The organism is Streptomyces sp. P9-2B-2 (assembly GCF_030406865.1).
GTDB classification, from domain to species: domain Bacteria; phylum Actinomycetota; class Actinomycetes; order Streptomycetales; family Streptomycetaceae; genus Streptomyces; species Streptomyces platensis.
This window is the reverse complement of record NZ_CP129126.1, coordinates 1489087-1719772: the sequence shown is the minus strand read 5'-3', so window position 1 is coordinate 1719772 and position 230686 is coordinate 1489087. Positions and strand designations below refer to the sequence as shown.

At 70.3% G+C, this 230686-nt stretch carries 195 protein-coding genes and 6 pseudogenes (2 of these 201 running past the window's edge); 106 read left to right on the top strand and 95 right to left on the bottom strand.

Going from position 1 to position 230686, the window contains the following annotated elements; all coding sequences use genetic code 11:
* Together QT196_RS07285 and QT196_RS07280 are read right to left on the bottom strand one after the other, a co-directional pair.
* Positions 1 to 786: the 5' portion of an IS630 family transposase gene (locus QT196_RS07285; RefSeq protein ID WP_290354625.1), read on the bottom strand. It extends 249 nt beyond the left edge of the window; 786 of the gene's 1035 nt are visible here — the first part of the coding sequence; its start codon is at positions 784 to 786; its stop codon lies beyond the left edge, outside the window.
* A gap of 90 nt (positions 787 to 876) precedes the next feature.
* Positions 877 to 1584 carry a TetR/AcrR family transcriptional regulator gene (locus QT196_RS07280; RefSeq protein WP_290354623.1) on the bottom strand — a complete coding sequence of 236 codons (708 nt, stop codon included), beginning with the start codon at positions 1582 to 1584 and terminating at the stop codon, positions 877 to 879.
* Positions 1585 to 1711: 127 nt separating this feature from the next.
* Between QT196_RS07280 and QT196_RS07275 the strand changes: the two are divergent.
* A pseudogene (locus QT196_RS07275) lies at positions 1712 to 2239 on the top strand (ISNCY family transposase); the annotation flags it as partial.
* 275 nt (positions 2240 to 2514) lie between these two features.
* Here QT196_RS07275 and QT196_RS07270 read toward each other — a convergent pair.
* The 5 genes from QT196_RS07270 to QT196_RS07250 are packed head-to-tail and all read right to left on the bottom strand — an operon-like array spanning position 2515 to position 8160.
* Positions 2515 to 3714, bottom strand: coding sequence for a cytochrome P450 (locus tag QT196_RS07270; RefSeq protein WP_290354621.1), 1200 nt, complete (start codon positions 3712 to 3714; stop codon positions 2515 to 2517).
* A gap of 36 nt (positions 3715 to 3750) precedes the next feature.
* On the bottom strand, positions 3751 to 4926 hold the full coding sequence (locus QT196_RS07265) for a pyridoxal phosphate-dependent aminotransferase (protein WP_290354619.1): 1176 nt from the start codon (positions 4924 to 4926) through the stop codon (positions 3751 to 3753).
* On the bottom strand, positions 4923 to 5561 hold the full coding sequence (gene leuD, locus QT196_RS07260) for a 3-isopropylmalate dehydratase small subunit (protein WP_290354617.1): 639 nt from the start codon (positions 5559 to 5561) through the stop codon (positions 4923 to 4925). The genes QT196_RS07265 and leuD overlap by 4 nt, the downstream gene beginning before the upstream one ends.
* Positions 5558 to 6973, bottom strand: coding sequence for a 3-isopropylmalate dehydratase large subunit (leuC, locus tag QT196_RS07255; RefSeq protein WP_290354615.1), 1416 nt, complete (start codon positions 6971 to 6973; stop codon positions 5558 to 5560). Before leuC ends, leuD begins: the two co-directional genes overlap by 4 nt.
* Positions 6973 to 8160 (bottom strand): pyruvate carboxyltransferase, encoded by a 1188-nt coding sequence (locus QT196_RS07250; protein ID WP_290354614.1) that lies wholly within the window; start codon positions 8158 to 8160, stop codon positions 6973 to 6975. Before QT196_RS07250 ends, leuC begins: the two co-directional genes overlap by 1 nt.
* 320 nt (positions 8161 to 8480) lie before the next feature.
* Here QT196_RS07250 and QT196_RS07245 point away from each other — a divergent pair, with 320 nt between their 5' ends.
* From QT196_RS07245 to QT196_RS07230, 4 genes are read left to right on the top strand one after another with little or no spacing between them, the layout of a single operon-like run.
* Positions 8481 to 27350: a non-ribosomal peptide synthetase gene (locus tag QT196_RS07245; protein WP_290356621.1), complete on the top strand. Its 18870-nt coding sequence runs from the start codon at positions 8481 to 8483 to the stop codon at positions 27348 to 27350.
* A gap of 3 nt (positions 27351 to 27353) precedes the next feature.
* Positions 27354 to 35504 carry a non-ribosomal peptide synthetase gene (locus QT196_RS07240; protein WP_290354612.1) on the top strand — a complete coding sequence of 2717 codons (8151 nt, stop codon included), beginning with the start codon at positions 27354 to 27356 and terminating at the stop codon, positions 35502 to 35504.
* An 11-nt stretch (positions 35505 to 35515) separates the two neighbouring features.
* Positions 35516 to 36853 (top strand): SidA/IucD/PvdA family monooxygenase, encoded by a 1338-nt coding sequence (locus QT196_RS07235; RefSeq protein WP_290354611.1) that lies wholly within the window; start codon positions 35516 to 35518, stop codon positions 36851 to 36853.
* A 52-nt stretch (positions 36854 to 36905) separates the two neighbouring features.
* Positions 36906 to 37133 carry an MbtH family protein gene (locus QT196_RS07230; RefSeq protein ID WP_290354610.1) on the top strand — a complete coding sequence of 76 codons (228 nt, stop codon included), beginning with the start codon at positions 36906 to 36908 and terminating at the stop codon, positions 37131 to 37133.
* Between the two features lie 83 nt (positions 37134 to 37216).
* On the opposite strand, the gene QT196_RS07225 is transcribed toward QT196_RS07230, so the two are convergent.
* Positions 37217 to 38353, bottom strand: a complete 1137-nt coding sequence (locus QT196_RS07225; RefSeq protein ID WP_290354609.1) for an acyltransferase — start codon at positions 38351 to 38353, stop codon at positions 37217 to 37219.
* A gap of 502 nt (positions 38354 to 38855) precedes the next feature.
* Here QT196_RS07225 and QT196_RS07220 point away from each other — a divergent pair.
* The 15 genes from QT196_RS07220 (at position 38856) to QT196_RS07150 (ending at position 55119) form a co-directional block, all read left to right on the top strand.
* Entirely contained in the window at positions 38856 to 39380 is a 525-nt protein-coding gene (locus tag QT196_RS07220) for a hypothetical protein (protein ID WP_290354608.1), read from the top strand.
* A 49-nt stretch (positions 39381 to 39429) separates the two neighbouring features.
* Positions 39430 to 40305, top strand: a complete 876-nt coding sequence (locus QT196_RS07215; protein ID WP_290354607.1) for a DUF4097 family beta strand repeat-containing protein — start codon at positions 39430 to 39432, stop codon at positions 40303 to 40305.
* Positions 40306 to 40481: 176 nt separating this feature from the next.
* A complete protein-coding gene (locus QT196_RS07210; RefSeq protein WP_290356620.1) occupies positions 40482 to 41438 on the top strand; it encodes an ATP-binding cassette domain-containing protein in 957 nt (318 codons plus the stop codon).
* Positions 41438 to 42229: an ABC transporter permease gene (locus QT196_RS07205; RefSeq protein WP_290354605.1), complete on the top strand. Its 792-nt coding sequence runs from the start codon at positions 41438 to 41440 to the stop codon at positions 42227 to 42229. The genes QT196_RS07210 and QT196_RS07205 overlap by 1 nt, the downstream gene beginning before the upstream one ends.
* A 353-nt stretch (positions 42230 to 42582) precedes the next feature.
* Entirely contained in the window at positions 42583 to 43785 is a 1203-nt protein-coding gene (locus QT196_RS07200; protein ID WP_290354604.1) for a cytochrome P450, read from the top strand.
* Positions 43786 to 43788: 3 nt separating this feature from the next.
* Positions 43789 to 43992, top strand: a complete 204-nt coding sequence (locus QT196_RS07195) for a ferredoxin (protein WP_290354603.1) — start codon at positions 43789 to 43791, stop codon at positions 43990 to 43992.
* 440 nt (positions 43993 to 44432) lie between these two features.
* Complete coding sequence (locus tag QT196_RS07190) at positions 44433 to 45626, top strand: cytochrome P450 (protein WP_290354601.1); 1194 nt, start codon at positions 44433 to 44435, stop codon at positions 45624 to 45626.
* A 24-nt stretch (positions 45627 to 45650) separates the two neighbouring features.
* Entirely contained in the window at positions 45651 to 47942 is a 2292-nt protein-coding gene (locus QT196_RS07185; protein WP_290354600.1) for a prolyl oligopeptidase family serine peptidase, read from the top strand.
* A gap of 15 nt (positions 47943 to 47957) precedes the next feature.
* On the top strand, positions 47958 to 48740 hold the full coding sequence (locus tag QT196_RS07180) for an alpha/beta fold hydrolase (protein WP_290354598.1): 783 nt from the start codon (positions 47958 to 47960) through the stop codon (positions 48738 to 48740).
* A 146-nt stretch (positions 48741 to 48886) separates the two neighbouring features.
* Entirely contained in the window at positions 48887 to 50461 is a 1575-nt protein-coding gene (locus tag QT196_RS07175; protein WP_290354597.1) for an amino acid adenylation domain-containing protein, read from the top strand.
* A gap of 28 nt (positions 50462 to 50489) precedes the next feature.
* On the top strand, positions 50490 to 50771 hold the full coding sequence (locus QT196_RS07170; protein WP_290356619.1) for an acyl carrier protein: 282 nt from the start codon (positions 50490 to 50492) through the stop codon (positions 50769 to 50771).
* Between the two features lie 2 nt (positions 50772 to 50773).
* Complete coding sequence (locus QT196_RS07165; RefSeq protein ID WP_290354595.1) at positions 50774 to 51721, top strand: chlorinating enzyme; 948 nt, start codon at positions 50774 to 50776, stop codon at positions 51719 to 51721.
* Between the two features lie 85 nt (positions 51722 to 51806).
* Entirely contained in the window at positions 51807 to 52949 is a 1143-nt protein-coding gene (locus tag QT196_RS07160; protein WP_290354593.1) for an alpha/beta hydrolase, read from the top strand.
* Between the two features lie 289 nt (positions 52950 to 53238).
* Positions 53239 to 53706: a nitroreductase family protein gene (locus QT196_RS07155; protein WP_290354591.1), complete on the top strand. Its 468-nt coding sequence runs from the start codon at positions 53239 to 53241 to the stop codon at positions 53704 to 53706.
* Positions 53707 to 53829: 123 nt separating this feature from the next.
* On the top strand, positions 53830 to 55119 hold the full coding sequence (locus QT196_RS07150) for a cation:proton antiporter (RefSeq protein WP_290354590.1): 1290 nt from the start codon (positions 53830 to 53832) through the stop codon (positions 55117 to 55119).
* 216 nt (positions 55120 to 55335) lie between these two features.
* Here QT196_RS07150 and QT196_RS07145 read toward each other — a convergent pair whose 3' ends face one another.
* On the bottom strand, positions 55336 to 56514 hold the full coding sequence (locus QT196_RS07145; protein ID WP_290354589.1) for a transposase: 1179 nt from the start codon (positions 56512 to 56514) through the stop codon (positions 55336 to 55338).
* Positions 56515 to 57120: 606 nt separating this feature from the next.
* Between QT196_RS07145 and QT196_RS07140 the strand changes: the two genes are divergently transcribed.
* Complete coding sequence (locus tag QT196_RS07140; protein WP_290354587.1) at positions 57121 to 57693, top strand: LmbU family transcriptional regulator; 573 nt, start codon at positions 57121 to 57123, stop codon at positions 57691 to 57693.
* A gap of 68 nt (positions 57694 to 57761) precedes the next feature.
* Complete coding sequence (locus tag QT196_RS07135) at positions 57762 to 58406, top strand: FMN-binding negative transcriptional regulator (protein ID WP_290354586.1); 645 nt, start codon at positions 57762 to 57764, stop codon at positions 58404 to 58406.
* A gap of 1 nt (position 58407) precedes the next feature.
* Here QT196_RS07135 and QT196_RS07130 read toward each other — a convergent pair.
* A pseudogene (locus tag QT196_RS07130) lies at positions 58408 to 58503 on the bottom strand (IS5/IS1182 family transposase); the annotation flags it as partial.
* A gap of 4 nt (positions 58504 to 58507) precedes the next feature.
* Here QT196_RS07130 and QT196_RS07125 point away from each other — a divergent pair.
* The 5 genes and pseudogenes from QT196_RS07125 to QT196_RS07105 all read left to right on the top strand — a co-directional run.
* Complete coding sequence (locus QT196_RS07125) at positions 58508 to 58819, top strand: hypothetical protein (protein WP_290354583.1); 312 nt, start codon at positions 58508 to 58510, stop codon at positions 58817 to 58819.
* A gap of 11 nt (positions 58820 to 58830) precedes the next feature.
* Positions 58831 to 59730: a dimethylargininase gene (ddaH, locus tag QT196_RS07120; protein ID WP_290354582.1), complete on the top strand. Its 900-nt coding sequence runs from the start codon at positions 58831 to 58833 to the stop codon at positions 59728 to 59730.
* 471 nt (positions 59731 to 60201) lie between these two features.
* Positions 60202 to 60498, top strand: a pseudogene (locus tag QT196_RS07115) (transposase); the annotation flags it as partial.
* A gap of 17 nt (positions 60499 to 60515) precedes the next feature.
* Positions 60516 to 61388: an IS3 family transposase gene (locus QT196_RS07110; RefSeq protein ID WP_266735137.1), complete on the top strand. Its 873-nt coding sequence runs from the start codon at positions 60516 to 60518 to the stop codon at positions 61386 to 61388.
* Positions 61389 to 61886: 498 nt separating this feature from the next.
* A pseudogene (locus QT196_RS07105) lies at positions 61887 to 62033 on the top strand (peptidase C39 family protein); the annotation flags it as partial.
* Here QT196_RS07105 and QT196_RS07100 read toward each other — a convergent pair.
* Positions 61981 to 62292 (bottom strand): tyrosine-type recombinase/integrase, encoded by a 312-nt coding sequence (locus tag QT196_RS07100; protein WP_266736215.1) that lies wholly within the window; start codon positions 62290 to 62292, stop codon positions 61981 to 61983. The pseudogene QT196_RS07105 and the gene QT196_RS07100 sit on opposite strands and share 53 nt — an antisense overlap.
* Before the next feature lie 259 nt (positions 62293 to 62551).
* Here QT196_RS07100 and QT196_RS07095 point away from each other — a divergent pair, with 259 nt between their 5' ends.
* Positions 62552 to 63040 carry an RNaseH domain-containing protein gene (locus tag QT196_RS07095; protein WP_290354581.1) on the top strand — a complete coding sequence of 163 codons (489 nt, stop codon included), beginning with the start codon at positions 62552 to 62554 and terminating at the stop codon, positions 63038 to 63040.
* 284 nt (positions 63041 to 63324) lie between these two features.
* Here QT196_RS07095 and QT196_RS07090 read toward each other — a convergent pair whose 3' ends face one another.
* The 12 genes and pseudogenes from QT196_RS07090 to QT196_RS07040 all read right to left on the bottom strand — a co-directional run bounded on the left by QT196_RS07090 (position 63325) and on the right by QT196_RS07040 (position 74942).
* Positions 63325 to 63738: an NUDIX hydrolase gene (locus QT196_RS07090; RefSeq protein ID WP_290354580.1), complete on the bottom strand. Its 414-nt coding sequence runs from the start codon at positions 63736 to 63738 to the stop codon at positions 63325 to 63327.
* Positions 63735 to 64009: pseudogene (locus QT196_RS07085) on the bottom strand (NUDIX hydrolase); the annotation flags it as partial. The pseudogene QT196_RS07085 and the gene QT196_RS07090, both read right to left, overlap by 4 nt.
* A gap of 159 nt (positions 64010 to 64168) precedes the next feature.
* Positions 64169 to 64846, bottom strand: coding sequence for a pentapeptide repeat-containing protein (locus tag QT196_RS07080; protein ID WP_290354579.1), 678 nt, complete (start codon positions 64844 to 64846; stop codon positions 64169 to 64171).
* Complete coding sequence (locus QT196_RS07075) at positions 64797 to 65198, bottom strand: hypothetical protein (protein ID WP_290354578.1); 402 nt, start codon at positions 65196 to 65198, stop codon at positions 64797 to 64799. Before QT196_RS07075 ends, QT196_RS07080 begins: the two co-directional genes overlap by 50 nt.
* 10 nt (positions 65199 to 65208) lie before the next feature.
* The gene (locus QT196_RS07070) at positions 65209 to 65766 is read right to left on the bottom strand and encodes a hypothetical protein (protein WP_290354577.1); all 558 of its coding nucleotides are present in this window, start codon (positions 65764 to 65766) and stop codon (positions 65209 to 65211) included.
* Complete coding sequence (locus QT196_RS07065) at positions 65763 to 66509, bottom strand: hypothetical protein (protein ID WP_290354575.1); 747 nt, start codon at positions 66507 to 66509, stop codon at positions 65763 to 65765. Before QT196_RS07065 ends, QT196_RS07070 begins: the two co-directional genes overlap by 4 nt.
* 169 nt (positions 66510 to 66678) lie before the next feature.
* Positions 66679 to 68298, bottom strand: a complete 1620-nt coding sequence (locus QT196_RS07060; protein ID WP_290354574.1) for a hypothetical protein — start codon at positions 68296 to 68298, stop codon at positions 66679 to 66681.
* Positions 68295 to 68750, bottom strand: a complete 456-nt coding sequence (locus tag QT196_RS07055; protein ID WP_290354573.1) for a DUF6507 family protein — start codon at positions 68748 to 68750, stop codon at positions 68295 to 68297. The genes QT196_RS07060 and QT196_RS07055 overlap by 4 nt, the downstream gene beginning before the upstream one ends.
* Positions 68751 to 69238: 488 nt before the next feature.
* On the bottom strand, positions 69239 to 69418 hold the full coding sequence (locus QT196_RS39340; protein ID WP_356948499.1) for a TOPRIM nucleotidyl transferase/hydrolase domain-containing protein: 180 nt from the start codon (positions 69416 to 69418) through the stop codon (positions 69239 to 69241).
* A gap of 484 nt (positions 69419 to 69902) precedes the next feature.
* Positions 69903 to 71075 (bottom strand): NAD(P)/FAD-dependent oxidoreductase, encoded by a 1173-nt coding sequence (locus tag QT196_RS07050; RefSeq protein ID WP_290354572.1) that lies wholly within the window; start codon positions 71073 to 71075, stop codon positions 69903 to 69905.
* A gap of 158 nt (positions 71076 to 71233) precedes the next feature.
* Complete coding sequence (locus QT196_RS07045; RefSeq protein WP_290354571.1) at positions 71234 to 74050, bottom strand: AAA family ATPase; 2817 nt, start codon at positions 74048 to 74050, stop codon at positions 71234 to 71236.
* A gap of 562 nt (positions 74051 to 74612) precedes the next feature.
* Positions 74613 to 74942: a TetR/AcrR family transcriptional regulator C-terminal ligand-binding domain-containing protein gene (locus QT196_RS07040; protein WP_266736233.1), complete on the bottom strand. Its 330-nt coding sequence runs from the start codon at positions 74940 to 74942 to the stop codon at positions 74613 to 74615.
* 18 nt (positions 74943 to 74960) lie between these two features.
* Here QT196_RS07040 and QT196_RS07035 point away from each other — a divergent pair, with 18 nt between their 5' ends.
* Positions 74961 to 75737 carry a tetratricopeptide repeat protein gene (locus QT196_RS07035; protein WP_290354570.1) on the top strand — a complete coding sequence of 259 codons (777 nt, stop codon included), beginning with the start codon at positions 74961 to 74963 and terminating at the stop codon, positions 75735 to 75737.
* A 156-nt stretch (positions 75738 to 75893) separates the two neighbouring features.
* On the opposite strand, the gene QT196_RS07030 is transcribed toward QT196_RS07035, so the two are convergent.
* Both QT196_RS07030 and QT196_RS07025 read right to left on the bottom strand, forming a co-directional pair.
* A complete protein-coding gene (locus QT196_RS07030) occupies positions 75894 to 76898 on the bottom strand; it encodes a hypothetical protein (RefSeq protein ID WP_290354568.1) in 1005 nt (334 codons plus the stop codon).
* A 316-nt stretch (positions 76899 to 77214) separates the two neighbouring features.
* A complete protein-coding gene (locus tag QT196_RS07025) occupies positions 77215 to 77679 on the bottom strand; it encodes a cupin domain-containing protein (protein ID WP_248001582.1) in 465 nt (154 codons plus the stop codon).
* Positions 77680 to 77813: 134 nt separating this feature from the next.
* Between QT196_RS07025 and QT196_RS07020 the strand changes: the two genes are divergently transcribed.
* Positions 77814 to 78665 (top strand): LysR substrate-binding domain-containing protein, encoded by an 852-nt coding sequence (locus QT196_RS07020; RefSeq protein ID WP_168478121.1) that lies wholly within the window; start codon positions 77814 to 77816, stop codon positions 78663 to 78665.
* A 172-nt stretch (positions 78666 to 78837) separates the two neighbouring features.
* Here QT196_RS07020 and QT196_RS07015 read toward each other — a convergent pair whose 3' ends face one another.
* Positions 78838 to 79563, bottom strand: a complete 726-nt coding sequence (locus tag QT196_RS07015; RefSeq protein ID WP_168478120.1) for an SDR family oxidoreductase — start codon at positions 79561 to 79563, stop codon at positions 78838 to 78840.
* A 103-nt stretch (positions 79564 to 79666) separates the two neighbouring features.
* Between QT196_RS07015 and QT196_RS07010 the strand changes: the two genes are divergently transcribed.
* Both QT196_RS07010 and QT196_RS07005 read left to right on the top strand, forming a co-directional pair.
* The gene (locus QT196_RS07010; protein ID WP_168478119.1) at positions 79667 to 80533 is read left to right on the top strand and encodes a LysR family transcriptional regulator; all 867 of its coding nucleotides are present in this window, start codon (positions 79667 to 79669) and stop codon (positions 80531 to 80533) included.
* A gap of 74 nt (positions 80534 to 80607) precedes the next feature.
* Positions 80608 to 81339, top strand: a complete 732-nt coding sequence (locus QT196_RS07005) for a VCBS repeat-containing protein (RefSeq protein ID WP_168478118.1) — start codon at positions 80608 to 80610, stop codon at positions 81337 to 81339.
* 105 nt (positions 81340 to 81444) lie between these two features.
* On the opposite strand, the gene QT196_RS07000 is transcribed toward QT196_RS07005, so the two are convergent.
* Positions 81445 to 82101 carry a TetR/AcrR family transcriptional regulator gene (locus tag QT196_RS07000; RefSeq protein WP_168478117.1) on the bottom strand — a complete coding sequence of 219 codons (657 nt, stop codon included), beginning with the start codon at positions 82099 to 82101 and terminating at the stop codon, positions 81445 to 81447.
* Positions 82102 to 82245: 144 nt separating this feature from the next.
* On the opposite strand from QT196_RS07000, the gene QT196_RS06995 reads away from it, so the two are divergent.
* From QT196_RS06995 to QT196_RS06985, 3 genes are all read left to right on the top strand, one after another.
* A complete protein-coding gene (locus tag QT196_RS06995; protein ID WP_290354565.1) occupies positions 82246 to 82875 on the top strand; it encodes an MSMEG_1061 family FMN-dependent PPOX-type flavoprotein in 630 nt (209 codons plus the stop codon).
* Positions 82876 to 82946: 71 nt separating this feature from the next.
* A complete protein-coding gene (locus QT196_RS06990) occupies positions 82947 to 83855 on the top strand; it encodes a PDR/VanB family oxidoreductase (RefSeq protein ID WP_168478115.1) in 909 nt (302 codons plus the stop codon).
* Between the two features lie 197 nt (positions 83856 to 84052).
* Complete coding sequence (locus QT196_RS06985) at positions 84053 to 85249, top strand: acyltransferase (protein ID WP_290354564.1); 1197 nt, start codon at positions 84053 to 84055, stop codon at positions 85247 to 85249.
* Between the two features lie 108 nt (positions 85250 to 85357).
* Here the strand turns inward: QT196_RS06985 and QT196_RS06980 are convergent, their stop codons facing one another.
* The 8 genes from QT196_RS06980 to QT196_RS06945 form a co-directional block, all read right to left on the bottom strand.
* Positions 85358 to 86653, bottom strand: a complete 1296-nt coding sequence (locus QT196_RS06980; RefSeq protein WP_290354563.1) for a hypothetical protein — start codon at positions 86651 to 86653, stop codon at positions 85358 to 85360.
* A 2-nt stretch (positions 86654 to 86655) separates the two neighbouring features.
* On the bottom strand, positions 86656 to 87213 hold the full coding sequence (locus QT196_RS06975; protein WP_168478112.1) for a phage tail protein: 558 nt from the start codon (positions 87211 to 87213) through the stop codon (positions 86656 to 86658).
* Positions 87210 to 89216 carry a putative baseplate assembly protein gene (locus QT196_RS06970; protein ID WP_266736254.1) on the bottom strand — a complete coding sequence of 669 codons (2007 nt, stop codon included), beginning with the start codon at positions 89214 to 89216 and terminating at the stop codon, positions 87210 to 87212. Before QT196_RS06970 ends, QT196_RS06975 begins: the two co-directional genes overlap by 4 nt.
* Entirely contained in the window at positions 89216 to 89638 is a 423-nt protein-coding gene (locus QT196_RS06965; RefSeq protein ID WP_168478111.1) for a GPW/gp25 family protein, read from the bottom strand. Before QT196_RS06965 ends, QT196_RS06970 begins: the two co-directional genes overlap by 1 nt.
* 48 nt (positions 89639 to 89686) lie before the next feature.
* Complete coding sequence (locus tag QT196_RS06960; RefSeq protein ID WP_168478110.1) at positions 89687 to 91606, bottom strand: VgrG-related protein; 1920 nt, start codon at positions 91604 to 91606, stop codon at positions 89687 to 89689.
* A 16-nt stretch (positions 91607 to 91622) separates the two neighbouring features.
* Positions 91623 to 92417, bottom strand: coding sequence for a LysM peptidoglycan-binding domain-containing protein (locus tag QT196_RS06955; protein ID WP_248001059.1), 795 nt, complete (start codon positions 92415 to 92417; stop codon positions 91623 to 91625).
* Between the two features lies 1 nt (position 92418).
* Positions 92419 to 92856, bottom strand: coding sequence for a phage tail protein (locus QT196_RS06950; protein ID WP_168478108.1), 438 nt, complete (start codon positions 92854 to 92856; stop codon positions 92419 to 92421).
* 107 nt (positions 92857 to 92963) lie between these two features.
* On the bottom strand, positions 92964 to 93356 hold the full coding sequence (locus QT196_RS06945) for a hypothetical protein (protein WP_290354561.1): 393 nt from the start codon (positions 93354 to 93356) through the stop codon (positions 92964 to 92966).
* A 2104-nt stretch (positions 93357 to 95460) separates the two neighbouring features.
* Here QT196_RS06945 and QT196_RS06940 point away from each other — a divergent pair.
* Positions 95461 to 95661 (top strand): hypothetical protein, encoded by a 201-nt coding sequence (locus QT196_RS06940; protein ID WP_290354560.1) that lies wholly within the window; start codon positions 95461 to 95463, stop codon positions 95659 to 95661.
* A gap of 983 nt (positions 95662 to 96644) precedes the next feature.
* On the opposite strand, the gene QT196_RS06935 is transcribed toward QT196_RS06940, so the two are convergent.
* The 6 genes from QT196_RS06935 to QT196_RS06910 form a co-directional block, all read right to left on the bottom strand.
* The gene (locus tag QT196_RS06935) at positions 96645 to 96803 is read right to left on the bottom strand and encodes a DUF6760 family protein (protein WP_085927347.1); all 159 of its coding nucleotides are present in this window, start codon (positions 96801 to 96803) and stop codon (positions 96645 to 96647) included.
* Positions 96800 to 97213 carry a hypothetical protein gene (locus tag QT196_RS06930; RefSeq protein WP_085927346.1) on the bottom strand — a complete coding sequence of 138 codons (414 nt, stop codon included), beginning with the start codon at positions 97211 to 97213 and terminating at the stop codon, positions 96800 to 96802. The genes QT196_RS06935 and QT196_RS06930 overlap by 4 nt, the downstream gene beginning before the upstream one ends.
* Positions 97213 to 97656 (bottom strand): phage tail protein, encoded by a 444-nt coding sequence (locus tag QT196_RS06925; protein WP_018087540.1) that lies wholly within the window; start codon positions 97654 to 97656, stop codon positions 97213 to 97215. The genes QT196_RS06930 and QT196_RS06925 overlap by 1 nt, the downstream gene beginning before the upstream one ends.
* Before the next feature lie 90 nt (positions 97657 to 97746).
* Positions 97747 to 99330, bottom strand: coding sequence for a phage tail sheath subtilisin-like domain-containing protein (locus QT196_RS06920; protein WP_168478106.1), 1584 nt, complete (start codon positions 99328 to 99330; stop codon positions 97747 to 97749).
* Between the two features lie 89 nt (positions 99331 to 99419).
* Positions 99420 to 100982 carry a DUF4157 domain-containing protein gene (locus QT196_RS06915; protein WP_290356618.1) on the bottom strand — a complete coding sequence of 521 codons (1563 nt, stop codon included), beginning with the start codon at positions 100980 to 100982 and terminating at the stop codon, positions 99420 to 99422.
* A 296-nt stretch (positions 100983 to 101278) separates the two neighbouring features.
* Positions 101279 to 102475 (bottom strand): hypothetical protein, encoded by a 1197-nt coding sequence (locus QT196_RS06910; RefSeq protein WP_168478104.1) that lies wholly within the window; start codon positions 102473 to 102475, stop codon positions 101279 to 101281.
* A 331-nt stretch (positions 102476 to 102806) separates the two neighbouring features.
* Here QT196_RS06910 and QT196_RS06905 point away from each other — a divergent pair, with 331 nt between their 5' ends.
* Together QT196_RS06905 and QT196_RS06900 are read left to right on the top strand one after the other, a co-directional pair.
* Entirely contained in the window at positions 102807 to 105665 is a 2859-nt protein-coding gene (locus QT196_RS06905) for a BTAD domain-containing putative transcriptional regulator (protein WP_290354558.1), read from the top strand.
* Between the two features lie 81 nt (positions 105666 to 105746).
* Positions 105747 to 107102, top strand: a complete 1356-nt coding sequence (locus QT196_RS06900) for an RICIN domain-containing protein (protein WP_323139175.1) — start codon at positions 105747 to 105749, stop codon at positions 107100 to 107102.
* Positions 107103 to 107160: 58 nt separating this feature from the next.
* Here the strand turns inward: QT196_RS06900 and QT196_RS06895 are convergent, their stop codons facing one another.
* From QT196_RS06895 to QT196_RS06875, 5 genes are all read right to left on the bottom strand, one after another.
* Positions 107161 to 109245: an ATP-binding protein gene (locus QT196_RS06895; protein WP_290354557.1), complete on the bottom strand. Its 2085-nt coding sequence runs from the start codon at positions 109243 to 109245 to the stop codon at positions 107161 to 107163.
* A complete protein-coding gene (locus QT196_RS06890) occupies positions 109242 to 109901 on the bottom strand; it encodes a DUF4255 domain-containing protein (RefSeq protein ID WP_168478100.1) in 660 nt (219 codons plus the stop codon). The genes QT196_RS06895 and QT196_RS06890 overlap by 4 nt, the downstream gene beginning before the upstream one ends.
* A gap of 142 nt (positions 109902 to 110043) precedes the next feature.
* On the bottom strand, positions 110044 to 110745 hold the full coding sequence (locus QT196_RS06885; protein WP_085927338.1) for a response regulator transcription factor: 702 nt from the start codon (positions 110743 to 110745) through the stop codon (positions 110044 to 110046).
* A gap of 225 nt (positions 110746 to 110970) precedes the next feature.
* Positions 110971 to 112506, bottom strand: a complete 1536-nt coding sequence (locus tag QT196_RS06880) for an amino acid permease (RefSeq protein WP_168478099.1) — start codon at positions 112504 to 112506, stop codon at positions 110971 to 110973.
* Between the two features lie 56 nt (positions 112507 to 112562).
* Positions 112563 to 113504, bottom strand: a complete 942-nt coding sequence (locus tag QT196_RS06875) for a hypothetical protein (protein ID WP_248001058.1) — start codon at positions 113502 to 113504, stop codon at positions 112563 to 112565.
* A gap of 694 nt (positions 113505 to 114198) precedes the next feature.
* Between QT196_RS06875 and QT196_RS06870 the strand changes: the two genes are divergently transcribed.
* From QT196_RS06870 to QT196_RS06840, 7 genes are all read left to right on the top strand, one after another.
* Positions 114199 to 114528, top strand: a complete 330-nt coding sequence (locus QT196_RS06870) for a hypothetical protein (RefSeq protein ID WP_266736274.1) — start codon at positions 114199 to 114201, stop codon at positions 114526 to 114528.
* 174 nt (positions 114529 to 114702) lie between these two features.
* Entirely contained in the window at positions 114703 to 115581 is an 879-nt protein-coding gene (locus tag QT196_RS06865) for a DUF3761 domain-containing protein (RefSeq protein ID WP_290354556.1), read from the top strand.
* Positions 115582 to 115703: 122 nt separating this feature from the next.
* Complete coding sequence (locus tag QT196_RS06860) at positions 115704 to 116252, top strand: hypothetical protein (protein WP_168478098.1); 549 nt, start codon at positions 115704 to 115706, stop codon at positions 116250 to 116252.
* 204 nt (positions 116253 to 116456) lie between these two features.
* Complete coding sequence (locus QT196_RS06855) at positions 116457 to 118676, top strand: NADP-dependent isocitrate dehydrogenase (protein ID WP_266736280.1); 2220 nt, start codon at positions 116457 to 116459, stop codon at positions 118674 to 118676.
* Positions 118677 to 118833: 157 nt separating this feature from the next.
* Positions 118834 to 119409, top strand: coding sequence for an IS607 family transposase (locus QT196_RS06850; RefSeq protein WP_168478096.1), 576 nt, complete (start codon positions 118834 to 118836; stop codon positions 119407 to 119409).
* Positions 119402 to 121030, top strand: coding sequence for a transposase (locus QT196_RS06845; protein ID WP_211117309.1), 1629 nt, complete (start codon positions 119402 to 119404; stop codon positions 121028 to 121030). The genes QT196_RS06850 and QT196_RS06845 overlap by 8 nt, the downstream gene beginning before the upstream one ends.
* 11 nt (positions 121031 to 121041) lie before the next feature.
* The gene (locus tag QT196_RS06840) at positions 121042 to 121440 is read left to right on the top strand and encodes a VOC family protein (RefSeq protein WP_168478095.1); all 399 of its coding nucleotides are present in this window, start codon (positions 121042 to 121044) and stop codon (positions 121438 to 121440) included.
* Between the two features lie 27 nt (positions 121441 to 121467).
* Here the strand turns inward: QT196_RS06840 and QT196_RS06835 are convergent, their stop codons facing one another.
* The 5 genes from QT196_RS06835 to QT196_RS06815 all read right to left on the bottom strand — a co-directional run bounded on the left by QT196_RS06835 (position 121468) and on the right by QT196_RS06815 (position 125198).
* A complete protein-coding gene (locus QT196_RS06835; protein ID WP_168478094.1) occupies positions 121468 to 122166 on the bottom strand; it encodes an HAD-IA family hydrolase in 699 nt (232 codons plus the stop codon).
* Positions 122163 to 122903, bottom strand: coding sequence for a phosphatase PAP2 family protein (locus QT196_RS06830; RefSeq protein WP_290354555.1), 741 nt, complete (start codon positions 122901 to 122903; stop codon positions 122163 to 122165). The genes QT196_RS06835 and QT196_RS06830 overlap by 4 nt, the downstream gene beginning before the upstream one ends.
* Before the next feature lie 99 nt (positions 122904 to 123002).
* Positions 123003 to 123938, bottom strand: coding sequence for a M56 family metallopeptidase (locus QT196_RS06825; protein WP_168478092.1), 936 nt, complete (start codon positions 123936 to 123938; stop codon positions 123003 to 123005).
* A gap of 138 nt (positions 123939 to 124076) precedes the next feature.
* Entirely contained in the window at positions 124077 to 124685 is a 609-nt protein-coding gene (locus QT196_RS06820; RefSeq protein WP_290354554.1) for a DUF5134 domain-containing protein, read from the bottom strand.
* 126 nt (positions 124686 to 124811) lie between these two features.
* Positions 124812 to 125198: a VOC family protein gene (locus tag QT196_RS06815; RefSeq protein WP_168478090.1), complete on the bottom strand. Its 387-nt coding sequence runs from the start codon at positions 125196 to 125198 to the stop codon at positions 124812 to 124814.
* A 139-nt stretch (positions 125199 to 125337) separates the two neighbouring features.
* On the opposite strand from QT196_RS06815, the gene QT196_RS06810 reads away from it, so the two are divergent.
* Positions 125338 to 125871 carry a GNAT family N-acetyltransferase gene (locus QT196_RS06810; protein WP_290354553.1) on the top strand — a complete coding sequence of 178 codons (534 nt, stop codon included), beginning with the start codon at positions 125338 to 125340 and terminating at the stop codon, positions 125869 to 125871.
* 15 nt (positions 125872 to 125886) lie between these two features.
* On the opposite strand, the gene QT196_RS06805 is transcribed toward QT196_RS06810, so the two are convergent.
* The 4 genes from QT196_RS06805 to QT196_RS06790 all read right to left on the bottom strand — a co-directional run bounded on the left by QT196_RS06805 (position 125887) and on the right by QT196_RS06790 (position 129308).
* On the bottom strand, positions 125887 to 126699 hold the full coding sequence (locus QT196_RS06805; protein WP_266736292.1) for an amino acid ABC transporter ATP-binding protein: 813 nt from the start codon (positions 126697 to 126699) through the stop codon (positions 125887 to 125889).
* Positions 126696 to 127598: an amino acid ABC transporter permease gene (locus QT196_RS06800; protein ID WP_168478088.1), complete on the bottom strand. Its 903-nt coding sequence runs from the start codon at positions 127596 to 127598 to the stop codon at positions 126696 to 126698. The genes QT196_RS06805 and QT196_RS06800 overlap by 4 nt, the downstream gene beginning before the upstream one ends.
* Positions 127595 to 128455, bottom strand: a complete 861-nt coding sequence (locus tag QT196_RS06795; protein WP_290354552.1) for an ABC transporter substrate-binding protein — start codon at positions 128453 to 128455, stop codon at positions 127595 to 127597. Before QT196_RS06795 ends, QT196_RS06800 begins: the two co-directional genes overlap by 4 nt.
* Positions 128456 to 128624: 169 nt before the next feature.
* Positions 128625 to 129308 carry a glycerophosphodiester phosphodiesterase family protein gene (locus tag QT196_RS06790; RefSeq protein ID WP_168478087.1) on the bottom strand — a complete coding sequence of 228 codons (684 nt, stop codon included), beginning with the start codon at positions 129306 to 129308 and terminating at the stop codon, positions 128625 to 128627.
* Between the two features lie 526 nt (positions 129309 to 129834).
* Between QT196_RS06790 and QT196_RS06785 the strand changes: the two genes are divergently transcribed.
* The 5 genes from QT196_RS06785 (at position 129835) to QT196_RS06765 (ending at position 134551) form a co-directional block, all read left to right on the top strand.
* Positions 129835 to 131232 (top strand): DUF6421 family protein, encoded by a 1398-nt coding sequence (locus tag QT196_RS06785; protein ID WP_290354551.1) that lies wholly within the window; start codon positions 129835 to 129837, stop codon positions 131230 to 131232.
* A 59-nt stretch (positions 131233 to 131291) separates the two neighbouring features.
* Positions 131292 to 132053, top strand: coding sequence for an SDR family oxidoreductase (locus QT196_RS06780; protein WP_211117565.1), 762 nt, complete (start codon positions 131292 to 131294; stop codon positions 132051 to 132053).
* Positions 132032 to 133120, top strand: a complete 1089-nt coding sequence (locus QT196_RS06775; protein ID WP_085927323.1) for a low specificity L-threonine aldolase — start codon at positions 132032 to 132034, stop codon at positions 133118 to 133120. The genes QT196_RS06780 and QT196_RS06775 overlap by 22 nt, the downstream gene beginning before the upstream one ends.
* Positions 133121 to 133195: 75 nt before the next feature.
* Entirely contained in the window at positions 133196 to 133813 is a 618-nt protein-coding gene (locus QT196_RS06770; RefSeq protein ID WP_168478084.1) for a transglutaminase domain-containing protein, read from the top strand.
* Between the two features lie 12 nt (positions 133814 to 133825).
* Complete coding sequence (locus QT196_RS06765) at positions 133826 to 134551, top strand: phenylalanine--tRNA ligase beta subunit-related protein (protein ID WP_168478083.1); 726 nt, start codon at positions 133826 to 133828, stop codon at positions 134549 to 134551.
* A gap of 97 nt (positions 134552 to 134648) precedes the next feature.
* Here the strand turns inward: QT196_RS06765 and QT196_RS06760 are convergent, their stop codons facing one another.
* Entirely contained in the window at positions 134649 to 135365 is a 717-nt protein-coding gene (locus QT196_RS06760) for a lysophospholipid acyltransferase family protein (protein ID WP_168478082.1), read from the bottom strand.
* A gap of 341 nt (positions 135366 to 135706) precedes the next feature.
* On the opposite strand from QT196_RS06760, the gene QT196_RS06755 reads away from it, so the two are divergent.
* From QT196_RS06755 to QT196_RS06740, 4 genes are all read left to right on the top strand, one after another.
* Positions 135707 to 136039, top strand: coding sequence for a thioredoxin family protein (locus QT196_RS06755; RefSeq protein WP_168478081.1), 333 nt, complete (start codon positions 135707 to 135709; stop codon positions 136037 to 136039).
* Between the two features lie 225 nt (positions 136040 to 136264).
* Positions 136265 to 136771 (top strand): flavin reductase family protein, encoded by a 507-nt coding sequence (locus tag QT196_RS06750; protein WP_290356617.1) that lies wholly within the window; start codon positions 136265 to 136267, stop codon positions 136769 to 136771.
* A 239-nt stretch (positions 136772 to 137010) separates the two neighbouring features.
* Positions 137011 to 137796: an electron transfer flavoprotein subunit beta/FixA family protein gene (locus QT196_RS06745; RefSeq protein WP_168478080.1), complete on the top strand. Its 786-nt coding sequence runs from the start codon at positions 137011 to 137013 to the stop codon at positions 137794 to 137796.
* A gap of 49 nt (positions 137797 to 137845) precedes the next feature.
* Positions 137846 to 138808 (top strand): electron transfer flavoprotein subunit alpha/FixB family protein, encoded by a 963-nt coding sequence (locus QT196_RS06740; RefSeq protein WP_168478079.1) that lies wholly within the window; start codon positions 137846 to 137848, stop codon positions 138806 to 138808.
* A 141-nt stretch (positions 138809 to 138949) separates the two neighbouring features.
* Here the strand turns inward: QT196_RS06740 and QT196_RS06735 are convergent, their stop codons facing one another.
* Both QT196_RS06735 and QT196_RS06730 read right to left on the bottom strand, forming a co-directional pair.
* Positions 138950 to 139927: an IS481 family transposase gene (locus QT196_RS06735; RefSeq protein ID WP_168478185.1), complete on the bottom strand. Its 978-nt coding sequence runs from the start codon at positions 139925 to 139927 to the stop codon at positions 138950 to 138952.
* A 102-nt stretch (positions 139928 to 140029) separates the two neighbouring features.
* Entirely contained in the window at positions 140030 to 140548 is a 519-nt protein-coding gene (locus QT196_RS06730) for a DinB family protein (RefSeq protein WP_290354550.1), read from the bottom strand.
* 195 nt (positions 140549 to 140743) lie between these two features.
* Between QT196_RS06730 and QT196_RS06725 the strand changes: the two genes are divergently transcribed.
* Positions 140744 to 142030 carry an aldolase/citrate lyase family protein gene (locus tag QT196_RS06725; RefSeq protein WP_168478076.1) on the top strand — a complete coding sequence of 429 codons (1287 nt, stop codon included), beginning with the start codon at positions 140744 to 140746 and terminating at the stop codon, positions 142028 to 142030.
* A 119-nt stretch (positions 142031 to 142149) separates the two neighbouring features.
* Here QT196_RS06725 and QT196_RS06720 read toward each other — a convergent pair whose 3' ends face one another.
* The gene (locus QT196_RS06720; RefSeq protein ID WP_290354549.1) at positions 142150 to 142776 is read right to left on the bottom strand and encodes a TetR/AcrR family transcriptional regulator; all 627 of its coding nucleotides are present in this window, start codon (positions 142774 to 142776) and stop codon (positions 142150 to 142152) included.
* 72 nt (positions 142777 to 142848) lie between these two features.
* Between QT196_RS06720 and QT196_RS06715 the strand changes: the two genes are divergently transcribed.
* The 5 genes from QT196_RS06715 to QT196_RS06695 all read left to right on the top strand — a co-directional run bounded on the left by QT196_RS06715 (position 142849) and on the right by QT196_RS06695 (position 144981).
* Positions 142849 to 143154: a hypothetical protein gene (locus tag QT196_RS06715; protein WP_266736303.1), complete on the top strand. Its 306-nt coding sequence runs from the start codon at positions 142849 to 142851 to the stop codon at positions 143152 to 143154.
* Positions 143151 to 143330, top strand: coding sequence for a hypothetical protein (locus tag QT196_RS06710; RefSeq protein WP_168478073.1), 180 nt, complete (start codon positions 143151 to 143153; stop codon positions 143328 to 143330). Before QT196_RS06715 ends, QT196_RS06710 begins: the two co-directional genes overlap by 4 nt.
* A gap of 32 nt (positions 143331 to 143362) precedes the next feature.
* Positions 143363 to 143533, top strand: coding sequence for a transposase (locus tag QT196_RS06705; RefSeq protein ID WP_248001055.1), 171 nt, complete (start codon positions 143363 to 143365; stop codon positions 143531 to 143533).
* 129 nt (positions 143534 to 143662) lie between these two features.
* Positions 143663 to 143971, top strand: a complete 309-nt coding sequence (locus QT196_RS06700) for a transposase (protein ID WP_290354548.1) — start codon at positions 143663 to 143665, stop codon at positions 143969 to 143971.
* Between the two features lie 128 nt (positions 143972 to 144099).
* Entirely contained in the window at positions 144100 to 144981 is an 882-nt protein-coding gene (locus tag QT196_RS06695) for a GNAT family N-acetyltransferase (RefSeq protein ID WP_290354547.1), read from the top strand.
* Between the two features lie 116 nt (positions 144982 to 145097).
* On the opposite strand, the gene QT196_RS06690 is transcribed toward QT196_RS06695, so the two are convergent.
* A complete protein-coding gene (locus QT196_RS06690; protein WP_290354546.1) occupies positions 145098 to 146138 on the bottom strand; it encodes a LacI family DNA-binding transcriptional regulator in 1041 nt (346 codons plus the stop codon).
* 143 nt (positions 146139 to 146281) lie between these two features.
* Between QT196_RS06690 and QT196_RS06685 the strand changes: the two genes are divergently transcribed.
* A complete protein-coding gene (locus QT196_RS06685) occupies positions 146282 to 147235 on the top strand; it encodes an ROK family protein (RefSeq protein WP_290354545.1) in 954 nt (317 codons plus the stop codon).
* Between the two features lie 294 nt (positions 147236 to 147529).
* The gene (locus QT196_RS06680) at positions 147530 to 149398 is read left to right on the top strand and encodes a serine/threonine-protein kinase (RefSeq protein ID WP_290356616.1); all 1869 of its coding nucleotides are present in this window, start codon (positions 147530 to 147532) and stop codon (positions 149396 to 149398) included.
* 63 nt (positions 149399 to 149461) lie between these two features.
* Here QT196_RS06680 and QT196_RS06675 read toward each other — a convergent pair whose 3' ends face one another.
* On the bottom strand, positions 149462 to 151537 hold the full coding sequence (locus QT196_RS06675; protein ID WP_290354544.1) for an NPCBM/NEW2 domain-containing protein: 2076 nt from the start codon (positions 151535 to 151537) through the stop codon (positions 149462 to 149464).
* Between the two features lie 269 nt (positions 151538 to 151806).
* Here QT196_RS06675 and QT196_RS06670 point away from each other — a divergent pair, with 269 nt between their 5' ends.
* The 4 genes from QT196_RS06670 (at position 151807) to QT196_RS06655 (ending at position 156319) form a co-directional block, all read left to right on the top strand.
* Complete coding sequence (locus tag QT196_RS06670) at positions 151807 to 153063, top strand: ABC transporter substrate-binding protein (RefSeq protein WP_168478069.1); 1257 nt, start codon at positions 151807 to 151809, stop codon at positions 153061 to 153063.
* Positions 153064 to 153107: 44 nt separating this feature from the next.
* Positions 153108 to 154019 (top strand): sugar ABC transporter permease, encoded by a 912-nt coding sequence (locus tag QT196_RS06665; protein WP_168478068.1) that lies wholly within the window; start codon positions 153108 to 153110, stop codon positions 154017 to 154019.
* A complete protein-coding gene (locus tag QT196_RS06660; RefSeq protein WP_168478067.1) occupies positions 154016 to 154933 on the top strand; it encodes a carbohydrate ABC transporter permease in 918 nt (305 codons plus the stop codon). Before QT196_RS06665 ends, QT196_RS06660 begins: the two co-directional genes overlap by 4 nt.
* A gap of 351 nt (positions 154934 to 155284) precedes the next feature.
* A complete protein-coding gene (locus QT196_RS06655; RefSeq protein WP_290354543.1) occupies positions 155285 to 156319 on the top strand; it encodes an NUDIX hydrolase in 1035 nt (344 codons plus the stop codon).
* A gap of 517 nt (positions 156320 to 156836) precedes the next feature.
* Here the strand turns inward: QT196_RS06655 and QT196_RS06650 are convergent.
* Positions 156837 to 158189, bottom strand: coding sequence for a dipeptidase (locus tag QT196_RS06650; RefSeq protein ID WP_290354542.1), 1353 nt, complete (start codon positions 158187 to 158189; stop codon positions 156837 to 156839).
* Positions 158190 to 158362: 173 nt separating this feature from the next.
* Between QT196_RS06650 and QT196_RS06645 the strand changes: the two genes are divergently transcribed.
* From QT196_RS06645 to QT196_RS06635, 3 genes are all read left to right on the top strand, one after another.
* Complete coding sequence (locus tag QT196_RS06645; RefSeq protein ID WP_168478061.1) at positions 158363 to 159568, top strand: geranylgeranyl reductase family protein; 1206 nt, start codon at positions 158363 to 158365, stop codon at positions 159566 to 159568.
* A 201-nt stretch (positions 159569 to 159769) separates the two neighbouring features.
* Positions 159770 to 161062, top strand: a complete 1293-nt coding sequence (locus QT196_RS06640) for a sensor histidine kinase (RefSeq protein WP_290354541.1) — start codon at positions 159770 to 159772, stop codon at positions 161060 to 161062.
* The gene (locus QT196_RS06635; protein ID WP_085928579.1) at positions 161059 to 161724 is read left to right on the top strand and encodes a response regulator transcription factor; all 666 of its coding nucleotides are present in this window, start codon (positions 161059 to 161061) and stop codon (positions 161722 to 161724) included. Before QT196_RS06640 ends, QT196_RS06635 begins: the two co-directional genes overlap by 4 nt.
* Here QT196_RS06635 and QT196_RS06630 read toward each other — a convergent pair.
* The 3 genes from QT196_RS06630 to QT196_RS06620 all read right to left on the bottom strand — a co-directional run bounded on the left by QT196_RS06630 (position 161685) and on the right by QT196_RS06620 (position 164140).
* A complete protein-coding gene (locus QT196_RS06630; RefSeq protein ID WP_211117307.1) occupies positions 161685 to 161996 on the bottom strand; it encodes a DUF6332 family protein in 312 nt (103 codons plus the stop codon). The two genes, QT196_RS06635 and QT196_RS06630, sit on opposite strands and share 40 nt — an antisense overlap.
* 63 nt (positions 161997 to 162059) lie before the next feature.
* Positions 162060 to 162821 (bottom strand): maleylpyruvate isomerase family mycothiol-dependent enzyme, encoded by a 762-nt coding sequence (locus QT196_RS06625; protein WP_290354540.1) that lies wholly within the window; start codon positions 162819 to 162821, stop codon positions 162060 to 162062.
* Between the two features lie 107 nt (positions 162822 to 162928).
* Complete coding sequence (locus QT196_RS06620) at positions 162929 to 164140, bottom strand: MFS transporter (protein ID WP_266736322.1); 1212 nt, start codon at positions 164138 to 164140, stop codon at positions 162929 to 162931.
* Positions 164141 to 164175: 35 nt separating this feature from the next.
* On the opposite strand from QT196_RS06620, the gene QT196_RS06615 reads away from it, so the two are divergent.
* The 3 genes from QT196_RS06615 to QT196_RS06605 all read left to right on the top strand — a co-directional run bounded on the left by QT196_RS06615 (position 164176) and on the right by QT196_RS06605 (position 166249).
* Positions 164176 to 165396, top strand: a complete 1221-nt coding sequence (locus QT196_RS06615; protein ID WP_290354539.1) for an ROK family protein — start codon at positions 164176 to 164178, stop codon at positions 165394 to 165396.
* A 262-nt stretch (positions 165397 to 165658) separates the two neighbouring features.
* Entirely contained in the window at positions 165659 to 165856 is a 198-nt protein-coding gene (locus QT196_RS06610) for a LuxR C-terminal-related transcriptional regulator (RefSeq protein WP_211117306.1), read from the top strand.
* A 9-nt stretch (positions 165857 to 165865) separates the two neighbouring features.
* Positions 165866 to 166249 carry a PPOX class F420-dependent oxidoreductase gene (locus QT196_RS06605; protein ID WP_168478056.1) on the top strand — a complete coding sequence of 128 codons (384 nt, stop codon included), beginning with the start codon at positions 165866 to 165868 and terminating at the stop codon, positions 166247 to 166249.
* A 34-nt stretch (positions 166250 to 166283) separates the two neighbouring features.
* Here the strand turns inward: QT196_RS06605 and QT196_RS06600 are convergent, their stop codons facing one another.
* Genes QT196_RS06600 through QT196_RS06590 form a run of 3 tightly spaced genes read right to left on the bottom strand, consistent with a single transcriptional unit; the run spans position 166284 to position 168467 of the window.
* The gene (locus QT196_RS06600; protein WP_290354538.1) at positions 166284 to 167252 is read right to left on the bottom strand and encodes a phosphotriesterase; all 969 of its coding nucleotides are present in this window, start codon (positions 167250 to 167252) and stop codon (positions 166284 to 166286) included.
* A complete protein-coding gene (locus tag QT196_RS06595) occupies positions 167249 to 167833 on the bottom strand; it encodes a DUF4865 family protein (RefSeq protein WP_168478055.1) in 585 nt (194 codons plus the stop codon). The genes QT196_RS06600 and QT196_RS06595 overlap by 4 nt, the downstream gene beginning before the upstream one ends.
* Before the next feature lie 31 nt (positions 167834 to 167864).
* Positions 167865 to 168467, bottom strand: coding sequence for a TetR/AcrR family transcriptional regulator (locus tag QT196_RS06590; RefSeq protein WP_168478054.1), 603 nt, complete (start codon positions 168465 to 168467; stop codon positions 167865 to 167867).
* A gap of 268 nt (positions 168468 to 168735) precedes the next feature.
* Between QT196_RS06590 and QT196_RS06585 the strand changes: the two genes are divergently transcribed.
* Entirely contained in the window at positions 168736 to 169041 is a 306-nt protein-coding gene (locus QT196_RS06585) for an SHOCT domain-containing protein (protein ID WP_168478053.1), read from the top strand.
* Between the two features lie 45 nt (positions 169042 to 169086).
* On the opposite strand, the gene QT196_RS06580 is transcribed toward QT196_RS06585, so the two are convergent.
* Entirely contained in the window at positions 169087 to 169593 is a 507-nt protein-coding gene (locus QT196_RS06580; protein WP_168478052.1) for an ATP-binding protein, read from the bottom strand.
* Positions 169594 to 169768: 175 nt separating this feature from the next.
* On the bottom strand, positions 169769 to 170056 hold the full coding sequence (locus QT196_RS06575; protein WP_085928591.1) for a hypothetical protein: 288 nt from the start codon (positions 170054 to 170056) through the stop codon (positions 169769 to 169771).
* A 241-nt stretch (positions 170057 to 170297) separates the two neighbouring features.
* Here QT196_RS06575 and QT196_RS06570 point away from each other — a divergent pair, with 241 nt between their 5' ends.
* A complete protein-coding gene (locus tag QT196_RS06570) occupies positions 170298 to 171455 on the top strand; it encodes a PLP-dependent cysteine synthase family protein (protein ID WP_211117304.1) in 1158 nt (385 codons plus the stop codon).
* 27 nt (positions 171456 to 171482) lie between these two features.
* Here QT196_RS06570 and QT196_RS06565 read toward each other — a convergent pair whose 3' ends face one another.
* Together QT196_RS06565 and QT196_RS06560 are read right to left on the bottom strand one after the other, a co-directional pair.
* Complete coding sequence (locus tag QT196_RS06565; protein ID WP_290354537.1) at positions 171483 to 171956, bottom strand: SRPBCC family protein; 474 nt, start codon at positions 171954 to 171956, stop codon at positions 171483 to 171485.
* 63 nt (positions 171957 to 172019) lie between these two features.
* A complete protein-coding gene (locus tag QT196_RS06560; RefSeq protein WP_042160432.1) occupies positions 172020 to 172865 on the bottom strand; it encodes a DeoR/GlpR family DNA-binding transcription regulator in 846 nt (281 codons plus the stop codon).
* A 576-nt stretch (positions 172866 to 173441) separates the two neighbouring features.
* On the opposite strand from QT196_RS06560, the gene QT196_RS06555 reads away from it, so the two are divergent.
* On the top strand, positions 173442 to 175721 hold the full coding sequence (locus tag QT196_RS06555) for a hypothetical protein (RefSeq protein WP_266736519.1): 2280 nt from the start codon (positions 173442 to 173444) through the stop codon (positions 175719 to 175721).
* On the opposite strand, the gene QT196_RS06550 is transcribed toward QT196_RS06555, so the two are convergent.
* The 6 genes from QT196_RS06550 to QT196_RS06525 all read right to left on the bottom strand — a co-directional run bounded on the left by QT196_RS06550 (position 175691) and on the right by QT196_RS06525 (position 181856).
* Positions 175691 to 178129, bottom strand: a complete 2439-nt coding sequence (locus QT196_RS06550; RefSeq protein ID WP_168478050.1) for a right-handed parallel beta-helix repeat-containing protein — start codon at positions 178127 to 178129, stop codon at positions 175691 to 175693. The genes QT196_RS06555 and QT196_RS06550 overlap by 31 nt on opposite strands.
* Positions 178130 to 178296: 167 nt before the next feature.
* Complete coding sequence (locus QT196_RS06545; protein ID WP_248001051.1) at positions 178297 to 178899, bottom strand: hypothetical protein; 603 nt, start codon at positions 178897 to 178899, stop codon at positions 178297 to 178299.
* A gap of 166 nt (positions 178900 to 179065) precedes the next feature.
* Complete coding sequence (locus QT196_RS06540) at positions 179066 to 179509, bottom strand: ATP-binding protein (RefSeq protein WP_248001050.1); 444 nt, start codon at positions 179507 to 179509, stop codon at positions 179066 to 179068.
* Positions 179503 to 180393 carry an MEDS domain-containing protein gene (locus tag QT196_RS06535; RefSeq protein WP_290354536.1) on the bottom strand — a complete coding sequence of 297 codons (891 nt, stop codon included), beginning with the start codon at positions 180391 to 180393 and terminating at the stop codon, positions 179503 to 179505. Before QT196_RS06535 ends, QT196_RS06540 begins: the two co-directional genes overlap by 7 nt.
* A gap of 135 nt (positions 180394 to 180528) precedes the next feature.
* A complete protein-coding gene (locus tag QT196_RS06530; RefSeq protein WP_168478047.1) occupies positions 180529 to 181353 on the bottom strand; it encodes an MOSC N-terminal beta barrel domain-containing protein in 825 nt (274 codons plus the stop codon).
* 47 nt (positions 181354 to 181400) lie between these two features.
* A complete protein-coding gene (locus QT196_RS06525; protein ID WP_168478046.1) occupies positions 181401 to 181856 on the bottom strand; it encodes a DUF6643 family protein in 456 nt (151 codons plus the stop codon).
* A 246-nt stretch (positions 181857 to 182102) separates the two neighbouring features.
* On the opposite strand from QT196_RS06525, the gene QT196_RS06520 reads away from it, so the two are divergent.
* Positions 182103 to 183497: a TerD family protein gene (locus QT196_RS06520; protein WP_266736341.1), complete on the top strand. Its 1395-nt coding sequence runs from the start codon at positions 182103 to 182105 to the stop codon at positions 183495 to 183497.
* A gap of 21 nt (positions 183498 to 183518) precedes the next feature.
* Here QT196_RS06520 and QT196_RS06515 read toward each other — a convergent pair whose 3' ends face one another.
* Positions 183519 to 184667 carry a glycosyltransferase gene (locus tag QT196_RS06515; RefSeq protein ID WP_168483604.1) on the bottom strand — a complete coding sequence of 383 codons (1149 nt, stop codon included), beginning with the start codon at positions 184665 to 184667 and terminating at the stop codon, positions 183519 to 183521.
* Between the two features lie 215 nt (positions 184668 to 184882).
* Between QT196_RS06515 and QT196_RS06510 the strand changes: the two genes are divergently transcribed.
* From QT196_RS06510 to QT196_RS06500, 3 genes are all read left to right on the top strand, one after another.
* Positions 184883 to 185731, top strand: coding sequence for an aspartate/glutamate racemase family protein (locus tag QT196_RS06510; RefSeq protein WP_290354535.1), 849 nt, complete (start codon positions 184883 to 184885; stop codon positions 185729 to 185731).
* A 119-nt stretch (positions 185732 to 185850) separates the two neighbouring features.
* On the top strand, positions 185851 to 186468 hold the full coding sequence (locus QT196_RS06505; protein ID WP_290354534.1) for a hypothetical protein: 618 nt from the start codon (positions 185851 to 185853) through the stop codon (positions 186466 to 186468).
* Between the two features lie 76 nt (positions 186469 to 186544).
* A complete protein-coding gene (locus QT196_RS06500) occupies positions 186545 to 187048 on the top strand; it encodes an NUDIX domain-containing protein (protein ID WP_168478044.1) in 504 nt (167 codons plus the stop codon).
* A 92-nt stretch (positions 187049 to 187140) separates the two neighbouring features.
* Here the strand turns inward: QT196_RS06500 and QT196_RS06495 are convergent, their stop codons facing one another.
* Positions 187141 to 187683, bottom strand: a complete 543-nt coding sequence (locus QT196_RS06495; protein ID WP_168478043.1) for a hypothetical protein — start codon at positions 187681 to 187683, stop codon at positions 187141 to 187143.
* Between the two features lie 287 nt (positions 187684 to 187970).
* Between QT196_RS06495 and QT196_RS06490 the strand changes: the two genes are divergently transcribed.
* From QT196_RS06490 to QT196_RS06480, 3 genes are all read left to right on the top strand, one after another.
* A complete protein-coding gene (locus QT196_RS06490) occupies positions 187971 to 188765 on the top strand; it encodes a 3-hydroxybutyrate dehydrogenase (RefSeq protein ID WP_168478042.1) in 795 nt (264 codons plus the stop codon).
* Between the two features lie 70 nt (positions 188766 to 188835).
* Positions 188836 to 190842, top strand: coding sequence for a helix-turn-helix domain-containing protein (locus tag QT196_RS06485; RefSeq protein ID WP_266736350.1), 2007 nt, complete (start codon positions 188836 to 188838; stop codon positions 190840 to 190842).
* Between the two features lie 125 nt (positions 190843 to 190967).
* Positions 190968 to 191162, top strand: coding sequence for a CsbD family protein (locus tag QT196_RS06480; RefSeq protein ID WP_168478041.1), 195 nt, complete (start codon positions 190968 to 190970; stop codon positions 191160 to 191162).
* Positions 191163 to 191247: 85 nt separating this feature from the next.
* Here the strand turns inward: QT196_RS06480 and QT196_RS06475 are convergent, their stop codons facing one another.
* The gene (locus QT196_RS06475) at positions 191248 to 192672 is read right to left on the bottom strand and encodes an MFS transporter (RefSeq protein ID WP_248001048.1); all 1425 of its coding nucleotides are present in this window, start codon (positions 192670 to 192672) and stop codon (positions 191248 to 191250) included.
* Between the two features lie 337 nt (positions 192673 to 193009).
* Here QT196_RS06475 and QT196_RS06470 point away from each other — a divergent pair, with 337 nt between their 5' ends.
* From QT196_RS06470 to QT196_RS06455, 4 genes are all read left to right on the top strand, one after another.
* Entirely contained in the window at positions 193010 to 193438 is a 429-nt protein-coding gene (locus QT196_RS06470; RefSeq protein ID WP_290354533.1) for a hypothetical protein, read from the top strand.
* A gap of 268 nt (positions 193439 to 193706) precedes the next feature.
* Positions 193707 to 194627 (top strand): peptidase, encoded by a 921-nt coding sequence (locus tag QT196_RS06465; RefSeq protein WP_168478038.1) that lies wholly within the window; start codon positions 193707 to 193709, stop codon positions 194625 to 194627.
* A 162-nt stretch (positions 194628 to 194789) separates the two neighbouring features.
* Entirely contained in the window at positions 194790 to 195542 is a 753-nt protein-coding gene (locus QT196_RS06460; RefSeq protein WP_290354532.1) for a hypothetical protein, read from the top strand.
* Positions 195543 to 195975: 433 nt separating this feature from the next.
* Positions 195976 to 196788, top strand: a complete 813-nt coding sequence (locus QT196_RS06455) for a tRNA-dependent cyclodipeptide synthase (protein ID WP_290354531.1) — start codon at positions 195976 to 195978, stop codon at positions 196786 to 196788.
* A 72-nt stretch (positions 196789 to 196860) separates the two neighbouring features.
* On the opposite strand, the gene QT196_RS06450 is transcribed toward QT196_RS06455, so the two are convergent.
* Entirely contained in the window at positions 196861 to 197358 is a 498-nt protein-coding gene (locus QT196_RS06450; protein WP_290354529.1) for a GNAT family N-acetyltransferase, read from the bottom strand.
* Positions 197359 to 197719: 361 nt separating this feature from the next.
* Here QT196_RS06450 and QT196_RS06445 point away from each other — a divergent pair, with 361 nt between their 5' ends.
* Positions 197720 to 198520 carry a serine protease gene (locus QT196_RS06445; RefSeq protein WP_168478034.1) on the top strand — a complete coding sequence of 267 codons (801 nt, stop codon included), beginning with the start codon at positions 197720 to 197722 and terminating at the stop codon, positions 198518 to 198520.
* A gap of 21 nt (positions 198521 to 198541) precedes the next feature.
* On the top strand, positions 198542 to 199348 hold the full coding sequence (locus QT196_RS06440) for a serine protease (RefSeq protein ID WP_168478033.1): 807 nt from the start codon (positions 198542 to 198544) through the stop codon (positions 199346 to 199348).
* 63 nt (positions 199349 to 199411) lie between these two features.
* On the opposite strand, the gene QT196_RS06435 is transcribed toward QT196_RS06440, so the two are convergent.
* The gene (locus QT196_RS06435) at positions 199412 to 200155 is read right to left on the bottom strand and encodes a DUF4232 domain-containing protein (RefSeq protein WP_290354528.1); all 744 of its coding nucleotides are present in this window, start codon (positions 200153 to 200155) and stop codon (positions 199412 to 199414) included.
* A gap of 290 nt (positions 200156 to 200445) precedes the next feature.
* Here QT196_RS06435 and QT196_RS06430 point away from each other — a divergent pair.
* From QT196_RS06430 to QT196_RS06415, 4 genes and pseudogenes are all read left to right on the top strand, one after another.
* Positions 200446 to 200701: pseudogene (locus QT196_RS06430) on the top strand (helix-turn-helix transcriptional regulator); the annotation flags it as partial.
* A gap of 293 nt (positions 200702 to 200994) precedes the next feature.
* Positions 200995 to 201819, top strand: a complete 825-nt coding sequence (locus tag QT196_RS06425; protein ID WP_168478030.1) for a hypothetical protein — start codon at positions 200995 to 200997, stop codon at positions 201817 to 201819.
* Positions 201820 to 201839: 20 nt separating this feature from the next.
* Positions 201840 to 202502, top strand: a complete 663-nt coding sequence (locus QT196_RS06420; protein ID WP_168478029.1) for a class F sortase — start codon at positions 201840 to 201842, stop codon at positions 202500 to 202502.
* Between the two features lie 160 nt (positions 202503 to 202662).
* Positions 202663 to 203871: a 4-hydroxybenzoate 3-monooxygenase gene (locus tag QT196_RS06415; RefSeq protein ID WP_266736364.1), complete on the top strand. Its 1209-nt coding sequence runs from the start codon at positions 202663 to 202665 to the stop codon at positions 203869 to 203871.
* A 348-nt stretch (positions 203872 to 204219) separates the two neighbouring features.
* Here the strand turns inward: QT196_RS06415 and QT196_RS06410 are convergent, their stop codons facing one another.
* On the bottom strand, positions 204220 to 205440 hold the full coding sequence (locus tag QT196_RS06410) for a serine hydrolase domain-containing protein (RefSeq protein WP_168478027.1): 1221 nt from the start codon (positions 205438 to 205440) through the stop codon (positions 204220 to 204222).
* A gap of 324 nt (positions 205441 to 205764) precedes the next feature.
* Between QT196_RS06410 and QT196_RS06405 the strand changes: the two genes are divergently transcribed.
* The 4 genes from QT196_RS06405 to QT196_RS06390 all read left to right on the top strand — a co-directional run bounded on the left by QT196_RS06405 (position 205765) and on the right by QT196_RS06390 (position 208902).
* A complete protein-coding gene (locus QT196_RS06405) occupies positions 205765 to 206589 on the top strand; it encodes a hypothetical protein (protein ID WP_290354527.1) in 825 nt (274 codons plus the stop codon).
* A 60-nt stretch (positions 206590 to 206649) separates the two neighbouring features.
* A complete protein-coding gene (locus QT196_RS06400; RefSeq protein WP_168478025.1) occupies positions 206650 to 206973 on the top strand; it encodes a putative quinol monooxygenase in 324 nt (107 codons plus the stop codon).
* Positions 206974 to 207804: 831 nt separating this feature from the next.
* Positions 207805 to 207975 (top strand): hypothetical protein, encoded by a 171-nt coding sequence (locus QT196_RS06395; protein WP_168478024.1) that lies wholly within the window; start codon positions 207805 to 207807, stop codon positions 207973 to 207975.
* A gap of 282 nt (positions 207976 to 208257) precedes the next feature.
* On the top strand, positions 208258 to 208902 hold the full coding sequence (locus QT196_RS06390) for a LysE family translocator (RefSeq protein WP_266736368.1): 645 nt from the start codon (positions 208258 to 208260) through the stop codon (positions 208900 to 208902).
* A 375-nt stretch (positions 208903 to 209277) separates the two neighbouring features.
* Here QT196_RS06390 and QT196_RS06385 read toward each other — a convergent pair whose 3' ends face one another.
* Positions 209278 to 209910: a hypothetical protein gene (locus tag QT196_RS06385; RefSeq protein ID WP_290354525.1), complete on the bottom strand. Its 633-nt coding sequence runs from the start codon at positions 209908 to 209910 to the stop codon at positions 209278 to 209280.
* 93 nt (positions 209911 to 210003) lie between these two features.
* On the opposite strand from QT196_RS06385, the gene QT196_RS06380 reads away from it, so the two are divergent.
* Positions 210004 to 210252, top strand: coding sequence for a hypothetical protein (locus QT196_RS06380; RefSeq protein ID WP_290354524.1), 249 nt, complete (start codon positions 210004 to 210006; stop codon positions 210250 to 210252).
* 30 nt (positions 210253 to 210282) lie between these two features.
* Here QT196_RS06380 and car read toward each other — a convergent pair whose 3' ends face one another.
* The 4 genes from car to QT196_RS06360 all read right to left on the bottom strand — a co-directional run bounded on the left by car (position 210283) and on the right by QT196_RS06360 (position 216862).
* The gene (car, locus tag QT196_RS06375) at positions 210283 to 213804 is read right to left on the bottom strand and encodes a carboxylic acid reductase (protein WP_290354523.1); all 3522 of its coding nucleotides are present in this window, start codon (positions 213802 to 213804) and stop codon (positions 210283 to 210285) included.
* 172 nt (positions 213805 to 213976) lie between these two features.
* Positions 213977 to 214687 (bottom strand): FCD domain-containing protein, encoded by a 711-nt coding sequence (locus QT196_RS06370; RefSeq protein WP_168478019.1) that lies wholly within the window; start codon positions 214685 to 214687, stop codon positions 213977 to 213979.
* Between the two features lie 235 nt (positions 214688 to 214922).
* Complete coding sequence (locus QT196_RS06365; RefSeq protein ID WP_168478018.1) at positions 214923 to 215273, bottom strand: hypothetical protein; 351 nt, start codon at positions 215271 to 215273, stop codon at positions 214923 to 214925.
* A 248-nt stretch (positions 215274 to 215521) separates the two neighbouring features.
* Positions 215522 to 216862: a phosphoribosyltransferase family protein gene (locus QT196_RS06360; protein ID WP_168478013.1), complete on the bottom strand. Its 1341-nt coding sequence runs from the start codon at positions 216860 to 216862 to the stop codon at positions 215522 to 215524.
* Positions 216863 to 217008: 146 nt separating this feature from the next.
* Between QT196_RS06360 and QT196_RS06355 the strand changes: the two genes are divergently transcribed.
* Positions 217009 to 217833 (top strand): HAD-IIA family hydrolase, encoded by an 825-nt coding sequence (locus QT196_RS06355; RefSeq protein ID WP_290354522.1) that lies wholly within the window; start codon positions 217009 to 217011, stop codon positions 217831 to 217833.
* Between the two features lie 28 nt (positions 217834 to 217861).
* Here QT196_RS06355 and QT196_RS06350 read toward each other — a convergent pair whose 3' ends face one another.
* Together QT196_RS06350 and QT196_RS06345 are read right to left on the bottom strand one after the other, a co-directional pair.
* On the bottom strand, positions 217862 to 218443 hold the full coding sequence (locus QT196_RS06350; RefSeq protein ID WP_290354521.1) for a dihydrofolate reductase family protein: 582 nt from the start codon (positions 218441 to 218443) through the stop codon (positions 217862 to 217864).
* 121 nt (positions 218444 to 218564) lie between these two features.
* Positions 218565 to 219278, bottom strand: coding sequence for a histone deacetylase (locus tag QT196_RS06345; protein WP_290354520.1), 714 nt, complete (start codon positions 219276 to 219278; stop codon positions 218565 to 218567).
* Between the two features lie 503 nt (positions 219279 to 219781).
* On the opposite strand from QT196_RS06345, the gene QT196_RS06340 reads away from it, so the two are divergent.
* Positions 219782 to 220549: a hypothetical protein gene (locus QT196_RS06340; RefSeq protein ID WP_290354519.1), complete on the top strand. Its 768-nt coding sequence runs from the start codon at positions 219782 to 219784 to the stop codon at positions 220547 to 220549.
* Positions 220550 to 220649: 100 nt separating this feature from the next.
* On the opposite strand, the gene QT196_RS06335 is transcribed toward QT196_RS06340, so the two are convergent.
* Positions 220650 to 221237: a nucleoside deaminase gene (locus QT196_RS06335; protein WP_266736393.1), complete on the bottom strand. Its 588-nt coding sequence runs from the start codon at positions 221235 to 221237 to the stop codon at positions 220650 to 220652.
* 83 nt (positions 221238 to 221320) lie between these two features.
* Here QT196_RS06335 and QT196_RS06330 point away from each other — a divergent pair, with 83 nt between their 5' ends.
* The 5 genes from QT196_RS06330 (at position 221321) to QT196_RS06310 (ending at position 226993) form a co-directional block, all read left to right on the top strand.
* Complete coding sequence (locus QT196_RS06330; RefSeq protein ID WP_248001047.1) at positions 221321 to 222307, top strand: antibiotic biosynthesis monooxygenase; 987 nt, start codon at positions 221321 to 221323, stop codon at positions 222305 to 222307.
* A 10-nt stretch (positions 222308 to 222317) separates the two neighbouring features.
* Positions 222318 to 223715, top strand: coding sequence for an FAD-binding oxidoreductase (locus QT196_RS06325; RefSeq protein WP_290354518.1), 1398 nt, complete (start codon positions 222318 to 222320; stop codon positions 223713 to 223715).
* A 72-nt stretch (positions 223716 to 223787) separates the two neighbouring features.
* Entirely contained in the window at positions 223788 to 225335 is a 1548-nt protein-coding gene (locus QT196_RS06320; RefSeq protein ID WP_290354517.1) for an ATP-dependent DNA ligase, read from the top strand.
* A gap of 4 nt (positions 225336 to 225339) precedes the next feature.
* Positions 225340 to 225813 (top strand): NUDIX domain-containing protein, encoded by a 474-nt coding sequence (locus tag QT196_RS06315; RefSeq protein ID WP_290354516.1) that lies wholly within the window; start codon positions 225340 to 225342, stop codon positions 225811 to 225813.
* Between the two features lie 166 nt (positions 225814 to 225979).
* Positions 225980 to 226993: a winged helix-turn-helix domain-containing protein gene (locus QT196_RS06310; RefSeq protein WP_266736401.1), complete on the top strand. Its 1014-nt coding sequence runs from the start codon at positions 225980 to 225982 to the stop codon at positions 226991 to 226993.
* A gap of 23 nt (positions 226994 to 227016) precedes the next feature.
* On the opposite strand, the gene QT196_RS06305 is transcribed toward QT196_RS06310, so the two are convergent.
* Entirely contained in the window at positions 227017 to 227493 is a 477-nt protein-coding gene (locus QT196_RS06305; protein ID WP_211117298.1) for a MerR family transcriptional regulator, read from the bottom strand.
* Between the two features lie 23 nt (positions 227494 to 227516).
* On the opposite strand from QT196_RS06305, the gene QT196_RS06300 reads away from it, so the two are divergent.
* Positions 227517 to 228965 (top strand): MFS transporter, encoded by a 1449-nt coding sequence (locus tag QT196_RS06300; RefSeq protein WP_266736404.1) that lies wholly within the window; start codon positions 227517 to 227519, stop codon positions 228963 to 228965.
* Between the two features lie 53 nt (positions 228966 to 229018).
* On the opposite strand, the gene QT196_RS06295 is transcribed toward QT196_RS06300, so the two are convergent.
* A complete protein-coding gene (locus tag QT196_RS06295; RefSeq protein WP_168478005.1) occupies positions 229019 to 230494 on the bottom strand; it encodes a membrane-associated oxidoreductase in 1476 nt (491 codons plus the stop codon).
* A 136-nt stretch (positions 230495 to 230630) separates the two neighbouring features.
* On the bottom strand, positions 230631 to 230686 hold the 3' portion of the coding sequence (locus tag QT196_RS06290) for a zinc-dependent alcohol dehydrogenase family protein (protein ID WP_168478004.1). It continues 937 nt past the right edge of the window; 56 of the gene's 993 nt are visible here — the last part of the coding sequence; its start codon lies beyond the right edge, outside the window — the gene reads right to left on this strand; the stop codon is at positions 230631 to 230633.

Sequence of the window (230686 nt, the reverse complement as noted above, 5' to 3'; positions counted from 1 at the left end):
ACGCGGGTGCGTGGCCAGCCACTTCTTGACGGCCGGGACCTTGTGGGTGACGTAGTTGTCCAGGATCAGGTGGACTTCAAGGCCGGCCGGTACCTCTTTGTCGAGCTTCGCCAGGAACTTCTTGAATTCCACTGCACGATGGCGGCGGTGCAGTGAGCCGATGACCTTGCCGGTCGCGGTGTCCAGGGCGGCGAAGAGGGTGGTGGTGCCTGCACGCACGTAGTCATGGCTGCGGCGTTCAGGGACCCCGGGCATCATCGGCAGCACCGGCTGGGACCGGTCCAGCGCCTGGATCTGCGACTTCTCGTCCACACACAGCACCAGGGCCCGCTCCGGCGGGTCGAGATAGAGCCCGATCACATCGCGGACCTTGTCGATGAACAGCGGGTCCCTGGACAGCTTGAACGTCTCGGCGCGGTGGGGCTGAAGGGCGAACGCCCGCCAGATCCGCGAGATCGCCGACTGCGACATCCCTGTTGCCGCGGCCATGGACCGGGTCGACCAGTGGGTGGCGTCCTTCGGCGTCTCCTCCAGTGTCTTGACGATGACCCTTTCCACGTCGGCATCGGTGATCTTCCGTGGGACACTCGGCCGGGGCTCGTCGCACAGGCCGTCCAGCCGACGCTCCAGAAAGCGCCGACGCCAGGTGCGGACCGTGTCCGTCGTGATCCCCAACCGCCGCGCGACCTCTGCGATCGCGTGACCGTCCGCGCTCTCCAAAACGATCCGCGACCGCAAGGCCAACGCCTGAGCGCTCGACCGGCGACGCACCCACGACTGCAACATGGCCCGCTCAGCATCGGACAGCACCACCGGCGGAATCTTCGGTCCAGGACGACTCACACCAGACCAACGACGAATCTCCGACTCAGGACACTAGTGGCGCAATTGCCGGCGCATCTCTTGTTCGCTGAGTTCTTCCAAGTGCTCGTAGAGCGCGATGATTTCGGGTGCGGCAGCGCTGGCGCGGTCAGCAGAGGAATCGGGGCACGCCGGTGTTTCCAACGCGCTGCGGACCGTGCGGGCGAGGATGTCGGCCCGCACCTCGGCAGGGCCCGGGGCACAGTCGAAGAGCAGCGACTCGGCCATGACAAAGCCAGTCGTCATCGTCATCAGGACATAGCACTGATGACTGACTTCGGTGTCGTCGCGTACCAGACCGTGCTCGCGCAGCACCTCCAGATGACGGTGCAGGACCCGCTCGCCCTCTGCCATTAGCCCCGCGAGCTCCTTTTGGGCGATGCCGTTGAGCCGGCCCAGCACATCGGGATCACCGGTGTAGACGGCGCGCAGGACCGGCTCCTCCATGAGATCGCGGTAGTGCCCGTGCATCATCCGGCTCGGAAGAATCTCCAGGGGGTCGGCGCGCATTCGCTCCAACTCCCGCCGCTGGCTATGCGACTTGTACTTGAGTAGAACCGCCAGTAGCAGGGCTTCCTTCGTCCGCCAGTGCAGATAGACCGTACCCTTCCCGACCTTGGCACGCCGGGCGATTTCATCGATCGTCACCCGCTGGTAACCCCACGCCAGCAGTAACTCCCTCGCCGCCGCCAGGATGCGCTCACCACGCTCCGCTCGCTCCACGTTGCCCTCCCCCATCCATCGCCTCCAACTCCGTGACCAGGCATCGAATCCGATCACGCAATGCCAAGTAGATCTGACAACGCCCCAAAGAAGGAACCAAATCCGGCCAACACCCAGCCGCATCACCACCCGCCAGCTGCTGGATCAGACCGCCTTGCGGCTGGCGGGCATCCGCACGATCCCTGACCGGCTGGTCTCGTTAGCCGACCCCGACGCCCGGCGGATCCGCAAGGGACAGGCTCAGCACCCGACCCAGTTCGGCTAACGGCGCTCGTTGCGGAGGACGAACGCGGCTTCGTCGTCGACCACCAACTCCAGCTCGGGAACCCGCCCGATGCGCCGTAACTGGTGCCATCGGTGGAGCGCGTCACCACACTGACCGGTCGCCCGCCCGGCACGGTCGTCGCCGACCGCGGCTTCGGCGCAAGCGCGAACGATCTGGCCCTGGCCGAACTCAGCGTTCAGCGGATCGGCCTCCAGCGGCGCCGGGAGACCAGGAAGGCACGGCGCGAGTACGAACACAGTTGCCCCTTCCGGCGGATGCGCAACTGGAGAGTCGGTATCGACTCACATCAGCCACCTCAAACACGGCTTCGGCTTCCGCCGCACCCGCCTGCGCCGCCTGACCGGCCCCTGGACTTGGGCCGGACGGTAGGCCGACGTCATGCCGCCGCCCCGAGCACCGCCCCCGTCACCATCCCAAACCCCTTTTCAGGAGCAAGTAGCCATCCAAGTTGACCGCACATCACCAGACGCTCTGCAGTCGGCGGCCCTTCATATCTCGCGGAGCTTGACCGGCCGATGAGGCTCGTGACCGGTGCGGGCAGATTCGTGCATTGCGTGGCCATCTGCCGGCAGGCCGCCGCGCCCGGCGATGTCCACCTCTGATCGTGGGCATCGCCGGAAGGGCGGCAGTGATCGATGGGCGCGTCAGCCAGTGAGCAGCGGCAGGGTGCGGACGCCGGTCATGTCCGGCGTCGGCACGAAGGTCGGCGGGTTGTCCGGGTCGGTACGCAGCACCGGGAAACGGTCCAGCAGCATGTTCAGTGCGACCCGGCCTTCTAGCCTCGCCAGTGGTGCGCCCAGGCAGAAATGGACACCGCGTCCGAGTCCGAGATGAGGGTTGGGGTCCCGGGTCGGGGTGAAGGTGTGCGGGTCGGCGAACTGGCGGTCGTCGCGGTTCGCCGCCGCAAGCCACACCATGATCATCTGGTCCGGGGGCACCCGCTGTCCGGCGATGTCCACCTCGGTATAGGTGGACCGCGCGACTCCTGCGAACGGGCTGAACATGCGCAGCGATTCCTCGATCGCGCCGGGCACCATCGAGCGGTCTTCGCGTACCCGTGCCATCCAGTCCGGGTGCGAGTCGAGGCACAGCAGGGTGTTGCCCAGCAGCATGGTGGTGCTGACGTGCCCGGCGACCAACAGTAGGACCGCGAAGTTCACCACCTCGTTGTCGGTCAGCCGGTTACCGTCGACCTCTGCGGTGACGAGTTGGGTCAGCAGGTCCTGCCGCGGCTTCCGCCTGCGCTCGCCGACGTGTTCGCGGATATAGTCGAACATCGGCTGCCACTTCTCGATCATGTTCTGGTGATCGCGTTCCTCCTCTTCGTCGGGGTCGCGGTTGCGCATGGAGAGCTGGCCGGTGTCCTCCAGCATCACCGTCACCCATTCCTTGAACAGGTCGCGGTCACTGCTTGGCACGCCCAGCAGTTCGGCGATGACGATCACCGGAAGCGGATACGCGAGGTCGGCCACTAGTTCGAGTTCATTGGGGTCGGAAATCGCGTCGAGTAGCTCGTGGGTGACTTCGCGGATCCGGGGTTCGAGGTCGGCCACGATCTTCCGGTTGAAAGCGTGGCTGACCAGCGTGCGCAGCTTGCCGTGATCCGGCGCGTCCATCTGAATCAGGTTGCCCTCCTTGTGCTCATTCACAGCTTCGGAGGAGAACAACCGTTTTGTATCGGAGGAGAAGGTTGCCGGATCGCTGAGGATTTTCAGGGCCTCCGCGTATCCGTAAACGTTCCATATTCCCGATTCCTCGTCGAATCGGATTGGCTTTTCCGGTTGAAGTCCGCGCAGCCAGAAATGTGTTGGGTGAATGTTCCATCGGTCGGCGAGGGTGGCCATCGGGTATCCCTTTCAAGGTTCCTGGTGTGGGGCGTCTCATCGAGACGATCGGGTATGCGCGTCCGGCCGGTACACCGACAGGCGGCGCTCGGCCTCGATGAGTGTTTCGAGCTGCCGATTGAAGGCGACGCGAACGAGCCGTGCGCCCGCAACGTCATCCGAATAGAAGAACGTGCCGGGGGCGACCATGACTCCGGCCTCCCGGACGACGCGATAGGCCATCGACTCACCGTCCTCATCGGTGAAATGCCGGATGTCCGCCATCACGTAACACCCGCCGTCCGGTGGGATACAGCGAAAACCGACCTCGTCGAAGATCTGGGTCACCAGGTTTCGCTGGACGCTCAGATCCATGCCCGGCTTGAGGAAATCCGGTTCCGTCGCGGCGGCGCGCGCGGCCGCCTCCTGCAGGGGGGCCGCGCCACCACCGCAGATCGCCTCGTGTACCCGGCGAACGGCGCTGCTCAGCGTCGCGCAGGCGCGTAGGTAGCCGATGCGCCAGCCGCTGACCGCATGACTCTTGGAAAGGCTGCCGATGACGATGCTGCGCTCGCGCAGTGCGGGCACGCCGGCTGCCGACACGTGCTGCTTTCCGTCGTAGACGTACCCCGCATAGATCTCGTCAGAGATCACGATGGCGTTCCAGTGATCGCATAATTCCGCGATCTCGGCGAATTCCTGCGGAGTGAGCATATGGCCGGTGGGATTGTTCGGCGTGCAGAGCACGACCGCCTTCGTGCGCGGGCCGAACGCCGCCCGCAGTTCGGCAAGGTCGTATCGCCAATCCGGTGCAACCACCCGCACCAGCCGCGGAACACCACCAGCGAGGGCGATCGCGCTGAGGAAGTTCTCGTAGAACGGCTCGAAGACGATGACCTCGTCACCCGGGTTGACGGTGGCCAGAACGGCCGCGGAAAGCGCCTCGCTGGAACCGACCGTGATGGTTAATTCGGTGAGCGGATCAGTGGGCGTGGGCAACGCAGCCGCGATCCGACGCCGTAGCTCGACGTTGCCGTCCGGCAACTCGTACTGGTTGATGCCCTCCCGCAGCGCTGCACAGGCCGTCTCGATCAGCTTGGGTGGAGTCAGGGGTGCGCCGGGTACGCCGAGGGCGAGGTCGACCACCTTCTCCCTGTGCCCCTCGCCGAGCAGCTTGAACAGGCCACTGCGCGCCAGCCTGTCGACGCGTGCGGCTATCGCGATGTCCGTCATCTGGGCTGCACCTCCGCCGTGGAACTGCGCACCGGCTGAAGCGACGTGGTCCGGATGTTAGGCAGCCAGCCCGGCCTCGACCTCTCGTAGGTGGTGATCGCGCAGTCCTTCACCAAGGTGACCGCGATCTCGTCGAGCCCTTCGAGCAGCAGCCAACGCGCCCTTTGATCAACGGCGAACCCGTGGCGCAGCCCGCCGGCCCGGACCTCAAGATCGACCAGGTCCACGGTGATCTCACTACGGGGATCTGCATCAACGAGGTCGGCCAGCTCTGCCACCACCGGTGCCGGCAACTCGACCGCGAGCAGACCGTTCTTGAAAGCGTTGCGCCGGAAGATATCCCCGAAACTGCTCGCGATCACCGCTGCGAAACCCCAGTCCCGCAGCGCCCACACGGCGTGCTCACGCGAACTTCCGGTGCCGAAGTTGTGGCCTGCCACCAGGATGCTGGCGCCCAAGCTCGCCGGCCGGTTCAACACGAAGGCGGGATCCTCCCGCCAGCCGGCGAACAGGACGTCCGCGTATCCACTTTTGGTCAGCCGCTTGCAGTACTCGGCGGGGACGATCTGGTCGGTGTCGACGTCGCTGCGGCGCAGCGCGACTCCGTACCCGGTGTGTTCCATCAGCGGTTTCACAGCGCCTCCCCCGACCGCAGGCCACTCGGCGCGGTCAGCCTCCCGGTGACAGCGGTCGCCGCCGCGACCGCGGGCGACGCCAGATGCGTACGGGCTTGCGGACCCTGACGGCCCTCGTAGTTCCGGTTCGAAGTGGATACACAGCGGGTGGGGCCGGTCAGCCGGTCGGCGTTCATGCCAAGGCACATGGAGCAACCGGACAGCCGCCACTCCGCGCCGGCTTCGGTGAAGATGCGGTGCAGGCCTTGGGCTTCGGCCTGTTCGCGTACATCCGTGGAGCCGGGCACGACAAGCATCCTTACGCCGGGAGCCACCTTGCGGCCACGCAGCACTCCGGCGGCGGACTTGAGGTCCTCGATGCGCCCGTTGGTGCACGAGCCGATGAACACGGTGTCGATCTCGATGGAGTCCATCGCCGTGCCGGACGACAACCCCATGTAGTCGAGCGCACGTTGGGCCGCCGCTCGTCGCTGGTTATCGGCGAAGGACTCCGGGGCGGGCACCCGTCCCCCGATGGGTACGGCCTGGCCCGGGTTGGTGCCCCAGGTAACGAACGGGGTCAGAGCCGAGACATCGATCCGTACGACACTGTCGAAGACAGCGTTCTCGTCGGTACGCAGCGTCTCCCAGTAGGCCACGGCCTCGTCCCACGCTGTGCCCTCCGGCATACCCGGCCGCCCCCTCAGGTACTGGTAGGTAACCTGATTCGGCGCGACCATCCCGGCGCGGGCGCCGGCCTCGACGCTCATGTTGCACACGGTCATTCGGCCCTCCATCGACATCTGCTCGATGGGCCGGCCCCGGTACTCGATGACGTGCCCGTGCGCGCCGTTGGCACCGATGCGCGCGATCAAGGCCAGGATGAGGTCCTTCGGCGTCACGTCTGCGGGCAGCACACCGGTGAACTCGACAGCCATGGTGCGCGGCCGGGGAAGCGGCAGCGTCTGGGTGGCAAGCACGTGCTCCACATCAGAGGTCCCGATACCGAAGGCCAGCGCGCCGAATGCACCGTGTGTGGAGGTGTGGCTGTCGCCGCAGACCACCGACATACCCGGCCGGACGAACCCGTGCTCCGGCGCCACCACATGCACGATTCCCTGTCTGCGGTCACCCAGCCGGAACAGCTCGATGCCATGTGCCACGCAGTTCTGGCGCAGGGTCTCGACCTGCTGCTTCCCCATCCGGTCCAGGATGAACAGCGAGTCGGTGGGGACATTGTGGTCTTCGACGGCCAGAGTGAGATCCGGACGTCGCACCGTTCGACCGGCCAGCCGCAGACCGTCGAACGCCTGCGGCGAGCTCGCCTCGTGGATCAGGTGGAGATCGATGTAGAGCAGGTCCGGTTCGTCGGGGGAGTGCTGCACGACATGGCTCTCCCAGACCTTCTCGATCAGCGTCCTTCCCGTGGCCATCAGGTCTGCGCCCCGGAGCCCATGGTGTGGTTCTCGGCGATGAGTCCACGCAGGCCGGCCAGGTCGATGCACTCACCGTTGGTGCGATGCGCGATGTGCTCCTCGTAGAGGCGGTCCACGAGCTGCTCGTCGAGGGGCAGCTTCATCTCGTCGAGGACGTAGCGCAGCACGGCCCGGCCCGAGTGCCTGCCGACCAGGATCGTGCGTTCCCGGCCGAACAGTGCGGGCTCGACGTACTCGTAGGTGATGGGGGCGCGCAGGATACCGGCCTGATGGATACCGGCCTGAGTGGCGAAGGCATTGACGCCGAAGATCGCCTTATTGCGCGGGGCGGACAGTCCGATCACCCGGCACAGGATCTCGAACGCGGCGTATAGGCCCTCGGTTTTCGCGGAGGTGGTCGCGCCCATCGCCGCACCGTTGTATGTGAGCACCGCGATCAGTTCCTCCAGCGAAGTGTTGCCTGCCCGCTCGCCGATCCCGGCCAGCGTGGCCTGCACTTCGTCGGCCCCGGCCTCGATTCCGGCCAGTGCGTTCGCCAGTGACAGGCCGAGATCCTCGTGGCAGTGCGTGGACACCACGATCTCCGCCGGGATCCAGGACCGGATTCGCACGATCAGGCGGCCGTACTCGGCAGGCATCATGCAGCCGGTTGTGTCGGCGATCGTCACAGTGTCTGCGCCCGCCGCTATGGACTCCGTGATCAGCGGCCGGAGCAGGCCATCGGAACCGCGCGAGGCATCCTCAATGGCTAGCGTCACATTCTTCACGCCCAGCGACTTGGCGAAGCCGATTGCGTCGACCACCTGGTCCTGCGCTTCAGCCTGTTCGAGGCCCCTCTTGTGTTTCAGGTGAATCTCGCTACCGGTTGCCATCACCTGCAGGTGATGACGCTCGGTGCCGGCCGACTCGACGGCAAGGCGGACGTCATCGGGTAATGGCCGGTTGAGCGTGGCGACGCGAGCGGCGGTCAACGACTCGGCTAGCAGCCGGGCCGCCTCACGGTCGCTCGGCGAGGAACTCGGAAAACCCGCCTCTATCACATCGACACCGAGCGACTCGATCGCCAATGCGATGTCGAGTTTCTGTTCCGGCCGCATTGCATTTCCTGGTGCCTGTTCACCGTCGCGCAATGTGGTATCGAAGATTTTTATTCTTCTCAGTGGCAAACCTTCATGAGTCAGCACGAGAATCTACCTCCATGCACTGTTACATGGCTGGTATCTCTCCATATGTTGAGGACGCGAACCGCCGGAGAAATAGTTGCCGAACGTGAAATGCGAAATGATCCTTGCTCGGTGCGGCCTTCCGTGTCAAGCGTTGCATTGTTCGGCGCCGTCGAGATGCCGGTAGTAAGCGAACGACCCTCGTTGGGCTGTCCTGTTGACGGGACGGGACCTTCGAGAGGGCTCGTTTTGTGTGCGGCGATGCCTATTCAGCCTTGACCAGTCGGTCTTGCGGTCGTGAGAGTGGGGAATGCCCGCGTCTACTCCGTGTGGGCTTTGCAATGTACGAGGGGACGGTCATTTTGCGTTCGTTAGGTGTATCGTCGGCGCAGCAAGGGCTGTGGTTGGCCCAGAAAATGACACCAGAGGTTTCCAACAATACGACCCTGCTCTGGGATATTGCGGGGGAGATCGACCTCGGTGTCCTTCACGCTGCATTGCGGATCGTATTCAGCGAGAGCGACGCGGTCCTGGTCAACTTCCGAGAGGAGGCGGACGGGCTGCGGCAGGTGATTGGGGACCCCGGTCGGCTGGAGCCCTTCGCCGTCGATGTCAGCACGGAGGAAGACCCGGAGGCGGCGGCCCTTGCTCTGCTGACCGACGTGGCGGGCGAACCCTTTGACCTGGCGAACGACATCCTTTTCCGGGCCGGTACCATCCAACTCGCGCCCGCTCGTTGCTTCTTGGTCGTGGTCTTCTACCACATGGTCGCTGATGGTGTCGGCGTGATCGACATGCTGTCGCACAGGGTGGCCGAGGTCTACACGGCGCTCCATAGCGGACTGCCGGTGCCGGAGGCGCTGTTCGAAGGTCCGGAGACGCTTTACGACGCGGACCGTCAGTATCGGGCATCACCGCGGTTCGCCGAGGACGCGCAGTTCTGGAAGGACTATCTCGCAGACGCGTCGACCCCCGTCCAGCTGCCGCGCCTCGGAGCCGGCGTGTCTGGGCTGATGAGCGTCGGTTTCGACGAGCGCGTTCACCCGGCGGATAAATGGGCCGAACTGGCGGCTGCCGTTGGGATGGTGAGCCGCGTTGTCACTGTTCCCGGAGCCGAAGCAGCGCAGTGGCAGAGGACGGCTGAGGACATCGGCGTACGGATGTCCACATTGCTGGCCTCGGCTGCGGCCCTGTACTTCGGCCGGCGCTGTGGCCTGGCGGAGCCGATGTTCTCGCTCAGCGTCAAGAACCGGCACGGAGCCACGAGGCACACTCCCGGACTGACCCTGAACATCGTGCCGATCCGGGCCCACGTCCCGCTGTCGTCCAGTTTCGCCGAGATAGCCACAGCGGTGGCCGCGGAACGGCGCGTGGTGTTCAGCCACTCCACACACCACATCACTGACATCCAGCGCGGCACGGGCTCAACCGGCGCAGCGCGAAGCCCGTTCGGTGTCCTAGTCAACGAGATGCCGTTCGTGAAGGCGCTGGACTTCGCGGGGAGCAAGGCGCATCTCTACTTCGGGACATTGGGCATTGCCGATGAACTGGGCATCTCCATATACCGAGACGGCCGTGAGGGCAGCGACCTGTACCTCCGCATGGACGCTCCGTCCACGCTCTACGAATCAGCGGAGCTGCTGCAGCTCTGCGACGAGCTGGTGGCGTTCATCCGCGCCGCGGTGGACCGGCCCGACGTCCCCGTCGGCCGGCTTGAGGCGCTGCGGCCGGAGCACCGCGACCTGTTGCTGACCCAGATCAACGACACCGCGGCGCCGACACCTGAGCTGACCGTCCCCGAGTTGGTGCGGCGACAGGCTGTGGCGACCCCTGAAGCGGTCGCCGTCACCGCCGACGGAACCTCGCTGACGTACCGGGAACTGGAGGAGCGCGCGGGCCGCCTGGCCGCGGAGCTGACACGGCGCGGTGTCGGCCCAGACACTCTGGTGGCGGTGGTGCTGCCCCGATCGCTGGAGCTGGTGACATCGCTGCTCGCGGTGCTCAAGGCGGGCGGCGCATACGTGCCGATCGACCCCGCCCACCCTGTCGAGCGGGTGGAGCTCATGCTGCGGGATGTCCGTCCGGTGCTGGCCCTGACCCGCACTGAGCACGCCGGTGCCGTGCCCGAAGGCGCATGTCCTTTGGTGTTCCTCGACCGTCTGGACACGCTGCCGGACGAAGTGGTGTCCAGCACCGGCCTCGTGGACCGATTGGCGTACGTCATGTTCACCTCGGGCTCGACGGGGGCGCCGAAGGGCATCGGGGTGACCCACCGGAACATGGTGGACTTCGTGCTGGACCGGGGGTGGGAGTCCGGCCACGAGCGGGTACTGCTGCGCTCACCGCACGCCTTCGACGCGTCGACCTACGAGCTCTGGGTGCCGCTCACGCGCGGAGGCACCGTGGTCGTGGCTCCCCCCGGGGACCTCGACATCGCCACGCTCACGGAGTTGCTCGTCGACGGCCGGCTCACTGCGGTCTGCCTGCCCGCGGCGCTTCTCAACCTTGTCGTCGAGAACGACGCCAAGTCCCTCGCCGGACTGACCCACGTGGTGACAGGCGGGGAACGCGCCCTGCCCGCGACCGTTCGGCGCGCGGTGCAGGCCTGCCCCGGGACGAGGCTGGTGAATGTCTACGGCCCGACGGAGACGACCGTCGCCGCGACCTGCCACTCGGTCGAGGCCGGTGCGGAAATCGGTGACGAGATCCCGATCGGCCGCCCGACGGACAACACGCGCGTCTACGTGCTGGACAGGGCTCTGCAGTTGGTGCCGCCGGGGAGCCCCGGCGAGCTGTACCTGGCTGGTTCCGGTCTGGCGCGCGGGTACGTCGGCAGACACGGACTCACCGCGGAGCGGTTCGTCGCCTGCCCGTACGGGGAGGCCGGCGAGCGGATGTACCGCACCGGGGACATCGTGGCTCTGGCACCCTCCGGCGAGCTGGTCTTCGTGGGCCGTGCGGACGAGCAGGTCAAGATCCGTGGCTTCCGGATCGAACCGGGCGAGATCGAGGCGGTTCTGGAGACGCACCAGGGCGTCGCGGGCGCCGGGGTCGTCGCCCGCGAGGACCCCGGCGCAGGCGGCGGAAAGCAATTGGTCGCCTACGTCGCCGCGGTCGACTCCCTGACCGTCGACGAGCTGCGCGGGTTCGTCGCGCAGCGGCTGCCGGAATTCATGGTGCCCGCGGTCTTCGTCCTGCTGGACCAGCTGCCGGTGAGTCCCAACGGCAAGCTGGACCGCGCGGCGCTGCCGGATCCCGAATTCGTGCACGAGGACTACCGCGCGCCGCGGACGCAACGCGAAGAGATCCTGGTGCGCCTGTACGCCGAGCTGATCGGCCTCGACCGGGTCGGCATCGACGACAACTTCTTCCTGCTCGGCGGGCATTCGCTGCTCGCCACCCGCCTGGCCAACCGGATCCGTGCCGAGCTCGGCGTGGAGATCTCGATCGGCGTGGTGTTCGCGGCGCCCACGGTCGCCGAACTGGCAGAGCACCTGGACGCGGGCACCCGGGTGCGCCCGCCGCTGCGGCCGGTGCAGCGCCCGGACCGGGTACCGCTGTCGTTCGCGCAGCAGCGGCTGTGGTTCCTGCACCGGTTCGAGAACCCGTCCGCCACCTACAACATTCCGGCCGTGTTCCGTCTGACCGGCCCGCTGGACGTGGCGGCGCTGACCGCGGCGCTGCGGGACGTGGTCGCGCGGCACGAGGCGCTGCGGACCTTGATCACCGAGGACGACCAGGGAATCCCTTACCAGCGGCTGGTTCCCGCGCATGAGGCCGAGATCGACCTGCCGGTCGTGCTGGTGCGGCCCGGCGTGCTCACCGACGCCCTGGCCGAATCGGCGGCCCGGCTCTTCGACCTGTCCCGGGACCTCCCCGTACGGGCGGAGGTGCTCCGGCTCTCCACCGAGGAACACGTCCTGGTCCTGGTGCTCCATCACATCGCGGGCGACGGTGAGTCCGTGGTGCCCATGGGACGCGACCTTTCGACCGCGTACGCCTCCCGGCGCGACGGCCGCGCTCCGGACTGGCCGGGACTGCCGGTGCAGTACGCCGACTACACCCTCTGGCAACGCGAACTACTCGCTGACGGGACCGACGAGGACTGCCTGCTCGGCCGTCAGCTCGCGTACTGGCAGAGGGAGCTGGCAGGCGTGACGCAGCCCCTGCTGCTCCCGACCGATCGCCCGCGACCGCCGGTGGCGAGCCAGCGCGGTGACCTGCTCGACTTCACCGTCGAGCCGGAGCTGCTGGCCCAGGTGGAAGAACTTGCCTGCGCCCACGGCGTGACCGCCTCGATCGTCTTGCAGAGTGCCCTGGCCGTGCTGCTGTACCAGCTGGGCGGCGGTGATGACATCACCATCGGTTCGCCGATCGCGGGCCGTACCGATGAGGCGCTGGCGGATCTGGTCGGATTCTTCGTCAACACCTGGGTGCTGCGGGTCCGTCCGGCCGGGAACCTGTCGTTCGAGCAGGTCATGGAGGAGGTTCGCGACAAGGCGCTCGCGGCATACGACCATCAGGACGCGCCGTTCGACCGGCTGGTCGAGCTGCTCAATCCGGATCGCTCGCTCGCGTACCACCCGCTGTTCCAGGTGATGTTCGCCTGGCAGGACACCCTGCCCGGCTTCGACCTTTCCGGTGTGCGGGCCGAATGGGACGTGGTCCATACCGGCACTGCCAAGTTCGACCTGCTGTTCAACCTCGGGCCCGACCCCGACGGACAGCACCTGCGTGGCGGCATCGAGTACGCCACCGACCTGTTCGACCGGGCCACTGTCGAGCAGATCGCCGAGCGCTTCGTCCGGGTCCTCCGGCAGGTCGTCGCCGACCCCACCCGCCCGGTCGGGGCCGTCGACGTGCTTGACCCGAGCGAACAGGACTGGTTCGCCGGTGAACTCAACGCCGCGCAGACGCCCGTTCCCGAAGCGACGATCCCCGAGGAGCTGGCGCGACAGGCGGCCGCGACGCCGGAGGCCACCGCCGTGCTCGCCGACCGGACGACGCTGACCTACCGGGAGCTCAACACCCGCGCCAACCGCCTCGCCCACGAGCTCATCAGCCGGGGAGTCGGCCCGGAGACCATCGTGGCCGTCGCCCTGCCACGCTCGCCCGAACTGGCCGTGGCGCTGCTGGCCGTACTCAAGTCCGGCGGGGCGTACCTGCCGATCGATCCCGAACACGTCGGCATCCGCACGGAGTTCGTCCTCTCCGACGCGCGCCCGCAGGTGATCGTCACCGACGAGGTGACCGCGGCCGTGCTGCCTGGTGGTGACATACCCCGTCTCTGCCTCGGCGAAGGCGCCCACCCCGGCGACGACCGCGACGACGCCGACCCGGACCCGAGCCTGGTGCGGCCGGACCGGCTGGCCTGCCTCATGTATGTCTCCGGCCCGACGGGCCGGCCGAAGGGCGTCGCCCTCACCCATCGCAATGTCCTGTCCCTGTTCGCGGGGGCGCAGGACCGGTGCGGATTCGGCCCGGACGATGTATGGACCTGGTGTCATTCGCCAGCCTCCGACGTCTCGGTATGGGAGATGTGGGGTGCCCTGCTGCACGGTGGCCGGGTCGTGGTCGTGCCGAAGGAAGTCGAGCGCTCACCCGAGGCACTCTGGGACCTCGTGGTCTGCGACGGCGTCACGGTCCTCAACCTGGTGCCTGCCACGTTCTACGAGATGGCCCCGTCCGCCCGGACCGCCTTCGAGCGCCGTCTGCGCTCCGCGGTACGCATGGTGATCTTCGCTGCCGAAGAGCCCGATCCGGCCCGCCTCGAAGGGTGGTACCCGCACGAACTGTCCGGCGCACCGGCCCTGGTGACCATGTACGGCTCTGCCGAGACGCCGGTGCACGTCAGCCACCTGAAGCTCACCGAGGACCACGCGGGCCAGGGGACAAGGCCAATCGGCCGGCCGCTCGACACCGTCCGGGCCTATGTGCTGGGACCCGGGATGCGCCCGCTGCCTCAGGGCGCGGTGGGGGAGGTGTACGTGGCCGGGGCGGGCGTCGCCCGCGGCTATCGCGGCAGTCCGGTCCTGACCGCCGAGCGCTTCGTGCCGGATCCGTTCGGCCCGGCGGGCTCGCGGATGTACCGTACCGGCGACCTGGCGCGGTACGACCGTGCCGGGCAACTGGAGTATGTCGGCCGGACCGACTCACAGGTCCGGATCGGCGGTCTCCGGATCGAACCCGCCGAGATCGAGGCCGCCCTGCTCGGCTACCCGGGCGTCGCGCAGGCCGCTGTGGTGGTCAGGGAGGACCGTTCCGGTGAACGGCGGCTCGTGGGCTATGTCGTACCTGTCGGGCCCGCGGACACCAGCGGTGCGGCGAGCATCAGCGACGTCGACATCGACCTCAACGCCGGTGTCACGGTGGGAGAGCTACGGGCGTTCGTGGCACGGCAGTTGCCTGAGTTCATGGTGCCCGCCGCGATCGTGGTCCTCGATGAGCTGCCCATGACCGCGACCGGGACGCTGGACCGGTCCGCCCTGCCGGATCCGGAACTCGCCGGTGCTTCCTACCGGGCACCTGGCTCGGCGACGGAGGAGACCCTCGCCCGGATCTACGCCGAGGTGCTCGGCCTCGACCGGGTCGGCGTCGACGACGACTTCTTCGCAGTGGGTGGCGAGAGCATCCGGTCCATCCAGGTGGCCGTCCGTGCGCGGACCGCCGGGCTAGAGATCACACCCCGGCAGGTGTTCGAGCACCGGACCGTCGCACGGCTCGCCGAAGTGGCCAGCGTGGCCGCCGGGAACCCCGTCGCGGCCCTCGAAGAGCTCGACGGCGGAGCCATGGGATGGCTGCCCCTGCCCCCCATCGCGTGGTACGTGCTCGGACAGGGCGGCAGCCATGAGGGGTTCGCCCAGAGTATGGTGCTCGCGCTGCCGGACGGTATCGACGAGGCCGGCCTGTCGGCGACCTTGACCGCGGTGCTGAACCACCACCATGTGCTGGGTTCCCGGTTGGTGCTGGAGCCGGAGGCCGGTCTGGTCGTCGGCAGCCCGGCGGACGCGGACGGACTGATCCGCCGCGTTGACTGGGACGGTGGCTGGTCCGGGGACTTCTGGGACAGCTTGCTGGCCGACGAGCTGCGTGGCGCGGCGGCGCAACTGGCGCCGGCGTCCGGAGTGATGGCTCGGACCGTTTGGTTCCGTTCCGGCCGAGGCCCTGGCCGGCTGCTGGTCGTCCTGCATCACCTGATCGTCGACAGTGTGTCGTGGCAGATCCTGCTTCCCGAATTCGCCGAGGCGTGGGGCCAGGTGCGCGCGGGCCGTGCCGCCGAGCTGCCGCCGACGGGCACGTCCGTGCGGCGGTGGTCGCACGCGCTCGTCGAAGAATCCGGCCGACCGGGCCGGGCGGCGGAGACAGCGGTGTGGAAGCAGCTGCTGACCGGCCCGGACCCCGTTCTGGGAGCGCGGCCGCTCGACCCCTCGGTCGACCTCATGTCCACGCTGGACAGTGTGCGGATCGAGCTGTCCGCCGAGGTGACCCAGGCCCTACTGACCACTCTGCCTGCCGCGTTCCGCTGTGGGGCCAACGACGGGATGCTCGCCGCCCTCGCGGTCGCCGTCCGGCGGTGGCGGGCGACCGGCGACCCCTCGGTCCTGATTCGCCTCGAAGGCCACGGCCGTGAGGAGCAGGTGGTCCCGGGGGCGGACCTGTCCCGCACGGTCGGCTGGTTCACCAGCATGTTCCCGGTCCGGCTCGACGTCGGCGCGGTCGATCCCGACGAGGTGCTCTCCGGGGGCCGGGCGGCCGGCGACCTGATGAAGTCCGTCAAGGAACAGCTGCTCGCGATCCCGGACAGGGGTGTCGGCTACGGCTTGCTGCGTTATCTGAACCCGCGGACGGGGGCGGAACTCGCGGAGTGCCCGACCGGGCAGATCACGTTCAACTACCTCGGCGGTTTCTCCGCCGGGGACATGCCCGAGACGGCGCGTGGTCTCGGCTGGGGGCCGGCGCCCGAAGCGGGCGGCCTCTCGGCGCCCTTGGACGGGGACATGCCGGCGATGTCCGCGCTCGATGTGACCGCGGCCGTGGCCTACGACGGGGGTGTGCGGCGCCTCGGTGCCACCTTCAGCTTTCCCCGCGGCGTGTTCTCCTGCGACCAGGTGCTGGAGCTGGCGAACCTGTGGCAAGCCGTACTGGAAGGGCTCGCGCACCATGCGACCTCGTCCGGAGCCGGCGGAATCACCCCGTCGGACGTCCCGCTCGTCGCGGTGAGCCAACGCGAAATCGACGCCTGGCAGGCCCGCCACCCGGGTCTCGCCGACATCTGGCCGCTGACCCCACTGCAGTCGGGGCTGCTGTTCCACGCCTCGCTCGCCGGCTCGTCGTTCGACGCCTACCAGGTCCAACTGGTCTTCCATCTGGCCGGACGGGTCGATCCGGACCGGATGCGGGCGGCCGGCCAGGCGCTGCTCGCTCGGCACACCAGCCTGCGGGCCGGGTTCGTCACCGGTGCGACCGGCGAGCCGGTGCAGATCGTGGTCGACGGTGTGCCCCTGCCGTGGCAGGACGTCGACCTGTGCGCCGTACCCGGCCCGGAGCGCGCCCAGGCTCTGGAGCGGTTGCTGGCCGAGGACCTGAACACCCACTTCGCGCTGGACACGCCGCCACTGCTGCGGCTGACCCTGGTCCGCACCGGGCCCGAACGCGCCGAACTCGTGCTCACCTCGCACCACGTGCTGTTCGACGGCTGGTCTATGCCGATCCTCATGAAGGAACTGCTGCATCTCTACGCCACCGTGGGCGATCCGGCGGCGCTGCCGAGATCCCGCGACTACCGGCTGTTCCTGGAGTGGCTCGCCCGCCAGGACCTCGACAAGTCCGCAGAGGTGTGGGCCGACGAGCTCGACGGGGTCGAGGAACCGACGCTGCTGGCCGCGCAGGCGGCGTCCGCACCGGCCAGGTCTGCACCGGACGTGCCGGAGATCGGGCACGTCGACGTCGCGCTGTCCGCCGTGGACTCCGGGGAGCTGTCCCGCCGTGCCGCCGAACTGGGCGTCACGGTCAACACGATTGTGCAGTGCGCCTGGGGACTCCTGCTGGCCGAGCTGACGGGCCGCCAGGACGTGGTGTTCGGCGCCACGGTGTCCGGCAGGCCCCCCGCTGTCGGCGGCGCCGACACCATGGTCGGGCTGTTCATCAACACCGTGCCGGTACGGGTGCGGTATGCGCCGTCCGACACCGTGGCCGAGCTGCTGGCCCGGTTGCAGAGTCAGCAGGCCGCGCTCCTGGAACACCACCACTACGGGCTCAGCGACATCCACCGGCTGACCGGACTGGACGTCCTCTTCGACACGCTGGTCGCCTTTGAGTCCTACCCCATCGACCGGGTCGGGATCAGTGACGCCAACGCCGTGGCGGGCATCGAGGTCACCGGGATCCGCCCGTTCACGGTCACCCACTATCCGCTTACGGTGATGGCCGCCGCTGATCCGCAGCTGCGGCTCTCCCTGCAGTACCAGCAGAAACTGTTCGGCCGGGACGCGGCCGAGGACATCGCCGCGCGGTTCGCACGCGTCCTGCGGAATCTCACGGGTGAACCGGACCGGCTGGTCGCCGTCTTGGACGTCCTGACGGCGGGGGAGCGTGACCGTCTGCTGTACGAGTACAACGACACCGCAACACCCGTTCCCGCCCTGACGATTCCCGAGCTGTTCGCGCGGCAGGCCGCCGCGACGCCCGACGCGGTCGCGGTGGTCGACGAGTCGACGACGCTGACCTATCAGGAGCTCAACGTCCGGGCGAACCGGCTGGCACATGCGCTGATCGCGCGGGGCGCGGGGCCGGAGACCGTCACAGCCGTGGCACTCCCGCGCTCGGCGGATCTGGTCGTGGCGATCCTGGCGGTACTCAAGGCGGGCGGCGCCTATCTGCCGGTCGACCCGGATTTCCCGGGCGCCCGACTGGACTTCGTGCTCGCCGACGCGTCCCCGCTGCTGATCCTCACCGACGCGAAGACCTCGCCCACGCTGCCGTGCCCCGCGATACCCAGGCTGAGGCTCGACGAGATCACCGCGACCGCAGACACCGATCCGGCAGACCGGGCACAGCCGGACAACCTGGCGTACCTGATGTACACGTCCGGATCGACCGGGACGCCGAAGGGCGTCGCGATCACCCACGGCAATGTGGTCAACGGTGTGGCAGGGCTGGTCGACAGCCTGGGTGTGCCACCGGGGTGGCGGATGCTCGCGGGCACATCGATCGGATTCGACGTGTCGGTCTTCGAGATGTTCACGACGCTGAGCACCGGCGGCAGCGTCGAAGTGGTTCGCGACGTTCTGGTCCTCGGCGAGCGCGAGAGCTGGGCGGGCGGCGTGGTCAGCACGGTCCCCTCGGCATTCGGCGAGCTGGCGGACCAGCTGATCGGCCGGGTCAGTGCCGACGCGGTCGTGTTCGCGGGCGAATCGCTGCCCGCCGGGCTCGTGGCGCAGGTCCACAAGGCCCTGCCCGGGGCAGGGGTCGTCAACGCCTACGGCCAGAGCGAGACCTTCTATGCGACCACGCACATCGTGGCCGCCGACGCGGACCGGCAGACGACCGGAACCGTGCCGATCGGCACCCCGCTCGGCAACGTACGCGTGTACGTGCTGGGCCCCGGCCTGGCGCCGGTGCCACCGGGTGTGGCGGGCGAGTTGTATGTCGCCGGCGCGAGCATGGGCCGGGGCTACCAGCACCGTGCAGGCCTGACCGCGGAGCGGTTCGTGGCCGACCCGTTCGGCCCGCCGGGCTCGCGGATGTACCGCACCGGCGACCTCGGCCGCTGGAACGCCGACGGCAGTCTGGAGTGCACCGGGCGCGTCGACGCTCAGGTCAAGGTCCGCGGTTACCGGATCGAGCCCGCCGAGGTCGAAGCCGCGCTGGCAGCGCACCCAGCGGTCGGACAGGCCGTCGTCGTCAGCCGGCAGACCGGTGCCACCTCGCAACTGGTGGCGTATGTGGTCCTCGGCGACCCGGCGACCGCCGAGGAGTTGCGGGCGTTCACCGAAGCGCGGCTGCCGGCCTTCATGGTGCCGTCGGCCGTGGTCCTCCAGGACCGGTTCCCCCTGACGCCCAGTGGGAAGCTGGACCGCAGGGCGCTTCCGGAACCCGAGTTCACCGGCGCTGAGTACCGGGCTCCGCGGACACGCCGGGAAGAGGACCTGGCGGCGCTGTTCGCCGAGGTGCTCGGCGTCGACCGGGTCGGCATCGACGACGATTTCTTCGTGCTGGGCGGGCACTCCCTGCTCGCCACGCGGCTGGTCGGCCGCATCCGAGCCGAGTTGGAGATCGAGGTCCCGATCCGGACCGTCCTTGAGACGGCGACGGTCGAGCGGCTGGCGGCCCGCCTCGTGGCGGGGTCGCGGGTGCGGCCCACCTTGACGCGGGCGGAGCGTCCGGAGCGGATACCGCTGTCGTTCGCACAGCGGCGGATGTGGTTCATCGACCGGTTCGAGGGTCCCTCCGCCACGTACAACCTCCCCCTGGCCGTGCGGCTGCACGGTGAGCTGGACGTGGCTGCGCTCGGTTCGGCGATGCTCGACGTGCTGGGCCGGCACGAGAGCCTGCGGACACTGATCGCCGAGGACGAGGGTGGTGTCGCCTTCCAGCGTGTGCTGCCGGCGGATGAGGTGCTGCTGGACATACCGGTGGTGCCGGTGACCGAGGAAGACGTGGCCGGCCTCGTGGCCGAGCTCGCCGCCCACGAGTTCGATCTGTACACCGAGATACCTGTCCGGACGCGCCTGCTCCGCTGCGCGCACGACGAGCATGTACTCGTGCTGGTGATCCACCACATCGCCGCGGACGGCGGGTCAGCCGCACCGTTGACCCGTGACGTGTCGCTCGCCTACGCGGCGCGGCGGGAGGGGCGGCCGCCACAGTGGCCTGATCTGCCGGTGCAGTACGCCGACTACACGCTCTGGCACGCGGAGCTGCTCGGTGACGAGAGCGCCCCCGACAGCCTCCTGGCCGAGCAGTTCGGCTACTGGCAGCGCGAACTGGCGGACATACCTGTGCCGTTGGCCCTGCCCACGGACCGTCCCCGGCCACCGGTGGCCAGCCACCGGGGTGGCAGGGTCGAGTTCGCCGTCGACCCCGACGTGATGGCCAAGGTGGACGAACTGGCGCGCGGCACCGGCGCGACGGCCTCGATGGTGCTGCAGTCCGCGCTGGCCGTGCTGGTGCATCAGCTGGGCGGTGGTGACGATGTCGCCATCGGCTCGCCCATCGCCGGCCGTACCGACGAGGCGCTGGCGGACCTGGTCGGCTTCTTCGTCAACACGTGGGTGCTGCGGGCCGAGCTGTCAGGGAACCCGTCCTTCGGCCGACTCCTGAAGCAGGTGCGCGGTAAGGCGATGGCGGCGTATGACAACCAGGACGCGCCGTTCGAGCGCCTGGTCGAGCTGCTCAACCCTGACCGGTCCACCGCATACCACCCGCTGTTCCAGATCATGTTCGCGTGGCAGAACACGGCTCCGCTCGATCTCGAACTGCCAGGGCTGCGGGTCGAAGCGGAACCGACCCCAGCGCTCACCGCCAAGTTCGACCTGCTTTTCAACCTCGCCCCCGACGCGGAGGGCGGTGGCGTGTCGGGCGTGATCGAATACGCCACGGACTTGTTCGACGAGGGCAGTGTCGAGAGGATCGCTGCCCAGTTCGGCCGGGTGCTACGGCAAGTCGTCGATGACCCCGCCCAGCGCATCGGCACTGTCGACATCCTCGCCCCAGGGGAACTGGACCGGCTGGTCCATGGGTTCAACGACACGGCCGCGCCGCTGCCCGCTCTGACGATCGTCGACCTGTTCGACCAGCGTGCCGCCGAGACACCGGGCGCTGTCGCGTTGGTGTCCGGCGAGACGGAGCTGACCTATCGGGAGCTCGGCACGCGGGCCGGCCGCCTCGCCCAGGCCCTGTCCCGGCAGGGCGTGGGGCCCGAGACGCTGGTGGCCATCGCGCTGCCGAGGTCGTCGGACCTGGTGGTCGCCATGCTCGCCGTGCTCATGGCGGGCGGTGCCTATCTGCCGATCGACCCGGCGTATCCCAGCCAGCGGCTGGGATATGTACTGGCCGACGCCCGCCCGCGGTTGATCCTGACCGACCCCGAGACCGAGGCGGTGCTGCCGGACCAGGACATCCCCCGTCTCCACCTGGGCGACCTGCGCGGCGAGTCGGGCCGGCCTCCGGTCACCATACGGCCGGGGAACCTGGCGTACTTGATGTACACGTCCGGGTCGACCGGGACGCCCAAGGGCGTAGGGATCACCCACGAGAGCGTCACCAACGGGGTGCTGGCTTTGGTCTCGGCGGTCGGTGTGACGCGCGGGACACGCATGCTCGCCGGAACCTCGGTCAACTTCGACGTGTCGCTGTTCGAGCTGTTCACCACGCTGTGCACGGGCGGGACCGTTGAGCTGGTGCGGGACGTGCTGGTGCTCGACGAGCGGGCCGGCTGGACCGGCGGCGTGATCAGCACGGTCCCCTCGGTCTTCGACGACCTGGTTGAGCGGATCGCCGAGACGACCACCGTGGACACGGTGGTGTTCGCCGGTGAGGCGTTGCGGGCCGGTCTGGTGCGGCGGGTGCGCGAAGCGCTGCCCGACGCACGGCTGATCAACGCATACGGTCAGAGCGAATCCTTCTACGCCAGCACGTTCGAAGTGCCCAGGTCGGAGGAGCCGTACGAGCCGTCGGGCACGGGTACGGGCGCCGTGCCGGTCGGCCGGCCGCTGACCAACATGCGGATGTATGTGCTCGGTGCCGGACTGGCCCCGGTGCCCTCGGGAGTGGTGGGCGAGCTGTACGTCGGTGGGCTGGTCGGCCGTGGATACCACGGCGGCCCCGGCTTGACCGCGGAGCGGTTCGTGCCGGATCCATTCGGCCCCCGGGGCTCGCGTATGTACCGCACCGGTGATCTGGCGCGGTGGAACGCCGCCGGCCAACTGGAGTATGCCGGGCGCGCGGACGCGCAGGTGAAGGTGCGTGGTTTCCGGATCGAGCCCGGCGAGATCGAAGCGGTCCTGACCACGTATCCAGGGGTGGCGCAGGCCGTAGTGATCGCCGACGAGCGCGGGAGCGGCGGCAAGCGACTGGTGGGCTACGTGGTGCCGGCCGGGACCGGCGGTCTTGAGGACGTCGACCTGACGGCCGGCGTCTCGGCGGGGGAGCTGCGTGGCTTCCTCTCGGCGCGGCTGCCCGACTACATGGTGCCCGCGGCGTTCGTCGTGCTGGACCGGCTGCCGCTGACAGTGAACGGCAAGCTGGACCGGGCCGCCCTGCCGGAGCCGGAGTTCACCGGCAACGAGTACCGGGCCCCCGACTCAGCCGAAGAGCAGATTCTGGCCGGGGTGTACGCCGAGGTGCTCGGCCTCGCCATGGTCGGGATCGACGACGACTTCTTCGCCATCGGCGGCGACAGCATCCGCTCGATCCAGGTGGTCGCCCGCGCGAGAACACTGGGAGTCGAGGTCACCCCCAGGCAGGTGTTCGAGTGCCGGACCGTGGCCAAGCTGGCCGAGGCCGTGGCGCTGAGCAGGGCGGAAGGCATGCGCCCGGTCCTGCAGGAGATGGACGGTGGCGGTGCCGGGTGGATGCCGCTCATGCCGGCCGCCAGGTACCTGCTCGAACTCGGTGGCGGTCATGACCGGTTCTCGATGTCGATGGTGCTCGACCTGCCGGCGGGGATCACCAGAGACGGGTTGTCGGCGACGGTAGCCGCCGTGGTCGAGCGCCACGACGTGTTGCGGTCCCGGCTGTCTTCGGAGCCCGAGGAAGGCCTGACCGTCGGTACGCCGGGCTCGGTGGATGTCGGGCAGTGGATTCACCTGGCCGACTGGAACTCGGTCGATCCGTGGGACCGGCGGGTGGCGGAGGAACTGGACGCGGCCGCCGGCCGGCTCGATCCGGCCGCCGGTGCGATGGCGCAGTTCGTCTGGCTCCAGCACGATGAGGGTCCCGGCTGGTTGCTGGTGGTGTTGCACCACCTGGTCGTCGACGGTGTGTCCTGGCGGATCCTTCTCCCGGACTTCGCCGCCGCATGGGAACGGGTGCGCGACGGCCGGCCGACTGCGCTGCCCCGGGTGGCGACGTCGGTGCGGCGGTGGTCGCACGCACTCGTGGAAGAGGCGTCCCGGCCCGGCCGGGTCGCCGAGATGCCGATCTGGCGGAACCTGCTCAGCGGGCCGGACCCGGTGATCGGATCCCGGCGGCTGGACCCCGCAGTGGACGTGACATCCACGGTGGACACCCTGCGGGCGGAGTTGTCCGCCCCGACGACCGAAGCGCTGCTGACCGCGGTGCCTGCGGCGTTCCACGGCGGGGTCAACGACGGCCTGCTGGCTGCACTCGCCCTCGCAGTCAGGCAGTGGCGAGGTACCGAGGACGCCTCGGTCCTGCTCCGGCTGGAGGGACACGGCAGGGAGGAGCAGGTGGTCCCCGGCGCGGACTTGTCGCGCACGCTGGGGTGGTTCACCAGCATGTTCCCGGTCCGCCTCGACGTGGGCGGTATCGACGTGGAGGAGGTACTCGGCGGCGGCGGTGCCGCGGCCGATCTCGTCAAGTCGGTCAAGGAACAGCTGCTGGCGATCCCGGACAAGGGACTCGGCTACGGCCTGCTGCGCTACCTCAACCCGCAGACCGAGGCGGAACTCGCGGCTTGCCCGGAGGCTCAGATCGGGTTCAACTACCTCGGCCAGTTCACCGCGGCCGACATGCCCGAGACGATGCGCGGCCTCGGCTGGGCAGCCGTGCCCGTGCCCGGGATCGGATCGCCGACGCCCGACGGAGACATGCCGGTGATGTCGGCGCTGGAGGTGAACGCGGCCGTCATCGACACCGAACAGGGCCCGCGGCTGTCTGTGGTGTTCTCCTTCCCCACGGGTGTGCTCTCCCGCGGTGAGGTACGGAAGTTGGCGGATCTGTGGTGCGCCGCGCTGGATGGATTGGCCTGGCATACCGCGCAGCCCGGTGCGGGCGGGTTGACGCCGTCCGATCTGTCGCTGGTGTCGGTGAGCCAGAGCGATATCGAAGCGTGGGAGAAGCGGTACCCGGGCGTGGCCGACGTATGGCCGCTGACCGCACTGCAGTCCGGCATGTTGTTCCACAGCATGCTGGCCGACACCTCGTCCGACCCATACCACATGCAACTGGTATTCCACCTGGCCGGCCAGGTGGTTCCGAGGCGGATGCGGGCAGCGGCGCAGGCCCTGCTGAACCGGTATGCAAACTTGCGGACGGCGTTCGTCAACGACTCCACCGGTCGGCTGGTGCAGATTGTGCTGGACGGCGTGGAACTGCCGTGGCGGGAGCTCGACCTGAGTGACCTGGCCGAGGGCGACTGCGAGGACGTGTTCGAGCGGCTGCTGGCCGAGGACCAGGCCACCCGATTCGATCCGGCCGTCTCTCCGCTGCTGCGGATGACCTTGGTCAGGATGGGCCCGGAACGCTCGGAACTGGTCTTCACCGCGAACCACGCCTTGTTCGACGGATGGTCGTTGCCATTGCTGATGCAGGACTTGCTGCGGCTCTACGGTTCCAGCGGAGACGCCTCGGTGCTGCCGCGAGCGCGCAGCTACCGGGACTTCCTGGCGTGGTTGTCCCAGCAGGACCGCGAGGAGTCGGCGCGGGTGTGGGCGAAGGAGTTCCTCGAGCTGGAGGAGCCGACGACGCTGGTCCCCGGCGCCGGTCCTGGGGCGGCACAGGGAGGTCACGGGCAGATCGAGGTTCCCCTGCCGGCGGATGTCACCCGCCAACTCTCCCGGCGTGCAGCCGAGTTGGGCGTCACCTTGAACACCGTGGTCCAAGGGGCCTGGGCGATGGTGCTGGGGCAGTTGACGGGGCGCCAGGATGTGGTGTTCGGCGCCACCGTGTCCGGTAGGCCCCCCGCTGTCGCGGGTGCCGACACCATGGTGGGGCTGTTCATCAACACCGTCCCCGTGCGCGTGCCGTGTTCGCCCGGGGACACGTTCGCCGGGCTGCTGACCGGTTTGCAGGCCCGGCAGGCTGCGCTGATGGACCACCACCCCTACGGGCTGACCGAGATCCAGGAAGCGATCGGGCTGGGCAACCTGTTCGACACCCTCGTCGTGTTCGAGTCCTTTCCGGTCGACCGCGCCGGCATCACCGACGCACATACGACCGCGGGTATCGCGATCACCGGTATTCGCCCGATGACCGGCACCCACTACCCCTTGATGGTGGCGGCCGACGCTTCCCCCTACCTGCGAGTGGGCCTGCAGTACCACGACACCTGGTTCGGCCGGCGTGCGGCGGAAGACATCGCGGCCCGTCTCGGCCGGGTACTGCGGCAACTGGCGGCCGACCCCGACCTGCCGGTCAGGTCGGTGGACACGCTGGAGCCGGCCGAGCGGGACCTGTTGCTGCGTGAGGTCAACGACACGGCGGCGCCGCTGCCGGCGCTGACCGTTCCGGCGTTGTTCGAGCGGCAGGCCGTCGCCACACCGGACGCGGTCGCAGTGGTCTTCGACGATGTCTCGCTGACCTACCGGGAGGTGAACGAGCGGGCGAACCGGCTGGCGCACTGGCTGATCGAGCGCGGGGTCAGGCCGGAACAGCGGGTGGCGTTGATGCTGCCGCGGTCGGCGCACCTGGTGGTGGCGATGCTGGCGGTGCTGAAGGCCGGTGGCACGTATCTGCCGATCGATCCCGCCTACCCGGTGGACCGGGTGCGATTCATGCTCACCGACGCTGCGCCGGTGGCCGTGCTCACCGATCGGGCCACGGCGGGCGGGCTTCCCGAAACACCGGTACCGCACCTGTTCGTCGACGAGTTCGGGAGCGTCAAGACCCAGGACCCGACCGACGCCCACCGGAACGGCACCCTACGACCCACCAACCTCGCTTACCTGATCTACACCTCCGGATCCACCGGCACGCCCAAGGGCGTCGCCATGACCCACCACAACGTGGTGAACAGTGTCAGCACGATGGCGTCACTGCTCGGCATCGATCGCTCCCCGCGGGTGCTGGCGAGCACCTCGGTCTCGTTCGATGTCTCGGTCTTCGAGATCTTCACCACCCTGTGTGCCGGCGGTAGCGTGGAGATGGTCCGTGACATCCTGGCTCTCGGCGAACGCGACGCGTGGTCGGGCAGTGTGCTCTCGACAGCGCCTTCTGCATTCGACGAGTTGCTGCACCACCTCGACACCAAGGTCACCGCCGACACCATCGTCTTCGCCGGCGAGCCACTGACCCCAGCGGTCGTTGAACGCACCCGGGCCTTGATACCCGGCATCCAGATAGTCAACGGCTACGGCCCCACAGAGACGTTCTACGCGTCGACGTACGACGTCCCGGATCCGGGTACCGACAGGGCCCCGGCCCTTGGGCCGGTGCCGATCGGCAGCCCGCTGGGGAATGTACGGGTGTATGTGCTGGATTCGTGGCTGCGGCCGGTTCCACCCGGCGTGGTGGGCGAGTTGTATGTCGCGGGCGCGGGGCTGGCGCGTGGATACCTCGGCCGGCCGGGGCTGACCGCGTCGCAGTTTGTGCCGGATCCCTTCGATTCGGGATCGGCCGGTGGCCGGTTGTATCGCACCGGTGATGTGGTGCGATGGACCTCGGCGGGAGTGCTCCAGTACGTGGGGCGCACCGATGACCAGGTGAAGGTGCGGGGCTTCCGTGTCGAGCCGGGCGAGGTCGAGGCTGTCCTGATGTCACATCCCGGGGTGGCGCAGGCGGTGGTGGTCGCCCGTGACCTCGCAGCAGGCGGCGGCAAACAGCTGGTCGGGTACGTGGTGCCGGACAGGTCCGCCGGATCCGCCGGAGGGGCGGATGCGCTCGATGGCGCAGGGGCGCGCCGGTTCGCCAGCGAGCGGTTGCCGGACTTCATGGTGCCCGCGGTAGTGATGGTGATCGACGCGGTGCCGTTGATGCCGAACGGGAAGCTGGATTGTCAGGCGTTGCCAGACCCGGAATTCGATGCGGTGGTGGAGTACCGCGCGCCGCGCACCGTGCAGGAACAGGCACTGGCGGAGTTGTTCGCCGAGGTGCTCGGCGTCGACCGGGTCGGCATCGATGACGACTTCTTCCTCTTGGGCGGGCACTCGCTGCTCGCCACCCGGCTGATCGTCCGGATCCGCGCCGAACTGGGCATCGAAGTGCCGATCCGGCTGGTGTTCGAGACCCCGACAGTCGCCGGGCTGATGGCCAAATGGACCGACATGGCCGCCTCCCGCAGGCCGCGCCTGCGCAGGATGACCGAGGAGTAACGAATGTTTCCGTTGTCTTTTGCCCAGCGCCGGCTGTGGTTTCTCTACCGCTTCACCGGCCCGTCAGCCACCTACAACGTTCCCGTGGTGTTGCGGTTGCGGGGCAGGCTCGACGTCGAGGCGCTCAGGGAGGCGGTACGGGACGTCGTGCGCAGGCACGATTGCCTGCGCACGCTGATCGGCGAGGACGAGCACGGCGTCGCCTTCCAGCAAGTGCTGCCGGCCGGCGACGTGGCGCTGGACTTACCTCTGGTGCCCGTGCGGCCGGACGGAGAGACCGCCGCCATCGACGAGGTCACCCAGCGCCCCTTCGACCTGGGCACCGAGATCCCTGTGCGGGCGCGCGTGCTGCGCCGCTCGGACCAGGAGCATGTGCTCGCGCTGGTGATCCACCACATCGCTGCCGACGGCGGCTCGGTCGCGCCGTTCATCCGGGATCTCACCGCCGCGTACACGGCACGGCTGACCGGAGGCGCGCCGGACTGGACGCCGCTTCCGGTGCGATACGTGGACTACACGCTGTGGCAACGAGAGCTGCTCGGCGAGGAGTCCGATGACGACAGCGTGCTGGCCAGGCAGGTCAGGTACTGGCGGCAGGAGCTGGCGGACGTGCCGCAGCCGCTGCCGCTCCCGGTGGATCGGCCGCGCCCCGCGACGGCGGGATACCGGGGCGACGTCGTCGACTTCACCGTCGAGCCGGAGCTGTTCGCCGGGATCGAGGAGCTGGCCCGCGGCCGCGGGGTGACCGTGTCGATGGTGTTGCAGGCCGCGTTGGCGGTTCTGTTGCACCGCCTCGGTGGCGGGGACGACGTCACGATCGGTTCGCCGATCGCGGGCCGCACGGACGAGGCCCTGGCCGACATGGTCGGGTTCTTCGTCAACACCTGGGTTCTGCGGGTGGGCCTGGCTGGGAATCCGTCGTTCGAGCGGGTTCTGAAGCAGGTGCGGGACAAGGCACTGGCCGCGTACGAGAACCAGGACGCCCCCTTCGAGCGGCTGGTCGAACTGCTCAACCCGGACCGCTCGCTGGCCTACCACCCCTTCTTCCAGGTGATGTTTGCCTGGCAGAACTTCGCCCGGCTGGACCTGGATCTGCCGGACCTGCAGGTCACGGCCGAGCCCGTGCCGACCACCACCGCGAAATTCGACCTGTTCTTCAACTTCGCCCCCGACGCGACAGGGCGGGGCGTATACGGCGTGATCGAGTACGCCACCGATCTGTTCGACCGGGGCACCGTCGAGCGGATAGCCGAGCGGCTGCGGAGCGTACTGCGTCAGCTGGTGTCCGCCCCCGGCCGCGACATCGGCTCCGTCGACGTCCTCGCACCCGGCGAAGAGAAACGGCTTCTGTGCGAGCTCAACGACACGGGGGTGCCGATACCGGAAAAGTCGATCCACGGACGGTTCGAGCGGCAGGCGGCCGCGACCCCAGACGCCATCGCGCTGGTGGCCGACGAGCGCACGCTGACCTTTCGGGAACTCAACCGGCTCGCCGACACCTTCGCGGGCAACCTCGTCCGCCGCGGTGTGGGGCCGGAGTCCCTGGTGGCGGTCGCCCTGAAGCGGTCACCGGACCTCGTGGTCAGCATGCTGGCAGTGCTCAAGGCCGGCGGCGCCTACCTCCCGGTCGACCCCGGCCATCCGGCGGAGCGGGTGGCGTTCATGCTGCGCGACGCGGGTCCCACGATCGTCATCATCGACGGGGAGTTCACCCTGCCAGACGGCCTGCCCAGCGTGCTGGTCGACGAGTTGCACACGGCCGTGGACGAGGCGCCGCACAAGTTGGAACACGGCGACCTCCTCGCGTACGTCATGTACACCTCGGGGTCGACCGGCGTGCCCAAAGGCATCGCGGTGACGCATCGCGACGTGGTGAGCCTGGCCGCGGACCAGCGGTGGCGCGGCGGCGCCCACACGTGCGTGCTGCTGCACTCTCCGCACTCGTTCGACGCCTCCACCTACGAACTGTGGGTGCCCCTGCTCGGCGGCGGCCGCGTGGTGATCAGCCTTCCGGAGGACCTTCACGCCGGCACGCTGGCCGCACTGGTGACCGATCGGCAGCTCACCGCGCTGTGGCTGACCGCCGGGCTGTTCACGGTGATCGTCGAACAGGACCCGGCGTGCCTGGCCGGGCTGCGCGAGGTCTGGGTGGGCGGCGACGCGGTCTCCCCGGCCGCGGTGCCGCGCGTTCTCGAAGCGTGCCCGGGGCTGGTGGTGGTCAACGGATACGGCCCCACCGAGACGACCGTGTTCGCCACCTGCCATCCGGTCTCGTCTGCACCGCTGGGCGCGGAGGTGCCGATCGGCCGGCCGATGGACAACATGCGGGTGTTCGTCCTGGACGAGGGGCTGCGGCCGGTTCCGCCCGGTGTGGTGGGCGAGTTGTATGTGGCCGGTGCCGGTCTGGCGCGCGGATATCTGGGGCGGCCGGGCCTGACCGCCGAGAGATTCGTGGCGTGCCCATTCGGGAGCCCGGGCGAGCGAATGTACCGGACCGGGGATCTCGTGGCGTGGACTCCCGCGGGGGAGCTGTCGTTCCGGGGCCGCGCGGACACGCAGGTCAAGGTCCGTGGGTTCCGCATCGAGCCTGGGGAGGTTGAAGCCGTCCTGACCGAACACCCGGCCGTGGCGCAGACGGTCGTGGTCTCCCGCGAGGACCACGAGGGCGACCAGCGCCTGGTGGCCTATGTTGTGCCGGATGTGACCGGGTCCGGCTCCGCCGCCGATGAACAGGTCGGGGAGTGGCAGCAGGTTTACGAGCGCATGTACGCCGCCGGAGACGGGGGCTTGGGCGAGGACTTCTCCGGCTGGAACTCAAGCTATACCGGAAAGCCCATTCCCCTCGCAGAGATGCGGGAGTGGCGGGACGCCGCCGTCGAGCGGATCCTGTGCTGGTCCCCGCGCCGGGTGCTTGAGCTGGGCACCGGCTCGGGGCTGCTGCTGGCCCACGTCGCCCCGCACGTCGAGGAGTACTGGGGCACGGACTTCTCCGCCGCCGCGGTCGATCGGCTGCGCGGCCAGGTGAGCACGATGGGGTGGGCGGACCGGGTACACCTGCGCCACCAGGCCGCGGACGACGTCTCGGGCCTGCCGACGGAACGGTTCGACACGGTCGTACTGAATTCGGTGGTGCAGTATTTCCCGGATGCGGACTACCTCGACCGGGTGCTGTGTCACGCGATGGAGCTGCTGGCCCCAGGAGGCCGGGTCGTCATCGGCGATGTGCGGTATGCGGGCTCGCTGAGCCGGCTGCACCACGCCGTACAGCAGGCGCGGTACCCCGGCGCCGCCGCGAGTGCCCTGCGGGCCACGGTCGAGCACGCGGTGTTCGTGGAGAAGGAACTGGTGCTCGACCCGGAATGGTTCACGCGGTGGGGCGAGCGCACCGGCGCGGCTGCCGTCGACATCCGGCTGAAGTCCGGCACCGCCCACAACGAACTGACCCGGCACCGCTACGAAGTGGTCCTGCATAAGGCACCGGCGGATCCGGTGCTCCTTGGTGAGCTGCCGACGCTCGTGTGGGGCACCCAGGTCGCCGACCTCGCAGGCGTGGGACAGCGGTGCCACTTCGAGGAAGACACCCCGGTACGCATCGCGGGCATCCCGAACGCCCGCCTGATCGGCGAGACCGAACCGGCCACCGACGGGGTCGCCGGCATCGACCCCCAGGAGTTCCAGGACTGGGCCGCCGCACGGGGCTGGGGCTCGCTGGTGACCTGGTCCCGTGCGGCCGACCGGTTCGACGCCGTCGTGTGGCCGGGAGGCCCCGCACCCGGGCGGGTGTTCTCCGGCGGCTGTCTCCCGGACGGCCATACCGTCCGGGCGCTGTCGAACGACCCGGCCGGAGTGCGTGAAGTCGGCTCCCTCCTCGCGGCCCTGCACGGGTACGCGCGCGAGCGGCTGCCCGACTACATGGTGCCGTCGGCTGTCATGGCCATCGGCCAGATTCCGCTGACACCGAGCGGCAAGCTGGACCGGCGGTCGCTACCCGCCCCGGACTACGCGGGCGCGTCGGACGGGAGGGTGCCCCGGACACCGCAGGAGGAGATCCTGGCGGGCCTGTTCGCCGAGGTGCTGGGGCTCGATCACGTCGGAGTCGACGACGACTTCTTCGTGATGGGCGGCCATTCCCTGCTGGCCACGCGGCTGGTCGGCCGGATCCGCGCCGAACTGGGCGTCGAGGTGCCGGTGCGGGACGTGTTCGAGACGAGCACGGTCGCCGGGCTGGCCGCGAACCTGGCCGCGGGGCCGGACGCGCGGCAGCCCCTGGTGCGGCAGGCGCGTCCCGAGCGGGTGCCGCTGTCATTCGCACAACAGCGGATGTGGTTCCTGCACCGGCTTGAAGGGCCGTCCACCAGCTATAACATGCCCACCATGCTGCGGCTGCGCGGCGCGCTAGACGTGGCAGCGCTACGGACGGCGATCCTCGACCTGGTCGTGCGGCACGAGAGCCTGCGCACGCTGATCGCCGAGGATGATGACGGCACGCCGTACCAGCGGATCATCCCGGCCGACGAGGTGCCGCTGGACGTGCCGGTCGAGCCGGTCACGCCTGCAAGTCTCCTTGACGCCATGCTGGCCGCAGCCGGGCACCGGTTCGACCTCGCCACCGAAATGCCCTTGCGGGCCACGGTGTTCCGCTGTTCCGAGGGCGACCACGTCCTCGCGCTCGTGCTCCACCACATCGCCGGTGACGGAGGCTCGGCGGTGCCCCTGGTCAACGACCTCGCGGCGGCCTACACCGCTCGCCGGGACGGACAGGCGCCACCGTGGAGCCCGCTGCCCGTGCAGTACGCGGACTTCGCCATCTGGCAGCGGGCGATGCTGGGCCAGGAGTCCGAGGACGGCAGTCTAATGGCCGCCCAAGTCGGCTACTGGCAGAGGGAACTGGCAGGAATACCGCAGCCGCTGCCGCTGCCGCTGGACCGTCCGCGCCCGGCCATGGGAGCCCGCCGCGCGGACCAGATCGAATTCGCGGTTGGGACGGACCTGCTCGCCGGTGTAGAAGAGCTGGCGCGCGGCCGGAGCGTGACGGTCTCGATGGTGCTGCAGGCTGCACTGGCGACCCTGCTGCACCGGCTGGGCAGCGGCGACGACATCACGATCGGTTCGCCGATCGCGGGCCGTACGGACGAGGCGTTGACCGATCTGGTCGGGTTCTTCGTCAACAGCTGGGTGCTGCGGGTGGGGCTGGCCGACGACCCGACGTTCGAGCAGGTACTCGACCAGATAAGGGGCAAGGCGCTGGCCGCATACGACAACCAGGAAGCGCCCTTCGACCGCCTGGTCGAGCTGCTGAACCCCGACCGCTCCGCCGCCTACCATCCGCTCTTCCAGGTCGTCCTCGCCTGGCAGAACAACCCGCGGGCCGAGCTGCGCCTGCCCGGCCTCTCGGTCGACGTCGAACCGGTCCCCGGCACCGCCACCGCGAAGTTCGACCTGTCCTTCCTCCTCAGCCCCGACGCGCGGGGCGGTGCGCTCGGCCTCGTCGAGTACGACACCGACCTCTTCGACCGCGACACCGTCGCCAAGACTGTCGATCGACTGCTCCACGTTCTCCAGCAGGTCATCACCGACCCGACCCGCCACGTCGGCACGATCGACGTGCTCGAACCCGGTGAACTACAGCGGTATGTCCATGAATTGAACGACACCGCCGTGCCGGTATCCGGCGTCACGATTCCGGCACTGTTCGCTCAGCAGGTGGACGACGCCGCCCCGGACGCGGTCGCGGTGACGGCGGGCGGGGTGTCCCTGACCTACCGTGAGCTCGATGCCCGGGCCGACCAGGTGGCCGCTGAGTTGGTCCGGCGGGGTGTCGCCGCTGAGTCCGTGGTGGCCGTGGCCCTGCCGCGGTCGCTGGAACTGATCGTCGCCCTGCTGGCGGTGGTGAAGGCCGGCGCCGCCTACCTGCCGATCGACCCCGACTACCCGGCCGAGCGGCAGGCGTTCATGCTGCGCGACGCGCGGCCGCTGTTCGTCGTGTCCAATGCCGAGTTCGCCGCCCGGCCGGCCCAGGATGACTGCCCGCGCGTGGTGTTCGACGACCTTGCCGCGGCAACCAGTGCGCCCGGCCAGCGGGTGGACCGCGTCGACCACGGTGACCGGCTCGCTTACATGCTGTACACCTCGGGATCCACCGGGCTGCCCAAGGGCACCGGGATCACCCACCGGGGCGTGGTGCAGCTCGCGGCGGACACGTGCTGGCGGCGCTCGGCGGACGAGAGCGTACTGCTGCGCTCTCCGCACACCTTCGATGCGATGACCTGGGAGCTGTGGCCGACGCTGCTGCGGGGCGCCCGCGTAGTGGTGGCACCGCCCGGCGATATCGACGACGCGGCTGTCTTCGCGTCTTTTGTGGCCGAGCAGCGGATCACCACGACCTTGTTGATCACCTCGGTGTTCAACCACCTGGTCGACCAGGACCCGGCGTGCCTGGCCGGGCTGCGCGAGGTGTGGATCGGCGGGGAACGGCTTTCGCCCGGGGCGGTCGAGCGTGCCGCGAAGAGCTGTCCGGACACGACGTTTGTGAACGCCTACGGACCGACCGAGGTCACCGTCTGCTCAAGTGTGCACAAGCTGTCGCCGGAGCCGCTGGGCGCGGAGGTGCCGATCGGCCGGCCGATGGACAACATGCGGGTGTTCGTCCTGGACGAGGGGCTGCGGCCGGTTCCGCCTGGTGTGGTGGGCGAGTTGTACGTCGCCGGCACACGTCTGGCGCGGGGCTATCCGGGCCGGGCCGGCCTGACTGCCGGGAGGTTCGTGCCGTGCCCGTTCGGCGGGCCGGGCGAACGGATGTACCGGACCGGGGATCTCGTGGCGTGGACTCCCGCGGGGGAGTTGGTGTTCCGGGGCCGTGCGGACGGTCAGGTGAAGGTCCGTGGGTTCCGGATCGAGCCGGGTGAGGTGGAAGCGGCGCTGACGGCGCATCCGGCGGTGACGCAGGCGGCTGTGATCGCCCGCGAGGTCCGGGACACCGGGACGCACCTGGTCGCCTATGTGGTGGCCACCGAGCCCGACCCCGACGACCTGCGGAAGTACCTGGCGGGCACGCTGCCGAACTTCATGGTGCCCTCAGCGGTCGTGCTCCTTGACCGACTGCCGCTGACGCCCAACCGGAAGCTGGACCGCGCGGCCCTGCCCGAGCCGGTTTTCGCGGGCGCGGAGTACCGGGCGCCGCGGACACCCGATGAAGAAGCGCTGGCCGGGCTGTTCGGCGAGGTGCTCGGGGTGGACCGGGTCGGCATCGACGATGACTTCTTCTCCTTGGGCGGCCACTCGCTGCTGGTCACCCGTCTGGTCAGCCGGATCGCCGCGGTCATGGGGGTGTCGGTGCCGGTCCGGGCGGTCTTCCAGCACTCGGTCGTGGCCGACCTCGCCCTGTGGCTGCGGTCCGTCACCGCGTCGGACACACCCGAGGAACCGTTCGCCGTGGTGCTGCCGATCAAGACCGAGGGGCGCCGGCCACCGCTGTGGATGATCCACCCGGGGGGCGGGCTGTGCTGGGCGTACATGGGTTTCGTCAACCACCTGCCTGACCGGCAGCTCTATGGTCTTCAGGCGCGCGAGTACGACCGGACGCGGCCGCGGGCGCGGTCCGTCGAGGAGATGGTCGACGGCTATCTGGAACACATGGCCAAGGTCCAGCCCGATGGCCCGTACTTCCTGCTGGGCTGGTCCAGCGGCGGCACCCTCGCGCACGCGATGGCCGTCGAACTGCGGCGGCGCGGGCACGAGGTGGGCCTGCTGGCGATGCTGGACAGCGCTGCCTCCGGCGGTCGCGGGGCCGACAGTGCCTTCGACGAGAACGATATTCTCGAAGACGCCAGGACTCAGGAACTGGTGCGTGACTTCCTGGGCAGCACGATGGACGAGGTCGATGTCCGGTCGCTCTTCAGGACCATGGCCAGCGTCACCGTCGAGCACTCGGCGCTCCTCGACGCCTTCACCACCCCCGTGTTCGACGGCGACCTCCTGTTCTTCACCGCGACGGTGCACAACCAAGGCTTCGCCACCCAATGGGAGCCGTACGTGCGCAAAATCCATGAGCACGAGATCCCCTGCGAGCACCGCGACATGTCCCGGCCCCAGCACGCGGCCGCGATCTGCGCGGTGATCGACCGTGTGCTCACCGACATCCAGAACCCATTGTGAGGGGAACTTCTGTGCAAACTTCCGAGTCCAGCAGCTATGACGTGGTGGGGCTGGGGTTCGGCCCGGCCAACCTGGCCCTGGCCATTGCGCTGGAAGAGCACCAACACCCGGTGAATGCCGCCTTCTTCGAGCGCCAGACCACGCTCGGCTGGCACCGCAACATGCTCCTCCCCTCCGCCAAGATGCAGGTCTCCTTCATGAAGGACCTCGCGACGTTCCGCAATCCCACCTCGCGGTTCAGCTTCGTGTCCTACCTGCACGCCAAGGAGAGACTGGCACGGTTCGTGAACAGGCAGGATTTCTTCCCCACACGACAGGAGTTTCACGACTACCTGGAGTGGGCGGAGTCGGCGTTCACGGACCGAGTCACCTATGGTGCGGAGGCGGTCGGGGTCCGGCTGCCACCGCGTGCCGACCCGGCCGACCCAGTCGACCACGTGTACGTCGATGTGCGCGAGGGGGGCAGGGGCGGCGCAGTATCGACCGTCGCCGCCCGCAACGTGGTCATCTCAACGGGCCTGGTCCCGCGGATGCCCGTCGGCATCGAACGCGACCAACGGGTATGGCACAGCGCGGAGTTCCTCGGCCGGTTCGGCGCCTGCGACCGTGCGGCGCTGAAGCGGGTCGCCGTCGTCGGCGCGGGCCAGAGCGCCGCTGAGGTCGTCCGCTTCCTCTACGACACACTGCCCGGCGCAACCGTGTACGCGATCTTGCCCTCGTACGGCTACTCGATCGCCGAGAACACCCCGTTCGCCAACGAGGTCTTCGACGCGTCCGCCGTCGACGACTTCCACGGCGGATCGCAGCGGGCCAAGGACGCGATCTGGCGCTATCACCGCAACACCAACTACTCCGTGGTGGACGACGAGGTGATCAATGACCTCTACAAGCGTGCGTACGACGACGAAGTCAGCGGCGACCGCAGGCTGGAGTTCATCAACCTTTCCAGGGTGACCGGGGTCAAGGAGGTCGCCGGCGGGACCCAGGTCAGCGTCCATTCGCTGGTGAGCGACCAGGCCGCCGAGTTCACGGTGGACCTGGTGGTCTGTGCCACCGGGTACGACACGATGGCGCCGGGCGACCTGCTCGGCGATCTCGACGACTACTGTGCCCGCGACGAGGACGGCAGGTACGTTGTCGAGCGCGACTACCGGCTGGTGACGTCCGCCCCGGTGCACTGCGGCATCTATCTGCAGGGAGGCACCGAGCACACCCATGGGCTCTCGTCCTCGCTGCTGTCCAACGTGGCCGTTCGCGGCGGCGAGATCGCCGATTCCATCGTTGGGCGAATGCTGCACGACACCGTCTCCGCAACCAACGGGCCTGCCGCGCCGAGCGGCTGCTCGTAACCCGGCATCACGTTTTCAGCGAACGAAATCGAACCAAAGGGAGAGAACAGTTATGAGCACCAACCCCTTCGACAACGAGGACGGCGAGTTCTTCGTCCTGGTCAACGACGAGGACCAGCACTCGCTGTGGCCGACCTTCGCCGAGGTGCCCTCAGGGTGGCGGGTGGTCCTGGGGCCCGAGAGCCGTCAGCGGTGCCTTGATCACATTGAGGAGAACTGGACGGACATGCGGCCGAGAAGCCTGCGCGAGGCGATGGCCGCTGACACGGCCGCGTCCTAGCGTGACGGAACTCCGGGAGGGTGCGCCGCGGCGCACCCTCCCGGAGCCTTTCGAGTGGGATTCCTTGGGGACCTCGGACTCGGCTATTCCTTGGCCTCCAGGCCGGCCTGTGGAACGGGAGCCACGGGTGTGAGGCTCGGGCGCTGCAGCCGAGCCGTGGCGAATCTGCGGACGGTTGGTGACTCAATCAAGGTGAAAAGCACGTGAGCGAGAAGCAGGGAGACCACAAACGCGACGAGCAGGATCCCGGCACGAGCGGACGGTGACGGATCGCCGCTTGCGACGAACCACGTATGCGCGTACGTCATGATCAACCCGTGCACCATGTAAAAGGCGAAGGACAGTTCGCCGAGCCGTACCAGTGTCTTTCCTCGGAAGCGCGAGGTCATTCCGTGTCGGTCGGCGTCAGCGGCGGCTGCCACCAGGGGGGTGAGCCAAAGCGCTGCCATGCCGCCAACGCTGTACAGGTAGGGGAGATTGGAGTTGACCGCGTAGCCCCCGGCGGCAATCAGTAATGCGGGCAGCATGGCCAGCCGTGGCCAGGCGCCCTCGCGCATCAGCCGCGCGGTCACCATGCCCAGGACGAACTCAATTGCCCTGACAGGCGGGAAGAAGTACACGAACCAGATCTGTTCGAAGGTGAGCGAGCTGCCCGCGATTGGCGGCAGGGGAGCGCCGCCGATCATGTACTGCGCGATCACCGGCGCCAGCACGGTAAACGCGGCCAGCGATCCGGCCAGTGCCCAGAGCATCCGCACCGACACTCGGTTCAGTACCCATAGCAGTGCCGGGAAGCACAAGTAGAAGAATAGTTCGCAAGATAGCGACCAGCTGATGGGGTTCATGGCGGTCGGAACCGTCATGTCGGGAATCCACGCCTGGATGAGGAAAAGGCTCGCGAAGGTGTCCAGAAAGGCGAACGGCTGCGCCGCGATGAGCATCAGCACCGCTGCCAGCGCAAACGTTGCGACATGGTTGGGGAAGATTTTTACGAGCCGGCGTCGCCAGAGGCGTGGCGCGGTGTCGTTCGGTCGTGCCGACCAGGTCAACACGAAGCCACTGAGTACGAAGAAAAAGGTGACACCGAAGGAACCAGAATTGGCGAAGATTTTCCCCAGCACCTCCCCGGCGGAGCCACTGATGTACTTGCCCTGCCACGTGGCGTGGAAGGCGAATACTAGCAGCGCCGCGATGAATCGTAATCCGGTCAGGGAAGGCAATCTGGCGGCGTTGGAATTTCTTGGTGAGCTCGGCATTAGTGTAGACCTCCGGTTCTGAGGGCCCCGGCCCCGCTGATGGGGCCAGGATTGGCCCCACGGGACTGACTGTGATGCATTGCGCGGGCATAAAGACGTTCTTCGCGTCACTTGCAACACGCATCACTGCGCAATCCTGCCATTCGACTCCATCAATTGGGAATGGCGTCGAGCATGGTCAACCTGCACCTTTCCGGTGGTGGCGATTTCCTTGGCTTTTCCGGCAAGTGATGGCAGTCACGCCACGGTTCCGATACGGACCGCCTTGTCCTTAGATTTTCCCTTCCGTGCAACTGATTCGGAAACCGTCCTGTCGCCAGGACAAGCGCGTCAAGCCGGCCGTTCCCTGGGTCCGCGTCCCGCTGGCCGCCCTCGGCGGGTAGGCGCAGCCAAGTGGCGCCATGGCGCCAAAAGGGTGGCGCCATCAGTCTTGACGTGGCGCCATCGGATCCCCATGATTGGCGCCATGGACCTCACGCCATATATCGACAACCTCCGCAACGAACTCATGGCCGCCGCAGATTCGGACGCAGCCACGGCCCTGGCCGAACGACTGGCCGCCTCGGTTGCGGCGGCAACCCGGCTCACCATGCTCGAAGTGTTGTCGGCCGCGGCGGACGAGATCACCCGGGACCTGGATCCCGGTTCAGTGGAGGTCCGGCTGCGTGGGCGCAATCCGTATTTCGTGGTCACGGCCCCCGAGACCGATGAGGAGCTCGAAGGCGTCGACGTCACCGCGCCCCCGGACGGCACGGTGGCCGAGAAGCAGCCACCGGTCCCCAGTGGGCTGGAAGGCCCCGTCTCCCGGATCAACTTCCGGCCGCCGGAGCCGCTGAAGCAGCGCATCGAAGCTTCTGCCGCCGATGCGGGACTGTCTGTCAACGCCTGGCTGGTCAATGTGGCCACAGCTGCCGCGGTCGACACCCAGAGCCAACGGCGCGTGCGTCGTGATTCCGGACGTGGCAGGCGCTTCACCGGTTGGGTCGGCTGAACCAGGTCGACCACCCAGCAAAGCCAACATCCGACAGAAAGGGACCGCAGTGCCTACCTTCGCGACACCCGACCCCATCACGGTCGTCCTCGATGTCACCAGCGGTCAGGCGAGGATCGTCGCCAGTGACCGCGCGAACACCACCGTCCAGATCAATCCCGGCAACAAGGCCAGGACGTCCCACGCCAGGGCGGCTGAGCAATTCCACGTCGACTATTCCGACGGAAGGCTGGTAGTGAAGGCTCCGGAGTCGAGCGGGCTGAAGAGCATCATCGGGACGGAGGGCTCGGTCGATGTGACGATCGAGCTGCCGACCGGCTCCAGCCTGCAGGCTACAACGGCGGACGCAGAGATCCGCGCCGAGGGCCTGCTCGGCGAATGTCACGTTCAAACCGCGACGGGCCACGTCCAGCTCGACCGGACCGGCACGCTGCACGCGGAGACCGCGGATGGGCTGCTCACGGTTGAGCACGTGACCGGGCACGCTGCTGTCAACGTGGCGTCGGGCAATGTGCGGATCCGCGAGATCGACGGAACCGCCGCGATCGACAGCGCCAATGGCGACATCTGGGTCGGTGAAGCCACCCAGGACCTGGATGTCAGCACGGCGGACGGCAACATCACCGTCGATCGCGCCGGCGCGAACATCACGGCTCACACCTCCAACGGCAGCATCCGGCTCGGAGAGGTGACGCGAGGGCAGGCCGAGCTGCTGACCGCGACCGGACAGCTTGAAGTCGGTATCCGTGAGGGCTCCGTCGGCTGGATCGATGTGCGCAGCAAAACCGGAACCGTACGCAACTCCCTTGCCTCGCAAGACGATCCCGGCAAGTTTGACGAGAAGGTCAAAGTGCATGGTCGCACCCGTTCCGGCGACATCATCATCAGCCGCGCGCCACAGCACAGCCGGTCGTCACACGAGTAAGGCGCCACATCGTTGCCACCCCCTGTGATGGCGCCATATGGCGCCATTTGCCGGCGAGCCCCGCGCCACCTGCGACCGCGCCGCCGTGCCGGCACCGGCCGACGAGCACGACGCTTCCGCTTCAACTGCATATTTCACCAGCCTCAGTAATACGAAAGGAGAGGGAGTTGGCAACCATCCCTCCATCAGCGATTACCGCGCTCGGCTTACGAAAGTCGTACGGCGACAAGCTCGTTCTCAACGGCATCGACCTCGATGTGCCTTCCGGGCAGATCTGGTCGCTGCTCGGCCCGAACGGCGCGGGCAAGACCACTATGGTGCAGATTCTTTCCACGCTCATCCAGCCCGATGCCGGGACTGTGTACGTCGCTGGCCACGACCTGGCCAAAGCCCCCAACGCGGTGCGCCGGTCCATCGGCGTGACCGGACAGTTCGCCGCAGTGGACGAAATGCTCACCGGCGAGGAAAACCTTCTCCTGATGGGCGACCTCCACCATCTCGACCGCCAGGCGAGCCAACGCCGCGCCGCTGAACTCCTCAAGCAGTTCGACCTCGAAGACGCCGGCAAGAAAGTCGCCAGCACCTACTCCGGCGGTATGCGCCGCAAGCTCGACCTGGCGATGACCCTGGTCGGCAACCCGCGCATCATCTTCCTCGACGAGCCGACCACCGGCCTGGACCCCCGCAGCCGGCACATCATGTGGGAGATCATCCGCGGCCTGGTCGACAACGAGGGCGTCACCATCTTCCTGACCACGCAGTACCTCGAAGAGGCCGACGAACTCGCCGACCGGATCGCGGTGCTCGACCACGGCAAGCTGGTCGCCCAGGGCACACCCGACGAGCTCAAGAGCCTCGTTCCCGGCGGCCACATCCTGCTCACGTTCGGCGACCTCTCCGAACTCGACGCGGCCGTCCGTGTCCTGGGCGAGTCCGCCCGCGACGACCAGGCGCTCACGCTCCGGGTGCCCAGCGCCGGAGACCTGGGTTCGATGCGCAGCCTGCTCGACCAGCTCGACGCGGCCTCGGTCACGGCCAAGAACCTCTCCGTCCACACCCCAGACCTCGACGACGTCTTCCTCACCCTCACCGGCCGCCCCGCAGCGGAGAACGCAGAGAAGGAGACGGTCTGATGGCTTCGATGTCCTATGCCATGAGTGACTCGTGGACGATGGTGCGCCGTAACTTGCGGCACATCACCCGCTATCCCTCGATGCTGCTCGCCACCGTGGTGATCCCCGCGCTGATGTTCCTGCTTTTCGTCTTTGCCTTCGGTGGCGTGATGGGCAAGGGGCTGGTCGGCAAGGATGCGGGCACCGACTATGTGGACTACCTCTCCCCGGGGATTATCCTGCTGGCACTGGTCATGGCGGCCATGTCGACGTCCGTTGCGGTGGCCATGGACATGACCAAGGGGGTCATCAACCGGTTCCGCACCATGGCGATCGCCCGCACGTCCGTCCTCGTCGGGCGTGTCGTCGGCAGCGTGGTTCAGGCGCTGGCCAGCGTCGTCGTCATGCTTGCGGTCGCGCTGGCCGCCGGATTCCGGCCCTCAGCGGGCACCGGCGGGTGGCTCGCCGCACTCGGTCTGGTGGCGCTGCTCAGCTTCGCGCTCACCTGGATCGCGGTCGCCTTCGGTCTGGCCGCCAAGACCGTTGAAAGCGCGAGCAACACCCCGATGCTCCTTCAGCTCCTGCCGTTCCTGTCCAGTGCGTTCGTCCCGGCCGAATCGATGGCCTCGGGGCTGCGCTGGTTCTCCGAGTACCAGCCGTTCACGCCGATCGCCGAGACGCTCCGCGGTCTGTTCCTGGACCGGCCGATCGGTAACGACTGGATCATCGCGGTCGCCTGGTGCGTTGGTATCGCGTTGGTCGGCTACCTGTGGTCGGCGAAGCTGTTCAAGCGCGAACCCCGGACAACCTGACCGACCGGTTTCCGGTGAGCCGTCCGCTCGAGGAGCGGGCGTCTATCGGAGCGATACTCGAGCGTGTCACTCCCGGCCGAGCAGCCAATCCGTTGTCCTGGTGACAGGACAACGGATTGGCTGCAATCCAGACACCGGTAGCTGGCTCGGTCCGAACTCTGATGGCCTGCACATCACGCCCCCGAGATCACCCCATTCGGCCATCACGGCATCGGGAATATGTCTTGAGAGTACGGGGCGGTTTACATTGCGAGCCATTTGTCGATAGCGTCGGCTTAGTCAGCGAGTCGGCTCACGGCAAATGCATCAGTAACGCCATGTCGACCCGATTTTCTCGGCAATAAGGAATCAATGTGAGTGGAACTCTCCCCGAGCCGGCGCCGTTACCTTTCACGCGCCGCCCTGGCTGCCCATTCGATCCACCGGAGGAGCTCGCTCCGCTGCGCGAGCAACACCCGATCAGTCGGATGGCCTATTCCGATGGGCATGTGGGTTGGCTGGTGACTGGCCATGCGCTTGCCCGAGAGGTATTGGCCGACCCGCGGTTCAGCACGCGGCGTGAGCTCATCCATTTCCCGTTCCCTGGCGGGGCAGACATCGTCATGACCCCCGCCCCGGTGGGACACTTCACCGCGATGGACCCGCCCGAGCACACCCGCTATCGGCGGTTGCTGACCGGTCAGTTCACCGTTCGCCGCATGGACCGTCTCACTGCCCGCATCAAGCAGATCACCGCTGAGCACCTGGATGCCATGGAAAAGCAGGGGTCTCCGGTAGATCTCGTGAACGCTTTTGCGTACCCCATCCCCGCGCTGACTATCTGCGAGCTGCTCGGTGTGCCCAGTGTGGACCACGATTTGTTCCAGCGGGAGGCGAAGTTGATGAACTCGCTGGATGCCACCGAGAGTGAGGTGATGGCCGCGGTCACCGCACTTGATGACTACATGCGCGACCTGATCGCATCGAAGCGCGCGAAGCCGACCGATGACCTGCTCAGTGATCTGACCACGACTGATCTCACCGACGATGAACTCGCAGGTATAGGAACCGTCCTGCTGGGGTCGGGCCTCGATTCCACTGCGAACATGATCGCGCTCGGCGTCTTCGCCATGCTGAGCCATCCCGACCAGTTCTCCGCTCTGCGCGCCCACCCGGGCATCGCCGACAACGCTGTCGAGGAACTGCTGCGCTATCTCAGCGTCATTCACACCGGGGCGAAGGCGGCGCTTGAAGACGTAGAGCTGGGCGGGCATCTGATCAGGGCGGGCGACACGGTCACCGTTTCGCTCCACGCCGCCAACCGTGACCCGGAGCGGTTCGCCGACCCCGATACTCTCGACCTGAGGCGCCGTGCCATCGGTCACTTGGCCTTCGGCCATGGCATCCACCAATGCCTCGGCCAGCAACTGGCCCGGGTCGAGATGCGCGTCGCCTATCCCGCCTTGCTGACCCGGTTTCCGACACTGCGCCTGGCTGTCCGGCCTGAGGAGGTGCCGCTGTATATCGGCAGTATTTATGGTGTGCAGCGGCTTCCGGTCGCCTGGGACAAGGCGTAACCGGTGCGCCTCAGAGTGGACCAGGCGCGCTGCTGCAGATCGGGTATGTGCGCATTGATGGCGCCCGAGGTGTTCGATCAGGACCTTGAGGACGGACGGGTGCTGCTGCTGGATCCCACTCCGCCGCCTGCTCTCCATGAGGCGGCACGGCGAGCCATCGAGGTGTGCCCGTGTGAGGCGATCACCGAGGGCGCCGGACCCGGCTGACGTGACGGTCCTCGTGTGGCTCACCCCGCCGGCGCCGTGCCAAGTGGCCATGACTCCCGCGGCTTTCCGGTGTCCATGAGGCTGTCCCGCCGACAGGACATGCGGCCCGAGCTGCGAACGCCTTGCGCGCCGCTGCCTGGACGGCGGAAGCTGAGGCTGGCGCGAGGGCAGTCACGAGCTCGACGGCCACGGTCGTAAATCGGCCCACCGCGCTGATTCCGCTGGCCCTGGGTGTGTCCATACCACCGGCGGGCTGGCAGCGGTCTCGGTTTCCGTTTCGCTGTTTCCGTTTCACTACTTCCATTTCGCAGGAATATCGACACGGACAGCGCCGCGTTGAGAGACTCTCTCAGAGGAATTCTGGGTACCAGCGTCGCAAAAAGAAGTGATCGAAGGATTCAACTGCGTGCGCAGCGGAATTGGCGATGACAGGGGAGATCATGTCCGCACTTGCTGAACGATGGAATTTGGACGAACAGCGGTTCTTCTGGATGTACGGCGACAAAAAACCTGCGCCTGAGCGAGTCGCGTACGACGAAAAAACCGGCTTGTGGAGCGTCCATGGATATTCCGAGGCCCTGCATGTGCTGAACAATCCGCAGCTCTTCTCCTCCGAGACGGGTCGTCTCATCCCGGAGCGGAGTGAGTTCGACGAGGGTACGATCACCCAGCTCGATCCGCCGCGGCATACCGCGCTGCGCAAGCTTGTCTCCCACGCCTTCACGCCGGGGGCGATCAGCGAGCTTGAGCCGCGCATCCACGCCATCGTGGAGGACCTGCTGGCCAAGGTCGATGGCCAGAAGAGTTTCGATCTGGTTGCCGAATTCGCCTACCCCCTGCCGATCACCGTGATCACCGAGTTGCTCGGTGTGCCGGTCAGTGACCACGCCCTGATCAATGGGTGGGTCGACAAGATGCTGAGTGGCACCACGGAGTTCTCGCTGCTCGAACGGGACGACCTCGACAGCGAGATCGTCGATGTCATGGACCAGGCGCGCCACCTCACCGACTACCTGAGGGGACTCGCGAAAGAGCGTCGCATCAGTCCACGGGACGATCTGATCACCAGGCTCGTGGAGGCCGAGGTCGACGGGGAGCGGCTGACCGAGAACGAGATCGCCAACTTCGCGAACGCCATGCTCGTCGCCGGCCACGTCACCACCACGTTGCTGATCGGCAGCACCGTGCTGTGTTTGGACGCCTACCCGGAAGCCGACCGGGCGGTGCGTGCGGACCGTGCCCTGGTCCCTACCCTGCTTGAGGAGTCGCTGCGCTACTTCGCGCCGATCGCGTCGATGGTGCGGGTGACCAACTCCGAGGTCGAACTGTGTGGTGCCACTATCGGGCCCGACCAGATGGTTGGCGTGTGGATCCCTACGGCCAACCGCGACGAGCGGGTCTTCACCGACCCCCACACCTTCGACCCGGCTCGCGAGCCTAATCCGCATCTCGCCTTCGGCCGTGGCGTCCACTTCTGCATCGGAGCGGCAATGGCCAGGCGGGAGAGCAGGATCGCGATGAACGCTCTCTTCGACCGCTTCCCCGAGCTGCGCTCTGACCCGCACGATACGCCCACGTTCATGACCAGCCCCAACCTCAACGGCGTGACCAGGCTTCCGGTCATCGTCGGCTGACCGGATCGCCTCGAGGAGAGCATGATGTACCCGACCAGACTCGACACCCACGCCTACCGGACGGCGGAGCAGTTACTGCGGCACAACCGGGGCAAGCTCGTTCACGGCGGGAAGATCCGGCCGAGGTGGATCGACGGCGGGGCGCGTTTTTGGTACACGGTCGACTCCGGCGAAGGACGGCGGTTCATCCTCGTCGACCCGGCCAAAGGCACACGTGTACTTGCGTTCGATCACGAGCGGCTCGCAGCCGCTCTGGCCGCGGCCTCCGGCCAGGAAGTCGATCCGGCTATGCTGCCGTTTGCCGCGTTTGAGCCGACCGCCGACGGCATGGCATTCCACGCGTTCGGCGAGCGGTGGACCTGCGCACTGGGCGACTACACCTGTGCCAGGACCGAGAGCCTGCCGACCCGTAACGTGCTCGAAGTCGTCGCACCGGATGGCCGCCACGCAGTATTCCGTGACGGGTACGACATCCGAGCGCGGTCGCTGGCCGACTCCAAGGCCTGGCCCCTCACCGACGACGGCACGCACGACCGTGACTACGGCGCCAACCCGGACTACTTCATGTACTCCACGCTGCTGCCGAAGATCGGGATTCCGCATCTGCCACCCGCCGTCGTATGGTCACCGGATTCAACACGCGTGCTCACCCACCGGAGCGACCAGCGTGGCGTCCGCCGGACCCATCTCGTACAGGCCCTGCCCCCGGACGACGGCGCGCCGCAACTGCTGACCCAGCGCTTCGCCTTCCCCGGCGATGAGCGGCTGCCGCTGGCCGAGTTCGTAGTGCTGGACATCGCGGCCCAAAAGGCCGTGCCCGCGCTGGCCGAGCCCGTTGCGATGCCGATGATGTCGCCGATCACCCGGCAGTGGGCATGGTGGGCCAAGGACAGCTCGGCGGTGTACTACCTCAGCTCGACACGGGACACGAAGGTCCTCAGCCTGCAGCGGCTCGACCCGGATTCCGGCGAGGTGCGCACCGTATTCTCGGAGTTGGGCACGACGCGGGTGGAGCCGGCGCAGTTCTTCGCGCAGGCGCCCATGGTCGAGGTGCTGTCGGCGGGGGAGGAGGTGCTGTGGTATTCCCAGCGCGATGGTTGGGGCCACCTCTACCTGTACGGGGCACAGGACGGTGAGCTGCGCGCGCAGGTGACGTCGGGGCCCTGGGCGGTGCGACAGATCCTGCACGTCGATGAAGAGCGGCGCGTGGTGTACTTCCTGGCGTCGGGTCTGGTCGAGGCGGACCCCTATCGCCGGACGGTGTGCCGAGTGGGGCTGGACGGCTCCGGGTTCGCCAAGGTGACCCACGACGATCTCGATCACGTTGTGACGGTGCCGCCGGATCTGGCGTACTTCATCGACTCGGCGTCCACCAATGCCACTGAGCCGGTGATCACGGTGCGCGGATGGGACGGCCGCGTGCTGGTCGAGCTGGAACGGGCCGACATATCAGGGCTGTTGGCGACTGGCTGGAGCGCGCCGGAGCGGTTCCGCGTCACCGCGGCCGACGGTGAGACCGACATCTACGGCATGCTCTACCGGCCCCACGGATTCGATCCGGCCAAACGGTACCCCGTGCTGGACCACCCCTACTGCTTCCCGAACGCCAGCCGCGTCAGTCCCTCGTTCGACCCGGGCTTCTACGGCTACGACGCCGAGGTCCTCGCCGCCCTGGGATTCGTCGTGATCGCCGTCGACGGGCGGGGATCTCCCGGGCGCAGCAAGGCATTTCACGACGCCTCCTACGGCCGGATCGCCGACGCCGTCGGCCTTGCCGACCACGTAGCGGCACTGCGCGAACTGGGCAGAACCCGCCCGTGGATGGATCTCGACCGGATCGGGGCATTCGGGACCTCCGCCGGCGGGTTCGCCACTGTGCGGGCGATGCTGGACTTCCCCGACGTGTTCAAGGCCGGTGTCGCCGAGGGCGGTATGCATGACATCCGCTACGCCGAGCTCGGTATGGCTGAGGCGTACAACGGCCCGTGGGACTCTGCGGCCTACGCCGCAGCGTCCAACGTGGATATCGCGGGCCGGCTCACCGGCAAGCTGCTTTTGGTGCACGGCGGCCTCGACGACAGCGTCTCGCCGGATCAGACGTTGCGTCTGGCTGAACGCCTGATCGCGGCGGACAAGGATTTCGAACTGCTCGTCCTCCCTGGCGCGGATCATGTCTACGTTGGTTACGACCACTACGTCAACCGGCGCAGGTGGGACTTCCTGGTCCGCCACCTCATGGGCGTGGAGCCGCCCGCCGACTACCGGCTCGCGCCCGTTCCGCTGGACATGGACGCCGTCGACGAGATCTTCGGATGACAGGGAGGGAGCCCCATGCGTACTGCGAAGCCCACCCCGTCAGAACTCTGGCTGCGTCCATGCAACACCCCCGTACAGCGGCCCCGCCTACGCCTGGTGTGTCTGCCGCACGCGGGAGGCACGGCTCATTCCTTCCGTTCGTGGGCCGCGCGCCTGCCCGCGGACATCGGTGTGTACGCCGTTCAGTACCCGGGCCGGCAGGACCGCTTCATCGAACCGCTCATCGACGACATGGAGCAGATGGTCGAGCCGATCGTCGCGGCGCTGGAGCCGTTGACCGGTGAACCGCTGGTGATCTTCGGTCACAGTATGGGCGCTTACGTCGCCTACGAGGTGACGGCCGAACTGGAGCGCCGACATGGTCAGGTGGTCGATCTCCTCGCGGTCTCCGGTGCTTCCCCGCCCCATCACAAAGGGGAAGCGCAGATTCACAAACTGAGTGACGCCGAGCTGATCGCGGACCTCAAACGGGTCAACGCTTCCTTGATGGATCTGTTGGCACAGCCGGATCTTGTCGAGGTGCTGCTGCCGATGATCCGCGCCGACTACCGGTTGAGCGAGCGGTATGAACGCCTTGACCCCGTTCCGGTGAAAGCGGAGTTGGTGGCTGTCGGCGGAACCGCCGACTCTGAGGTCGACCGCGGCGGGCTGGAGGCGTGGTCGGCGTTCGCCGCCGACCGTTTCGAAGTGATCGAGCTGCCGGGCGGCCACTTCTACCTCTTCGATGACGAAGCCGCCGTGACCGGGGTGCTCGCCGCGCGCCTGCCGGGCGCGGCGTACCGCCCGATGGGCGGGTAACCGGCCGGCGTTGCCGCAGTCGGAATCAGGTGTCCTGGCGACGGGACGGTCACGAGCGGGGACACGTCGGTGGACGGGCCGGTCATTCGACGCTGAGAGAAAACACCCACCAACAGCCTTCCATCAATGTCACCCACCAACTGTGAATGGAATCCGTGGTGTTGCCGGGTACCTGTCTGCACCGAATCTTCAAGGAACGCTCGCGTGCTGCTCCGGAACGGATCGCACTGTCAACGGAGAACGAGAGGATTTCCTACCTGGAGCTTGATGAGCGGAGCGATCTTTTGGCCGCTCGGCTCGCTGAGTTGGGCGTGCGGCCAAATATCCTCGTCGGGTTGTGCGCGTACCGAAGTCCGGAAGCCATCGTGGGAATGCTTGGTATTCTGAAGGCGGGCGGCGCCTATGTGCCGATAGACCCCGACTATCCGCCGGAACGTATCGACTATCTGCTGGCCGACTGCGCGGCGCCGATCGTGGTGGCCGCGGCGGACACAGCGGAGTTGATGGCCGGTCGCCATCCGGCGATGGTGTGGATCGAAGGGGGCGACGTTTCCGTCGACCCGGATGCCGCCGCACTGGAATGCGGCGGGCCGTCGACCGAGGCGGCAGGACACGACCTGGCCTATGTCATTTACACATCAGGTTCGACCGGAGCACCCAAAGGGGTCGCCGTCGAACACCGTAATGCGGTGCGGCTCTTCGAACAGACCCAACTGTGGTACGAATTCGACCACCGGGACACCTGGACGCTTTTCCACTCCATCAGCTTCGACTTCTCGGTGTGGGAGATCTGGGGCGCACTGTTGTACGGCGGACGGCTGGTGCTGCTGCCCGAGACGGTCTCGCGTTCACCCGCACTGCTGATCTCGCTGCTGCGCTCCGAGCGGGTTACCGTCCTGAACCAGACGCCCTCGGCGTTCCACCAGCTGCTCACTGTCATGTCATCCGGCGGGAACAGCACGTCCGGCCTGGCGCTGCGGCTGGTGGTCTTCGGTGGGGAGCGGCTGGACCCGCGGATGCTGGCACCGTGGATCGACCGGCACGGGGATCAGCGGCCGGCCCTGGTCAACATGTACGGGATCACCGAGACCACGGTGCACTGCACCTACCGGCGGATCACCGCGTCGGACCTGGACGAGGGCGGCGACAGTCCCATCGGCGTGCCATTGCCCGACCTGCGGGTCCATGTGCTGGACGGCAACGGCAATCCCGTGCCGGACGGCATGCCCGGTGAGATGTGCATTGCCGGCGACGGGCTGGCCCGCGGCTATCTGAACCGACCGGAGCTCACCGAGGAGCGGTTTGTGTCCCCTAAGGCCGAGCTGGGTGAGGAGCGGCTTTATCGGTCCGGTGACCGGGCCATGCGGTTGCCCGGCGGCGAGCTGGTTTACCTCGGGCGGATGGATAGCCAGCTGAAGGTCCGCGGGTATCGAATCGAGCCCGGCGAGATAGAGGAATGCCTCTCACATGTCCCGGATATCACGGGAGTTGTTGTCACATCCCGAGATTTCGGGGATGGTGATGTCCGGCTGGTTGCCTACTTGCTTCCTGCTCGCACATCGGATTTCAGCGAGCAGGCCACTTCCCGCCTTGTCGCCGCGGCGGAGGGGCATGCGCGAACAGCTTTGCCGAGACATCTTCGGCCTTCCGTATACAGAGTCGTCTCGGAAATTCCTATGACGCTACAGGGAAAGGTGAATCGTGATGCGCTTGGAAAGTGACCCCGTCGCCAGACGGAGGGCCGACGTGATGACGGCGCCGTCCGGAATCGGTGGATCCGTATCCGAAATCCGGCAGTCGATCGGCGAGATCGTCCGGACCGTGCTGGAAAGGAAAGGGATCGACCCGGCCGTCGACCTGTTCGATCAAGGCGCCACGTCGCTGGCGTTCATCCGGATCGTGGCGCAGGTGAATGAGAGGTACGACACCACGGTCGATGTCACAGCGCTGGAGGAAGCGAGTGTCGATTCCTTGTCGGCGCTCGTGGATGCACAGATCAAGAGCGAAGAACCGCTTACGGTGAGGGATTGACGATGACGGACACGGTGGAAAAGAGCTTCACTCCTACCCCGGAAGAAGTCGCCAGGTTTCACGAGCGCGGCTACATGGGACCGTTCAAGGTGTACGAAGTCGAGGAGATGAAGCGGCTCTGGCGGCGTGAGCGGCTCCAGTTGATGGACCGCAGCAGGGCCGTCTACGAAGAGGGCGACGCGCAGGCGGGTAACACCAACATCGCGAACTACGACCGCCATCTCGACTCCAGCTTCCTGGCCGACCACATCTGCCGGCCGGAGATCGTGGACCGGGTGACCGCCGTACTCGGGCCGAACGCGCTCTGCTGGCGCTCGGAGTTCTTCCCGAAGTACCCGGGTGACGAAGGGACGGACTGGCACCAGGCCGACACGTTCGCCTTCGCGTCCGGCAAACCGCAGATCGTGTGGCCGGAGTCCGAGAAGGAATTCGGCGGGACGATCACGGTGTGGACGGCGTTCACCGAGGCCTCCGAGGAAACAGGCTGCCTGCAGTTCATACCTGGGACGCAGCGCACGATGTACTACGACGAGACGAAGAAGATGCACTACCAGCCGGGCAAGATCAATAACCAGGACAAGGACGGTGTCTCGCGCGGCTTCTACGGCTACGACTACCGGGAGCTGCAGAAGGACCCCGACTGGAAGCCCGACGAGGACCAGGCAGTATCCATGGTCATGAAGCCGGGCGAGGCGGTCATGTTCTGGTCCACGATGATGCACGCGTCGAAGCCGCACTCGGCGATGGACAAGCAGATGCGGCTGGGTTTCGCCGGCCGGTATGTGCCGACCTCGGTGGAGATCTATCCGGATACCGATGATGTCGACGAGTACGGCGGCCGGGTGAGCCTGAGCGAGTACGGTGCGGTCCTCGTGGCGGGCGTCGACAACTACACCCACAACCGAAAGGTGACCTCGACCACGAGGGGTCACAAGTTCCCCGTCCGGTGACCTTGTTGACCTGATAGGAGGTCGTCGAATGCTGGGACGGGACACGAGAGGGGCGGTTGCTCGGCTTGCGGGGTCCGTGCTGTCGGTGAAACCGCTCATCGCGGGTCTGGCCGCACCGGTCCGGGTCGTGCCGGTAGCCCGTGATGCCGCTGTTTCCCCCGCCGACTGGTCGGCCGGGGAGTGGCGCGCACTGCGCGGACTGCTGAACCGGGTCGCCCGGCGTGCCGGGGTCACGGGACTGACGTTGACCCGCAATGAGGTGTTCGACGACCTCCAGGTGTTCGAACGAGTGGTGAGCGAGCGGTTGGCGCTCGCGGACTGGATGAACTCCGCTGCGGCGGTGCCGGTGGACCGCCTAGGTGAGGTGGACCAGGTTGTCGCCGAGACCCTGGCCGACAGTTTCGACGTGTTCTCCCACAAAGAAGCCATCACCTCCGTCGACGGGGTGCCACTGAACGTGTACGCCGCGGGGCAGGCCGACGAAGCCGTAGTCCTCGTGCCCGCCTGCGGCATGCCGGCCGCGCTGGCGGAATCCTGGGTACGTTTTCTCGCCCGCGATCGCCGCGTGCTGACCTGGGAGAGCCGGGGGCTGTTCGACGCGGCCGACCATGGCGGCGACTACAGCATCGACATCGGCGCGCAGGCCGCCGATCTGTTCACAGTGATGGACCACTACGGCGTCACCAGCGCGCATGTGGTCGGCCTCTGCGGCGGTGCGGTCATCGCGCTTGCGGCAGCGGCGGAACAGTCGGGAAGAGTCTCTTCGCTGAGTCTGTGGCACGGCGCTTATGAATTCACCGACGGGGGCATGAAGACAAAACATCAGGAGGGGCTGATCGAGTTGATGACCTCGGCCGCCCGCAGCCGTGCTGCCGCGCGGGCAGTGCATGCCGCCTTCTGCCAGGCCATGCTCACCAGCACGCCCGCTGATGTGGCCCATCTTGTGCTGTACCCGTATGCGAGCCCGGAACTCCTCTACCGGTATTGCCGGCTCAACACCGGGATCACCAGCACCGATGTCGGACCGTATCTCGCCAAGGTGAAGCAGCCCACGCTGGTGGTCACCAGCCAGGACGACGACATCGCCCATCCGGCCGGTTCGCAACAGGTGGCCGCGGGTCTGTCGAACGGACACCTTCGGGTGGAGGACCACGGTGACCACATCTCGCTGTTCAACGCAGACGAGAAGCTACTGCGGGTGGCGGCGGACTTCATGGCACAGCACTGAACCAGGACAGTCTGACCTGGAGTGACATCAGTGGCGGCACCGGACCGACCGCCAACCTCTCTATGGCCAAGAGTTGCTGACTCCCCAACAGCACGCCAGTTCATTGATGCCGACCGGGGGGCTGGGAGCTGTGTCTGCCCAAAGGACCTTCGCGCGCAGGGTGCTGCGCGGAAGCTGGTGCGTACGAGTGGCCGTCGGCCTCCGGGAACCAGTACGGGACAGGAGACGACCCGTTGAAGCACATGCTGAGCACGTTGGACCGAACGCCGCGCGCGGCTCGGCGCTGCAGTTGGCTGAGTCCGGGCCGAACCCGGCGGAGCTGCACCAGATTTTCGAGGCTGCGGTGCAGGCATCCGACCACCGCCTGTGTCGCCCCTGGTCGTTCATCCTGATCCCACCGGAGCTCGCCGCCGCGTTCGCAGACGTGCTGGCCTCGGCGTACATGCGTCGCTGCCAGGAAACCGGCGTACCGGTCAGCCTGCAGCGGTGCGCGCGGGAAAGCGCCAAGGCGTTCCGCGCGCCGGTCTTCCTCGTCGTCGCCTGCCGGCCCCTGCTCGATGTGCCCGTCCCGGCACACGAAACGGTGGCGGCTGTCCCCGCGGCCACCCAGAACCTGCTGCTCGCTGCGACCGCGCTCGGGTTCCGCTCGAAATGGGTGACCGGCCCCTCCTGCGACGGATCCGGCAGTCAAGCGGGCACTGGATCTCGGCGAGAGGGACAGCATCGTCGGCTTCGTCCACCTGGGAACGGTGCCTGAAGCTGCCCGGCAACCGCCCGGGCGCGCGTGGCAGCCGTCCATTTCGGTCCGGTCCTGGGAGCTTGACGAGAGCCACCTGCCCGAGTTGCTTCCGATGTCCTCAGTGGAGAAAGGATGCCGTCGATGAGTGTGGGCGGTGTTGTGCTGTTTCTGGCTCATGTGGCCGCATGTCTGGCGGTCGTTCTTGCGCTGGCATGGTTCGGCCGTGCGGTGGCCAGGTGGCTCCGGCAGCCGGAGGTAATCGGCGAGATTACCGGGGGCCTGCTCGCCGGGCCCGCCCTCCATGGGCTAGTCGGCGCGGACGCGTTCGGCCTGCTCTTGCCCGACAACGTGCTGGGCGCACTGAAGCTCCTCGGCGAGGCCGGGCTCGCGCTGTTTCTGGTGGGACTCACTCATGAACTGCGCGCCGGGCCGTCCGGGCGCGGCCGCCGTGCGGTGTCCTGGATCGTGTTCGGAGCGATGGTGCCCTCGCTGTTCGCCGGCACGCTGCTGGCCGGCTGGGTGCTGCTGGTCGACGACCCAGCGCTGCGCGGAACGGCGCCGCTGCCCGCGTTCGTGCTGTTCCTCGCGGTGGCGCTGTCTATAACCGCGGTGCCGGTGCTGGCGCGCATCATGGCGGACCGGGGCCTGACGACCTCCCCCGCAGGGCGGCTGGCCCTCACCGGCGCGATCGTTCTCGACGGCGTGGGCTGGGTGCTGCTGTCCATCGTGGTAGGGCTCGACACCGGCAGCGCGGCCGGCTCTCTGCGGGTGCTGGCAATCATGGCCGCGGCGGTTGTCGGGGTGTTGCTACTCAGAGGTGTCTTGCGCACCGAGTTCGCCGTCGCGTCGATGACCCGGTTCCCGCGTCTGGCAGCCGCTGTCGTCGGCGTCGCCGCGATCGCTGCGGCCCTGACGACGGAGCGGCTCGGCCTGTCGATGATCTTCGGTGCGGCCCTGTTCGGCCTCGCGATTCCCGCCGACGCATCGCCGGACCGGTCCGCGGTGGTGCCCCGTGTGACCGGGGTAGGCCAACTGCTCGTGCCAGTGTTCTTCGTCGTCACGGGTGTCACCGTGCTCACCACCGGGCTCGGTTCGGCGCCCTGGGCGCTGCTGGTCCTGAGCACCGTGCTGGGCGTCCTCGGAAAGATCGGCGGCGGCTATCTCGGGGCACGCCTGGGCGGGGAATCCCGCTCGACGGCCGCGCGCGTGGGCATCCTGCTGAACACACGCGGGCTCACCGAGCTGATCGTCCTTCAGGTCGGCCACAGCGCCGGAATCGTGACGGCGCCGATGTTCCTGGCGCTCGTCGTGATGGCCCTCAGCACCACCGCCCTCACTGGACCCCTGCTGTCGCTGCTCGACCGGGCTCACGACCGCACGAGCGGCGCGCGCGCCCGTCCGCGTCGGGTGGCCGCCCCGGCGGGGAAGTAGTCTGCGCTTCCTTTCCCCGCTGGGCGGGGCCCTGCCGCGGATCTCGCCGCCGGGCCCGACCGGGTACGACAGCCACCGGCGCGTTGGACCAGCCGACCTGCAGGTGGCCGAAGCCCCCGGAGGCCGTCGGTCCGGTCCGGCCGCCAGCCCTGGGACCTCCCTTGAACCGCGTGCTGTGTGGCGTACGCATCTGGCGTCCGCCCCGCGCACGGGCCCTTACGCGAGCGCCTGGAGACCGGGGTCGCTACAGCGCCTGCCGAGACTTTGGAACGCGTATGCGGCGGACACCAGAGTCATGTGGTGGTGCCAGCCCGGGAAGGAACGGCCTTCGAAGTCGAGGAGGCCGACGGACCGCTCCATGTTGGAGACGGCCGAGGCGGTGGCATCTGCCAGAGTCGTGAGTGAGACGGCCTGTGCGAGGGCCCGCTCGGGGAAAGTTGTGATCCATATGGAGTCGGGGCGGTTGTCCGGGCCGCACTCGGCGAAGAGCTGGTACGGCTGGCCAGAGGGCGAACCGGAGGAGTCCGACAGGCGGACCGGCAAGGAGACAATACGGGCGCGCCGTTGCTTCCCGTCCGCTGCGCTGGTGAGGATGACGTCACGCGTCGTCCCGGAGGAGAGGCAGGCCTTGGCGTTGAGGAGAGGCGGGGTGCTCGGACCGCGTCCGCTGGGGAGGACTTTGACGTGTTGCGGCACTGCGATGACTAACGAGTGACCGTGCTGGTTGAGTGCGTCGATCAGGGACCGGACATGGGGATCGTCGCTCATATCGGCCACGAGGGGGGCGGATGCGGTGCGCTCGGCCAGCGTCTTCACCAGGCCGAGGGCATGTGCCCACAGCGGGCGATAGTGCTCGGCGTCCGGAATGCGCGCGCGTTGGCGTAACTGGCGGTCATTGAACCAGGACTTGGGCAGGAACAGGCGCCAGTCGACGGGCAGGTGCGTGGTGCCGATGTGCAAGAACAGGCCAATCCCCACTTGGCAGTTGAGTGTGCGGCCGGAGATCGGGTCGAAATAGCGGTGTACGCCGACGGTCTGCTCGCCGCGCTTGGGGAGGAGCGCACGGCCGATCGACCATGCGGGGGCGGAACCGTGTCCTGCGACCCATCTGGTGAGCTCTCGCAGGACCGGATTCCAGTCCCACGGGCTGAGATTCACGAACTGGCGCAACGACTGCACGGTCGTGGGCGAGGCGGAGACGGTATGGGCCAAGCGGCGAATGGACTTCTTGCCGGGAGTGGCAAGGAGAGCGGTCAGATACTTTTTAGCCAACCTGTGCTGGTCGGCTCTCGGCAGATGTCCGAAAAGCTGCGAGGTGAATTTGCTGAACGCGGCATCATCGGCTATGGAGACCGATTCTGCTTTAGTTGACCCGTTAACTGTGCAAAGTAACACTACATCCCCCGGATCCCCGCGTGGCGACAGTCGTCGGGCAGAGTAGCCCGGATCCACTCATCGCCCCCAGGTTTTGGCGAGTTATTAACGCCAACTCGCGGACCTTTGTAGCCGGCGGCAGGGTCTCGGGGTCGGATGCGTCATGTCGCGCTCCGGGTGCAGGTGAATGCTTAAAGTGATCGACATGTGCAAGTCGCGGCGGTTGCCGTTTAACTCCTTGCAGTGGCTGCCGACTTCGACTCAAATCGATGATCACACATCGGGGCAACGGCGGTTCGGGGTGCTGCCGTTAATCGGCGTGAGTCGCTGGTGGGCGGTTGCCGGGCAGATATCCCCTTGGCTTCGCAATTCCTTTGTGGTCCCCGGCGTTGGTGCATACCGTTGGCCGCCCGATATCTAGCGCCATGTGGGAACGGCCGATTCCGTGCTTGTTGAGTTTTCCTGAAAGGTCTTGACTCTTCGTCGTCTGCTCGAATCTTCTTCAGGGGGAGGCATTTAATGAATGCGACCAGTGGCGTGCACCCCGTCAGGGCTGTGCAGCCTCCCAGGCCCGGACCTGGGCAAGGACAGCGCAGACCGGGGGGCGACGCATCGCGGAGCGCCGAGGTGCTGACGACGCGAGTGGGATTGCAGATGCCGCCCGATCTGAGCTTCGAGGACTGGGAGCGGGCCGGACGCCGGCTCTCGGGCGTCCTGGACTCATCCTCGTGGTGGCTCGGTGACTGGCTCGTATACGGGAAGGATAACTATGTCGACCGATACCAGCGCGGTATCCGGGCCGCCGGCCTCAAGTATCAGACGCTGCGCAACTACGCCTGGGTCTCACGTCGGTTCGGACTGAGTCGACGGCGGGCGGGGTTGAGTTTCCAGCACCATGCTGAAGTCGCATCGCGCCCCGTCGACGAGCAGGAATGGTGGCTCGACCGCGCCGAAGAGTTGAGCTGGACCACTAAGCAGCTCCGGAACTCCATCCGGGACACCGGTGACGGTGGCCCGGGCGACCAAACGCGTCCCGCTGTGACCCGCCGCCTGGCGGTTCCGGGCAGTCGTCTCGAGCACTGGCGTAAAGCTGCACAGCATGCGGGAATTGAATTCGAAAAATGGGTTTGGGCGACGCTCGACAACGAAGCTGAGCGTGCTCTGGAGCATGTGGAGGAAGGGTTAGGGATCAGTGCCTGACGGGGTGATGAGCGTGCATCTGGACAGCGTGGGCTCGTAAGGCAGATCGTCGAAAGGATTGATTCCTTATGTTTGTTCCCGATTCATACCGCGCACCAGACAGTACATGGATGGTCGACCTGGTCCGCCGCAACCCCTTAGCGCTGCTCGTGACCAACGGTAGCGTGACCGACGGTCCATTCGCGACGCATCTTCCTGTTATTCAGGACCCGCAGATCGCCGATGAATGGATGGCCGACATGTCAGGGGCCAAACTCCTCGGCCATATGAACAGGCGCAATCCGCACTGGGGGGCGCTCAAAACGGGTGACGTCGTGCTGCTGACTTTCACCGGCCCGCACGCTTACGTATCCCCGACGATTTACCGCAAGACACCGGCCGCTCCCACATGGAACTTCACATCGGTGCATGTGCACGGCGTGGTGGAGAAGATCGATTCACTCGAAGAGACCCTGGGCGTGGTGAAGTCCACGGTACGGGCTTTTGAGGCCGAACTCGGAACTGGATGGGATATGTCCGAATCGATCGACTATTTTCGCAAGATAGTGCCTGGTGTCGGCGCATTCCGGGTCACGGTGTCCAAGGCCGAGGGGATGTTCAAGCTCAGTCAGGAGCAGGAGCCCGACGTCCGCGACCGCGTGCAGGATGCCTTCGCCAGGCGAGAGTGCGGCCGACACCGTGAGACGGCCCAGCTCATGAGCAAACTGCCCTGAACACGACTCCGGTGCCGAAGTAGCCGCCGGCGGCGATGGTGCCGACAGCGGCCTTCACGTTGGATTCGGCCCAGTCCCGGCTGTCGTCGCGGTTACCCACCGTGCAATGGGACCGGCTGGCCTTCGGCGTCAAGGAGTCCGTCTATCAGGCATGGTTCCCGCTGGCCCGCTGCTGGCTAGGGTTCCTCGACGCCGCCCTCACCATCCACCCGCTGCGGCGCACCTTCCACGCCCGCCCGTTCGATGCCGGGCACGTGCTCGACGGACGGCTCATTACGGCTATGACCGGACGCTGGTCCGTCGAGGGCTGCCTGATCGTCACTTCGGTGGCCGTCGAGGCACCGGTGACCGCACTCCCGCACGGTGGCGCTGTGACCGCCGTTCCGCGCACCTCGACCATCTGCCGCTTATGAAGGGACCAGCCATGACAGAAACCTCTGCCCGCACCGTGGGCGAGGCGCGCGAGGCGGCGCCCCGGCGCCTGCTGATGTGCCCGCCCCGATACTTCGACGTGAGGTACAGCATCAATCCCTGGATGGACCCGGCGAAGCCAGTCGACGCCGGTGCGGCACTCCTACAGTGGGAGCAGTTACGGGACTTGTATGTGTCACTCGGCCACACCGTCGAACTGATCGAGCCCGACGAGGACCTGCCGGACATGGTCTTCGCCGCCAACGGCGCCACCGTAGTGGACGGCAAGGTCTTTGGCTCCCGCTTCCGGCATCTGGAGCGGACCGTGGAGGGCCCCGCCTATCTGCGGTGGTTCACCGACAATGGCTTCCGGGACGTGCTGTGGCCGGAGTATGTCAATGAGGGCGAGGGCGATTACCTGCTGGCGGGCCGGACGCTGTTGGCGGGCACCGGCTTCCGTACCGACCAACGCTCGCACGCCGAGGCGCAGGAGTTCTTCGGGGTGCCGGTGGTCGGACTGACCCTGGTCGACCCCCGCTACTACCACCTGGACACGGCGCTGTGTGTGCTCGCGCCCGACGAGGTCATGTACAATCCGGCCGCGTTCACGCCGGGCAGTCGCGCCGTGCTCCGGGAGATGTTCCCGGACGCGATCCTGGCCTGTGCGGAGGATGCGGCGGTGTTCGGCCTCAATGCCTTCAGCGACGGCCGGAACGTAGTCCTGCCCGAGGCCGCGCGCTCCCTCGCCGCACGGTTGCGGGAGCGCGGCTTCAACCCCGTCGGGGTGGAACTGCCAGAACTCCTCAAGGCGGGCGGCGGCGCCAAGTGCTGCACCCTCGAACTGCACCAACTGCACCCTGCTTCGGGCCGTGTGGTCACAGCGCCCGCGGACACCGGTGGCATGGCGCGCTAGGCGGACAGCACTGCTCACCTGACGGGTGGAAAACGATCACATTCCTCGCGGGAAGCGATCCTGGTGTGCCGTGGGCTGTTCCGACCAGCGCGTTTCGTCGGTTCCCCCTGGCGGCGGGGCTTGAGCTTGGAGCGGATGCTCTCGATGTTCTTCGGCTGGAAGCCGAGGTCCAGTGCTTGGCACAGGTCGCGGGCACGTAGGGGCGCACCCCGCAAGGTGCGGGGACCACCGCTCCTTCGCAAACATCGCGATGTTGTACGGGGGAACACCCCCGCCGACGCGGGGGTCAGGTGATGACGGTAACCACGAGGCCGGTGACCAAGAGAGGCGCTCGCTGGTGTCCCCACTCCCAGGGGCGCAGTCGTCCTCGCCTCCGGCAACGGCACGGGGGTGCATCTTTGGGGCCTGCTGACCGGGTGGGCTTGATCCGCTTTGACGGACATCAGAGATCAGGGGTTCTGCCCCGGGAGGATGTCCATCATGGAGAGCATGGGGAAGAAGAAGCCTCGGCCTCGCCGTTCGTTCACGCCGGAGTTCAAGGCCGAGATCGTCGAGCTGTGCCGGCGCGGTGACCGCTCGGTCGGTCAGATTGCCAAGGACTTCGATCTGACCGAGACGGCAGTACGGCTGTGGGTCAGCCAGGCCGAGGTCGACGCGGGCGAGCGCGAAGGCCTGACCAGCAGCGAACGCGAGGAACTGGCCGCGCTGCGGCGAGAGAACCGCCGACTGCGCGAGGACGTCGACATCCTCAAGCGAGCCACGGCTTTCTTCGCGAAGGAGACCCGGTGACGGTGCACCCGTTCATCGAGGCGGAGAAGCAGAGCGGCCACAACGTCAAGCGAGCGTGTGAACTGCTGAAGGTCTCCAGAACCGCCTTCTACGCCCGCCGCACCAGTACTCCCGGCCCGCGGGCAGCCCGCGACGCCGAGCTGACCGAACAGATCACGCAAGTCCATGAGCACTCGCGCGGCACCTACGGCTCCCCACGTATCCACGCCGCACTGAAGCGTGAGGGCTCCGGATGCGGCCGTCGCCGCGTCGCCCGGCTGATGCGGGCCGCCGGGCTGCAGGGCCGGCACCGCAGACGGCGGCACCCGACCACGATCCCCGATCCACGAGCTGCCGTGCGGCCCGACCTCGTTGTCCGGGACTTCCGGCCCGACGCAGCGGCCCTCGACGCTCGCTGGTGCGGCGACATCACGTACATCCCGACCGAGGAGGGCTGGCTCTACCTGGCCACTGTCATCGACATCGCCTCGCGCCGGGTGGTGGGCTGGGCGACAGCCGATCACCTGCGGACCGATCTGGTCGCCGATGCTCTGAAGGCCGCCTGCCGGCAGCGTCGCCCCACCCGTCCGGTGATCTTCCACTCCGATCGCGGGTGCCAGTACACCAGTCAGCAATTCGCCTCCCTGGCTGACCAGTTCGGCATCCGGCTGTCGGTCGGCCGCACCGGCCAGTGCTGGGACAACGCGCTCGCCGAGTCGTTCTTCGCCACTATCAAGCGAGAGTTGCTCGGCACTGCCGCCTGGCCCAGCCGGGCCGCCGCCCGCACCGCGATCTTTGATTTCATCGAGGGCTGGTACAACTTGCACCGACTACACAGCAGCCTCGGCTACCGCAGTCCCGCCGAATATGAGACCGCACTCGCAGCCTGACCACCACACCAATGGTGTCCGTCAAAGCGGAACAAGCTCAAGGTACCACGTGCGTCGGGAAGCATCGCGCCTGCCGCGAAGAGACCAACCCCGCACGTGCGGGGAGCAGGACCAGGCCCCAAGGGGGAACAGCTGGGGCTGGGCCAACCCCGCGGGTGCGGGGACCAGAGGCCGCGACCTTGCGGATTCCGGACGGCACGCTGCCTGGAGCCATGGGCAGTCATGACTGGTCCCCGCGCGAGGGACGGCGTTGGATCCGGCGTAACACACATTGAGGCGCGAGCATGTCGAGGCTGTGGGCTGTCGGCGCATCCACCCGCCGGTGCCGGAAGTCAGCACCGATCCAGCACAACGCCCCCGAACGGACCGGAAGGGACGGCAGCGGAAGTCAGCACGAACTCAGCACGGCCTGGCTTGGGCTCGTTCGCAGTGAACGAGCCCAAGCCGTTGACCTGTATGTTTGCCATCGGAGCCGACGTCTGTTACCGCTCTGCATTCCAGTTCGAGAACATTTGGCTGCGGACCAAGCGCCACGACGCAAACGGCCAGGTCAAGAGCGGTTCGGGAGGGGTCTGTTACCTCTACTTCCCGGCTAAGCCAGCACCAACTCAGCACCGGGTACTCGCGGAGCTGGGAATCCGCTGAGCATGTGCACCCCGAAGGTGGCCCGGTGACCTGACGGCCGGCAGCGCTCGCCGCCGTCGAGGGTGAGGTGGCCGTAGCGGTCCACCGTGATCTTGATCGAGCTGTGGCCCATCCATCGCGACACCTCATGGATGGGCACACCGTTGCTCAGGGTCACGGTGGCCCACTTGTGCCGCAGGTCGTGCGGGTTGTAGCCGGGAAGCCCGAGGCGTTTCAGTGCCCGGTCCCAGGATTTACGGAAAAGGTCGGGGTAGATCATGCCTCCGGCCTGATTTCGAATGGGCAGCCGTTCGGCAAGCGGCTCCAGGGTGGCGGGCGCCGGTATATCACGCTATTCGCCCTCTTTCCGATGCTTCAAGGGGGCGTAGAGGGCAACGTACTTACGCCGGGCCTGCACAACAACAAGCAGGGCCTCAGTCCTGACCCGGACGACCCCCGCCTGTGGCTTCCAGGAAGCGGCCTGCCCGCCTCCTGGAATCCCGTCAGCATCATCCGCATGAAATTGCGCGCAAGCCGAGATGCCACGACTCGTCTCCGTCATTGAGAAGCTGAAGAACGGCACCACCAAGCCGCTCAAGACCTCCAGCGACCTCTACTACCCGGAAGACGGTCCCGAGGGGCATCCGTGGTTCCTGTTCACCGAGCCCCGCAACTACGGCAAGAAGCGCCACGGACAGTGGAAGACCCGCTGGCGTGCCGACCCGGGCAAGGCGTCAAAGAACGCTGACGAGCGCAAGGAGAACGAACTCAACTCCCCCTGGTACAGCATGACCACTCGCGAAATCACTCCGATGTACACGCGCGACGGGTACGAGCGCGAGGCCCTCGCCGTCGCCGCAGCCCGACTCAGCCACCAGGCGCTCTCGTGGTCCGATCGAACCCGTTACCCCGCGCCACTTCACGCCGCACTCCAAATGGACCTCGGCCAACCGCAGTTCCGCCGCTCCGAACCCAAGGACGCAGAGAGCCTCGAGATCCTCAGGGAAGCACGCGGAGGCGACGCGTAGGCTGCCGTCCTCCCAGCCGTTGAGGGCACGATCACGGACGATCGCGCGAGATGAGAAGTGGGGCCAGCGGCCGGGAGGTATCCCGGCCTCTGGCCCCACTTCGAGTCCGCCGACAGCGGGAGTCAAACTGCACGCGGCACCTTGCCGAGGGCCCCCTTCAGTTGCGTATCGACAAGGCTGGGGGCTCCCGAGACGACGACCAAGACGTCACCGACACGGATAGCCGTCTGCTTGATGACACTGCGCTGCCCACCGGACGAGACGCCGAAGAGCTCTGGGGCGGCTCAGGACGGCATGGCACCGTTGAGGTACTCCTGCACCGGCTCGAACAATCCGTAGGGCACGTACTCCGGGATGTCACCGTGGGCGACCCAAGCAAGTTCGGCCAGCTCTTCGGTGTCCGCTACATGAGCTGTGCCGCCCAGCATCTGGCAGGCGGTGTACGACATCAGGCGGCCCGTCTTCGGGTGGACGCGCTCGCCGAGCAGCTTGACCGCCATCACGGTCAGCCCTGTCTCCTCCTGGGCCTCCCGTACGGCGGCGTCCTCGCGTTCCTCGCCGGGCTCGACCTCGCCGGCCGGAAACTGCCAGGAGAGCTGTCCCTCGCTCACCCGGCGGCGGACCATGAGCACACGGCCCTCGTGAACGACGATGGTGGCGGCGATACCCGACCGCTCGTCCGTGTTCTGCTGCGTCACGTCTGCTTCTCCAGGACGGCCAGGACGGGTGGGAAGATCGTATCGACGGAGATGAAGCGGGTCACCGCGTTGCTGGGGACCCACATCACGTCGATGTTCTCGGCCGCGTCGCTGTTGGTGGCCTCGCCGGCCAGGTACTCACATCGGAAGTACTCGCACAGCACGCCGGTCGCAGGCGGTTCCCGAGGTGCTTCCGTACTGCGCAGTGGACCCCAGTCTTGTCCAACGTCTCGCGCACCGTGGTGGTCTCTGCCTTGCCTCCTGGCTTGAGCGCATCAGCATGGCCATCGAACTTCCTGTTTCAGTCCGGTGAGCCCCCCGAAATGGGGCTCACCGAAATTGCCCTGGGTGTAGAGCCGAGTGCGGAGGACTGTGGCGAGCGCTCTGTGGATCTCCTGCATTGCCCTGTCGTGAACTCCGGGGCGTGGCCCTACTGCGGTGTGCGGTACGGAGGAAGTACCCGTACCTGCCCACCCCGCTCAGCGATCCATGCCTCGAGTTCGGTGCCGGCCAGTTCTCGGGACGATTCGCCACTGAAGACGGTGACCGGCCCGAATACGGTGCCTGTCAAGCCACGCATCACCGTGGAGTCGTCGGCCTTGATCTCGAAGATGTTCTCGTCAAGGACGGCATCCGTCAGGTCCGCGCCCCTCATGTCGGTGTCGATCAGCGAAGCACCGAGGAACCTCGTTGTGCGGAAGCTCGCTCCCGACGCATCGGTACCGTACAGCGAAGCCCCGACCATGTCCGTCCCGTTGAGCCGCGCCGTTCGGAGCACGGCCTCGTCCAGGTTCGCCTTGACGAGATCCGCTCCGGTCAGATCCGCCCCGGTCGGATCCGCCGACTGAAGGTCGGCCCGGTAGAAGGACGCGCCGACAAGTCGCACGCCCACGAGGACCGCATCGGTGAACCACGCGTTTGAGAAGTCCCCACCCGAGAGGTCGGCGCCCCGGAAGTCGCGCTCCATGCCATTGAGGTTATATTCCTCCGAGGCGAGCCATTCCTGCAGTTGCCGCGTGGCTTCCGGATCGGCCGGGAGCGCAGTCGGCTTCCAGTTCTTATGGGTACCAGATGACACGATCTCCCCAACCACGGCTTTCGACGACATCCTTGATGCTGTCGATTGCCGCTTGATTTGCGTTCCGAACGTCGACAATAACTATACGTCCACGTTTTTCGATCTGCTTCGCCAGCTGCTTGTTGACCCAAGCCTCGTTATTGGCCGGGTCGTACGCACCCTTGAACGGCTGAGACTTGTCACGCACGTTGTTGAAGGGGGGATAGTCGGAGTGGACGCCCTTGATGTCATAGTACTCGCCGGTGGATTCGGAATAGAATTCACCCTTGTCGGCCAGCTCCGGGCGACGGATATCCGCCGGGAGGCGGCCACTCTCCCGCCGACGCCCGGGGGGCGCCCAGTACACGGCGAATCGGCACAGCTTCCGCGTGTAGATGCTCACCAGAGAGCATCTACTCCTCGTCCAGAGCGTCGAGCGTACCCGCATCAAGCAAAGTCAGCGGCTCGGCCGCGACATGCTCATCCCACGTCGCCAACCGAACGCGACTGGCCACAAAATCGATGAACCCATTCTCGATCCAGAACCCTCCGCCCCTCTCAAAGAGCAAGATCAACGGCTCGAACGGGTCCGGCAGATCGGGAAACTTCGCGAGCGATTCTTCTGAAAGCGACGTCCAATTCAAGGCAGCGCGACAGACCCTGCCTACAAGCAAGCTACTTGCATGTTCGGACAGGAATTCGTCAAGGCGGCTCGCGACTTCTTCGTCGGCGCACACCAACGGGTCGACCCGTTGTGCAATGTCGAAGAAGGGCCAGCGGTCCGACTGTGCTACGTCAAAGAACGGGCGATGCTCTTCTTTTTGGAGTTCCTGGACCCAGAGTGCCGATCGGCGAAGATACTCGCGCATCAACCAAGCGCGAGATGTCCCGTGCTCGAAGCTGTCTTCAGCGGCGTGCCAGTTGATGGCGATGATTCGTTCCACCAAGGCATTCGCACGTCCATTGCTCATGGCAACTCAAAACCCTTCTTCGCCGCTTCTACCAGGATGTCCAGGTTGGATAGATCGTCGGCGAGAGTGAAGTTAGGAATCTCCAGCCCCATCTTGGGCCAGAGGACTAGGGTACCCTTCGCGGTGGGCGGGGCGCCTCGAAAAGAAATCGGCGCCACATCGTGCGCGCCTAGGTGTCCATTGGACCAATCGCGATTGTCCGCCCAGGCCGACGGGTGACCGGATGTGAAGGGCGCCCCTGCCTCCAGAAGCCGACTTTCCACGTACTCGTGAATCAGCAACCCGCGGAAGGATCCCTCCATATCCTTCAAGGTTCCCTTTTCTGCCCGAGTCCACAGATCGGCAATTTTATCGTATGCGGTAAAGTAGACACCCGGCTTGAAGCCCTCGGGGCCGGGGCCGTTGTAGATGTCATGCTTTTCTAGGAAGAGGTTGCTCTTGGCTCGCTCCACCACTGCCGGGTCAATTCCATAATTCTCTGCGATTCTGGGTACATCGTCCGTCGTCGCACGGATGCGCTCGTATGCCGCAACCGCATCTTCGTCAGGCTTGAGCGCATAGTTGACCGGTTCATCGTTGTAGGTGCCCCAATTCTCCGATTCATCGGCACCGTGCGGGCCCGTGGGCTGGTCAGGCGCCTCTTCGTGCGGCAGACGTGTATCCGTGTGCTCATGACCAGGTGCACCAGTTGGACCGCTATCAACATGTTCACTGTGCGGAAGGCCCTGGCCAGGATGCTGCACGTCATGGCTGCCCTGGTGCGGAACGCTCGGGCCGTGGCCACTGCCTGAAGGCGTGGTGTCCGCGTGGGATCCGACGCCGCTCGGTGTGGCGTCACCGTGACCCCCGCTTGCACGGGTGACGTCGTTGCCGACGCCGTTCCCACCATCGCCATGGCGGCCGCTCGAGGGTTCATAAGGTGGCCGAGGGGCCCCGCTCAAGGTCGTCGGCGTGGTTGCCTGGGTTGTGGCCCGCGTCGTCGCCGATGTGGGCCGGGTTGGAGATGTCCGAGCCGACGCGTGTGAAGTCGTCGCCTCGTCCGCCGACGCTGGCCAGGACCCGCTGCTCCTGGTGAGCCGGGGTCTCGATTCGTGGGTTGTCCGCGCCCGTGGCGGGTTGGGCGGGCGCCTCCTTGGTTGCCTCCTCGGCACGCTGGAAGAGGCTGCCGTCCGAGTTGAAGAGGTCGCCTCTGGGGACCATGTACTTGCCGTTGAATGGGCTCTTTACCGTCCCCGGTGGGAAGGTGACCGTGTCCTTGGGCAGCTCGATTCTGCCGCCCGGGAGTTTGGTTGCCCCTTCCGGGATGGCGGCAGCCTTGGGCAGCTGGATCGTGCCGTCCGGCATCTCGACGGCGCCTTCGGGCAGGCTGTAGGCGCCCTCGGAGATCTTCGGGGTCTCGACGTGGCCGAGGCCCTTGAGGTGGGCCATCAGGTCGCCGACCTTCGACAGGCCTGCACCTGCGCCCTTGATGACGTAGGTCATCGGGTCGACGGCGCTGCCCACCTTGCTGACGACGGACAGGCCCTTGGCCAGCGCGCCGGCCTTGCCCGCGCCCTGCACGGCGGCACCGCCACCGCGGGTGAAGAGGGCGGTCACGATGTTGAAGGTGACCGCGCCGGCGGCTCGGGAGCCGTTCGTTTCCCACTGGTCCCAGGCCACAAGGGCCTTGCCGGTATCCAGCACCGCGGTACGCGAGTCCCGCAGCCAGGAGGGGAGCATCTTCCCCGGCGCCATCCAGTAGGCGACGTTCAAACCGGGCGTGGTGGTGATCGCCACTGCGGTGGAGAGCTTGGCCAGACCGGCCCATGCCTCGCCGGCGGCGTCCCCGCCGTGCCCGCCGAACAGGGTGTAAATGCCGTCGATGGTGCCCCCCACGCCGTCGACGATGAAGCCCTTGCCGAAGTCCCAGCCGTGCTCCCACACCTGCCACCAGGGAACGGATTCCTCGACCGCGTCGCCCCAGGGAAGGCTCTTGGACGCCTTGAGGGCTTCGGCGTCGTAGCCGTATCCCTTCTTGTGGGAGGCATCGATCGTGTGGAGCGCCTTGCCCCCTGGTACCAGCGCGACGATCTTGGCGTGGCAGTCGCGTTCGGCTTCCTGAAACGCGGCCCAGACCTCGGCGATCTTGTTGCGGCGATTGAGGTTCTCGTCGGTCAGGTCGCCGTCCTCGCTCCAGTCGTCTTCGGCGGCCTCGTTGTCGCGGAAATCGGCGGCTTCCTGCTTGAGCTGCTCCAGCCGGTGGATCAGTGGCCTGATCTCACGGGCGTAGGTGCTCAGAGCCCCGGCGATGACATGCATGTCGTCACTCAGGTCATGCGCCGTGTCCGCCACCGGCTTGGTGACGCCGAACAGCTGCTCCGCCTCAGGCGCCTTGTAGAAGGCAGCCAGTCCACCGAAGGACTTGTGGACATCCGAGCCAGCGGTTTGGACCTTGGAGCCGCCGCGGGACAGCGCCTTCGCCTTGGCTTCCAGAACGTCCAGATCACCGGTGAAGACCGGTACATCGGCCGGATCGACCGGTCCGCCGCTCACTTCTTCTTCCCCCCGAAGTCCTTGAGAGCATCCAGCCGCACCCTGTGGGCGGCGTTCTGGGCGTTCTTGGCCGCCTCCAGATCGCCCTGGACGTACTCATTGGTGGCTTTGGCAGCCCCCAGAACGGCGGCCTGGCAGCGGTCGGCCATTGCCGTCATGCGCGGCTTGCGCTTCGTCACGTACTCGGACAGGGCCGCGGCGACCGGCCCCGTCGCCGTCTGCGTGAACAGGGAGGTGGCCGCCGGTCCCAACGGCTTGTTCCTCGGTGCCCACGGCCCGGGCGACAGCGGCGTTCGAGCCTGCGTGCCCGGCACGGCCGTACCCGCTGCCTGAGCCGCCTCCTGTATGTCAGAGAGCAGTGTGCTGAGGACCTTCCCCAGATCTTCGGCATGCGTGCCGACGACCTTCAACTGGCCCTGCACTCCCTGCGGCTGAATGTCCCATGACGCCATGAACGCCCCCCTGCGTACATACTTCTTGCCCCGTCGCCGCGACCCGCGCGGCGACGCCCCCGTGGTCGGCAATCCGTCGGTGCGATCCGACGGATTGCCTTATCTGTCGATGCGCTGAGGCCAGCTCAGCCGATGTTGTCGACCGCGGCCTTCGCGCGTGCGCGAGCGGGCCGTAGTGGAGCCTGTGCGGCAGCACGCATCGGCAGCCGTCCACCCCAAGGAGCCTGCGATGCGGCGCCGCGAGATGGGGCCGACCGACGCGGCGCGTGCCGCACGTGCCCTGCGCCGTACGCTTCTGCCGTGACTTCGAGTGCTGCACACCAGCCCCGTCGACCTGGCACACGCGCCAGCTGGCGGGCCGGATGCAGGAAGCCCGGTCAGCCCTCTACCTATTGTGCGCCGATGACACCATCGATCTCGCCGATGCTCTCGCTTCGCGCACGGCTTCCTGGGCGGGCTTCCCTCCTCGGTCGGACAGCTCTGCCGTATCAGGGTTCCGGGCGCGATGTCCTGGCTCGCGCAGCGACCGCGCAGCGGCTCGGCCTGGACCCGAAAACGCAGTGGCGGGCGATCACCGACAGCAGGACCGCCTCGGCGATGCCTTCCACGAGGATGACGCGGCGCGCGAAGAGCTGGCCGGCTCGGGTGACGTCGAAGTACTGGTTGATTTTGCGCCGCTAGGCGTCAGAGAGCTCGATCTTGGCCAGTGGGAGTAATGGCAGTCGTAACCGCCGGAGAGCGTCCCCGCGTACTGGAACACCTCGTGCGGGCCGGCCAAATCCAGGGCCTGAAACCGTCGAAGACCACGAAGACGATGCGTCGTTGCTGCACGTCTTCAGCCTGCTGGCTCCGGGTGCGGGCGTCAACGACGTGCATCCCACGATTCGCGCCCTCGCCCGAGGGCCTGCGGCGTGCGCGGCGGCCAGCTGCTTGACGACTCGGCGGCATGGCACCGAACACCCCCTCGGTGAGGTGGTGGGTGGGGACCCTGACAGGGGACGGCCCGTTCACCGGTGCGGTGAACGGGCCGTGAAGTGGCGGGGCGGGGCGGCAGGGAGCACGCGGGAGACATCCGCGCGGTGGGCACCGGCGCCGACGCTGTTCCGGGTCTTCTCGCGCCGGAGCCCGGTGAGGGCCTGGTGGACCCCCTGCTCAGTCCGCGGTGCTGGTGACGGCGTTCAGATCGCGGGGCCAGTCCAGCTGGGTAGCGAGAGTGTCGTCGCCGGGGCGTTGTGGGGGCGGTCCTCCGCCGGTGCGGGACGGGGGGCGGGTGCCGCGGGAGATTTCTCCGCTGGCGGTGATGTTGTGCTCCACGCGGGGGCGGCGGCACGTCTCGTAGAGGGAGAGGGCGCTGTCCGGATCGGGGGTGTCCCGTAGGGACTTGGCGAGGATGACGGCGTCCTCCAGTGCCATCGAGGCCCCCTGTCCCGTCGCCGGTGAGGCGGCGTGCGCCGCATCGCCGATGATCAGTGTCCGGCCGGAGCGCCAGGGGGTTCCGGGCGGCAGCTCGGTGGCGTTGGTGGCCATGATGTCGTCGGTGGAGGCCGCGACGATGCCCGCGGCGGGGGTGGCGTCCTTGCCCAGCAGTGCGACGAGTTGCTCCCGCCAGTGGGACGGCGTGGGGTGTGCGAGTGCGTCGGCGGGGAGGGCGTCTCCGCCGACGCGGGCGAACCAGTACGCCTCCCCGTCCGGCGAGACCGCGTAGCCGAAGGCGGCGGAGCTGCCCCGCACCATGGTGATGTGGCCGGTGTCCTCCGCCACCGGCGCGCTGCGCGTGTAGCCGTAGTAGACGCTCTGCCCCGCGTAAACGGGCTCCACCCCGGGCGCGATCGACTGCCGGACGGTCGAGCGCAGACCGTCCGCGCCGACGAGCAGATCGCCCGTCGAGACGCTGCCGTCGGCGAATCGGGCGGTCACCTCGTCCGGGCCGTTCTCGACGGACACCAGCCGCGCACCGTGCGTCAGCCCGATTCCCCGGCGCACGGCCTCCGCCTGGAGAGCGGCGCTCAACTCGCCCCGGCGCAGGCACCGGTACCGCAGCAGCTCGTCGTCGGCTTCGCCCAGCGGCACCTGGGCCATTTCACCGCCCTGGGCGTCGAGCACCCGCATGGAGCGCAGCGGGAAACCGAGAGCCGTGACCACGTGCGAGGCATCGAGCTCCGCCAGCGCGCGCATCCCGTTGCTCGCCAGGGTCAGGAACGCCCCTATGTCCTCGGCCGTGTCGGGGTGCGCCTCGTGCACGGTGACGTCGAATCCCGCCTTGTGTAAGGCCAGCGCGGTCGCCGTACCGGCGATCCCGCCACCGATGACCAGAATGTGTGTCACGTGCCAGTCCGCTCTTTTGTGTCGGTCCCCTCGGGCGTCCGGATCCATGATGCACCCGGCCACAGCGCCCGGGTACGCGAAGAGGTCCGGCTGTGGACGACGGGCCTCTTCGGACCGCACGGCAATGCGGAGCCAGGGGCCGTGACGTCTCTCGGGCGTCATCTCCCCTGGCTGGTGCGGCGGATGAATTCGGCGGCTATTTCGACCCGCGAGGCGAGTGTCAGCTTTTTGAGAATGTGCGAGACATGGGTGCTGACGGTGCGTCGGGAGATGGACATCAGGGTGGCGATCTCGGGGTTGGAGCGGCCGCCCGCGACATGGCTTGCGACGAGGCGTTCGGTGTCGGTGAGCGCATCCCAGCCATGCCGGTGACCGCTGCGTGTGCCCCGTACACCGCGGTGTACGGCGACGGTACGCAAACGGGCGGCGGCGCGGGCCGCGTCCCAGTCGGCGCCCAGGCGCGTGTAGATCGCCAGCGCCTGATCGAGCACCACGCGGGCTTGTGCCTGCTGACGGCGGCCGGCCAGCAGCTCCGCCGCGTCGGTGCGGGCGTGTGCCTCGCTCAGGGGTCTGGGCGCCTCGTGGTAGCAGCGCGCGGCCTCCAGGAGCAGGTCCGGGTCCTGGTCGAGCAGCCCCTGGCAGCGGTAGGCGTCGGCGATGTGGTGCGGCACGGCGCTGTGGTCGGCCCGTGCCCGGGCAGCGGCGGTGAAGCGCCGGGCTTCCGCGGTGTCGCCCTGGGACAGCGTGAGCCGGACGAGATCCGGGGTCAGAAAGCCGAGGGTACGTCGGCTGGGCAGATGGCCGATGCCGTTGTCGAAGGCGTGCGCAAGCCGGCCGTAGGCCTGCTCGCAATCGCCGCGGGCCTCGTCGGCGAGGGCGCGGGCGCACAGCGGCAGATGCTCGTAGAACCAGGCGACCGTTCCGGTATCGGACGCCGCGTCCACGGCGGTCAGGTGCGCTGCGGCGTCACTCCGCTGTCCTCGGTGGACGGCGATCAGCGCCGCCACTGAGCGCAGGGCCCGGCTCATCGCGAAGTGCTCGCCCGGGTCGAGCCCGGCCTCGACTTCGGTGAGGGCGTCGTCCCAGCGGCCGGTGTTGAACGCGAGGAGCGCACTCGACAAGTGGTACCAGGGCAGAAACATCCCACCCGCGCGCTCCGTGGCCTCATGGACAGCGGCCAGCGTGCGTTGTGCCTCCGGCCCCCGGTCCAGCTCGGTATAGCCGCTGGCCAGGGTGAGCTCCAACCGGAAGCGCTCCGCGGGGTGGTAGGAGCGCGCGGCGAACCGGATGGCCTGGAGGGCCAGTTCCAGTGCTTCGGGCCCGGGAGCTTCGAGGAAGCGTGCGCCGGACAGCACATGCAGGGCATTGGCCAGCGTCGGGGCGTCGCCACGCGCTTCGCGGTGAGCCGCCTCTGCCGCCCTCTCGGCTTCCCGGAGCCTGCCCAGCGTCAACAGGCACATGGCGCTGACCGACCGGAACCGCGTCGCCTCGGTCGCCGGAACCCCCTCGCTGCCCTGTACGGCCTGGGCTTCGGCCAGCGCCAGATCCGGCCGGCCGCGGTAGAACGCCGCCTGCACGACGATCCAGCGCAGGGCCCACTCCCACTCGGCGGCACCCGGTTCGAGCAGCGCGCAGCGAGCGGTCTCCTCGGCAGCTGCCAGCTCCCCCAGCGTCAACTGGGCGAGGGCACGATGCCGTTGGAGACCTCCCCGGCGCGGATCCTCGGGCCCCGTCAGCGCCAGAGCCCTGTCGGTCAGCTGGATGACCAGGGCGGGGGCCCGGCTGGTGAGCGCGGCGGCTGATTCCATCAGCCAGGACGTCAGGAAGCCCCCGGTCTCGGGCGCCTCGGCGAGCAGATGCCCGGCGACTCGTTCGGGTGTCGCACCGGTACCGGCGAGGACCTGTGCCGCCCTGAAATGCAGCATGGCACGCGTCGAGCCCGGCAGGGCCTCGTACAGGGCGTGCCGTACGAGCGCATGGCGGAAGACCAGGTGGCTGCCGACCTCACACAGGATGCCTGCCCCCGCTGCCTCGCTGACGATGCTGAGCACCTCGTGTGCCGGTCTGTCCAGGACTGCCGCGAGGTCGGTCACCGTGCAGTCGGCTCCCAGCACCGCGGCGACACGGAGTGCTTGGAGGACGTCGTCACGCAGATGACGCCACCGACGCGTGATCAGTGTCTTCAGCGGCGGAACAGGATCCGCGGCCCCGTCGTGTACCTCGATCGCCTTCTCACGCAGCAAGGCAGCGGCCAGCTCTGTGAGGTACAGGCGGTTTCCCGCCGCGCCCTGAGCCATGGACCACAGCCGTGGACCGGGCGCACCGCCGCACTGCTCGGCCAACAGGGCTGATGCGGCGGACGGACTCAGCGGCGCCAACTCCAGCACGGTGTGCCGCCCGAGCGCCGCCCCGCGCACCAGGCGGTCGACCTCACACAGGTGGTCCGGCCGATAGGCCCCGACAAGGAGCAGCGGGAGCTGATGTACTGACCGCATCAACCGGCGTACCACCTCCAGGCTCGCCGGGTCGGCCAACTGAAGGTTGTCGAAGAAAAGCGCCAGGGGTTCACGGGCACACAGGTCTTCCACCAGCCCCAGCAGCGCTTCCATACCGGCGAAGTCCGCCTCGCCCCCACCGCCCAGCGCCCCCGGTATCCCGCGCCGTTCGTGTCCCTGCACGATCTCGGCGACCCGGGAGCGAAGACCATCGCTGGACGCCGCGTCCGCCCCCAGGCAGCCGGCGATCGCCGCAAAGGGCAGCTGCCGCTCCCTGTCCTGCGCCGCCCCGCTCAGCGCCCGCATCCCCAGCCGCCGCGCCGTCCCCATGCCCTCCTCCAGTACGGAGGTCTTGCCCAGACCGGCCTCCCCGACGATGAAGGCACTCTGCCCGGCGCCCGCCACAGCGGTCTCCACCAGCCTCCTCACTTCCGCCGTCTCGGCCTCACGACCCACAAGACCGCTGATACGGGCTTCCATGCTCACCCCTATGTGTCAGATATGTGTCGGGTATGCGTCGGGTCGTTGAGAAGAGCGCGGCACCACGTCCCGACGTCCGTGATCTGCGGGAAGACACCAGGAGGCAGCAGCGTCGTGACATGTCGCGGCCCGTGATGGAAGCGTCAGTGAACGGGTTAACGGCCCTCGCCGCGACAGATCTCAGCGGCGGGCTGCGCGGTCGTGACGGCCCGCCGCAACAGACGGCTGGGCCCTGCCATGAACACCGCTTGGAACGCACCGAATTCGCCCGCATAAACAGGCCGCCGGCTTTATGAACTGTCCGCTACGCCGGGCGGAAATGCCCGGGACGGCCCGCACGGCTTCTTCGACACACCAAAGCGGCTGCATTTGCGCCCCCCGCTTCTGGCCCATGGCAGTCTTGTACGCCATCAAGATCCCACGCAGCGGAGCTACCGGGCATCCCTCCACCGGTTGAACTCGACTAAGCCTCAGGTCGGAGAACTTGGTGCGACTTCTGACGGATGACCCCAGAACGCCGCGTCAACCCGAACGCCCGATGTCCTCAAGGCGCTGGGTCACGTCACGAGTTCGCTGCCGGATTCGCCTCCGGCGCCGGGAGGCCCGGGCTGATGAGGGCGAGTGTCGCGTCGAGGAGTGTGGCGGTGAGGGCGGGGAGTTGGTCGGGGGATTCGGACAGTAGGAAGAGCCAGGCGAAGACGGGGCCGACCAGTAGGGCGTTGAGGGTGGCCGGGTCGGGGCGGGTGGTGAGTTCGCCGCGTGCGGTGGCGCGGTCCAGGATCTCACTGGTCTGTCTGCGCGGGAAGATCCCAAACCGGCGCTGTTCGAAAGCCTCAGCAATCGACGCGCGTACGAACTCGGCAAGCGCATTGAGCAGTTGAGCGCTCGGCACAACGTTGCTTGGTGGCAGATGGAGGCAGGCGACTCCGCCGGAGCAGCGGTCGCGTTCGAAAAGCTGCTCCTCGATAAGGAAGGAGTGTTCGGAAGGAATGGCCTGAGCACTTTTGGCACTCGCTACGGCTTGGCCTGGGCGCTAGGGGAGAGTGGCGATCCGACCTCAGCCGTCAAGGCTTTCGAAGCACTGCTGGCCGACCGCATACAGGCGCTCACATACAAGACCCGCACGTTCTCTCCACGTCGCAGCGTCCGCGCGGCACAGAGAATCAGGGACGAGCAAAGGGCCGTTGATCTGGAGGCCAGCAGCGGAGCTACGGACGGCAGCGCCGGTGCGCTGCCTCAGCTCGAACCCCCTGTCCCGTCCGCACGGTACGGCCTGGCGTGGTGGCGGGGAAAGGCTGGTGATTCTTCCGGTGCAGTGGCCGACTTCGAAGAACTGCTGGCCGACCAGGTGCGGCTACTCGACACCTTCGATCCCCAAAGGCTTGCGACGCGCCACGCCCTGGCCCACTGGCGGGGCGAGGCCGGCGAACCTGGCCGGGCTGTGGCCCTGCTCACCGAACTGCTCGCCGACCAGACGGGCAGCCTGGGTCCCGAGCACCCGGACACCCTCAAGACTCGCCATTCCCTCGCCCAGAGTCGGGGGGAAGCCGGCGAACCTGGCCGGGCTGTGGCCCTGCTCACCGAACTGCTCGCCGACCGTACGAGCATCCTGGGCCCCGAACATCCCCATACGCGTGCCACGCGCGACGCGCTCGCCGACTGGCTGTCGGGGCCGGGGCCCTCCTGAAGCATCTTCCATGCGGCCGTTCCCGCACACGCGATCACCGGATCGTCGTCAGCGGATGGCGCGATCGGCAATCGGCGGTGGTAGCCGGCCCCACGAAGCGACTGATCCGGGGCCGGCCACTGACGTGGGCCCGGACGACGACCACATTGGCGAAGTTCAGGAACGGCCGAAGGCGGCAGTAGGGGTCTTGCCGTTCAGCGTCTGCTGGGCGCGGGTGGCAACCGTCTGGCTGAGGGCGGTGAGCGTGTCGAGATCGACGCTGCTCCCGTGCTCGTTCCTGGCGTAGACGCTGAAGATGACAGTCCCGCAGTGGACGACGCTCCGTGCCTCCCCTCTGTCCACGCCGTCGAGGATGCCGGGATAGGTCACGCTGAAGAAGGCTGACTGCTCGCAGTAGGAGGGCAACGATTCTTCCGTCACGCCGCTGGGTGGGTTGTTGGCCTCCTCCGCTTTCTGACCGAGGTATCCCTGAGCGGCGGCGTCATGGCTGGAGTACGTCACGACCTCGATGTGCACCTTGTCGAAACCGGCCGCGGCTCCCGGGTTGTACCACGCTGTCAGGTCCAGCAGCGAGCCTTTGCAGATGTAGTGGAGCGTCCCATCTTTCTCACTGCCCACACGGCCGTTGCGGCACGTGTCCTTCTGCGGTGAGCCGCTGGCGAAAGCCCAGCCGTCCGGCAGGCTCTTCGGGCCGGGAAGGATCTGCTCCGCCGCGGCCGCGTCACGCACTACCGGGACGGACGCGCCACCGGACGGCGCCGACGGGGCGGAGGACGCCGTGCGGGGACTTCGCGGAGAAGTACCGCTGGATACCCAGGGAGAGTCGTCGCCGGTAATCACCTGCGCCCCGCCGTATGCGGCCAGGGCCAGCAGCGCGAGCAGCAGCGCGGCAGCCGCGGTGAGGGATACGCGAGCGCTCCGGGTGTTGTTGATCGTCAGCGGGCCCAGTGAGATCTGACTCCGCCGCACCTTGCTGCCGGGGCCGATGACGACACTGTCCTTGTACGAGTGGCTGATCGTATAGGCGGGGGGAGCGGCCGGAGGCGGTCCGGCCAATGCTGCCGTCACGCGGCCCTGGAACTCGGGGTCGGCCGCGATGGCCTCGCGGATCGCCTCCTGGAGCCCCTGTGCCGCCGCCGGATCCGCTGGGTCAGCGTTCACCCTGGCCAGAGCGGCCCGGCCCGCATCCGAAGTGCCCAACCGCGCCCGTACCACGTCTCCTAACGCTCGGCCTGCCTCGGTCCCTGCCCCTGTCGCCATGGCGGTCAGTACCTGTACAGCCGATAACGCCAGGCTTCCCGGTGCGTCCATGCGCCCCCCTACGTGTCCGGGCCCTGAGACAACCACGCCAGCCGCCGGCTGCGCTAGATGTCCTGGGCAGCCGCGCCGGCCACGCGCGGACCTTGTGAGGTGGGCGCCGCCGTGGCTGGCCGGATCCAATGACGGCCGGCCGGGGGCGGTGCGGTCAGTCCGGCCTCTAGGCGAAGTCGGTGGCGGGCTCCGTGGCGTAACGGCTCATCACCTGGAGGTTCGCCTGGGGGGTCAGTGCCTTGCCGTCGGCGAACATCGCCTCCAGGTCCCGGAAGTACTGCACGTACAGGTCCGGCGTGAAGATGCTCAGCATGACGGCCGGCTGGTCGGTCACGTTGGCGAAGGTGTGCGGGGCCCCGGGCGGGACCAGCACGAACGTGCCCGCGGTCGCGTCGTAGTCGTCGTCGCCGACCGTGAACCGCACGGTGCCGGAGGTGATGTAGAAGCCCTCGTCGTGCTGGGCGTGGCGGTGCTGGGGCGGTCCGGGGGTATGCGGCGCGAGGACGGACTCGGCGAGGCCGAGGCGGTGTCCGGTGTTGCTGCCGTCCTCCAGGACCCGCATACGCGTGGTGCCCAGGAGGATCGTCTCGCCGTCGCCCGGACCGACCACCGATACGGCAGGGTCGGGCATCGCCGATACGGCGGGTTCGGGCATCGGCTCACTGGTCTTCGGTTTGTCAGTCATGCTCCGATTCCACCGCCGGGGCGACGCGACAGTCCAAGACCCATTCCATGAAGTCGATACCGAATGGGTATCGTCGCAGCATGGAGCTACGCACGCTGCGCTACTTCGTCGCTGTCGCCGAGGAACTCCACTTCGGCCGGGCCGCCGCCCGGCTGCACATGAGCCAGCCACCGCTGAGCCGGGCGATCAAGCAGCTGGAGACCGAGGTCGGCGCCGCGCTGTTCGACCGGTCGCCCGCCGGTGTCACGCTGACACCGGTGGGCGTGGTGCTGCTCGATGAGGCGCGCTCCCTGCTCGACCAGGCCGACCGGGTACGCGTACGTGTGGCCGCGGCGGCCGGCGCCGCGACCCTCACCGTCGGCATGCTGGGCGACAGCGCCGACCCGGGCGCGGCCCGACTGGCCGACGCCTACCGCCGGCTGCATCCGCGCGTGGAGGTCCGCATCCGCGAGGCCGACCTGACCGATCCCACCTGCGGGCTGCACGCCGGGCTGGTCGATGTCGCTCTCACTCGCGGCCCCTTTGACGAGACCGGCCTGACCGTGCGCGCGCTGCGCGCCGACCCGGTGGGAGCACTGCTGCGTGCCGACGACCCGCTGGCCCGCCACGGCAGCGTGAAGCTGGCCGACCTGGCTGATCGCCGCTGGTTCCGGTTTCCGGAGGGTACCGACCCCCGCTGGCAGTCGTACTGGAACGGCGGGGAACCCCGCGAGGGCCCGGTGGTGCGCGCCGTCCAGGAATGTCAGCAAGCCGTGCTCTGGAACGGCACGGTCGGCATCACCCTCCTGAGCCACGAGCCGGCCGCGGGGCTCACCGTCGTGCCGCTGACCGACATGCCGCCGAGCCGCGTGGTCGCGGCATGGAACGAGGGCGACACGAATCCACTGATCCGCTCGTTCGTCCAGACCGCGATCGCCGCCTACCGCCGCTGAGATCCTCACCGCCGGTACGGAACGGGCCCTTGCCGCTGAAGTGGTGTGCCTCGTCCAGCTCTTCGGCGAGGTGCCGGTGGAGCCGATTCAGCCGGATCCACCGGTCACCACGATGCGCATGCTCAACTCGCCGTGACGGGGCGTGTGTTGGTGTCGTGCGTCGGCATCCGCGTCACCACGGCACCTCTCCCGCGTCGTCGAAGAAGCTGCCGGTCGGGCCGTCGTCGGGGAGGGTCGCGAGGTGGAGGGCGATCGCGGCGCCCTGTTCCGGGGTGCGGAAGCCGCGGAAGCCGTTGAGGTCGGTCGCGCAGTAGCCGGGGCAGGCGGCGTTGATCAGGATGTTGGTGTCGCTGAGCTCCTTGGCGTACTGGACGGTGACGGCGTTGAGGAACGTCTTCGACGGCGCGTACGCGCCGGAGATCGGGCCCGTTTCGGTGCCGGGAGTGGTCTGGCGGGTGAGGGAGCCGACGCCGCTGGACATGTTCACGATCCGTGGCGACGGCGAGCGGCGCAGCAGCGGCAGCATCGTGTTGGTGACGCGGATGACGCCGATCACGTTGGTCTCGACGGCCGCCCGCACCGTCGCCACGTCGACCGTGGTGGGCATCTGCGGCGCCTCGCCGGTGATCCCGGCGTTGTTGACGAGTACGTCGAGACGTCCGGCGCCGTCCTCGATCAGCCGGGCCGCGTCGGCCACGCTCGCGTCGTCGGTCACATCGAGCGGCACCCCGAACGCGTCGACGCCGGCCGCCCGCAGCTTCGCCACGGCGGTTTCGCGCCGCTCCTCGTCCCGGGCGCCGACCCCGACCCGCCAGCCGAGGGCGCCCAGGCCGGCCGCGATCTCGTATCCGATTCCCTTGTTCGCGCCGGTGACCAGCGCGATGGTCTGTTCGCTCATGCGACTGATCATGTCCGGGCCGCGCGGGAGTCGGCCAACACCGTTTGGGTGGGCAGCGATACCGCGTGGGTATCGATCCAGGTGGCGGCAGTACCATATCGGCGTGGAGACAAGGGAGTTGCGGTACTTCGTCGCCGTCGCCGAGGAGCTGCACTTCGGCAGGGCCGCGCAGCGGCTCGGGATCGCGCAGCCCCCGCTGTCGCGGGCGATCGGCCAGCTGGAACGTCGCCTCGGAGCGGTGCTGCTGGAACGCACCAGCCGTGCGGTCACCCTGACGGAGGCCGGTGCGGTGCTCCTGCGGGAGGCCCGGGCGGCACTCGACGCGGTCGAGGCCGCCGAACGCCGTACCCGCCGCGCCGCGCTCGCCGCCACCGGCCGACCGGGCGTGGTCCTCGCCACGAAGGCCGGCGCGTCCAGCGATCTGCTGGCGAATCTGCTGGCCGCCTACGCCGCCGAACCCGATGCGGTCACCGTCGATCTGGTCCTGTGCGGCATCGGCGAGCAGGAACGCATGCTGCGCGACGGGCGGGCCGATGTGGCGCTGCTGCACCTGCCGTTCGACGCCACGGCCGGCTTCGACACCGAAGAGCTCCGCACGGAGGGCCAGGTGGTGATTCTGCCGGCCGGGCATCCCCTCACCGCCCGGACCCATGTGCACACGGCCGAGGTCACCGCGCTGCCCGGCCTGCCGCTGCCGCGCTGGCCCGGCCGCGACGGTACCTACCCGGACGGCCCCGGCCCGCAGGCCCGGGACCATGCGCAGTTGTTCCAGCTGATCGCGCTCGGCCGCACCTGCTGGATCGCGCCCGAGTCGTGCCGGACCCAACTACGTGAGGATCTCGCCGCCGTACCGGTCGTGGATGCGCCGATGGTCACGACGGTGATCGCCTGGCCGCCGCACAGCCGGTCCCGGGCCGTCGCGGGCCTCGTCCGGGCGGCGACGCCCCCTTCGCACGTCACGGTTGTGTAATACGGCGATTCGGGCATCAACGTGCCTGGCGCTGACGGCATCTCATCTCCCAGCAACGACATGAGGAGTTGAAGATGCAGCACAAGCGCTTACGTCTGATCGCCGTGCCGGTCGCGGCTGTCGCCCTGCCCCTGACTGTCGCCGCCGGCTTCCCGGCCCATGCGGCCGGCGCGGCGCCGTCCGCCAAGACCGCCGCGACGACGGCCCCGTGCCTGGCCGATGCCACCACGCTGCTCGGCGATCTCGACGGCGACGGTCACCGGGACAAGATCAGCAACCCCGGCCACACCGGTACCAAGATGACGATCCAGTGGGGGGCCGCGAACGGTTCGTTCGGCCCCAAGCAGGCCGTCAGCGCCCTGCTCGGCGCGAAGAAGGGGGAGGTCACGACCGCCGCGGTCGCCGACTTCCAGCGGGACGGCACACTGGACATGGTCGTCAACCTCGTCACGCCCGCCGACGGGGACGACCCCTCGACGGCGCGCGTCGCGGACTACCGCCCCGGCCCGCTCAAGCGGACGAATCTGAGCTCCGCCAAGTCCCGGCACCTCGACATCGGCGACCACGGCGAGGCGCAGCAGCTGCGGATCGCCAACTACGGCGGCGACGCGTACCCGGACCTTGCGATCCGCAACAACGCCGGTGACGGGACGCTGGACCGGGACGTGCGCCTGACGAATCCGCGCAGTGGTCCGGGGAATTACGACTACGACCTTCAGGTGAAGTACGGCGAGTTCGGGACCACCTCGGAGCCGCCGGCCATGCCCGTCGACGGCTGGAAGCACTTCTACAAGCCCTGCTCCTGACCACAACCGGGGGCGCGGGCGGTCTTCTGGACACCGCTGACCGCAGCGCTGGCCGCTGACCGCGCCCAGCCGCTCTCCTCGATCACGAGGGGAGCGGCTCCCTTTTCACGTGCCTACGGGGCTACCGTTCCCCTCCCCCTGCGGTCCGCCCGTGAGGTAGCGGGTGACCATCGCGACCAGCTCGTTCTCCAGACGGGTGGGGTCCAGAGGGTCGGGCGCCGCGATGAGTTGGTGGACGAGCAGTTCGACCGTGGAGACGACGAGCCGGGCGGCGATATACACGTCCGCCACCCGGCTCTCCGGATGGTTCTCGATCAGCTCTCGGACATAGGCGGTCCGCGCCACGTGGTACCGGGACGTCTTCTCCAGCAACTCCGGCGAACGGGGTGCCTGTTCCATCATCACGCGGAGGAGCTGCGGGTCGTCCAGGTGGTTCGCGATCGAGAGGCGCACATAGTCCCGGATGACTTCTTCGAGGGGGCGGGGCGGCCCCTCGAACCGCTGGTGCGCGGTGGCGGCCATGCCCGCGTCCAGATGCCGGGTCAGCAGCTCCACCAGGATCGCGTCCTTGTTCGGGTAGTACTGGTACAGCGAGCCGATGGAGATCTGCGCCCGCTCGGCGATCCGGTTGGTGGTCCCGGCGGCATAGCCGTACTCCGCGAAAACGTGAGCAGCGGCCGCGAGGATCCGCTGCCGGGTGAGCTCGGCACGGGCCTGACGGGGCTGTTTACGTGGCCGGAGTCCGCCGCGTCCCGACGTCATGGCATCTCCTTCACAGCGCTGCGAATGCGAGTAGCGCGAGACCTGAGTAATTGCTCACAATAGTGCCATGACCTGCGGCGGAGCGGTACGTCGTACTGCGCTGCGCGGTCGCCTGCCCGTCCTTGCGATCCGGAAGGAGCCCCCGTGACGCAGACCAGCACCCGCCCCCGTCGGGTCTCGCCCGCCGATGTCCGTGCCCGGCTCGGCGAGCCCGAGGAGATGGTCAAAGCCAAGATCCTCGACCGTATCGACGAGCACTTCCACCGCTTCATCGCCCACTCGCCCTTCCTGACCATGGCCACGGCGGACGCGGCGGGCCGCGCCGACTGCTCGCCCCGCGGTGACTACCCGGGGTTCGTGAAAGTCCTGGACGCGCACACGCTCGCCATCCCCGACCGGCCCGGCAACAAGATCGCCGACTCCTTCCGCAACCTCGCCGAGAACGACGGGATAGGGCTGGTCTTCCTGATCCCCGGGCTGCCCGAGATGCTTCGCGTCAACGGCCGCGCCTACCCCACCGACGAGCCCGACGTACTCGCCCGGATGCGGACCGAGGCGCGCGAACCGGAGCTCGCGCTCGTCGTGGACGTCGCCCAGGTGTACTTCCACTGCGGGCGCGCGCTCCTCCGCTCCCGGCTGTGGGACCCCGCGAGCCAGGCCCTCGCCGACGAGATCCCGTCGCCCGGCGAGATGGTCACGGCCCAGGCCGGTCTCGACATCGCCCCGGCCGTCCTCAACGACGCCCTCGAAGAGGCATACCGCAAGCTCTACTGACCGCAAGGCCCCTGCCCGGCCCAGGACTTCCCCCTTCTCCCCTTCCCAGAGGGCTTCCCCTAGGACCTGCCATGCAGCAAACCGTCGTCGACCGTATCGACCCGATCGCCGAAGACACCGTCGCCCTCCTCCTGCGCGGCGCGAACGGGCCGCTCGCGCCCTGGGAGCCCGGAGCCCATATAGACCTGGCGCTGCCGAACTGGCTCACCCGGCAGTACTCGCTGTGCGGGGACCCGGCCGACCGGGAGTCCTACCGCGTCGCCGTACGCCACGAACGCCTCAGCCGGGGCGGCTCGGAGTATGTCCACCGGTTCCTGCACCGGGGCCGCACCCTCGACGTGTCTCTGCCCCGCAACCACTTCCCGCTCGTCCCCGCACCCGCATACCTCTTCCTCGCGGGCGGTATCGGCATCACCGCGGTCCTGCCGATGCTGCGCGCGGCGGCCGCGGCGGGCGTCCCCGCCTCCCTCGTGTACGTCGGGCGCTCGGCCGCGGCCATGCCGTTCGCCGACGAACTGCGGGCCTCGTACGGCGAGCGGGTCCAGCTCGTCGCCACCCGGGAACAGGGCAGGCCGGACCTCGCGGCCCTGGCGGCGGACCTGGCCCCCGGCACGCTGGTCTACTGCTGCGGCCCCGCCTCGATGCTCGCCGCCGCGGAGGCCGCGTTCCCGGCCGAACGGCTGCACGCGGAACGGTTCCGCCCGGCGCCCAGGACGTTCGGCCCCGACACGGAGTTCGAGGCAGTGTGCGCGCGGTCGGCGCGTACGGTCCGGGTGCCGGCCGACGAGACGCTGCTCGACGCCCTGGCCCACGCCGGGCACCCCCTCCCGTCAGGATGCCGCGAAGGCGTCTGCGGAAGCTGTGAACTCACCGTCCTCGACGGCGAGCCCGAGCACCGCGACGACATCGGCGCCCGAAAGGGCCGGATGTACGCCTGCGTCTCCCGCGCGCTGACCCCGCGCCTCGTCCTGGACCTCTGACGGGGCACACGGTTGTGTGCGGACCGTGATGCCGGGGTCCGCCGGTGATCCCGACTGAGTGCATCGCGACGCCGTGAAGGCCGCTGCACATCCGCGGGTGGTACCACGGGCGTACGACGTTCTCACAGGTTCCTTGCAGCCTGCGAGCCTCTTCCGACACGGAGCGTTCCTGACCCGGGCTCTTGGGGGGTTGCACGATGGCCGAGCGCCGCTCGGGGCACCGGCTGGCCGCACTCGACGGGCTGCGGCTGCTGGCGGCGCTGATGGTGGTCTTCTACCACTACGTCGCCCTCGCCCGGCCGTGGGGCCAGGCCACGGACACGATTTTCCCGACCGCACACCAGGTGGCCCAGTACGGGTGGCTCGGGGTGGAGGTCTTCTTCCTGATCAGTGGCTTCGTCATCTGCCGGAGTGTGTGGGGCCGCACGGTGGGTGAGTTCGCCGTCTCCCGGCTCGCGCGGCTGTTCCCCGCCTATTGGGCCGGGATCCTGCTCACCGTGGTGGTCGTGAAGGCGTGGCCGGAGGTCGCCTCGCTGCGCGGCTGGGACACCGTGATCACCAACCTGACCATGCTTCAGGGCGGGAACGACACCCCCGACGTCGACCCGGTGTACTGGACGCTCTTCGTGGAGCTCAAGTTCTACCTGATCATGGTGGTGGTCATGCTCTTCGGCGTCACCTACCGCAACTGCCTGATCCTGTGCGGGGTGTGGACCGCGGCCGCGGCCCTCGCGCCGGTCCTGAAGACGCCCTTGATCACCGCGTTCGCGATGCCGCAGTACGCGCCGTTCTTCATCGCGGGCATCGCCTTCTCCCTCATGTGCCGTCACCGGCCCAACGCGGTCCTATGGGCGATCGTGATCCTGCAACTGCTGCTGTCCCAGCGCTATATCGACGACCGCCTGGCCGTCAACCTCGGCGCGGCCGCTGCGAACGCCCTGCCCACCTGGCCGGCCCGCCTCCTCATCGTGGCCGCCTTCGCCGTCATCGGTGCGATCGCGCTCGGCGCCTGCGACCGGATCCAAGGGAGGTGGCTCACCACGGCGGGAGCGCTCACCTACCCGCTCTACCTCGTCCACCTGAACATCGGCATGACCCTCATCCACCACTTCCGGGGCCGCGTCCCCGCCCCGGCCCTGGTGGCCTCGGTGACCGCGCTCATGCTGGCCCTCGCCTGGCTCGTCCACCGCCTCGTCGAACGCCCCCTCGGAAGGTGGCTCCGCACCACCATGCGCCGGGGCCTCGACGATGTCCGCCGGCACGTCCCACCGCACCGCGGACCCGGCCGCCGCTCCGCGCCTCATCCGCTCACGGTGTCCGACACGGTGCAGAACGAGCGGACGACGCCGACCACCCGCACCTTCGAGTCGGCGGGGCGGCCGTCCCGGTCGTGATCGCGCGTGGCCGCCGCATGCCCACTTGCCCGGTCGGCCGCCGCCGGGGGAGCGCCCCCCCGCAGCGGCCGAGCCCCTCCGGCCCGTCCCCGGCAACTACTTCATCGACTAGTTCATCGACCGTCCGAAGAACTCCAGCGCGGAGATGGCTACTTGCTTGTCGTCCCCGACGCCGTATGCGGAGCGCAGCACCAGTCGTACGGTCATCGCGTTCCGTACCGCCACATCGACCCTCTGGACCCCGCCGTCATTGATCCGGGCGTGCGAGACGTGCCGCTTGCCCGCGGAGTCGGTCACGATCAGATCGAACTCGTGCGGACGGGCCGGGTCGGCGGCCTGCGGGGTGCGTGCCGAGGCGCCGGGAGTGATCAGGATGTTGAGGAGGTCGGTGGGCTGGCCGAAGGCGGCCTCCAGGTACTGGCCGTTCGAGTTGCCCATGTAGCCGGTGCCCCACCAGGTGTTGGAGTAGCCGTCGAACGCGAGCTTCACGTCGTGGCCGGGGCCGGAGTGCGAGGCCTTCCAGAGGGCGGCGGGCACCGGAACGCGCCTGGCGAAGCGGTCCTGCACGGCCTGCGCGGCCGGCGGACCGCCGATGATCCCCCCGACCACGACGGCCGCGACGACCGCCGCCACCACTGCCCGGGCGATCCACTTGGCGCGGCCGCGGTCCAGGCGCGGCCGCTCCCCGGCGTACGGGCCTTCGGCGGTCTCGCGCGTGGTCTCGACGAGGGGGAGGGCGCAGCTCCGGCAGAAGTGCCGGCCCGGCGTGTTGAGTATTCCGCAGCTCCGGCACGGTGCGCCGTTCTCGGGCTGGGGGGCCGCCTCCGGGGTGCGGACCCGGGGCCGGGACGCGTCGGGACGGCCCGGCAGGACGCTGCCGGGCGCCTCGGGAGGCGGGGTGGCGGTGGCGCCCGGTACGGGGACGAGGAGGGCGCGGATTCCGGTTTCGGAGATGCCGCGCTCGCCGCCCGCGTGGGGGGCGGCCTGACCGGGCCGGTTTTCCCCGCTGCTCTGGCCGGACTGACCGGTGTGGCCGTCCGCGCCCGACCCGGACCCGCCCGTGGGCTGGTGGTGCGGGGCGGTGGACGGGAGCGGGGCGGTCGGTTCGCCGCTGGCGTCCGGCTTCGGGGCGGCGGCCGGGGCGGGAGGGGCAGCGGGGGGTGCCGTGGGAGGCGTGGCGCCGGCGGACCGGCCGGTGTGGTCCGGGGTGCCGGTGCCGGATTGCGGGGCGTTCGTGGCGGGGGTTCCGGGCGCGGGCGGGGCCGCGGGGGCCGTACGCCCCTGATCAGCCGTGGGCGCCGGCCGGTCCCAGCGGAGGAAGGCTCCGCAGGAGTCGCAGAAGGACTGGTCCGTCTGGGGTGCGGGGGAGCCGCAGTCGGGGCAGGTGGTGTGGGCGCTCGGCATGGTCAGGTTCCTTCAGGGGTGGGCAGATGGGTCACCTCGGCCGCGAAGGGGAGGTGTGCGGGACAGGCCGCTGCGACGACGGCGTGCAGACGGTGCGGGTCGACGGCGGCGGGGTCGCGGACCCGCAGGGTCACCCGCAGACCGGGGTACGCCGAGCCAGGGAAGGCGCCGAGAGGACGCGCGGACCAGGTCGCGCCGCCGCTCTCGAGGATCTGCGGGCGTACTCCGAAGGCCAGCTCGACGGCGTCCGACAGGCCGCGCCGGGTGCCGCGTACACGGTGCAGCGAGACGGCCGTGGCCACCGCGCGGCGGCGGGTGGCCAGCGGTTCCGTGCCGTCGAGTTCGGTGCCGACCCAGGTGGTCAGCCAGTCGACGAAGTCCTCGGGGGCGAGTGCGGGCGTGAAGTAGCTCTCCAGGCAGTCCAGGACGTTGAAGAGGGGGGCCAGGATGACATCGAGGCCCTCGACGAAGCGCTGGGCGAAGTCGTCGTCGGCGTAGACCGCGGGGAGTTGTTCGCCCAGTGGATGCGGGGAGGTCATCCCCGCCGAGGTGCCCCTCATCGGGCCTCGATCACGCGGACGCGGTGGTCGAAGGGGAACAGGAGCGCGGAGCGGGCGAGTTCGATGCGGTCGGTGGCGTCGCCGCGGCGGCCGGTGAGCGGGTCGGCGGGGTGCAGCAGGACCTCGTCGACGAGTTCCACACCCGGGACGCGCTGAAGGGCCGCGAAGATCTCCCCGGCGCGCAGCGGGCGGCCGAAGGGCCAGCCGTCGCCGTGGGCGCCACCGGTCAGCGGGTCGAGGTAGGCGTAGAGCGCGTCCAGGGCCTCGGCGCGGACGCGGTCGGCCCGCGCCGCCCGGAAGGAGTGCAGCGTGGCGACGACCGTGACGCCCTGGTAGAAGGGCGGGCCGACCGCGAGGCGGGTGCCCACCGGGCGGCGCTCGTCGAGGAACTGGGTGACCCGGCCCAGGAGTTCCTCACCGGGCACCAGCTGTTCGAAGCGGAGCCGGCCGCCGCGGTCGGGGACGGCCTGCGGGACGACCAGGACCCGGACGGCGTTCTCGCCGGTCCGGCCGGTCCGGCCGGCCTCGGGGCCCGACGTGCTCGCGGCCGTGGCGGGCTCGGCCGGATCGACCGCGAGGCAGGCGATCCGGGCGGCCTCGGGGGCCGCGCGCCGCGCCAGTTCCTCGTAGTCGCGCGCCGTCACGGCCCGTTCCTGCGCGCGCAGCGTGATCGGCGCGCGGACCTTCGCCTCCTGCACCGTCTCGCCGTCGACCCCGCCGCGCGCCGCCTCCCGGTTCTCCACCCGCGCCACGTACGGGATGGAGCTGCGCAGCGCCTGGATCGCCCCGCGCGCCACGTTGCCCGTCCGGCCGCCGCCGGTGCGGTAGGACGGGACCCGGATCACCGAGCCCTTGACCGGGACCCCCCCGAACTGCCTTATGGAACCGTCCGGTTGACGTACCGAAGGGCCGAAGGCGATCTCGCCGGTGGCCTCCTCCAGGGTGATGTGCCGGTCGTGCGGGCCGGAGGCCGCGAAGTCGGTGACGACCTGCCATTCCTGCCAGCCGTCGCCGTCCGAGATCTCCAGGCGTAGTGGCGGGCGGTCGGCGACGACGGGAGCGTGTGCCAGCCGCATCCGCTGGCCGGGCACGCCCGTGGACTCGCCGAGCAGCTCGTCCTGCACCACGACGGCGTGTGCCGCCGCCGTCGTGCCCCCGATGGTGAACGCGGAGGCGGACCGTACGGTCGGTGAGGCGCTGTAGAATGGCTGGCCGGGCGCGGCTTCGACGACCCGGCAGCGCAGCCACGCGGCATCCGTCCGGCCGACGCGGGAGCCGGTGTGCCCGGCCGGGATGTGCAGCACGACCTCGCCGGGCCGGTTGAGGCCGCCGGTGGAGTCCTCCGCGACCTCGCACTCCGCCCATCCATCGGCGGTCCACGCCTCCCAGACCAGCGGCGGCTGACGCGGGTCGACGCCGACGCCGTCCACCCGGCTGTCCAGCTGCAACACGGCCGCGCACCGCGGCACCGCCGCCGACAGCCCGAACAGCAGGGTGTCGCCCGGCTGCGGGGCGGCCGAGAAGACGGACACATCGTTGCCGCCGAAGATGTCCTGGCCACAGTCCTCGGGGGTGGTGCCCACCTCCTGCCGCAGTACGGCGTCCAGTTCGCAGGGCACGACGGTCAGATCGTCCTCGGTCGCGAAGACCACCGCCTCCTCGGTCTCGGTGCGGCCGGTGGCCACCTCCGTCCCGGCGGGCAGTACGACCGGCTCGGGCTGCGGGGCGGAGAGCCAGAAGGTGACGTCGGCGCGGGCGGCGGAGGGCGGGAAGAGGGTGACGCCCAGCAGGTCGAGGAAGGCCAGATGGTTCTTCTCCGGCACCCGGTTGAGGCGGTAGACGATCTGGTCGGCCATATGGGCGACGGCCTCGATGAGGGTCACGCCCGGGTCCGAGACATTGTGGTCGGTCCACTCGGGGCAGCGCTGCTGGATATAGCGCTTGGCGTCGTCGACGAACTGCTGAAAGCGGCGGTCGTCGAGATGGGGTGCGGGCAGGGCCATCAGGCTTCGCTTTCGGTGGACGGCGATTCCGTGGACGGGATCACATAGAAGGGGAAGACGAGGCTGCGCGGGTTGTTGGTGCCGCGCACGCTGTAGCGCACGTCGATGAACAGCACGGACGGCTCGTCGGGCGCCGGGCTCACGTCGACATCCTGGACCTCGATGCGCGGCTCCCAGCGGTCGAGCGAGTACCGCACCTCGTAGCGGATGCGGCCGGCCGTCGCCTCGTTGACCGGCGCGAAGACCATGTCATGCACGGCACAGCCGAACTCCGGCCGCATCGGCCGCTCGCCGGGCGCGGTGGCGAGGACGAGCCGGATGGACTCCTCGATCTCCCGCTCCCGGCGGGCCAGTGCGATACCGCCGCCCGCGTCGGTACGCAGCGGGAAGGCCCAGCCCGCACCGACGAACTGTTCACTCATGTCCGGTGCCCCCCTTGAGACGCATGTCCCTCAACTTCCTCAAGCCCCCTAGAACGGAATGCCGTTGCGCAGGACGGCCGGTGCGTTCAGCGTGACCGTGGCCGGCGAGTTGATGGCCGCCGCGGCGCCCGCGTTGACGGCGACCGCGCCGACCGCGCTGACGGAGACCGCGCCCACGGAGTTGACGGCCACCGCGCCGGCCGACTTGAGGCTGATGGCGCCGGTCGCGTTGATATCCGCCACGGCGCCTGCCATGACGCCGAACTTCGCGCCCGCTTTGATGTCGACCGCCCCGCCGGCGCTCATCGTCAGCGAGCCGCCCGCGATCAGCGACAGGTTGCCACCCGCCTTGATGCTCACATTCCGGGTCCCGGTGATGGAGACGGAACCATCGCTGCGGATGGTGACCGCGGTGCGCGTCTCGTCCATGTGGACGGTGAGCCTGCCGTTGCCGGTCTGGAGCCTGATGCCGCTCTTCATCCGGGACTTGGCGTCGACGAGCTCGACGGTGTGGCCGCTGCGCGAGGCGAGGGAGCGCCAGTTGATCCGGCCGCTGGTCGGATCCACCGGCTGGAGCCCGTCCGTGTTGGGCGTCGGCTTGTCGCGGCCGTTGTACAGCCCGGCGAGGACGTACGGATGCTCCAGCGAGCCCCGGTCGAAGGCGCACAGCACCTCGTCGCCGACCTCCGGCAGGATCAGCCCGCCGCCCCGTACCCCGCCCAGCTGCGCGACCCGGCACCAGTCGCTCTCGTAGGTGTCCGACAGCCAGGGGAAGCGCAGCCTGACCCGGCCCAGCTTCAGCGGGTCCTTGGCATTGCTGACCAGCGCCATGGCCACGCCCGGCATGGGCGGCGCGGCCTCCGCACCGCCGGACGCGAGCCCGTACAGCGAACGGAACTGCCGCCCGGAGACGTTCAGCCAGGTGGTGAACTGCCGCCCGGACTCGAAGACATGGCGGACCCCGGTCGCCGTGTACTTCCCCTCGAAGGGGAAACCCGCGCCCTTGAGCGCGACGGGCTGCCCCGGCTTCAGCTTCGGATTCCCGGTGACCGCCACCTCCAGCTCCGCGAAGGAGCCCGCCACATCGTCGGCAAGGGCACGCGCGGCATGGGTGACCTGGGCCTGGGTGGTGAACGGCGTGTCCGTGGCGGTCAGTTCGGCCTTCCCGAACGGCTTGCTGAGCGCCGAGGGGGCGATGTCCGCGACGATGTCCTTGCTCGACGTGGCCGGGGACTGGGCGGACAGCGCACGCTTGGCCCGCATGTCCCAGCCGCGCGCGCCCGCCTTGTCGACCTGCCCGGCGGCGGTGACCGCGATCCGGCTGTGCATCGCGTTGTGGCCGAACTCCAGGACGTACGGGCTCTGCGCGGCCGGTGTGCTGTCGGCCGGCGCGGACGACGCCGGGGTGAGCTTGCCGAACTGGAGCTTGCCCTGCGGGTCGAAGGAGAGATGGACGTCGTTCTCCTGGGCGAGCCGTGTCAGGAAGTCCCAGTCGGTGATATTGGGCTGGGTGGCCAGCTCATAGACGGTGCGGGTGGCCTCCACCTTGCCGAGGGAGAGCTTGTTGAGGCCGGCGAGACGGCGCACGATGTCGCTCGCGGTCATGTTGGGGTAGCCCGCGACCCGGCGATTGCGCAGCAGCCGGTGCCCCGGGTCGTAGCCCCGTACGACCAGGTACTTTCCGCTCGCGTCCGCGTCCACTTCGAGGGCGGTGACCTCGCCGGTCACCATGGGCGTGCCGCGCTGCCCGTCCGTGAAGGGCGACAGCACCGCCTTCGCACCGACCTTGATCTGCGGGAACGTCTTGAGGATGTCCGATCCCGAGTCGGTGAAGGTGAGCTCGAATGCGGACGGCACATTGACGCTCGCGTCCACCCAGCCCGCGATGAGCAGGGCGGCGAGCTTGTCGGGCAGCGGCGAGCCGCCGATCTCGGCATGCAGGACGCTGGTGTACGTCTTTTCACTCATCGGATGCTCTCGCTGCTCATCGGGCGGCCTCGCGGGTGGTGGGATGGCCGGTGGGACGGTGTTCCGAACGGCTTCCGGGCCGCTCTTCGGGCGGGTCTTCGTCGGCGGCGGGCAGCAGCAGCTCCGTGCCCGGCCGCAGCCGCATCGGGTCGTCGATCTCGTTCGCCTCCGCGATCAGCCGCCAGCGGGTGGCGTCCCCGTACTCCCGCCAGGCCAGCGAGGCGAGCGAATCACCCGCGACCGTGCGGTGGATACGGCGTGCGGAGAGCGCGCCGGAGGTGGGGTTCTGCCCCTTGGTGGGCATGGCCACCTCGGTCAGGGACAGCGTGCAGGTGGCGCGGATCGGTTCGCCGGTGGGGTTGAAGAGGGTGTACGTGGCGTTGACGCTCGTCACATACGCCACGAACTGCACCGTGTTGAACGACCCCCACGAAAACCGCACCCAAGGCGGTGAAGGGCGCTTGGAGTTGACGCTCTGCGCCGTCACCTCGCAGCAGGACAGCAGCAGTTCGATCTGCTTCTGCACCTTCCCGGAATTCGGGGTGCCCGACGCGTCCAGGAACACCTCCAGCTGGAGGGTGGCGGGCCGGGTGCCGGTGAACTTGGGCGGCGCGCCCCGCATATAGGCGACCGCGGCCTGGGTGTGCCACTCCGCCTCCCGCCCGAGCTGCAACTGGGTCGGATTGAACTGGAACTCCACCTCACCGATCCGCCCGCCGATGGAACCGCCGAGGTCGGTAGGGGGCTGATGGATCGCGAGGGCGGCCCGTACGAGGCTCGCGCCCGCCTTCCCGCCGGTCGGTGCGGCCACCTCAGGCACCTCCCGCGTCGGTGAACCCGTGGTGCGCGATCTCCAGCGTCTCGGTCGCCACCCCCGGGCTGGCCGGGTCCAGAGTCGGCCCCTGCCAGCGCACCGGCAGCACCTCCACCAGCCCCCACTGCGCGACGATCGAGCCGTCGGCACGCAGCGCGGCGATCTGCGCGGTGGGCCGGCTGATGCCGGTGGCGAGCGACGAGATCCAGGCGGCCACCCGGGAGGTGTCGGCGGTGAGCGGCCGGGTCAGACGGATCGTGGAGAACGTCACGCGGGTGGGCAACTGCCAGACGAAACCGTTGTTGCCGCCCTCCTGCCGCTGCTCCACCTCCACCTCGGAGGCCAGGCCGTCGCAGCCGTTGAACAGGCCGAGGTCCTGGCCGTCGATGGTCAGCTTGAAGAAGACGGTGGAACCGGGGTCCTTGGCCTGAGGCATGGTCGGTGGTTCTTTCGGGTGAGGTGGTGATGAGCGGGCTGGAGGGGGGTGCGGGTCGGGAGGGGGACGGAGACGGGGACAGGGGCGGGGACGGGCGCTGGCGTGGGTCAGCGGCCGTGGTCGCGCAGTCGGCCGATGCGCTCGCGGTCCCCGCGCAACTCGGCACGGAGCAGCCGCGAGAGCGGCGCCACCAGCCGCCGGGCGAGGGCGTCGAGGGCGGCGGGGTCGGTGGGGGTGGTGGGCTCGGTGGGGGTTGGGGCGGGCGTGGTGGAGGCGGTTGGGGCGGTCTGCGGGGTGGCTGATGTGGGGGAGTTGGGGGTGCGCTGGATGGGGCGGGAGGTTGCTGACGGGGTGGGGGCGGGGGAGGGGCCGTTAGGCGTGGCTCGTGGGGCCGGCTGTTGGCGTGTGGGTGGGGTGGGTGAGGTGAGCGTCTGGGGGGCCGGAGCTGGGGTTGGTGCCGGGGTTCCGGAAGCGATGGGTGCGCGCTGCACTACGGGCATGGCGGGGGCGCTGGGTGCGGTGCGGACCGTGTGGGACGGAGTGAGCGAGGGGCTCGGGGGCCGTGCCGGTCCGGGGGCCTGGGCCGGGGCACCGGGAGCGGTGGGCGCGGGCTGCACCATGGGCATGCCGAGGGCGGCGGGCGCGGTGCGGACCGTGCGCGAGGGGCTCGGTGCCCGTGTGGGTGTCGGCGCGGATACCGGCTTCTGTAGGGCGACGGCCGGGACAGCTGCCGCTCGCCGGGACGCCGGTCCCGCTGTGCCGACGGGGCTCACCGTGTTCTCCGGGCTCGCCGTGCTCGTCGTGCTGCGGAGGGGGATGGCGGACGGGGCCTGCACGCTGGAGCGCTGCACCGCGGCGGGGCTGGCGGCCTCCGTCCCGTGGCCGGTGGGCCGTTGCCGCGCACCTGGGTCCAGCGCACGTGCGGACGCGAGGGGCGCGCGACGGGCGACGGGGGGAGCGGCGGCGGGAGGGCGGGGGGCGCTGGTTGTCAGAGGTTGGCTCGTCGGCGCTTGGCGGCTCGCTGGTGCAGGGGAGTCCTGTGCGGGAGTTTTCGGCGTACGGGATTCCGGCGTGCGGGACTGCGGGGTACGGGGTTGCGGGGTACGGGCGTCCGGCGTGTGGGATTCCCGCGGGTGGGGCTGCGGCTGAGGGGATTCCGGGGTGTGGCTGTGTGGAGTACGGCTTTCCGGTGTGTGCGTCGTCGGCAACGGGGCTACGGGGGTGGGGCGTTCGAGAGCCTTCGCGGCGCGCTGCAACGGGGCCGGGGCCGGGGCCGTGGCTGGGGGCGTGGCCGGGGCCTTGGCAGGGGTCGGGTTCGGGGATGAGGTGGGCCCCGGGGTGGGGATTGGCGTTTGGCGCGAGGCCGGTGTCGGGATCGGTGATTGGGGCGGCGTCGCTTGGGGTGCCTGCGCCGATGCCGGTGTCGGCGTAGACGTAGGCGTCGGTGCAGTGCCCTCGCGAGGGAGCGCGGTGGACTCCGTAGGTGCGCCGATCAGTGGCTTGCGCTGGATCGCGGGTGGTGAGGGCTGGCCACGGTCCGGCGTGCGGCCGTCAGCGGCCGGAGACCGGGCCGGTCGCGCGTCTGCCGCAACGTCCTTGGCCGGGGTGTCGGTCTCCGCGCTCGGGAGCAGCGGAGCGCCAAGTCCCAGGCGCTGGCGGCCTGTTACCGCGGACTTCTGCGCGGGCCGCTGGGGGGCTTGCTTCGCCGCTCGCTGGACCGGCTGGCGAGTCCGGTCGCCGTCGCCCGCGGCCGGGCTCCTATCCGGGCTCGCGGCGGGGCTTGGCGCCGCGCTCGGGGCGGCGTGATCACTGGTCTCGGTGTTCGCGGGTGAGGGCGTGCTCTTGGGCGAGGACGTACGCGAAACCGGTCGCGGGTTCGTGGCCGGGCTCGCGCTTGGTGCGGTGCCTGGGGAGGGCGGGGTCGCGTCCTTACTGGGGGCCGGGCCGACACTCGGCGCGGCGTCCGTGGTCGGGGCGGTCTTCGGCGCGTTGCTCTGCTTCGGGTCGATCGGCTTGCGTGGGCCGAACGCCCGCCGCTGGACGACCCGGTGGGGGGTGTCAGGTCGTACAGCGGCGGGGGCCGGTGCCGCACCCTCGCTCGCCGGTTCGGCGGCAGCGGTGGGGGGCGAGGGGGGAGAGGCAGGGGGGGCCGCTTCCGGACCCGTGGTGGCCGCCGGCGCCGGTACTTCGGTGCGCTGCAACGGCGTATGGGTGGGGGAGGGGGCGGTGTCGCTGCTCGTCGACTGCGACGAGGTGGCCGGCCGCAGCCGGCGCGGCGGCATCGCGACCTTGCCGGCCGAGGTGAGCGGGGACCGCGCGCCGACGGCCTTCCGCACGGGCCGGGCTACCGGCAAGGCTGAAGGGAGGCCGGCCGACATCGCCCCACGCGATGCGGAGCGAGCGGCTTCACCTCCGCCGCCGTGCGCAGCCTCGCCGCCGTGCGCAGCCTGGCCACCGGGCACGGCCGTGGCACCAGGCGCGACCTCGGCACCGGGCGCGACCGTGCTGCCACCCCTGCGCGCCCCGCCATCACCACTGGATGACGGCTTGGCCACCGCCGACCTCTGCGCACTCCGCTGACCGCCCGACGGCACGGCAGACGGCGTGACGGACTGCGTGGCGGACGGCGTGACGGGCGGTGCGGTGGATGGAGTGACAGACGGCCCGGCGGACGGCCTGCCCGTCGAGGCGACCGGAAGCGTGCCCGGCGCGATGGCCGACGCTGCGTTCGCCGCGTTCGACGCCTTCGATGCGTCGTTCCGCGAAGTGGTCGCAGACGCGCTCCCGCCCCCCAAGGTCGGTTGACGAGGAGCGCGCGCGGCCTCCGCCGGGTTACGCGACGCACCCGGCGCCGCCGCCCGCTGTACGGCCGCCGCATCCCGGGTCTCCGCCGGGCCCGCATCCCGGATCACCGGACGTGCCGCATCCCGACTCTCGCTGGGCACCGCACCCCGGGTCTCCCCACGTGCCGCACCGCGCGTCTCCGCACCTGCGGCAGCCGAACTCTCCTCGCGTGCCGCACCTCGGGTCTCTCCACGTACGGCACCCGGCTTCCCCGCACCAGCGGCATCCAGCGTCCCGGTACGCGACGCGCCGGGCGCCGCCGCCCGCTGCACAGCTGCCGCATCCGGGCTGCCGATACGTGCCGCATCCGCGCTCCCGGTACGTGCCGCATCCCGGGCTTCGGTACGCGCCGCGCCCCGGCCTTCGGTACGCGCCGCACCCGGCGCGGCCGCCCGTTGCACGGCACCCCCACCCCGAGTCCCGGTACGTGCCGGATCCCGGGCCTCCGTACGTGCCGCAGCCCGAGTCTCCGCACGCGCGGCCCCCCAGGTCTCCGCACGCACTCCAGGCCCGCCCCGAGCCTCAAAACGCCCCCCGACGCCGAGCCCGGCCCCCTCGCTCCCGTCCGGAACCTCATCCCCCCGCCCCGCGACCGGAAGTCGCAGGACGGGGAGTCCGAGGTCGGCGGGGCGGCCGGTGACCGGCACCAGGGCATCGCGAAGGACGCCGGAGGGGGCCGTGGCGTGGACGTCATGCCCCAGTTCCCCTCCGAAGGAGGGGTTGCGGTGTGCGCTCAGCGACGCGGCGAAGCCGGGCTCCGCTACCGGGCGCGGCGTGCCCAGGACGCGCTGGATGGGCGGCACGGCGGACCAGCCGCCGGCGCCGCCACCGTCCGCGCCCCCGGCAGCGGCCTCCGCGGCCGCCCCGGCCTCAGGCCCTTGCGCAGGCTGCGAACCCTGGGCTTCCTGCGACTTCCGCCGCCACCTGAACAACCCCATCCTCCGTCACTGCTTCCCTTCAGCCCGCTCCACCAGGGCGGCGATCTGTGACACGTACGCGCGCCGGTCGGCGTGTTCGAGATCGAGGATGTCGTCGATGCCCCAGTGGAAGTGGTAGGCGAGATAGGCGACTTCCTCTTCGATACGCCCGGTCGCGTACGTCACGATTCCCCCAGGCGGCTCCCGGCCAGCTCCACTTCGAAGGACTCCTCGCAGTGCGGGCAGGACACCGCGGCGCGGGTATGCCCCTCCGCATTGATCTGCCGGTAGAAGTCCTGAAGAAAGGCCAGGTCGGAGGCGAACATGTTCTCCACCGTCCCGTCGTGCACGGAGGCGAGCGTGCCGAGCCGGGTGATGACCCGGCCCAGCAGCACGACCGACAGATATGCCGGGTTCTCGCGCACACGCACATCCCGCAGCGGGATCAGTTCATCCCGTGCCGTCGCGAGCCGCATCGCACCGTTTCGGTGCACGGTCCCGGACTCGTCCACGAATCCGCGTGGCAACTCGAACTCGAATTCCGTACGCAACGGCTCGCGTTGCTGTTGCGCCCCCGCCGGGCCCTCGCGCCGCATTACTCGATGACCAGCTCTTCGAAGACGATGGTGACCTGCTCGGTCAGCGCGGCGGCGTCGCCCGCCTTGACCCCGCTGGTCTCGACCTTGCTGCACCACGCGTTGCGCATGTTGTAACGCTTCACGGGGTTGTTCTGGTAGTCCATCATCATGATGGTGGCGTTCTTACGGGCCGAACCCATGTCGCCCGCGATGGACTTGTTGATCCACTCGCTGAAGGCGCCGCTCTGCGTCATACCGCGGGTCACGGTGCATTCGCCGGCCTTCTTCGTGCCGGGCATCTTCTTCACGACGGGCTTGCCGTCCGCCGAGACCTGCTGGTACTCGATGACGTCCTGCTCCATGGTCAGTCCGCTGACCTCCTGGAGGTATTCGACCATCACGCCGTCGATCTGGAGGCCGAAATTGTGTGAGGTGAGGGCATCACCGGGCTGAAGGGACAAGGTGGTTCACTCCTGTGGTGAGAAGAAAAGTGGTGACGGGGAGAGGGGATGAGGAAGAGGGCGGGCGCTGGGCCCGGAATCACTGAGCGTTTACTCCTCCAGCTCCCCGCCGCCGCCCGAGAACTGGGCCAGCCGGAAGACCACGAATTCGGCGGGCTTGACCGGCGCGATGCCGATCTCGCACACGACCCGGCCCAGGTCGACGGACTCGACGGGGTTGGTCTCCGCGTCACACTTCACATAGAACGCGTCCTCGGGGCGCTGCCCGAACAGGGCGCCCGAGCGCCACTCATTCACCAGGAACGCCGAGATGTTGCGCCGGATACGGGCCCACAGCGCCGCGTCGTTCGGCTCGAACACCACCCACTGGGTGCCGATGAGAATCGACTCCTCCAGGTAGTTGAAGTAGCGCCGCACGTTCAGGTAGCGCCAGGCCGGGTCGGAGGCCATGGTCCGCGCGCCCCACACCCGGATGCCGCGGCCGGGGAAGGCCCGGATGCAGTTCACACCGACCGGGTTGAGCAGATCCTGCTCACCGCGGGTGATCTGGAGCTCCAGGTCGACGGCCCCGCGGACGATCTCGTTGGCGGGGGCCTTGTGGACGCCGCGCTCGGAGTCGTTACGGGCCCACACACCGGCCATGTGGCCGGACGGCGGGATGATGCGGGTCTGGCCGTTGGCCGGGTCGAAGGCCTTGATCCACGGGTAGTAGAGCGCGGCGTAGCGGGAGTCGTAGCCCGCGACCTCCTGGCGCCACTTACGGATGTCGCGGGCGTTGAGCGCCGGCGGGGGGTCCAGGATCGCCATCCGGTCGCCCATCAGCTCGCAGTGCGCGACCAGGCCCAGCTGGACGGCCTTGACCTGCTCCAGGTCGATCAGGCCCTGCTGGTAGGCGGCCATCAGGTCGGGGACGGCGACCATGTTGACCTCGTCGAGCGCCTCCAGGCCGCCGAAGCCGGTGCGGTCGGCGGAGTCGCCGATGAACTGGCCGGAGGCGAGCCGCTCGACCGCGCCGTTCCCGGTGGGGGCGGGGGCGGCGGGTGCCGGGGTGGGCGGGGCCAGCGTGATCTGCTGAGCGTCCGGCTTCGTCAACTGCCCGGCCGGGACGGCCTCTTCGATGACAATCGTCTTGGAGCGCTGCTTCACCTGCGCGACGACATAGTTCCGCGCGCTCTTCTTCGCGCTGACGTCGAAGCTCTCGACGGCCTTGTCGCCGTCCTTGACGACCAGCTTGAAGCGGTCGGCGCTGCCCTCGCCCTCGACGTCCTGCACCTCGACGGTGAGCGCTCCGCCGTTGGCCGAACCGGCGGCGATCGCCGAGACCTTGAAGGAGCCGAGCGCGCTCGGCTCACCGGCGGTCAGCGCCCTGGGTGCCTCCGGGGCCGCGGCGGCCTGCTGCGCTCCGTCGTCGGTCCCGCCGACCCGTACGACATACGCGGCGGTGCCGCCGTTGTTGAAGAAGCCGTAGACGGAGTGCGCGAGGTAGTACCCGTCCGTGAACTCCCCGAAGGCGGCCACGTACTGGGACCAGTTCGTCACCAGGGTCGGCTCATTGAGCGGACCGGTGGGAGCGAGGCCGACAAAGGCCGCCACCGATGTCCCGACCCCTTCAATGGGCCGCGATCCGCTGGCGACTTCCTCGACATAGACGCCGGGGGACAGGTAGCTGGGCATGTTCTGTTACTCCCTGGATAGGCGAACCGGCCGGTTCGATTGCTTTTCGTGCGGTGTGCTGACGCTGAAGGAATGGCGGGCGATGAGGGTCAGGGCATCGCGTATTCGAAGGTGGCGGTGAAGGAGCTCATCGAGGTGGCTGCGATCTTGTCGCACCCCTTGTAGAACTCTTCCGCGTCGTTCGGATCGAAGTCGTTGGCGGAGACCAGCTGAGCGAGTGCCTGGTATTCGTTGATCGCCCGCTTCTTGAAGTCCCCGTCCTCCTGGTCCACGTCCGCATCGCGGTGGAACTGCGAGTCCTTGGAGCCGCCGGTGGCGGAGTTCCCCTTGGCCTTGGCGAAGATGGCATACCGGTTGAGGGCCTCGTGCAGCGTGCCGGCCTCGCCGGTGACGACCTGGTTGAAGGCGGCGATCGCCACGGTCGGGTTGGCGGCGGCCCGGCGGAATTCGGCGCCCTGGATGATGGCGACCACCTTCGTGCAGTATTTGCGGCCGTCTTCGCTCATGCCCTCGAAGTCATATTCCGGCTCGGTCAGGGCCCGGATGAAATGCTTGGCGAGTTCCTTGTCGGACAGGCCGCTGCTGTTCGCGGCGCGTGCGAAGAGTGCGTCGTACTCGCCTTCCTGGGGGCCGCCCAGGACGAAGTTTCCGGTATGGCCGATGGAGTAGGCGTTTCCGGTCGGCTTGTGCTTGAACGGGTTCACCATCTTCTGGCGATTGCGGAACCCGTCGAGATCCTGTTCCGTCCCGCGCAGCGAAAGCCGCCGGCGGACCTCGGCGAGGCGATGGATCTGCTCGGTCTCGGAGATCTTCGCTGCCGTGTGCTCCGGGTTCGACGCACCGGTCTTGATGGCGGTGGGAACCACCGGCGGAAGGTGTGCCGCCGCTGCCGCGCGGACCCGCTTCTCGGCGAAGTCCAGCAGATCCTCGTACGACCCGTACCGCCCGAGATCCTGTTCCTCGCCCGCCATCTTGACGAGTTCGTTCCGCACCTGGGTCTTGAAGTCGTCGTCCCACCGGGCATGGCGTGCCTTGCCCTTGGCGATCAGCGATTCGACGGGAAGGACATCGTCAGCGGTCTTGACGGTCTTGTTCGCGATCTTGAACGTCCGCTGTACGGGGTGATGCCCGCCCGTCGTGCCGTGGCCCGGCGCGGGTGCGGGGTCGGCCGTCCGCTGCACCTCCGCGGACAGCACCCGGCTCGCGTTGGCCTCCGCTTCCTTCTCGAACCGGTCGGAAGGGTCGCTCACCTTCGTGCCGTCACCGCGATCGGTGCCCGCGACCGGGCCGTTGCGCTGCTGGATGACGTGCGTCAGTTCGTGCGCGAGCATATGGCGGCCGGACGCGGAGGACGTGTTGTAGCGGCCGCGCTGGAAGACGATGTGCGAACCGGAGGTGTACGCGTGCGCCTGGACGGCCTCGGCCGACTCATGGGCGGAGGTGTCGGTGTGCACCCGCACGTCGGAGAAGTCCGCGCCCAGGCGGGTCTCCATATCGGCGCGGACCGGCTCGTCGAGGGGGCGGCCGGACGCACGAAGGACATCCTGGACGGCCGAGCGCTGCACGGCGGGGGGTGCGCCGTGTCCGCAGCCAGGGCCGTGCCGGTGCTGCTCCTGACCGGCCAGGGCGGCGGTGAATGCCGCGTTGCCCACGGCCCGTTGGAGGGCGGCGGCCGCCCCCGGGGTGAGCCGCTCCGCCTCGCCGGCCGCTGTCTGGCGGGCCGCGTCGGAAGCCGGGGAGGGCGTCGTACGGGCGGGGTGCGCCGCCCCCGGCCGTTCGCTCCCCGAGCCCGGCTGCCGATCCTGTGCCCGCACGTCGTTCCTCCCCCATGCCCTGCCGGCCACTGCTGGCCGTCTTTGCGCCCTACGCTTTCAACCCTGGCGGACGGGCGGCCCCGGCTGTAGAGACGAACGGGCGCCTTCGGGGGCAGAGCGCACTGCCCGTTCGGTCATGTGGGCGGCGCCGTCCGTGCTGCGTACGCCAGGTTCTGGCCGCGGATGGCGGTGTCGAAGGACTGGTCGGTCCCGGCCCGCCCGTACAGCGCGAAGTAGCCCAGGGACTTGCCGTGCTGAACCACGCTGGTGCGGTCGGCGGCGGCCTCGTACGTCAGGGTGTCGGAGCCGTCGCGCAGGATGACGGCGGCGAAGTGGTTCGCCCAGCCGTCCGGGGCCGCCCCGGTCAGATCGACGTAATGGTTCTCACCGACGGCGGGGGCGTCCCGCCGCACGCTGAGCCCGCCGTCCGCCGGCCTGCCGATGAGCTGGGCCGCCGCTGCCTGGCAGTCGTTCGGGAGCGTGATGAGCAGCTCGTGCACCTGGGCCTCCTGGTTCTCGACGGCGGGGAGGCCGGCGAGGAAGTCGGAGGTCAGACCGGGCATGAGGACGGCGAGGTCGGTCAGCCCGTCCCGGCCCGTGCGCTCCGGGTAGGGGAAGTGGGCGGCGACCCAGCCGCCGCCCATCGTGGCCACCGCCAGCTTCATGGCCTCGGCCCGCAGGCCGTCGACGGTGGAGCTGCGCGGTTCGGTCCGCGCCTGGCGGGCCGTCACGATGCGCTGGGTGAGGGCGACGAGCTGCCGGAGTTCCGGGGGGTCGGCCAGGGACCGCAGGTAGGCCGCGCGCTTGTCGTCGCGCTGGGCCCCGGTGTCCCCGCGTACCGGCTCGTGACCGGCCCCCTCCGGATTGCGGCCGGCGGCCCGTACGGCGGCCTCCGCCCTGGCCGTGTCTTTGTACACGGGCAGCACCCGGTACAGAGTGCGCTCACCGACCTGCACCGCCGCCCCGCGCTCCAGGGTGATCGGCACCCGGTCCTGGGAGTCGAGGCTGTGCGCGGCGGCGGTGATCATGTCTGCGTCGGCGTACGCCTCCTGCCGCCCCCGGAGGGCGATACCGCCCTGCGAGGAGACCTTGTCGAAGCCGTGCGCGGCCTCTCCCTCCGCGTACCGCTGCACCTGCTGTGGCTCTCTCGCCGGTTCCGGCGCCAGCGCGCGGGCGATCGCCGCGTTGCCCGCGGTCCTTTGGAGGGTGCGCAGCGCATCCGGCCCATGGGTGGACAGGGTCGATGCGGGGGTGCGGGGGCGCTCGGGTCCGCGGGTAGCGGTGCGTGGCGCCGATTCCCCTCCCGTGGCCCGCCGTTCGTGTGCGTGCACGAGGCTCCGTTCTGGCGGCCGGTGATTCGTTGGTCCGGGGTCCGTCCTGAGTGGCTCCGTGGCCCGACCCAGGTGGTCCCCCGCCGATTTTCGGCCGCAGCGCTGATCACCTCCAGAGGCGGAAGGGGAGCCGAACGGGCAGCGCGATTGCCCTGCCGGACACCGATGTGCACGGGAAACGCTGGTGAGCGGCGGCGAGAAGCCCTGGCGGCCGGAGAAAAAGGGACGAAGGGGCGTTGGGCCAATTTCAGACCTTTTCCTGGAATCAGTATTCGCATACTGGGCTACGTTTGGTACGGCCGGGACATCAGTGCTGGTCCAAAGGGGTGGCGTGGCAGGTCGACAGGGGCAGGGGAGCGAGCCGGCGGTGCACAGCGACGCGAATGAGCCGTTGGGCGCGGACCGGGCGGGCAGCCCGGACCGGGCCGGACGGCTGCGGTTTCAGGTGCTCGGCCCAGTACGGGCCTGGCGCGGAGACCGCCCGCTGCCGCTCGGCCCGCCACAGCAGCGCGCCGTACTGGCGATGCTGCTGCTGCACGCCGGCCGGCCGGTCGCCGTACCGCAGTTGGTGGACGCGCTGTGGGACGAGCGGCCGCCGCCGCGGGCGGTGGGCACCGTGCGGACGTACATATCCCGGCTGCGCGGCCTGTTGGAGCCGGAGCGGGCGCCCCGGCAGCACGCACAGCTGCTGCTGTCGTCGGGCGGCGGCTACGCCTTACGGGTTCCCGGCGAGGCGCTGGACGCGGCCCGCTTCGAGGAGTGCCTGGCCACGGCCCGCCGGTTGCGACGCGCGGGCGACACCGCGGGCGCGTACGAGCAGCTGAGGGGTGTGCTGGCGCTCCCGGAGGGGGTGGCGCTGGCCGGACTGCCCGGACCGTACGCCCAGCGGCAGCGCGACCGGCTCACCGAACTGTGCGTCACCGCCCAGGAGGAACTCTTCGACTGCGGGCTGGAGTTGGGCGGCCAGGCCGGTCCGCCGGGCGACTCGATCGCCGGGCTGCGGGCCTTCGCCGCCGAGCATCCACTACGGGAACGCACCCAGGCCCTGGTGGTGCTGGCCCTGCACCGCGCGGGCCGCCGGGCGGAGGCCCTCGGGGTCTACGCGGCCACCCGTCGCACCCTTGACGCGGAACTCGGCACGGGGCCGGGGGCCGAACTCCGGGCAGTGTATGGGGAGTTGCGGGAGGGGGGCGGGAGCTACGGGCGTGCCGGGCCTGGGACCGGGCGTCCGGGCACCGGGCCTGGGGCCGGTCGGGGGACCGGTCCGGGGCCCGGGCGTGCTTCCGGCCCCACCCCGAACGCCCCGCAGATCGCCCCGCCGTCACCCGTACCGGCTCAGCTCCCGCCCGACATCGCCGATTTCACCGGGCGTACGGCGGCCGTCGCCGACCTGGCCTCGGCGCTGCGCGGGGCGGCCGGTGGTCGGGCGCCGGTGGTGGCCACGCTCAGCGGGCTCGGCGGGGTCGGCAAGACCGCGCTGGCGCTGCATGTGGCGCATTCCGTACGGGCCTGCTTCCCCGACGGGCAGCTGTATGTGGACCTACAGGGCACCGGCCGGGCTCCGGCCGACAGCGGCGCCGTGCTGACGCACTTCCTGCGCGCGCTCGGCGTCGCGGCGAGCGCCGTACCGGACGGGCTGGAGCAGAAGTCCGCCCTGTACCGCTCGCTGATCGCCGACCGCCGGGTCCTCGTACTCCTCGACAACGCCCGCGACAGCGCACAGGTGCGGCCGCTGCTGCCCGGGGCGCCGGGATGCGCGGTGCTGGTCACCGGCCGTACGCGGACGCTGGCGCTGCCCGGGGCGGGCCGGGTCGACGTGGAGGTGCTGGACGAAGCGGAGGCGCTGGCGCTGCTCGGCGCGATCGTGGGGGCGGAGCGGGCGGCCGCCGAGCCGGAAGCCGCCCGCGAACTGGTCGCCGTCTGCGGCGGGTTGCCGCTCGCCGTACGCATCGCCGCCGCCCGCCTGGCGTCCCGGCCGGGCTGGACCCTGGCCGACCTCGTGGCCCGGCTGAGCGAGCGGCGGCGGCTGGACGAGCTGCGGGTGGGCGACCTGGGAGTGGAAGCGACCTTCCGGGCCGGCTACGAGGCGCTCGGCCCCGGCCTCGCCCACGCCTTCCGGGCCCTCGCCCTGGGCAGCCTGCCGACGTTCTGCCGGGCCGCCGCGGCCGCGCTGCTGGACACCACCGACGACGCGGCGGAGGCGGCGGTCGAGGCGCTCGTCGATGCCGGGCTGGTGGAGGCGCACGGCGAGGACCGCTACCGCTATCACGACCTGGTCGGACTGTTTGCCCGGCGGCTCGGCGAGCGCCACGAGAGCCCCGCCGAGCGGGCGGCGGCGCAGCACCGCTGCTTCGACCATGTGCGGGCCACCGTCCTGACCGCGGCGCGGCTGATCAGGCCACACGGCGCCCCGCCGGATCTGCTCCGCCGCCCCGGCCGCCCCGGCCGTGCGCTCGCCGATGCCGACGCCGCCCGCGAGTGGCTGCACACCGCGCACCCGCGGCTGTACGCGGCCGTCGAGCGGGTCCTGGACGCGACCCCCGGCCTGCTGGGCCCCGCCGTGGACCTCCTCACCGCATGGTCGTATGCGCTCGGGACCACCGCGCGCCACCGCGCGCTCGAACCGCTGATCCGCCGCGCCGTGGACCGCGCCCGGCGGCACGGCGACGACAGGGCCGCGGCGCGTGCCCGGCGCCTGCTCCGGGCCCCGCGGTCCGGCATCGGGACGTCCGGCATCGGGGCGTATGGCACCGGGACGTACGGCCGGGCGGTGCGCGCGCTCCCCGAGAGCCTGCGGCCGGTCCCTGAGCCCCTGCTCAGTGCCAAGGACGCACATGAACTTGCCCTCGTGCTCGCGGCGAGGGGCCGGGAGCGCACCGGGCCTCCGCGCCGGTCGGCGGTCTCCCGTCGGCAGCCACAGCGGCGATGCCATCGTGCGCAGCACCCGTGCACGGAGGCGCTGACCTGGGCCCGACGCGATTGCGGCGAACCGGGCGGGGGCGGCCGAGCGGGGTCTGCCCGCGACCGGGTGGTGCCGGGCCCCGGCGACTCCGACCGGGGCCCGCCCCGCACCGTTCCCGGCACGAGCGGGGCCGGCACGGCGCTGCGCGGCCGAGGTGGCGAATGGCGCACGGCGACCGGACCTCCCAGGGGTGGCCGGCGGGGCACGTTGCGGTGCAAGGAGCCGTAAGGACATCCGACTCTGCCCCCGGCTCTGCCCTTCCGCACGCTGACCCGGACCCGGCGCAGCCGGTTGACTGCACTGGTGAGTATGTGGACGTCACTGGAACCGGCTTCGACCACCGTCGACCCCGGGTCCGTCGCGAGGGTAAGGCTGCGGGTACGCAACACGGGCGACACCGTGGAGGAGTACCGGCTGCGGCCGGCCGGCGACGCAGCGGGCTGGACACGGGTGGAGCCGGATGTACTGCGGCTGTATCCCGGCGCCGAGGGCACGGCGCAGGTCGAGTTCGCGCCTCCGCGTACGCCGGACGCCGTGGCGGGGCCGACGCCGTTCGGCATCCGTGTCGAGCCGACGGAGCACCCGGAGATCCGTGATGTCGTCGAGGGACAGGTCACGGTGGGGCCGTTCTCCGAACTCCGCTGCGAACTGGTGCCGTTGACCGTACGCGGCCGGTGGCGCGCCAAGGCGTCGGTCGCCGTCGACAACCTCGGCAACCAGCCGCTGACGGTGTCCCTGTCCGGCCGCGAGAACGGTGACGCCCTCACCGTCGAACCCGAGCCGACCTCGGTCCAGGTCGCGCCGGGCCGGGCGGCCTTCACGCGGCTCAACATCCGGCCGGGCACGGTGAGTTGGGTCGGCGGGGTCAACAAGCACCCGTTCACCGTCTCCGTGCAGCGCGCGGGAGTCCCGGAGCCGACCGAGCTGCACGGCAGCTACCTCCAGCCGTCCGTGCTGCCGCGCTGGGCGATGGCGCTGCTGTCGCTGCTGCTCGTGGCGGTGATCGCGTTCGTGGCCCTGTGGATCCGGTCGGTGCCCAAGCTGACGTCGAGCGCGCGGGAGAAGGCCGGCGCGACCCACAAGATCCCGCCGAAGGAGGACAAGCCGTCCGCGCCGGCGCCGCCCAAGCCGCCGGAGGAGAAGCCCGAGGAGAAGCCGCCGGAGGAGAAGCCCGAGGAGCCCGCCGGCGGCGAGGAGCCGAAGGACGAGGGACCGGCGGAGCAGACCATCCGGTCCGGCGGCGACGCCGGCTGGTACCTCCAGGCCAACGGGGGCAGCCAGGCCGACGGCACCCAGGTCGGCCAGAGCCCCCAGTGGACGGCTGACCAGTTCGGCCGCAACCAGTGGTGGATCATTCACCACTACCCCGAGGACAACTCCGTCGCCCTGGAGTCGGCCAGCTCCCCGGGCAGCATCGCCCAGCTGAAGCCGAACACCAACCAGGTCGAGCTCTGGGCGGCCGACCAGGAGCAGCTGAAGTCGGGCCAGCTGCCGCCCCACCAGAAGTGGCGGTTGACGGACACGGACGACGGCCACACCCGCATCGTCAATGTGAACAACGGGGAATGCCTGACCGATCTACAGAATGACAAGGGCTCGCTGTCCTGGAAGTGCGCCGACGGGCCCAACGAGCGGCAGGACTGGACGCTCGGCGAAGGGCCGTGACACCGGACGGGGCCGGCCGGAACAGCGTCCGGCCGGCCCCCGTGACATCCCCGGAGGGTCAGTCCCACAACGGCGAAGCGTCCGGCACCAGCCGCCCCATCTTGCGGTACTCGCGCCGGGCCCCGGCCCGGATGTCCTCGGCCGACACCATCTCGCCGCGCCCCGCCGCGAGATAGCCCGCGGTCACCGCCGCCGACCGGATCGCCCCGCCGGACAGCTCGTACTCCTTGGCGCAGACATCGAGAGCCAGGTCGTCCGCGCACGGGGTGGCGGCCAGGCAGGAACGCCACAGCGCGATCCGCTGCTCGGCGTCCGGGAACGGGAAGTCGACCACCAGATCCAGCCGCCGGGTGAACGCCTCATCGATGTTCGCCCGCAGATTGGTGGTCAGGACGGCGATCCCGTCGAACGCCTCCAGCCGCTGGAGCAGATACGCGCTCTCCAGATTCGCGTACCGGTCGTGTGAGCTCTTGACCTCCGAGCGCTTGCCGAAGACGGCGTCCGCCTCGTCGAAGAGCAGCACGGCGTCCGTGCGGTCGGCCTCGGAGAAGATCCGCTCCAGATTCTTCTCGGTCTCCCCGATGTACTTGTCCACCACCGCGGACAGCTCCACCACATAGAGATCCAGGCCCAGTTCGCCGGCCACGACCTCCGCGGAGAGCGTCTTTCCGGTACCGGATTCCCCGGCGAACAGTGCCACCACGCCTCTGCCGCGCCCGCCGCCGGTACGCAGCCGCCACTCGCCCAGCACCTTCTCCCGATGCCGCGCCCGCTGCACCAGTTCGTGCAGCAGCGTCAGCGGTTCGGGCGGCAGAACGAGCCCGTCGAAGCCGACGGCGGGCCGGATGCGCCGGGCGTGCCGGTCCAGCAGCGGCGCCGACTGCTGACGCGCGCTGTGCTGGACATGGGCGGCGGTCACCGGCGTCCCGTCGAAGGCGGCGAGAGCGGTGGCCGCACGGGCCGCCCGGCGGATCTGCGCGGCGCCCAGCCGGTACGGCGCCACGGCCGCGGCCAGGTCGAAGCCGTCGTCGACGGCGCCGAGTTCAGTGCTCCAGACCTCACCCGCCGCCGCCCCGGCATCCGGCGCGTCCAGTGCGAACAGCCCGGAATCCGGGGCCCAGCCCGGGTCGTACGGCTCGCTCCCGAAGAAGATCACCGGCACGTCCCGGCCCGCCAGCGCCCGGACGAGCCCGTCCGGCTGCTCCGGCAGCGGCCCCACGACGAGCGTGGCCCGCCGCAGCCGCGCCTCGCGCAGCAGCGCGCCCGTGAGGCCCGCCCCGTCACCGCGCGGGCCGTCCGGCCGATAGCGCAGCACCGGCAGACCGGCGCGCCGCAGCCCGTCGGTCACCGGTGCGGCGGCGGTACCGGGCCGGCGCTCCCGCAGATGTACGGCGAGCGGCCGCTCGCTCGCGAGTACGGCGAGCCGCCCGGCGAACGTCTCGTCCACGGTCCGGGCATCGCTCCCCGTACGGTCGGCCGACTGCTCCGCCGTCAGCAACTCCACCTCACCGGCGCCGAGTTCCGGATCGAGACCGTCGTCCCCCAGCAGATGGGCCACCACCCGCTCCGGCACCCGCAGCGCCCGTCCCGGCAGCGGCCGGTCCTCGTCCTCGATGACGAGCAGCCCACCGGACAGCAGCGGCGCGGCGGGGTGGAAACGGGCACGGGCCGCGGGCTCGTACGGGCCGGTGCCCGCCAGGTCCAGCGTCAGCGCGACGGTGGCCCGACGACGCCCGACATCGTCGTTGAGGTACCCGTACAGCGGCTCGAAGCCCCGGTCCACATCGGGCGCGAGCGCGGCCAGGAGGATATGCAGGTCGAGGGCCGACAGCCCGAACCGCGCGGCGAGCGCGACCGATCGGTCCGAGGCCCGCGAGGGGTCCGTGGCCTCGTCGGCCGGCTCGCCCGTGGACGCCTGACCCGCCGTAAGCCTCTCGCCTATGTACGGCTCGGCCTCCCTGGGCGCCTGCGTGGCCAGCCGTCGGGCCGTCTCCGGGGTCACATACAGGCCGCGCAGCGGGTCCGCAGCCGTCGGATCGTCGGCGCTGCGCCGCTCGACCAGCCCGGCCACCCGCTCCCGCAGGCCCGCCAGCCGGGCCAGCAGGGCGCCGCCGGGGGTCTCGCTCGCCGTCGTCCCCGTCACCGTTCCTCCTCGCTGTCCTTCGCGGACGGCGAGGCGCCCGGAGCGGACCGCAGCATCCGGGGCTGTGAGTCGCCGGGAACGCCGTCGATGCCGCGGACGACCGTGACCGCGCCCTCCGTGACCGGCGGCGCCACCTCGTACGAGGGCGAGACCGGGACGGGCACGGTGACCACCACGTCCAGGGACGGCTTGAGTTCGCCGCCGAGCGCCGACCAGATATCGGCGATCGAGCGGGACTCGGGCGGCGGCACCGCGACGGTGAGTGGAATGCTCACCTCCAGCCCGCGGAGCGCGTCCGGCAGCGCGGCCGCCGGCAGGATCTCGTGCGAGAGCAGGCAGCCCAGCGCGGCGGACAGCAGCCGGTGCTCGTCCTCCGGGCGGGTGGTCCACGCCGTGACCAGGTAGGACAGCCGGAACCAGCGGGGCGGCTGCCGTCGGCGCACGACCACCCCGCGGGCGTCCCGTTCCGCGATCGCCCCGCGCTCGCGGCGGGCGACGTCCTCGCGGATGTCGTAGAGATACGCGTTGAGCGTGGGCGCGTTGCGCCGGGCCGCCCAGTCGCGGGTCGGCGCCTCGAACGCGACGTCCCCGGTGCCCTCCGGCAGTACCCCGCCGCGCAGCACCCGCCGGATCGCCTCATCGACTTCGTGCATCATGCGCGTTCCCCCGCCCGGCGACCCGCCGCTTCCTGTGCCTGCTCCGTCACCGCTGTACCCCTTGCTCTTGCCTTCGCACCTGTCTCAGCGCCCGCACCTGTCTCAGCGCCCGCACCCGTATCCGTGCCTGCTGCCGGCCCCATCAGATGTAGCCCTCCCGCAGCGCGTAGGCGACGGCGTGCGCGCGGTTGTGCAACTGGAGCCGCGTCATCAGGGCGTGCAGGATGTTCTTGACGGTGCGTTCGGAGTAGGCGAGCTTCTCGGAGATCTGCCGGGTGTCCAGCCCCTCGGCGATCAGCCGCAGCACATCGACCTCGCGCGGTGCCATCCCGAGCGTCGGTACGAACCCGACCGAGGGCGAGGTCGCCACCGACCGCCGCAGCTGCCCCACCTGGGTGAGCAGCGTGCTGATCAGGTCCGGCGGCAGGTCGCCCTCGCCGCGCGCCGCGCTCTGCACCGCCCGCAACAGCCGCTGCGGGGTGGCCTGATGACGCCACAGGATGGCCCGTACGCCGTACTCCACGGCCGTCATCAGCTCCGGCTCGCGCAGATCCCGGGCGATGAGGACGACGCGCTGCTCGCCGCCCCGTACGAGTCGTCTCAGTTCGGCCGCCGCCAGGTCGTCGAACCGGTCGATGGGCATGATCGCCACGGTCCCGACCGCTTCCCCGCCGTTTTCCTTCGCTCTGCCACGTTCCGCCTGCTCCGTCCGCTCCCTGACCGCCGTTCCGGTCTGGTTCTGGACAAGCTCGACGGTGGGCTGGTGCTGGAGGTGACTGACCACTCCGGCCCGACTGAGCGGGTCGGCGGCGTGCACCGTCACCGTGACACGTGTATCCGGCACTTATGTTCCTCGTCTCGCCCCCGATTGACCGACAGTCACAGAGTGAGTGAAGGCAATCAACAAACGTTTACCGGGCAATCAACGCCAGAAGCGGAGCCTTCGGCGTTGAGGCGAGAAGGGGCACGGCCACCGCATCATTGTGGGGAACACGGGGCTGGCGGAGCCGGGGGTGACGCGCGGTGGAAGAGTGCGCGTCACCCCGTGGCAGGCGGGGCCGGAGGCCGCCTAGTGCGAGGGGGAAGCCGTTCGGTCCGGCGGCGAGGCCTGTGACGGGTTGCTGCGCGGGTGCTGCGGGTTGAGGAACCACTTACGGGCGGAGACCAGCCACCAGGTACCGGCGAAGACCAGCACCACGCCGACGGCAAGGGGCGCGTAGTTGAACGTCTCCAGGGTCACCGGGCTCAGCTGCGGCAGCATGAACAGCACGGTGATGATCGCGACCCAGCTGACCGCGATCACGCCCACCGGCTTCGACCAGCGGCCCAGGTGCCAGGGGCCGCGCCGGAAGTTCTCTCCCTGGCGCAGCCGCAGCAGAGTGGGCACCACGTAGGCGATGTAGAGGCCGATCGTCGCGATGGAGGTGACGGCGGCGTACGCGGTCGTGTTGAACAGGTACGGCAGACCGAGGACGAACGCACCGCCCGCGGCGAGCCACACCGCGTTGGTGGGGGTGCGGGTCCCCGGGTGGAGCTTGTGCCAGACGGCGGAGAACGGCAGCGCCCCGTCGCGGGAGAAGGCGTAGATCATGCGGGAGTTCGCGGTCACGGACGCCATCCCGCAGAACAGCTGGGCGCCGATGATGACCAGCAGCATGAGCTTGCCGGTGCTGGCGCCGAGCGCGTCCAGGAAGATCTGCGCCGGCGGCACACGGGTGCCCGACTTCAGGGCGCCGTTGTAGGACTGGATGGCGAAGGTCAGACCGAAGAGCAGCACGAATCCGGCCGCCCAGGACACCACGATCGAGCGGACGATGCCCTTCGGCCCCTCCACCGAGGCGTTCTTCGTCTCCTCCGTCATATGGGCGGACGCGTCATAGCCGGTGAAGGTGTACTGCGCCATCAGCAGACCGATGAGCGCGACATAGACCGCGGAGCCCCAGCCGGTGTTGTTGACGAACTCGGTGAAGACGAACGCGATGGACTGGTGCTTGTCGGGGATCATCAGCAGGGCGCCGACGATGACCACGACGCCGATCAGATGCCACCACACCGAGACGGTGTTGAAGAAGCCGACGACGCGCACCCGGAAGGTGTTCACGATGGCGTGCAGCAGGAGGATCACGCCGAAGAGCGTGATCGTGTGGACGGGGGTGGCGGCGTAGTCGAATTGGAGGTTCAGATAGGCGTTGAGGAAAGACGCGGCGCCGAAGTCGATGCCCGCGGTCACGGCCACCTGGCCGAGCGTGTTGAACCAGCCGGTGAACCACGCCCAGGCCGGCGCGGACCGCTGCGGGGCGAGCTTGTGCGCCCAGAAATAGAGGCCGGCGGAGGTCGGATAGGAGGAACAGACCTCGGCCATCGCCAGGCCCACGAACAGCGTCATCAGGCCGACGACCACCCAGCCCCACATGATCAGGGCCGGCCCGCCGGTGTTCATACCGAAGCCGTACATGGTCAGGCAGCCGGACAGGATGCTGATGATGGTGAAGGAGACGGCGAAATTCTGCCGCCCGGACATCGAGCGGTCCAATGTCTGGGCGATGCCCAGTTCGGCGAGGCGTTCCTCCTCCGTCTGCGTGACGCTTGGAATCTCCAGTGGCATGGCTGGGACCTCTCCTGTTGGTGGCGCGGTGACGTGCGGAACAACCTCGGCCGGGGCTACGGGGCGGACCCCTTGACCGCCCATTTCCGATGCCGCGCGAAGAGCTGCTGGGCGTCTCCGCAATAGCTCCACGGCACATCCGTGGCGTACGGGCCGATGGCGTCGAACACCTCGGCCGCCGCCCGGTGCTGATTCGCGAAGGACATCGCATGGGCCAGGTAGTTGGCGTCCTCATGAAAGGCGGCGTGCGGCATGGAAGGGGCCCGGTAGGTCCACCAGTTCACCCACGCCTGCTGGGTCGACGGGTTGTCCGTCCACGGGTGGACCGTCAGGCCGTAGCGGTGCCCTTCCCTCTTCATCCGCGTCCGGTGCGACTCGGCGAGCGCGACCAGCGGCAGGACGTGCAACGGCATTCCACGGGGGACATGGGCACACCGTTCCTGCGCCCAGTGGAACATCTCGCCCGCCACGCCGTGCTGGTCAGGGAACATGTAGGCGAGCAGCTCGTGGTGCGCCTCCCTGTTCCACGGGTCGCGCTCCTCGATCTCCTGCCACACGCTGTGCACCGTCTCCCGCCACTGCCGGTCGCGTGGAGGGGAGTGGAAGCGCAGCAGGGCGAGCATGACGACATAAGACGTCGGATCGGCCGGCAGGGCGTCACCGGCGGCATGGCAGGTCTCCCAGGCCTGTTCCATCTCCACGCCGCTGCCCTGCCCCCGTGGGCCGGCCATCGAGCGCAGCGCCAGAACGGTGGCGAGGAGAGCCAGCGCGTGCGGAGAGCGGGGTTCGGCCTGGGCCCAGGTGTCGGCGAAGGTGAGGCGGGCCCCGGCGCGGGCGAGCACCTGGAGGCGGAAGATCCGGCGGTCCCAGTCGGCGCCGGTCGCGGTCAGCAGTTCCCGTGCGCCTTCCCACCTGCCCATCGCGGCGTCCTCCATCACCGCGCGCAACCGGGTGTCGTCCCGCGCCGGATGCCGGTCGAAGGCCGGTTGACGTCTCACGGCTTCCCCGCCGACGTTCTCTCGGGTGCGGGGAACAGTTCCTCACCGTGCGCGGGACGGTGCGCACGGGGGTGATCAACAGGCACTTGTCAGGCCTCCGGGTGGGCGGCCGCCGTGACGGACGCCGACGTAGGGGGAGCGTGTCGCGCTGAGCGAACGACCATGGGGCCGGCCGGGCCCGTATGCCCGGCGTCCTTGACGGGCGGGCCGGTGAGGGCGGCGGGCGAGGCGGTGGGGCACCGGTTTCGCGCCGCTGGTGAGAAGTCGGCTCGGACATCGTGGGGGTCCGGGGGCGATCGTCGCGAGCCCCGGACCCGGCCCCTGCTGCGGGGCTGTCTCGTGCGCAGGCGACAGCCCGATACGACCTTGAGGGGCAATCACCGCAATCTCCTGTACGTGGCATGCATGTACTGCGCAAGCGGGCTGTCAACTTCGGTCATGAGGTGCTGACTTGAGAAAGAAGACTATTCACTGACGAGCGCCCGCGCACATTGCTTCGGCGATAAAAGCTCATGTGATGGGGCTGCCGGCCGGCGCCGTGCGGGCGTCATCGCGCCGTCAAGACCCCGTCCCTGCGCCCCCATTGCCCGGCTCACGCGTTTTGGTCACGACATCATCACAGCTTCTTCACTTCATCTATTTCGATGTTCAACAACTCGATACTCTCCCGGTTCCAGACACCTTGGGGGGAACCATGACCTATCAGCAGCCTCCGTCCCAGCCCGGACAACAGCCGCCGAACCCGTACGGGATGTACGCGCCGCCGCCGCCGAAGAAGAGGGGCACCGGCGCCAAGGTCGGCATCGGCTGCGGCGGCGCCTTCGGTGCGCTCGTCCTGCTCGGCGTCATCGGCGCCGCGATCGGCGGCGGCGACTCCGGAACGCCGGCCGAAAAGCCCGCCAAGGCCGCCGCCGCACCGGCGTCGGAGCGCGCGAAGGAGAAGGCTGCCCTCGGGCACGTCACCAAAGTCCAGGGCGCCGACGAGCTCAACGACATCCTCGACTCGGTCGACATCTACTTCTGACCGCCTGACGCGACGGGAGGGCCGTACCGCGGGCCGCAAAAGCGGCGCGGCCCCCCTCGCGCAGACAGCGCTCTCACACCACTTGTCTCCCCGGTTTCAGCCGGGCGGCGGCTCGCGACCGTGGGCAGGGCCATGCATGCAGGGGAGTATGCAGTCGCACGACAGGGGGGCCACATGACCGGGAACCAACGGCCGGTGTCGCCGGAAGAGAAGAAGAACGCCCGGCTCGGCTGCGCGGTCATCGCCGTATTCGTGCTGCTGGTCGGCGGATGCGTCAACCTGATGGACGGTGACGAGGACTCGAAGTCGTCCACCAGTAGCTCGGTCTCCGACGCGTCCGACGCGGCAGACGCATCGGATGGAGCAGATGGAGCAGATGCGGCGGACGAAACCGACGCACCCGACGCACCCGATGCGTCCGACGCGACAGACGGAGGCGACGCGTCCGACAGCGAGAGCAGCACCGTCACCGTGCCGGATTACGCCGGGAGCAACCTTCAGGAGGCGCAGGACGACGCGCAAGGCAGGGGCATCTACCTGCTGGAGAGCCGCGATCTGTCCGTCCGCCACCGCACCCAGGTGTGGGACCGGAACTGGCAGGTGTGCACGCAGGAGCCGGCCGCCGGGTCGGACATGGCGGACACCGAAACGCTGACCTTCACCGTCGTGAAGACCGACGAGAGCTGCGACGCACCTGACGCGGCAGGGTCCGTGGGCGATGACGGAGCCCCTGAGCCCACGGACGATCCGGCCGGGGACGGCAGTTCCGGCACCTCCGGTTCGTCCAGCTCCTCGGGCGCGGACGGGGGCGGCTCCTCCGGCTCCTCCGGCTCCTCCGGTTCGTCCAGCTCCTCCGGCGGCTCCAGCTCCTCCGGGAGCACCGGTTCCGACGGCGGCAGCAGTTCCACGAGCGGCGGCGAGGAGGAAGCCCAGGCCCCAGCAGGCGCCTCCGCGCAGTGCAATGACGGGACCTATAGCTACAGCGCGCACCGGCGGGGCACATGCAGCCACCACCACGGGGTCGCGGTCTGGCTGCGGAGCCTTCCGGCCTGAACGGCCGCTCGGCCCGCGAGCGGGGCGTAAGGGGCGCGGGTCGCGCGGGCGCCTGGCCGTGCAACCTTCGATGGCATTGGGCGGTCTTCACGGCAACATCACAGATGCCAGGGGGATTGATCATGTCGTACTCACCGCAGCCCGCGCCCTCCGGTCAGCAGCTCCGCCCGCTCGCGCCCCTGTCGACCGCGCAGCCGCCGGTGACGCGGCCGCCGGTGACCCAGCACTCCGGGCTCAAGATCGCGGTGGGGGCCGGCTGCGCCCTCGTCGTCTTCGGGCTCGGTGTCACCGTCGGCGGCGGCAAGCAGGACGGGGCGCTGCCCGCCCCCGATGTCACGGTCACCGTCACCGCCAAGACGGCGCAGGCCGCAGCGGAGAAGGCGGGCCGGACGACCGGGCCCACCGCGCAGGCGACGGCGCCTGCCGGGCCGGACACCACGGTCGGCCAGGGCAGCTACCTCGTAGGGAAGGACATCGCGGCCGGCACCTACCGGACCGGCGGCCCCGCCTCCGATATGCCGCTGTGCTACTGGGCGCGGGCCAAGGGCTCCAGCGGCGCGCGGGGCAGCGTCCTCGCCAGTGGCACCCCCGAGGGCCCGGCCCGCGTCACCGTGCACACGGGGGAGACCTTCGAGACCAACGGCTGCCGGGGGTGGACGAAGGTCGGCTGACGGCCCGGTCGCGCGCCCCGGCGGTCCACCTTGTTCACGAAGATCAGGGTGCGGCCCGGACCGGCGGGCAACCGGTTTTCACCGGTCGCGGCAGGTCGGAACTATTTCCTCCGGTTTTGCCCGGGGCGGGGTCCTGTCGAGAGGGGGCGGCTCACGAGATATCTTGATGTCGAGCAATGTTGCAGACGTGGAGCGGAGCACCCGGTGACTGACTCGACCATCATTTACACCCACACTGACGAGGCCCCGGCCCTGGCGACGTATTCGTTCTTGCCTGTGATCCAGGCATACGCGTCGACGGCCGGCGTCAGCGTGGAGACCCGTGACATCTCCCTGGCCGGTCGCATCATCGCGAGCTTCCCCGAGCACCTGGAGGAGGGCCAGCGCATCGACGACGCCCTCGCCGAGCTCGGTGAGCTGGCGAAGACTCCCGAGGCCAACATCATCAAGCTGCCGAACATCTCGGCCTCGATCCCGCAGCTGAAGGCGGCCGTCGCCGAGCTTCAGGAGCAGGGCTACGCGCTGCCGGCGTACCCGGACGACCCGAAGACCGACGAGGAGCGCGACATCCGCGCCCGCTACGACAAGGTCAAGGGCAGCGCCGTCAACCCGGTCCTGCGCGAGGGCAACTCCGACCGCCGGGCGCCCGCCTCGGTCAAGAACTACGCCAAGTCCAACCCGCACCGCATGGGCGCCTGGACGGCCGACTCGAAGACGAACGTCGCCACCATGGGCGTCGACGACTTCCGCTCCACCGAGAAGTCCGCGGTCATCGGCCAGGACGGCACGCTGCGCATCGAGCTGTCGGGCGACGACGGCTCCACCACCGTCCTGCGCGAGTCGGTACCGGTCCTCGCGGGCGAGGTCGTCGACGCGTCCGTGATGCGGGTGGCCGCGCTGCGTGAGTTCCTCACCGCGCAGATCGCCCGTGCCAAGGCCGAGGGCGTGCTGTTCTCGGTGCACCTGAAGGCCACGATGATGAAGGTCTCCGACCCGATCATCTTCGGCCACGTGGTCCGCGCCTTCTTCCCGAAGACGTTCGCCCAGTACGGCGAGTCGCTCGCGGCCGCCGGTCTGACCCCGAACGACGGTCTCGGCGGCATCTACAAGGGCCTGGAGTCGCTGGCCGACGGCGCCGAGATCAAGGCGTCCTTCGACGCCGAGCTCGCCGAGGGCCCGGAGCTCGCCATGGTCGACTCCGACCGCGGCATCAGCAATCTGCACGTCCCGAGCGATGTCATCGTCGACGCCTCCATGCCGGCCATGATCCGCACCTCCGGCCACATGTGGGGCCCGGACGGCGCCGAGGCCGACACCCTCGCGGTCCTCCCGGACAGCAGCTACGCCGGTATCTACCAGGCGGTCCTCGACGACTGCCGCGCCCACGGCGCCTACGACCCGTCCACCATGGGCTCGGTCCCGAACGTCGGCCTCATGGCGCAGAAGGCCGAGGAGTACGGCAGCCACGACAAGACCTTCGAGATCCCGGTCACCGGCACCGTCCGGGTCCTCGACGAGAACGGCGACGCCGTCCTGGAGCAGACCGTCGGCGCCGGCGACATCTTCCGGATGTGCCAGACCAAGGACGCGCCGATCCGCGACTGGGTCAAGCTCGCCGTCACCCGCGCCCGTGCGACCGGCAACCCGGCCGTCTTCTGGCTCGACGCCGGCCGTGCGCACGACGCCCAGCTCATCGAGAAGGTCAAGACCTACCTCGCCGAGCACGACACCGACGGTCTTCAGCTGGAGATCATGGCGCCGGTCGACGCGATCACCTTCTCGCTGGAGCGGATCCGCCGCGGCGAGGACACGATCTCGGTCACCGGCAATGTGCTCCGTGACTACCTGACCGACCTGTTCCCGATCCTGGAGCTGGGCACCAGCGCCAAGATGCTCTCGGTCGTCCCGCTGATGAACGGCGGCGGCCTGTTCGAGACCGGCGCCGGCGGCTCCGCGCCCAAGCACGTCCAGCAGCTGGTCAAGGAGAACTACCTGCGCTGGGACAGCCTGGGTGAGTTCCTCGCCCTCGCGGTGAGCTTCGAGCACCTCGCGCAGAAGACCGGCAACGCGCGCGCCCAGGTGCTCGCCGACACCCTGGACCGTGCCACCGGCGCCTTCCTCAACGAGAACAAGTCGCCCAGCCGCAAGCTCGGCGGCATCGACAACCGTGGCAGCCACTTCTACCTCGCGCTCTACTGGGCGCAGGAGCTGGCCAAGCAGACCGACGACGCTCAGCTCGCGGAGGCGTTCGCGGCCCTCGCCAAGTCGCTGACCGAGCAGGAGCAGACCATCGTCGACGAGCTGATCGCGGTGCAGGGCTCCCCGGTCGACATCGGCGGCTACTACCAGCCCGTCGTGGCGAAGGCCGATGCGGTCATGCGTCCGTCGAAGACCCTCAACCAGGCGCTGGCGAACCTCAGCTGACCTGACAGCTGCGCACGCCCCTGCCGCCCCGGCCGGTATCCCATCGGCCGGGGCGGTCCCGTATCCGGCGGTGCCCCGGGAAGGGGCTTCCATCTGTTGGTCCTTGAAGGCAGGTGAGTGAGCGTAACCATGTATGAGTGAGTGTCGTTGTCGGAGTGTGAATCTGACGGAATGGGCGAAGATGCAGGGCGTGCATCCGCAGACCGCGTATCGCTGGTTCCGTGAGGGGACGTTGCCGGTACCGGCTCAGCGGGTTGGGCCACGCACGATCTTGGTGAACATCGACGTTTCCACCAGGCCTGAGGTCATCGGCGGTCTGGGCCTGTACGCCCGCGTCTCCTCGCACGATCAGAAGACCGATCTGGAACGCCAGGTCGCTCGGCTGTCGGCGTGGGCAGCGAAGGCCGGTCACCGAGTCGTTCGTGTTGAGGCGGAGATCGCTTCCGGGATGAACGGCTGCCGTTCCAAGGCCCGGCGTCTGCTGGCCGACTCGCAGGTGACCACGGTGGTGGTGGAGCGCAAAGACCGGCTCGGTCGGATGAACGTCGAGCTTGTCGAGGCTGTCTTGTCCGCGACGGGCCGTCGCCTGCTGGTGCTGGACGACGGCGAGGTCGAAGACGACCTGGTGCGCGACATGGTGGAGGTGCTGACCTCGTTCTGTGCCCGCCTGTACGGACGCAGGTCAGCGAAGAACCGCGCTCGCAAGGCCCTGGAGGCCGCCGAACATGGCTGACCTCCGCCCGGTCGCCGCACCGTTCGTCGCCCTCGGCCCGTCCGGTGTGGCGGTACGCGACCGCCTTAAGCACCTGACTGGCGAAGACAAGAAGGTGTTGCGTCTGGCCGGCGCACACCTCGGGTCGCTCGCGTCGAAGGACCTCAAGGCCCGCTGCCGTGACGGTTTGGAGCACTCCACGGACACGTGGGCGGCCCGGAAACGGGAGCTGACCGCCCAGTCGTCGTCCAGGTGGGCCGGTGCGATCACAAAGGCCACTCACGACCAGTGGTCACTTGCCCGGCGCGGCCAGGCCGCGCACGTCCAGTCCCTCGAAGCCGGTATCACGACGATTCGGCATCGACTGTCGCTTCCGGTCGGGGAGAAGGGAAGTAAGCGCGCCCCTGGCGGATACCGCTCCGCGCACGAGTGGTTCCACAAGACGCGACGGCTGCATGTGCTTGAGGAGCGGCTTGACCAGGTCCAGGCCGACAGAGAAGCCGGACGTGTGCATGTGGTACGCGGCGGTAAACGTCTGCTGGGCATCCGCCACAACCTTGAGCAAGCGCAGCTCACCGAGGACGAGTGGCACGAACGCTGGGAAACCTCACGCTGGTTCCTCCAGGCCGACGGCGAGTCGGGAAAGAGGTTCGGCAACGAGACGATCCGCATTACCCCCGAGGGCGAAGTATCGATCAAGCTCCCCGCCCCGCTCGCCGACCTGTCCAACGCCAGGCATGGCCGGTACATACTCGCTACGAAGGTGCGGTTCCCTCACCGGGGACAGGAGTGGGCCGACCGTGTGGAAGCGAACCGGGCGGTCGCCTACCGCATCCACTATGACGTGCAGCACGGACGCTGGTACCTGACTGCCTCCTGGCAACACCCGGTCGCCAAGACCATCCCCATGGCCGCGGCCCTGGCCCAGGGCGTGGTCGGCGTGGACACCAACGCCGACCACCTCGCCGTATGGCGCCTCGACACGCACGGCAACCCGATCGGTCAGCCGCGCCGGTTCTTCTACGACCTGACCGGCACCACCCAGCATCGCGACGCCCAGGTACGGCACGCCCTCACGCGGCTACTGAACTGGGCGAAAGCCTGCGGCGTCAAGGCCATCGCGGTCGAAGACCTCGACTTCCAGGCCGAGAAAACCAGAGAGAAGCACGGGCGCAAGCGCCGGTTCAGGCAGCTCATCTCCGGCATGCCGACCGGCAAGCTCCGTGCCCGGCTGACCTCCATGGCCGACGCCACCGGTATCGCGATCATCGCCGTGGACCCGGCCTACACCAGCAAGTGGGGCGCCCAGCACTGGCAAAAGCCGATGGCCGGCCCCACCCGTAAGACCACCCGGCACGATGCGGCGAGCATCGCTGTCGGGCGACGCGCCCAGGGACACCCGATCCGGCGACGGACGGCACCGCCCCGTGCACACCAGAGCGATGTGCACGGGCACCGGACCGTCCAGGCCGACCGGCGTGCCCTTGGGCGGGAGGGACCCCGCCCCCGCATTCCCGGACCACGGACACGATCCGTGTCGCCGGGTGCGGCGCGTACGCGGGCGACCAGGACATCCAAAACCGTTCGGGGTGTCCGCAGTGACCAGGTATGGGTCCAAGACTCGCTCCTGCTCACTGATTAGGAACGGTATCGATGGAACTCGCCCAAGTCCGCCTGCTCGTCTCGGACTTCCACGGCTGCTACCGCTTCTACCGGGACACGCTGGGGCTCACCCCGCAGTTCGCGGCCCCGGACGGCCCGTACGCCAAGTTCACCTGCGACGACGGCACCGCGGGCATCGCCCTCCAGGAGCGCGCCCAGATGGCCCGGGTCCTCGGCGAACTGGCGGACGCGCCGGACGGCTACCGGTCCCTGGTCGTCCTCCGGGTCGACGACCTCGACGCCTACTGCGCGGAGCTGACCGGCCGCGGCGCCGTCCTCGCGCACGGCCCGGCGCCGATGACGGACCGGATGCGGGTCGCCCACCTCAAGGACCCCGACGGGAACCTCGTCGAGCTCCAGGAATGGCTGACTTTGCGGTCCACCGGCTGACCACCCGCGCCCCGGCCCGCCCGGCGCTCAGCCCACGAGGTCCAGCACCGGCCGCAGCCCGTCCGGGCGCCGGTCCACCGGCAGATGGTCCACCGGCAGGAACGAGCAGCCCAGCGCCGTGGCCCCGCCGTCCGCCTTACGGTCGTCGCCCACCATCAGGACGCCGGACGGATCCAGCTCCAACTCCCGGCAGGCCAGGGCGAAGAGCTGCGGGTCCGGCTTCTGGATGCCGTGCTCGTAGGACAGCACACAGGTGTCCAGATAACGGTCCAGGCCATGGCCGCTGAGCACCGGCCGCAGATCCCAGCCGATATTGCTCACCAGGCCGGCCCGGGTGCCGCGGCGGTGCAGTTCCGCCAGCACCTCGGCGGCGTCGGGGTACGGCTGCCAGGCCGCCGCCGTCATATGGCGGTCGTAGAGCGCGTCGTACAACGCGGGGTCAGGGAGCGGCACTTGGCGGGCCAGGCCGGTGTAGACCGCGCGGTGGTGGCGGGCGTCGCGGTCCCGGATCTCCCACGAGTCGGCCAGCGCGGCGGGGATCTCGACGGGCGAGGCGGCACCGGGCAGCGCACCGGCCCGTTCCAGCGCGGCCGCCGCGCGGGCGATCTCGGCGTCGGCCATGGCCGTACCGCACGCGGCCAGCGCCGCCCGCAGCCAGGACTCGGCGGGCTCGATCCGCAGCAGGGTCCCGGAGAAGTCGAAGAGCACACCCTTGATATTCGTCATGACCGCTCAACTGCCCACTGTGCGGCGCCGTTCCCCACCCGTGGCGCAAATCCGGTGTACGCCGCGGCCGCCGCGGCCACCAGCGCCCCGCCCAGCAGCCAGCCCCCGACGACATCCGACAGCCAGTGCACGCCCAGATAGACCCGGGTGAAGCCGACGCCGATCACCGAGACCACGGCCACCGCCCCGGCCGTCCACCGCCACAGCGAACGGGCCCCGCACCGGCACAGCAGCCACAGCACCAGCGCGCCCGTGATCAGCGCGGACATCGCATGTCCCGACGGGAACGCCGCGTAATGCGCCGAGTCCACCGGGTCCGGCCACACCGGGCGGTCCCGGCCGACCATCGCCTTCAGCACCTGCTGAAGCCCCGTCCCGACGAGCGCGGTGGCCGCCACCCAGACGCCGAGCAGCCGTTCACCCCGCCGTACGAGCAGCACCACCGCCGCCACCAGCACCACGCGCATCATCCACGGGTCCCACAGCCAGTCGCTGAGCAATTGGTTGAGGCGGGTCCAGCCGGGCGCGGCGACGGCCGTCCGGTGCAGCGCACCGGCCAGCGCCCGGTCCACCGCCATCAGGGGTTCCCAGCGCACGGCGACCAGGGTCAGCAGCAGACCGAAGGCGAGGACACAGAGAACGGCGCAGGGGAGGGCCGGGACCCGCGAGGCGGGTGCGGGGCGGCGGTCGTCGTCCACGGCGGACGACCGGACGGTGGGGCGCGGCGTCGGTGGCATATCCCGATCCTCGCCGATACCCGGCGTCCGGGGCCACGCCGACCCACTGGCCACCGCCGTCCGGCCCGGTCATCGGCCAGAAGCCAGGGCGCGTCCGCCCTACGTCAAAGCCCGCAGCCCGGGAATGAAGGTCACCAGCAGCGGAATGGCCGGAACCAGTGCCGCCACCGCCGTCATCCGCAGCCGGCGGGCGGGGGTGAAGCGGGGTGCGGGGGCCAGCAGCCGGTCCACCCGCTCCGGTACCTGGGCGAGCTGGGCGGGGCAGGGGCCGAACACCCCGCGGTCCTCGTTGAGTTCGACCAGGGCCAGGGCGATCGTCCGGCGGCCGAAGCGGCGCGAGGCCACATCGTCGGCGGCCAGCTCGACCAGCCGGTGCACCTGGTCGCGGAACGCCGCGAAGACCGGGACCTGCGGAAAGCCGGCGGCCAGCGCCGAGGCGCAGTACAGCAGAAGATCGTGCCGGGCCCGTGCGTGGCCCTGCTCATGGGCGATCAGCGCATCGAGCTGATGCCCCTTCAGCCGCCGCAACGCCGAGGTGGTGACGACCAGTTGGGGCGAGGCGTGGGACAGCCACCAGGCCTCCGGGCGGTCCCCCTCCAGGACGACCAGACGCTCTCCGGAGGGCTCCTCGCCGGGCAACAACGGCGCGCGGCGCAGCAGCTCGGCCCGCCGCTGCCGCCGACGGGCGCGTACCGCCCGTACCTCGCGGGTCAGCGCGACGGCCGTCCAGGCGCCGCCGCCCGCCAGCAGCAGGGCCAGCACCCCGGCCCAGGGCCCGTGCGTCTGGAGCGCGTACGCCTCGACGACGACCCGCGGGGCGAACCCGAACACCGGGCTGCGGACGGCTTCCCAGGCGGCGGCCGCGCTCAGCGACATCGCGAGCAGACAGCACAGCAGAACACCGGCGACCACGCACTGCCACACCCACAGGGCGAGCACCGGCTCACGGTCGGGCCAGTCGGAACGGGCCATCAGCCGCGGCGCCATTGCCGCGGCCAGCACGCCGAGCATCATCAGCGCGAGAGTGACCATCATGTCGTCACCCTATGAGCGCACGACTACCCGTTGGTACGGCCGCGCGACGGAAGTGATGCATGCCACCTCCGCGCCAGGCGCGCACGGTCCACGGGTGCCCGCCCGGCGACGAACCGGGCGGCAGGGCATCGCCGCAGCTCACAGCGCCAGCAGCATCGCCAGCATGCCGATACCCATCGCCACCCGGCAGGCCGGCAGCACCCCGGCTCCCGCCACCGGCACCGGCCCGCCCGCCGCCACGTCCCCGGCCCCCGCACCCGCGGCCGGCACCAGCCGCACCCCGGCCGCGAGGACATACCCCGTGAAGTAGACGAGCAACAGCCCCGTCAGCAACGGCACACCGCCCGGGCCCGCATGCGCCATCGGGCCCGTCCCGCCCGCCTGGCCCAGCTGGCCCAGCTGGCCCATCTGGCCCATCTGGCCTGTGTGGCCCGCCTGTTGGGACGCCGGAACGACCATCGCGAGCGCCATGTACGCCATCGCCAGCGCGCCCACCGCATGATGCAGATGGCGGTGCGCCAGTGCCCACAGGCCCGCCGCCCCGAAGGCCGCGGTGAACAGCCACGGCGACCACGACGGCGGCGCCACCGGCCAGGCCATCGCCGCCATTCCCAGCGCCATCAGTCCCTCGCCGCGCGCCTCGCCCCGCTGCGCGGCCGGTCCGCTGCGCGCCCGCACCAGGCAGTACGCGCCGGCGGCGGCCCCGAGCAGCACCAGCAGCCAGCCGACCCACACCGGTCCGTGCACGGAGCACCTCCCCTCGCACCCGTACGCATCGGGGGCAGGATGCCCGCCGGGCGTCCGGCACACGGGAGCGCACGGGCGCAAAGGGGGAGCGCGGTGGTGGAGTGCCGCCGGGCACAAAGACGGAGCTCAGGGGCGATAGCGCAGCGGATGGTCCGCCGGGACCTCGGTCAGCACGATCCGGTGGCCGTCCGGGTCGGCGATCCACATCTCGATCAGCCCCCACGGCTCCTGCACGGGCGCGCGCAGCACCTCCACCCCGTGCGCCAGCAGCTCCTGGTGCGCCGCCGCCGCGTCCGCCACCTGGAGCCACAGCTGGAGGGTCTCCGTGGGCGGCCCGGCGGACCGCCCTGACACCTCCAGGAAGCCGCCGCCGAGGAAGTAGACCGTGCCGCGCTCGGGGCCGGTGCCGAATTCCCGGTAGATCTCCAGCCCCAGCGCCGTGCCGTAGAACGCCCGCGACCGCTCGGGGTCGGCCGGCCGCAACAGCACCCTGCTGCTCAGTACATGCACCATGTCCGGACCCTACGCCGCCCGCCCCCCACGGCCGGGCACCCGCCGCCGCAAGACCGGGACAATCGGCCCTGACACCGCACACCCGGCAGTTGTTAGCCTCCCTGAAGCCAGTTGTCCGCCTGAGAGGACTCCCCGCACCATGCCCACCAGCGAGCTGACCTTCCGCACCGCCCTCGATGCCGACGTCCCCGGGCTCGTCGACCTCATCGAGTCGGCCTACCGCGGGGACACCAGCCGCGGCGGCTGGACGACGGAGGCGGACCTGCTGGAGGGGCAGCGCACCGACCCGGCGGGCGTCACCGCCGTCGTGCGCAACGAGACCGGCCGGCTGCTGATCGCCGAACGGGACGGCGTGCCGATCGCCTGCTGCCAGCTCGAACACCGCGGGGACCATGCGTACTTCGGGATGTTCGCGGTGCGCCCGGAGCTCCAGGGCGGCGGCCTCGGCAAGGTGATCATCGCGGAGGCGGAGCGGACCGCGCAGGACATCTGGGGCGCCCGGGAGATGCGGATGACGGTCATCCGGCAGCGCACGGAGCTGATCGCCTGGTACGAGCGCCGCGGCTACCGGCGTACCGGGGAGTGCACCCCGTTCCCGTACGGCGACGAGCGGTTCGGCATCCCCCAGCGCCCCGACCTGGAATTCGAGCTGCTGGTCAAGCCACTCGGCTAGCGCGTCGGCCGCCGTTCACAGCCGCCCCGCCTGGATGATCCGTTGCAGGAACTGCCGGGTGCGGTCGTGCCGCGGAGCGCCGAAGACCTGCTCGGAGGTGCCGCGCTCCAGCACCACCCCGCCGTCCAGGAAGCACACCTGGTCGGCGACCTCCCGCGCGAAGCCCATCTCATGGGTGGCGATGACCATGGTCATGCCGTCCGTCTTGAGCTCGCGGACGACCTCCAGCACCTCGCCGACCAGCTCCGGGTCGAGGGCCGCGGTGACCTCGTCGAGCAGCAGCAGCCGGGGCCGCCCGGCCAGCGCGCGGACGATCGCGACCCGCTGCTGCTGGCCGCCGCTGAGCCGGTCCGGGTACTCCCCGGCACGACCGCCGAGCCCGAGCCGTTCCAGCAGCTCACGGGCCCGCTCCTCCGCCTCGGCGCGCGGCACCCCGTGCACCCGGCGGGGCGCCAGCGTGATGTTGTCCAGCACGGTCATGTGCGGGAAGAGGTTGTACGCCTGGAAGACCACGCCGATCCGGCGGCGGACCGCGTCCACGTCGGCCCGCGGGTCGGTGATCTCCTCGCCGTCCAGGAAGATCGCGCCGTCGTCGATCTCCTCCAGCAGGTTCGCGCAGCGCAGCAGGGTGGACTTGCCCGAGCCGGAGGCGCCGATCAGCGCGGTCACGGTGTGCGGCGGGACCTCCAGATCCACGTCCCGCAGCACGACCGTGCCGCGGCCGTAGGTCTTGCGTACGGACTCCAGCCGCAGCACCGGCCGGTCGCCGGGCGCGGCCGGGCCGGCGGTCTCCGCGGCGGGCCGCGGGGTGTCGTCCGTCGTGCTCATACCAGCCCTCCCTGGGCGCGCCTGCGGTCCATGCGGCCCGTGATCCAGTCCGTGCAGCGGGTCATCGGGATGGTCAGCGCGACGAAGACGAGCCCGGCCACGACGTACGGCGTGAAGTTGAAGTCCTTGCCGGCGATGATCTGCGCCGCGTAGACCGCGTCCACCGCGCCCGCGATGGACACCAGCCCGGTGTCCTTCTGGAGCGAGACCAGATCGTTCAGCAGCGGTGGCACCACCCGCCGCACCGCCTGCGGCAGCACCACGAAGCGCAGCGCCTGTCCGCCGGAGAGCCCCAGCGACCGGGCCGCGGCCCGCTGCGAGGGGTGCACCGATTCGATACCGGCCCGGAAGACCTCGGCGACATAGGCCGAGTACGTCAGCACCAGCGCGGTCCCGCCGAGCAGCACCGGATCGGTGGTCACGCCTTGCAGCCGCAGCGCCGGCACCCCGAAGACCACCATCAGCAGACAGATGATCAGCGGCAGTCCGCGGAAGAAGTCGGTGTACGCGGCGGCCAGCGCGCGCAGCGGGAAGAACACCGGGCCGCGCAGCGTCCGGGCCACCGCCAGCAGCAGCCCGAGCACCAGCACCGCCGCCCCGCACACCACCAGCAGCCGCAGATTCAGCAGCAGTCCGTCCAGCACCTTCGGCAGCGCCATCCGCGCGTACTCCGGGCTGAAGAACGTCTCGCGGGTACGCGGCCAGCCGGGCGAGCGGGTGATGACCAGGAAGAGGACCGCGCCGGTGACCAGGGTGCTGAGCGCGGCGACGGCGGTCGCACGCCGGGCCCTGGCCCGCCGGAACCGCTCCCGCTCGATCCGCCGCGCCGAGGGCACATACCCGTCGCCGTCCGCCTCCGGTGCCGTACGGGTCTTCAACACGCCGCCTCCGTACGTCATTTGAGCACCGGCACGGAAACGGCGTCGGCCAGCCACTTCTTCTCCAGCCGGGCCAGGGTGCCGTTCTTCCGCAGGGTGTCCACCGCGGCCGTCACACAACCGGTGATCCGGCTCTCCTTGTCCAGGACCAGCCCGAACTGCTCGTCGGGGGCACCGGTGGCCGCGAACTGCCCGACGACCTCGGCGTCCTTGACCTCCGCCGAGGTGATGTAGAAGGCGGTCGGCAGATCGGTGAGGATCGCGTCGACCTGGCCGTTCCTCAGCGCGGACTTGGCCAGGTCGTTCTTCTGGAAGACGGCCGGCTGCTGGGTGGGCCGGACGGTGTCCTGGAGGACGTCCAGGCTGGTGCTGCCGACCTGCGCACCGAGTTTGACCCGCCGCAGATCCGCGATGCTCTTGGCACGCGCCGCCTTGGAGCCCTTAAGCGCGATCACCGCCTGCCGCACGCCGTAGTAGCCGGAGGAGAAGGCGACGGCCCGCTTGCGCGCGGCGCTGATGGAGATCTGGTTGATGTCGAAGTCGAACCTCTTCGCACCGGGCGCGAAGGCGTTGTTGAACGGCACGGTCTGCCAGTGCACCGCGCCCTTGTCGTAGCCCAACTGCCGCGCGACGGCGTACGCGACCGCGGATTCGAAGCCCTTCCCGTTGGCCGGGTCGTCGTCGTGGAACCACGGTGCGTACGCGGGCTTGTCGGTGCCGACCGTGAGCGTCCCGCGGGCCACGGTGGCCAATTGGCCGCGTGCGCAGCTCTGTTTGCCCGGCCCGGCGGCGTCCTGCGGGGCACAGCCGACGGCCGCGGTGAGCAGCGCGACGGTGGCGCAAGCGGCAAGGCGGAGAGGGCGGTTGGCGAGGCGCATGGCGGGAGCGTGGCAGTCCGCGAGGTGATCTGTCGAGATCGGCAGGGAAAACATCCGCATGCTGGAATCACATTGCAGGGCTGTGAACTGCGGATTTCGCCGTATGCCGGGGCGGGGCCGGAGGGACGCGGGGCGCCCCGCCCGGCCGGGCGCGCCCGCGCCCGCCGTATTACGCCGTGAAGCGGACCGCCCGCCGGATCTCCGGCAGGTCGGTCACCACACCGTCCAGACCGAGCCCGCGGGCCAGGCGGAGCTGGTCGTGGGTATTGACCGTCCAGGCCACGACCTTCAGCTGTGCGGCGTGCGCCCGCTCGACCAGTTCCAGGGTGAGCCGGCGGATGTTCAGCGAGAGCATCGTGGCGCCCACGGCCAGCGCCCGGTCGACGACATCGGTGCCGTAGCGGCTGCCGACCAGTGCGGTACGGACGCCGGGCAGCAGGGTCCGGATCGCGGCCAGCGCCTCGTCGTGGAAGGAGATCACATCGACCCGGTCGACCAGATCGCGGGAGCGCAGCACCTCGGCCAGCGCCTGCGCGGCCGCCACATCCTTGATCTCGGCCTGGAGCGGCGCCCTGACCGCCGTCACGACCTCCTCGAAGACGGGGATCCGCTCGCCCCGCCCGGCATCGAGCTCACGCAGCTCGGCGAGGGTGCGCTCGACGATCGGTCCGGCGCCGTCGGTGGTCCGGTCCACGTCCGCGTCGTGCATCACCACGAGCGCGCCGTCCTTGCTCAGATGGAGATCCAGCTCGATGACATCGAGGCCCTCCTGCTCGGCGCGCACGAAGGAGCGCAGGGTGTTCTCCGGCTCGACGCCCATCATCCCGCGGTGTCCGATGGTGAGAAAGGACAAGGCTGCCTCGCTTCTGTCGGCTCGGTGCCGCTGTCGGCTCGGTCCCGGTGTCGACCCGTCGGCAACGGCGTAACGAAATGGCGCTCAGCCTAACGGGACCGTACGGCGGAAAAAGGGGGTGCCGGACCGGCCCCGGTGTGTCCAGTACGGCTACCCGCCATATCCCGCTTCCAGACCCTCACCCTCGCGTGGGCGAGTCCCCGCCACGCTGACGGGGCCCGGCGGCAGCGGTGCCGGGGAGCGGGGTGTGTCATATGCCATACGGCTACGGAGAGTAGGTAACCCGGCGGTCGGACCGTGCCCTTCCGGGAGGCGAGAAGGCCCCTATTCCTGTCAACTTCCCCTGGAAGAAGCGCTGAAACCCTCGCCCTCATGGGCAGGAAGTGTCGCCCAAGCCGTCACGCACAGGAAAAATCGGCGTGACCGCGGGGTGTCGGCAGAAAAATTTTCACCAGCCCCACTTGAGACGGCGATCCTCGGCTGGTTACCGTGGGCTGACAACACGATCTACCGCCGGAGGGCAGTCATGACGGAAATTCTTTCGCCTGTGGGTGTCCAGGAGGCCACCACGACCGCGGAGAGTGTGGTCGCGCACCCGGCGTGGTCCGTGCTCAAGGACGCGGTCGAGACCATCCGCCCCTGGCAGTCCAAGGACGGTTCGATCGACCTGGCGGCGGAGGGTGCGCCGAGCGCCGGCGCCGTGCGCGCCGAGGTCGACCGCGTGATAGCGGCCATCGGTGAACTCGCCCCGTTGGTGCCGCACGACGCCGCCTACCACCAGGCGCTCGCCACCGACCTGCGCCGCTGGGTCGACAGCGGCTTCGAGGTGCCGGACTTCCTGGACTCGCTGCTCGCCTTCCAGCCCGCCCGGCAGCGTGCCGACGGCCTTCAGCACCTGGTGCTGTTCCCCATGTACACCCAGAACGGCAACCCGGACCGCAACTTCGAGGCCGTCGTCCTGCGCATGGTCTGGCCGGACTGGCTCGCCGAGCTGGAGCGCACCCGCTACGACAACCCCCTCTTCTGCGGCATCACCTTCGAGGACTTCACGGCCGGCTACGACACCCACTCGGCCGTGCTCTTCCCGGAGACCATCGCGGTGCGCGAGGCCCCCGAGCGGTTCGGCTGGGGCGGCATCTTCTGCGACCGCGAGGCCGCCCGCTTCCGCCGGGTCAGCCAGGCCGCCATCGAGACCCTCGGTGTCGAACTCCCCGAGGACATCCGCGCGCTGCTGGACGACCAGAAGCGCTGCCAGGAGTCGTTCGTGCTGTGGGACATGGTGCACGACCGCACCCACAGCCACGGTGACCTGCCGTTCGACCCGTTCATGATCAAGCAGCGCCAGCCGTTCTGGATGTACGGCCTGGAGGAGCTGCGCTGCGACCTCACCGCCTTCAAGGAGGCCGTGAAGCTGGAGGCCGAGGGGTACCCCCAGGCGCGCGATGTGCAGTTCACGGTGATCTTCGACCGGATGTTCCGGTTCCCGCTCAGCGGCGACCGGGTCCGCAACTACGACGGGCTCGGCGGCCAGCTGCTCTTCGCCTACCTGCACAAGCACGACGTCGTACGCTGGACGGACAACACACTGCACATCGACTGGGAGCGGGCACCCAAGGTCACCAACCAGCTGTGCGGCGAGATCGAAAAGCTCTACCGGGACGGCATCGACCGGCCCAAGCTGGTCCACTGGTTCGCTGCGTACGACCTCGTCTCGACCTACCTCGCCCCGCACCCGGGCTCGGTCTGGGCCAAGGGACCGGACGCTCTCGACCTGGACCAGCCGCCGCGCAAACTCGTGGACGACGTGCTCCCCGACGAATTCCCGCTGAGCATGTTCTACGAAGCGCTCGCCAAGAAGCTGCGTGCTGTGATCGCCTCTACCAAGGGCATCACGGCCCACAGTGACGCATTGGCGGCGGCATGACGACGGACCGGAACACCCGGCCGCAGGCCGTCGAGGAGCAGGACGAGGAGGCGACGAAGATGGGTACGTCGACGGGTGGCCAGGGGCCGCTGGAGGGTGCGGTCATCGCAGTGGCGGGTGCGGCCGGACCGGCCGGGCGCGCGACCCTGCTGCGGCTGGCCGAAGCGGGTGCGGTGGTGGTCGGCTCGGACTCCCACCCCGAGCGGCTGGCGGAGGCCGTGGACGCGGCGCGCTACGCTCACGGCGGCGCCACGGTGATAGGGGACACCGTTGATCTCCTCGACCTGGACCAGGCCCGCGAATGGGCGGACCGTACGGAGAAGGAATTCGGCCGGATCGACGGCTTGGTGCACCTCGTCGGCGGATGGCGCGGTTCGTCGACGTTCGCGGAGACCGACCTGACCGACTGGGACATGCTGCACAAGCTGCTGGTCCGCACCGTCCAGCACACCTCCCTCGCCTTCTACGACGCCCTGGAGCGCAGCGGCAACGGCCGTTTTCTCCTCACGAGCGCGGCCGGCGCCAGCAAGCCCACCGGGGGCAACGCCGCCTATGCCGCCTCCAAGGCCGCGGCCGAGGCCTGGACGCTGGCCATGGCGGACGGCTTCCGCAAGGCGGGGGGTGAGCAGGGGCCGCGCGCCGCTGCTGCCATCCTGATCGTGAAGGCGCTCGTCAACGACCAGATGCGCGCCGAGCGACCGAACGCGAAGTTCGCGGGCTTCACGGACGTCACGGAGTTGGCCGAGGCCATCGCCGGGATCTGGAGCCGGCCCGCCCAGGAAGTGAATGGACAGCGTCTGTGGCTGACCCCCGAGCCGTGACCGGCGCGAAGACCGACGCCCGGCAGCACCACGATCCCGAGATACGCGGCTTCGCCAGCGACAACTACGCGGGCGCGCATCCCGAGGTGCTCGCCGCGCTCGCCCTCGCCAACGGCGGCCATCAGGTCGCCTATGGCGAGGACGACTACACCGCGCACCTCCAGCGGGTGTTCCGCAGCCACTTCGGGCAGCGTGCCGAGGCGTTCCCGGTGTTCAACGGCACCGGCGCCAATGTCGTCGCCCTCCAGGCCGTGACCGACCGCTGGGGCGCGGTGATCGCCGCCGAGTCCGCGCACATCCACGTGGACGAGTGCGGTGCGCCCGAGCGGGTCGGCGGGCTCAAGCTGCTGACCGTGCCGACCGAGGACGGCAAGCTCACCCCCGAGCTGATCGACCGCCAGGCGTACGGCTGGGACGACGAGCACCGTGCCATGCCGCAGGTCGTCTCGATCGCCCAGAGCACCGAACTCGGCACGGTCTACACACCGGACGAGATCCGGGCGATCTGCGAACACGCCCATGAGCGCGGCATGGTGGTGCATCTGGACGGTTCGCGGATAGCCAACGCCGCGGCGACGCTGGATGTCCCGATGCGGGCCTTCACCAACGCCGTGGGCGTCGACATCCTCTCCTTCGGCGGCACGAAGAACGGTGCGGTCTTCGGTGAGGCCGTGGTCGTGCTCAACCCCGACCGGGTGCGGGCGATGAAGCATCTGCGGAAGCTGTCCATGCAGCTGGCCTCCAAGATGCGCTTCGTCTCCGTCCAGTTGGAGGCGCTGCTGGCCAAGGACCTGTGGCTGCGCAACGCCCGGCACGCCAACACCATGGCGCAGCGGCTGGCGGCCGGGGTGCGGGAGATCGGCGGGGTGGAGATCCTCTACCCCGTGCAGTCCAACGGGGTGTTCGCCCGGCTGCCGCACGATGTCAGCGAGCGGCTCCAGAAGCGCTACCGCTTCTACTTCTGGGACGAGGCGGACGGTGTCGTGCGCTGGATGTGCGCCTTCGACACCGCGGTGGAGGACGTCGACGGCTTCCTCGCCGCACTCCGCGAGGAGATGGGTCGCTAGCACGCACTGCATAGCCATGCGCCCGGCTGAAAAGTCATTGACTCTCGGCCGGGCGCATCGCTACGCTCCGCGGGCATGGAGCTGATCCAGGACACCCCGGAAATCTCTGCCTACTTGGCCGCCGGTGAGGCCATCGACCACGAGCACCCACGCGTCCGGGCCCTCGCGGCGACCCTCTCCGCCGACGCGCCTGATGCATACACATACGCCAAGGCGGCCTTCGCGTTCGTTCGCGACGCCATTCCGCACAGCCAGGACGCCGGCGACGAGCGCAGCGAGATGGGGGTCCCCCCGGCCGAAGGGTGGGGGAGGGTCACCTGGCGCGCCTCCGACGTTCTCGCGCAGCGCACCGGCATCTGTTACGCCAAGGCGCACGCCCTCGCGGCACTACTGCGGGCGGCGGGTATCCCCACCGCGCTGTGCTACCAGAAATTCGATGTCGTCCACGGCCTGGTGGCCGTCCGGCTGCCCGGTGAGGACCGCTGGGTCCGGCAGGATCCGCGGGGAAACAAGCCCGGTGTCGACGCGCAGTTCCGCCTCGATCGCGAGCAGCTCGCCTTCACCGTGCGACCAGAGTTCAATGAAGTGGACTATCCAGTCCTGTTTGCTGAACCGCACCCGGCCGTGCTCCAATGCCTGCGGGAGGCCGTCGACCGGCCTCACCTCTGGCAGACGCTCCCCACCGATCTCTGAGGAACGGCCCTGATGCCCAGCTCTTCGCAGGTCTCCGACCTCACCTGCGCCCTGCATGTCTCCGACGAGGTGCGCGCCCTGGCACCCGGCTTCGGCTGTCTTGCCGTGGAAGCCCACGGTCTGACCAACGGGCCCAGCGACGAGGCCGGTGCGGCGCTCCTGGACGACGCCACCCGCCGGCTCGCCGCGCGCCTCGACGGGCGTGCCCCGCAGGGCGATCCGCATATCGCCGCCTGGCGCGCCACCTACACCGCCTTCGGCAGCAAGCCGTCCCGCACCCGCAACTCCGCCGAGGCACTGGCCAGGCGCGCGCTCGCGGACGGCGGTCTGCCACGCATCAACCGCCTCGTCGACCTCTACAACGCCATCAGCGTCGCCCACCTCATCCCCGTGGGCGGCGAGGACCTGGACCGTATCCAGGGCGGTATGCGGCTCGTACGGGCCACCGGCGACGAGCCGTTCGTGACCGCGGCCGGGGGCGCCGAGGTGATCGAGCACCCCGACGCGGGCGAGGTCGTCTGGTGCGATGACCAGGGCGTCACCTGCCGCCGCTGGAACTGGCGGCAGGGTGTGCGTACCCGCCTCACCGAGGACTCGGTCAGCGCCCTGTTCCTGCTGGAGCGGATGGCTCCCATGACGCTCGACGAGCTGGCCGCCGCGGGCGCCGAGCTGGCCGAGGCGCTGCACCGGGCCTGCCCGGACGCCCGGATCGAGATCGGCGAGATCTGGTCCCCGTGACCCGGGCCCTGCGGACCGGCCGGCGGAAGGGACCGCGGCCGGTCCGGTGACGGCGTGGCCGGCCGCGGGGACCGTTACGCCAGGCTTCCGGGGACCGTCAGGCGAGGCTGCCGGGTGCCGCGGGGGCCGTGCCGCCCAGGTGGGCCGGGATCCACCAGGTGTCCTCGGAGTCCTTGGGGCGTACGGGGTAGGCGCGCTGCGCCGCCTCCAGCAGATCCTGCACCCGGGTCCGCAGCCGGTCGGTGATCTTCTCGGCCTGCTCGGCCGGGTCGGCCTCCATCGGCTCGCCCACCCGGATCGTTATCGGGAAGTGGTTCCGGCCCAGATCGCGCTTGTGGCCCTTGGTCCACAGCCGCTGGGTGCCCCACAGTGCCACCGGCAGCAGCGGCACCCCGGCCTCCTGGGCCAGCCGCGCCGCACCCGACTTGAAGTTCTTCAGGGTGAAGCTCTCGGAGATCGTCGCCTCGGGGAAGACCCCGATGATCTCGCCCGAACGCAGTGCGGTCAGCGCGTGCTTGTACGCGTGCATCCCCTGGCCGCGGTCCACGGGAATGTGCTTCATCGCGCGCATCAGCGGGCCCGACATCTTGTGCCGGAAGACCGACTCCTTCGCCATGAAGCGCACCAGCCGCTTGGCCGGGCGCGCGGTCAGCCCGGCGAAGACGAAGTCCAGGTACCCGATGTGATTGCTCACCAGAACCGCCCCGCCGCGGCGCGGAATGTGATCCGTCCCGGCGATGTCGAATTTCAGATCGAGCGCCTTGAAGAGCGTGCGGGCGGCGCCGATCACCGGCGGATAGACGAGCTCTGCCATTGTCCGGAGGACCCCTTTTCCACGCCTGGGGAGGGTTCTCCCGGCGGAAACCTACGCAGTCGTAACTGCGGCTTTCGGGAGATCGTGCCCGATGTCGGCCGCGGCGGCCAGCGCGCCGGCCGCCCGGACCGGGAGATTCTTGTCACGTGGCGGCCGTTCAACGGGCAGTTCTCCGCAGCAGAAGGTACCTCTCGCACCCCTGGCAGGATGCGTCCCCGGGAATCTTTGTGGTCCCGTGAACGCTGCATTCGTGGATGACGGGACTCATGGTGCGCCTCGGGGTGCTCGCCGCGGCGAGCGTCTCCGGCAGGTGACACCAACGCCGCAACAGGAGGCTGACGGTGCGGGAGCGGGACGACACGGCACGGCTGGGCGCCGCCGAGATCGGGGCGGCGCTGGGGGAGCGGGCCACCCTGCTGCAGTTCTCCAGCGCCTTCTGCCAGCCCTGCCGGGCCACCCGGCGCACCCTCACCGAGGTCGCCGGCATGGTCGACGGCGTGGCCCATGTCGAGATCGACGCGGAGGACCATCTGGAGCTCGTACGGCAGCTCCAGGTGCTGTGCACCCCGACGGTGCTGGTGCTCGACGCGGCCGGCGCGATCGTGCGCCGCGCCTCCGGACAGCCCCGGAAGGCGGATGTGATCGCGGCCCTCGGCGCGGCGGTCCGTGATTGATCTCCCAGATGCTGGGCTCCCCTTGACGCTGTGGGTCACGAATCGTCACTCTGACGTGATGCGGCCAGGACCCCTTCTCTACGGACGCGCCCACGTCGACCTTCTGCGGACTGCCAGCGCCCGCTGTCCGGGCATGTGAGCAGCGACGACACCACTGCCGCCGACCGCCGCCCGGCCGTCGGCGGCCCCGCCCGGGCTCGTACTCCACAGCAGAAGGACAACTCCATGACGGCCCTGACCGGCCTCGGCACGCCGCACATCGCCTCTCCCGAGCTCCTGCGCTCGGTCTTCCGGCAGCACGCCGCCGGCGTCGCGGTGATCACCGCGCCCGGCCCGCGCCCCGCGGGCTTCACCGCCACCTCCCTCACCTCCGTCGCCGCCGACCCGCCGCTGCTCTCGTTCGGCGTCGGCACCGGCTCCTCCAGCTGGCCGAACGTGTCGGAGGCCGAGCACATCGGCGTCCACATACTCGGCGAGCACCAGCAGGAGCTGGCCGCCACCTTCGCGCGCAGCGGCGCCGACCGCTTCGGCCCCGCCACCTCCTGGCGCACCGGCCCCGAGGGCGTGCCTCTCCTGGACGGCGTTCTCGCCTGGCTGGTGTGCAAGGTCGAGGCCCGGGTGCCGGCCGGCGACCACTGCCTCGTGATCGCCCAGCCCGTCGTCGGTGACCCGTCCAGGCCCGGCCGTCCGCTCCTCTATCACCAGGGCCGGTTCAACGCGCTGCGCGACTGACGGTCCGTCGCGGGAACCCGACACGCGCGGGTTCCCGCGGGGCTTCCTCTTCCTCCGTTCAGGGCCGTTGGCAAGGTCACATTTCGACGGCCTTGATTCGGGGCACGAGACTGGATGTACTGGCGAGTAATATGGCGGTCGGCGTGGGGAACCGGAACCGACCGGGAGCCGCCCCAACAGGCGCCTATGCTGCCAGCACAAGGCAGTTCTGAAGAGACGAAGCAGGTAGGAGAGTCGGCGTGAGCTTGAGGATCGTTGTCTGTGTGAAGTACGTGCCCGACGCCACCGGCGACCGGCACTTCGCCGAGGACCTGACCGTCGACCGTGACGATGTGGACGGTCTGCTCTCGGAGCTCGACGAGTACGCCGTCGAGCAGGCCCTGCAGATCAAGGAAGCCGCGGACGACGCGGAGATCACGGTCCTGACCGTGGGCCCCGAGGACGCCAACGACGCGCTCCGCAAGGCGCTGTCGATGGGCGCCGACAAGGCCGTCCACGTCGAGGACGACGACCTGCACGGCACCGACGCGCTCGGCACCTCCCTCGTGCTCGCCAAGGCCATCGAGAAGACCGGCTACGACCTCGTGGTCTGCGGTATGGCCTCCACCGACGGCACGATGGGTGTGCTGCCCGCGCTGCTCGCCGAGCGTCTGAACGTCCCTCAGGTCACCCAGCTCTCCGAGGTCTCCGTCGACGGCGGCAAGGTCACCGGCCGCCGGGACGGCGACACCGCCAGCGAGCAGCTGGAGGCCGCACTGCCGGCCGTCGTGTCCGTCACCGACCAGTCGGGCGAGGCGCGTTACCCCTCCTTCAAGGGCATCATGGCCGCCAAGAAGAAGCCGGTGGAGTCCCTGGACCTGGAGGACCTGGAGATCGAGGCGGACGAGGTCGGCCTCGAGGGCGCCTGGACCAAGGTCGACGACGCCACCGAGCGTCCGGCCCGCACCGCGGGCACGATCGTCAAGGACGAGGGCGAGGGCGGCAAGCAGCTCGCCGAGTTCCTCGCGGGCCAGAAGTTCATCTGAGCCGCAGCCCTTTCCACCGCCCTCATTCTTCCCGCAGGAGAGCAATCCCATGGCTGAAGTTCTTGTCTACGTCGACCACGTGGACGGTGCCGTCCGCAAGCCCACCCTCGAACTGCTCACCCTCGCCCGCCGCATCGGCGAGCCGGTAGCGGTGCACCTCGGCCCGCACGCCGACGAGGCAGCCAAGGTCCTCGCCGAGCACGGCGCGGTCAAGGTCCTGGTCGCCGACGCCCCGGAGTTCGCGGAGTACCTCGTCGCGCCCAAGGTCGACGCACTCCAGGCCGCCTACGACGCGGTCTCTCCGGCCGCCGTGCTGCTGCCGTCCTCCGCGGAGGGCAAGGAGATCGGTGCCCGCCTCGCGGTCCGCATCGGCTCCGGCATCATCACCGACGCCGTCGACCTGGAGGCCGGTGCCGAGGGTCCGGTGGCCACGCAGTCCGTCTTCGCGGCCTCGTACACCACCAAGTCCCGCATCACCAAGGGCACCCCGGTCATCACCGTCAAGCCCAACTCCGCCGCCCCGGAGGCCGCGCCGGCCGCCGGCACGGTCGAGCAGCTCGCGGTGACGGTCGCCGACTCCTCCAAGGGCACCAAGATCGTCTCGCGCACGCCGCGTGAGTCGACCGGCCGCCCGGAGCTGACCGAGGCCGCGATCGTGGTCTCCGGTGGCCGTGGCGTCAACGGCGCCGAGAACTTCCCGGTCATCGAGGCGCTCGCCGACTCGCTCGGTGCGGCCGTCGGCGCCTCGCGTGCCGCCGTGGACGCCGGCTGGTACCCGCACACCAACCAGGTCGGCCAGACCGGTAAGTCGGTCTCGCCGCAGCTGTACATCGCGGCGGGCATCTCCGGCGCGATCCAGCACCGCGCCGGTATGCAGACCTCGAAGACCATCGTCGCCATCAACAAGGACGAAGAGGCCCCCATCTTCGAGCTGGTCGACTACGGCGTGGTCGGCGACCTCTTCGACGTCGTCCCGGCCCTCACCGACGAGGTCAAGACCCGCAAGGGCTGAGCCCGTCCAGGTGCCGGCCCCTTCGGCACAGCACGAGGCCCCGTACGCGCGCCGCGTACGGGGCCTCGTGCGTCCGCGACCGAAGGGGGCGCGGGGGAGGGCTAGGGCCTGATCCAAACGACAGGCCCTAGCTGTACTCGGTCATGACTTTGGTGACAGTCGGCTGATCGGGGGCTGGCCTGCGAGCGCGGTGTGTCGGCGTCGAGTGTTGTAGAAGGTCAGCCACGGCGCCAGGGCCTGGGCTCGTTCGGTGTTGCTGGTGAACACCTGGTGGTATGCCCATTCGGTTTGCAGGGTCCGGTTGAAGCGTTCGACCTTGCCGTTGGTCCAGGGGCAGTGGGGGCGGATGAAGCGCTGCTGGGCACCGAGGTCGGCCACGGCCTGGCGGAATGCGGTGCTCCTGCGGTATGCCCAGGCGTTGTCGGTGATGACGCGTTCGATGCGGTCGATGCCACGGACTGCGAAGAAGGCGGCAGCGCGGGTGAGGAAGCCGGCGCAGGTGTCGGCCTTCTCATCTGCATGGATCTCGGCGTAGGCCAGGCGGGAGTGGTCGTCGACGGCGGCGTGGATGTAGTCGTAGCCGATCCGGGCCTGCTTTTGTGCGTAGGTCTTGCCGGCTTGGCGGCCGTGGGCCCGCCAGCCGCCGCCGTCCGGGATGCGTCCGATCTTTTTGACGTCGAGGTGGACGAGTTCACCGGGCCGGGCGCGTTCGTAGCGGGTGTGGCTGCGGCGTTCGGCTCGGATGGGCTGTCCGGTCAGAGGGTCGCAGGAGGCCAGGCGAGGCATGTGATGGCGGCGCAGGATGCGGCTCACCGTCCGTGCGGGGACGCCGGTTTCGGCAGCGAGGAAGTCCGGCCCCCGTCGGTGGACGCGTCGTGCGCTGAGCACTGCGGCCTCGACGTGTGCGGGAGTACGCCTCGGGCAGGTGTCGGGGCGGCTGGAGCGGTCGTGCAGGCCGTTGAAGCCTTCGGCCTTGAAACGGGCCACCCATCGGTGGGCGCACTGCCGCGAGACTCCCAGCTCCTTGGCCACATGGGCCACCGGACGCCGGTCGTGGACGACACGGCGCACCAGAAGACATCTGCCGTGAAAATTCAGCCGGGCATTAGCGTGGGCCATCAAGACCTCCGGTTGTGGTGAAGACAGGCATCTCCACTACGCCCGGAGGTCTCTTCTTGATCAACTACCGACGCGAGTTACCAACCTCATGGCCGAGTACACCTAGCTGCCCGTCACACCGTCGATCTGCTCGCGGAGGAGATCCGCATGGCCGTTGTGGCGCGCGTACTCCTCGATCATGTGGACGTAGATCCAGCGCAGGCTCAGCGGGCGGCCCCGGGAGCTGAGGAAGGTCTCGTCCAGCTCGCTGTCGGCCACAGCCTTGTCGCAGGCCTCGATCTCGGTGCGGAAGGCCGCGAACTGCGCCTCGGCGGCGGCCGGGTCGAGAGCCTCGAAGTCGGCGTCGGGCTGGTCCTCGGTGATGTAGTGATCGTCGATCCGCTCGCTGAGGAAGCGCTTGCGGAACCAGACCCGTTCGACATACGTCATGTGGCGCACCAGGCCCAGCAGGGTGAGGTTGGACGGCGCGCTGCCGGCCCGGACGAGCTGGTCGGCGGTGAGTCCGGTGCATTTCGCGAGCAGGGTGTCGCGGTGGAAGTCGAGCCAGCCCTGAAGCATCTCCCGTTCACCGGCCACGGTGGGGAGTTCTTTGCGCTCGATAGTGGGTGCGATCCAAGTCATGCGGGGAGTCTGGCGGGAGCGGCGCCGTGGCGCCACGGGGTTTCCGGTCGGCGGCCGCGCGCCCGTGACCTGCTCTGCTCCGGGCGGGGGGTGTTGACCTCGCCGAACGACCCGGATAACTTCGCTATACGGATTGTTGATTCCGTTAGGCGGAATGCGCTCGAGGGTCGGGCCGAGCACCGGGAGGGGCAGCGAATGGGCCAGCAGGAGACCGTGGCGACGAGCCTCGCGGACACCGTACGCGAGGGCATCGGCGCCGCTCTCGCCCAGGTGGACGCGGATCTGGCGCGGCGCTACCCGGGCGACCCCGGCACCCGCCAGCCGGTCCACACGGTCTATGTCCCCGGTGACGCCTTCGCCGCCGACACCCTGCGCTCCTGGGGCGACCAGGCGCTCGCCGCCCTCGACGCGCACGCCCCCGACGCCGGGGCGCTCGCCGCCGTCCTCGGCCTCCCCGACGCGCTCGCCGACGAGGTCCATGACCGGGTCCGCGCCAAGCTGGTCCGGGAGCCCGTCGAGGATCTGCGGATCGACTTCGAGGACGGCTACGGCCCCCGCCCGGACGCCGAGGAGGACGCGGCCGCCGCCCGTGCCGCCGCCCTGGTCGCCGCCGCGTATCAGGACGGCACCGCGGCCCCGTACATGGGCATCCGGATGAAGTGCATGGAGGCCGCCGTCCGGGACCGCGGTATCCGCACCCTCGACATCTTCCTGACCGGTCTGATGGCGGCCGGCGGGCTGCCCGACGGGCTGGTCCTCACGCTCCCCAAGGTGACATACGCCGAGCAGGTCACGGCCATGGTGCGGCTGCTGGAGGCCTTCGAGCGGGCGCACGGCCTGGCGAGCGGCCGGATCGGCTTCGAGATCCAGATCGAGACCACCCAGTCGATCCTGGGCGCCGACGGCCGGGCCACCGTCGCCCGCATGATCGAGGCGGCCGAGGGCCGTGCCACGTCCCTGCACTACGGCACCTTCGACTACAGCGCCTCCTGCGGTGTCAGCGCCGCCCACCAGTCCCTCGACCACCCGGTGGCCGACCACGCCAAGGCCGTGATGCAGGTCGCGGCGGCCGGTACCGGCGTACGGCTCTCCGACGGCTCGACCAATGTCCTCCCCGTCGGCCCGGCCGACCGGGTCCACGCGGCCTGGCGACTCCATCACGGCCTCGTGAGCCGCTCGTTGGCCCGCGCCTACTACCAGGGCTGGGACATGCACCCGGCCCATCTGCCCACCCGCTACGCCGCGGTCTACGCCTTCTACCGCGGGGGCCTGGAGCAGGCCGCGGCCCGGCTCGCGGCGTATGTCGCCAAGGCGGGCGGCGACGTCATGGACGAGCCCGCCACCGCCAAGGCGCTCAGCGGCTATCTGCTGCGCGGACTGGACTGCGGCGCCGTGGACACCGCCGAGGTCGCCCGGCTGACCGGGCTGACCCGCGCCGACCTGGACGCCCTCGCGGGCCGCCCGGCAGCGACGGGCGTCTGAGCGCAGTAGTCGACATGCGGCACAACCCCGCGCGCGCATACGGGAGTTGACTGCCACCCACGCTTACGGGCCCGTCAGGCCCGACGAGGCCCCCGCCGATCCGGCGGGGGCCTTTCGCGTCAGTCCGCTGCCGGCCCGAGGTCGTCGAGGTGGGTGCGCAGGACCGTGGCGCAGGTCCGGTCGTCCAGCACCTCGGGCCGTAGTGCGGCGGTGAAGGCGAGGCCGTCCAGGAGGGACGTCAGCCGTTCGGTCTCGGTCTCGACGTGGAGGCCCGGCCGCAGCCCGCCCGCCGAGTCGAGGCGGGTGAGGATGCGGCGCACCAGGGCCCGGGTGGCGACGGCGGTCTCGTGGGCGAGGCCGTCCAGCGCTGGATCGGTCCGGGCGGCCGTGGAGAAGTCGACGAGGACGGTGACCTCGGCGCGCCGGCGGTCGTCCAGGGGGAGCAGCTCGGAGAGCAACTCCATCGCGAACCGGCGGACTTGGGGGCCGGAGAGCCCGTCCAGTTCGCCGAACTCGTCGATCCGGCGCTGGAGCCGGTCGCCGACCCGGTCGACCATCGACCGCATCGCAAAGCGGATCAGCTCTTCCTGGCCGGCGAAGTAGTGCCGGACCGACCCGATGTTGAGCCGCGCCTCATCGGCGACGGCGCGCAGGGAGGCGCGCTGGAGGCCGTCGCGTACAGCCACACGGAAGAGGGCGTCGACGACCTCGCGGCGCCGGGCTTCGCGGTCCACCTGTTTGGGCATGAGCCCTTCCTATCACGGCTGTGATAAATTGTTTTCTATCACGCCTGTGATACAAAAAAGCGAGAGGTGATCATGGAACAGGTCCTGAACCTTCTTCTCCTTCGATTCGGCCTGCTCATCGGCGGTTTGGTGGTGCTGGCGCTGCTGGTCTTCGCGGTGGCGGTGGTGCTCCGGCGCCGGGGGAAGCTGGACGAGATGCGGCGGTACGCGGCACCCGCCGCACGGGCCGTGGGCCGCCGCCTGGACGCCCGGGGTGCCGCGCGGGGGCGTGGCCCCTCCCGGAGCGGCGGATCGCCGGCCGGTGCGGTGCTCCGGGCCGCCGCCCGTCACCTGGACGACGACGGGCGCGGGAAGGCGGAGCGGGGTGCGGGCCGATGACGGGCGACGCGCCGCTCCACGCCCTTGCCCGGGGTGACGGCGACGGCCTGCTTCACCATCTGCTGGTCGACCAGGCGATCAAGGTCGCCATTGTGCTCGTCGCGCTGCTCGTGCTGGCGCTGGGCATGCGGCTCATCTGGAAGAAGGCCGGCCGCGCCGGGCACCCGGAGACCTGACGGATGGACAATGGAACCGGCTGGAAGCGCTGTTGGGCACGGGGAAGAAGCCAGGGCGACCGCCGAAATCGACCAGGCGGCAGCTGATCGAGGGCATACGGTTTCGCACCCGTACTGGTGTGCCGTGGCGGAAATGTGCCCGAGCGGTACGGTCCGTGGGCGCGGGCGTACGACCTGTTCCGCCGCTGGCAGCGGGACGGTAACTGGCAGCGAATCTTCGCCCAACTGCAGGCCCAGGCCGATGCCAAGGAACTCATCACCTGGGACATCAACGTCGACTCCACGGTCTGCCGGGCCCACCAGCGTGCGGCTGGGGCGAGGAAAAGGGGGACTTGCAGGTCGAGCCTCCCGGCGGCGTCACCGTCGAGCCGGACGACCATGGCCTTGGTCGCTCGCGCGGCGGCCTGACCACCAAGCTCCACCTGGCGGTCGAGCAGGGGCAGAAGCCCATGTCGATCGTGATCACCGCCGGGCAGCGCGGCGACTCCCCGCAGTTCGAGCCGGTCCTTGACAAGATCCGCGTCGCCCGCACCGGAGTACGAGGCAACCGTGCTGGTCGCGGCCGTCAACGAGTGGCTGTGACCGCACGCTCGCACCGGTCTTTCGATAACCCTTTGCCGAGAAACCGATGGGCCGGATAGGTTCTCCCAGCCGTCCCGGTCGTTCCGGACCGGCGCTGTCGACGAGGAGGTGTGGAGCACATGCGCAGGAGCGTCCAGCAGTTGAGCCCGCGTACTGACCTTGGCCACTTCCTCACGACGGAGACACCTTGTCGTCTCGCATCGCCCCACTGACCGACCCCGCTCACGGCCCGAACAGCCGGCGTCTTGCATGGCTGGCATCCGACGCCGATTCCATCCCCGTCGGAACCGCCTTTCTGCGCCTGTTCGACAGTCCCGGACAGGAGCACCTGGCCGAACTAACCCTCCAGGTTCATCCGGCGGAGCGACGTCAGCACGTCGGTTCGCAGCTCCTGGACGCCGCCGTGGCCGCCGCCCGGGACAACGCCCGCCGCTACATCATTGCGCAGGCCGAGGCCGGATCGCCCGGCGACCAGTTCCTGGTGAAGCGCGGTTTTCGCAAGGTGCTCACCTTGCGGTTCTCCCGCTTGCCACTGGCCGATGTGGACACCACCGCCCTCGCCAAGATCATCGAGCGTCCGCATCCCGGCTACCGGCTGGCGGCATGGCAGGGAGCCGTCCCTGACGACCTCGCCCAAACGTTTGCCGCCTCACGCCGCGCCATGGACGACATGCCCATGGAAGACACCGACTACGGCACCGTGACCTGGGACGTGGACCGGGTCCGGGCTGCGGCGGAGGCCGTCGAACGACGCGGTGACCAGCTGCACACCGTTGTCGCCGTCGACACCTCCGACAGCTCGATCGCCGGATTCACAGAACTCGTCATTCCCGGCAACGGCACAGGCGATGGTCAGCACTACGGCACCGGCGTGCTGCCCGAGCACCGTGGACACGGCCTCGGCCGATGGATGAAAGCCGAGTCGATCCGACAGGCCCATGGGCACTATCCGGACCTCGGCGGCCTCCTGACCGACACCGCCGACAGCAACAGGCACATGAGACACATCAACGACAGTCTCGGCTACACACCCACGCACACGACACACCAGCACCAGCTCGACCTTTAGCGGTGAACGGACGGGCCGAGCCTGGACATCACCTTGCCCGGCCCGTCGGCGCTTTCGATACACGCTCTAGGTGTCCGGCGGTCCCAGGGTCTCCGGCGGGAGGTCGGCTCTCCCGGTCAGCTCTGCGCGGGCGGGATCTCGCCCGAGCCGCGGGGGATCAGCCGGGTGGGTATCTCCATCCGGCGGGGGGCGTCATCGGCGCCGTCGAGCCGGCGGAAGAGCAGCTGCGCCGCCGTACGGCCGAGTCGTGCGGCGTCCTGGGCGACGACGGTGATGGCGGGGTTGACCAGATCGGCGAGCTCGAAGTCGTCGAAGCCGACGAGGGCGACCGGGTGCGGGTGGTCGGCGAGCACCCGCACCGCCGTGACGGTGACGCGGTTGTTGCCCGCGAACAGTGCGGTCACCGGCTGCGGGCCGGCCAGCATGGCGGTGGCGGCGGACCGCACCCGCTCCGGCGCGGTCGGGCCGAGGGAGACCCAGGACTCGTCAACGGGCAGGCCCGCGGCGGCCATTGCCGTGCGGTAGCCGCGCAGCCGCTCATGGGCGGTGTGAATCCGGGGCTGGTCGCCGATGAAACCGATCCGGCGGTGGCCGTGCGCGATCAGATGGGCCACCGCGTCCTGGGCGCCGCCGAAGCTGTCGGAGAGGACGACATCGGCGTCGATGCGGCCGGCCGGGCGGTCGACGAAGACGGTGGCTATTCCGGCCGCGATCTCCGGTGCCAGATACCGGTGGTCGTCCGCGGCCGGGATGATGACCAGGCCGTCCACCCGCCGGGCGCACAGGGCGAGCACCAACTCCTGTTCGCGGGCCGGGTCCTCGGCGCTGGAGCCGTTGATCAGCAGGGCGCCGTGGCTGCGGGCGACTTCCTCGACGGCGCGGTTGAGCGGTCCGTAGAAGGGGTCGGCGAGATCCTCCAGCACCAGGCCGATGCTGGCGGTGCGTCCCTTGCGCAGAATCCGGGCGGAGTCGTTACGGCGGAATCCGAGGGCCGTGATGGCCTCCTGGACGCGGCGTTCGGTGTCCGGGGTGACGCCTGGTTCGCCGTTGACCACACGGGAGACCGTCTTGAGGCCGACCCCCGCGCGCGCTGCGACATCCTTCATCGTGGGCCGGGTGCCATAGCGGCGGGACGTGCCCCGCGCGGTGTCGCTCACGGTGTGCGGTCCTGATTCTGTCGGCATCGGCGTGTGGCGTCGAGCATAGCCCCTAGACAACGTTGTCAATCACGGGAAGACTGGCGTTCTCACGCCGGGCCGGTACGCTCGGCCCCCGGGCCCCACCAGGAGATTCCACACCGATGCAGACGGACCTCAGCGCAGCCTTGGACATCGGCGGCACCAAGATCGCCGGCGCTCTGGTGGACCCCCGCGGCAGACTGCTCGTACGGGCCGCCCGGCCCACCCCCGCCGACAAAGACGGGGCGACGGTGATGCGTGCGGTGGCCGAGGTGGTCGGCGAGCTGGCGGCGGCGCCGGACTGGGCCCGGGTGGCGGCCGTCGGAATCGGCAGCGCGGGCCCGGTGGACGCCGCCACCGGCACCGTCAGCCCGGTCAACATCCCCGGCTGGCGCGACTTCCCGCTCGTCGCCGGAGTGCGGGCGCTCGTCGGGGAGCGTCCCGTCGTCCTGGTCGGTGACGGCGTCGCGATGACCGCGGCCGAGCACTGGCAGGGCGCCGCACGGGGCCACGCCAACGCCCTGTGCATGGTGGTGTCCACCGGGGTCGGCGGCGGGCTCGTGCTCAACGGCCGACTGCACCCGGGACCCACGGGAAACGCCGGCCACATCGGCCACATCAGCGTCGATATCGACGGGGACCCCTGCCCGTGCGGGTCCCGCGGCTGCGTCGAGCGGATCGCCAGCGGCCCCAACATCGCCCGCCGGGCGCTGGCCCACGGCTGGCAGCCGGGCCCCGACGGTGATACCAGCGCGGCCGGTGTCGCCGCCGCCGCACACGCCGGTGACCCGGTCGCCCTGCGCTCTTTCGAGCGAGCGGCCCGGGCGCTGGCCGCCGGGATCGCCGCCACCGCCACGCTCGTCGAGATCGATATCGCGGTCATCGGCGGCGGGGTCGCGGGCGCGGGGGAGGTCCTCTTCCGCCCATTGCGCGCGGCTCTGCGGGACTATGCGACGCTGTCGTTCGTGTCGGGCCTGACGGTTGTACCCGCCCAAATGGGCACGGACGCCGGGGTGGTGGGCGCCGCGGCCGCCGCACAACAGTCCCGCCTCGATGCCTTCGTCCCCACGCCCTGACGTCACCACAGGCCCCCGCGCGCCCCTTAGTGTGTTGCCCATCGCGGCCTGTCCACCGTGACGCACACGGTGGCCGGCGGAAGCACGGCTATCGAGGGGACGGCGACGGTGACATCGGGGGAGCGTGCGCAGGACGGGGCGGACGGGGAGCCTGGGGCGAGCGGTGTGCGCGGACCCGGTGAGTCGGCCGGTGACCCACCACGGAGCGCCGAAGGCGGGGCGGGCGACCGCGGGCCGGCTGACGGCGCGCCCGGCGCCGCCGCGAGCGGGCCGCGGCGCGGCGGTGACGCGGATCTGACCGGGCGGCTGCTGGGCGGCCGCTACCGCGTGACCGGCCGGATCGGACGCGGTGGCATGGGCGTGGTCTGCCGCGCCGTCGACGAGGTGCTGGGCCGCGAGGTCGCCGTCAAGGTCCTCCGCGCCTACACCGACGCCTCCGCTCCGGAACTGGCCGATCTGCGCACCCGGATGCAGCGCGAGGCGCGGGCCGCGGCCCGTATCCGGCACTCCGGTGTGATCACCGTCCATGACGTCCTCGACGAGGACGGCCGGCCCGTCATCGTGATGGAGCTGGTGGACGGTCCGTCGCTGGACGATGTGCTGGACGAGCACGGGACCCTCGAACCGCGGGAGATCGCCCGGATCGGCGCCCAGGTGATGGACGCCCTGGACGCCGCCCACCAGGTGGGCGTGCTGCACCGCGATGTGAAGCCCGGCAATGTGCTGCTGGACAACTGGGGGCACCGGCCGGGCCGTTCCGGCACCGGGGGAGGGCGGGTGGTGCTCACCGACTTCGGCATCGCCAGCATCGAGGCCCCGGGCGACGGCGCGACCACGCATCTCACCCGCAGCGGCGAACTGGTCGGCTCGCTCGACTACTTGCCGCCCGAGCGGGCGCAGGGCCAGGACCCCACCCCCGCCTCGGACATCTGGTCGCTGGGGATGACGCTGTATGCGGCGGTGGAGGGCGGCGGCGCGCCGTTCCGCCGTACGTCGGTGTGGTCGACGCTCACCGCGATCGTCACGGAGGCACTCCCCGAGCCCCGGCGGGCCGGCCCGCTCACCCCGGTCCTCCATGCCCTGATGGCCAAGAACCCGGCCGACCGGCCATCCGCCGCCCAGGCCCGGGACCTGCTGGCGGCGGTGGCCGAGGGCCGCGAGCCCACGGCACTGCCGGTGCCCGGGGTGCCCCATCCGCCGACGGTGACCGATGTCCGGCCCGGACCGGCCAAGGCCGCTGTACCGCCCGCCGGCTGGCTCTCCGGACCGGGGGCCCAGGGCGGCCCGCCGACCGAGCCCACGCCGCTGGCCCCATCGCCGACACCGACGCCTACGCCGCCCGCCGCACCCGCCGGGCACTCCGTCCCTCCCTCGGCGGCCACCGGTCCGTACCCGGCGGGCTCCGCCGAGCGGGACACCGCACGAGTGCCCGCCCGGGGACGGCGTCGGGTCGTCCCGGCCGTGGCGGCGGTGCTCGCCGTGCTCGCGGCGGGCGGTGGGCTGACGTATGCGCTGGTCGGCGGCGGGGCGAGTGAGACGGTCGCGGACCGCGGGCGGCCGTCGGTGCGGCCGGCCGGGACGCCGAGTGGGCCGGACGCCCGGGACGCGGCCAAGGGCAAGGCAGGCGACGGGCAAGACGGTAAGGGCAACGACGAGGGCACGGGCAAGGGCGGCGGGAAGAGCGCCGCGCCGTCCGCGTCGGACCGGCCCTCGGACAGCGGCGGGGCCAAGGACACCAAGCCCGGAGGCGCAGGCGGGCAGGACGGTGGCTCGGGAGAGAGCCAGGGCGGCACCGGCGGTGGCGGCGGCGCGGACAGTGGCCACGGCGGGGCGTCCGGGGCGACCGGCGGCGACGGTGGCGGCGATGAGCCGACGCAGGGGCCGTCGTGCCAGTCGATCGGCGGCGGCAAGGCCAACTGCGACGTCTGGCGCGCAGCGCGCTCCTACACCGCGTCCTTCGAGCAGGTCGGCACCCTCGACATGGGCACCAACTACTTCTACTGCCAGGCGAAGCTGGGGCGCCGGGAGACGTACGGGAAGTGGACGAACGTCTGGTGGGCCAAGACCGATGACGACAGCGGCAATTCCGGTGTCTACATCAGCGTCGTCTACCTCAAGGGCGGGGAGAACGACCAGCCGGTCCCGGGGCTGCCCACCTGCTGACAGCCCGGGGACACGGTCCGGGTGCCGGGCGGACCCAGGGGCCCGCCCGGCAGCACGCGCCGCTCAGCAGCTGAACGTGGCGTCCGCCCAGTCGGCGTGGTCGTAGTCGATACCGTCCCCGCCGTCGGTCACGATCAGCTGGACGGTCTGCGCACCGGCGACCGGGGCGCTGACGGCCCGGGCGGAATCCGCGCCGGTCACCCCGGCGATCCGGGCGACCCGCTTGCCGTCGGCCCAGACCTCGAAGTCCACCGAGCCGCGGTCGCCCGCCTCGTCGTCGATTCCGGCCCGGGCGCTGAACATGGAGCACCGCCCGCCCGTGTAGAAGCTCACCTCGCTGGCGGCGTGCACCCCGAGGCCCTTCGCGAAGCCGGTGCCGCCGATGCTGAGCGGCCGGCCGTCCCCGGCCCCCTCCTCCCCGACACTGGTGTTCTTCTCCACCGGGCCCCAGCCGTTGGTGGCGGTGAGCCAGGGCAGTGCGGCGGCGTCGGCGGTCCCGGCTGGCGGCGGCACCACGACATGGGCCGTGCCGGGCAGGGTGGTGGTGCTCCGCTCGCCGCGCGGTGAGCGGTAGTCGGCGGTGAGCGGCAGGGCGTAGGCGCCGGGCGCGGTGCCGGCCGGTGCGGTGATCCGCCAGCTGGTGCGGAGCGTACGGCCGCCGGGCAGGGCGCGGGCCGACGCGGGCGAGGTGGCCTGGACCCGCCAGCCCCGCGGGGCCTTGAGCGTCACCGTGAGGCGCTTGGCGGGGGTGCCGCCCAGGTTGCGGACGGTGGAGTGGAGTCCGGTGGCGGTGCCGGCCTCGACCAGCGACGTACGGTCGGTGCCGGTCTCGACGGCCGGCGGGTAGGTGGCCCAGCGCGGGTCGGCGGAGACCCGGTAGACGGTGGTGCCGTGCGCCGGGACGGTCGCGGAGACGGTGCCCGTGGTGTGGGTGTCCCGGTGCTGCCACAGGTCGCGCAGCCGGTAGCCGCCGGCCTGCGGCAGGCCGATGTCCTTGGCCGTGGTGGCGATCCGCTGCGGTCGGCCGGTCTCGTTGAACAGCGCCACCGCACGGTCCCCGTTGGCCAGTTGGCGGACCACGGTCCAGCGGCCGTCCTCGGACTTCAGCACGGTGGCCTGCTTGCCCAGGGTGTCCTGGTCGATGGCGATGAGGTCCTTGTTGGCCAGGATCTCGAACGTCTCCGGGGTCGCCTTGCGCAGATCGGACCCGATCAGCAGCGGGGCGGCCATCATCGACCACAGGGAGAAGTGGCTGCGGTACTCGGTGTCCGTCATCCCGCCGTTGCCGACCTCCAGCATGTCCGGGTCGTTCCAGTGCCCGGGCCCGGCGTGCGCGGCGAGCGGCAGATTCTGCTTCGCGATGGCGAGCATGCTCGACCACGAGTCACTGATGTCGCCGGTCGTGCGCCACAGATGCCCTACGTCCGACGCCCACTCCCAGGGCTTGTTCTCGCCCCATTCGCAGATGCTGTAGACGATGGGCCGCCCGGTGGCCTTGAGCGCGTCCCGCATGGTGCGGTACCGCTGCTGTGCGTCCACACCCATGTTGTTGCAGTTGTCGTACTTGAGGTAGTCCACGCCCCAGTCGGCGAACTGCTGGGCGTCGGACTTCTCATGGCCCAGGCCGCCGGGGAATCCGGCCGGGTTGCAGGTTTTGATTCCGGCGCTCGTGTAGATGCCGAATTTCAGGCCCTTGGCGTGAACGTAGTCGGCCACCGCCTTGATGCCGTGCGGGAAGCGCTGCGGATCCGGAACGAGCTTGCCCTGCACGTCGCGGGTGGGCAGCGCCCAGCAGTCGTCGAGATTGACGTACCGGTAGCCGGCGTCCTTGAGGCCCTTGGTGACGAAGAGGTCGGCGATGCCCTTGACCATCTCCTCGTTGAACTCCGCCCGGCAGTGGGTGGAGTTCCAGTTGTTGAAGCCCATCGGGGGCGTTTTGGCGAGCCCGCCGGGGAGCCGGGGGGCCGGAGCGGTCCCGGTGGTAGAGGCGGTACGGGCGGCGCCGGGAGCCGGGGCGTCGGGTGTCCGGGCCGCGGCGGGCAGAGCGGTCACCCCTGCCGTGCACAGCAGCGCGGCGGACAGCGCTCCGACGATTCTTCGGCGTCCTCGCCGGTGGGTGGTGCCGATATGAACGCGCATGCTTCGCGTCCTCCGTCTTCACGAGAGGTGTGGTGGGGGCATGTACCGGTCACTGGCGAGTGTTTACGGTAGGGCTTGTTGGAGTCTGTTGGAAGAGGGGTGGTAGCGGTTCCTGCTTCGCCTGCCAAAACCCTTGACGCGCCGTGCCGTTCAGAGTGAGATCCCACCACTCGCGTTCGTTTCTGTTTGGTTCCACCCCTGAGGAGGGGGACATGGTCCCGTCAACGTTCAGCGGCTCGGCTGCACATGGAGAAGCGGCAGGACGTCCGATGTCCCGCCGGACACTGCTGCGGGGCGCGGCGCTCGGCGCGGGGGCGGTGGCCCTCCCGTCCGTGCTCGCCGCCTGTAGCAGCGGCCCCGACGGCGTCACGATGGGGTCCAACGCCTCGGACCCCGTGCCGAAGAAGGCCTTCGCCGCGGCCTTCACCGCGTACGAGAAGAAGTCCAAGAAGACGGTGCGGGTCAATACCGTCAATCACGAGAACTTCCAGGAGAACATCAACCGCTATCTCCAGGGCACCCCGGACGATGTCTTCATGTGGTTCGCCGGCAACCGTATGCAGTACTTCGCACAGAAGGGACTGCTCTCCGACATCAGCGACCTGTGGCGGGACTTCGACGGATTCTCCGAGGCACTGAAGAAGCAGTCGACGGGCCTGGACGGCAAGCAGTATCTGGTGCCGTACTACTACTATCCCTGGGCCGTCTTCCACCGGAAGAGCGTCTTCCGGGAGCGCGGATACGACATCCCCAAGACCTTTGACCAGTACCGGGCGCTCGCCCGGCAGATGCAGAAGGACGGTCTGGTGCCGTTCGCCTTCGGCGACAAGGACGGCTGGCCGGCGATGGGCACCTTCGACTACCTCAATATGCGCGCCAACGGCTACGACTTCCATATCGCGCTGCTGCGCGGCGAGAAATCCTGGAACAGCCCGCAGGTGAAGCAGGTATTCGACCTCTGGCGCGGCCTGTTGCCCTATCACCAGAAGGGCGCCAACGGCCGTACGTGGCAGGAGGCCGCACAGACCCTCGCGCAGAAGAAGGCCGGTATGACGGTGCTCGGACTGCCGCACCCCGGCCAGCAGTTCAGCGCCGCCGACCGGGAGGACCTGGACTTCTTCCCCTTCCCGGAGATCGACCCGGCCCACGGACAGGACGCGGTCGAGGCGCCGATCGACGGATTTCTGATGTCGAAGAAGGCCAAGGACAGGGACGGGGCGAAAGCGCTGCTGAAGTTCCTCGCCACCCCTCAGGCGGAGGACCTCTACCTCAAGTCCGACCCCAACAACGTCGCGGTCAACAGCGGCGCCGACACCGCCGCCTACACCCCGCTCCAGAAGAAGGCCGTCCAACTGGTCTCGGGCGCCCGGCAGATATCGCAGTTCCTGGACCGCGACACCCGGCCCGATTTCGCCTCGACCGTGATGATTCAGGCGATCCAGCAGTTCCTCAACAAGCCGGATGACATCGACGGACTGGTGAACGACATCGAACGCCAGAAGAAGCAGATCTTCTCCGCGACGTGACGCGCCACCGAACGGCCACCGTGAAAGACGGGGAGCGAACCGCCGTGCCGAACCTCCGCGCACGGCGCGCCCGGCGACCGGGGCCGCGCCGGTACACCCGCCGCGACCGCCTCGTCCTGGGCGTGCTGCTGGGCCTTCCGATCCTGCTCGACCTCGCCCTGATATGGGGCCCGACATTCGCCTCAGTCGGACTGTCCTTCACCACCTGGGACGGTATCGGCGATATCCGGTGGGCCGGCCTCAAGAATTACGACCACCTCTTCACCGGCTACCCGCAGTTCTGGCCGGCGGTCCGCCACAACCTGCTGTGGCTGGCCTTCCTGGGGCTGCTCGCGGCCCCCTTCGGCCTGCTGCTCGCCGTCCTCATCGACCGCGGCGTCCGCTTCAGCCGCTTCTACCAGTCGACGCTCTATATGCCGGTGGTGCTCTCGCTCGCCGTCGTCGGCTTTATCGCCCAGCTGATCCTCTCCCGGGACCAGGGCGCACTGAACGCGGTCCTCGGCAGCAAAAATCCCACCGACTGGCTGGGAAATCCCGGACTCAATATCTGGATGGTGCTGCTGGCCGCCTGCTGGCGGCACACCGGCTATGTCATGATCCTCTATCTCGCCGGACTGAAATCCGTCGACCCCGGCCTCAAAGAGGCCGCCGCCCTCGACGGCGCCAGCACACGCCAGACATTCTTCCGGGTCGTCCTTCCCACCCTGCGCCCGGTGAACGTCATTGTCGGCGTCATCACCGTCATCGAATCGCTGCGCGCCTTCGACATCGTCTACGCCGTCAACAAGGGCCGCAACGGCCTGGAACTGCTGTCCGTGCTCGTCACCGACAACATCATCGGCGAGGCGAGCCGCATCGGATTCGGCTCGGCGCTCGCCGTCGTCCTGCTGCTGGTCTCCCTGGGATTCATCGTGACCTATCTCGTCCAGGAACTCCGAGGGGAGCGCCGCCGATGACCGCCTCTGCCACCACCGCGCCGCCCACCCCGCGCCCGGCACCCGCGGCCCCGGCACCGGCGCGCCGCCGCGGCCGATTCGGCGTCCACCTCTTCCTGGGCGCCGTCTCCCTCGCCTTTCTCGCCCCCCTTCTGCTGGCCGTATACGCCTCCCTGCGCCCCTACGAAGAAACCGCGCGATACGGCTACTTCTCCTTCCCCCGCCGCCTCTCCTTCGATTACTACCGGCAGGCCTTCGTCGACTCCGGGATGAGCAAATACTTTCTGAACTCGCTGCTCATCGCCGTCCCCGGGGTGCTGCTCACGCTCTTCCTGGCCTCGTTCGTGGCCTTCGCCGTGTCCCGGCTGCGGATGCGCGGCGGCATCCTCCTCCTGATGGTCTTCACCGCCGGGAACCTGCTGCCCCAACAGGTGATCGTCACCCCGCTCTATGTCCTCTTCAACAAGATTCCGCTGCCCTACTGGATGTCCGACTCCCTCACGATGTACGACTCCCTCTGGGCCGTCATCGCCGTCCAGACCGCTTTCCAACTCGGCTTCTGCGTCTTCGTCCTGGCCAATTTCATGCGCACCCTTCCCCAGGAAATCCTGGAGGCCGCAATCGTCGACGGAGCCGGCGTCTGGACACAATTCTGGCGGGTCACCCTTCCCCTGTGCCGCCCCGCGCTCGCCGCCCTCGGCACCCTGCAATTCACCTGGATGTACAACGATTTCCTCTGGGGCCTGGTCTTCCTCTCCGACGGCGACAAACTCCCGGTCACCTCGGCCCTCAACAACCTGCGCGGCGAATTCTTCACGGACTACAACCTGCTGGCCGCCGGCTCCGTCCTCGTCGCCCTGCCCACGGTCCTGGTCTTCCTGCTCCTCCAGCGGCATTTCATCGCCGGTCTGACCCTCGGCGCGAGCAAGGGGTAGGCGGGAGCCGTACGGATCCGGCCGCCGGGCCCCACGATGGGCCGCCGTCATATGCGGCGCCCCGCGGCCCGGCGGCGGTTCGAAAACCCGTTATCGGGTGGGGGTTTCGGTACAGGAGGGGCGGGGGAGCGCTTGTTAGCCGGGGGCTTCGCGGCGGCGGATACGGTGACCGGCATCCGCCGCACGCGGCATTTCTCGATCGGCACGTCCACGGGTGAGCGACGTCCCCTGGCCGGGCCGATAGTCGAATGTGCAACGTTCCCGGTCGTGCGCGCGGCCCCTGGTTCCAGAGCGTTTCCGTGGCAGGGTGTTGCGGGCAACTCACCTGGGGTCTAGGGAAGAGGGGAAACCGTGATCGTCTGGCTGAACGGCACGTTCGGTGCGGGCAAGACCACTACGGCTCAAGAATTGCTCGACCTGCTTCCCGGAAGCACGCTCTACGACCCCGAACTCCTGGGCAGCGGACTGCGGTTGATGCTGCCGGCCAAGCGGTTCGAGGAGATCGACGACTATCAGGACCTGCCGGCCTGGCGACGCATGGTCGTGGACACCGCCGCCGCCCTGCTCACCGAAGTACCCGGCCCGCTGGTCACGCCGATGACGCTGCTGCGCCAGGAGTACCGCGACGAGATCTTCGGCGCCCTCGCCGCCCGCCGGATACCCGTACGGCACGTCCTGCTGCACGCCGAGGAAACGATCCTGCGGGCGCGGATAACCGCCCGCGAAGACAGCGCGGACACCCCCGAAGCCCAGGCGTCGATCCGCCGGTGGAGCCAGGAACACCTCGCGCCGTACGCCGACGCCCTGCCCTGGCTGCGCGGCGACGCCCACGTCGTCGACACCACCCGGCTCACGCCCCGGCAGGCCGCCGAACAGGTCGCCGACGCCGTCCGCACCGGCGCCGGCACCTGCGACATCGTGCAGACCCCCGAACCGACCGCCGAAACCCTCGCCGCCGGCGTCCTCCTCTTCGACGACCAGGACCGGGTCCTGCTCGTCGACCCCACCTACAAGGCCGGCTGGGAATTCCCCGGCGGCGTCGTGGAACGCGGCGAGGCACCCGCCCAGGCCGGCGTACGCGAGGTAGCCGAAGAACTCGGCATCGAACTCCCCCGCGCCCTCCGCCTGCTGGTACTCGACTGGGAAGCCCCCCACCCACCCGCCTTCGGCGGCCTCCGCCTCCTCTACGACGGCGGCACCCTCTCCCACGACCGCATCAGCAAACTCCAGCTCCCCGGCGCGGAATTGCGCGACTGGCGCTTCGTGACGGAATCCGAGGCCGAAACGATGCTCCCACCGGTGCGGTGGAACCGCCTCCGCTGGGCCCTTCGGGCCCGGGAGCGGGGGTGCCCGCTTTATTTGGAGGCCGGGGCCCCACTGGGGTGACCTCCCACGTTTTTGGCTGGCCCCGCCGTTCCGCTGCGCTTTGCCCTGGCCGACGTTTTCGGCTTGCTCGCCGTTGCGCCTGCGGCGGGCGTTGCCGCTGCGCGGGGCTGTTGGGGTGCGGTGACGGGTCGGAGCGGGTGGGGTTTCCGGACTGCTTCGCTTTACGTCCGGAAACCCCCACCCGCGCAGGCCCGTCACCTCCCGTTGAGGGGTGGGAAAGACGGTTGGTGGGGGTTCACCTAGGTGGTCCGGTGCGGCTCGCGGGGCGCAGTGAATCTGGTTACGGCGGCACGCCCCCACCTACCTGTACTCACTCCCCCAACGGGAGGGGACGGGCCTCCGGGGTCGGTGTGTGGGACGTAAAGCGAAGCAGTCCCACACACCGACCCCGGAGGTCCGTCCCCGCACCCACAGCCCCGCGCAGCGGACCAGGCCCGCCGCAGGCGCAACGGCGAGCAAGCCGAACATCGACCGAGGCAAAGCGCAGCGGAACGGCGGGAAAGCCGAAAACGTGGGATCAGCCCGCGTAACGCCGCAAGAAGAGCGCCTCCGCGAGGGACAGGCGTTCCAGTTCCTGGGGGGAGACGCTTTCGTTGACCGCGTGGATTTGGGCCTCCGGCTCGCTGAGGCCGATGAGGAGGATTTCGGCGGCGGGGTAGAGCGCGGCCAGGGTGTTGCACAGGGGGATGGAGCCGCCCATGCCGGAGGTCTGCATTTCCGCGCCGTCGTAGGCCTCTTGGAGGGCCTCGGCCATCGAGGTGTAGGCGGGGCTGGTGGTGTCGGCGCGGAAGGCCTGGCCCTGGCCGACCTGTTCGACTGCGACCCGGGCTCCCCAGGGGGCGGCGGTCTCCAGGTGGGCGGCCAGCAGCTTGGTCGCCTCGGCCGCGTCGGTGCCCGGCGGGACCCGCAGGCTGATCAGTGCCCGGGCGCCTGCCTGTACGGACGGGGTGGCGCCGACCACCGGGGGGCAGTCGATGCCGAGTACGGTGATGGCCGGGCGGGCCCAGATGCGGTCCGCGATCGTGCCGTCGCCGAGCAGCCCGACGCCGTCCAGGACCTTGGCGTCCTTGCGGAAGTCCTCCTCCGCGTACTGGAGGCCGTCCCAGGTGGCGTCCGCGGCCAGGCCGGTCACCGTCGTCGAACCGTCCTCGGCGCGCAGCGAGTCCAGGATGCGGATGAGCGCGGCCAGCGCGTCGGGGGCCGCGCCGCCGAACTGGCCGGAGTGCAGATTGCCCTCCAGAGTGTCGACCTGGACGCGGACCAGGGTCATGCCGCGCAGGGTCGCGGTCACGGTCGGCAGCCCGACCCGGAAGTTGCCGGTGTCGCCGATGACGATGGCGTCGGCGGTGAGCAGGTCAGGGTGTGCCTCGGCGTACCGCTCCAGGCCGCCGGTGCCCTGTTCCTCCGAACCCTCCACGATCACCTTGACGTTGACCGGGACGCCGCCGTGCTCCTTGAGCGCGCGCAGCGCCGTCAGATGCATGATCAGGCCGCCCTTGCAGTCCGCGGCGCCGCGGCCGTACCAGCGGCCGTCGCGCTCGGTCAGCTCGAAGGGCGGGGAGACCCAGGCGGTCTCGTCCAGCGGCGGCTGCACGTCGTAGTGGGCGTACAGCAGGACCGTGGGAGCGCCGGCCGGGCCGGGGAGGAAGCCGTAGACGGACTGGGTGCCGTCCGGGGTGTCCAGCAGCGCCACGTCCTGGAAGCCGTCGGCCCGCAGCGTGTCGGTGATCCAGTTGGCGGCCGCCTCGCACTCGCTCTTGGGGAACTGGGCGGGATCCGCGACCGACTTGAAGGCCACCAGCTCGGCCAGCTCGGTCCTGGCGCGGGGCTGGAGTGCGGCGACGGTACGTGCGAGCGGGCTTTGCGGCATGGAACGCTCCTGGTGGGCGCGACGTTGTGCGTACAGGCCGTCCGGCCTCGTGAGCCGGACGGGCCGGACGTACGGGCATCAGTCACCTGATCTTCCCACAGGCCTCTTGCGCAACAGCGGCCCGTAGGATGCGGGTACACGCAGCCAGGCATCGAACGGGAGCAGAAGTACAGGTGAGCAGCGAGCGGGCAGCGGAGGACAATCAGCAGGTGTGGGACGTCGTGGTGGTGGGCGCGGGGCCCGCGGGCGCCTCGGCCGCGCATGCCGCGGCTTGTACGGGACGCCGCGTCCTGCTCCTGGAGAAAGCGGAACTCCCGCGCTACAAGACCTGCGGCGGCGGCATCATCGGACCCTCCCGGGACTCCCTCCCGCCGGGCTTCGATCTGCCGCTGCGCGACCGGGTGCATGCGGTGACGTTCTCGCTGAACGGCCGGCTGGCCCGCACCCGCCGCTCCAAGAACATGCTGTTCGGGCTGATCAACCGCCCCGAGTTCGACGCCCGGCTGGTCGAGTCGGCCAAGGACGCCGGCGCGACGGTCCGTACGGGCATCACGGTCTCCCGGGTGGAGCAGCACGGTGCCGAGGTGCCCGACCGGCGGACCGTCGCGGTGGTGCTCGGCGACGGTGAGGTGGTGCTGGCCCGTTCGGTGATCGGCGCGGACGGCAGCGCGGGCCGTATAGGAGCGCATGTCGGGGTCAAGCTCGACCAGGTCGATCTGGGGCTGGAGGCGGAGATCCCGGTGCCGCCGCCGGTCGCCGAGGACTGGGCGGGGCGGGTGCTCATCGACTGGGGGCCGATTCCCGGCAGCTACGGCTGGGTCTTCCCCAAGGGCGACACCCTCACCGTCGGGGTCATCTCCGCGCGCGGCGAGGGCGCGGCGACCAAGCGCTATCTGGAGGACTTCATCGGGCGGCTGGGTCTGGCCGGTTTCGAGCCGAGCATCTCGTCCGGGCATCTGACGCGCTGCCGCGCCGATGATTCCCCGCTGTCCCGCGGCCGGGTGCTGGTGTGCGGTGACGCGGCCGGGCTGCTGGAGCCGTGGACGCGGGAGGGCATCTCGTTCGCGCTGCGGTCCGGGCGGCTCGCGGGGGAGTGGGCGGTGCGCGTAGCCGAGGCGCATGACGCGGTGGACGCCCGTCGCCAGGCCCTGAATTACGCCTTCGCCATCAAGGCGGGCCTCGGGGTCGAGATGGGCGTGGGCCGCCAGATGCTCAAGGTCTTCTCGCGCCGCCCCGGTCTGCTGCACGCCGCGGTCACGGGCTTCCGCCCGGCCTGGCAGGCCTTCGCGAAGATCACCCGGGGGACGACGACGCTGGCCGAGATCGTGCGCACGCATTCGGTGGCACGGCGGGCGCTGGAGGCGATGGACCGCGGTTGAGGCGGGTCTCGGGGGCGGTCCGGTGCCAGTCGGGACTTTGCGGACGTGCCCCAGGGCCCGGCTGTTCGGTCGTGGCACGCGGGGCCGCGGGGCGCCCGGTCCAGGGTCTCGCCGTGGGCTGTCCCGTACTCCCGGAGGAGTACGTCCGGTCACCGCGCCGGGCTGACGCCACCGGGCCCCGTCGCGGACTAGCGTGACGGCATGGAGAACGCACGGCCGCCGTGGGCGCGGCGCTCCGTCGGCCCGGCGTGGGAACGGTGGCTGGCCAACCCGCCCGGGGAACCGCGCGGGCGGTCCGGCACCCGGCTGCCCTGGCTGTCGACCCTCGTCGTGACGCTGGTGGTGACGGTCGGCTCCGGCTTCGCCGGCCACGATCAGCCGGACCGCGTCCCGCTGGACTCCCTCGGGCGTGCGCTGCTGGTCCTCGGCGGCGCCCTGCTGCTGTTCCGGCACCGCTTCCCGCGGACCGTCGCCCTCGGCACCGCCACCGCCGTCGCCGCCTACCTGGCGGCCGGCTTCCCGTACGGACCGGTCTTCCTCCTCCTCGCCCTCGGCGCCTTCGCGGCGGTCGTCGCGGGACACCGCAAGGTCGCCTGGTGGGCGCTGGGCGGGGTGTGGGCCTCTCATGTCCTGATCGCCCACTGGCTCTACCGGTGGCTGCCGCCGCCGCATGACGGGCCCGCGCCCTGGGGCGAGGAGCTGCTGGTCACGGCCTGGGCGGTGGCCGTGGTGGCACTCTCCGAGCTGGTGCGGGTGCGCCGGGAGCAGCTGGCGAAGGCCCGGGCCGAGCGGGCCGCCGCGGAACGCCGCAGGGCGGACGAGGAGCGGCTGCGGATCGCCCGCGAACTGCATGACGTGCTGGCCCACAGCATCTCCGTCATCAACGTCCAGGCGGGCGTGGGGCTGGCGCTGCTCGACAGCGACCCGGAGCAGGCGCGGAGTGCGCTGACCACCATCAAGGACGCGAGCAAGGAAGCGCTCGGCGAGGTGCGTCAGGTCCTCGACACCCTGCGGACGCCGGGCGACGCGCCGCGCTCCCCGGCCCCCGGGCTGGACCGGCTGCCCGAACTCACCGAGCAGGCCAGGAGCGCCGGGCTCACCGTGGACGTCGTCACCGAGGGCACTCCGGCCACGCTGCCGCCCGGGACCGACCTCGCCGCGTTCCGCATCGTCCAGGAGGCGCTCACCAACATCGTCCGCCACTCCGGCTCCCGTACGGCCAGGGTGCTGCTCCGCCACACCCCTGGTGCGCTGGAGATCCGGGTCGACGACGACGGCCCGGCGACCGCCGGTGCGGGCGAGCCGGGGGGCGGCAACGGCCTGATCGGGATGCGGGAGCGGGCCGCCGCGCTGGACGGCACCATCGAGGCGGGGCCGCGCCCGGACGGCGGCTTCCGGGTCCGGGCCCGTATCCCGCTGACCCGTACGGGGGCCCCGGACCCGGGTCCGGGCGCGGATACGGTGACCCCCACCGCCCCCGAGGAGGAGTCGTGATCCGGGTACTGCTCGCCGACGATCAGCTGCTGGTGCGGGCCGGCTTCAAGGCGCTGCTGGACGCCCAGCCCGATATCGAGGTGGTCGCCGAGGCCGCGGACGGGCAGCAGGCGCTGGCCGCTGTCCGCGAACACCGCCCGGACATCGTCCTGATGGACATCCGGATGCCGGTGGTGGACGGGCTGGTCGCCACCCGCCGGATCACCGAGGACCCGCGGCTGCGGGAGGTGAAGGTCGTCATGCTGACCACCTTCGAGCTGGACGAGTACGTCTTCGAGGCGATCCGCTCCGGAGCCTCCGGCTTTCTGGTCAAGGACACCGAACCGGAGGAGCTGCTACGGGCCGTGCGCGCGGTCGTCGCCGGTGACGCCCTGCTCTCGCCCGGCGTCACCCGCCGCCTCATCGCCGAGTTCGCGGCCCGCTCCAAGGAACCGGCCGCGGCCGGTGCGCTGTCCGCACTGACCGAGCGGGAGCGCGAGGTGATGGCACTGGTCGGCATCGGCCTGTCCAACGAGGAGATCGCCCGCCGGCTGGTCGTCAGCCCGCTCACCGCCAAGACACATGTCAGCCGCACGATGGTCAAACTGGGCGCCCGCGACCGCGCCCAACTGGTCGTGCTGGCCTATGAGTCGGGGCTGGTGCGGCCCGGGTGGCTGGGGTGAAACCAGATGACGTCCCCGGGGGACGGACCGCGGCCCGGCCGACCGGGCAGACGCCGTAGCACCCGCACCACCCGGACACAGCACAGCGCTCCGCCGAGGACACCGCTCACCGTGAGCCACGGCCCGCGCCATGCGCCCGGCACCGGGCCCCACACCGCCGCACCGGCCAGCACCGCGAAACCGGAGGCGCCCAGGAAAGCGCCGCTGACCAGGGCAAACATGATCTCGACAGTGATCGCGTCGCGTTCGGCCTGCGTACGGCTGGGTGACATACCGTCAGTCTTCCAGCGCCGCCTCCTCCGGTCCATCGCAGGCCGGAGCGCTTCCGCGATCCGTCAGACGCCGCCCCGCTCCTGCCACAGCCGGGACAGGGTCTCGTCGCCGGTGACGGCCAGCGCGTCCCACGGGAGACGGTTCCACAGTGCGAGATACAGCTCCTCGGCCGGGCCCTCGATCGTGCAGTCGGCCGGCTTTCCGGCGTCCGGAGCGTCGGCGTCGGGGGCGGTGCGCACCGTCCGCGGCGGGGCGTCGGAGAGGTGCACGGTCCAGTCGGCGCCGGGGGAGTTCACGGCCCGCAGCCGCAGCGTACGGGGCGTGTCCGTACGGACCCGGCTGCGGTCGCGGGCGTGAAAGCCCGTCAGGAGTTCATCGATGCCGTCGGCGGCGAAGGCGGACGGGAGGGGGGTGAGGGAGGCGCCGATCGCCTGCTGGGCGTCCGCGCGGTGCACCGAGGTCTCGTGCGCCTGCCGACGGGCCCAGAACGCCAGGGGGGACGGGGCGGGCAGAAACGTCCAGGCGGACAGGTCCTGCGGCGCGGAGTGCAGCGCCAGGACGAGCTGGTGGTGGCCCTCGCGCAACCAGGGCACGAGTTCGTCGTCGGCCAGATCCGGGGCCTCGGGGGGACGGCTGGGCTGCTGCACGCCCTGTGTCACGAACTCCGTCGCCCAGCGGTGCACCTGTCCGACATGGGTGACCAGATCCCGCATCTGCCAGTCGGGACAGGCGGGAATCCGGGCATCCGGCCCCGCCTCCTGCGCGGCATCGGCGAGCAGGCCGCCGTCCAGTCGCAGCGTTTCGACGAACTCAGTGATCTCCATACCCACGAGTCTGCCAGCAGGCACTGACAGCGAACCCGCGCGGGTCCGGACGCTGACGGCGCAGCGGGAGGCGGGCCGGGGGCGGCGTCCGAGGTCGCCCCGGTGCGTCACGTTCGCCCGGTGTGTGCCCCGCGGGTGGCGTAGGCGATACCCGCCGCGAGCGCCGCGAGCAGGGCGACCGTGGTCAGCGCGGCGGGCAGCCCGACCGCCTCGGCGAGGAAGCCGATGGCGGGCGGGCCGAGCAGCATGCCGCCGTAGCCGATCGTGGAGGCCACGGCGACGCCGTCCGGACCGGCGGCCTCACCGGCCCGTGCCAGGGCGATGGGGAAGATGTTGGCGAGGCCCAGGCCCGCGACGGCGAAGCCCGCACAGGCCCACCAGGCCGTGGGCGCGAGCGCGCCGAGCAGCATCCCCGCGGTCGCCGTCGTGCCGCCCGCGATCAGTGCCCGGGCCGCGCCGAAGCGCTGCACGACCGCCGTTCCGGACAGCCGCCCCACGGTCATCGCCAGCGCGAACACCGCGTATCCGGCGGCGGCCGTACCGGGCCCGGCGTCCAGGTCCTGGGAGAGGTGCAGCGCGCCCCAGTCGGCCATCGCCCCCTCGCCGTACGCGGTGCACAGGGCGATCAGTCCGAACACGAGCACCAGACGGCGCGCCCGGCCCGCCCGCCCGTTCTCCGGCTGGCGGTCCTCCGGCGCGGGCAGCTGCTCGGGAACCTCCGGCACCGGGTTACGGCACAGCGCGCGCCCCGCGACGACGGTCACCAGCAGCCCGAGCACGGCGAGCACCAGCAGATGGACGGTGGCGGACAGCCCGCCCGCGAGCAGTCCGCCGAGGCCCGCGCCGAGCATGCCGCCCAGGCTGAAGGCGGCGTGGAAGCCCGGCATCACGGGGCGCCGCAGGGCGCCGATGAGCGCGACCGCGGCGCTGTTCATCGCGACGTTGAGCGCGCCGTACGCGGCGCCGAAGACCAGCAGGACGAGTCCCAGCGCGGTCGCGGAGCGGGTGAGCGGCGGCAGCACGATGCTCAGCGAGAGGGCGGCCGCGGCGGCGACCGTCACCAGGGGGCTGCCGAAGCGCCGGCACAGTCGTCCGGCGATCATCATGAAGGCGACCGCACCGGCCGACACGCCGAGCAGGGCGAGCCCGAGGCTGCCCGCTCCGGCGCCGGTCTGGGCCTTGATCGCGGGGATCCGGACGACCCATCCGGCGAAGAGGAAGCCGTCCATGGCGAAGAATGCGGTGAGCGCGATACGGGAGCGGGTCAGGCGCGGCTCGGTGAGGACGGAGCCCTGGTTCCCCGTGAGGGCCCTCCGCATTTTGTTTAGCGTCGGCACAAAGTCAGAATAGGGGTGTGACCCAGACTCGGACAACCAGGCTGGAGCGGGGCCGCGGCGCCCTCGGACCCGCACTGGAGCTCGTACACACCGGCCGCGCGCCCACCCGCGCCGTGCTGACCTCCGAACTCGGCGTGACCCGCGCGACCGCGGGAGCGGTGGCCGCCGAGCTCGAAGCGCTCGGACTGATCACCGTCGACTCCCGGCCGACCGCCTCGGCCGGCTCCCAAGGGCGGCCCTCCCACCGGCTGTTCGTCGCCGAGCGCGGACCGGTCGTGCTCGCCGCGCAGATCCACGCTGACGGGTTCCGGGTCGCACTGGTCGGCCTCGGCGGCCGCATCGTGGCGACCTCGACCGGCTGCGGCGCCATCCCCGCCGACCCCGCGCATGTGCTCGCCGACGTCGTCGCGGCCGGCGCCGACCTGCTGCGCGAGACCGGACGGCGCTGCCTCGGCGCCGGTCTCGCGGTGCCCTCCGCGGTCGCCGAACCGGACGGCGAGGCCCTCAACCCGCTGCACCTCGCCTGGCCCCGGGGTGCCCCCGTACGCGCCCTCTTCCTGCGCTCGCTCGCCGAGGCCGGCATCCCGGGCGTCACCGAGGAGATCGGTTTCAGCGGCAACGATGTCAACCTCATGGCGCTCGCCGAACACCGGCACGGGGCCGGCCGGGGCGCCCGTGACCTGCTCTGTGTGGCCTCCGGGCACCGGGGCGTCGGCGGTGCGCTGGTGCTCGACGGCCGTCTGCACAGCGGCAGTTCGGGCCTGGCGCTGGAGGTCGGCCATCTGACCGTCCACCCCGAGGGGGCGCCCTGCCACTGCGGCAGCCGCGGCTGCCTCGACGTCGAGGCGGACCCGCTCGCCTTCCTCGGCGCCGCCGGCCGCGCACCGGGCCCCGAGGGCTCCCTGCTCCAGCAGTCCGCCGATCTGCTGCGGGACGAGTACGCCGATCCGGGCGTGCGCGCCGCGGCCGACCTCCTCATCGACCGCCTCGGACTGGGTCTCGCCGGCCTCGTCAACATTCTCAACCCCGACCGCATCGTCCTCGGCGGACTGCATCGCGCCCTGCTGGAGGCCGACCCGGAACGGCTGCGCGCGGTGGTCGCCGACCGCAGCCTCTGGGGCCGCAGCGGCGGCGTGCCGATCCTGCCGTGCAGCCTCGACCACAACAGCCTGGTCGGCGCGGCCGAACTGGCCTGGCAGCCGGTGCTGGACGATCCGTTGGTCGTTGTCGACCGGTAAGGGGCGGGCGGAGTCCGGGGCGGTCCTCGGCACGGGGTGGCGTATCCGTCAGCAGGCGGAGGGGGCGGCCGCCGCGCCCGGCCGCCCTGGCTCGAGGGCGGGACGCGGCGCGTCGATTTCTTCCGGTCCGCGGCTGTTGTCGGCGCACATCCTCGGGTGCCCGCCGCCGGCGAACGCTGCATTTACGGCCACCCGCGGCAGCCGGCCGCAACGAGCCCAGGCCGGCGCCGGCTGGGAATCCCTGACGGCAACCCAGCTCACGGTGGCCTCGTACGTCGCCCAGGGCCTGTCGAACCCGGAGATCGCGGCACGGATGTTCGTCTCCCGCCGCACCACACAGACCCATGTCTCGCACATCCTCGCCCGGCTGGGACTCTCCTCCCGCGTCGAGCTCGCCGCCGCCCACGCCCGGCGGCAGGGCCGGGAACCGGGGCGCGGCGGAACGCGGCGGAGTCCGTAGGCTGCGGCCATGATTCCCGAAGCGGTCGCGCGCAGTCCGTACGTCAGCCTGGTCACCTTCCGCCGGAACGGGACACCGGTGGCCACCCCCGTATGGGCGGTGGCCGAAGGGGCGGAACTCCTGGTGTGGACGCGGGACGACAGCTGGAAGGTGAAGCGGCTGCGGCATGACCCGCGGGTGACCGTCACCCCGTGCGATGTGCGCGGCCGCATCGCCGAGGGCGCCCGGACCGTCGAGGGCACCGGCCGGCTCCTGGAGGGCGCCGCCGGGCTGGGCCGGGTGCGCAAGGAGATGGCGCGCAAATACGGGCTGCGGTTCCGGCTGATGGACGTCGTCGGCGCGCTGGTACGCGGCGGCAAGCGGCCACATGTGGGGATCTCGGTCACCTTGTAGTGGCCGGGCCTGCTGCCCGAGCGACCGGCCCCGTTCACCTGCTGTGGTGCGGCGCCCGTGGCCAGTCGGCGGCGAAGGCGCGCGCCGGATTGGCCGTCAGGAACCGGGTCACCAGGTCCGCGCCCAGGGTGCGGACCAGCCGCTCCCGGTGACGGCGCAGCAGATACGGCATCCCCGGGCCGCCGTTGACCGATCTGGCCCCGGCCGTGGTGGTGTCGCCGCCCAGCAGGATCCGGTCGGCGAAGCCCGCGTCGGCGAGCGCGGCCAGCGCCTCGGGCAGCCGCCAGTCGGTCGCGTGATGAGCCCGCGAGGGGCCGTCGAAGGCCAGATACGCCCCGGCCCCGGCGGCCGCCCGGTGCACGACGAGGTCCGGCGAACGGTTGAGATGCCCGAGGATCACCCGGTCCGGCGGGACCGTCAACGTGCCGCAGAGCAGGTCGAGTACGTCCAGCGCCCCGGTGCCCAGCTCCAGGTGGACGCCGATGGCGGCGCCGGTCGCCCGCTGCGCCTCGGCGGCGGCCGTCATGGTGTGCCGGGCGTGCCGGTCCAGCCCGTGGAAGCCACCGGCGACCTTGATCATCCCGGCCCGGGGCCCGGTCCCGCCGATCCCCTCGGTCAGCTCGCCGACGAACAGCCCGGCCAGATCCGCACCCACCCGCGCCAGCAGCTCGGGGGAGTAGTGCGCCGCCTGGTGCAGCCCGGTGGCGGCGACGATCCGTACGCCCGACTCCCGTGCCAGCCGCGGCAGTTCGGCGGCGCGGCGGCCCATGCCGTACGGCGTCCACTGGATCACCGCCGCGCCCCCGGCCGCGCGAAAGGTGCTCAGCTCGGCGGCCGCCGCCTCGGTGTCGTCCAACTCCTGCCCCGGGAGTTGGGGGCTGCGCAGGAAGAGATGGTCGTGGGCGTCGCAGATGCCGAGGTCGGCGGGCGCGATATCGCCGAGGACCGTACGGATGGCGGGGGAGACGGGGTCCACGGGCTCGTCCGCGGGGGCCTGGTTCACCACTGTCGCCCCTCGCCCAGCGCCCCGGTGCCCGGGGCGGACAGATGCAGCACCTGGTAGCAATCACCCGCGGACCGCGGGGCGTTGTCCGCCCAGAGGGTGAAGTGGACCAGTTCCCAGCGCCGCGGGTCGAGGGCCAGCGCGGTGGTGTGCACCCCCTCCGTCGTGGCCAACTCCTCGTGTCCGGCGATCGCCTGCGCGATGACGGTGGCGGGGTCGGCGTCCTCGGCGAGCGTCACGGTCCGCCGGGTGAAGGCGCGGGGGAGCGTACCGGTGGCCGGGCCCGGGCGGTGGAACAGCCCCTGCCAGTGCTGGACGGCCGGCCGTCCGAAGTCGCGGACCAGACCGCGGAATCCGTCCCCTAGGAGGAAGCGGTTCATGGCCTCCGGGTCGGCCCAGAGGTAGAACGGTGCGTACTGGTTGACCTGCGCGTTGTCGACCCCGCGCTCCCGGATCCCGTACGCCTTCAGACCGAGCCCGGCGAAGTCGTCCAGGAGGTGGCCCCTGGTCCGGACGCGGTCCCGGATGATCTGCATGTCGTAGTCGGCGGGCAGGGTGATCGCGTACTGCATGGCGTGCATGACGGCTCCGTACGGATGCGGGGGAGGGGGCTCAGCCGGTGGTACGGGTGCCGCGCGTGCACTGGGCGGCGAGCAGCGCCAGCACGCCCTGCACGGCGGCGTCGAAAGGGGTCGGGTCATCGGCCGCGCGGGCCAGGACATAGCCGCCCTGGACGACGGCCGCGACGGCCGCGGCACCGGCCGCCGGGTCCAGTTCGGCGGACAGCTCCCCACGGCGCTGTCCTTCGGCGAGCACCTCGGCGATCCGGCCCCGGAGCCAGCCGAACAGCTCGTCCAGCGGCTGCCGCAGCTCCGCACTGCGCACCACATCGCGGTCCTGCGTCATCCGGCCGATCGGGCAGCCGCGCAGCACCCGCCGCTCACGCAGCAGATACGCCGCGATGCGGTCATACGCCGAACCGGGGCCGCCCAAGCACGATTCGGCGCCCTGCTTCAGCTCCTCCGCGGTACGCCGGATCGCCGCCAGGGCGAGCTCGGACTTGCCAGAGAAGTGGTGGTACATGCTGCCCTGGCCGACGCCCGCGCGCTCCAGGATCGCCTTGGGGCTGGTGCCGACGTAACCCCGCTCCCACAGCAGCTCCTGGGTGCTCCGGACGAGTCGCTCCTGTGCGCCGAGCGGTTCCTGAGTGCTCATGCAGCGCACTGTACATACTAGTAGTTACAGTGATCAAGGAAGGGTGGTCGGTGAGGGGTGGGCCGGGGGCGCCCGGGGGTCGTCCGGGCGGCGGGGAGCAGTCGTCGTCGCCCCGCGTACTTCCCGCGTCGTACGGACGGAGCCGCTGGCTGTACGACGACCTGCGGCCCCCGAGGGGCGAGGCTCGAAGGAGACCGGAAGCACCCGGTCCGGCCGGGACCGAAAGCCCCGGCCGACGACTTCCCCACCCAGCTAGGAGCTGATCGCGATGTTCGAACTCGCCGACCCCTGGTCCGGCGGCGGCCCCGGCCCCTGGATCCTGTTCGCCCCCTTCGTCTGGGTGCTGGTCATCGCCGGTGTGGTGACACTGCTGCGCCGCACCGTATGGCGCCGCGGCGGGCCCGGACGGCAGTTCCGCGGCCCGCAGTACCCCGCGCGCGCCGACACGCCCTCGCCCGTGACCGTCCTCGGCCGGCGCTTCGCCGCGGGCGAGATCGACGAGGAGGAGTACTGGCGCCGGCTCTCCGTCCTGGAGGAACACTTCGCCATGGGCCCCAAGGAGGGCGCGGCGTGACCGACGAGGCGGGGCGGGCCACGCGGCGCTGACCGGGCCCGTCCGTCAGCCGACCCTGGTGCCCCGTATGCGGGTATGCGAGCCGGCCACCGTACGGGCGTCCTCCAGCGGCACGGACTCCCCGTACCCGCAGACCGTACGGGCCTCTTCGGGCGGCGTGGCCAGGGCCGGAAGGGTGAACCACACGACCTTGCCGCTGCCGTCCGGGCGCACCCCCCAGCTCTCGCTGAGCGCCGCGATCAGCGCCAGCCCGCGGCCGCAGGTCTCCCAGCTCTCGGCGACCCGGATCCGGGGCAGCCGGGGGTCCTCGTCGTGCACCGACACGGTCAACTGATCAAGAAGCACGCACAGTTCCACGGTGCAGTGCTTGCTGGGGCGGGCGTGCCGGTGCACATTGGCGAGGAGTTCGGTCACCCCGAGGGCCGCAGGGTCTATCAGGGCGTCGAGACGCCAGTACCGCAGCTGGGCGGAGACGATTCTGCGCACATGTCCGATGCGAGCCGGAACGGCTTGGAGCTCCACCGTGCAGTGCCTGCTGGGCTGCCTGATCACGACCGCGACTCCCTGATGAGGCCGGGCGCCCCTCATACCGGGCAGGGGCGAAGATCGGATCCAGCGATGCCGACTGCGCCACAGCGTCACCGCTGGTGAACCCTCAGTGATACGAGTCCAGGGTCAGGCAGCCGCAGCGCTCCCGCAACCGCACCTCCTCGGCCGGAGCAGGCCGTCAGCGGTGCGGCGGGCGCGCCGCCTCCAGGGCCTTGAGGAAGAGTTCCGGGGCGCCGAGCGTGAGCGAATAGCGGTGCCCGTTGAGCGTGGCAAGCGCCCGGTCCCGCGCCGCGAACAGCGGCTTATGGGCCTGTACGGCCTGCAGCGGGGCGCTGTCGATCTCGGTCCCGTAGCTGGTCAGCAGCGCCAGCCTGCCATCGCTGATGACGACCTGGCCGGCGCGGGTCAGGGACCGCAGCCACCGCTCGATCCGTACGCCGGTCGCGTTGAACTCAGGCTCCGCCATGCCGGCACCTCCTCGGTAGACGGGCAGCTGCCCTCCACCGCCCCTTGGGGGAAGTCTGCCGGTACCGCGCCCGGCGCACCAGTGCCACCGGCGCGCGGTGCGCACAACAGCCCTTCCCCCTGGCCTCCTTGGGGTATCTCAAAGTGATGTTTATGCAGGTGAGAAGGGTGCGGCGGGTGGTTATAGTCGGAAGCGGCCCGCCGTTTTCCACGGGCCTTCGCAACCCCCGGAGGAGCGCGCCGTGAGCACCGCACAGCAGCCGCAGAGCCGGCCTGACCACGAGGCCGCGGCCGAAGCCCCGATACCGACCGTCGACGTCGACCGCACGGATCAGGACTACCGAAGCTGGCTCAAAGAGGCCGTGCGCAAGGTCCAGGCGGACGCCAACCGCACCGCCGACACCCACCTGCTGCGCTTCCCGCTGCCCGAGCGGTGGGGCATCGACCTCTACCTCAAGGACGAGTCGACGCACCCCACCGGCAGCCTCAAGCACCGGCTGGCCCGCTCGCTGTTCCTCTACGGGCTGTGCAACGGCTGGATCCGCCCCGGAAAGCCCGTCATCGAGGCATCCAGCGGCTCCACGGCCGTCTCCGAGGCCTACTTCGCCTCCCTCATCGGGGTGCCGTTCATCGCGGTGATGCCGGCCACCACCAGCCCGGAGAAGACCCGGCTGATCGAGTTCCACGGCGGCACCTGCCATCTGGTGCAGGACCCGCGGACCGTCTACGAGGTCTCCGCCCGGCTCGCCGCCGAATCCGGCGGCCACTACATGGACCAGTTCACCTACGCGGAACGGGCCACCGACTGGCGCGGCAACAACAACATCGCCGAGTCGATCTACCAGCAGCTGCGGCTGGAGCGCTATCCCGAGCCCGCCTGGATCGTGGCCACCGCGGGCACCGGCGGCACCTCCGCGACCATCGCCCGCTATGTCCACTACATGCAGTACGACACCCGCATCTGCGTCCCCGACCCGGAGAACTCCTGCTTCTTCGACGGCTGGCGCACCGGCGACGCGATGACGGACTGTGCCACCGCCTCCCGTATCGAGGGCATCGGGCGGCCCCGGATGGAGCCGAGCTTCGTGCCCGGCGCCATCGACCGGATGATGAAGGTCCCGGACGCGGCCAGCATCGCGGCCGTACGCGCCCTGGAGACCGCGATAGGGCGCAAGGCGGGCGGCTCCACCGGCACCGGGCTCTGGAGCGCCCTGAAGATCGTCGCCGAGATGGTCGCCGACGGCCGTAAGGGATCCGTCGTCACCCTGCTGTGCGACCCCGGCGACCGCTACCTCGACAAGTACTACTCCGACGCCTGGCTGGACGCCCAGGGCCTGGACATCACGCCCTACGCGCGCACCCTCGACGAGTTCCTGGTCACCGGCTCCTGGCCGGCCTGAGCCGCCGGGCGGGGTGCGGCGCCAGGCTCAGGACCGGGTGAGCCTGCGGTCCAGGGCCCGCACCGACTGCCGGAAGGCGTGGCCCAGACCGGGCCGGGCCAGCGTCAGCAGTGAGCGGAACGGCGCCGGGCCGTCCGCCGCGAACGTCCACCGCAGCCGGGTGCCATCGCCCGCCGGCGTCAGCCGCCAGTCCTCCAACAGGGCCCGCAGGCCGGGGGCGTTGGTGGTGTCGACGCGGTAGGCGTAGTGGGCGTCGGGCTCGGCCGCCAGGACCGTCTCGGTGAAGCGGGTGCCACCGGTCAGCCGCACCTCGCGCCCCGCGCCGCCCTGCGTCGCCGCCGCACGCGCCACGCCCGTGAACCAGCGCGACCAGCCGGCCACATCATCCGCCAGCGCCGCATACACCGCCTTCGGCGGCGCGCTGATCTCGGCGGCGAACACCAGCCGCAATGGGGCGGACTCGACGAAGTCGAGCTCTACGGGGCGGAGTCGGCGTGCCATGGGACGAGCACCCCCTACGGGACGGTCGGCGAGCCTTCGCGGCTCACCATAGCTGGCGACCCGTCAGATGTCTGCGTCGTCCGGCTGCTCGCCCGCCACCACCAGCTCCGGCGGCAGCTCCGCGAACTCCGCACGCGTCTGCGCGGGAATCCCGGCATCCGTCACCAGCACATCCACCTCATCCAGCGTGGCGAACGAACTCAGGCCGACCGTGCCCCACTTGGTGTGGTCGGCGACCACCACCACCCGCCGCGCGGACCGCACGAAATGCCGGTTGGTCTCCGCCTCCGCCAGATTCGGCGTCGACAGACCCGCCTCGACCGATATGCCGTGCACCCCGAGGAAGAGCACATCGAAATGCAGCGACCGGATCGCGGCGTCCGCCACCGGGCCCACCAAAGTGTCCGACGGCGTACGCACCCCGCCCGTCAACACCACCGTCGCGGCCCCCGCGCGCGGTCCCGTGCCGCCGCTGGCCGCCGCCCGCTGCGCGGTGTAGAACACATCGGCCACCCGCACCGAATTCGTCACCACCGTCAGATCCGGCACCTCCAGCAGCTGCTGGGCCAGCGCGAACGCGGTCGTACCGCCCGCCAGCGCGATCGCGCTGCCCGGCGCCGCCATCTCGGCCGCCGCCTTGGCGATGTCCTCCTTGGCGCTCAGCTCCAGCCCCGACTTCGCCTCGAAACCGGGCTCATGCGCACTCGGCTCGCTGACCGGCACGGCGCCGCCGTGCACCTTCTCCACCATGCCCTGGCGGGCCAGCGCATCCAGATCGCGACGGACCGTCATGTCCGACACGTTCAGCTTGCGGGTCAGCTCATTGACCCGCACCCCGCCCCGTCGTCTGACCTCGTCGAGAATCAGGGCACGCCGCTGCTCCGCAAGGAGATTCTGGTTGTCGCTCACCCCGGCCCGTCCCTTCCGCCCCGGCTCACTGTGTCGGGTCGTACGCGCTGGCTCACCGCCTGCGATCACTGATGCCCTCATCCTCGCACGAGGCGCTGACAGTGACGGGGTGGTCGGGGGAGAGGGGGAGGGGTTGGTGGGGTTTCGGGGCTGGACGTGGCCGGCGCGGGCTTGTCGCCGCTGGAGGGCCCCGCCGGTTGGCCCCCCTGGTTTGCCCCGGCGGTTGCTCCCCCGCCCCCTCCCCCTCTCCCCCTTCGGGGGAGGGGGCGGGGGGTGGGTTCGGGGGTGGGGGGACGCGCGAGCGCGAAGCCGCAAAGCCACGCCCCAATCCGTCCCCCGCCAGAACACCACCCTCCGTGGTGCTGGATGTCCCCGGAGGGGGAAGGGACAATCCTGGGGGCGTCGCACCGCACGGCGCCGCATTGACTACGGGGGAATTCAGTGGAGACCGCGGATCCGACACCGCACGCCCGCTCAACGGACCGTGACACCGCAGCAGATGGGCCACCGCGCACCGCACCGCAGCTCTCCCTGGAGCTGCTGGTGCACGGCGTCGGCGGCACCACCGCCCAGGAGATGCTCGGTGACCCACGCGTCCAGCTGATCACCGGCGACGACACCGCCGCCTGCTACCGCCGCACCGACGACGCGGACGCCGAGCAACGGCCCGACGACTACCGGGGCGAGCCGGTCCGTGAGGCGTACTGCTGGTCCAACCTCACCTCGGGCAACGGCGCCCGCGCCCTGTGGCTGATCCTGGTGCCCTTCATGGTCGCCAACCTCGCCCACTGGATGCGCCCGGCCGCGCCGTCCGAGCACCCGGCCCAGCGGATCTACGACCTGCTCGTCCGGATCCTCGCCCTCACCCTGACGGTCCTGCTCGCCGCCGCGGCCTGTGAGGTGGCGCTCGACCTCACCGCCTGGCAGTGCGCCGGCACCACCGTCTGCGCCGCCGGCAAATCCTGGATGGGCTTCCTCAGCCCCGACAACTCCGGCTGGTGGAGCGCCCCGGGCCGCCGTCTCGCGCTCGCGTCCATGGTGCCGCTGCTCGTCATCGGCTTCCTGTGGGGGCTCTCCCGCCGCACCTGGAGCGCCTACGAATCCGCCTCACCGCCGCCGCGGCTGCCCGGCACCTCCCGTGACACCCCGGTCGCCGAACGCACCGCGCTCAGCCGTGAGGGCTTCTGGTACGGCCGCCGGCTGGTCGCCAGGCTGCGCGCCGCGCACACCACGGCCGGTGTGCTGACCGTCGCCGCGGTGCTGCTCGCCGCCGCCGCGAAGGCCGACGGGGACGGCGGCCACCCCGTCCTCGCGGTCACCGGCCGGGCGCTGACCGCCCTGGTCATCGTGCTTGCCGCCACCACCCTCATCGTGGTCTGGCGCACCGCCCGCAGCGAGGACGCACCGGACGTCTCCTCGGACCACCTGGTCGTACGGGCGCTGCCGTTCGCCTCCCTGGCGGTGCTGACGCTGACCCTGGTGCACACCGGCTGGGCCCGCCCCGGCGCGCGCAGCCACGGCCCGCTGCCCGGCGCCGACGCCTTCGGCGGGATCGCCGTCTTCCAGGGTGTGCTGGTCCTGGCGCTGGCGGTGACCGCATGGGTACTCCAGCGCGCCGCTCGCGACGACGCCCGCACGGCGCTGCGCGGCATGGGCGGGCCCGCCGTCGCGCTGCTGGCGTGTGCGGTCGGCGGGGTGCTGTCCGGGGGCGTCGCCCAGCGCTTCGCGGACTGGCTGGACGGCGGCGCTACCCCCGGCCAGGCGCACGCGCCCATCCCCGGGCCGCCGGTGCTGCTGTCCTGGCAGGCCTCGGTCATTCCCGCGCTGCTGGTCGTCGTCGCCGCGGTCGCGGTGCTCGCCGCCGTCCGCGTGGTGATCGTCCGCAACCGGGTGGCCAAGGACGTCCCCGGGCTCTACGACCCGCGCGAGCAGCCCGACGCGGGCCGTACCAAGCGCATCGCCGCGACCATCGCCGGTGCCGGACTGACCGACTCCGCGCCCGTCCTGATCGCGGCCACCTCCGCCGTCACCCTCGTCCTCGGGGCGGGTGCGGTGATCGGCGCGTGGCTCACCGGGCGGGCGCCCGGCCGGGCCACCGAAGGCGCAGCGCCCGTCGTGCACGCCGCCGCCGAGACCGCGGAGTCGCTGGGGTCCTGGCTGATGGGCGCCGGCGTCATACTGCTGATCACCATGGGGCGGCGTGCCTACCGTGACCACTCAGCCCGCCGCACCATCGGCATCCTGTGGGACGTCGGTACGTTCTGGCCCCGCGCCGCCCACCCCTTCGCGCCGCCCTGTTACGCCGAGCGCGCCGTCCCCGACCTCACCTGGCGGATGGCGACCTGGACCGAGCGGTTCGACGGCCGGCTGGTGCTCTCCGGGCACTCCCAGGGCAGTGTGCTGGCGGCCGCCGCGGTCTGGCAGCTGGACCTGGTCACCCGCAGCCGCGTGGCCCTGCTGACGTACGGCAGCCCGCTGGAGCGGCTCTACGGGCGCTGGTTCCCCGCCTTCTTCGGGCCGCCCGCGCTGACCGGACTGCACCGCGAGATGGACGACTGGCGCAATCTGTGGCGCTTCACCGACCCCATCGGCGGCCCGATCCGGCTCACCTGCGAGGGCGGCCGGCGGATCGACCAGGGGCCGCTGCGCGACCCGCTCTCGTTCGGCCGCACGCTGCAGAACCCGCTGCCCGCCCAGATCCTGGGCCATGGCGACTACCAGGCCGACCCGGTCTTCGGGACGGTCCGCGCCGAACTCATCGCCCGGCTCAGCCCGGACCTGCCGGGCCAGCGGCCCGCTGACGAGAGCCCCAAGGGCCGTCAGGATCAGGGGAGTTCGGGCAGGTCGTCCGGGTAGAGGAGGGTCAGGTCGTCGGTGCTCGGGTCGGTCAGCTGCGCCACCCGGCCCGCGTGCCGCTCGACCATCGCCTCGAACGTCTGCCGTGCGGTACGGCCGTTGCCGAAGGAGGGGCCCTTGGGGAGCGCGGTGAAGTACTTCAGCAGCGCCTCGCCGGCCCCCTCGGCGAGGCGGTACTCATGCTCCTCGCCCTGCTGCTCGACGATCCGCAGCAGCTCCTCGGGCGCGTAGTCGCCGAAGGTGATGGTCCGTGAGAAACGGGACGCCACACCGGGGTTGACCGCCAGGAAGCGCTCCATCTCGGCGGTGTAGCCCGCCACGATCACCACCACCGCCTCCCGGTGGTCCTCCATCAGTTTCACGAGGGTGTCGATGGCCTCCTTGCCGAAGTCCCGTCCGGAGTCCTCGGGGGAGAGGGCGTACGCCTCGTCGATGAACAGCACCCCGCCGCGCGCCCGGTCGAACGCCTCCTGGGTACGGATCGCCGTCGAGCCGATGTGCTCGCCCACCAGGTCCACCCGGGACACCTCGACCAGATGCCCGCGCTCCAGCACCGCCAGGGACGCCAGGATTTCGCCGTACAGCCGGGCCACGGTCGTCTTGCCCGTACCGGGGGAGCCGGTGAAGACCAGATGGCGGCGCACCGACGCGGCCTTCAGCCCGGCCTCCTGCCGCCGGCGCCCCACCTCGATCATGTTGATCAGGCTGCGCACCTCGCGCTTGACGCTCTCCAGCCCCACGAGGGTGTCCAGCTCGCCCAGCACCTCGTCGGAGGGCCGGCTGCTGACGGCCGGTTCCGGGGCCGCCGGCGCGGGCGCGGCCGGCGGCGGGCCCTGCGCCGGGACGTTGCCCAGCAGCCCGGCCGTCTGGGTCAGCTGTTGCACCGCGGGTGCCGTCGCCCCGGCGGCCGGTGCCGGTACGGCACGGCTCTCGTCGCTGGTGCAGTCCTGGACCGTCGGCCCGTCGCCCTGCCCGGCCCCGCCCTCGGCGAACTCGTAGCCGCCGCGGGCACACCGCTCCGTACGGCAGCGGGTCAGTGTCGTACGGCAGCCGTCGATCACATGGAAGCCGAAGCCGGAACTCCCGGTGACCCGGCAGCCCTGGAAGGTGCCGCGGCCCTCCGCGGAGACATAGAACCCGGCCTCGGCCGGTGAACTGACCGTGCAGCCCTCGATGGTGGGGTCCGCGCCCTTGGTGACGATCACGCCGGTCTGCGCACCGTCGATGGTGCAGTTGGCGAGGGTGCCGCCGCTGCCGTGGTCACGGAACCAGGCGCCCGTCGCGGCCTCCCGGATCCGGCAGTCGTCCAGCTGCACGGTCGCCCCGTCGCTCACCGACACCGCGGTGTTGCGGACCTGTGCGATATCGCAGTCGACGACATCGGCGCGGGAACCCCGGTCCAGGACGAACAGCGCGTCCGGGACGTCGTGCACCCGGGTCGAGTCCAGTACGGCGGTGGCGCCGTCGCTCACCCACACCGCCGGGTAGTCGCCCGTACTGTCGTGGATCTCGCACTGGTTGGCGTCCACCCGGGTGCCCGGGTCCCAGACGGACAGCCCGTTGCGTCCGAAGTGCCGCACCGTGCTGCGGGTCAGCGTCAGCACCGAACGGGACCGCAGATCGACGGCGTTCTCCGGGATGTCGTGGATATCGCAGTCGGCGAGGGTCAGCACCGCGTCGGTGTCCAGGGTGACGCCGTCGGCGGAGGTGCGGTGGACCGTGCAGTCGGTGAAGTGCCCGGTGGCCCGCGATGCGACCTGGATGCCCGCGCCCTTGATCTCGTACAGCTCGCAGCCCACCGCCTCGACCGCGCTGCCCTCGCCGTGCAGCGACAGCCCGGCGCCCGAGGCGTGGTGGATCCGGCAGTTCTCCAGCCGGGGGTGGGCCCCGCCGCGCACCGACACCCCGGCCTGCCCGGCGGCCATCACCTCGCACTCCTCGAAGACGCCGCCGGCGCCGTCCAGGACGCTGATGCCCACGCCGCCCGCGTTGTCGACCGTGCAGCGGCGGACCGTGGGGCGGGCGCCGCCGCGGACCTCGATGCCGGACGCGGACCGGGTCACCACCCGCAGCCCGGCCAGCTCCGGGGCGCCGTCCTCCACCAGCAGCGCGGGCGCGGCCGAATCGGTCGCCTCCAGATGCAGATCGTGGACGGTGGCCGAGGCGCGTACGGTCAGCGCCACCCCGTCGGACGGGGCGATCCGCACCGAACCGCGCGCGCCGTCCGGGCCGCGCAGCGTCACCGCGCGCGCCAGCACCAGATTCTCGCGGTAGGTACCGGCCGGGACGGTCAGCACATCACCGTCCCCGGCGGCCTCCAGGGCGGCGGCGAGCGAGCTGTACTCCCCTGTACGGCGTCGCCAACGGGACGTTCCGGAGTGCGTCACCTGGACCGAGCCCTGTGCCATGGCGCTGTCGTGCCCCCACTTCGTGTGGCTGTTGTCGGCCCGGCACCATCCGTCCGCGGATGTCCGTATTCCGGTCTGCGAGGCCCCAGCCGAGAGGCTGGCGCCACCACCGTAGCGCGCCCGGCGGGCGGCAGTTGACACGGTCAGCCGCCTCGAAAGGCAGCCGCTCAGCTGCCCGCGTCGGCCCGGCCCCAGTCCTGGCCGGCCCGCTTCCACTCCTGGTCCCAGCGGCGGAAACGACGCACCATCAGCTGCCAGACGACCATCCGCCGGGCACCCTCGATCATCATGCCGACCCCGGCCGTGGTGCCCAGCCCGGCCAGCACGGCATGGGTGGCCGCCGTGCTCGTGTCCATCGGCCGCGGCACCACCCGGCCCCGGTCGTCCGTCCAGATCCGGAACCGCTCACCGGTCTCCACCGGCCGGGGCGCGGCGAGCTGCCCGATATGCGCGCTGCCGTCCCGGGCGATCCAACGGGCGAGGACCCGGCGGTGCGCATCGCGCTGCGAGGAGGTCTCCGGATCGGGGTCGAGCGGGGCCCGGGAGAGCAGCCGTTCGACCGTGACCCACGCCAGATGCCGCTGCTGGTGCTGTAGCCGTACGGTCTCCAGCAGTGCGCCCTGCGCGGCCCGCCCGGTGAGCCAGCCCGCGGAGGTCGCGCCCAGGGCGATCAGGAGGGCCGCGACGAGCGCCACCCAGGCCTCGATCCGATCCGTCCGGCGCCGCAGCGGATTGCGCCGCCAGCGCCATACGCCTCTCATCGCTCGCATCGTTGCCCCCTCTCCGTGTCCGTGAATACCGCATCAGGGGTGGTCCAGGCGAGAGTTCTGCGAAGAGAGAGCAACATCACCGCGTACAAAAGGCAACATCCGGACGTACGGAACGGGGCCCCGGCCGCCCTCGCCCCGGGCCCGCCGGGCCCGGGCTCCTGCCTGGTCAGCGCAGTCGTACGGCTACCGTCACCACGGCGCCCGGCAGGCCCGTCCCCGGTGCCCCGCCCGTCACCGCGAACCGGTCCGCCACCAGGCGCGCCAGCCACAGCCCGCGCCCCTTGGGCGCGCCGTCCAGGCCGGGCAGCAGCTCGGGGATCACCTCCTCGCTGAACCCGGGCCCGGCATCACTGATCCGGCACTCCAGCTCCTCGCCCACCCGCCGCAGCACCAGCCGCCCCGAGCCGCCCGCATGCTCCACGGCGTTGCCCGCGATCTCGTCCACCGCCAGCACGAACTCGCCGCGCCGGGGCTCACCCAGGCCCTCCCGGGCCGCGCACTCCTCGACCAGCAGCCGCAGTTGCGGCAGCAGCCGGGCGGTGAAACGCCGCTCCAGCAGCCGGTGGCCGGACTCCTCCGCCGGCACCTCGGCCGGACCGGAGCTCACCACGCGCGCACCACCTCCGTCAGGACCAGCCGTGACACCGTCCCGGCGCCCAGCCGGCGCAGCAACCGGCCCTGCCCGCGGTCGCAGCGCACCTCGATCCGTTCATGGCCTGCGGCGTCCCGGGCCCGTATGAGCAGGCGGACCGCGCAGCCCACGGACAGGAAGTGCAGCCGGGTCAGATCGACGGTGAGCCGCCCGGCCGCCGCGGTCTGTGCCAGCGCGAGCTCCAGCGCTCTGCCGACCGCGGTCCGGTGTGCCGCGTCCGCCTCGCCGATGAGGCACAGCACGCGGTCCGGGCCGCGCGTCGACCGCAGACCGCCCAGCCGCTCCAGAAGCGTGCAGGGATGGGCCCGTTGCATGGCGGTGAGCATGGTGCGGTCGAAACAGCGGCGGTCGTAGGCGCAGATCTCGGTGTACGGGCGGCCGCTGAAGAGCGCCTGGGCGCCGGTCTCCCGGGCCGCCATCACCGCCACGTCCGCGCCGAGCGCGCGCACCCAGCCCATGTCGATGAAGGCCCGCAGACCCGTGTGGCCCTCCGCCGTCGCCCGGTCCGTCTGCGCGCGTAGCCGGCTCACCTGGCGTGCGGCGGTGAACTCCCGGTCCGGCGCGATCACCTCGCGCATGCTGCTCACCACCAACTGGACGCGGCCGCGCGCCCGGACCGTGCTGCGGCTGGGGAAGTCGATCCTGGCCAGTACCTCGTCCTCCGGCACCCCGGGGGAGGGCGGCACCAGCACCTTCTCGCCGCGCGCCAGCCCGAGCCGTACGAACGCCGTGACGACGTCCCAGCGCACCTCGTCATCGCCGTAACTCACAAAGGCGTGGTCCCCGGGGCGCAGATGCTGGACGGGACGCAGACGGTCGCATGCGGTGTCCCTCGCAGCCATCGGCCCACAGCTCTCCGTCGTCCGCCGGTCCCTCCGTCGGCGCCGCCGGGCGCACACCGCGGACAGGTGGTCACCGGGCCGCGGCGGCCCACCGCCGGTCGGGAAACCCCACGGTGCGGGGCGCGCGCCGGCCCGTCAGCCGAGTATCTCGAACGGGTCGCCGATGTGGATCGTGCCGACCCCACGAGGTATCAGATTCTGGCCGAAGACCAACCGGTCACCGAAGCGGCGATGGTGGGCGAGCGTCCGCAGCGGTTCCTTGCCGCGCTCGGCGGTGCGCTGGTCGGTTGTCGTGACCACGCAGCGTGCGCTGGGCTTGGCCACCTCGAACTCCACCTCGCCGATACGGATCCGGCGCCAGTCGTCCTCCGCCCAGGGCGCGGTGCCGTCCACGACCACATTGGGCCGGAAACGGTTCATGGGCAGCGGCCCCTCGTCGGCGTGGTCGCCCTGCGCGATGAGCGAGTTGAGGGCGTCCAGCGACGAGGTGGTGGTCAGCAGCAGCGGGAAGCCGTCGGCGAAGCTGACCGTGTCGCCGGGCGCGGAGTACGCCGGGTCGATGGGCCGGCGCTTCTCCGGGGCGTCGAGATACACCAGCCGGCACTCGACGCCCAGATACCCGCGGAACCACCCGTCCGCCTCCGGGCCCGCGGGCACCGCCTCGACCTCGTCCTTCCAGACCTCGACCGGGACCGTCTTCCCGGACCCGGGCACCGCGACCGTCAGCGGCTCCCTCCCGGGCGCGGTGAGCCCGAGGGCACCGCCCGGCTGCCACTCGGCGCGCGCCAACGCCAGCGTCGGCTGCTGTCGTTGGGTGAGCTGCCTGCCCTCGGCGTCCACCAGCAGCCAGCGTCGGTCCCCGGCGAGCCCCCAGGGCTCCACGACCGCCTCGCCGGGACCGGACCCCGCAATGGATTTGACCGGGTAGAGATGGATCGACTGGAGCGCAGGCTTCGGCATGTCTGCCATCCTGCCAGCCGCCTCGGACAGTTGACCGATGGCCCAGGTCAGTACCCGCGCGGGTACTGGCGGCCGTACGGGTCGTCGTAGGGCGAGGCGGGACGCGGCGCGACCGGGGCGGCCGGGCGCATCGCCTCATACCCCGTACCCATGGGCGGGCGCTGGGGCTGCTGCTGGGGCGGGGACTGATAGCCGCGGGAGCCCGCCTGCTGCGGGATGTACGGCGCGGGCGCCTGCTGGAGCGGGGCGACCGGCTGGGCGGCCGCTCCCGGGTAACCCTGCTGCGCGGGCGAGGGGTAGGAGGGCGCGGCCGGGAGGGCCGGCAGTGCCGAGGGCAGCGCCGGCAAATAGGACGAACCCGTCTCGTAAGGGGAGGGGTTCACCCGGATCGGGGCGATCTGCGGCGTACCGCGCTCTGCGACGAGGCTGTCGTAGATCGGAGTGTCCGGGAAGGAAGGCGAAGCGTAGTAGCCGCCGCCGTAGGTAGAGCGGGGGGAGGTCATGCCTCTTAAGTTAAGCCCACGATGTGCCGATTGGGGAGTCTGGAAAGAGGGTTGTTTTACGTGTTCGGAGTGGCCATGGAGCGCCAATGTGAGCGAACTTGTGGAAATCGGTCGTGATCGCCCGTAGGGATCGTGTAAAGACCTCGCTTCTCGCAGGTGAACAAGGGGCGTTCGGAGTGGCGGGGGACAAGTAGGTTGGGTGTGCCACCACCGACGGGGCAGGGCGGACGAGAGGAAGGCGCGGCGATGTCGATGCTCAAGGGCAGCAATGTTCCGGTTCCGGTCCCGGCGGTCCGGGTCGAACTGGGCTGGCAGACGGCCCCGGGGACACCGGACGTGGACGCCTCGGCCCTGCTGCTGGTGTCCGGAAAGGTCCGCGACGACGGCGACTTCGTCTTCTACAACCAGGCCGCGCACGCCTCCGGGGCCGTACGCCACGAAGGCAAGCACCCGGCCGGCGGCGCGATGACGGACTGCCTCGCGGTCGATCTGGCCGCCGTCGAACCCGCCGTCGACACGGTGGTGCTCGCCGCCTCCGCCGACGGCGGCAGCTTCGGCAGCGTCCCGGGGCTGCACATCCGGGTGCTGGACGCCGCGGGCGGCGCCGAACTCGCCCGCTTCGACAGCCAGGACGCCGGCACCGAGACCGCTTTCGTCCTCGGCGAGCTCTACCGGCGCCAGGGCGGCTGGAAGTTCCGCGCGGTGGGGCAGGGGTACGCCACCGGGCTGGCCGGTCTGGCCACCGACTTCGGCATCAGCGTCGAGGAACCGGCGGCGCCCCGGGCCCCGGCACCCGCCGCGTCCGCCCCCGTCGCGCCCGCTCCGCCGCCCGCCGCGCCCCCGGCCATGGCGCCCGCGCCGCCGATGGCGCCGCCGCCCCCGGCTCCCGCGCCCCAGTGGCCGACGAGGCAGCCCGCGGCGTCCGTGCCGCCCCCGCCGGGGCAGCCCGCGCCCGCCCCCGCGCCCCCGCCCGTGCGTCTGACCAAGGTCACCCTCACGAAGGACGCCCCGGCCGTCTCCCTGAGGAAGCAGGGCGGCACCTCGGGCGCGATGCGGGTGAACCTCAACTGGAACGCCGGTTCGGCGGGCAAGCGGCTGGGCAAGAAGCTCGGCCGCAAGGCGATGGAGGCCATGGGCGCCCGCGGCGCGCTGCTGCCCTCCGGGGAACTCGACCTCGACCTGTGCGCGCTCTACCAACTCACCGACGGCGCCGCGGGCGTGGTCCATCCGCTGGGCAACAACTTCGGCGCCCTGCACGCCCCGCCGTACATCCAGCTCGACGGCGACGACCGCACCGGCGGGGTCGCGGCCGGCGAGAACATGACCATCAACCTCGACCACCAGGACCGCATCAAGCGCATCCTGATCTTCGTCACCGTCTACGCCGGCGCCCGCAGCTTCGAGGGGCTGAGTGCGACCGTCACCCTCCAGCCCCAGCACGGTGCCCCGGTCGACTTCACCCTGGACGCCTGCACGGTGCCCTCCAAGGTCTGCGCGCTGGCGCTGATCACCAACACCGGCAGCGAACTCGTCGTCCAGCGCGAGGCCCGCTACCTCGTCCCCGAGCCCGGAGTCAGCCCGCAGCGCACCGTCGATTACGCCTACGGCTGGGGCCTGGACTGGTCACCGGCCCGTAAGTGACGGCGGCACCGGGGGCGCCGTTCAGGGCGCCGGATACGTCCGGCCCTTCCAGGCCGCGCCGCGCCCCCGGTAGTGCTGCACCGCCGAGTCGACCGTCATCAGCAGATAGAGCAGTGCGGTGAAGGGCAGCAGCGGCGCCGCCCACAGCGGCTGTCCGTAGTAGCGCAGCATCGGCAGATAGGTCCCGCTCATCACCGCCCAGGCCGCCCCGCCCAGCGCCGCGAGCACCGGCCCGCCGCCGGCCAGTCCGGCCACCAGCGCGACGGGCGGCACCAGATAGACCAGCGCCAGACCGAGGACCGTGCCGAGCAGCAGCAGGGGCCGGTGCCGCAGTTGGGCGTACGCGCTGCGCGAGACCATCCGCCACAGCGCGCCCGGCCGCGGATACGGCCGCACGCTGTCCACCCGGTCCGCCAGCCCCAGCCAGATCCGCCCGCCGCCGCGCCGGACCGCCCGCGCCAGCGTCACATCGTCGATCACCGCATGCCGGATCGCCTCCGGGATGCCCGCCCGCTCCGCGGCCTCCCGCCGCAGCAGCACACAGCCCCCGGCCGCGGCCGCGGTCCGCGCCCCGGGCCGGTTGACCCAGCGGAAGGGGTAGAGCTGCCCGAAGAAGTAGACGAACGCGGGCACGATCAGCCGCTCCCAGAACGTCACCACCCGCAGCCGCGCCATCTGGGAGACCAAATCCAGCTCCGCCGACCGGGCCGCCGCCACCAACTCCCGCAGACTGTCCGGCTCGTGCGCGATATCCGCGTCCGTCAGCAGCAGGTACTCCGGTGCGACGCGCTCGCGCGCCAGCGCCATCCCGTGCCGTACGGCCCACAGCTTCCCCGTCCACCCCGGCTCGGGCTCGCCGGGCGCGGACACCGTCAGCGGCAGCCCGCCCCGCGCGGCCGCCAGGCGCCGGGCCAGCGCACCGGTCCCGTCCGTACTGCCGTCGTCGATCAGGAACACCTCCGCCCGGCCCGGGTACTTCTGCCCGAGCAGCGACGGCAGGCTGTCCGGCAGCACCGCGGCCTCGTCCCGCGCCGGGACCACCACACCGACCGACGGCCAGCGCTCCGGATCCCGGCGGGCCGGCAGCCGTACGTCCGTCCGCCAGAAGAAGCCCTGCCCCAGCAGCAGCCACACCCAGGCCAGCAGGGACCCGGCACCGATCCACTCCATCGCTTCCACGGCCGCAGTCTGCCGCACCGAACCGGGCACGTCCGGGCGCGCGACACGGTGTCGGCACGGGAGTCAGGGGAGTCAGGGGAGGACCGGGAGACAGGGGTGAAGGGGAGGGGAGGCGCCGGGAAGAGAGCGGGCCGGCGGTCACCGGGGGCGCCCGGCCGGGCCGCCCGGTATGACAAGCCGGACAGGCGGCTGAGTAAAGTGTCCGGGTGAAGATCGCGCTGATGGACTCCGGGACCGGGCTTCTCGCGGCGGCCGCCGCCATGCGGCGACTGCGGCCGGACGCCGATCTGGTCCTCTCCTCCGACCCCGACGGGATGCCCTGGGGCCCCCGCACCCCCGACGATGTCACCGCCCATGCGCTGGCCGTGGCCCGCGCGGCGGCCGCGCACCGCCCCGACGCCCTGATCGTCGCCTGCAACACCGCGTCCGTGCACGCGCTGCCCGCGCTCCGCGCCGAACTGGAACCGCAGATCCCGGTCATCGGCACCGTCCCGGCGATCAAGCCCGCCGCGGCCGGCGACGGCCCCGTCGCCATCTGGGCGACCCCCGCCACCACCGGCAGCCCCTACCAGCGGAATCTGATCGACCAGTTCGGGCGCGGGCTGGAGATCACCGGTGTGCCGTGCCAGGGGCTCGCCCACGCGGTCCAGGTCGCCGACGAGGCCGCGATCGACGACGCCATCGCGGCCGCCGCCCATCTCACCCCAAGGGACGCACGGACCGTCGTCCTGGGCTGCACCCACTACGAGCTGGTGGCCGAACGCATCCGGGCCGCCCTCCAGCAGCCCGGCGCCCCCGTGCTCGTCCTGCACGGCTCCGCCGAGGCGGTCGCCGCCCAGGCGCTGCGCCGTATCGGTGCCGAACCGGCCCCGGCGGCCGCCCCGACCGGCGCCCTCAGCGTGATCCTCAGCGGCCGCCCCGCAGGACTGCCAGCCGTGGCGCTCGCCTACGCCGAGGGCCGGCTGCTCGCCCGGAGCCGTACGGACCTGGCGCCGGGAGCTGTGCTGCCGGCCGCCCCCGCACCCGACGGAGCAGCCGCGGCGGCCCGCCGCTGACGCCCCCCGATGGCGTCCCCCAAGGCGTCACCCATGACGTCTCCGGTCTCGCAACCCGGGCCGGAATGGGGCCGTCCGACACAGTGCCACGGGGTGCGAAGACGCGTACGCTGCGTTTCATGAGGGACCACCCCCACGAGGGGGCAGCAGCCCCCGGTAACCACGGCGGTACCGACAGCGACGACAGTGGAGCGCGCTCCGGCGGCGGCTCCCATGCCGAGATCCCCGAGGTCTGGCACGGCAGCGCCACCAACCGCATCCAGTGGCTGCTGGCCGCGATCGGCGCGGCCTGCCTGGCACTGGGCATCCTGCTCGCCGTCGAGAGCAACTGGACCTCGGGGCGCGCACCCCTGGTGATGTCGGTGGTGGGCTGTGTCGCGGCCGGTCTGCTGGTGCTCTTCGGCACGCTCGCCTTCGTCCATGTCGCGGTACGTGTCGACAAGGAAGCCCTGGAAGTACGGTGCGGCCATATAGGGGTGCCCCGCCGACGCATTCCGCTGGACACCGTCGTCGGCGCCGATTTCACCCCCCAGGTCACACCCCGCCACTGGGGCGGCTGGGGCTACCGCTGGCGCCCCGAGCAGGGCACGGCCGTGGTCGTCCGCCGGGGCGAGGGCGTGATCCTCCAGCTGGGCGACGGCATGACCTTCACCGTCACCGTCGATGACGCCGAGGGCGCCGTCCGGGCGATCCGGGGCCGGCTCCGGCCGCGCGAGGGGACCCCGGCGGGCACCTGAGCGCCGCGCCCGCGGGTGCACCCGGCTGTGCCCGCCGGGCCGGGGCGGACCGGGGACGTCCCGTAGGGTCGGACCCATGGCAACCCCCGACTTCATCCGTGACCTCCGGAACTCCATCGGCCGGCAGCTGCTCTGGCTGCCCGGGGTGAGCGCGGTCGTCTTCGATGACCAGGGCCGGGTCCTGCTGGGCAAGCGGGTCGACACCGGCGGCTGGTCGGTGATCGGGGGCATCCCCGAGCCCGGCGAGCAGCCCGCCGAGACCGCGGTGCGGGAGGTCTACGAGGAGACCGCCGTACGGGTCGTCCCCGAGGGCATCGTGCTCGTCGAGACCATGCCGCCCACCCGCTACCCCAATGGCGACGTCTGCCAGTTCATGGACGTGACGCTGCGCTGCCGGGCGGTCGGCGGTACGGCGCGGGTCAATGACGACGAGTCGCTGGAGGTGGGCTGGTTCGCCGTGGACGCCCTGCCGGAGCTGGAGGAGTACGCGCTGACCCGGATCAAGCGGGCGCTGGAGGCAGGGCCGACGTGGTTTCAGGGGATGGGCGAGGAGCCGCCGGCCGGTCAGCCGGACGCCTGAGCCCCCGGCGGCCGCCTCCGGGGGGTCAGGCCGCCGGACCACAGGCGTAAGGCTCGGGCGGTGGGCGGTGGGCGGCGGTGCCGGGCGCCGGGCTACAGCTCCTCCGTCGACGGCTCGTCCATCGGGTCGGACTCGTCGGGAAGCGGCGGCAGCTCCGACTCGTCCGGGGCACCGGGCTCTTCGGTGCTCGCGCCGGGCGGCTCCTCCGTGTGCATCTCCCGTTTGGCCTTGCGGCAGGTGGTGATCCAGGTGCCGGTGGGGCCGCTCTCGTACTGGCAGACCCAGCCGCGTACGGAGAGCGTGGCCCGGTCGTCGCGGGCGTCCCGCGGTGCCCGCACAAAGAACTCGGACATCACCGCGCGGGCCTCCCCGCAGCCCACCGTGCCCCCGGCCCCGGGGTCGGCGAAGAGGGTGACGTCTCCTTCCGGGCCCAGTGCGTCGGGGAGTTCACCGCAGTTCACCGGTTGGCCGGGGACGGTCGGGGAAGCGGAGCCCGCCCCACCGCCCGGAGTACGGTCCGGCCCGGCGCCGGTGGGGGAGGCCGCGGCCGTTGTGTCCTGGCCGCCGTCCGCGTCCCCGCAGCCCGCGGCGGCCAGCGCGAACAGCACCGTCGGTACGGCGATGAGTCTCCGCATGTCGGCCTCCCTGGTGGCGGCGGTGCGCAGACGGCATGCCGCCCCACCGCACAGACCTTAGGAGCCCGCCGGGCGCCGGGCGATCCGGGACGGCCGTTCGGGTGACGCACACGCGGCGTCGCCTGGGCCGTGGCGGGCCTCGGTCCGGGGGAGTCGTCGGATGCCGGGTCACCGGCCCGCGATGATCCGCCGGTGGTGCCCGGCAGGTGCCGCCACCACACCGGAGCCCCCAAGTGTGGGGCCGGGCCACATCGGTGCGGGCCCCACACGCTGCCTAGGGTGCGGACATGACCGCGATCGGCACCCCAGGCCCGGTATCCCTCGATCTCGACGGCCGTACCGCTCTCGTCACAGGCGCGGCCGGTGGCATCGGACGCGCCTGCGCGCTGCGGCTGGCGGCGGCCGGTGCCACGGTGCGCGCGGTCGACCGGGACGCCGACGGCCTGGCCCGCCTCGTGACGGACCACCCGAACGGCGCCCGTGGCCGGATCGAACCGTGCGCCCTGGATCTCACCGATCTGGACGCCGCCGAGCGGATCGCGGACGGCGCCGATCTGCTCGTCAACAACGCGGGCCTCCAGCTCGTCCGGCCCATCGAGGAGTTCCCGCCGGAGGTCTTCCACGAGGTCCTGACCGTGATGCTGGAGGCGCCCTTCCGGCTGCTGCGGGGCGCACTGCCCCATATGTACGCGCGGGGCTGGGGCCGGGTCATCAACATCTCGTCCGTGCACGGGCTGCGGGCGTCCCCCTTCAAGTCGGCGTATGTCGCGGCGAAGCACGGTCTGGAAGGGCTGTCCAAGACGGCGGCCCTGGAGGGCGCCCCGCACGGCGTCACCAGCAACTGCGTCAATCCCGGCTATGTCCGCACCCCGCTGGTCGAACGGCAGCTCGCCGACCAGGCCGCCGCGCACGGCATCCCCGAGGAACGCGTACTGGCCGAGATCCTGCTCGCCGACTCCGCCCTCAAGCGGCTGATCGAACCGGCGGAGGTCGCCGAGGCCGTCGCCTATCTCTGCACCCCGCAGGCGTCCTTCGTGACCGGCACCTCGCTCGCCCTGGACGGGGGCTGGACTGCGCACTGAGCGGCCCCCGGTCCGTGTCCGGGCGGCGGAGGCCGGCGCACCGCGACGACCCGGAGGTATCCCTGTGACCATGCCCACCGAACAGCCGGCACCCGAGCCGGGCCCCGAGTCCGTGCACACCCCGCGGGCGGCGCCCGTTCCGTACGCACCGGAGGGCACCCCGCCGGGCGAAGACGGCCACGACCCGGCCGAGGCACCCTTCCTCGGTCTGCTGGCGGCCGGCGCCGCGGCCGAGGAGTACGAGCGTCCGGTGCTGCGGGCCCGTGCCGGGGGCGCGTCCGCCGGCCGCCTCGCCGCACTGGAGCGGGCCAAGCTGCACGCGCTGCGGGTGCGCGCCGAACTGGAGGACCGCCGGCGGCGCGAGGCCGAGCTGTCCGCGCTCTACGCCACCGCGCACGACCTGGCCGGGCTGCGGGACCTCGACGCGGTGCTGCGGGCGATCGTCCGCCGGGCCCGCTCCCTGCTGGGCACCGAGGCCGCCTACCTCACCCTCCACGACCCGTCCGCCGGTGACACCTATATGCGGGTCACCGACGGCTCGGTCTCGGCGCGGTTCCAGCAGCTGCGGCTCGGGATGGGCGAGGGGCTGGGCGGGCTGGTCGCGCAGACCGCCCGCCCGTATGTCACCGACAGCTACTTCCACGACGAGCGGTTCCGGCACACCCGCACCATCGACTCGGGCGTCCAGGACGAGGGGCTGGTGGCGATCCTCGGGGTGCCGTTGATGCTCGGCAGCGGCGTCATCGGGGTGCTGTTCGCCGCGGACCGGCGTGAGCGGATCTTCGAGCACGGCCAGATCGCCCTGCTCGCCGCCCACGCGGCCCATGCCGCCGTCGCCATCGACACCGCCAACCTCCTTGACGGGACCCGTAAGACACTCACCGAACTGGAGGCCGCGAACGAGATCATCCGCGACCGCAGCGCGGTCATCGAGCGCGCCTCGGACGTCCATGACCGGCTGACCGAACTGGTGCTGCGCGGCGGCGGGGTCCAGGACGTCGCCGGGGCGGTGGCGGAAGTGCTCGACGGCGAGGTCGAGTTCACCGAGCCCGGCGCGGCACCGGCCGAGGCCCTGGACCGCTCACGTGCCGACGGGCACGCCGTACGGGACGGCGCGGACTGGGTCGCGGCGGTGGGGGCGGGCGGCGAGGTCCTGGGCGCCCTCGTACTGCGCGGCCACCCGGCCCTCGACCCGGTCGACCAGCGGACCCTGGAACGGGCCGCCATGGTCACCTCCCTGCTGCTGCTCGCCCGGCGGACCGCCGGTGAGGCCGAACAGCGGGTGCGCGGCGAGCTGTTGGACGATCTGCTGAACGCCGCGGACCGCGACCCCCGGCTGCTCCGGGAACGCGCGGCCCGGGTCGGCGCCGACCTGGACGCGCCGCATGTCGTCCTGGCCGCCCGGACCGACGGGGACGACGACGCCCACTCCCACGGCGCCGACCGCCGCCGGCTCTGGTCGGCGGCCTCCCATCTCGCCGCCACCCGCCGGGGCCTGGCCGCCATACGGGACGGCGGCGCCGTCCTGCTGCTGCCGCTCGATCCCGGCGGCGACCCGGCGCACGCCGCCCGCGAGGCCGCAGCCCGGCTCGGTGCCGCGCTGCACCTGCCCGTCACGGTCGGCGCCTCGGCCCCGGTCCCGGCCCCCGCCGCCCGCCCCGCGGCGGTCGCGGACGCCTACGCGGAGGCCGGCCGCTGCCGGGAGGCGCTGCGGGTGCTGGGCCGGGCCGGCCAGGGCGCGGCCGCCGCCGACTTCGGCTTCCTCGGCCTGCTGCTCGCCGACACCCGCGATGTCCACGGCTTCGTCCACCGCACGCTGGGCGCGGTCACCGACTACGACGCCCGCCGCGGTACGGAACTGCTGCACACCCTCGGCGCCTACTTCGCCTGCGGAATGAGCCCGGCCCGCACCAGGGAGGCGCTGCACGTGCATGTCAACACCGTGGCGCAGCGCCTGGACCGGGTGAGCCGGCTGCTGGGACCCGACTGGCAGACCCCGGCGCGCGCCCTGGAGATCCAGCTGGCGCTGCGGCTGCACCAGCTCTCCTCCGCCGTGGTGGGCGATACCGGCGCGTAGCAGGGAGCGAGGATGCGCGGCGTGCCCACAGGTGGTCCCTACCGATGGCCGCCTCCGGGTGCGCGCCGTCGCGACCTGCGGCAGCGTGGTGCCGAAGCTTTCCCCCCACTACAGAGGAGTGCGACATGGGTGACAAGGGCGGCATGGACAAGATGAAGGGCAAGGCCAAGCAGAAGGCCGGCAAGATCATGGGCGACGAGCGGCTGAAGGGCGAGGGCCGCGCGGACGAGGCCAAGGGCAGGGCCAAGGAAGCGATGAGCGACGCCAAGGAGAACGCCCGCGGGATGAAGGACTCCATGAAGGGCAAGAGCCACTCCTGACGCCCGGCGGGGGCGTGGCGGGCCTGCTGCCCCGTCTCCCGGAGCGTCCCCGGGCCCGCCACGCCCCCGCCGTACATCAGGTTTCTCAGGCCCCTCCGGACGGTACGGCCGTCGATGCCCCGCCGTCCGGACCGGCCGAACCCGCATCGGCCGTACGGCCCCCACCGGGCACCGCGCCGCCGTCCATGTCGGCGAGGTCCCGGCTGCGGGTCTCCCGCGCCACACCCACCGCGACCAGCGTCAGCAGCGCGGCCGCGATGACGTACAGCGCGATCGGCGTCGGGCTGTCGTAGTCGGCGAGCAGCGCGGTCGCGATCAGCGGGGCGGGCGCACCGGCCGCGACCGACGAGAACTGGGCGCCGATCGAGGCGCCCGAGTACCGCATCCGGGTCGCGAACATCTCCGCGAAGAAGGCCGCTTGCGGCGCGTACATCGCACCGTGGAAGACCAGCCCGACGCTCACCGCGAGCAGCAGCGGCCCGAACCGGCTGCTATCCACGAGCGCGAAGAACGGAAATGCCCAGACGCCGACGCCGACCGCGCCCAGCAGATAGACCGGCCTGCGCCCGATCCGGTCCGAGAGCGCGCCCCAGGCGGGGATCACCGCGAAGTGCAGCGCCGAGGCGAGCAATACGGCGTTCAGCGCGGTCTGCTGCGACAGCGCGGTGTGCGAGGTCGCGTACACGAGCACAAAGGCCGTGATCACGTAGTACGAGATGTTCTCGGCCATCCGCGCCCCCATCGCGATCAGCACATCCCGCCAGTGGTGCCTGAGCACCGCCACCAACGGCATCCTCTCCACCGCGGCACCCTCCGCCCGCCGGGCCTCTGCATGCGCCAACGCGGCCTGAAACACCGGCGATTCATCCACCGAGAGCCGCACCCACAGCCCCACGACCACCAACACGCCCGAGAGCAGGAACGGCACCCGCCACCCCCAGGACACGAACGCCGCATCCGACAACACCGCCGTCATCACCGACAGCACCCCGGTGGCCAACAACTGACCCGCAGGCGCCCCGGTTTGCGGCCACGACGCCCAGAACCCGCGCCGCCGCGCGTCCCCGTGCTCCGACACCAGCAGCACCGCGCCGCCCCACTCCCCGCCCAGCGCGAACCCCTGCACCAGCCGCAGCGCGGTCAGCAGCACCGGCGCCGCCGTGCCCACCGTCGCATGCGTCGGCAGCAACCCGATCGCAAACGTCGCACCCCCCATCAGCAGCAGACTCACCACCAGCAACTTCTTGCGCCCCAGCCGGTCCCCGTAATGCCCGAAAACCAACGCCCCGACCGGCCGCGCCGCAAACCCCACCGCATACGTCAGAAACGCCAACAGCGTCCCGACCAGCGGATCCGACCCGGGAAAGAACAGCTTGTTGAACACCAGCGCGGCAGCGGACCCATAGAGGAAGAAGTCGTACCACTCCACGGTCGTGCCGATGAGACTCGCGGCAACGATGCGCTTGAGCCGGGCGGGTGGCGGTGGGCTGGCGGTCGCGGGGGAGGACATCGGCACCACTTCCAGACGAGGACGAAGACGCTTCGTACCGCCACACCGTAGGAACGCCCAGCCCAGACGCACATGTGGCCGACCACCACACTTCGGGGGCGGAGGGTGCGGGCGGGGACCATTTCGGGGGTGGTGGGGGAGTGGGGGGCGAAGTGGGCGTCAGGACCACTGGATTCAAGTACGGCGATGAGGGCCACCGTCCATGTCCTATTCCGGCCACCCTCATGTCCGCCAATGACCGGTTCTCGCCTGGTTGGGAACGGGCGCTACTGCGAAGCTCATGGCTTCGCAGAAGGCCCTATGCCGGATAAATGGTTCTTTAGGGAAAGGAATCCGCATGCGCGTCAGACTCGTTACGGCCGCCGTGGCTCTCTCCGTCGCACTGGGTGGCACCGTCCTCGTCGCACCCGCCGCTCAGGCCGCGGCGCACCGGCCCTCCGCCGTGGTGGCCAAGGCGGCCGCGGCCGGCTTCAACGTCGGAGGGATCTGGACCCTGCACCAGAGCAACTCGGCCAACGCCACGCTCTCCGTGACGCAGGACGGCCAGGGCGAGCTCACCGGCGTTGCCAGGACGGGGAGTGCGACGACGGGCACCATCGAGGGGTTCGTGGACGGTTCCTACCTCTCCTTCGTCATCGCCTGGAGCGACGGATCGAGGGGTCGCTACATAGGCTCCCGCGGCGCTGACGGCCGCCTCAGCGGCGTCTCCACCGACCTGGCACATCCCTCCAGCCAGGCCACGTGGTACACCACTTGGACGTTCTGACGCCCCATACCTCCCTGCGTGGCCCCGGTGCAGTTGCGCCGGGGCCACGCCTCGTCCGTGGCCGGCCGGAGCGGTCCGTTGGCCGGAGCGGTCAGCGACCGGAGCGGTTCGGGTCGGCCGCTCCGGGTGCCGGGGCGCGATACATCGGGCATCGCGCATTTATGTCACGGATCATCAACAACGCAACCAAATAGGTGGGTTGACCTCTCTTGCGGGGTGAACTGACCACCCCTGTCCGCTGCCTGTGCCAGCCGAGGAGACACCTGCCTTGTCCGAGACATCCACTTCCGCGATCCGGCGCCTTCGTGGGCGGGCCACGGGACTCGCAGTGGCCGGTACGGCCCTCGTCCTCGCTGTCCCGATCCCGGCGACGGCTGTGACCGGCCCGGCCCCTGACGCCTCGGCCGACCCGGTTTCCGTCCTGTCGTACACCGCCAAGGAGCGCCAGGAAGCCCTCGCCTACTGGACGCCCGCCCGCATCAAGGCCGTCGGGAAGTCCGTGGACCTCGGTCCGACCGGGCCGAAGGCCAAGCCGTGGCGGGGCACCGCTCTGAAGACCGTGGGGCGGCTGTTCTTCGTCAACGCGAATGGCGCCGATACCTGGTGCACGGCCACGGCCGTCAAGAGCGCCAACCGCTCCGCCGTGATGACCGCTGCACACTGTGTGCGCCGGGGCTCCTCTCCCTTCAACACCCACATCGAGATGGTGTTCGTCCCCGCCTACAGCAAGGGCAAGATGCCCTACGGCGCGTTCGCGGTCCGCACCGCCGTCACCCCGCGCGCCTGGGAGAACGACTCCACCGACGACCTGTCCACGCTGGTCGTCGACGCCGACAAGAGCGGCCGTAAGCTCACCGACGTCGTGGGCGGCCAGGACATCGCCTTCAACCGCCCCGTTGGCGGCACCATCTCCGCGTTCGGCTACTCGGCCACCCGCCCGCAGCTCGGCGAGGAACTCCTCCACTGCGTCGGTACGGCCAAGGAGAAGAGCGGCGTACAGGCCATCCCCTGCGACATGAGCGGCGGCTCCAGCGGCGGCCCGTGGCTGGCCGACTTCAACGCCACTACCGGCAAGGGCACCCTGGTCTCGGTCAACAGTGCACTGGACTCCCTGACACCGACCGAGATGCAGGGAGAGGTGCTGGGAGCCACGGCCAAGAAGGTGTACGACCGGGCCCAGCACAGCTGACGCAGGGGCGCGGACGCCAAGGTCAGGCCACGGATCGCCGGACCGTAGGACGCCTGCGTCGTCGACCGTGACCACGAGTCGCCGCCCAGGTGGTGACAGGCAACCGTGCGGTGGTGTGCGGCATCTCCATGGGCGATATTGTTCGATCGCCGCGGAGGAGCGATGAGCACAGCGCGGATACGCCACGTCACGCCCCTGGTCCGTGGTGCGGGCTCGCCGGGTGCTGCCCTACGGGCGGGGGCGTTGGCGATCGTGGTGGCGGGTGCGGCGGTGCTGCTGGGCGGATGCCAGGAGGGTGATGCGCCCAGGAGTGCCGGGCATGCCACTGCGCTCACCGCGCCGCAACGACTGTGGCCCGATCGGAAGGCCGCGCCGCCGCCCTCGCCGGCCACGGGTGGGCAGGAGACGCCGCAGTCACTGACCGCGCTGCCGCGGGTGCCGTCCGGGGACATCCGGAAGGTCTCCACGGGCTCCGTTCTCCTGGCGCAGATCGACGCGGATACCCGTAGCTACATGTCGATCTACTACAAGGACGAGGAGCGCAGGATCCGCGCCTGTGCTGCCAAGCCGGGCTCGCGGTCCTGTCCCGTACGGGCCCCCGAGTACCACGACCTGACCGGCGACGGGAAGGACGAGCTGATCGTCGGCGTCGAGCGGGAAAACCACTTCCTGTTTCTCTACGTCTACACGCTCAAGAACGGGGTGGTGACCAAGATCCTGGGCGCCACCGGTTACCCGCAGTCGGTGGAGATCGCCGACCACAAACTGGTTGTCCATGAGCCCAGGGCCGCGCCCGGTGACGAGTTCCGCATGGTCTTCGCGTGGGATGCGCGGCACCAGGCCATGACGCTGAGGGACCTGGGCAACGGCCGGTGGCCCCCGGCCTCGGCGCTCCCTTCGCCTTCGGGGCGGTGAGCTGTGCGTAGTCGTCGGGCGAACTCTCCACCTCCCGTCCGGACGGGCATGGGCGACCGACCGCGAAGGCGCCGGCAAGAGCAGGGGTGTCGGCGAATTGGCGCCGCCGAGTTCCCGGTCACCGAACTTCCCTCCCCGTGGCGGGAATCCGCTGTACCTCGGCCGCTGTTCCATGCCGCTGATTCACCACCGTGCGGCGCTTTTCGGTCACTGTGGTGTGGCCCCGGAGGCACGGATGCGGGCGGCCCTCGAACTCCTGGATTCTCTCTCGGAGCTGCTGGTTCATCAGGTGGCCGTAGCGGGGAAGAAGCCCGGTGACTCGCTGATTGCTGCATGATCGCCTGGCTCAAAATCTTCTTTGTCGAGCCGTTTACCGACCGTACGGTGGGTTTCGCTAGTCACCAAGGGAACATCTGTACGGCCAATTCAGGGCGTGTTGCAGTGTGACCTCACCGCGGCCTTTGTCGCCTGCCTACCCCACGAACTGGTTGGTGTGATGCCGTCCGAAGCAGCCTCCCCGCTCGCCGTTCCGAAGCAGACCTCTCCGCCCTCGGGGAGAGGGCGGTACAGGACCGGCATCTCGTTTGTCTCGCCGATTTCCCGCCTTCATGACTTCGAAGCGCACAGCAGTTGTTTCCTGGGCATCAGTCTGGAGAACAGCAGCTTCCGCCCGGCCAAGGTGCGGAGCATGGCGCAATGGATATCCAGGAGATTTCCGCGATGCACCGTGCTCGTCGGTGACAGCATCCACCGCATCACCGTGGAGTCCACCCGCGGCCTGCGCCCGCCGGAAGCCCTGGCCGAAGGACTGCGCCTGGGACGGGAATTCATCGACGACCAGGCTCAGATTTTTCACGAATTCCAAGAGCGCACGGACTTCACCTTCATCAACTGCAGCGAGGTGCAGACCTGGGACAGCTACCAGAGCTATCACCGGATGCTCCGGGACTACTTCGGCCAGGACGCCGGGTTCCGCACCTCTCTGGAGGCGTTCGGCCGCGGCTATCACAGCAAGAATTCGGGCGGCGCCCCGGAAGCGGAACTGGAACGGCGCATCCAGCGGTCCTTGGACTACTTCCTCGAAGAGTTCGCCATATTCTGCTGCCTCAAAGACAGGGGCCTGCCGGTCATGCTCTACCCCGGATCGTTCGGCACGCTCTCCGAAATCGCCGCGGGCGACCACGAGGGAGCGCCGAAACCACTGCGTGATCTCATCGTGGTGTCCCTTCAACTCCGAGGCCGGTGACGGTGTTTGCGGCACGCCCTGCCGACGGGCCTCTGCGGCCCATCGGCGTGCCCAGGCACCGCCTCGGACGTGTCACGAGGTGGGCGGCAGCGCGAGCCAGTCATGCCAGGTGATGTCGCGGCCCAGGTAACGGGGCTGCTGGAAGGGCCAGTCGGCGGCGATCCACTGCGGCACCAGCGCGTCGAGCGCGCGTTCCGCCTCGCCGCCGACGAGGTCGTCCACCACCCACCAGGAGACCTCTCCGTCGGAGCCGGTGCGCTCGGGCGGGTCGATGTAGACGCAGCCGAGGATCGCCGTCTCCTCCTCGTCCAGCAGCGCGTAGTTGAACGACTGGTGCGCGGCTATCTCCCTCTCGTGCCGCAGCAAGTCGATGCGGTCCGCTTCATAGGTCATCGTCTCCGCGGGCCAGGCCCAGGCCGGGCCGAAGATCTCCCACAGGCGTTCACGGGAGCCCATCACGGCGGGGTAGTCGAGCGGGGTGTCCGCCTCCCGGATCGGCCGCAGGTGAAGCGTGGTGTCGGGCACGGGCACGTACACGGGGTGGACGAAGTCGTCAGGCAGCCAACTCATAAGGGCTGAGGCTACAACCGGTCGGTGTGGCGGCCACGGCGGAACCGTTCGACGGTCGTGCGGAGCAGTCCGATCTTTCTCATGCATGGTGTGCGTGGTGGTGAACTTGGGCGAGGTTGGCCAATAAGCGGTGTTCGGGCTGTGGTGGTGGGCCACTTCGGGTCGAGACCAGCCGGTAGCGGGCCGGCGTGCCCGGTCGTGGGCCTCAGGTCGTCGAGGTCTCGGCGCTTGTGTGGCGCAGCGCTGTCAAGAGGTCCGGGCTCCGGTCGGCCATTTGCGGGTGGCGGGGATGGGCAGGCAACCGCGTTGCGGATCGGGGCCTCTCCATGGGCGACTTTGTTCTCTCGCCAATGGAGGACTGATGGGTAAGGCGAGAACACCCCGTGCTGCCTGGGTGGGTGTGGTTGTGGCGGGGGCGGCGCTGGTGGCGTCGGCTGCCCCGCCCGCCGCCGCGGTGGTCGGGGGAGACCGGGCCGAGATCAAGAAATATCCCTGGACCGTGGCGCTGACGTCGCAGGACGTGAAGGAGCCGGAGTGTGCGGGCACACTCGTCGCGCCGCGGAAGGTGCTGACCGCGTCCCACTGCGTGAGCCCGGCCACCGTCGATGGTGTGCGGGTGGTGGGCGGCCGGGAGGACCTACGGGATACCCGTAAGGGCACCGTGCGCAAGGTGACGAAGCTGTGGATCCACCCCAAGGCCGATACCGAAGGGCACGGCGCCACCTACGCCCACGACCTCGCCGTCCTCACCCTCAACGCCCCTATGCCGTACCGCACTCTGCCGCTCGCCACCCCGGCGCAGCAGAAGCTGTACGAGGAAGGCACGCCCAACCGGGTGCTGGGCTGGGGTTCCACAACGGGCCGCGACGACGACACCCGGGTGCCGCCGTTGCAGACCGCGCTGATCCCCAACAGGGGCGATGAGCAGTGCATCACGGCGTACGGCACCCTTAGGTACCGCTCGGCGTACACGATGTGCATCGGCTATCCGGCGGGCGGCGTCAGTGCGTGCTCCGGGGACAGTGGGGGACCGGTCGTGGTGCGGGGGCGGCTCGTAGGGGTCATCAGTGGGGGCGGCAGTTGCACCAGCCGTCTCTATCCGGGAGTCGCGGTGAAGTCGGCTTCCTACTACTCGCTCCTCCAGAGCCAGATCGCCGGTTAGGGGGTGGGACGGAGTATGCGGATGACACGGCACAGCTACCTGCGGTGGCCGGTTCTGGTGGGGCTCATGGTGCTCGTCGGGGCCGGCTTCGCCGGGCTGCCGGCACCCACCGCCCAGGCCGTCGTCGGAGGGCAGAAGACCACTACGGCGGCGGCACCCTGGGTCGTCGCGATCAATCTGTGGCGGCAGACCGACACCTACCCGCGCTCGGGGCAGTTCTGTGGCGGCACCCTCGTCACGCCGACGAAGGTTGTCACCGCGGCCCATTGCGTCGTGGACGAGGCGCCCACCGATCTGGGGACGGTCGCCGGCCGTACCGACCTCCGCCGTCACGAGGGCCGGATGCGCAAGGTGACCAAGGTCTGGATCCATCCGCGGTTCGGCCGCCATCTGGAGAACGATGTCGCCGTCCTCACGCTCGACAAGCCGATGCCGCCGCAGTACACCCCGCTGCCGATAGCCACCGCCGCCGACACCGGGCTGTACCGCCCCGGTACCGGCGCACGGGTCTACGGCTGGGGCCTGCTGGATTACGAGAACCGGTCGGCGAACGCGCTCCGGGCGGCGCACCTGCGGGTGCTCCCCGACCGGACGTGCCAACGGCTCAACCCCGGGGGCGACTTCGATCCCACGATGCACGTCTGTGCCAACAATTCCGTCACCGGCGCCCATCATGCCGAGGGTGACAGCGGCGGCCCGCTCGTCGCCGGTGGCAGGCTGATCGGGATCGTCAGCTGGCTGGCCAACAGCGACGCCGCCACACCGACGCCGGGCGTCTACACCCGGGTCGCGGCCTTTTCCCGTGAGATCGCCAAGCAGCTGGGGTGAGGGAGGCGTGCTGAACGGGGCGGTGGCCGGCCGCCCCGTTACGTCAGCGCGCCATTGGCGTGATCAGTAGGTCAGTGCGTCGGACGCCGAGTTCTGCCAGTAGGTGACGGCGGCGTTGTCGTCCTTGTGCGTGTTCGCGGGCAGGGTGAGCTTGGCGGGGGTGCCCACCGAACCGGAGCCGTTGCGCGGAGCGAAGTGCACGGTGAGGCGCTGGGCGGTGCGGCCATGGGTGTCACCGCCGGGCTCGCCGCTGAGCTGGATCGCGGCGTAGGCGGACCGGCCAGGGGCGACGGTCACGACGGCCTGCGGCTTGCTGTCCTCCATGATCCGGGTCACCGACTGGTCGTCGTCGAAGCCCAGGAGGGGCGCGGAGTAGGCGTAGCAGGCGCGGGATCCGGTGTTGGTGATCGTGAGGAGCAAGTGATTGATGGGACGCTTGACGTTGCTGACCACGGTCTTGACGGTCGCTCCCGTACAGGGACCCGACGGGCCGCTCCCGGCGCCCTGGTTCGCCCCGCCGCCGGTCTTTCCGCCGCCCTTGCCCTGACCGCCGGAGGCGCCCTGCCCGGAGCCAGGCCCGGAGCCGGACCCGGACCCGGAAGACCCGGAACCTTGGCCCTCGGCCTTGCCGGTGCCGCCGGTGCCGCCGGTGTCGCCGCCCGGCTGGCTCGGGGCGCCGGATTCCGGGCGTGCCGCGGACTGGCCGCCGGACGCCGCATCGCTGTCGCTCTCGCAGGCGGTCAGGGACAGGCCGGCGAGAACGACGGCGGTGGCGGCGGCTGCGGTACGGGATCGGATGGTGCGCATGGTGATTCGACTTCTCCTAGCAAGGGTTTCAATAGCGAATGATCAGCGAGATCACCACCGCGGCACAGATGATCAGCACGGCGACCGCGACAACATCGCTGATACACCAGCGGGTTCGCATGGCATCTCCCGTCTCGGTGGTGCTGCCCACAGCCTGCGCGGCGGGCGCCCGGGTGCCAACCGATCCCGGACAATGAGAGAAGCCGGAACGCTGAAACAGGTTCTGACCTGGGGAAACGACCACTGCCTGGAATGCTTTCCTGGAACGGCGGAACGAACAGGGGCGCACGGTGGGGACGGAAACGGCGGAGTTCGCACGGCAGTTGCGTCGGCTGAAGGAGCGCTCCGGCCGTAGTTATGGCGTTCTCGCCGGGCAGTCGCATATGAGCGTGGCCACGTTGCACCGGTATTGCCACGGTGATGCAGTGCCGAGGGATTTCGCTCCCGCCGACCGTCTCGCCAGGCGGTGCGGGGCGCCCGCCGGACGAACTGGTGGAGCTGCACCGGCGCTGGATCCTCGCCGACGAGGCCCGCAGGCGGAGCCGGGGAGGGGCTACGGGAGCCACCTCGTCCCCTCAAGCGTTCGGCGGCTCCCTGGGCGCCTGCCACTGTGCCGAGCTGCCCTTCGTCTGAGCAGTCTCAGCAACTGCCCCTGAGAACGCCGGGGAGGCGCCGTCGCGGGCCCCGGCGAAGGCCGCCAAAACTTTTTTCAATCCACCACCAATCCGCGGGCGTTGCGGCTCCGAATGACGCGTGACACCTCGCCGAGGTGTTGCTGTCGAACCCGGACGACGTGCGGTCCCCCCTCCTCCGCGGAGGCCGCCGGAAAAGGAACGATCGTGATAGCCAAGCGCACCCGCCACCTCGCCGTAGTCGTCGCTCTGCCCGCCGCCCTGGCCCTCACCGTAGGCGCCTCGTCCCAGGCCGTCGCCCAGGGCACCGGAGCGTTCCAGATCAACCTGGCGCAGCTGAACAACTCCGGTTCCAAGGGCACGGCGATGCTCAGCCTCCAGGGCAGGCAGCTGACCGTGAAGATCGAGTCTGAGGGGCTGGTGCCCGGCCAGCCCTCCGCTCAGCACCTCCACGGTTCCACCGACGGCCATGACTTCCACTGCCCGGACGCGAGCGACGACACGAACGGTGACGGCGTCCTCAACAACACCGAAGCCACGGTCGATTACGGCAATATCAACATCTCGCTCACCACCAAGGGCCCCACGGACATGATGAGCGGCCTCGCCGTCGACCGCATGCCCGTGGCGAACGCGCAGGGCAAGCTCTCCTACGAGCGCACCATCCCGGTCTCCCAGGACGTGGTCGACCACATCAAGGACCTGCACATCGTGCAGCACGGCATCGACCGCAACGACAACAAGAAGTACGACTTCGAGGGGGCGGGCAAGAGCGAACTCGACCCGAAGCTCCCCCAGGAGGCCACCGCCCCGACCAACTGCGGTGAGGTCCTGGGTGCCGCGGTGGGTTCCATTCCGGTCGGCGGTGTCGAGACCGGCACCGGGCCCGTCGAGGAGGACGGGGTGCCGGCCGCTGTGCTGGGTGCGGGCGGGGCCGCCCTCGTGGCGACGGCCGGGGCGCTGGCCCTCGTACGGCGCCGGAAGAACGTCCTCGCCGCCGGGCGGGCCGGGGACAACGGGGCCGCCGCGTGAACCGCCGGTACGAGGACACCATGAGCACCGTACGCCGCCGGGGCCACCGCGCCACCGGCTACGCCGTCGCCGCGGCCCTGTCGGCCCTGCTCCTCGCCGGGTGCGGAGGGCAGGACGCGGCGCCGCCCCGGTCGCTCCCCGCGGGGCAGCCGCCGGCTGACGGCGGCGGGCAGTCGTCCGACGAGGCGGCGCCGGGCGGCGGCTCCGGGAGCAAGGCGGCCGCCAGTATGCCGAAGTCGGCTCCGCAGCGGCTCTCCATCCCGTCGCTCCAGGTCTCCTCCACGCTGGAGACACTGGGACAGCAGAAGAACGGTGCCATGGAGACGCCCCGGGACCCCGACAAGGCGGGCTGGTACCAGCCGGGGCCCACGCCCGGCTCCCAGGGACCGGCGGTGATCGCCGGCCATGTCTCCTGGAACGGCAAGCCGTCGGTGTTCCAGAAGCTGTCGTCGATGAAGCGGGGGGACACCATCGAGGTGTCCCGGCAGGACGGGAAGACGGCGAAGTTCACCGTCGACCGCATCGCCCAGTACCCGAAGAACAAGTTCCCCACGCTCGAGGTGTACAAGAACCTCGATCACGCCGGTCTCCGCCTGATCACCTGCGGCGGTGAGTACGACAAGGGGCAGCACTACTTCCCCGACAACGTGGTGGTGTTCGCCAGCCTCACGGGCAGCGCGTAGACCGGACGCGCGCCGCACCGGCCGGCGGTCCGGCGCCCCGCACGGGTGACCGGGCCGCTCGCCGGTGCCCTGGCCGTGCGCAGGGGCGCCGGACCGTCTCTTCGGGGCAACCGCCATACTGCCAGCGATCTTTCCTCGCCCCCGAAGGGAACCTCGCGACGTGTCCTCCACCGCCCCTCTCCCCGTCACACGCACCCGCGTCGTCATCATCGGCGCCGGTCCCGCCGGGCTCACCGTGGCGAATCTGCTGCGCACCGCCGGAGTCGACTGTGTGCTGCTGGAAGCGGAGAGCCGGGAGTTCATCGAGCAGCGGCCGCGGGCCGGGTTCATGGAGGAGTGGGTGGTGCGCGCACTGGCCCGGCACGGGCTGGCCGATCGACTGCTCGAACGGGCCCCCACACAGGGCGAGTTCGAGTTCCGGTTCGACGGGGAGCGGCACACGATGCGGACCGGGGAGCTGTCGGGCCGCCGGCACTTCGTCTATCCGCAGCCGCTCCTGGTCACCGACCTCGTGGCGTCGTACGTGGACCGGGCGGGCGGCGAGGTCCGCTTCGGGGTACGTGAGGTGGCGCTGCACGACATCGACAGCGACCGGCCGGCGGTGTCGTACACCGATCCGGTGACCGGTGCCCGGCACCGGATCGAGTGTGACTTCATCGCCGGCTGCGACGGCGCCCGCGGGGTGTCCCGGGCGGCCGTCCCCGACGGCCGGGCGGACTTCACCCGCCATGACCACGGCGTCGCCTGGCTGGCCCTCCTCGCCGAGGCACCGCCGTCCGCGGACGGTGTGATCTTCGGTATCCACGAGCGCGGGTTCGGCGCCCATATGGCCCGCAGCGACCGGGTCACCCGCTACTACCTCCAGGTCGCGCCGGGTGAGGACGCCGGGAACTGGTCGCATGACCGGGTGTGGGACGAGCTGCGCGTCCGGCTCGCCGCGGACGGCGCCCCGCCGCTCGCCGAAGGGCCGGTGATCGAGAAGGTGGTCCTGGACATGCACAACTATGTGGTGGAGCCGATGGTGTTCGGCCGCCTTCACCTGGCGGGTGACGCGGCGCATCTGGTCGCGCCGATCGCCGCGAAGGGCATGAACCTCGCGATCAATGACGCGCTGCTGCTCGGCGACGCGCTGATCGCGCACTACGACGGCGACGACAGCGGGCTTGCCGGATATTCGGAGGCGTGTCTGCGGCGGGTCTGGCAGTACCTGGAGTTCTCCGAGTGGCTCTCCTATGTGTTGCACGGTGCCTCGTCCGGTGACCGCTTCCGGGCGGGCACGGCGCGGGCGCGGCTGCGGCGGCTGCTGGGGTCGGAGTCCGCGGCGAAGGCGTTCGCCGGGCTGTACATGGGCGAGGAAGCCGATCTGTGACGCCCCGGCGGACCGCGCGGGCGGTCCTTCCGTGGGGTGACTCACAAACCGGGGTGGGGTGGGATCCCGCGGACCTGGGTACGCGGCCTCGTGATCGCCGGGCGAGATACCGTTGAGAAGTGGTAGAAATTCGGCGAAAAGCATCGCTGAGTGAGTGAGGAGGCAGACGTATGTCATCGAAGCGCCGTCGTAAGAAGAAGGCACGTCGCAAGAACGGTGCCAACCACGGCAAGCGGCCCCAGTCCTGAACGAAGGCTGTGACCGGACCTCGCCGATGGGGTTCTGGTGGGCTCCGCGTCTCCGCGTTTCAGCGGACGCGCGGAGCCCACAGTGCTGTGCGGTCCCCGTTCACGCCTTCGTCAGGGCCTCGGCTATGCGCTGGGAGACCTGTGCCTGGGTGGCGTCGCGCCGGGTCGGGTTGAACGAGAAGACCACGCGGCGCTGTTGGTCCCGGGTGGCGAACATGCCCGAGCTGTAGCCGTACCGTTCGCCGGTCTTGCCCCACAGGGTGATGCCGTTGAGCGTGAAGGTCTGGAGGCCCGCGGCATAGCGGGCCGGGGTGCCGTCCACCATGCGCACCTCGTCCGGCGGCAGGGTGAACATCCGCTCCAGCTCATGGGGCGGCAGGAGTTCGCCCGAGAACAGGGCGGTGAGGAAGCGGTCCAGATCGCCGGTGCGGGAGATCATCTCGCCCTCTCCCCAGGCAGCCGACTGGTCGAACCTGGTGATGTCCAGCAGGGAGCCGTCCGTCATCCTCATATAGCCGTGCACATGCGGCCGGTGAATCCGTGGGTCGTTGCCGGGCACGGCGGTGTGTCGCAGGTCCAGCGGACGCAGGATGCGGTGCGCGACCGCTTCGCCGTAGCGGCAGCCCGTCAGCCGCTCGATCAGCAGGGCCAGCAGGACGTAATTGATGCCCCGGTACTCCTGCTTGGTGCCGGGGGTGAACTTCATGGGGCCGTGCGACACCCGCGCCACGAGCTGCTCGGGCGTCCACCGGTCGTAGCGGTGCCGGGCGATGTCCTCCGGGGAGGAAGGGTCGTAGGGCGGGTCCTGCTCGTCGGGCAGCCCGCTGGTGTGGTTCAGCAGCTGTGCCACCGTGATCGGCGGGAATCCCGACGGCAGCAGACCGGGCAGCAGACGCTGAACCGGCTGCTCCGGCGACAGCCGGCGCTCGGCGGCGAGCTGGAGCACCACCGTCGCCACGAACACCTTGGTGATGCTGCCGATCCGGAAGGTGTCCCGCTCATGGACCGCGCGGCCGGTGGCACGGTCGGCGAGGCCCTCGGTGCCGCACCAGCGCCCGGCCGAACCGCTCACCCGCAGCTGGGCCGCGGTCAGCTCCGGATGCTCCAGATCGGCGAGGGCGGCCCGCAGCGCGGGCACGTTCAGCGGAGGGACGGGGGCAGGGGCGGGGGCGGACGGGTTCCGGCGGGCCGGGCCGCCGCCCGACGACAGGGCCGGGCCCGGACGGGACGCGGCACCGGCCGGGCCCGCCGTCGCGGCGACCACCGCGCCGGACAGTGCGGCCCCCACAACTGCCCTGCGGGACAAGGGAGAAAGGCTCATGTCGAACAGCTTCGCGCCCGCGCCCCGCGCCGTCGTCAGGGGTCACCCTGACCCGCCCCTGAACCACCCCGGAGACACGCCCCGAGCCCCCCGGGACGCCATGCCCCGATGCCCAACCGGAAACGTCGCCGGAACGCCCGCCCGAGCACTTCTCCCGCGCTGGACACCGCGCCCGGCGCCGCCCCGCTCCCCGCCGTGGTGCCGCACCGCCCGTTTCACCCGCCCCGTCCGCCCCGTCCACACCGCTGACGCGCCCGAGTAGAGGGAGCCCAGGCGGCGGTCTAGCGTGGAAGGGAGTTCCGCCTCGCAGGAGGGGCTGTTGCCATGTCCCAAGGCCGGACGGACACCGCCTCCGGTGGCCGGCTGTCGCATTTCCTCGACAGCCCCGTCATCGGAATGTCGCCATGGATTGTGATGTCGGTCCTGGTCGGGCCGGGCCGCTTCGAGCTGGCCGTCGCCATAGCCCTGGCCCTTGCCGTGGCCATCGTCATCGTCGGCCGTATACGCCGTCCCGGGTCCTCCTTCAAAATTCTGGAGATCGCCGATGTGGTGTTCTTCGCGGTGCTGGCGGTCATCGGCATTTTCGCCTCCCCGGGCACGCACAGCTGGCTGGAGAATTATTCGGGCGAGGTCGCGAGCGTCGCCCTGATGGCGATCGCCCTCGGGTCCATGGCGTGCCGGGTGCCGTTCACCCTCCAGTACGCCCGGGAACAGGTGCCCCGCGAGTTCTGGGGCGAGCCCAGTTTTCTGCGGACCAATTACTACATCACGGGTGCATGGGCCGCCGCATTCGCCGTGGCGGCGATATCGGGGGCCTATGGCGACCTCGTGCTGCACAATTCCAATAACCCGTGGACCGGCTGGATCATCCCCATCGCGGCCATCATCGCGGCCTTGCAGTTCACCCAGTGGTACCCGGACGTGGTGCGGGCGCGTTCACTGCGTGAACGGGGCCTGCCCGGCCCGCCCGAACCCCCGCTGAGCAGCCTGCTCATCCCGCTGGCGGGCTATCTGACCCCGGTGGGCATCGTGGTCCTCGTCAGCGGTGCCGGGCCGGTGTGGCTGGGCGTGGCGCTGATCGTGCTGGGCATAGTGCTCGTCAAATCCCTGAGCCGCGAGAAAGAGGCCGAGCCCGAGGTATCGCGCTGACCCGAGGTACCACGGTGAGGGGTTGACGGCACCGGGTGCCACGTGATCTAGAATCGCTGAATGATCTTTATCGTCGTCAAGTTTCCCGTGAAGCCCGAGTGCGCCGAGGAGTGGCCGCAGCACGTCGCCTCCTTCACCGAGGCCACCCGCGCCGAACCCGGCAACCTGTGGTTCGAATGGTCCCGCAGCATCGAGGACCCGAACACCTATGTCCTGGTCGAGGCATTCAAGGACGATGCCGCCGCAGCGCATGTCAATTCCGACCACTTCCGCACCGCCATCGAGCAGATGCGCCCGCTGCTGCGCCGCACCCCCGACATTGTGAGCACCACCATCGAGGGCGCGGACGGCTGGAGCGCCATGGGTGAGATCACCATCGACTGAGCACCGGCGACCGGCTGAACGGCCGTCGGCTGGAAGGCGATCGTCGCCGACCGCCGCGCCGAGCGGGAGCGCGTACGTCGCGGGCAGCGGCTGGCCGCCGGACCGTGCTCGGAGCACGGCAGCCAGCCCTGCCCGTCCGGCGTGTGCAACAAATGCGAGCCCGACCGCACGATGGCCACGTCCCAGCTCAGCGCAAGGTGGAGGGCCCGCCGCGTGGTTCCTGCGGCGAGTGCGGCTGCCGGACCTTCCTGGTCGGCCCCGCGCTCGAGGACGGCCTGTGCAAGCCCTGCCGAACCGAGGCAGCGGCGACAGTGGAGTGGCCCGCGCTCGTCGAAGCGGCTGGAGCGGCAACCTGCTCCGGTCTGGGTGGCGTGCGGTGCGGCCGTGACCCGCTGCCGCACCGCAGTGTCTGCGCCCGGCACCTGGCTAAAGAACTCGCCGTGACCAGTGCGGTGTCCTGATGCTCACCTCCGCCTGCGCGGAGAGCGCAGCGCAGCACTCGAAGCCTCCATGGCTGCGACCCCACGCGTCGCGTGACACGATCTGCCGGGCCCGATACAGATATCATGATCATCGAGTCGAGCATCTGGAGCGATTCGCAGCCTCTCGCCGAACTGACACCCGGTACGACCTCACACCGGACGGGCCCGACAGCATCGTCTCCACGGCTGCGTCGGCGGAACTGAACCCCGCTGACATCTGGGCCGCGGCATCGGCCCCGACGATTTGGCTGGCCCGCGCAGCATCCAGAAGCTAGTCGGACGCCGGCCCGACCTCGCGAGCCATCACAGCCCGACCACCGCTTACAGCCGTAGAACACCAAGGAGCCTCATGCCCCTCTCAACACCGCAGCCGCACAACACGATGGCTGCCGATCTCCCTCGCCCGGCGAAGCCCGACTACAGCAACGTCTTCATCGAACCCGTCTATGCGAACAACTTCAGCGAGGCCGCCCCGGAGGACGATCTCGACGTGCCTGCCACCTCCCGCGTCGGCTACTGACGACCTTGGGCGCAGAGCGGCAGCTCACGGTCCACCTCCGCTCGAGTGATGAGCACACCTCCGCCTGCGCGGAGAAGACCGGGGGAGTGGACGCTACGCCCGGCCCCTATAGGCTCACCTCCGCTCGCGCGGAGAAGACCCGTTCGACGCGCAGATGACGACGGCCCCCGGGACAGCGCCCGTCGGGCCGGTTTGATATCGGCATGTGGATGATCCTGGAGTGGACAGTCCGCCCTCTGTTTGTATTGGCCCCTGGAACGCATATCAGGAGGTGACGGGCGCATGGTGTCCACGGAGAGCATTCTCGCGTTCGCAGCGATGTCCCTACTGGTGATCGTGATTCCGGGGCCGAGCGTGCTCTTCGTGATCGGTAGAGCCCTTGCACACGGCCGCCGCACAGCGCTCGCAACGGTCCTCGGGAACTTGGTGGGTTCATACGTCCTGGTGATCGCTGTGGCGTGGGGCCTCGGCGCCCTGGTGGAGAGCTCGGCGGCCGTGTTCATGGGCGTGAAGATGGCCGGAGCGGCGTATCTCGTCTACCTCGGCGTGCAGGCGTTCCGGCACCGCAAACAGATGCGCGCGGCGGACATGGAGGCCCCGGCGGGTGAGCGGCGGGGCGACCTGCGCACGGTCCTGGACGGGCTTTTCGTCGGCATCACCAACCCGAAGGGAATCGTCTTCTTCGCGGCGGTGCTGCCACAGTTCGTGAACCACTCGGCGGGCCACGTCCCCCTTCAGATGATGGTGTTGGGCCTGGTCCCGGTCGCGATCGGCCTGGTCACAGACACCCTGTGGGGCCTGGGAGCGTCGGCGGCCCGTTCCTGGTTCGCCCGCTCGGACCGCCGCCTGTCGATGATCGGCGGGGCCGGCGGCTTCGCGATGATCGGCCTGGGTGTAACGGTGGCTGCGACAGGCCGCGCCGACTAGAGACTGTACGGCGGGTCTTGATCGGACAGCGTTGGCCCCGGCCCCAAAGCACTCAGGGCATTGATCGTTTGTACACACGCAATCGAAGGCCATGGACCGCCCTGACCATCAGCCACCGCCACTCGCCCGCAGAAGACGTGCACCCTGAGCACGACCGAGTGGGTCACTGCCGACCAACCTCCACCTGCGTGGAGAGCACCAGCTGACAGGAGAGAAGGCGTGCACCGTCTGCGGCTCACCTCCGCCTCCGCGGAGCGCACCGCAGCCGTCGCGCAGTGGGGCCCTGATCTCGATTGCCCGGCTGTGTAACCGGGCCCGCGTTTTCCCTGGTAGGCGAATCGCTCTGTGCACCTGTGTAGCGCCCCCGCCCATCCACTAACTCGCCTGCGGCCCGCCCTCGCCGTTCCTCCGACGCAGGGACCACCACCGTTGGGGAGGCGCCGGGGGCTCAAGGGCCGGGCGCAGCGCTTCATGGAACGCCGTCAGGGCCTGGGTGATCCGGTCTTCGTCTGCGTAGCTCTCGCTGATCGCCGTGAACACCTCGTCTGCCGCGGCCGCGAGTCCCGGTTCCTGGCGCCTCATCAGCGGCGTGACGGCCGTCCCCAGACGGCCAAGGGGTGCCGCCAGCGTCGCAGCCGATGCCGCGCTGTCCTGATCCCACTGATCGGTCGCGGTGTGCACGGCCTGGCTGGCCGCCATCACGGCCGGAAGCCCCCTCTGCGGAGACCCGATGTAGGCCGCGCCTACCCCGGCCACCACCCGCATGATGAGCGTCGCCCTCGCCCTCCATCCGCCATACAGATGGTCATGGGCATTGCCCGCCACCTTCACCGCCAGCACCGCCGCCACGAACTCGTTGGCCTGCGCTTCGAGGGCGGCCCGGTCCGCGGCGGCTTCCTTACGGGCCTCCGTCCGTCGGGTTCGTCTGTCGTTCTCCCACGCTCCGAGGAACAGGAGAACCACGGCGCCGGCCGCGCCGGGCACCGCGTTGAGAAGTGCATCGTTCATGTGCACCGGGACACCGCAAGAGGCCTGGAAGGTTCCAGCCGAACATCCGTCCACGAGACCGGGCCCCGCGCCCGCGCACGTAGGACGCAGACCGTGGCGGCGGGCCAGGCCGAGCAGGCCCACCGCGCTGACACCGCCAAGAAGTACCCCGGGATCCACGACGTCGAGACCAAAGCCCGCACCTCGTTCTGCGCCCGCGGCACGAGCTGTTACCTGCGGCGGAGGACGGTACAGGCAATGCAGGTGGTCACGTCGGCCCCTCTCGAAATGTTCTCACTGTGGCGGACCGACATCGGCTGGCCGGTCTTCCTCACCGGTGCCGCCGGCCCGGAGGCAGCGTGACGGTGCCGTCCGCCGACACGCAGGTGCGCGTCAAATCAGGTACTGCGCCCGGAGGTCAGCCACGTACTTGGTGATCAGGGCCGGTGACAGACGAGGGATGTCGTTCTCCTCGTCGAGGGCAGCGGCCCGTACCGCCGCACGGAACCGGTCCGCCGGCAGGGCGGACCCGGGCAGTGACTTCTGCGGCTCGGCGAAGGCGTGGAGCAGAGGAAGCAGCGAATGTTGCTTCTGGTGGTCGGGCAGGCCCCGCAGGGCGGTCTCGAAACGGTCGAGCCACTCGGCGTGGTCCTGGACGCGGGTCAGGGGGTGCCCGGCTGTTATCAGCCAGTCGACGAACGTGTCGAGGGAGATGCCGTCCTCGTGCGGGTTGACCACGTTGTAGGTCCGGTGGCCCTGTCGTGCGTCGTCACCCAGCGAGGTGATCGCCCGCGCGGTGAAGTCCACGGGGAGTGCGTCGTAGTGTGCGCTGCCGTCCCCCGTGTCGCGGGCGTAGAAGCTGCCGGGTGCGATGCCTGTCGCCAGCAGGCTCAGCAGGAGGCGGGTGAAGACGTCCGGGATGTTGAGCTGGCCGCGGTAGCGCGGGTGCGCGAGGATCAGGTTCGAGCGGAAGACTGCGACCGGCAGCCCGAACCTTTCGTGCGCCTCGTGCAGCAGCACCTCGCCGGCCCATTTGCTGGCCGCGTAACCGTCGGCGTAGTCACCTTCGAGGCCGCGTGTCCGGCAGGCGGTGCGGATGTCCGCCGACTCGTCGGCCGCTGACTCGTTCCCGAAGACGACGGCGACCGTCGACAGGTAGGTGAACTGCTTGATTCGGGAGGTGACCGCGAGCCTGATCAGTTCGGCTGTTCCCCGTACGTTGGGACCGAACAACTGGTCGTAGGGCAGGACATGGTTGACCAGTGCCGCCGGGTGGGCGATCAGGTCGACGGTGTCGGCCAGCCGCTGCCAAGTCCTGTCGTCGAGGCCGAGGTTCGGTTCCCCGATGTCGCCGGCGATCACGTGCAGATGCCGGGCGGCGAGCTCGTGGTAGCGCTCCATGAGTTCCGGGTCGCCGCTGTCGAAGGCCGCCTCCAGCCGTGCCCGGGCCGTCTCGGCGGAGGAGCCGCGGACCACGCACACCAGCGTGCCACCGCGCTGCGCCACGCGCTCCAGCCATTCGAGACACAGAAAACGGCCCAGGTAGCCGTTGGCGCCGGTCAGCAGCACGGTCCGGGCCTCGGGCAGCGGACCGGCCGGCCGTTCGGCCCGCCCGATGGCCCGTGCGTCGAGGAACGCGTCCAGCCGTAGGTCGGCCGCGTCGAGTCGCGTCGCGTCAGGGCCGTGGAGGCTGTCGGCGGTAGGGCGGAGGTGTTCCGACGCGAGCGCCCGCTCGATGTGGTCGGCCACCCGCCGCAGCGTGTTGACCGGGTTGATGACCACGTCGACAGGAACATCGACGCGGTAGATCTCCTTCAGCAACTGGGAGAACGACAGTGCCGTCAGGCTGTCACCGCCGAGGTCGAGGAAGCGTGCGCCGGGCTCCAGGCCGCCGTTCTGCTGCCCGAGGAGCGCCTGTGCGGCCCGGAGCACGGTTTCCGGTACGGGCTGGTCGGGGCCGAGCCGGCGCAGTGCTCGCAGTTCGTCGGCCTCGCGGTCGGTCAATTCGGTGTACAGCGCTTCGAGGTGCTCGCCGTAACGCTTCGTCAGGGCGGGCCGCAGCGGCTTGCGCATTCCGGAGAGCAGTCCGTTCTCCTGGGTGAACGGCTCGCTCTCGATGAGGAAGTCCCTGGGGATCTCGTAGGAGTTCAGTCCCGCCTCGGTGGCGAGTTCCTGCAGGGACTCCCGCAGGACCGGCCTGATGCGCCGGGGGTCCCCGTCGGCGCGGTCGAGGGCGTCCTGCGTCGGCACGACGACCGCGAGCAGGTAGGCGCGGGCGCTGTTGCCGTACAGGAAGATCTGCCGGACGACCGGACTGCCGCTCAAGAGCGCCTCCAGGCGGGAGACCGTGACGAATTCGCCCTGTGACAGCTTGAGGACGTTGGAGCGGCGGTCGACGTACCTCAGCGCGTCGGGGCCGACGCGGGCCATGATGTCGCCCGTGCGGTAGAAGCCATCCTCGTCGAAGGCCTCGGCGGTGGCGTCCGGGCGCCGGAAGTAGCCGGGGACGAGCCGGTCGGACCTGATCAGCAGTTCGCCCCTGGGGTGCGGTGAGTCGGTCGCGAAGTATCCCAGCTCGGGTACGTCGGCCAGCTTGTGGTCGGTCACCGGCGGGCGCAGCACCTGGCCGTCGAGGGAGACGATGCCGGCTTCCGTCGACCCGTAGCCGTCGGACAGCCTGACGTGGAGGCAGTTCTCGACGAACGCCGTCAGCTCGTCGCTCGGTGGAGCGGAGGCGGTGACGGCCCACAGGAGGCGGCCGCCCATGACCTTCTCCCGCAGCTCCTCCATCACCTGCTCGGCTGCATCGCCGTCCGGCTCGGTGCGGCGGGACAACTCGGCCCGGTAGTGCTGGAAGAGCATGTCGGAGATGCGGGGAACCATGAGGAACTCGGTGGGTCGGACCAGCGAGAGGTCTTCGAAGAGCGTCGACAGGTCGCTGGACGCCGTGAAGCAGGCGAGGCCTCCCTTGGCGAGCGTGCTGAACAGTACGCCCCTGCCCATCATGTGGCTCAAGGGCAGGTAGTTCAGCACGATGGAGGGCCGAACCGCTTGGCCGGGTACGAAATCGATCCAGAAGTGCCTGACCAGGCGCTCGGTGTACATGGCGCCCTTGGGGGTGCCGGAACTGCCCGAGGTGTAGATCAGTGCGCTGAGCGCGTCGGCTGCCGACCCGTCGGGAACCTCGGGGAGCGACGGCAGCGTCCTTCCCCGGTCGATGACCGATGCCAGTGTGTCCAGGGTGACGCCTCGGTCCTGCGCTGCGAGCCGGCCGCGCGCGGAGTCCAGCTCCTCCTGGTGGGCGGTGATCTCGGAGTGGTGGCCGATGAGGATGATCCGGCCCAGCGAGGGGGCGTTCGCCGCTATGTCGATCGCGACCGCCACGTGGTCGACGTGCGCCACGAGCAGGCGCGGTCCGGTCTGGTCGACGATGGGGGCCAGGTGTAACGCCGAGGTACCGGCCTGGAGGGGAACGGACACCATGCCGGAGCGGATGCAGGCCAGCTCCACCACGGTGTACTCGGAGCTCGTGGACCCGAGAACGGCGACGAGGTCACCCGGTCCCATCGCGTGTTCGGGGTGGTGCCGCCACTCGGAGGCCACCGCGCCCACCCGTTGCCAGAGTTCGCCGTAGGTGAGCGTGTCGAACCGCTTCAGCAGGCGCAGCGTGGTCCGGCCTGTCTCCGGGTCGGTAACCGGCTCGGTGGCACGCTCGCCCAGGGCGGGACGGTCGGCGTACCCCTTCATCACCGTGGCCACCAGGGCGGCGAGCGGCAGTCCGGGCCGCCGGATCGCCTCGGTGACGGCGTCCAGGGGCGCGGTGTCATGAAACTGCGCGTCGGTCGCGGACAGGTGGGCGTTGCGCCGGTCGGTACGTGCGTCGAGTTCTGCGGCGGGGGGTCGGGAGTGGGACACGAGTGGTCTCCTTTTCGGCCGTGAAAGCCCGTTCGGGTGGGCGGCGTTGCCGTGTGGGCAGGGTGTTCGTGTCAGCGCGAGGGCTGACGCAGCTGGCGGTCCTGTCCCGCGCCGTGTCCGGCGACCGCGGTGGCAATGCTCAGGACAGCCGGTACGGAAGCCGGCCGCGCGCTCACCGGTCCTCCGCGGCTCGTGGTGTGCCGGTCTCGTGGCCGCGGGTGAGCTGGATGATCGCGGCCGCCGCGGCACGGGCGCCGCCCGCGTCCCGGGCTTCGATCGCGTCGACGAGCCGGCGGTGCAGGCGGGCGTGCTCCTCGGCATGGACGGCGTCCCAGGGCAAGCCCCCCAGGGACGAGGTGAGCGCCGTGCCGAGGTAGTCGTACACCTCGATCAGCAAGTCGTTCCCGCTCGCCCGGACCACGGCCCGGTGGAACAGCGCGTCGACGTTCGTGGCCGCGGACGTGTCCTCATCGGCGCAGGCCGCATCGGCGTCGGCCAGGAGCTCCCGCAGCTGCTGCAACTGACTCTCGTCGCGGCGCAGGGCCGCGGCCTGGGAGGCGTACTCCTCCAGAACGGTCCGCAGCTCCAGCACGTTGTCCCGCCGCGCGGAGCTCGCCCGCCGCACCATGACCGACTGCAGCTCGCTCGATGAACTGACGTAGGTGCCGTCGCCGGCTCGGGGCTCCAGCAGACCCAGGTGCACCAGCGCACCGATCGCCTCCCGCAGGGTGCTGCGCCCGACGCCGAGTTCTTCGATGAGGGCCTGTTCCGGCGGGATCCGCGTCCCCACCGGCCACCCGCCGGACTCGATGTGGGAGCGGAGACTGTCAACGAGCTGAGCGGAGAGGCTGGCGGTCCGCCGCGGGGCGCTGATGCGTTTCATGGCAGCACTCTATACAAACATCAGACGTTTGAACATCAGGTGCTGACTCGTAGCCAGCCCACCACGTCTGCGCTTCCATCGCCACCCGCTAAGGACGCTGTCGGCCTGTGCCACCGGGCGCCGTGCCGTTCGGATGCCGGCTCGGGCGGCGAGGTGTTACAGGCAATGCGGGTGGTAGAACGAGTACGCGCCACGCGAGATCGATAACGCTGAAGCGTGACGTCCGCTGGTTCCGCTACCGACGGGCGGTCTCCTGCACGCTGAGCAGCAACCCGTCCTCCATTACGGCAGTCACCACCCGCACGTCCACGACGGAGCCGTCCACGATGTGGCGCTCCAGGAACCGGTACACCTCGGGGGTGATACTGGTGACTTCCTCGAGCTGGATCGACAGGCCAGGCTGGCTGCCGCCCGCACTGCGCAGGGATTCGCGCAGCATCTCAAGGCCGAGGATCGCTCCATCTGTCGTCACGAGCACGAAGGACTCGTGGTGTGCGCCCAGGAATGCGTTGAGGCTTTCGGCCTCTCCATCCCTCAGCCACGCAGTCAACTGGTCATGGTGTCGAGCCAAGAAGTTTCCGTGCATCCCCCAACTGTGGCAGCTGATGCCTACCGACCGACGACTGGGGAGCGATATCGCACCAGGGTGAACGGACGTCGTTCGGGATGTGACTCGCGTCAGCCCTGGTGCCGAGGGCGCGGGCGGCTGGAGCGCCATGGGTGAGAGCACCATCGACTGAGGACCGGCGACCGGCTGAACGGCCGTCGGCTGGAAGGCAATCGGCCGAACGGCCACCGGCCGCAGGGCCGACGCGCAGGTCGCCGCGGGACCCGCTACTTCACCAAATGGCTGAGGAACCAGTCCCGGGCGAGGTCGGCGACCTGTTGGAGGGCGCCGTGCTCCTCGAAGAGGTGGGTGGCGCCGGGAATGATCTCGATGCGGGTCTCGCAGCGCAGCGCCGCCTCGGCCTGCTGGTTGAGGTCGATGACCACGTTGTCGTTGCCGCCCACGATGAGCAGCGTCGGTGCCCGTACCGCGACGAGCAGCGGTTCGGCGAGGTCGGGGCGGCCACCGCGGGACACCACGGCGCCGACGTCCGCGCCGGGCGTGGCGGCGGCCCACAGCGCTGCCGCGGCGCCGGTGCTCGCGCCGAAGTAGCCGATCGGCAGGGCGGTGCGGTCCCGGAGCCAGCCGGTGGCGGCCGTCAGCCGGTCGGCGAGGGTGCCGATGTCGAAGACGTTCGACCGGTGGGCCTCTTCCGCCGGGGTGAGCAGGTCGAAGAGCAGGGTGCCCAGGCCTGCCTCGTTCAGGGCGGCGGCGACCAGCCGGTTGCGCGGGCTGTGCCGGCTGCTGCCGGAGCCGTGCGCGAACATCACCACCGCGCGGGCGCCGGCCGGCAGCTGGAGGTCCCCGGTGAGCCGGACCCCGGCGGCGTCGATCGCCACCTCCTCCTCGACTTCCCCGACCTCCTTGCCCACCGCGGTCTCCGTGCCCGGGGACGTGGTCTCCGCGGACGGCGCGGACCGCTCCGGCCCGGGTCCGGCCGCGGCCTGCGCCAGCAGCGCCACGACCTCGTCGTCGGGGGTCTGGGAGAAGTCCCGGTACCACTCGCCGACGGCGGAGAAGGCGAACGGGGTGGAGAGGCAGACGAATTCATCGGTCGAGGTACGCAGCCGGTCGGCCGCGTCCGGAGGTGCCACGGGGACGGCGAGCACCACACGGGCCGCGCCCTGTGCGCGGACCACCTGGCACGCGGCCGCCGCGGTGGCGCCGGTGGCGATCCCGTCGTCCACCACGATCGCCGTCCGGCCTTCGAGGGAGAGCCGTGGCCGTCCGGCGCGGAAACGCTCCGCCTGGCGGGCGAGTTCTGCCGCCTCGGCGTGCTCCACGGAGGCCAGATCCGCCTGTCCGAGCCGGCCCCGGCGGACGATGTCGTCGCTGATCACCCGCACACCGCCCTCGCCGATGGCACCGAAGCCCAGCTCGCGCTGGTAGGGGACGCCCAGTTTGCGGACCACGATCACATCGAGCGGCGCCTTGAGCGCCAGCGCCACTTGGAAGGCCACCGGGACGCCGCCACGGGGCAGGCCCAGTACGACGGGCTCTTCCCCTTCCAGGTGCTGTAGCGCTTCGGCGAGACGGTGCCCCGCGTCCGCGCGGTCAGTGAACAGCACAGTGTGCACCCCCTAGCCAGGGGAGACGGGAGCTGCGTTCACACCTCACTTCGAAATAACCCCATTCGCGGCTCCTTCGCAAGTCGGACGGTGGACGGGGCCCGGCCGTCCGCCCGGCCCCGGCCGACCGTGGTTACCGTCGGCGTATGGAAGGAATCGGAGCGGTTCTGATCGATATCGACGGTGTGCTCACCGTGTCCTGGAAGGCGCTGCCCGGCGCCGTCGCGGCCATGGGGCGACTGCGCGCGGCCGGGCTCCCGCTGCTGCTGGTCACCAACACCACCTCACGGACCCGTGCCGTGGTCGCCGGGCGGCTGGCCCGGGAGGGCTTCCCCGTAGGCGTCGACGACATTCTGACCGCACCCGCCGCCACCGCCGCCTACCTGCGCGCCCACCATCCGGACGCGCGCTGTCTGCTGATCAACAGCGGCGAGGTCCGGGCTGATCTGGAGGGTGTGGAGATCGTCGGGGGAAGGGCCGACGACGAGCACCGGGAGGCGCCGGACGTGGTGGTGTTCGGCGGCGCGGGCGAGGAATTCGGCTATGCGGCCCTCAACGCCGCCTTTCGCCATCTCCAGCGCGGTGCCCGGCTGGTCGCCATGCACCGCAATCTGTACTGGCGTACGGCGGACGGGCTCGACCTCGACACCGGGGCCTTTCTGCCGGGCCTGGAACGGGCCGCCGGTGTCGAGGCGGTGGTCACCGGCAAACCGGCCGAGGCGTTCTTCGCCACCGCCCTGGCGCAGCTCGGCGCCGCGGCGCCGGAAACGCTGATGGTGGGCGACGACATCGAGTCCGATGTGCTGGCGGCCCAGCGCTGCGGGCTCACCGGGGTGCTCGTCAAGACCGGCAAATACCTGCCGGAAACCCATCGCGCGGCCACCGGTACCCCGGACCGGGTGCTCGACTCCTTCGCCGATCTGCCCGACCTGCTCGGGCTGCCCGGCCCGCCGGAGCGGCCTGCCCCCTGAGCCGGGGTGCGGCAGCGCTCTCCGGAGCTCACCCCGCCCCGGCGTCCCGGGCACGGCGGTAGTGGAGCAGGACGACGCCGTTGCCGAAGGTCCTGGTCCCGGCGAGTTCCAGGCCGGTCCTGGTGTCCGACGGCCGGAACAGCGGCCTGCCCCGCCCGAGGATGACCGGATGGACGTAGAGGCGGTACTCGTCGATCAGGTCGTGCTCCCGGAAGGACGCGGCGAGGTCGGGGCCGCCGAGCGTCATATCGCCGCCGGGCTGTGCCTTGAGCGCCATGATCTCCTCGGGGACGACCTCCCGCTTGAGGGTGGTGTGGTACCCGCCGGCCTGCTCCAGGGTCCGGGAAAACACGATCTTGGGCATGTCCCGCCAGATCCCGGCGAATTCAGCCATCGGGCCGGTCACCGCGGGATCGGCGTGGGCCGTGGGCCAGAATCCGGCCATCAGCTCATGGGTGACCCGCCCGCACAGGAAGGCGCCCATCTGCCGCAGCTCGTCGTTGACGTACCGGTGCCACTCGTCGTCGACCAGATGCCAGTCGATCTCGCGGTTCGGGCCCTCGAAGAAGCCGTCGAGGGACACCGACAGCCACACAATGATCTTTCTCATCGCGGTCCTCGCAGCGGTCGACGGGGCCGGGCCGACACCGGCCGGACGGCTCCAGTGTGCCCGGCGCGGGCGCGGTGGCGGCCGTACGCGTGCGCCCGGCGTGCCGGGGCGAGGGTGCCGGTCAGGACGGGTCGGTGAGCAGTGCCGCGATCTCCGTCGCCGTCCAGTGGCCGTCGGCCCCCGGGCAGCCGGCGAGGTAGGCGGCGGCCTGGCGGGCGCTCCATCCGTGGGAGTCCACGATGCCGGCCGCGATATGCCGCAGATAGGCCGCCGAAGGTGCGTTCATGGTGATGTCCTGGCTGCTCCACGGGGCGGTGAAGGTCACCACCGGGTCCCCGTCCAGCAGCCCCGTGCACACCAGCGTCTCGTACCGTCCGGGACCGATCCGGGCCCGCCCGCGGGTCACGGCCTCGGTGAGATCGAGATCCTCGCCGGGCTCTTGGCCCATCTCCTGAGCGGCGATGTCGGAGAACTGGGAGAGCGTCAGCAGGTAGGCCCGGGAGGGGAGTTCGGCGCTTCCCGGAAGGCCGTCCCGGGCCGGGCCGCCATCGGGGTCGTAGAAGGCCCTGCCGCCGGTCCACACGTCCGATTCGGTGGCGAAGTAGAGCAGGCCCGGCAGCATGACCGGTGCCGTGCGCGCGGGGCCGCGGGGGTCCCGGCAGCCCGGGTAGCTGCGCAGCCCACCGGCGGGCCGGCCCCCGGCCAGGTAGGCGGTCAGCCGGTCGAGATGCATGTTGGAGCCGTACGCGGCGTACCAGAGGCGGCGGACGGGGGTGCGGTGCCGGACGGCTGCGGGGGAGTCGTCCAGGGCTTCGAGGCGTCGGGGCCTGATCACACACTCACGCTACGCGGACCGAGCCGCGGGCGAGGCCCTGGTGAGCGGCCGCGGTCAACCTGGCTTGATCGTTACCACCCCGGGTTTTGCCGCGGAGGGTCTGGAGATGCGCACTGCACGGACCGGAACGGAACGGTCCGCAGGGCAACCGGCGGCCGGTCGACGGCCGGATGCCGGGGGACGGAGGCAGCATGGCGGACAAGGTGTCAGGGCGCACCGACACAGAGATATCCAGGGGCGGGACGGCGGGCCGCGACCCCGTACCCGCGCCGGACGCGAGCCGGCGCCGGATGCTCGTGGTCACGACGGCGGCCGGGCTCGGACTGCTCACGGCCTGCGCGGGCACGTCCTCACGTGCCGATTCCGCGTCCAGGGCCTCACCGCCGGGGCGGCCGGGGTCCTCCGCGTCGGCCGGGAGCGGTTCCCCGGGCCCGTCCGGCTCCGCGTCCCCGGGCCGCCCGAAGAAGCGACGCCGCCCGGAACTCCCGCGTGGCGGACGGGAATTGTTTCCGCGATACCGGCTGGCCGGGTTCTGCGGCCTGCCCGGCGCCGCGGCGCTCGGGCGGCTCGGGACCGGCGACCCCGGGCGGCGGGCCGCCGAGGCGGAGAAGGTGGCGCACTCCTTCGCCGCGGGGCGCGAACCCCTGCCGGTCCTCGAACTCCTGGCGACGGTCGCCAACTCCGCGGCCGGCCCGGACGGTATGTACCGCTCACGGACGCCCGCCGCCACCATCCGCCGCTTCCACCGGGTGGCGCGCGAGCGCCGCGGGCTGCTGCTGTTGAACATCCAGCCGGGCCGTGCCGCGGTGCTCGACGAGGTCAAGGCGCTGCGCGACTGGCTCGTCCACCCGGACGTGGGGATCGCCTTGGACCCGGAGTGGGAGATGGGCTCCGGCGAGGTGCCGGGCGACACCTACGGGAATACCGACGGCCATGAACTGACGAAGGTCGCCCGCTATCTGTCCGGTCTGGTCGAGAAGCGCGATCTGCCGGAGAAGCCGCTGGTCTTCCACCAGGTCGCCACGTCCGTCGTGGGCGAGCAGTCGGCGCTGCGCCCCCAGCCCGGTGTGGCGCTGATCAAGAGCGCCGACGGTATCGGCTCGCCCGGTCTGAAGCGCGGGACCTGGCGCAAGCTCGTCCACGATCTGCCCGACGGCCTGCACACCGGTTTCAAGCTCTTCTACGAGGAGGACGCCGAGGGCAGCCGCCTGATGACGCCGAAGGAGGTACTGGCCCTCCGGCCGCAGCCGGAGTACGTGATGTACGAGTGAGCCGCCCGGAACGCTTCGGTCCGGACGGCTCGGGGGCCGGGGCGCGGTAGCGGCCCGCCGCGACGGTCACTGTGCCGTCGCGGCGGGCCGTGATCCGTCGTCAGTACGCGTGCCGGTCGGGCCGGCCGGTCCACGCCGCATAGGCGTTGGCGCCCAGTTCGGGGTGGATCTGTTCGATCTTGATCCGCCGCTCAGTGAGAGGCCGCTTGAAGTCCTCGTACTGGAATGAGTCGTCGAAGCCGATCCGCGCGGTGTCCTCCAGGTCGCAGCTGTAGTACACGGCGTCCATCCGTGACCAGTAGATGGCGCTCATGCACATCGGGCAGGGGGCGCCGCTGATGTAGATCGAGCAGCCCTGGAGCATCCGGGCGCGCTCCGGCAGCGGGTCCGGTGAACCCTCGGGCCGGGCGACGTACTCCAGTGTGCTCTCGTTCTGACGCTCCACGGCGATTGACGGAGCCTCAGGGTTGAGGACCTGGATGGCCTTGCTGATGGTCTGCATCTCGGCGTGAGCGGTGGGGTCGCCGGTCAGCAGAACGCGGTTCTGCCCGCGGGCGAGGATCTCGCCGTTGCGTGTGATCACCGCGCCGAACGGGCCGCCCCAGCCGTTCTCCACGGATTCCGTGGCCAGCCGTACGGCCTCTGCGAGGAGTTCTTTGTCTTCCATCACGGACTCTCCGATCGGCATCGATTCCTCAGCGTCCTCTGCGGAACGGACTGCACAAATGCCCAATTTGCCCGATAATTCCCCTATGAACTAGGCTACTCGATGTGAGTTCCCGTGCAAGCCGTGACCCCACGGCGCTCAACGCCACCGTTGTGACCTCGCAGAAGGTGCGCGAGGGCCGGGCCGACGAGTATCAGCGCTGGCAGGACCGGGTGAATCGGGCGGCCGGCGAATTCAAGGGTTTCGTGGGCGCCGAGGTATTTCCACCGGTCGCCGGCGATGCCAATGAATGGGTGGCCGTATTCCGCTTTTCCGCCATGGACTATTTGACCGCATGGCTGAATTCGGACCGGCGGCAGGAGTTGCTGGACGAGGCGCGCGGACTCTTCGAAAGCCCCCCGACGCAAGAGGTTCTCCAGGGCGGCACTCCCGCTCAGCCGGCTCAGGAGGCGGTCACGGCCGTGATCTCCCACGAGGTGAAGCCGGGCTGCGAGGACGGGTTTCTGAGCTGGCAGCAGAAGACGCTCAAGGAGCAGGAGAAAGCGCCGGGTTTCATGGGGTCCGAGCTGTTCGAGCCGGTGGCGGGGGTGCAGGACAACTGGGTTGTCGTCTTCCGGTTCGAGTCGCGTGCCTACCTCGACGACTGGCTCACCTCCGACGTACGCAGCAAGCTGCTGGAGGAGGGGAGCAGATACTTCACCTCCTACGACATGAGCAAGGTGGGTTCGTCGTTCAGCGGCTGGTTCTCGTTCGACCACGGCGAGGACCGGAGCGCACCGCCCAACTGGAAACAGGCCATGTCCGTTGTGCTGGCGCTCTATCCGACGGTGATGGTGCTCAACCTGACCGTGGGATACGGGCTGGAGAAGCTCGGAATCCGGGAGTACATCGGGCTGTTCCTCTCCAATGTGCTGAGCGTCAGCGCACTGACCTGGCTGCTGATGCCGACCGTGAACCGGGCGCTCGCCTTCTGGCTGGTGCCCGCCCGGGCCCGCACCCGCCGGGTGCAGGTGACCGGTGTCGCGGTGATGCTGCTCTGCTACGTGGTGTGCATCGGCGTCTTCGGCCTGATCACCGGCCAGATCTGGTGAGGAGGTGGCGATGCGCCCACGGGCACCGGCAGTGGGGGCGGACATCGAGGGCACGCTGATCCGGCGGACCGACCCCGGCTACGAGGACGCCCGTACCGGCGCGGTGTGGAACGAGGTCACGCCCCCGCGACGCCCCGAACTCATCGTGCGGGCCGCCACGGAAGCGGATGTGGTGCAGGCCGTCACCTGGGCCCGTGCCCAGGGCCTGCGGGTCTCGATGCGCTCCGGCGGGCACAACTGGTCCGGTTCACCCCTCCGGGACGGGGGCCTGCTGCTCGACCTCTCCGGGCTCCGGCAGTGCGGTATCACACCCGCCCAGGGCACCGCCCCGGCCACCGCCACCGTGGGCCCCGCCGCCACCGGTCAGGACCTGGTCGCCGCCCTCACCCCGCACGGCCTGGCCTTCCCGGTCGGGCACTGTCCCACGGTGGCGGTCGGCGGATTTCTGCTCAGCGGCGGTCTCGGCTGGAACTCCCGCGCCTGGGGGGCGTCCTGCGCCGATGTGCGGGAGATCCGGGCCGTCACCGCCGACGGGCGGACGGTCATCTGCAGCGACACCGAGCACCCCGACCTCTTCTGGGCCGCCCGGGGCGCCGGGCCGGGATTCTGCGCGGCCGTCACCGGCTTCCGTCTCGCCCTGCACCCGCACCCGGCCTCGGTGTTGACGACCGCCCTCACCTTCCCGCTGGCCGATGTCCGGCAGGTGACGGAGTGGGCGGAGCCGCTCGCGCGCCGCCTCCCGCCGTACGTCGAGACCGCCTTCGTCCTCGCGGCCTCCGGCCCCCCGGCCACCAGCGCTCCCCGGGGGCCCCGGATCACGGTCGCCGCCACCGCGTTCGCCGCCACGGAGCACGAGGCCCGGCAGGCGCTGGAGCCGTTCGCCGACTGCCCCTTCGGGGAATGCGCCGTCACCCGGCAACCGCCCACGCCGGTGTCCTTCGCCGCGCTGCACGAGGGCGCGGCGGCCATCTGGCCGCCCGCACACCGGTACGCGGCGGACACCCTGTGGTCGCCGGAGAGCCACGCCACCCAGCTGACCCGGATCGCCGACGCGGTCGCCCACGCCCCCTCCGGGAAGTCCCTGGTGCTCTCGCCCGTGCAGCCGGTCTCCCAGGAACCCGCACTGCTGCGGAACATGGCCTTCGCCCCGCTCGGCGCGTCCTACCTCGTCTGCTACGCGGTCTGGGACGACCCGGCCGGTGACCAGGACAACGCGCGCTGGCTGCGGGACGCCATGGCCGCCGCGGACCCACGGGGCGAGGGCTGCCACTACATCGCCGAGACCGACCTGGAGGCCGACCCCGCACGGGCCCGGCGCTCCTACACCCCCGCCACCTGGGACCGCCTCCAGGAGATCAAGGCGCAGTGGGACCCGGAAAACCGCTTCCACTCCTACCTGGCCCCGTGACGCCACCGGGGGCGGGGCGCGGAGCTGCCCCCAGGGGGAGCGGGGACGGCGCCGCGGGGGCACCATGGCCCTATGCTGCTGGCGCATCTCGCACAGGTATCGGGAGACGTCGCCGCCACCCGGGCGCGTTCGCGGAAGATCGCGCTGCTGGCCGGGCTGTTCCGGGCCGCGGCGCCGGAGGACGTCCCGGTGGTCATCCCGTATCTCGCCGGACGGCTGCCCCAGGGCCGGATCGGGATCGGCTGGAGCGTGCTGCGTGAACCGGTGCCGCCCGCGGACCGCGCCACGCTGACCGTACGCGAGGTGGATACCGCGCTGACCGCCCTGGCGCGGGTCTCCGGATCCGGGGCGCAGGGGCAGCGGCGCGGACTCGTCCGGGAGCTGCTCGCCGCGGCGACCGCCGAGGAGCAGCGGTTCCTGACCGGTCTGCTCACCGGCGAGGTACGGCAGGGCGCGCTGGACGCCATCGCGGCCGAAGGGCTCGCCGCCGCGACCGAGGTGCCCGCGGCGGACGTACGGCGCGCCGTGATGCTGGCGGGCTCGCTGCCGGACGTGGCGCGGGCGCTGCTCGCCGAGGGACCGGCCGCGCTCGCGGACTTCCGGCTCACCGTCGGCCGGCCCGTCGGGCCGATGCTGGCGCACAGCGCCAAGTCGGTGGCCGAGGCGGTCGACCGGCTCGGCGCCTGTGCCGTGGAGGAGAAGCTCGACGGCATCCGCGTCCAGGTGCACCGCGACGGACCGGACGTCCGGATCCACACCCGCACCCTGGACGAGGTCACCGACCGGCTCCCCGAGGTCACCGCCCTCGCCCGGGAGCTGCCGGCCGCCCGCTTCATCCTCGACGGCGAGGTGATCGCCCTGGACGGCGCGGGCCGGCCGGTGCCGTTCCAGCGGGTCGCCGGGCGGTTCGGCTCGCGGGTGGACGTCTCCGCCGCGCAGGCCGCGCTGCCGCTGTCCCCGGTCTTCTTCGACGTGCTGTCGGTCGACGGCCGCGACCTGCTGGAACTCCCCGGCGAGCAGCGGCATACGGAGCTGGCCCGGCTGGTCCCCGAGCCGCTGCGGGTGCGCCGCCAGGTGGTCACCGACCCCGCCGACCCCGCAGCCCGCGCCGCCGCGGAGGAGTTCTGGGCCGAGACCCTGCGCCGGGGCCATGAGGGCGTCGTGGTCAAGGCGCTGGACGCCCCCTACAGCGCGGGCCGCCGCGGCGCCGCCTGGCTGAAGGTCAAGCCCGTGCACACCCTGGACCTGGTGGTGCTGGCCGCGGAGTGGGGCCACGGCCGGCGCACCGGGAAGCTGTCCAACCTCCACCTCGGGGCGCGGGACCCGGACGGCGGTTTCGTCATGCTGGGCAAGACCTTCAAGGGGCTCACCGACGCCGTCCTCGGCTGGCAGACCGAGCGGCTGCGGGAGCTCGCGGTGGCGGACAACGGCCATGTCGTGACGGTGCGTCCGGAACTCGTCGTCGAGATCGCCTACGACGGGCTCCAGACCTCCTCGCGCTACCCGGCGGGTGTGACCCTGCGCTTCGCGCGCGTGGTGCGCTACCGGGAGGACAAGACCGCGGCCGAGGCGGACACCGTCGAGACGGTGCTCACCGCGCACGACGGCGGGGACGCGTAGCGCCATGGCCGGGAAGCGCAGTGCCGGACTGCTGCTGTACCGGGGCACGGCGACCGGGGTCGAGGTGCTGCTGGCGCACATGGGCGGGCCGTTGTGGGAGCGGCGGGACGCGGGGGCGTGGACCGTGCCCAAGGGCGAGTACGTACCGCCGGAGGAGCCGTGGGACGCGGCCCGGCGGGAGTTCGAGGAGGAGCTGGGCATACCGCCTCCCGACGGGCCCTGTCACCAGCTGGGCGAGATCCGTCAGTCGGGCGGCAAGGTGGTGACGGCCTGGGCCGTCGAGAGCGATCTCGATCCGGAGCAGGTGGTGCCCGGCACCTTCGAGATGGAGTGGCCGCGCGGCTCCGGGGTGCTCGCCGCCTTTCCCGAGATCGACCGGGTGGCCTGGTGCGGCCCGGACGAGGCGCGAACGCGGCTGGTCGCGGGCCAGCGGGTGTTCCTGGAGCGGCTGGCGGAACGGCTCGCGAGCGGGGCCTGACCGCGGGCGCCGCGCACTCCCCGGCTTCACCACCCGCGCAGGCGGCATGCCACCACTCGCCCTGGACACCCCCGTTCCCACCCGGCAATCTGGCGGCGGGGCCGTGCCACCAGGTCCCGAACGGGGGGCCCTGGTCACAGGGTCATGAGCATGCCGCGGGGGCCGCATGTTGCGTATTCACTTCGAAGACCGGGATGTCGCGCGGGTACAGATAGCCGCCGAACCCGATCCACTGTGGGAAACGGTGCTCGCCCTGCACCATGTCGTCCCACCGGGGCGCGGGGTGCCGGTGTACGGCGCCTGGCGCGCCCGCGCCCGCCGCGAACTCGACGCCCGGGGACTGACCCGCGCCGCCCGGCTGATCAGCGCACTGGCCCCGGCCGACGCCCGCTACTTCCCGGACTTCCTCACCCCCGACGCGGCCCGCGACGGGCTCGCCGCCGGGCTGGCGGCGCTGCGGGATACCTCCCCGGTCCGGCTGACGGCGGAATCCGCGCGGGCCGGGCTGCCGGACCGGCTCCCGCGCTGGACCGGCGCACTGGCCGCCGGAAGCCGGGAGCCGCTCGACGAACTGGCCCGCGCCTTCCGGGAGGTGCACCGCGCGGTGATCGCCCCCGACTGGACCGAGGCGGCCGCCACCGTCGACTCCGACCGCGGTGCCCGGGCCCGCGCCCTCTGCCGGGGCGGTGTCGACGGCATGCTCAACAGCCTCCGCCCGGCGCTCCGTTGGGAGCCCCCGGTGCTGTACGTCGACTACCCCCAGGACCGCGAGCTGCGGCTGGGCGGGCGCGGGCTGCGGCTGATCCCGTCCCACTTCTGCTGGCGCAAACCCATCGCGCTGGCCGACCCCGGCCTGCCACCGGTGCTGGTCTACCCCGTGGAACACTCCACGGCCTGGGCACCGGCCACCACCCGCAACTGTCATCCGCAGGCGCTGTCCACCCTCCTCGGCCGCACCCGGGCCCGTATCCTCGCCGCACTCGACGCACCGGCCACCACGGGGGAACTGGCCCGCCGCTTAAGGGTCTCCGCCCCCTCGGCCAGCGAGCATGTGAGCGCCCTGCGCGAGGCCAACCTGGCCCGCAGCCGACGGGACGGCGGATCGGTCATCCACGCCCTCACCCCGCTCGGGACGGCCCTGCTGCACGGTGAACTCGCGCCCGTCCGGCTGCCGCACTGAGAGGTGCCGGGGCGGCGCGCCGCTCAACGGGGCTCGACGGGTGCCCAGAGCCCTCCGGCGTCGCCCGCGGCCAGACTGCCCCGATAGATATCGATCTTGTGCTCGATCATCTTCAGGTTCTCCTGGGTCTCCGCCAGTTTGGCCAGGACGTCAGCGCGGTGGGCTTCCATGAGGGCGAGCCGTTCCGCCTCGTTGCCCGGTCCGTCGGCGACCAGTTCGGCGTACCGGCGGATGCCCCTGATGGGCATGCCGGTGGCGCGCAGCTTGGTGCAGATGACGATCCACTTGAGGTCGATCTCGCGGTACCGGCGGCGGCCGCCGCTCGTGCGGTCGACCGGGCTGATGACCAGGCCGGCCCGCTCGTAGTAGCGGAGCGTGTGTGCGCTGACCCCCGTGCGGCGGGCCGCCTCGGCGATGGTCACGCCCTCCGCGGGCACCGCGGCGGGCCGCGCCTTCGGTTCGGAGGCACCGGATGCTGAGTGCTGCTTGATTTCGAGCACGCTCTAAATCCTAACGTCGGGCCATGAGTTCATCCGTGCTTTCCCCCGCGGCGGCCGCACAACTGAGCCCGCGCCGCAAATCCCTGGTGCTCGCGATCTGCTGCGTGAGCATCATCGTCGTGGTGATGGACATTTCCATCGTCAATGTCGCGCTGCCCAGCATGGGACGCGACCTGCACGCCACCGAATCCGGCCGTCAGTGGGCGGTCGACGCCTACACCCTGGTGCTGGCCGCGTTCCTCGTGCTGGCCGGGGCGACCGCGGACCGGGTCGGCCGGCGGCGCGTCTTCCAGGCCGGTCTCGCGGCCTTCGGCCTCGGGTCGGTGCTGTGCGGACTGGCCCCGGACATCGGCTGGCTGATCGCGGCGCGGGCGCTGCAGGCCGTCGGCGGGACCATGCTCAACCCGGTGGCCATGGCGATCGTCGCGAACACCTTCACCGGCGCCGCCGAACGGGCCCGGGCCATCGGGGTCTTCGCCTCGATGTCCGGACTGGCGCTGGCGCTGGGTCCGATCCTCGGCGGCGGGCTGGTCGACGCCTTCGGCTGGCGGTCGGTCTTCTGGATCAACGTCCCGATCGTGGCCGTGGCGATCGTGTGCGCCGCGCTGTTCGTACCCGAGTCCCGTGCCGAACGGGCCCGCCGGTTCGACCCGGTCGGGCAGGTCCTGATGGTCCTGGTCATGAGCAGTGTCGTCTACGCGATCATCGAGTCCGGCGCACTCGGCTGGACCTCGCCGGTCATCCTCGGGCTGCTCGCCGTCGCCGCGTTCGGCGTGGCTGGCCTCCTCGGATACGAACCGCGCCGCGCCGACCCGCTCCTGGAACTGCGCCTGTTCCGCAGCGTGCCGTTCAGCTCCGCGATCGTGATGGCGCTGTTCGCCCTGTGCGGCTTCGGCGCGTTCCTGTTCGTGACCACCCAGTACCTTCAGGACGTGCGCGGCCTGTCACCGGTGGCGGCCGGGCTGTGCCTGCTCCCGGTCGGGCTGCCGGTCCTGGTGGTGGCGCCGCTGACCGGGCGTGTGGTCGGCACGCGCGGTCCCCTGTTACCGCTGGTGGTGGCGGGGACGGCGCTGGCCCTCGGCGGCGGCCTGTCGCTGGGGCTCGGCCCGGAGACTCCGCTGCCGGCCGTGCTGGCGGTCCATCTGCTGTTCGGCGTCTTCCTCGGCGCGGTCAACCCGCCGATCACCAACGCGGCGCTCGCCGGGATGCCCCGCTCGATGGCCGGGCTGGCCGGCTCGCTGGCCTCCACCGGCCGCCAGGCCGGCACCACCCTGGGCGTCGCGATCTCCGGGACCCTCATCGGCCCGCAGATCGCCCTTGGCGGAACGGCGTTCACGGGCGCGGCGCACCGTGTGTGGTGGATGCTCATCGCACTCGGCGCGGGCATCCTCGTCCTCGCCGCGGTCAGCGCCGGCCCGTGGGCACGCGCCACGGCCGAACGCGCGGGCATGATGGTCGACTCCCAGCCGTGAGGCGGGAGTTGCGCCGGGCGCCGCGGACGGCGGGCGTGGGTGGGGACGCCCCGCTACTGGCGGGCCAGGGAGCGGGTGATGCCGGTCGCGATCGTCGTGGCCAGCGTCCAGCCCGTGATGACCAGCAGATACGAGAGCCACTGGTACCCGCCCCGCGGTGCGAAGGCGCCCTCCTGTCCGAAGCCGATGATCGGCATCAGCAGATCGAGCGTGTAGAAGAAGGGGTTGAATTCGGGGGCCTCGTCGCTCTTCAGCGGGCGTGGCGGGTGCAGGGCGAAGGCGAGGGCGCCGATGAGCAACAGGGCCAGCAACCAGCCGGCGGCCCGCATCGGACGGAAGCCGTAGCCGACCGTGGCGTCCTGAAGGTGCCCCCAGACCTTGGCGTACCAGGGCAGGGTGCGGCGATGGCGGCGGAGTTTGGCCAGCAGGACGGTGCGGGCGGCGGCTTCGTCCCCGGCCGCACGGTAGGCGCCGGCGAGCTGCTCGTACGAGTACGACACATAACCCGCGCGCTCGCGCTCCAGCACCGGGAGCCGTTCCTCGGCGGGCAGGTGCGGGAGCAGCGAACCGTAGGTGAGCCGGTCGAGCTTGACCTCGTCCGGCCAGACCTCCGGCGGGACGAACAGCACATCGAACTGGGCGCGGCGCAGATTGACCGTGCCCACCACGGGCTTCGCCTCGCGCAGCCACATCTCGCCCGCGACGCAGCTGCTGACGCGTAACGCCACGCCACCCGGGTTGGCGAGGGCGGCATAGGCGAGGTTGAGCTGGCCACCGATCCGGGCACCGCGCAGGTCGACCCGGCCGTGGGCCCGCAGCCGCATCGCGTGCACGTCGGTGCCGACGCTGAGGGTCTGGGCCTCCAGCGCGTGATCGCCGGGGGCGTTGAGCTGTGCGTCGTCGAGTGTGATCTGTCCGCCGACGGTGGCGCCGTTCAGCCGGATCCGGCCGTGGGTGACCAGGCCGGGAGCCCAGAGGTCGGTGCCGATGTCGGCGTGGTTCAGCTGGAGAACGGGTTCCTCCGGCGGCTCCGTGGCGGCCGGATCGCCGAAGTGGGCCCCGTTGGCGAAGACCGCACCGGATGTCGTCACCCCGGCCAGCCGCACCGGCCCCTTGATACGGCAACAGGTGAGGCGCAGCACTCCATCGACGTGGAGGTGTCCGGCCGTGAGACCCGGCAGGACCGAGTCGTTGAGCGCCAGGATGCGCAGCCTCGCGCCGTACAGGTCCGGGGTTTGGCCGAAGTAGCAGGACCGCAGTCGTACCGGGTGCTCCACCCTGCCGTACTTGAGGTTCAGCTCCCCGGTGATGCGGGCGCCCCACAGTTTGATCCCGGCTATCTCGCCGTCCCGTGACGGCCCGTTGAACAGCAACAGCCGGAGCACCGCGGCGCGTACGGTCCGCTCGGGGCCCCAGGTGGCGCCGTCGGCGGGGTCTTCGTCGGCGTTCTCCCGGAAGTCGACGCCCTCGCCGAGGGGGAACGCCTGCCAGACACGGCGTTCCGCTGGGGTGAGCCTGGTGATCTCCACCGGCCGGATGCTGTCGCGCGGGTCCGGGAACTGTCAACCAAGAACTGTGCGGCCGGCCTGCCGCATGTCCCGCGTCTCGCTCAGGAGTTGGCGCCCGCCCCCGGGGCGGCCACTGAGGGACCGCCCCGGGCTCCGCTCACGGCCGTACGAGAATCTTCCTGCCCTCGCCCGCCCGGAAGCGGCCCAGCGCCT

Bases quoted from the DNA above. Each gene is read 5' to 3' on its own strand.
- QT196_RS07270 (WP_290354621.1), bottom strand. From the start codon at position 3,714: ATGGCCACCCTCGCCGACCGATGGAACATTCACCCAACACATTTCTGG.
- QT196_RS07265 (WP_290354619.1), bottom strand. From the start codon at position 4,926: ATGACGGACATCGCGATAGCCGCACGCGTCGACAGGCTGGCGCGCAGT.
- leuC (WP_290354615.1), bottom strand. From the start codon at position 6,973: ATGGCCACGGGAAGGACGCTGATCGAGAAGGTCTGGGAGAGCCATGTC.
- QT196_RS07245 (WP_290356621.1), top strand. From the start codon at position 8,481: ATGTACGAGGGGACGGTCATTTTGCGTTCGTTAGGTGTATCGTCGGCG.
- QT196_RS07240 (WP_290354612.1), top strand. From the start codon at position 27,354: ATGTTTCCGTTGTCTTTTGCCCAGCGCCGGCTGTGGTTTCTCTACCGC.
- QT196_RS07230 (WP_290354610.1), top strand. From the start codon at position 36,906: ATGAGCACCAACCCCTTCGACAACGAGGACGGCGAGTTCTTCGTCCTG.
- QT196_RS07220 (WP_290354608.1), top strand. From the start codon at position 38,856: ATGGACCTCACGCCATATATCGACAACCTCCGCAACGAACTCATGGCC.
- QT196_RS07205 (WP_290354605.1), top strand. From the start codon at position 41,438: ATGGCTTCGATGTCCTATGCCATGAGTGACTCGTGGACGATGGTGCGC.
- QT196_RS07190 (WP_290354601.1), top strand. From the start codon at position 44,433: ATGTCCGCACTTGCTGAACGATGGAATTTGGACGAACAGCGGTTCTTC.
- QT196_RS07185 (WP_290354600.1), top strand. From the start codon at position 45,651: ATGTACCCGACCAGACTCGACACCCACGCCTACCGGACGGCGGAGCAG.
- QT196_RS07180 (WP_290354598.1), top strand. From the start codon at position 47,958: ATGCGTACTGCGAAGCCCACCCCGTCAGAACTCTGGCTGCGTCCATGC.
- QT196_RS07175 (WP_290354597.1), top strand. From the start codon at position 48,887: ATGGAATCCGTGGTGTTGCCGGGTACCTGTCTGCACCGAATCTTCAAG.
- QT196_RS07170 (WP_290356619.1), top strand. From the start codon at position 50,490: ATGACGGCGCCGTCCGGAATCGGTGGATCCGTATCCGAAATCCGGCAG.
- QT196_RS07165 (WP_290354595.1), top strand. From the start codon at position 50,774: ATGACGGACACGGTGGAAAAGAGCTTCACTCCTACCCCGGAAGAAGTC.
- QT196_RS07150 (WP_290354590.1), top strand. From the start codon at position 53,830: ATGAGTGTGGGCGGTGTTGTGCTGTTTCTGGCTCATGTGGCCGCATGT.
- QT196_RS07135 (WP_290354586.1), top strand. From the start codon at position 57,762: ATGTTTGTTCCCGATTCATACCGCGCACCAGACAGTACATGGATGGTC.
- ddaH (WP_290354582.1), top strand. From the start codon at position 58,831: ATGACAGAAACCTCTGCCCGCACCGTGGGCGAGGCGCGCGAGGCGGCG.
- QT196_RS07100 (WP_266736215.1), bottom strand. From the start codon at position 62,292: ATGATCTACCCCGACCTTTTCCGTAAATCCTGGGACCGGGCACTGAAA.
- QT196_RS07095 (WP_290354581.1), top strand. From the start codon at position 62,552: ATGCCACGACTCGTCTCCGTCATTGAGAAGCTGAAGAACGGCACCACC.
- QT196_RS07080 (WP_290354579.1), bottom strand. From the start codon at position 64,846: ATGTCGTCGAAAGCCGTGGTTGGGGAGATCGTGTCATCTGGTACCCAT.
- QT196_RS07070 (WP_290354577.1), bottom strand. From the start codon at position 65,766: ATGAGCAATGGACGTGCGAATGCCTTGGTGGAACGAATCATCGCCATC.
- QT196_RS07055 (WP_290354573.1), bottom strand. From the start codon at position 68,750: ATGGCGTCATGGGACATTCAGCCGCAGGGAGTGCAGGGCCAGTTGAAG.
- QT196_RS07045 (WP_290354571.1), bottom strand. From the start codon at position 74,050: ATGGAAGCCCGTATCAGCGGTCTTGTGGGTCGTGAGGCCGAGACGGCG.
- QT196_RS07035 (WP_290354570.1), top strand. From the start codon at position 74,961: ATGGAGGCAGGCGACTCCGCCGGAGCAGCGGTCGCGTTCGAAAAGCTG.
- QT196_RS07025 (WP_248001582.1), bottom strand. From the start codon at position 77,679: ATGCCCGACCCTGCCGTATCGGTGGTCGGTCCGGGCGACGGCGAGACG.
- QT196_RS07020 (WP_168478121.1), top strand. From the start codon at position 77,814: ATGGAGCTACGCACGCTGCGCTACTTCGTCGCTGTCGCCGAGGAACTC.
- QT196_RS07015 (WP_168478120.1), bottom strand. From the start codon at position 79,563: ATGAGCGAACAGACCATCGCGCTGGTCACCGGCGCGAACAAGGGAATC.
- QT196_RS07005 (WP_168478118.1), top strand. From the start codon at position 80,608: ATGCAGCACAAGCGCTTACGTCTGATCGCCGTGCCGGTCGCGGCTGTC.
- QT196_RS07000 (WP_168478117.1), bottom strand. From the start codon at position 82,101: ATGACGTCGGGACGCGGCGGACTCCGGCCACGTAAACAGCCCCGTCAG.
- QT196_RS06990 (WP_168478115.1), top strand. From the start codon at position 82,947: ATGCAGCAAACCGTCGTCGACCGTATCGACCCGATCGCCGAAGACACC.
- QT196_RS06985 (WP_290354564.1), top strand. From the start codon at position 84,053: ATGGCCGAGCGCCGCTCGGGGCACCGGCTGGCCGCACTCGACGGGCTG.
- QT196_RS06980 (WP_290354563.1), bottom strand. From the start codon at position 86,653: ATGCCGAGCGCCCACACCACCTGCCCCGACTGCGGCTCCCCCGCACCC.
- QT196_RS06975 (WP_168478112.1), bottom strand. From the start codon at position 87,213: ATGAGGGGCACCTCGGCGGGGATGACCTCCCCGCATCCACTGGGCGAA.
- QT196_RS06970 (WP_266736254.1), bottom strand. From the start codon at position 89,216: ATGGCCCTGCCCGCACCCCATCTCGACGACCGCCGCTTTCAGCAGTTC.
- QT196_RS06965 (WP_168478111.1), bottom strand. From the start codon at position 89,638: ATGAGTGAACAGTTCGTCGGTGCGGGCTGGGCCTTCCCGCTGCGTACC.
- QT196_RS06960 (WP_168478110.1), bottom strand. From the start codon at position 91,606: ATGAGTGAAAAGACGTACACCAGCGTCCTGCATGCCGAGATCGGCGGC.
- QT196_RS06950 (WP_168478108.1), bottom strand. From the start codon at position 92,856: ATGCCTCAGGCCAAGGACCCCGGTTCCACCGTCTTCTTCAAGCTGACC.
- QT196_RS06945 (WP_290354561.1), bottom strand. From the start codon at position 93,356: ATGCCCGTAGTGCAGCGCGCACCCATCGCTTCCGGAACCCCGGCACCA.
- QT196_RS06930 (WP_085927346.1), bottom strand. From the start codon at position 97,213: ATGCGGCGCGAGGGCCCGGCGGGGGCGCAACAGCAACGCGAGCCGTTG.
- QT196_RS06920 (WP_168478106.1), bottom strand. From the start codon at position 99,330: ATGCCCAGCTACCTGTCCCCCGGCGTCTATGTCGAGGAAGTCGCCAGC.
- QT196_RS06900 (WP_323139175.1), top strand. From the start codon at position 105,747: ATGTGGACGTCACTGGAACCGGCTTCGACCACCGTCGACCCCGGGTCC.
- QT196_RS06890 (WP_168478100.1), bottom strand. From the start codon at position 109,901: ATGATGCACGAAGTCGATGAGGCGATCCGGCGGGTGCTGCGCGGCGGG.
- QT196_RS06880 (WP_168478099.1), bottom strand. From the start codon at position 112,506: ATGCCACTGGAGATTCCAAGCGTCACGCAGACGGAGGAGGAACGCCTC.
- QT196_RS06870 (WP_266736274.1), top strand. From the start codon at position 114,199: ATGACCTATCAGCAGCCTCCGTCCCAGCCCGGACAACAGCCGCCGAAC.
- QT196_RS06865 (WP_290354556.1), top strand. From the start codon at position 114,703: ATGACCGGGAACCAACGGCCGGTGTCGCCGGAAGAGAAGAAGAACGCC.
- QT196_RS06860 (WP_168478098.1), top strand. From the start codon at position 115,704: ATGTCGTACTCACCGCAGCCCGCGCCCTCCGGTCAGCAGCTCCGCCCG.
- QT196_RS06845 (WP_211117309.1), top strand. From the start codon at position 119,402: ATGGCTGACCTCCGCCCGGTCGCCGCACCGTTCGTCGCCCTCGGCCCG.
- QT196_RS06840 (WP_168478095.1), top strand. From the start codon at position 121,042: ATGGAACTCGCCCAAGTCCGCCTGCTCGTCTCGGACTTCCACGGCTGC.
- QT196_RS06835 (WP_168478094.1), bottom strand. From the start codon at position 122,166: ATGACGAATATCAAGGGTGTGCTCTTCGACTTCTCCGGGACCCTGCTG.
- QT196_RS06830 (WP_290354555.1), bottom strand. From the start codon at position 122,903: ATGCCACCGACGCCGCGCCCCACCGTCCGGTCGTCCGCCGTGGACGAC.
- QT196_RS06825 (WP_168478092.1), bottom strand. From the start codon at position 123,938: ATGATGGTCACTCTCGCGCTGATGATGCTCGGCGTGCTGGCCGCGGCA.
- QT196_RS06815 (WP_168478090.1), bottom strand. From the start codon at position 125,198: ATGGTGCATGTACTGAGCAGCAGGGTGCTGTTGCGGCCGGCCGACCCC.
- QT196_RS06810 (WP_290354553.1), top strand. From the start codon at position 125,338: ATGCCCACCAGCGAGCTGACCTTCCGCACCGCCCTCGATGCCGACGTC.
- QT196_RS06805 (WP_266736292.1), bottom strand. From the start codon at position 126,699: ATGAGCACGACGGACGACACCCCGCGGCCCGCCGCGGAGACCGCCGGC.
- QT196_RS06800 (WP_168478088.1), bottom strand. From the start codon at position 127,598: ATGACGTACGGAGGCGGCGTGTTGAAGACCCGTACGGCACCGGAGGCG.
- QT196_RS06795 (WP_290354552.1), bottom strand. From the start codon at position 128,455: ATGCGCCTCGCCAACCGCCCTCTCCGCCTTGCCGCTTGCGCCACCGTC.
- QT196_RS06785 (WP_290354551.1), top strand. From the start codon at position 129,835: ATGACGGAAATTCTTTCGCCTGTGGGTGTCCAGGAGGCCACCACGACC.
- QT196_RS06780 (WP_211117565.1), top strand. From the start codon at position 131,292: ATGGGTACGTCGACGGGTGGCCAGGGGCCGCTGGAGGGTGCGGTCATC.
- QT196_RS06770 (WP_168478084.1), top strand. From the start codon at position 133,196: ATGGAGCTGATCCAGGACACCCCGGAAATCTCTGCCTACTTGGCCGCC.
- QT196_RS06765 (WP_168478083.1), top strand. From the start codon at position 133,826: ATGCCCAGCTCTTCGCAGGTCTCCGACCTCACCTGCGCCCTGCATGTC.
- QT196_RS06760 (WP_168478082.1), bottom strand. From the start codon at position 135,365: ATGGCAGAGCTCGTCTATCCGCCGGTGATCGGCGCCGCCCGCACGCTC.
- QT196_RS06750 (WP_290356617.1), top strand. From the start codon at position 136,265: ATGACGGCCCTGACCGGCCTCGGCACGCCGCACATCGCCTCTCCCGAG.
- QT196_RS06740 (WP_168478079.1), top strand. From the start codon at position 137,846: ATGGCTGAAGTTCTTGTCTACGTCGACCACGTGGACGGTGCCGTCCGC.
- QT196_RS06735 (WP_168478185.1), bottom strand. From the start codon at position 139,927: ATGGCCCACGCTAATGCCCGGCTGAATTTTCACGGCAGATGTCTTCTG.
- QT196_RS06730 (WP_290354550.1), bottom strand. From the start codon at position 140,548: ATGACTTGGATCGCACCCACTATCGAGCGCAAAGAACTCCCCACCGTG.
- QT196_RS06725 (WP_168478076.1), top strand. From the start codon at position 140,744: ATGGGCCAGCAGGAGACCGTGGCGACGAGCCTCGCGGACACCGTACGC.
- QT196_RS06720 (WP_290354549.1), bottom strand. From the start codon at position 142,776: ATGCCCAAACAGGTGGACCGCGAAGCCCGGCGCCGCGAGGTCGTCGAC.
- QT196_RS06715 (WP_266736303.1), top strand. From the start codon at position 142,849: ATGGAACAGGTCCTGAACCTTCTTCTCCTTCGATTCGGCCTGCTCATC.
- QT196_RS06710 (WP_168478073.1), top strand. From the start codon at position 143,151: ATGACGGGCGACGCGCCGCTCCACGCCCTTGCCCGGGGTGACGGCGAC.
- QT196_RS06685 (WP_290354545.1), top strand. From the start codon at position 146,282: ATGCAGACGGACCTCAGCGCAGCCTTGGACATCGGCGGCACCAAGATC.
- QT196_RS06675 (WP_290354544.1), bottom strand. From the start codon at position 151,537: ATGCGCGTTCATATCGGCACCACCCACCGGCGAGGACGCCGAAGAATC.
- QT196_RS06670 (WP_168478069.1), top strand. From the start codon at position 151,807: ATGTCCCGCCGGACACTGCTGCGGGGCGCGGCGCTCGGCGCGGGGGCG.
- QT196_RS06660 (WP_168478067.1), top strand. From the start codon at position 154,016: ATGACCGCCTCTGCCACCACCGCGCCGCCCACCCCGCGCCCGGCACCC.
- QT196_RS06650 (WP_290354542.1), bottom strand. From the start codon at position 158,189: ATGCCGCAAAGCCCGCTCGCACGTACCGTCGCCGCACTCCAGCCCCGC.
- QT196_RS06640 (WP_290354541.1), top strand. From the start codon at position 159,770: ATGGAGAACGCACGGCCGCCGTGGGCGCGGCGCTCCGTCGGCCCGGCG.
- QT196_RS06630 (WP_211117307.1), bottom strand. From the start codon at position 161,996: ATGTCACCCAGCCGTACGCAGGCCGAACGCGACGCGATCACTGTCGAG.
- QT196_RS06625 (WP_290354540.1), bottom strand. From the start codon at position 162,821: ATGGAGATCACTGAGTTCGTCGAAACGCTGCGACTGGACGGCGGCCTG.
- QT196_RS06620 (WP_266736322.1), bottom strand. From the start codon at position 164,140: ATGCGGAGGGCCCTCACGGGGAACCAGGGCTCCGTCCTCACCGAGCCG.
- QT196_RS06605 (WP_168478056.1), top strand. From the start codon at position 165,866: ATGATTCCCGAAGCGGTCGCGCGCAGTCCGTACGTCAGCCTGGTCACC.
- QT196_RS06595 (WP_168478055.1), bottom strand. From the start codon at position 167,833: ATGCACGCCATGCAGTACGCGATCACCCTGCCCGCCGACTACGACATG.
- QT196_RS06590 (WP_168478054.1), bottom strand. From the start codon at position 168,467: ATGAGCACTCAGGAACCGCTCGGCGCACAGGAGCGACTCGTCCGGAGC.
- QT196_RS06585 (WP_168478053.1), top strand. From the start codon at position 168,736: ATGTTCGAACTCGCCGACCCCTGGTCCGGCGGCGGCCCCGGCCCCTGG.
- QT196_RS06575 (WP_085928591.1), bottom strand. From the start codon at position 170,056: ATGGCGGAGCCTGAGTTCAACGCGACCGGCGTACGGATCGAGCGGTGG.
- QT196_RS06565 (WP_290354537.1), bottom strand. From the start codon at position 171,956: ATGGCACGCCGACTCCGCCCCGTAGAGCTCGACTTCGTCGAGTCCGCC.
- QT196_RS06555 (WP_266736519.1), top strand. From the start codon at position 173,442: ATGCTCGGTGACCCACGCGTCCAGCTGATCACCGGCGACGACACCGCC.
- QT196_RS06550 (WP_168478050.1), bottom strand. From the start codon at position 178,129: ATGGCACAGGGCTCGGTCCAGGTGACGCACTCCGGAACGTCCCGTTGG.
- QT196_RS06545 (WP_248001051.1), bottom strand. From the start codon at position 178,899: ATGCGAGCGATGAGAGGCGTATGGCGCTGGCGGCGCAATCCGCTGCGG.
- QT196_RS06535 (WP_290354536.1), bottom strand. From the start codon at position 180,393: ATGGCTGCGAGGGACACCGCATGCGACCGTCTGCGTCCCGTCCAGCAT.
- QT196_RS06530 (WP_168478047.1), bottom strand. From the start codon at position 181,353: ATGCCGAAGCCTGCGCTCCAGTCGATCCATCTCTACCCGGTCAAATCC.
- QT196_RS06525 (WP_168478046.1), bottom strand. From the start codon at position 181,856: ATGACCTCCCCCCGCTCTACCTACGGCGGCGGCTACTACGCTTCGCCT.
- QT196_RS06520 (WP_266736341.1), top strand. From the start codon at position 182,103: ATGTCGATGCTCAAGGGCAGCAATGTTCCGGTTCCGGTCCCGGCGGTC.
- QT196_RS06515 (WP_168483604.1), bottom strand. From the start codon at position 184,667: ATGGAGTGGATCGGTGCCGGGTCCCTGCTGGCCTGGGTGTGGCTGCTG.
- QT196_RS06505 (WP_290354534.1), top strand. From the start codon at position 185,851: ATGAGGGACCACCCCCACGAGGGGGCAGCAGCCCCCGGTAACCACGGC.
- QT196_RS06500 (WP_168478044.1), top strand. From the start codon at position 186,545: ATGGCAACCCCCGACTTCATCCGTGACCTCCGGAACTCCATCGGCCGG.
- QT196_RS06495 (WP_168478043.1), bottom strand. From the start codon at position 187,683: ATGCGGAGACTCATCGCCGTACCGACGGTGCTGTTCGCGCTGGCCGCC.
- QT196_RS06490 (WP_168478042.1), top strand. From the start codon at position 187,971: ATGACCGCGATCGGCACCCCAGGCCCGGTATCCCTCGATCTCGACGGC.
- QT196_RS06485 (WP_266736350.1), top strand. From the start codon at position 188,836: ATGCCCACCGAACAGCCGGCACCCGAGCCGGGCCCCGAGTCCGTGCAC.
- QT196_RS06480 (WP_168478041.1), top strand. From the start codon at position 190,968: ATGGGTGACAAGGGCGGCATGGACAAGATGAAGGGCAAGGCCAAGCAG.
- QT196_RS06475 (WP_248001048.1), bottom strand. From the start codon at position 192,672: ATGTCCTCCCCCGCGACCGCCAGCCCACCGCCACCCGCCCGGCTCAAG.
- QT196_RS06470 (WP_290354533.1), top strand. From the start codon at position 193,010: ATGCGCGTCAGACTCGTTACGGCCGCCGTGGCTCTCTCCGTCGCACTG.
- QT196_RS06460 (WP_290354532.1), top strand. From the start codon at position 194,790: ATGAGCACAGCGCGGATACGCCACGTCACGCCCCTGGTCCGTGGTGCG.
- QT196_RS06450 (WP_290354529.1), bottom strand. From the start codon at position 197,358: ATGAGTTGGCTGCCTGACGACTTCGTCCACCCCGTGTACGTGCCCGTG.
- QT196_RS06445 (WP_168478034.1), top strand. From the start codon at position 197,720: ATGGGTAAGGCGAGAACACCCCGTGCTGCCTGGGTGGGTGTGGTTGTG.
- QT196_RS06440 (WP_168478033.1), top strand. From the start codon at position 198,542: ATGACACGGCACAGCTACCTGCGGTGGCCGGTTCTGGTGGGGCTCATG.
- QT196_RS06435 (WP_290354528.1), bottom strand. From the start codon at position 200,155: ATGCGCACCATCCGATCCCGTACCGCAGCCGCCGCCACCGCCGTCGTT.
- QT196_RS06420 (WP_168478029.1), top strand. From the start codon at position 201,840: ATGAGCACCGTACGCCGCCGGGGCCACCGCGCCACCGGCTACGCCGTC.
- QT196_RS06410 (WP_168478027.1), bottom strand. From the start codon at position 205,440: ATGAGCCTTTCTCCCTTGTCCCGCAGGGCAGTTGTGGGGGCCGCACTG.
- QT196_RS06405 (WP_290354527.1), top strand. From the start codon at position 205,765: ATGTCCCAAGGCCGGACGGACACCGCCTCCGGTGGCCGGCTGTCGCAT.
- QT196_RS06400 (WP_168478025.1), top strand. From the start codon at position 206,650: ATGATCTTTATCGTCGTCAAGTTTCCCGTGAAGCCCGAGTGCGCCGAG.
- QT196_RS06395 (WP_168478024.1), top strand. From the start codon at position 207,805: ATGCCCCTCTCAACACCGCAGCCGCACAACACGATGGCTGCCGATCTC.
- QT196_RS06390 (WP_266736368.1), top strand. From the start codon at position 208,258: ATGGTGTCCACGGAGAGCATTCTCGCGTTCGCAGCGATGTCCCTACTG.
- QT196_RS06385 (WP_290354525.1), bottom strand. From the start codon at position 209,910: ATGAACGATGCACTTCTCAACGCGGTGCCCGGCGCGGCCGGCGCCGTG.
- QT196_RS06370 (WP_168478019.1), bottom strand. From the start codon at position 214,687: ATGAAACGCATCAGCGCCCCGCGGCGGACCGCCAGCCTCTCCGCTCAG.
- QT196_RS06365 (WP_168478018.1), bottom strand. From the start codon at position 215,273: ATGCACGGAAACTTCTTGGCTCGACACCATGACCAGTTGACTGCGTGG.
- QT196_RS06355 (WP_290354522.1), top strand. From the start codon at position 217,009: ATGGAAGGAATCGGAGCGGTTCTGATCGATATCGACGGTGTGCTCACC.
- QT196_RS06350 (WP_290354521.1), bottom strand. From the start codon at position 218,443: ATGAGAAAGATCATTGTGTGGCTGTCGGTGTCCCTCGACGGCTTCTTC.
- QT196_RS06335 (WP_266736393.1), bottom strand. From the start codon at position 221,237: ATGCCGATCGGAGAGTCCGTGATGGAAGACAAAGAACTCCTCGCAGAG.
- QT196_RS06325 (WP_290354518.1), top strand. From the start codon at position 222,318: ATGCGCCCACGGGCACCGGCAGTGGGGGCGGACATCGAGGGCACGCTG.
- QT196_RS06320 (WP_290354517.1), top strand. From the start codon at position 223,788: ATGCTGCTGGCGCATCTCGCACAGGTATCGGGAGACGTCGCCGCCACC.
- QT196_RS06315 (WP_290354516.1), top strand. From the start codon at position 225,340: ATGGCCGGGAAGCGCAGTGCCGGACTGCTGCTGTACCGGGGCACGGCG.
- QT196_RS06310 (WP_266736401.1), top strand. From the start codon at position 225,980: ATGTTGCGTATTCACTTCGAAGACCGGGATGTCGCGCGGGTACAGATA.
- QT196_RS06300 (WP_266736404.1), top strand. From the start codon at position 227,517: ATGAGTTCATCCGTGCTTTCCCCCGCGGCGGCCGCACAACTGAGCCCG.